Source organism: Gammaproteobacteria bacterium (assembly GCA_013817245.1).
Taxonomy (GTDB): Bacteria; Pseudomonadota; Gammaproteobacteria; order HTCC5015; family HTCC5015; genus JACDDA01.
The window spans coordinates 344,737-575,422 of the sequence record JACDDA010000001.1 but is presented as its reverse complement, the minus strand read 5'-3'; the positions used below and the strand labels follow the sequence as shown (position 1 = coordinate 575,422).

Here is a 230,686-nt window from a genome sequence, read left to right as displayed (position 1 = left end):
GCATCGACCGCCGATGCCGACAGAGCTCGCCTCGCAAATTGCACCGTTGCAGGAAATTATTCGTGCGCTGGGCATGCCTTTAATCATTCAAAGCGGCGTGGAAGCGGACGATGTTTTAGGCACTTTGGCTAAACAAGCCGAAGCCGCGGGTTTAGACGTGGTTATTTCCACCGGCGACAAAGATATGGCGCAGCTGGTGAATGAGCGCGTCACGTTAATTAACACGATGACCGATACGCGGATGGATAGCGCCGGCGTCGAAGCAAAATTTGGCGTAAAGCCTACGCAGATTATTGATTATCTCGCCTTGATGGGCGACACCTCTGACAACATTCCAGGCGTACCAAAAGTAGGCCCCAAAACAGCTGCGAAATGGTTGCAAGAATATCAGAGCTTGGATGGTGTAATAGCAAACGTTGATAAAATCAGCGGCAAAGTCGGTGAGAATTTGCGTTCGGTGTTGGAGCTATTGCCGCTTTCTCGCAACTTAACCACGATTCGTTGTGATGTAGCGCTGGACCGCGAAATAAGTAGTTTGCAATTAGCCCCACCCGACGTAAACACTTTACGCGAATGGTATAAACGTTATGAATTTAAATCTTGGTTAGCTGAATTAAATTCTAAAATAGAAGGCAATGAACCACAAAATCCCGTAAAGAAAATATTACAAAATAGTATTCCCCCCGCGCCTGTCAATACTCCTGTTGCTCTTGATATAAAAGTTGAATACGAAATTATTTTGCAGCAGGCGCAATTAGATGCTTGGCTGGCACGATTACACGCGGCGGATTATTTTGCTTTTGATACCGAAACCACCAGTTTGAATTATATGGATGCAGAACTCGTCGGTGTGTCTTTTGCTACAGAAGTAGGTAAAGCTGCTTATATTCCCTTGGCGCATGACTATTTAGGCGCGCCTATTCAATTATCACGCGATGGCGTATTGGCCGCGTTAAAACCCTTGTTAGAAAAAATGCCGGCACGTATCGTGGGGCAGCATATAAAATATGATCGCAATGTTTTGCGACATTACAATATTGAATTAAACGCTATCGCGCACGACACTATGCTGGAATCTTATATTTTAGATTCAGCTGGCTCGCGTCATGATATGGATACTTTGGCGAAAAAATATTTAGATTACGACACTACCACTTTTGTCGATGTTGCTGGTAAAGGCGCAAAACAAATTACTTTTAACCAAGTTGAGATTGAAACTGCTGCGCACTATGCTGCTGAGGATGCAGATATAACATTGCGCTTACATGAAACCTTGTGGCCAAAATTACAAGCAAACCCGAGTTTGCAACATGTTTACGAAACTTTGGAAAGACCTTTAATCCCGGTTTTGTCGCGTATGGAATATTACGGTGTAAAAGTAGATGCCGCGCAATTGCGCGCATTAAGCGCAGGATTTGCGCAACGTATTGCCGAAGTGGAAGCGGCTGCGCATACGCAAGCCGGTGGGCCCTTTAATTTAAACTCGCCTAAACAAATTCAAGAAATTTTGTTTGTTCAACAAAAAATTCCCGCGTTACGTAAAACACCAGGAGGCGTACCGTCGACTGCAGAAGATGTGTTAGAAGAGCTGAGTGAGCAAGGCCATGAGTTGCCACGTTTATTATTAGAGCATCGTAGCTTGAGTAAATTAAAATCGACGTACACCGATAAATTACCTGAACAGATTAATGCACGCACAGGGCGCGTGCATACTTCTTATCATCAAGCTATCGCCGCGACCGGACGATTGTCATCAACCGATCCTAATTTACAAAATATTCCGATTCGACATGAAGCCGGTCGACTTATACGACAAGCGTTTATTGCTGAAACGGGACACAGTTTAATTGCCGCCGATTATTCACAAATTGAATTACGTATCATGGCGCATTTATCCGAAGACCCCACTTTATGCAAAGCCTTTGAGCAAGGCATTGACGTGCATCGCGCGACTGCTGCTGAAGTGTTTGATGTAGCAGTTGATGCCGTGAGCCAAGACCAACGTCGCGCCGCGAAAGCAATTAATTTTGGTTTAATCTATGGCATGTCGGCTTTTGGTTTAGCAAAACAACTGGATTTAGGTCGTCAAGAAGCACAGCACTATATTGATCGTTATTTTGCGCGTTATCCTGGCGTGAAAAATTATATGGAACGCACACGTCAACAAGCGCGTGATCAAGGATATATCGAAACGGTATTTGGCCGACGTTTGTATTTGCCCGATATTAAAGCTAGCAACGCGCAACGCCGTCAATACGCAGAACGCACCGCCATCAATGCGCCTATGCAAGGCACTGCGGCTGACATAATAAAAATGGCAATGATTGCCGTTGATGCATGGCTACAAGAAAGCCATTTAGACGTGCGCATGATCATGCAAGTGCACGATGAATTAGTGTTGGAAGCTCCCACAGAAAAAATTCCAATCATTGTCGATGGCGTGCGCCAGCGAATGATGAGCGCGGCGAAATTGAATGTGGCTTTAGAAGTAGATGTGGGAACTGGATTAAATTGGGATGCGGCGCATTAGTGTTTTTCCTAATACTTTAGAACGGAAAACAAAGGCGTTTCGCTGATCGCTGCGAAACTATAATGAGTAACTTTGATTACCATGGATGGCATGAATGCAGATTTTGCAGGAGCAAAAATCTGCCTGTCGTAACTTAGTGTTTAATGTATGACGCGCAATAAGCGCAGCGCATTGCGCTACAAGTTTTAGTTTAATTAAAAGCCAAAGCGTTTCGCTTGTCGCTACGCGACTACAGCGAGTAACTTTTTGTCGTAACAAAAAGTCACCAAAAAATACTTGCCCTTATGTTGTGTACTTTAATGGAATGATATTCCATTAAAGTATTCCCTCGCCGTATTTAAGGGTTAACGCGTCGCCTCAACGCAACGTCCTGTTGCGATCGGCTCACATGAACATCCCTGTTCATGTGCCGCTACTCCTTAAACACTTCTCGGCACAACCTAACGGGCATTATCCCTTCGTTTAGAATCCGCCAAACTTAAAACTTTTTCTAAGATTGATTGGCTTCAGCAATAGAACGAAGTAAATTCCCCTCATGGCTCGCCGAGCATTTGAGCGGTTGTCGGGAAAAACAAACAGGACGTTTGTTTTAGTCACGCCGCGACGACCTGCAACAACAGATCAAACGCGACGGGAACTGCGCGTAATATTTACGCGCAGCGAGACATCGGGAAAGTATTTTTTGGTGACTTTTTGTTACGACAGCAGATTTTTGCTCCTGCAAAATCTGCATTCGCGCCATCCATGGCGATCAAAAGTTACTCGCTGTAGTCGCGTAGCGACGAGCGAAACGCTTCTGTTTTTATAAGAATATTCAACTTGTTGTTAAAACAAGCGAAACGGTTGTTATTTTTTTGTTTGATACGCGAAATGTAAAAAACATAATAATCAAAACTTTTTCGCGCCCAAAAAAAAGCCCCGACCGAAGGGGGGTCAGGGCAAAATACCCGGCAAGGGCGCCGGGCGAAGTGTCCACCCAGGAAGTGCGGTGGACCGGTGCCGGGCTAAAGCACCTGAAGTGTGTGAGCGGGATTTTAGGGAAAAGTTCAGTTAGTGTTGTTTGAAATCACACAACTTTGTTTTGAAACTTCAAATGCTTAAAAATAAATTTTTGTAGTGATGAGTCACAATTATTTTTGTAACAATCTTTTCTTGCTCATATTATTTAGCAGTTATTTCGCAAGATGCCATTCTTTATTGTAAATATTTACACTAAGCGTTGACCTGTGAACCACGCATCAAGTACTTCGTGTACATCATCAACTCCGTTTTTGGCGGTTGCTGAAAATAATTGCAGAGTGGCGACGATATTAGCGTCTTCAATTGCGCGTTGTACCTGTAACAATGTGGTCTTGCCCACGTTGTAGGTAAGTTTGTCCGCTTTGGTAAGTAATATATGGAGCGGCACATCTTCCGCCGCGCACCATTTGATCATTTGCCAATCGAGATCTTGTAACGGATGGCGAATATCCATAATTAATATTAGCCCCGCGAGTTGTTCGCGTTCGACAAAGTAACGTTGTAAATGCGTTTGCCAATGGCGTTTGATGGCGTCCGGGACTTTGGCGTAACCATAACCGGGTAAATCGATTAAGCGTTGACCATCGGGTAATTCGAAAAGATTGATCATTTGCGTGCGCCCGGGCGTATTACTGACGCGGGCGAGTTGTTTTTGATCGGTAATAGCATTGAGCGCGCTGGATTTGCCGGCGTTAGAACGACCAGCAAAAGCAATTTCGCGCACTTTATCTTGCGGTAGCAGGGTGATATCGGGAGCGCTGCTGATAAAACGAGCTTGTCGGTAAACGGGATTCATCTTCTGTGTGCCTAATTAATCGAAGGATGTTGCTCAGTTGTATAATTTAAAAAGACGTAACCTAGAATTCTTATTCGTCGCAATTACCCCTCTGGCATTTACCCTGGGGGGATGGCTGATATAAAATGCGCGCCTTCTCGTTGTCCATTAGTGGTTTTAGGGCGGCGGGCATTTAACCACGTCTCATATGCTGACGCAAAAGCGCGCAAGAGGAATCCTCGTGATAACAATTAATCGAATTATGATATTGACGGCTTTGTTACTGTCTTCTGCGGCTTTATCCGCAGCGGACAAGCCTTTGTTAGGAGATGCGCAAGCAGGTCAATCGAAAGCACAATTGTGTGTAGCGTGTCATGGTGCAGATGGTAACAGTGTAAGTCCGCTGTTTCCGAAATTAGCCGGACAGCATGCGAAATATCTTAGTGAGCAGTTACATGCTTTTAAATTAGGCGCACAAGGTCCGCGCCACAGTCCTAATGCTGCGCAAATGTATGGTATGGCTGCGGGTTTAAGTGACCAAGATATTGCGGATATTGCGGCTTATTATGCGAGCCAAAAAGTTACGGTAGGTACCACGGCGCAAAGCGTTTTAGCCTTAGGCCAGGCTTTATATCGCGGCGGTGATACAAGCAAAGGCGTGGCCGCCTGCGCAGCTTGCCATGGCCCCAATGGCCGCGGTAATCCACAAGCGGGTTATCCGCAAGTTTCAGGTCAACATGCGGCCTATACAAACGGACAATTACAAGCATTTGCGACCGCTCAACGTAGCACTGATACCAATGAAGTGATGCGTGCATTGGCGATTAAATTAAGTCCGGCGGATATGGAAGCGGTTGCGGAATATATCCAAGGCCTGCATTAAGCATTAATTTTTATGCAATATCTAAAAAGGCGACTATTTAGTCGCCTTTTTTATGGCAGTGGCCATTACTGCCGACGTTCGGTATAGTCCTCAGGGAAACAAAATGTCGAATGATGGTCATAACGACTGCCTATTGGCGCACTTATCAGCAATTTAGGGGACAGCTATGTTGAAACGAAGCCTTATATTATTACTAGGTTCTATTTTCGCGATGGCAGCATGTGCTGCGGAAACACCCAATGAAAAATTTAAAGAAGGCATCGACTATGGCGTATTGCCAAAAGCGGTGGCTACCGATGTAGCGAATAAAGTAGAAGTGATTGAATTTTTTTATTATGGTTGCCCGCATTGTTATCACTTCGAACCCCATATTCAATCACTGCGTAAAACCATGCCGACCACGGCGGTTTTTAAAGCAGTACCTGCGACTTTTAGTGATGAGTGGAAAAAAGCCGCACGCGCTTATTACGCACTTGAATCGTTAGGTGCGCTCGATAAAACGCATAAACCTATTTTTGAAGCTATTCATAAACACAATAAAAAATTGAGCAGTCCTGAATCGTTTGCCGATGTTGTAGCGGCACAAGGCGTGGATCGCAAAGCATTTTTAGATGCGATGAATGCGTTTAATACCGATAGCAAAGTCAACAAAGCCAGCCAATTAGTGATGCTGTATCAAGTAAGTGGCGTACCAATGCTGGCAGTAAATGGTCGTTATATAGTGACCGGTGAATTAGCTAAAAGCCCAGAACGGATGATTGAAATTACTCGTTTCTTGATTAATAAAGAAGCTAAACGAATGGATTTAAAATAAGTAAGATTGTAAGCATTAATTAATAGAATGTTGAAGCGGGGTGCTGTCGATGACAGCACCCCGTTTTTTTTATGTGTTAGGTGAATCGTTGCGCGTTTGCCATTGCACGCGTTGACCTCGTTGCAGCGCAAAATGTTCAATGCTGCCGGCCGCTAATTCTAAGGTGTGTACCGCAGGCCAACACGCACTCACACGCCAAGGCCGTAATTGCGGAACCAGTTTTACAATATGACCACGTTGATCCAAATAAACCACATCAATGTTATAACGCAAAAAACCCGTGTGGATAGCACCACAATAATCAATCCATAAGCCGCCGCCTAAAAGCGGTTGTGGATGACCAATTAAACCTAAAAGATGTTCGAGGATGTGGCGGATGCGCTGCATTTTATTGAGTTGCGCAACGGACTGAGTGGTTTCATTGAGGATGGTGACAATACCTTGTCGCATATTTTAACCTGTATTCGGGCTAACAGTGTATGAAGGAAGGATTACGCTAATGCAATATAATCGCAAATGGGTAGTGGCGCTAGATGCCGCGTAAATTTAGCCACATACTTTTTCTAAGGCCGCGCGTAAGTCAGCTAGTTTAAAAGGTTTTTGCAAATAATGTGCATCCGCTTCTAGTACGCCGTCTTTAGTAATAGCATCAGCTGGATAACCTGACATATATAAAACGCGCAACTCTGGAAATCTCTTATTTAAGATAACAAACAATTGTTTGCCATTTAATTCCGGCATGATCACATCGGATAACAATAAATTAAAACGTTGCGGCGCTGTTTGAGCAATGACTAATGCGCGGGTAGGATTATCGATAGCGGTAACTGTATGCCCTAAAGTTACTAACATCTTTTCGGTAATGGTGCGCACCAAACGATCATCTTCTACTAATAAGATATGCTGCGCGGGTAATTGCATGACGGGCGCGGTTGCTGCGTGATGTTTGGTGAGCACTACACTTTTGTGTGCTTGGAAAAATATTTCAAAAGAACAGCCCTTGTTAGGTATGCTGCTCACATGCAAAAAACCGTGATGTTGTTTAACAATACCAAACACCGTTGACAAACCTAAGCCCGTCCCCGCGCCTACGGATTTTGTTGTAAAGAAAGGCTCAAAAACACGCGTTAAATTATCGGCAGAAATACCATGGCCGGTATCGCTTACTTTTAATGAGACATAATTACCCGCAGGCACGGTCATTAAAGGTGACTCTAATGCTTCTTGTAAAATAATATTACGCGTGTTGATTAATAATACCCCACCATCGGGCATTGCATCTTGCGCATTGCCTACTAAATTCAGCAGGATTTGATCAATCTGTGCCGCATCAGCAAAAATATCGTGTAAGTTGATTTGTAGCTCTAGCTTTAAATCAATATTTTCCCGAATTAAGCGCAACAATAAACTTTCAACTGATTGAACAACCTCATTTAATCCCACCGCTTCAGGCCGAATCGTCTGTTTGCGACTGAAGGCTAATAATTGTTGAGTTAATAAACGACCCCGTTCACCCGCTTGTAAAATGTGGGTAGTAAAACGTTGTGTGTCAGGATCTTTAGGCGTGCGCATTTGTAATAATTCAGCAAAGCCATTAATTGCAAATAAAATATTATTGAAATCATGCGCGATACCACCCGCTAATACGCCGATCGCTTCCATTTTTTGAGCTTGTCGTAATTGTTCTTCTAAACGTTTGCGTACCGTAATATCTAAATGCGTGCCCGCAGCGCGCAGTGGTTGACCTTGTTCATCACGTTCGGTAATTTTGCCCTGCGTTAAGATCCAATGATAATCACCTGATTTAGCGCGGTAACGAAATTCTCCGCGATAACTTTCATGTCCTTGTTGGACGTGTTGCTCTACACCGGCCAGCAGTTCTTGGTGATCATCGGGATGCACAATGCTGAACCAGTCATTCAGTATTTCAGAAAATTCATCCGTTGAATAACCCAGCATCTCGGCCATGCCGCGATTAAAGCTGGCTTGCATAGTGCGGGTATCAGTTTCCCAAACACCTAAACTGCCATTAGATAAAGCAACATCTAAACGTTGTTGGCTAGTTTGAAGCGCCAATTCCATTTCTCGGCGATCAGTGATATCGATGGCAACGCCAATAATTTGTTTTAATTTACCTTCAGTATCAAATTGAAATGCTGTTTCACGCGCACTTACCCAGCGCCATTGGCCTTGTAGGTTAGGAATGCGGTATTCAATTTTTAGAATTTCACCTTCTTGAGCTTGCTTTAATGCGACAAAGTGCTGCTGTAATGTGTTGGCATCATCTGGGTGTAAATCAAAGAGTTGATTATGGTGCTGATCGGCCATCACCGCTTCGGCGCTTATGCCGGTGATTTGTTCCACTCCGCGCGTTACAAACACCATTCGTTGTTCTTGTACATCATATAAATAGGTCATGCCCGGTGATGCATCTAATAATTTATCTAAGAATTGCTGTTGTTGTTGTGCTTCGGCCTCTGCGGCTTTGCGATTAGTAATGTCCAGGGCTACGCCGATAACGCTTTGCGCCGCGCCTAGTGAATCTAGTTGAAAAACGGTTTCGCGCGCGCTAATCCAGCGCCATTGTTGGCGATGATCCAATACGCGGTATTCGATTTCGAAAGTTTCATTTTCTTGCGCGTGAGATAATTTATTAAAGTGCTGTTTAATTCGTTCAACATCATCAGGATGGCCGTCGTCAATAGAGCTTATAAGCTGATGTTGAAATGTTTTTGTGGAATCTATGCCGAGGATATCTTGTACACCGCGACTAGCAAATATCATAGGGCCATTGGGCAATTCGTAAATGTAAGTTATGCCGGGAGATGTATCTAATAATTTCTCAGTAAATTGTTTTTGTTGTTGAGCTTCTATTTCAGTTTTTTTGCGATCGCTTATGTCGACAGCAGTACCCACTACACCTTCGATCCCATCATTTTTACGTAATAATGTGACGCGCGTTAGAATGTGACGGATCTCGCCATCAGGTCGACGAATGCGATATTCTTGTTCAAAAAAATCTTGATCAGCGGGAAAAGAATCTAAGTTAACGATGGCGCCAGGACGATCTTCTTCTAAGATCACGTGATGCCACGCTAATGGATCTGTGTATAACGTTGCGCAGGGAATACCCCAGACAACTTCAAACTCCGGATTAACGTACAAGATTTTATAATTATCTTTATGGTCGCCAATTCCAAACCAAAAAACTTCTTTGATATTGTGAGCAATGTATTCAAAACGATTTTGCGCTTCTTGTAGCCGATGCGCTGATTCAAGGTCTTTCGTTTTATCGTAGACCATGCCTTGAATAGCCGGCTGACCGTTGTAAAAAACGTGATTGCCCATTATAACGACGGTAATGATACGACCATCCAGTCGCACTAAGCGTTCTTCTTTTAATTCACTGCCTTGGGTTTCATTGGCGTATAAATTCTTAATGTGCTCCCTAATAACAGGGCGATCATCGGGATGCGTATAGTTAATGGATTCCGTGCCTAATAATTGAGCGGCAGAAGTGGCGCCCAATAAAGTGACTGCCGCATCGTTGACATACACCAATATCCCGTTGGATTGAATAAAAATAGGGACGGTTGAATGATCAATAAGTTGAGTGTAGCGCGTTGCGATTTCGCGCAGCTGTTCAATGGATAAGCTATTTATATCGAGTGACATTATTTGCTAATTTTCGCGCAACAAAAATAATCCGTAAAATCATGTTCAGCCTGCGGTTGTATTTTTAAATAATAAACGCAGTTGCAGATTAGCAGGCTGAACATATGCCTCTAATTAATCGTTAAGCGCCGTGTTTTCCTGATTCCCAACCTTGTTCGGCGAGGAATTTGTTACCGGAAGCAGTTGGCGCTTCTTCCAGGTCAGTTGCCATGCTGTCATTCCAGCGATTTAAAAAACCAAATAAACCAATGACGCCGAGTAATTCTACAATTTGGCTTTCATCCCAGTGTTCACGCAAACGTAAAAATAATTCATCAGTCACGCCGTTAGGTACAGAACCGCCCGCTAAACCAAATTCCAACGCTACTTTTTCTGCGGGTGTAAACAACGCACTCTTTTCATAATTAAATAAGGCGCTGATTTTTGCTTCATCTACACCCATGAATTGACTGCCGTCTGCTTGATGCGCTTGGCAATATAAACAACCTGCTGCATAACTCGCCATGAGCCCGACCATTTTTTTTAACCCGACATCCACCGTACCCTCGCCGACCGTCGCATCGCCTAATGCGGCTAACGCTTTAACAATATTGGGGCGACGCTGCATAGTTAATAAACTATTGGCGTGAAAACCCATGCGGTTTTTAAATGCGCTTAATGCGTCGGCGACTTCAGGAACGCTGCCGGCTGGTAATGGTTTCATTCGTGCCATGAGATGTACCTTTTTGTGTGTAAATGATGAGAGCAGCATACGGTTTGATTCTTTGCCATACAAGTGCGCGCGTGGGATTAATCGAATGTGTGAAGCGTCTCTGGTCGGCGTGATAATCCACCATGCGGTTGAGATAACGTAAAACTATTTTTAACGATTTTAGTCAACCCTTCTAATAGCGTGATGCCGTATACTACGCGCCATGCCAGCATTACAACTGAAAAATGTCGAACTGAGCTTCGGCGGCCACACCTTACTTAATCGCGTAAACCTTGTTATTGAACCGGGTGAGCGTGTGTGTTTGATTGGCCGTAATGGTGAAGGTAAATCAACGTTAATGAAATTAATCAATGCCGAGATGTTGCCGGATGATGGCAATATTTGGCGCGCTGAAGGGGCGAGATTTGCGCGCCTTGATCAAGACGTACCTGCCGCCGCAGATGATAAAGTTTTTGATTTGGTTGCTGCGGGTCTAGGCCCGGTCGCCGGTTGGTTAAGTCGTTATCACGACACCTTAAAATTATTAGAAACAGCGGGCGATGATTACGAACAACACCTGGAAGAACTGGGGCGAATACAACATTATTTGGAAACGCATGAAGGTTGGCAGTTAGAACAACGTGTCACCACCGTGTTAGCGCAATTAGATTTAAATCCTGACAGTTGTTTTGCGGAGTTATCCGGCGGTTGGCGTCGCCGCGTAATGTTGGCGCGTGCCTTAGTTGCACAGCCAGATGTTTTGTTATTGGATGAGCCTACTAACCACTTAGATATTGAAATGATTCAATGGATGGAACAAACCTTATTGAGTTATCAAGGCACGCTTATTTTTATTTCGCACGACCGGGCTTTTCTAAAATCGTTGTCGACGCGGATTATTGAATTAGATCGCGGTCAGTTATATAACTGGGATTGCAATTATCCCACGTATCTTGAGCGCAAAAAAGCGGCATTAGAAGCCGAAGCGCATCATCAGTCAGAGTTTGATAAAAAATTAGCGCAAGAAGAAGTATGGATACGCCAAGGTATTAAAGCGCGGCGCACACGTAATGAAGGTCGGGTTCGAGCACTGATGCAATTGCGCGAAGAACGTGCGCAACGACGGGAACAAATCGGTAAAGCGGCGTTTAAGATTGATGATATTGCGCGCTCTGGAAAATTAGTCATAAAAGCTGACAATGTTTCGTTTGGCTATGCAGAAAAAACCATCATAAAAGATTTTTCTAGCACTATTATTCGCGGCGACAAAATTGGCTTAATGGGCCCCAATGGTTGCGGCAAGAGTACCTTGCTCAAAGTATTGCTCGGTCAATTAAAACCGACCGCGGGGCAATTGCAAGTCGGCACCCAATTGCAAATGGCGTATTTTGATCAACAGCGCGAAACCTTAAAAGAAGATACGAGTGTGATGGATAACGTCGCAGAAGGCCGCGAATTTATTGAAATCAACGGTAATCGCCGGCACTTAATTAGTTATTTACAAGATTTTCTATTTACGCCCGAACGCGCGCGCGCGCCGGCGAAAAAATTATCCGGTGGCGAACGTAATCGCTTAATGCTAGCTAAGTTATTCAGCAAGCCTTTTAATTTATTGGTATTAGACGAACCGACTAATGATTTAGATGTAGAAACCTTAGAGTTGTTAGAAGATTTACTAACAGACTATGCTGGCACTTTATTAATCGTCAGCCATGACCGTGCATTTTTAGACAATGTAGTGACCAGCGTATTTGCTTATGAAGGCCAAGGCGAATTTGTTGAATACGTGGGTGGTTATGAAGACTGGCTGCGCCAGCGACCCAAAAACTTTAGTTATGCAGAGATTGTAGAAAAAGAAAAAAAGTCTATAACAAAAACTGCAGACATAACGCCTATCGTTGATAAAGCGGTTAAAAAATTGAGTTACAAAGAACAGCGTGAGCTAGCTGAATTGCCGGCCAAAATAGAAACGCTGGAAATAGAGCAACGTCAATTACAAGAACGCTTAGCAGATCCCGCTATTTATCAAAACGCTCTAGAGCTAAGCAGTGTTAATAATCGTTTAGCTGAAATTGAAAAAGTACTGCTCGTTGCTTACGAGCGTTGGAATGCTTTAGAAAATTAACTATATGATTGTGCCCATAGGAAAAAATAATTACCTAGTGTTCCGCAATCTAAGCCAAGCATATGAAGCGGAATTTTCCGTCATCACCGGCAAACAACCTGATGTTAACGGCATGTTTTCGCTAGATACCGACTGCGATGAAAGTCACGATGGTTTTTTATTGTATGAATCCGATATCCCCATTGGTTTTGCTGTTAAAGGCCGCGATTCTGGACGGCATGACATGGCGGAATTTTATATTATCCCGACTGTGCGTCGTCAAGGCTTAGGCGAGGAATTCGCGCAAGCAATATTTCGACACTATCCAGGCAAGTGGCAAGTGCGTCAAATCGAAGGCGCAGATTTAGCGCGAACCTTTTGGCGTCGTGTCATTAAAGATTACACGCATAATGAATTTGTTGAAGAGCAAATAGATGATCTCTATTGGGGTTTGGTTATTCGTCAACAATTTTTGTCTGATCCCGCAGCGAACGACGACACACAATTAAGTATGTTGTAAATAATAGTCTGTTGCATGAAGGGATGTGACACTGGAAAGTGGATGTTTGAAAATAGTTTTAACCGACATTTTTAATTCGCGCGCAAACATGCTGTTCTAAAAGTTGAGTATAAATTTAATATGTTAGTAACCTTTATAAATTGTATGGAGTCGTTTTTAATGAACGCTACAAAAGCTCTGTTCGCCGTATTATTTTTAAGTATAGGCATTAATGCGCATGGCAATGAACTCGTCGAGCCTGAAAAAGCTGACGCTGCGTCGGCTCCGGTTTCGGCGCCGGCTTTGATGCCTGCGGCAGAAAGTAAAGCCGACACCAATTGGATTGATGTCTCACCGGTACATAGCTCAATTAATACGCGTGCAGGGATGTCATTCCATAAAGATTTTTATGCAATGCCTTTTACTTGGAGCCCTGATTATGAAAATTCTTATTCTGAATTTATTTATCAATTAAGCACCAAAGTTCGGGTGAGCGACAGCAATTTTTATTTTGCTTATACGCAGAAAAGTTTTTGGCAAGTTTATAACAGCAAAGACTCAAATCCATTTCGCGAAACTAATTACAATCCTGAATTTTTTTATCGCAAAACACCCGGCAGTAAAAATTGGCTTAATAAGATCGGCGCCGATTTTGGTGTGGAGCATGAATCAAATGGTCAGCCGAAACCTGCATCACGCGGTTGGAATCGTAGTTATGCTGCAATTTTTTATCCTACGCCAAACACCCTAACGTATTTGAAAGTTTGGCATGTTTTTGGTGAGGCTTCTGATAGCAGTAAAATTTTGGCAGACAATCCTGACATTATTGATTATTACGGACACGCCGAATTACATTTTCGTTGGCAAAGTTCAGGCGCAGTCCGAAAAGGCGCGCACCTTATGCTGCGAGGTAACGTACACGAAAGCAAAGGCGCGGCACAATTTGATTACACTTATCCGACGGGTTCCAAAGACATGCACTGGTATTTTTCTGTATGGAAAGGCTACGGTGAAAGTTTAATTGATTACGATAAAAATATAACCAGAACGGGCTTAGGTGTGGTTTTTAAGCGCTAATAGATTTTTATTTTGGTGGGAAAATAAATTCACCAGGATTTTTTAAGAAACGCCAGCCTAATAAATTAATAAGCTGTCGACTTTGCGCAAAAGTAATTTGTCGAGCACGTAGCGCGACATACAAAGAAAGTGAAAAACTCACCGTTAAATTTATAAACGCAATTCCGGCCACGCCTAATAATGTCAAAGCAAGCAGTGTTGGGTGTAAATTAAAATCTAAAGTAACGAATGAAAATGCAATAAAAGCCGATGAAAAAGTGACATGACGAATATCCAGCGGCAAACCAAATAACACGCCCAGCGACCATACGCCGCCTAACATGCAGCCCAAAGAAAAATTACCTGCTAAAGCACCTAAGTTATGCGCAATATAATTAGCAATGCGTTGTACACGCGCTTCGCCTAATAACTGTTTAGGCCATTCTAGTTGTAGTAAACGTTGTGGGATTTTGTTGTAAGACGCAAGATTATCGTAATAACCGGCGACTAAACCACTCAAAAACAAACAAACACCGGCGATGGCGGCATAAAATAAAGCGCCACTGAAGGGTGTTACTTGAGATAAAAGAAAATATGCTTTGGCGTCACTGATAAAGTGTTCACCAGAAAAATAGTGCACTAATAATGCAAGCGCCATAGTTATCGATATCGCCGCTATCACGTTGCCGATAATTGCGATTAACTGACTGCGACTGGTTCTTGCAATTAAAGTCACAAGGCCTTCAAGATTTTGTTGTGCGCCGTTAGTTTGATTTAAACTAGCAGCAATGGTGTTCGCCGTCATAGCCGGTTGTTTGGTTGCTACTGTGCCATGCAATAAATGAATTAATACAAATCCAAGTCCATAAATTAAACAATAAGCAATGGTTTCATTAAGTGGCGCTAAATGCAGGCCGGCAACTGATATTTTTGTCATGGCCATAAATGCCACAATAAAACCCGCTATTAATGCCGATTGGAACAGTACAAAATATTCGCGCCGCGATTCGGTAATATAGTGTTCGCCGGTATTGCTGGTGGATTCCGTAATACGCAAGGCCAAGATTGCGATATTTTCTTGCCAATAATAAAACAAAGCATTTTTATGACATTCGGCATGAATCGTATCTTTAAAGTATTGAATAAGAGAGGGGTAATATGCCGCGTCGATATAACCATGACGTGAACGCGTTAGAATATCGAGTAAGGTATCAATGCGTTTTAAATGTTGGCGGAGGCGTAATAGCTTTAATGTTAACGAGAGGCTGGTACCTTCGGCATGTGCACGTAATTTTAATTGCGCGATAAGTTCGTCGCATTTTTGCAGTTGTTGACGTGATGGCGCGGTATCTTCTTCGCTAATATCAAATTTGGCGACAGTAATATTATTTAGTAATTGGATTATCTCGATGTTTTGCGCTAAAAATGCGGACGTTTCTTCTTCAAGTTCGGGCGCGAGATGAATAATCTCGGCATCTAAACCAATGGCACTAATGCGATATGACAAGATACGCAAGGCTTCGCGAAGTTGCGTAATATAAAAAGGCACAGTGGTATTGCTACTAACGAAATTTTTGTCTAATTCTAACGCCTCTAATAAAGTTAGCCATACACTGTTTTCTACACCTTTTACCCATATCCAATCGCGTCTATTGTTAAAAATAACACCAATCATATGTTGTAAGTAACGATGATTAATCACATCCGGTAACAAATGATGCGCGATACGCCGAGTTGTTTCAGAAAAAAATCCAGTCTCCGAGAAAATGCCGGTTTCAGTTAACAGCGTAATGTGTTGATGCTTGCGCAGCAGTTCTAAAATCGCCTGACGAAGATAGGTTTTGAGCGGATCATTGGTCTGCAAGTTATAACAAAGAACATGAATGTTTTGGGTGGCTTGCTCAACATCGTCGTATGCTAGGGGCCGCAGATAACGCACAAGATTACGTAACACGCTGATGTTATCTGTATTCGTTGGCGTGATACTGTCTTGTAGATCTTGCAAACTAAAGACAATAGGTTTTTTGAAAAATATAATAAATGTATTCCTGAGCGCGTATAGGTTGAGCATTATTACAAATATTAAGGCGCCAGCAGTGTAACTAAAAACAGTATGTCGGCCTATGTATTTGTCGGGCGTGCGCCGCTTTGCAAATACAAAGTCGCTGGTTACAATGCTGCGACCTTTGTATTTATCGTAACCCTTGGAGAGTATATGAAAAAAGTGATATTGGCTTTATTTGCGATTTTAATGAGTGCCACCGCATTGGCGGGTAAAACGTATCAAGTGACGGGCCCGGTTTTGGAATTAACGGATAAAAAAATTGTGGTAGAAAATCGCGATAAAGAAAAATGGGAAATTGAACGCAACGCAGCAACGAAAGTGACCGGTGATTTAAAAGTAGGCGCCAAAGTAACTATTCAGTACAGCATGTCGGCGGTTAGCGCGGAAGTGAAGTAAATAAGGTTTTACGTATTGCAACAAAGCCCGCCAACGCGGGCTTTGTTATTGATATGGTGCGCCCGAGACGATTCGAACGTCCGACCTTTGGTTTCGGAAACCAACACTCTATCCAACTGAGCTACGGGCGCAAAATAGGCCTGCTCGAAATAAAAACGACCTCTTCGCGCAAGCCGCGGTATTGTAAGGCTTGAGGTAAAGATTGCCCAGCAAGGCTTGCGGATTAATCGATTTGCCTGCTGCAACTAGCTGGGTATAATGCCCCGCCCGAGGCAGCGCCTCCCCGTTTTCTCATCCCCGAATTTAATAAGGCAGGTTAGTCCAGTGGAAAAAACTGATAAAAAATTTATGTTTTTGTTGTGTGTGCTGGTCGTAGGTATTGTTGGTTTAAGTGTTGTGGTATTTATTGCCGCTAATTTGGTAGGCGATCAAGACTATGGCAAAAGCGAAGCTCAAATCGCCCTGGCCAAAGAACGTTTAGCACCCATTGGACAAGTGAATGTTGCGGGTGCCGCGGTCGCGGCCGACAACCTTGTTTCTGTTCAAGCCGCGCCTAGAAGTGGCGTTGAGGTCTACAACAGCATTTGTATGGCTTGTCATGACGCGGGCATTGCCGGCGCACCCAAGCGCGGCGATAAAGCGGCATGGGCAGCTCGCTTAAGCCAAGGCAAAGAAGTTTTATATCAGCATGCGTTAAATGGTAAAGGTGCAATGCCAGCGAAAGGTGGTAATCCTGCGTTATCGGATGCTGAAGTAAAAGCCGCGGTAGATTATTTAATTAAATAAACTTGCTGGTACGAGTTTTTAAAAACGCCGCGTTAATTAAAAAACGCGGCGTTTTTTTTGTTCAAATTTTAGTAATAAAAAATTTATTGCTCTGACCAAACAGCTAATTCATGCCCGCTAGGATCACGAAATTGAAAACGCCGACCACCGGGAAAATCAAAAATAAATTTTGTAATAGGCGCGCCGTAACGTGCGACGTGGTTAAACGTCTCTTGTAGGTTTTCGCTGTACAACACGATTAATACGCCGCCAACACTGGGTTTTTCTTGATAATTAAAACCACCTTGGCCGCGTGCATGACTAAACGCAGTATATTGTTCGCCGTAATCAACAAAAGTCCAGCCGAATAAATCGCCGTAAAATTGTTTGGCGGCTTGCAGGTCGTGCACCGGAATTTCAATATAATCAATTGCCAACATAGTGCTCTAAACTCGTGTCGTTAAAAAATTTATTCGGTTTCGTCTTCGATTAATTTCCAACCCGCGCCAGGAAAAAAATCGCCATTCGAATAATAATGTTTGGCAATTTTTAAAACCATATCGATCTCAAAACAAACTTCATTAGCCGGTGCGCTATAACCTTGATCACTGCTACAAACCACGACGGAGTCGACACCTTGTTTAGGCGCGTAATAAGTGGCTTCTTGCTCTAACAATGAATACCCAAAAATAGCGTAAGCTTTGGGGCTGCCTAAAATACCTAGGCTTTCCATATCTAAACCATCGGGATCTTCGTCATCATTTAAGCGCAGGCGCAGCATAGGATTTTGAAAGCCGTCTAATTCTTGAATGGCTTTTACAATGTCGTCCCAGCTAGGCGCGGGGTATTCTTGGGTCGCTAGCGGCTGGCCTTGTGTGTCATAAGGAAAGACTTGTAAGCGTTTGACTTCACTGGGCATAAAAATTCTCATTCGGCTGCAGGGTTTTGCGGTTGCGGCATGGAGTCTGCACCAAATTGTGCTATGTTTGCACCTAATATTGTCGAGAATAAAAAGGATTTAACATGAACGAACAACGAATTTTGCTAGAAGCTTGGAAACAAAGCCTGCGTGTACAGATGGCGTTTAATGAAATCGTCGCCCGCAATCGCGTAATTTCTGTTGCGCTGATCACCGTGGTTTTGATGGTAGACAGCGTCTGGGGTAAAAAAGAAGATTATTTAGCACTGGCCGCCGCGAGCATCGCGTGGGCTGCGTTTTATTTATTGGATCGGTTTTGGTATTTGTATTTGCAAATCGGCGCCGTGCAACACACGCAAAATATTGAAGCGAAGGCGCGTGATATGGGTATGAAACTGGTGACCGGCGAATCGCTGTTAGGCTTAACGATTAAAGTGACGCGCGTTAATCGCGATGCGTTAAATATTCGGCCTAAATATAAAATTGATTTGTTTTATGGCGTGGTCTTGTTAATGCTGTTATCAACCATTGCATTGCGTTATTTGTTTTTACAATAAAATTAGTCGTCAATTTTAAAAAGCCCGATTTTTTAATCGGGCTTTTTAATGTCAGTCATGCGGCGATCTTAGCGTGCTACATAATAAAATTTGATTCTCTAAAGTTTGCCAATCTAATTTATAACTATTAATTAACTCTAAACGACTATCACCGACATAGGGGATTTCAGTAACGTGTAGAATGCTGTATGCGGCATTAAAGGCATACATACCCCGATTAGTATTTATGGTCGCTTTTAAACGATCACACTGCACATTATTTAACACCGTAAAAATCGCCTCAAACGAAAAAATAATGTTGCTGGAAAATAGCCAGCCGCAGCTGACATATTCATGATCGCGATGTTCGCGACGTAAAAATTTTTGCCCCTCGTCTAATTTAAGGGGCAAAATCTCTAGATCATCTTCTAATATATTTTTACTTTGGCGGATACTATGGCGCGGGCTTGCGGCTATATCTAAATAGCGCGCCGCAATTTCCCCTTGTTGTAACCACGCCGTTTGAATATCGGCGGGTGCTTGCGTAGCAATAAAATGTTCGAAGGCTTGTTGATCGCTGTGAGAACAAACGTCAGTTTTATTCGCGACAATAATATCGGCGCAAGCGATTTGTTCTTTGAATTCATCTCGGCTCGTATAACGAGAGTCCTGCAGTTTGCGCGGATCGACTAAGGTTAGGGTTGCGCGTACTTCTAAGTGTTGGGAGTAAGGAGCGTTTCTCAAGGTGCGTAAAACTTGGGCAGGATGACCTAAGCCCGTTAGCTCAATGATTAAACGATCCCATTTTTCTTGCGCTAATAATTGATTCAAGCCTACTTGCATGGGTAAGCCGGCGACACAACAAATACAACCGCCGGTAATTTCTTTGATGGCGGCGCCTTGGTTGCTCAGTAAAGCCCCATCAATGCCGATTTCGCCAAATTCATTAACTAAAATTGCCCAGCGTTCATTAGCAGGTTTAACGTGATGTAATAAATGCAAAATAGCGGTAGTTTTACCCGTACCTAAAAAACCGGTAATGACATTGGTAGGAATGAGACGGCCAATCATTTTTTTACAAGACCCGTAATTGAAAGTGCGATTTTATTTTAACACAGTCGTCAAATAAGCCGCTTTCGTCATAATTTCATCAAGCTTTAGTCGTTATGGTCGCTAGCTCAGGCGATAAAAATATAACAACATCAATGGACAGGTGATTTTTCATTATGCGTAATTTCTCTGTTGCCGCAGACGGTCGCGACGATAGCCTGCTCGCAGGTTGGGTATTTGGTATGTGTAGTCGTATCAGTCCGCAAACCAGTGGTTATGGTTATGGGCAGTTGTGTGATAGTTGTGGCCAACAATACGAAATCAATTGGACGGTGGTAGCAGGCGAACAAGACATTATTGCTATGCATGACTATTATGGCCGCCGTTATTTTGAAATGTTGCTGCCGGTGCCTGTTACCGGTGAGCAAGAGTTCATTGCGTATTTTCGGAATATGTTGCCGAAGTTAGAAGCAAAATTGTTTTCTTGAAATTAATATTTTAATTTAAATACGGCGATAGCTTCCGCAGACTGTATTCGCTACACTTTCGGCTCAATGAAAGTGTCGAGAATAGGTTTTATATGTTGTCGGAAAAATGGCTAACGTTGTTTCAATCGTGTGCTTCAGAAAAACTAGTCGAATGTATTTTGCAGCGTCAAGCATATAATGACCCAGTTTCTTTATCGTCGTTTGCATTTCCAGAAAACTTACCCATTCCGTTGTGGCAAGAATTAGGTGGTGAACGTTTACAAGGCAAACTGTTGATTACGTATGGCGATGGCGTTAGCCAGTTGCAACATGAGCTAATCCCGGAAGATTTATTTGTGCAATATGTAGCTAAATATTTACAGTCTATTGGCGAGACGACATTAGCAGCGCAGTTACCTGTGCCGCCAGATGTATTTGAATATAAATAAATAAATTATTTTTCCTGTTCTTTTGCCCAAGAATCACGTAAACCCACCGTTAAATTAAATACTGTTGCGGTTTCGTTATGATCGTGTCGATCAGTACAAAAATAACCTTCACGTTCAAACTGAAATACTTCCTCGGCTTCGCAATCACGCAAACTCATTTCAGCTTTGCAGTTTTGCAAAACCGTCAGTGATGCAGGATTAATAAAATCTAAAAAAGTTTTGCCGTCATCGCGATTCGCATCGGGTAATGCTTCGGTAAATAAGCGATCGTAGATTCGAACTTCCGCATCTACACAGTAATCAGCGGAAACCCAATGAATCACGCCATTCACTTTGCGACCTTCCGGATTTTTGCCTAAGGTATCTGCGTCGTAGCTGCAGCGTAGCTCGATAATATTATCTTGCGCATCTTTAATGACTTGATTGCACTGAATTACATAACCACCGCGCAAGCGCACTTCGCCGCCGGTATTTAAGCGCTTCCATTTTTTCGGTGGAATTTCCGCAAAATCTTCTTGATCAATATAAATTTCGCGTGTCATCGGCACGGTACGCGAACCAAAACTCTCGTCTTTGGGATGATTTGGCAGATTCAATTTTTCGATTTGACCATCGGGATAATTTTCAATAACGACTTTAAGCGGATGCAACACACACATACGTCGTGCAGCATTTTTATCGAGATCATCGCGAATCGTAAATTCCAACATGCTAATGTCGACTAAGGAATCTGCTTTAGTAACACCGATTAATTCGCAAAAATTGCGAATCGCAGCAGGTGTATAACCGCGACGACGCAAGCCCGCAATTGTCGGCATGCGCGGATCATCCCAACTGTTTACGTGACCTTCGTCAACTAATTGTTTGAGTTTGCGTTTGCTGGTCAGGGCGTAACTTAAATTTAAACGCGCGAATTCGTATTGATGCGGGCGTGATGCGCAACTAACATTTTCTACGCACCAATCATACAGTGGACGATGGTCTTCAAATTCCAGGGTGCAAATAGAATGAGTAATACCTTCAATAGCATCGCTCAAGGCATGCGCAAAATCGTACATGGGATAAATACACCACGTATTGCCAGTTTGATGATGCGTCACTTTGCGAATGCGATACAAAATAGGATCGCGCAAATTAATATTAGGCGATGCCATATCAATTTTTGCGCGCAATATACATTCGCCTTCGGCAAAATCACCGTTGCGCATTTGCGCAAAGAGCGCAAGATTTTCCGTGACAGTGCGATCCCGATAAGGACTGGCTTTGCCAGGTTCTTTAAGAGTACCGCGATTTAGGCGAATTTGTTCAGCGTCTTGATGGTCGACGTAAGCTAATCCTTTTTGGATTAGCTCAACAGCTGCATCATGAATTGCTTGAAAATAATTTGAAGCATAACGAATATCGCCATGCCATTTAAAACCTAACCAACGTACGTCGTCTTGAATTGCGTCAATGTAAAGCTGTTCTTCTTTTTCAGGATTGGTATCGTCAAAACGCAAATTGCATTGACCGGCAAATTCTTCTGCCATGCCAAAATTTAAACAAATCGATTTAGCATGACCAATGTGTAAAAAACCATTGGGCTCAGGGGGGAAACGCGTCATAACGGCGCTGTGTCGACCTGCTTCCAGATCGTCACGAATAATATGACGAATAAAATGCGCCGGTGCTTTAGCTTCCTGATTCATGAAAGTTAATCTCGTTGAAGAATGTGCAAAGTGACAAAACGGCCGCCATTATAACGATAGTCGTGCGGCGGGGGGCGCCTGAATGCTAGGAACGGCCTATTTAACATATATATAGATAAGCAACAGCATAAAGAGCATTGCAGCCGGCCGGCAAAACGCTACACTAGTTTCTAAGCACGGGATCTTTTTTGGAAATGGTCTATCCAACTAAACTCTAATTAGCCCACTATTTACTGAATCTAACCAATCCATGACAGGGAGTAATTTAAGATGCCACGTTTGATTAACACCTCTTTTATTTTATTAATAAGCATCTGGGCTGGCTGGACGCAAGCTGCCGACGATGTGCAAATTACGATTAGCAATATTAAAAATACCCAAGGTCAGTTAATTGTAGAATTATTTGATGGAGAAAAAACCTTTTTGGAAAAACCCGCCGCGCGTAAAATTATTCCGATTGATGCGAGTTTAAAAGCACAGATTGTTTTTAGCGATATTAAGCCAGGTGTTTATGCAGCAACTGCCATTCACGATGCCAATGCAAACAGTAAAGTCGACACGAATTTTATTGGTATACCTAAAGAAGATATCGCATTTTCAAATGGCGCAGTACCGAATCGCGGCGCACCCAAGTTTAAAGATGCAAAAGTTACCGTGGATGATGCTCATCGCGTCATTGAGTTAAAATTTATTTCAAGCAAATAACGCCATCAGCGCGGATTGGTTTTGTTATGTGCAAAACCAGCCGCGCTATATTTATTTAGCGTAAACGTGCAACCACGTGATATGTCGGATAACGCGTTTCTTGCATAATTAATTCAAATCCATGTTGATCCAACCATTCGGGAATATTGCGTTTGTGCCAACTTTCTACGAATGGCTCATGTACAAACCGCGCCAATATATAAAAATAAATTCCCCGCCAACCGAATTTTTTAAATAAAATCCAAGGTCGTTCCTGTAATTGCTCAATTGCAGGTTCCAAGAAAGCGATCAGCCCGCCTGGTTTGAGAATGCGCCGAAATTCAATTAACGCCGCATCTGCATATTTAGGCGGCAACTCATGAAAAACAAAACACGCAGTAATGCCATCAAAACGTTGTGCAGGAAAAGTGGTTTGTTCGGCTAAACCTTGAACAAATTTCAACTGAGGATAACGGCGTGCGGCGTGCTGCAGCAAATAAGGCGACGCATCTAAACCCCATACATCAGTAATCTCTTGTTCATGTAAGGCTTGTGTTGAATGACCGCCACCACAACCAACATCCAAAACGCTTTTACATTGTTTAAATGTTTTTGCTAATAATCTGCGCTCTTCGCGGAGCGTGCCTAACATCGCTTGATCAAAGCCTTTGCTGTAACCACTGCTGACCATGCGCGAGTAATTGCCATTCGGCAAATTATGAAATTCTTGCAAAATATATTTCGGCAATGCCACATTAAGGGGCAAACCCTCTGCTAGTTGCACTGGATTTAAGCGTCGTAATAAAGCTTTGCGCATAAAACGCCACAAATCCCACGGCCACAGTAAACGTAATTCATCTGGCCAGCTTTTAGGTAGCTCTATCTCCGTCCAAGCGGGCGGTAGCGGATCGGTTTGATAATCCATATGAGTTGTTGCTTAATCCACATCAATCAAGGTGACTATTGTAACCAAAGAAAGGTTAGCAACGTTGCCTCGTTTTATTAGAGCTGCTCCGCAAATAGGGTGATAACTGGGAAATACAGTTGCATTTTTTATAGAGGCATCGCATATTCGCTGCGTGTCGCGGTGTGGCTTAAAGACTATCCCGGATAATTAATAGAATATTGATTAGTGGCGCCTGTAATAGTTGACGCTGACTGAATGGAATTGTGCGAATAATCTAAATTGAATTTTTGGAGAGTGGCGATGAATGTATTAAAAAACAAAATAGCCCGTGGCTTGGTGATGATTGGACTGCTCGGTGCTATGTCGAGTGTGCTGGCTGCGCCCGGTAGCTTAGATACGAGTTTTGGTGCGGGTGGTGTGTTAGTGAGTCCTACTTCAGCACCGAGCAACCGTGTATTCGCTAATGCGACAGCCGTCGTGCCGAATGGCAAACTGGTAACAGCGGGTCGTAGCATGTTTCCCAACAATTTTGCTGTTTTCACTCGTCATAACAGCAACGGTACCTTAGATGCGACTTTTGGGGGCACGGGTGAATTATTCGTGACCCCGTCGATTACAGTAAGTAATGCTCGTGTCGAAGCAGTGGTAGTGCAGCCCGATGGAAAAGTGATTGGCGCGGGTTACGGCCGAAACGCTTTAAATACCAAAAGCTTTGTATGGATCCTGCGTTTAAATGTTAACGGTAGCTTGGACAGTAGTTTTGGCGTTAATGGCCATCAATTGTTTTATCCTATTGATGACGCTAGTTCCGTGCATGTTAGCGCTGTCGGATTACAAGCGGACGGTAAAATTGTCGTGGCGGGTAGTAGTTCTCCTGTATCCGTTAGTGATGGGCTCTTGGTTCGCTTAAACAGTAACGGCAGCCTTGATACCTCTTTTGATGGAGATGGCATTGCCTGGAAAAACTTGGGTGATGATGAATCTTTCTACAATTTGGCGTTGCAAGCCGACGGCAAAATTATCGCAGTGGGTGGTGGATATAATAGTGATGGTAATTATGGCGGTTTAGTAGCGCGTTTTAATGCCGATGGCAGCGTTGACAATAGTTTTGGTAGTAACGGCGTCGTCATCACGTTGACCAGTTTGGGTCAAGACAGTGAGTTTTATGGTGTGACCATTCAACCGGATGGCAAAATTGTCGCGGGCGGCTGGTTTGATGGTCCTGATGATCGCGATACCTTCGTGGTGCGCTTCAATAGTAATGGTAGTTTGGATACCAGTTTTGGGGTGTTGGGTCGATTTGAAGCAGACCTTAACGGCAGTGGTGGCGACGATCAGATCTCTAGAGCGCTGGCGTTACAGCCGGATAGTAAAATTGTCGCGGCCGCTGATTTTAATGGTCCCATGGCCGCATTGCGCTTGAATGCCAATGGCAGCCGTGATGTCAGTTTTGGTGCTAACGGGGTGGCGACAACGAATATCGGTAATAACAACGGTTCTCATGCATATGCTCTTGCGGTGCAGCCGGATGGCAAAATTGTAGCGGCCGGTTATTATAATGATCCTTTGGTAGGTGGTAATCGACGTTTTGCTTTAGTGCGTTATCTGGCGAATGATGCGAATAACGATGGCATTGCAGAACCGTGGGGTGTAACGCCGGCAAACTTTGGATTGGGTGAAGAGCGCGCCTTCAATCGCAGTGTACAAACAACCAGCGGCATTCGCATTGCCGGTTTAGATGATAATGTTTTTGTTCCTGCGACTATCACCAATGCTGAATTTTCGATCAATGGTGCAAGCTATCAATCATTCGGTTATGTGCGAAATGGTGATACCGTCAATGTTCGTTATGATTCGAAGGATTTAAATGACGTAGCGTTTGCGGTGGGTGGTGTGCACGCGAGTAATAACTTAGCCTTTTTAGCGGGCGGTCTCTATCAAAGTTTAACGGGTGCGTTGGTTGCTGCTGATGATGAATTAGCAGAAAACCAAAAAGGCAGTGGTTCTGCATCATGGTTATTTTTAATGATGTTAGGTTTGCCTTTGTTATTACGTCGTCGTGCTGCATAAATATTTGGCGCCGCAAAAAAAATTAAGTAGTAAGCAAAAACAATGAGTGTTTATTTTTTATTTAACTGAAAAGAACGGGGAACCACATGAAGAAGTTTAATTTAGTAGCGTGTGCAAGTGCTCTTATGGTCTTAGCTTTATCAGTACAACCTGCAGCAGCAGCATTAAAAGCCAACGTCGGTGGTTTGAGCGATTACGTTTATCGCGGTGTTCAACAATCAAGCGGTACCGGTTATGCTGGTATTGATTACGACATCGCCGGTGCTTATGTGGGTGCATGGGCTGCTGATATGCCGCTCGGTATCGAAACTGATTTATATGCCGGTTATGGTTTTGCATTTACTGAAAATCTGTCTTTGAAAGGTGGTGTATTAGGTTATTTCTATTCTGACGATGCTTATGACGATGCCTATGAAATTGGCGCAACCTTTACGGCATGGTTTGCCAGCATTGAAATAGCAAAAGGCGTTGTTGATACGAATCCTGACACTGATTACACCTTCGTTGCTCTGACCGGTAACTATAAAGATGTGTATGCAAAAGTGGGCGCGTTTGGAGATGACCTTGACGGCAATTACTTTGAAATTGGTTTAAAGAAAAAAGTAAATGACTTCACCGTCGGCGCCGCTTTAGTTAACGCTGATGAAGACTTAGATGACCAAGCAAAATTAGTTTTTGATCTGAAATATGAGTTTGATGTTTTATAAGTTGTAACACTCTTTAAGAAATTAAAAGCCCCGCCTAGCGGGGCTTTTTTTATAATGCTAAATAAAACACTTGGTTATTGAATGCGTGTTAAATGTGTTTTTGTAAGTTGCGATAGCTAATCGCTTCTGCCATATCGTGAGTAGTGATTAAATCGCGATTCGCAAGATCACAAATCGTACGTGCAATGCGTAACACGCGGTGATAGGCCCGAGCGGAAAGGTTTAAACGTTGAAAGGCGCTTTGTAATAATAATTGCGCGGCGTCTTCCATCGGTGCATGGCGTTCTAACGCTTTGTTAGATAAACGTGCATTGACTACGCCTTGACGGTTAATTTGTTTTTCATAAGCGGCAATGACGCGCAGACGTACTAGTGCAGACGTTTCATTTTGTTTTAGCTCGGCAGGACTTTGCGTTTGCAATACATTCACCGGTACGCGCGGTACTTCAATATGCAAATCAATGCGATCTAATACTGGGCCTGAAATTTTATTTTGATAACGTAATACTTGATCCGGCGTACAGCGACAATTTTTTTGTGTATCACCTAAATAACCACAAGGACAAGGATTCATCGCCGCGATTAATTGAAACTCGGCAGGGAATTCTGCTTGGCGTGCCGCGCGTGAAATAATAATGCGGCCTTTTTCTAAAGGCTCGCGCAACACTTCTAGAACTTTGCGATCAAATTCTGGTAATTCATCTAAAAATAATACGCCGTGATGCGCGAGTGAAATTTCACCCGGTCGTGGATTTGAACCGCCACCGACTAAGGCAACAGCAGATGCGGTGTGATGCGGTGCGCGATACGGCCGCACGCCCCATTGCGTTGCATCAAATCCTTGATCGGAAATAGATTGAATCGCGGCGCTTTCTTGTGCGTGTACCACGCTCATTGGCGGTAACAAACCTACCAGACGACTTGCTAACATGGTTTTGCCGGTGCCCGGTGGTCCGCGCATTAATAAATTATGGCCGCCGGCTGCAGCAATTTCTAATGCGCGTTTCGCTTGTTGTTGACCGCGTACGTCTGCAAGGTCAGCGTGCAAAACAGTTTGATGAGGCTGTGGAGTAATGACGTTATGTGCAATCGCCGTGAGTGTGTCAGCATTTTGTAAATGCGCGCACACGTCTAATAAATGTTTAGCGGAATATGCGCGTAAGCTGGGTAATAAACTCGCTTCTAATGCGTTGGCTTCGGGCAATAACAATGCACGTTCGCTATCAGCGCAGGCTAAGCCTGTAGGTAATACACCTTGCACGCCGCGTAATTCGCCGCTTAATGATAATTCACCGATGATTTCGTATTGTGCTAAAGGCGCGAGCGGAATTTGTTGTGATGCTGCGAGTATGCCGAGTGCAATCGCTAAATCAAAACGGCCGCCTTCTTTGGGTAAATCAGCTGGCGCAAGATTAACGGTGATACGTCGTGCAGGAAATTCAAAACGTGAATTTAAAATAGCGGCGCGCACGCGATCTTTGCTTTCGCGAACGGCGGCTTCTGGCAAACCGACAATGGATAATGCCGGCAGGCCGTTGCTCATGTGAACTTCAACTGTAACGAGTGGCGCTTGTAAACCGGTGAGAGCGCGAGTGTAAAGCACGGCTAACGACATTTTTTAACATCTCCCTGTTGTATTTATAATCCTTCGTCTGCGCGAAGTGAGCCCGATCTTAACATGCGTTATTTCAGAACGGCATGTTTAAAAGCGCGAGTAAACGTTAACGTTGATTTTCTAATTCAGCGATTCGCGCTTCGAGTTTATTTAATTCGGCGCGCGTTTTTTCTAAGACTTGACGTTGAATATCAAATTCTTCGCGCGTGACTAAATCCAATTTTTGAAAAGAAGCCTGTAACAAGCTGCGAACATTACGTTCGATCTCAGCTTTGGCTGCTTCGAGATTGGGTGCATTAGTAAGATTAGCTAATTGCGGCGGAATCAATTGGCTGAGTTTGTCAGCAAGTTCGTTGAGGAAGTTGGGCTTGACCACGGCAGTGCTCCAATAAGGTGAGGCTCTATTGTGCCATTGTATTTCTTTCTGTGAATGCCTTTATTTGGTGCGACTGCGCGAAAAGCTGCGCACCAAATAAAGGCATCTGCGGATGATAGAGATTCAAAATCTCGGCTGGATCTAAAAATTTCGATCTGAATTTAGCTAACTTACTGTTTTAAAAAGCCTTGCCCAAGTTGGCATAGTAGCTGCTATTGCCTGCCCCAATAGAAATAAGTACGCCACGCAGCGGGATAGCGCGAGAACTTTGGTGTAGAGCTGCGGGATGATGCAGCGGAGGTGATTAAGTGAAGATCACAAATCCCACTTGATCAGATTGAACGGTGTCACGGTGCGAGTTTTATTTAAAGCGCAGTGATGATTAACAACGAAGGAGAAATAACGTGAAATTAATAACTGCAATTATTAAACCCTTCAAGCTTGATGACGTGCGTGAAGCATTGTCACAAGTCGGTGTACAGGGCGTAACGGTAACGGAAGTAAAAGGTTTTGGCCGACAAAAAGGTCATACCGAGTTATATCGTGGCGCTGAATATGTCGTTGATTTTTTGCCCAAGGTAAAACTTGAAGTGGCCATTGATGATGCGCAAGTTGAGCGTGTTATCGAAACCATCATTAAAGCAGCGCAAACCGGCAAAATCGGTGACGGCAAAATTTTTGTCACCACGCTTGAACAAGTCATTCGTATTCGTACGGGTGAAACCGGCAGCGAAGCTATTTAAGTTTCTCTCATATTTTGAATCGCATGTAAGGAGTGAAATTCATGATCGTTAATAAAAAAACGGGGTTGGCGACATTGCTGACTGCTGTTCTACCGGGTTCAGCATTTGCAGCTGAACTTAATTCGGGTGATACCGCGTGGATGTTAACTGCAACCGCATTAGTGTTGTTGATGACGATTCCAGGCTTAGCATTGTTTTATGCGGGCATGGTACGTGCAAAAAACGTGTTGTCGGTATTCATGCAATGTTTTGCAATCACGGCGTTAATCAGTGTGTTGTGGGTGGTGTATGGTTATAGTCTCGCGTTTGATGTGACCGGCATGCAAGCAGATGTTGTAAACCGTGCTTCTTTCATTGGTGGCTTCGGTAAAGCATTCATGCAAGGTGTAGGCGTGAGTAGTTTAAGTTACGCCATTCCTGAATCAGTGTTTGCCACTTTTCAAATGACTTTCGCCATTATTACACCGGCGTTGATCGTAGGTGCTTTTGCTGAACGCATGAAATTTTTATCTATGTTGTTGTTTACTACCTTGTGGTTCACCTTCGCTTATTTACCGATTGCACACATGGTGTGGGCGGGTGATGGCGGCTTGTTGTGGGATTGGGGCGTACTCGATTTTGCAGGCGGCACGGTTGTACATATCAATGCGGGTATTGCCGGTTTAGTGGCAGCATTAGTCATTGGTAAACGTAAAGGTTATCCCACCGCTGCTATGCCTCCGCATAATTTAGGCTACACCTTAATCGGTGCTGCATTATTGTGGGTAGGTTGGTTTGGCTTTAATGCTGGCAGCGCAGTGGCTGCAAACGGCACTGCTGGTATGGCGATGTTGGTAACGCAAGTTGCGACTGCCGCAGCAGCGTTAACGTGGATGTTTGCTGAGTGGATCACGCATGGCAAACCTAGCTTGTTAGGTATTGCATCTGGCGCGGTTGCTGGTTTAGTAGCGATTACACCGGCTTCTGGCACTGCAGGTCCTATGGGCGCATTGTTGATTGGTTTAGCCGCTGGCGTAATTTGTTTCTTGGCAGCTACTCGTTTGAAACGCGCATTTAAATACGATGACTCATTAGATGCATTTGGTGTGCATGCTGTGGGTGGTATCGTCGGTGCGTTATTAACGGGCGTTTGTGCAGATGCAAGTTTAGGCGGCGTAGGTTTAGCTGAAGGTATGTCAATCGGCAGCCAAGTGTGGATTCAAGCTAAAGGTGTATTAGTCACCGTTGCTTGGACTGCTATCGTGAGCTTAATTATCTTAAAGCTCATCGACTGGACGATTGGTTTACGTGTAACAGAAGAAGCCGAAACAGTAGGCTTGGATTTATCTGAACACAATGAACGTGGTTATATTCTCTAAGTAATAATTAATATCCGAACGAAAAAAAGCCCCTGCATTACTGTAGGGGCTTTTTTATGCTTCGTCGTTTTTTTATAAATTAAATTAACGCGCTTGAATTAATAAATTGGAATTAACGCGCTTGGCGTTTTTTGAAAAACTCCGGTTGCGCAAATGCAGCGGTATGAATTTCTGCATTGTAATAAACCGTTTCAAAGTTTTTCTTTTCCGCCGCTTCACGACGTTTGAAGTTAATGGTTTGCTTCGCAGCAATAGTGGCCGACCACCAACCGCTGGGATAAATCGGCTGTGGAAAAAATAACGTTTTGGTATCAACAAAACCCGCAGCACGAGTGATATCGTGCATCGCCCAGGTGACGCGCTGTGCGTGTAATAACGGTGATTCGCTTTGTTGAATTAGCAAACCATGTTCGCCTAAGGCTTTATGACAAGCGCGATAAAACGGTTCTTGAAATAAACCTTCAGCAGGTCCGACGGGATCGGTGCTATCAACAATAATTAAATCGATTGATCCAGGCGCTGCATTATTAATCCAAGCAATGCCATCTTCGAATTGTAAATGCGCACGGGGATCATTATTCGCTTCACATAATTCAGGAAAGAATTTTTCAGCTGCGCGGGTTACCGCTTCATCAATTTCAATTTGCCAGGCATTTTCTACGCAATCATGTTTCAGCACTTCACGTAAGGTACCGCAATCGCCGCCGCCAATGATGACGACATTTTTGGGATGCGGATGCGAGAATAAAGCCGGATGCGACATCATTTCGTGATAAAGAAAATTATCACGCTCGGTCACCATCGTGCAGCCATCCAAGACCATGAATTTACCAAACCCCTGCGTCTGAAAAACCTGCAAATGTTGGTAAGGTGTTTGTTCGTCTAATAAGGTTGCTTCGATGCGCAAACCAAACGCGGTGCCGTCATCGGGCATTTTTTCATAAAACCAATTTGGATCTTTTAATGACATGGTCATACCTATTGATTAAGATTTCGATTCGCCTGCATTTGCTGGCATGTGCCAACATGAGACAGTGACCGCCCGCAGTGGTGGGCATCGTCGTTAGGCGCGCAATGTTGCTGATTAGCTAAAGGAAGTCAACCAAACATGACAAAGTGGTCCATCGCCAAAGCCCGTGAACGTTTCAATATCGATCACTGGAGTGAAGGTTATTTCGATATTGATGCTAACGGCGAAGTGGTTTGTCGTCCCTGCGCGGCGGATAACAACGCGCAATGGCCCCTTAAAGCTGTCGCCGAAGCCGCAGTACAAGCGGGTTTGGGTTTCCCCGTGCTAATCCGCTTTCAGGATATTTTGACACACCGAGTACGAAATTTATGTGACGCTTTTGATAAAGCACGTGCGAAGCGCGGCTATACCGCGCGCCATACTGCGGTCTATCCCATCAAAGTAAATCAACAACGCTGTGTAGTAGAACAAATTAGCCAAGCGTATCCAGGCCGTGTCGGTTTAGAAGCAGGCAGCAAGCCGGAGTTAATGGCGATTTTGGCGCAAACGTTTTATCGCCAAGATGCGGATGATCACGACACCTTAATTTGCAATGGTTACAAAGATCGTGAGTACATTCGTTTAGCGTTGATTGGTCGACAATTAGGCAAACGGATTTTTATTGTCATCGAACAAGTCAGTGAACTCGAAACGGTATTGCGCGAAGCAGCGGCTTTAGGCATTGAACCGTTGCTGGGTATTCGTATGCGGCTGGCTTCTATCGGCAAAGGTAAATGGCAAAACACCGGCGGTGAACTGGGCAAGTTTGGAATGTCGGCAACCCAACTATTAGCCGCACTCGATAAATTACGTGCGGCAAATAGTTTGCAGCATTTGAAGTTATTACATTTTCACATGGGTTCACAAATTGCAGATTTAGATGATATTCGCGCGGGCGTGAGTGAGTCTGCGCGCATTTATGCTGAGTTACATCAGTTAGGTGCGGCGATTGAAGTGTTGGATATTGGCGGCGGCTTAGGTATCGACTACGACGGCACGCAATCAGTGAATGAGTTTTCGATTAATTATCGCGCCGAAGATTATGCAGAAGCCGTGATTAACACAGTTGCAGATGTTTGCGCGAAGCATCATTTGCCCACACCTGAAATCATTACCGAATCGGGTCGTGCATTAACGGCGCATCATGCCGTATTAGTCACTAATGTTGTTGACGTTGAAAAATTCCAAACGCATCAAACTCGCCCAGAAATAAATTCCGCCAAGGGTGCGCAACCACATTCCATTGTGGTTGAGTTAGATCGTTTATACGAACAAGCGGATGCAGCCTTAGGGCCCGACGAAGCAGTAGCAGTATTGCAACTCGCTAAAGCGCAATTACGTTTTTCGCATACGCAATTTAATAATGGCACGTTAAATTTATTAGCTCGCGCAGAAATCGAACGTTTTGCTTTAGCGTTGTTTTATCGCATCCGCGATAAACTAGCAGATAGTGGCCGTCATTTAGAAATTTTTGAAGAATTAAATCAAAAATTAGCGGACAAATACTTCTGTAATTTTTCCGTATTCCAATCAGTGCCGGACGTATGGGGCTTGGGTCAAACATTTCCCATTCTGCCTTTATCGCGCTTGCAGGAACCTTTAACGCAACACGCTATTTTGCATGACATGACCTGCGATTCAGATGGCCAAATTAAAGAATACGTCGATAACGGCGTTGTTCGTAAAACCATGCCATTGCACGCGATCAAAGAAGATGAAACTTATTTAATCGGAATTTTCTTAACAGGTGCTTATCAAGAAATTTTAGGTGATATTCATAATTTATTTGGCGACACGCATTCTATTAATGTCAGCATGACCGAAAATGGTCAATATCGGTTAGCAGAGCCAGAACCCGGCGATCGCATTGATGAGTTGTTGCGTTATGTGCATTACGATACAGAAAAATTATTGCAACAATATCGTGCAAAATTAGATGCGACTAATTTAAGCACCGCCATAAAAGCGCAATATTTTCACGAGCTGGAGTCTGGTCTGTCGGGCTACACTTATTTGGAAGATTGAGGCTGCTTACCTTATGAAAATTATTGCTGATGAAAACATCGCCGAAGTTAAACAAGCCTTTGCAAGTTTAGGCGATGTGCATTTAAAAGCGGGCCGCACTATTAATGCGGTTGATGTAGAAAATGCAGACATATTATTAGTGCGCTCCGTTACACCGGTCAATGCAGCCTTACTTAAAAATTCTAAAGTTAGATTCGTCGCTTCCGCCACCATCGGCACCGATCATGTGGATCTAGATTATCTTGCAGCGCAAGGCATAGGTTTTGCGCATGCGCCGGGTTGTAATGCGAATGCGGTGGCCGAATATGTATTAAGCGCCTTGTGTCATGTATTGCAATCATCAGAAATACAAAAAACCACCATCGGCATTATTGGCAACGGCAACGTAGGCTCGCGCTTAGCAGAAAAATTAAATATTTTAGGCTGGCAGTATAAACTCAACGATCCTTTCTTGGCTGCACAAGATAACAATGCTCAATACGTTTCATTAGATGAAATAATCGAAACCTGTGATGTGATTAGTTTGCACGTGCCGTTAACACACGCGGGTCTTTATCCCACGCAGCATTTGTTTAATGCCGCGCGCATTAATAAATTAAAATCTAAGACCGTGTTAATCAACACTGCACGCGGCGCGGTTATTGATAACGAGGCTTTAAATATTCGTTTGCAAAAACACAATGATTTACGCGTGGTGTTAGATGTATGGGAGCACGAGCCGCATATTGCTGCTGAGCTGTTGAGTAAAGTAAAACTCGCTACTCCGCATATCGCCGGTTATAGCGTAGAAGGTAAATTACGCGGCACCGAACAGATCTATCACGCAGCGTGGCAGTATTGTATGGCGAGTACTTCTTTGCCGCCGGCGTGGTACAAACCCGTTGCAGTGATTAATAAACAAATTGCCTTGCCTAATAATACGCCAGCAGCATTATGCGCGGCGTATCATGCCTTGTACGACATCGCCAAAGATGATGAGGCGATGCGCACACAACCGTTAACGGCAACGCGTTTCGACGAATTGCGTAAACATTATACTTTGCGTAATGAAGCGCCGACTTTGCAACTGTTAAGTCATGTGCCGCAATTGGAAATTGATTTTGCAGCGTTGGGTTTTGCTGTGTAATTTTTCCTACTTCCTAGCCTTCCTCTGGAATCTCAGGTTCTACTAGCAGCGCGAGCATATTAAGAGATTGTTGCCAGCCGAAAGCAACAGGCACTACATGCTATTAGAGACCTTTGCACGAGCCACTATTTTTTGCATTGAGTAAAATGTAGCCCAGATGAGCGCAGCGTAATCTGGGAGGAGATTTTTGATTCCTTATCATTTGATGCGTCAGTCTTTCGCGATATTGTGAAGAACCCTCCCGGATTGCGCCGCATAAATTCGGCTTCATCCAGGCTACATTTTATGCAGAGCCACTTTGCTAGGCCACGCGACATTTTATTTATATTAAATATAACAGCGGCAATCCTCGTGTCCTTGCTTAAGCCGCCATCACTTGGCGTTTCTTATAATTGTTCGGATGGATTCAAGCGATATTTATAATTCAGTATCTGTATCCAGCGTGTACAATTAAGTTAAGATCAATTTTTTCGTAAAGGTGCGCCATGCCTACTATTAATTTCGCTATTCGTGGCGAACACATCCAGCTCGATCAATTATTAAAAGCCACCGGTTTGGTGTCCTCAGGTGGTATTGCGCATGTTGAAATTGCGAAAGGCGCGGTAAAAGTTGACGGAGAGGTGGAGTTGCGCAAACGAGCCAAGTTACGATTCGGCCAACATGTTGCATATGAGGATACCGTGATCGTGTTAGAGGCGACTCCTTAAAATTTTTAGGAAATTTTAGCTGGGAGGCTATAGGCCGCAGCTAAGACTTAAATTTCAAAGAACGTATTCACTGTTTAATAGTGCAAGTTACCTCTCTGGCATTGCTTATCTAAACTCAGCTTAGACATCTCCCTATCAGCCGTAATGAGCCAAATATTTTTAAGTCTTATTGAAAAAGGCCGCTAGAACCCTGCATCTATAGATAGGGTTTTGAGTTTGGACATTACTGCTCGCGTTAAATTAGGTTTTTTGCTGGGCTTAATCATATTAGCCATTAATTCTTACGTGCCTTATCAAAACGCGCAGCACATTAATGCCACGCATGCCGAAGTTAAGCATTCTGAAGATATATTATTTATTCTGAATAATATTATTTTTAATTTGCGGGACACTCAAGCCGCGGCGCTCAATTATATAATGACCGAGCATGACGAATACTTTGTGTCCTATCATGCGTCGACCCAGAGCATCAATGAAAAATTTGGCGAACTAAATATTTTAGTGGCGGATGATCCGGCTTTGAGCGCGCAGGTTAAAGCAGCGCAAGTCAGCGCATATGAAATGTTAGAATATTTGAATCATTTGCTACAAATTAGAAAGAGCCGTGGCTTTGACATAACTAAAAAATTAATTGAAACCGGCCAAAGTAAGCAGTTAACTTCGCAAGTGCTCGATATATTTAATGAAATGATGTCGTCAGAGCGAAAGCGCCTATTAATGCGCGAAGGCGAGCTTAACAAATATTCTGACAAAGTGACGGTGTCCACTATTGCTTTAGCCATTATTGATATTATTTTATTTAGTGGAATTTATTATATTGTATTTGGTATTTTAAAAGCTCATCAGATTGCGGCCGGTTCTTTAAATGAAACAGTCACCACTTTAGAACGACGCAATCATGAAATGGAAGTCATGGAAAAAATGATGGGCGCATTGCAAGCATGCACGAATACAACAGAATCTTATCAAATGTTAGGTCGATTTTTACCGCAACTCTTGCCAACACTCGCGGGTGCTCTGTTCGTAAAAAATAGTAGCTCTGAACAATTTGATCCCATGGTCACTTGGAATAATCCCAGCACTCAAAATGACACTATCAGTTTGATGGAATGTTGGGCGCTGCGTCGAGGGCAATTACACAGCGTAGATCATCCTGCTACCGATATTATTTGTAATCATATGCAGCAACATATCACGCAGAAAAATTCTTATCTTTGCATTCCCTTAATGGCTAATAACGAAACCTTGGGTTTGTTTTGTTTAGAACCAACCGATGGATCGAACTCCAAAATTATGTCGGGCAGTGAAGAGCAGCGGATTGCTATCGCATTATCCGAACAAGTAGGGCTTACGCTCGCTAACTTGCATTTGCGTGAAGCCTTGCGTCACCAATCTATTACTGATCCTTTAACGGGTTTGTATAATCGACGTTATCTTGAAGAAACGGTTCACCGTGAATTGCTTCGCGCAAAACGCAAAGCAACCACGCTCGCTATCATCATTATTGATATTGATCACTTCAAACAGTTTAATGATACGCATGGCCATGATGCTGGCGATCTAGTGCTTAAAACAATGGGCGATGCATTGCCTCAGCATATTCGCGGTAGTGATGTTGCATGTCGTTATGGAGGTGAAGAATTTATATTGATGATGCCAGAGATGTCGGTGGAAAAAGCGATGGAGCGGGCGGAAGTATTGCGTAAGAATATTAGCGCCACTCGTTTGCAGTATGGTTCGCAACCGTTAGGAAAATTATCTATATCACAAGGTGTTGCTGTGTATCCTCTGCATGGCGATAACATAACAACCTTGATCCAAGCCGCGGATACAGCGCTGTATAAAGCAAAAACCACGGGCCGCGATAAAGTGGTGCTCGCTGGGAACAGCAGTGATCAATCCGGCGCAGTTGATAACTAAATTTTTGGCAAATTTAAAAATCAAAAGCGCGCCAATAAATATAAATATTGATCAGCTGTATAAAAAGGCGCAAATACCCCTTACGAGCTAAGTCGTTTTCTGTCCTAACTTTATCTAAATACCTGATATTTCGTCGAAAAGTCGCTTTTCGATAGGTGCTTGTGCACGGTGGTATGCGTATAATCCGGCCTCTTTTGTTCACCGCTGTCGGTGGACGGTATATTTTTAGGTATTCGGTATGATTGAGAAACTTCGTAATATTGCCATTATTGCCCACGTTGACCACGGTAAAACCACCCTTGTAGATCAGTTGCTGCGCCAGACGGGTACTTTTGATGCGCGCGCGGGTATGGGCGAACGAGTGATGGATTCCAATGACTTGGAAAAAGAACGTGGCATCACGATTTTGGCGAAAAACACGGCGATTCGTTGGAGAGATTATCGAATCAATATCGTGGATACCCCAGGCCATGCTGACTTCGGCGGTGAAGTAGAGCGCGTATTGTCGATGGTCGACTCGGTGTTGTTATTGGTAGACGCAGTTGATGGCCCGATGCCACAAACGCGGTTCGTGACCCAAAAAGCCTTTGCGATGGGTTTTACGCCGATCGTTGTGATTAATAAAATTGATCGTCCCGGCGCACGTCCAGCGTGGGTTTTAGATCAAACCTTTGATTTGTTCGACCGCCTCGGCGCAACGGATAAGCAGCTCGACTTCCCGGTGATTTATGCGTCGGCCTTAAAAGGTTATGCGGGCAATGATGCGACTGTAGATTCGGGCGACATGACGGCTTTATTTGAAGCCATTGTAGAGCATGTGCCGGTACCGGATGTAGATCCAAACGGCCCCTTTCAAATGCAAGTATCTAGCTTGGATTACAGCACCTATGTAGGTGTGATGGGCATTGGCCGCATTACCCGCGGCCGAGTAAAAAGCAATTCGCAAGTTGTGGTGGTGGGTGCTGATGGCAGCAAACGCAATGGCCGCATTTTGCAGATTTATGGTTTCCACGGTTTGGAACGTATCGAAGTACCTGATGCACAAGCCGGCGACATCGTTGTTTTCACTGGCATCACGCCGTTAAATATTTCTGACACCGTCTGTGATCCTGCAAATCCCGAAGCCATGACCCCGCTGATAGTCGACGAACCTACCGTTAGTATGATGTTCCAGGTCAATAAATCACCGTTTGCTGGCAAAGAAGGCAAGTTCTTAACTAGCCGCCAAATTTGGGAGCGTTTGCAATCGGAACTACTGCACAACGTGGCCTTGCGCGTTGAAAAAGGCGACGACCCCGATCGTTTCCGGGTTTCAGGTCGTGGCGAGTTACACCTATCTATATTGATTGAAACCATGCGCCGCGAAGGTTATGAATTAGCAGTGGGGCGTCCCGAAGTTATTTTCCGTGAAATCGACGGCGAACAGCGCGAACCGTATGAACAATTAACCGTCGACGTTGAAGAAGCGCATCAAGGCAAAATCATGGAATTGCTCGGCGCTAGAAAAGGCGCGTTAGCCGATATGATTCCCGATGGCAAAGGTCGCGTGCGCTTGGATTACACCATTCCTTCGCGCGGTTTGATTGGTTTGCAAACGGATTTCATGACCGCAACATCGGGCACCGGTTTGATCTATCACGTGTTTGATCACTACGGTCCAAAACTCACTGAAATGGTCGGTGAACGCACCAATGGTTCTTTAATCGCCATGAGCGCCGGCAAAGCCTTGGGTTATTCATTATTTAACTTACAAGAACGTGGCCGCTTAATGATTGGCCATGCGGAAGAAGTTTACGAAGGCATGGTTATCGGCATTCACAGCCGTGGCAATGACTTGGTAGTAAACCCGTTAAAAGGCAAACAGCTGACTAACATGCGTGCCGCCGGGACAGATGAAAACATTATTCTGACACCGCCGATTCGCATGACCTTAGAACAAGCCTTAGAATTTATCGACGAAGATGAACTAGTTGAAATCACCCCGCTAAGCATTCGAATTCGTAAAAAATTCCTTAAAGAACACGAACGTAAACGCAGCGATCGTAGCGGCGCTTAACAACTAGGTTTTATCCGCAAGCGGCAGCTTGCCTCGTCCTGGGGCAAGCTGCTGTTTTTATCTTCTGAACTATTCCACGTTACGGTTGCAGACTTGGTACCCGCCAGTGGTATTGCTATAGTCGACATTCTCCATTTGCTAATCAAAGCCCTAACTCATGACTGAAAAATTACGCGTCCTTGTTGTTGACGACTCACGCGTTGTACTTAAAGCGTTCTCACGTATTTTAAGTGAAGACTATGACGTAAAAGAAGCCAGCGATGGCGAAGAAGCCTGGGACATCTTGCGCCAAGACGACAGCATTTGTGGCGTCTTCACTGATTTAAATATGCCTCATCTCGATGGCCATGGCTTGATGCAACGCATCCGCTCCAGCGACGATGAAGAATTAAAACGCTTGCCCGTTATTTTAGTCACCGCCTCCGATGACGCAGAAGAGAAAACCAAATCCGCCTTACAAGCCGGCGCCACCGATTTTGTTAGCAAACCTTTTGACTCTATTTATCTTAAAGCCAAAGCCAAAGCGCACATTCAACCGCGCGAAAAATTGGTGATGGATGAAAAATCCGTTTCTATTGATCCCACCACGCGCCTACTAAACAAACGTTTCTTTTTCCAGCGCGGCGAACAAGAAGTGTCCGAAGCCAATCGACATGTCAGCGAACTAGCGTTGGTACTAGTTGAGCTCGATAAATTCGAAGATCAATTCAGACAAACCGATAGCAAAATCATCAAAGGCCTACTGCAAAAAATCGGTTCTTTTATCACCGAAGAAGTCCGCGTAGAAGACACTGTTGCGCGTTTAGAAAAAGCCCGCTTCGCTATTTTAATGCCACATACCACCTTAGCTGCAGCCGCCGATGTCGCCGAGCGCATGCGCAAACGTATACGTTCTAAAACGATAAGCAATTCCACCACTCGGTTTGATTTAACCGCCAGCATCGGCGTGTCGGCACTACCGCCAAAAGTAAAACGCAGTTTTGAAATGTTAATGCTAGAAGCCGAACGCAGCTTACAAGAAGCATTAAACAGCGGCGGCGACAAAGTACTACCGGCACCGCAAGTAGCTGCTGACAAAGACGACGTCGCGCACAAAGTAAAACTACCCACATTGATTGAAGCCGTGTCCATGATGGAACGCCGTGAATACAAACTGACCAAAGTACAAGGCGTTTTATTGTTTAAACAATTAATGCCGCTGCTAGTGTTTTTAAATCAATTAATTGGCTTGGGCTTGGAAAAACAAATTGCCGAATGGAAACAGAAATATGGACGCTAAAGAAAAATACACCTGCAAAGTATGTAGGGCTATGGTGAAATGGGAAGTTAGTTAGATTTCTTTTAATTATGCGCTTAAGGAATTTATATAGATGAAGCGTAACACTAACTTTTAAGAATTAAATGACAGAGCCGAGCAGTGATGACGTTTGTTGATTTGTCGTATGTGCCTAGTCTTTCTATGCTCACTCCCTGTACGAAGCATTAAGTATTCTTATGAATTGCATATATTGCCAAGCACCTATCGACTTAGAAGAAGCTCTAATGAATAGTCCTTTTTCATGGCCAGAAATTAGCACGATCTATTATCTCTGCAAAAAATGCCAAAAAGGGAATCATATTCGTTTTGAAGCGAGAGCATATGGGCAAATTAAAATGGTTGGCGGAATGGATGGCGGGTGGGAACAAATAAATAAGTATACGGAAGCTTCTCTTGATATACGTGAAGATCCCGGGTTTCTTCACGTCTGGTTAAAGACAAAACATTATGAAATTAAAGCGCGAGTGTAATATCCGTCAATAGAAATGATATTTATAATTCGATTAGCAAGGAATTCTAATTAAAAAGTTAATTGATGGATTGCACCAATTAAGTTGCATGGATGAATAATGATGGGTTGAGCGTTGCTCAACCCATTCTACGCACTTTAGGAGCTTAATATTAAAAGGTATTAGATCCTGAATGCAGGAAACAATTATATCTATTCAATTAGAATGCCACTTCCATTTCTAGTTATAGGTTCATGCCATGTGATAGTTGGCGAAAGATCTTTTATTCGACATTTTTTCCCGTTTAAAGAGCTTGAAATCACTTTTGAAGGATATCTTGAAGGCCGCACGCCTACAGATTTATATCTTGGTGTTTGGTGTCATCGGACGTGCAGTCGTTTTCGCAGGCTTCTTCAGGAACGTGGTGCTGAGTTTACTATCATTGAAAGTCTTCCTCATGACGAGTTTAAAATTGTGGGTCAGCGTACTTTGCGGGCGCGGGCAAGGCAAAGCCAATAAGATAAATTGCTCAACCCATCCTATATATTGCTCAATTCTGTGCCGCTTTATCTAAACGGCATTTAAATTAAGTTAGCGCGCTTTATTTAACTCATATGCTAAACGAAGGGATAATGCCCGCTATGGCACGCTGAGGAATCTTTAAAGGCTAGCGACACCTGAGCAGGGATGTTCAGGTGAGCCGATCGCAACACGATGTTGCGTTGAGGCGGCGCGTCAGCCTTGAAAGATGACGAAGAAATACTGGAATGGAATTTTATTCCATTCCAGTACGTGACATCGGGGAGCGCTTCTTTGGTTACTTTCTTGTCGCGACAAGAAAGTAACCGCCCGCCGGTGCGCAACCGGCTAATAAAATGCTTTTACAGAAAACACAGCGTTATAACGACCGGGCGAGCTAAACGCATATATGCTATTTTTAAAAAATAACCGACTAGGTTATTTACTCCGCGCTACATTACTAAATTTCACAAAACTAGCTTTGCCCATGGTTGTTTTTATTTCCGGTAAAAAATGTGCGTATAAAGCATACATCAGCGTACTCGCAACAGTTGCTGCACCTACCAGCACGACGTAGAACAATAATAAACTCGGTAAAGAATCGGCATAGAGATTAGCGTTGCGCACGGCGTTGAGATAAAGCGTTGCGGCGAAATAGCCGGGAATCAAACCTGTTATTGCTAATATTAATGTATGCCGAATAGTGAGCAGTCGATGATCGCCAGCAAGCGCAAGGCATACGCTAACAAATATTAAATACATGAGCGCGACGGCAGTGAGGGTGATGGGAGTAATGGTAGCGATCATGACGGCCTCTCGTACAAACGGTTAATCACACTGAACTAGTGTTAATTTTAGTAGGCGTTTGTATGAATGCTAGTTAATTCCTTTTTTGTAAGCTGAGTGGTTGTAAACGCAGGACTAGTGACGAATCTGAATACGCGCTGTTTTATGATGGTTGAATACACCACTCATTATGGCAATTCGCCTAATAAAAAACCGCTGTGGTCGGCGTTTTCTTTATTTTCATCTGGTAAAAAGTGTTGTTTGATTAACAAGCTGCCAAAACTTGAGCCTAAGGCGACGGCAAACATCATGCCGTATAAGTAGCCGTATATAAGATTAAGTTCTATATCGATGCGCGTCAGGTTTAACCACTGCTGATAAAAAAAACCGAGTGCATACGCGGGAATGAGGCCGGTGAATAAAAATAGCAGTATGTTGCCAAGATTTCGGGGTTGTTGCGTCAAACGTAAACACAAACCGGTGAGCAGTGTGTAAGTGACTAAAAAAATCACGATAGTTTGTAATGAGAAAATAGGCATGCTGTACCTCGATAAATTCTATGGAGCGGTTGAGGTCAGTGCGCATCATCCATGGCATTGCTCGCTTGATTCGATCCTGATAATGCTACCGCAATAGCATGATCCGCTTTTTTTAATGCGAGTATTTCTTCTTGAAAGCATTTGACGGATTTAGTTATACGCCGTCGCTATTGGAATTTTGTTAGGCTTTTGCATGAATTTTTGTATTTAAAATAAATTTTATGAGCAGCGGTTAAGCTTGGTGGCTTTGGCGTAAGTATTCTTCAGATTGCATTTCAATGAGGCGACTGGTGGCGCGATCAAATTCAAAACTTAAACGCGTGCCGCAATATAGGTCGGTAACAGGTGCCGCCGCCGAGACAATCAGCTTAACGCGATGATCGTAAAATACGTCTAATAAATTTAAAAAGCGTCGTGCTGCGTCTTCTGAAAATTTATCCATGATGGGAATGTTGGAAATTAATACCGTGTGGTATTCCCGTGCAATTTCAATGTAATCAATCTGGCTACGCGCTGCTTCGCAAATAGCGCCGAAGCTAAACCACACCACGCCATCCGCCTGTGCTTGCGTGGGAATTTCGCGATCATTAATTTGGATGTGATTGGCTTGAGCGTGGGTGGCATGTCCCTCGGTGAGATGCATAAACGCATCGCTTAAATGTTGTTCTGCGGCAGTATTTAAAGGCCAGTGATACGTGCCGTCGCGCTGTAATGTTTGCAAGCGGTAATCAATGGGATGATCCAGTTGGACGATGTGGCAATGCGTTTTTATCAGCGCAATCGCCGGTAAAAAGCGCGCGCGCTGTAAACCATCTTTGTACAAATCATCTGGAATACGATTTGAAGTGGTGATAACGCACACGCCATTATCGAAAAATGCTTCTAATAGATTTGCCAGAATCATCGCATCGCCAATATCGCTGACGAAAAATTCGTCTAAGCACAACACGCGGAATTTTTGCGCTAATTCGCGCGCGATGTGCACTAAAGGATTTTGTTGTTGAGTGTGCTTGTGTAATTGTTGATGGATCATTTGCATAAAATGGTGAAAGTGCTGCCGTTCTTTAGGAATGTGCTTTGGTAGGCTTTCATAAAAAATATCCATCAATAATGTTTTACCTCGGCCGACATCACCCCATAGATACAGGCCGCGAACCGCAGGGTATTTCGTTTGCGCGCGCCACGGGGTTAAAAGACGCGCCCAAATACTGCGTCCATTTTTGTGTTGGTCGTGAGCGAGCAATAACCTTGCGTGTAACTGATCGAACAAGTCCACGATGTGTAATTGACCCGCATCGTTGCGCAATTGTGCCGTGAGCAAGCGTTGCTGATACAGCCCGGAAGGTAATGTCACCATGAGACGAGTCGGCTCCAACCACAAACAAATAAGGGTCGCATATTAACGCATGCGGACTAGACGCAGTAGCGGCTTAAGCGGTTACAATGGATTATGGAAAAACCACTGATTAGGATTTCTTGCGATGCATGATCATATTATTCGTCCAGCCGTAGCGTTGACCTTGCCGGGACTGTTTCAAGAGCGCATTCGCCGCGACCCGCAAAATGTTGCGTACCGTTATTTTGATCGGCAGGCACAGCAGTGGCAAAGTTTTACCTGGACAGAAATCGGCAACATCGCCGGACGTTGGCAAGGTGCGCTACGGCAGACTGATTTAAAAATAGGTGATCGTGCGGCTGTTATGTTGCCCAATTCTTGTGAATGGGTGTTGTTTGATCAAGCGGTCATGAGTTTGGGTTTGGTTAGTGTGCCTTTATATATTCAAGACCGACCTGATAACGCCGCGTATGTATTAAATAATTCTGGCGCACGTTTGTTGTTAGTGCAAACCAGTCAGCAGTGGCAACAATTATTAGCGAGTGATGAACCGTTAAAGCAAGTGCAATATGTTATTAGCTTAGCGCCGATAGCGAGCGAGCATCAACACGATAAACGTTTAATTGATTTGGCAACATGGTTAAGTAAAGCCGAAACCAATATAAAGATCAGTGCAGCACATAATTTCAGCGTGCTTGAAACACTCACCACCGATCAGTTGGCCAGCATTGTTTATACTTCCGGCACCACGGGACATCCTAAAGGTGTGATGTTATCGCATGGCAATATGTTAGAAAATGCGTGGGCGGGCGTGCAAAGCATGAACCTTGGGCCCGGTCATTTATTTTTATCATTTTTACCGTTGTCGCATACGCTGGAACGTACAGTGGGTTATTACCTTGCGATGATGATCGGTGCGACGGTTGCTTATAATCGCGAAATTCCTTTGATAGCAGAAGATTTAATAAATATTAAACCCACTATTTTGGTATCCGTGCCGAGTATTTATGAGCGCATCTATCAGAGAATTCAAAATGGCTTATTAGAAAAACCTTTCATGGTCCGTTTTTTATTTAAAACCGCAGTAGCAGTTGGTTGGCAACGGTTTTTGTGGCAGCAAAAACGCCGCAGATGGTCACCCACTTTTTTGTTATGGCCACTTTTAAATAAATTAGTCGCGCGAAAATTATTAGATCGATTAGGTGGACGCTTAAGCATTGCTATTTGTGGCGGCGCGGCATTGCCATTCGAAGTGGCTAAAACGTTTATCGGTTTAGGACTTAATTTATTACAAGGTTATGGTTTAACCGAAGCGAGTCCGGTGATTAGTGTTAATCGGCCACAAAGTAATAAACCCGCTAGCATCGGGCCAGCATTACCTGGCGTAAAAGTACGCATAGGTGCGGATGATGAATTACAAAGTCAAAGCGCAGCAGTGATGCAAGGTTATTGGCATTTAGAAGAAGCGACAAAAAATTCTTTTACAGAAGATGGTTGGTTGCGCACCGGAGACAAAGCCCGTATTGATGAAGACGGCCATATTTATATTACCGGACGTCTTAAAGATATTATCGTATTAAGCAACGGTGAAAAATTACCGCCTGCGGATATGGAAATGGCGATAGTAGGCGATTCGCTTTTTGAGCAAGTGGTGGTGATTGGTGAAGGCCGACCTTATTTAACTGCGATTGCCGTGTTAGCGAATGATGCGTGGCAAGTGTTAGCGAAAGAACAAAGCTTAGATCCAAAAGATGAAAATAATTTGCGTGCTCCCGCCATTATGGAATTAGTTTTAGCGCGCATGGGGCAGGCACTTAAAGATTTCCCCGGTTATGCGCAAATTCGTAACGTGCATTTAACGACTGAGGCGTGGACAGTAGAAAATGGTTTGTTGACACCTTCATTAAAAATAAAGCGTCAGAAAGTGAAAGAACAGTTCGCGGATATTATTGAGCAGCTATACCAAAAACATTAATGGCTTAGCAGTTTTTCGCCTAGGTCGACGGTGAGCCACGTGCGGATCTCAGTAATACGTTCATTGCTGTAAGCCGTGCGCGCAAGATTGCCCCACACGGGTTTCGGCCAACAAGCGTCATGTTGATAGCGACCGATGACATGAATGTGCAGTTGCGGTACTACATTGCCAATGGCGCCGATATTTAATTTGTCGGGATTAAAGCGGGCTTTAATAAACTTAGACAAAGTGTTGATGCCGTTTAAAACTTGTTGTTGATCGGGCATCGATAAATCGTATAACTCCGTTACGCTGTGCCGCGTTTTTGGTACCAAAATAAACCATGGCACTAAACTGTTGTTTATTAACAATAATAGATTATTTTCTAGATTACCCAAAACAATACAATCTTCGGCAAGCGTCGGATGCAGTAAAAAATCAGGCATAAAATTATTTTATAGTTTAGGTGGATTGAGTAATAGTTTTTCGGCGGCAATCGCATCTACTGGCCTAGATACATAATAACCTTGTATGTATTGACAGCCAAGCCGCGCCAACATTTGATATTGCTTCGCGTCTTCTACGCCTTCGCCAATGACTTCCATTTCCAAATCATGCGCCAAATCAATGATGGCGCGCGTGATGTTCAAGCTGCTTTTATCGGTCAGCATCGAGTGCACAAAATTACGATCAATCTTTAATACGTCGATTGGTAATTGGGCTAAACGACTTAAAGAAGAATAACCCACGCCAAAATCATCAATGCTGATGTACATGCCGCGTTGATTAAGCACATTAAAAATTTCGCTAGAAAGATTGCTGGCATTCATAATGACGCTTTCCGTTAATTCTAATTTTAGCGCATCGGGCGGTAAATCATTGTCTTTTAAAACAATACCTAATTCCGCCAATATGCTCATATTGTTAAAATGAATAGCGGATAAATTAATATTAACCGTAATGTTTTTTGCTTGGGCGTGCTGACGCCGCCAAATACTCAGCTGACGCGCTGCTTGATTCAGCACCCAATGATCAATTTCGCGGATGATACTTAATTCTTCAGCTTGCGGAATAAACTCATTAGGTTCAATAAAGCCGCGTTTCGGATGTTGCCAACGTACTAATGCTTCAAAGCCAGCAATACATTTATTAGCGATAGAATAAATCGGCTGATAAAAAACCCGCAATTCATTTTGTCGAATCGCGGCACGTAACTCGGATTCTAATTTTAGGGTATGCACCATATCAGCATGCATGTGCGCATCAAAAATAGCATGTTGCGCTTTGCCAGCTTGTTTGGCGCTGTACATGGCAATATCGGCATCGCGAATCATGTCGTCCGCTGATTCATAGCCTCGATCGCTAATAGCGATACCAATCGAAGCGCTAGTAAAGGTTTCGTGCTTGTCGAGAAAAATAGGTTTGCTGAGCGCAAATTGAATGCGATTAGTAATGGAGATAATTTCTTGTTCGTCAGTGATATTGTCTAGTAAAATAGAAAATTCATCGCCACCAAAACGCGCGACATGATCGCCGGGGCGCAAACAATTGTGCAATATTTCGGCAACTTGTTTTAAAAAGCGATCGCCAAAAGAATGACCTAAACTGTCGTTAACTATCTTAAAGCGATCTAGATCTAAAAATAATACTGCAAAACGAAAATCATTGCGACGTTGTTGGCGTTCGATAGCGTGTTCTAATAATTTTTTGAAAAAACTGCGATTGGGTAAATCCGTCAGCGGATCGTGAAAAGCGTCGCGGCGCAATTGGTCTTCGAGAATACGGCGCTGGGTAACATCAACGGCGTAAATATGGACGCGTTCCAAGTCACTCTGCAAATAATAATTCCATTGCAAAATATAATCGCCAACACTATTTTCAACGCTAATAACGCTTTCATTATCTACTTTGGTTTGTTCAATGAGCGCCACATGATTATCGGGCAACAAATCTTCTATGTGCTCTAAACCCAATGACGACGCAAGTTTTTGACACACGGGATTACTGAAATGAATTTTACCGCTTAAATCGGCGGTTAATGTCATGTTAGGACTTTCAAGTGCAATACGCGCAAGATGGCGATTTTCCATTTCGATTTTTTGGCGTTCAAGTTCTACGCCAGCACGATGCGAGAACATGCGCAAAATTGCTACATCGCGTGGATGTGGCGTAAGAGGATGTGCGCTCATGATAGTGATGTGACCGATCGCTACACCTTCGGTATTGGTAATAGGAATACCAATATAACCTTGAATATTGTGTTTTTTTAGCCAGGAATCTTTAGGAAAGTCGGCGCAGACGTTGCGCGGATACCACGTCACTTTTTCGGGTGTTAATGTATCGCAGGGCGTGCCTTTGCGCGCATAAGAAAACGGTTCAACAAAGTGATCTGTTTGCCACGCGACATGGGTGAAAAATGTTTTGTCATCAAGCTTTTCGACGAGTTGTGCAAATTCAGCATTAAACAATTGTGCGAGATGCGTCAGCAAAGAGCGGAAAAATTCTTTGCCATATTGAGATGCAGTACCTTCAATGATGGCGTGTAAAGTCATTTCATTTTGTTGACGTTCAATGGTTGAAGCGATATTGTCGGCGGCGATGCGTAAAGCATCTATTTCTGCATTGGACCACGCACGATTCGTGTCGCACATATCGAAACCAATTAAACCCCACCATTCGCCTTTTACAGCAATAGGTACGATCAATACGGAAGCAGCATTTAATTCATGCAGCAAATCTTGTTTTGAGGTAGACAAAGAAGTCACTGCAGCGGCAATGATTTGGCCTTCAGACAGTGTTTGCACTAAACGTTCAAAACCTTGTTTGTTGCTAGGTTTGTTTTTGACTAATGATTCTAAGTTGCTGGGTTTAATGTTTTTATTATTCCATTCAAAGCGCACGTCGCTAGCGTGTCTGCCATCAATGGTTTCCGCGTTTTTACACAAATAAGCACGATCAACATTCGCGGCTTGACCCAATTCGCGCAATACATCACGCATAGGTTCTTGCCAGTTACCAGCATTGATTAATAAACGCGAGGTTGTGGAAATCGCTGTGATCATCGTTTCGCGGCGTTGTAATTCTAGATTGGCTTGTTCTAGCGAAGCAATGGTGGGTGTTGCATTAAGGATTGGCGAAATTTTTTCATTTGCGGGTGATGCATTTGTATTTTTAATGGTGCGCTCAATCAAATTGTCATTAGCAGCGGCGGGAGTTTGCGAACTACTGCCGGTAAGAATCGCTGCGATAGCTTGTAAAAATTCGATATCAGTTTGAGTAAAGGCATGATCGTCAGCACGGTAAACACAAAGCGAACCAATCGGTCTTTTGCTAACAGCCATCGGTATGCAAACACCAGAAACGGCTTTTTGTTTGCATAAATGTTCGGATGGCTGAAAGCGTTTTTCGTGGTTTAAGTTTTCAATTATTAAGGGTACGTTATTGTTTAATACAAAATCGATTTCATGATTTTCAGCTAAGGTTAGCGCCAGCTCGCCAATCAGATTAGAGGGCACGCCGGTTGCGGCGCGTAGTACGACGCGATTAGCTGCGGCATCTACGACAAAAATTTCGCATAACCATGCGTCCATGACTTGTGTAATAGTGAGCACTGCACGCCGAAATAAATCGTTGATATGTTCCGCTTGAGTGGCTAGCTGACTTAATTCAATAATGATGCGTTGTTGTTGCTGTTCATGTAGGTGTTGCGCTTCTACCGATACTTCAGCAGAAACATCACGCGCACCGCCAACGACTTTGACGACACGTTTTTCTTTGGCGCTCCATTCGGGTTGGCCATAACTTTCCAACCAAATGCTATCCCCAGAAGCGGTGCGCACTCGATAACGCACCGTAGTGGTTTGGTTTTTCTTTAAAGTATCAGCAAATTCTTTAATGTTGGGTAAATCGTCGGGATTTATAAATCGAATCCAGCCGCCGCGTTCATTGATTTCATCAATGGTAAATCCCGTGACTTGTTGAAACGAATCAGAAACCCATTCGGTCATCATGCTGCCATCGACAGCAACATTGATTCGATAATGATAGGCGCCGGCTAATGAACCAAAAACACTAGACTCGTGTCGGTAGCGTAAGTGTTCATGCTGCAATTTTCCGTAATTGATTAATAAGTTTAAAAAAGTTTGTAAGCTTTCAGTTTCAAATTCATCAATATCAAATAATTGAATAGCGCCTAGAGTATTTGCGAGCTTGCGAGTTGCGCTATCAATACCGTGCGAGAGCAGTACTAACGGTGTTGCTGTATCATTTTTAGTGATGGCTAGCAAACGTGCCTGCGTGTCGTTGTTGATGAGCGAGGTATCACACAAAATTAAATCAAAGTCGGGCGTGTTTAAAAATTTAAGAAAATCATTAACGGTGCGTGCGCTTTCCCATTCTATATCCATGCCTTTAGTGTTTTTCAGGGCTTCGCGCACATCTATATTGTCAGTGCGGCCTTTGACCGCAATTAATAAGCGAACGGTGGAAGAGGTGCTATGTCGAGTGTTCACAGGTTAGTCGCGGCGTAAGCGTTCATTAGTAGAAATCGGTGTGGGGTAGCGTGCAACAATATAATAGGACGATGCAATAAATGTCAGCAGAGTTGTGACTTGTATCAGATAACTGGCGTGTTGACTTAAAATTCCGCCCTGCAATGCAACTACCGCGATTAATAAGGCAAATTCACTCACTTGACCCAAACGCACGCCTGTTTGCGTGGCCTGTCCACTTTTTTCACCTTCTTGACGTAATAGTTTGCGAAACACGAGCGGTTTTAAAAGCAACATGGTGACTGCTAGCACAATGCTCGCGGCGGCAACTGTTTGTAACGCGGACAGCTCAAAGCCAGCGCCTAAAGTAAAAAAGAATATGATTAAGAAAAAGTCGCGCAACGGTTTAAGACTTTCGGTAATAAAACGGGCAATCGGGCTAATCGCTAAACTAACGCCGCCAATAAAAGCACCAATCTCATGACTTAATCCGCCTAACACCGCAAGTTCGGCGAGTAACAAACACCAACCAATGGCTAATAAAAATACATATTCCTGAATGCGATCAAAACGCGCCAGCAAATAATGCAAAACATAACGCGACGTTAAAAATGCAAACGTGGTTAATGCGACTAAGGCGAGTGCAATATGCAGTATGCCGCTGAGCACCGATTGTTCGCCGCCCACAGTTTGTAATAATAATAAAACTAAAATGGCGAGAATATCTTGTAATAACAACACGCTGACAATAACTTCGCCCATATGCTGATGATGCAGCGCGGTAGTGGGTAATAGTTTTAAACCAATAATGGTACTGGAGAACATCATGCACAGACCGACAATCACCGAATCTACCGGCGTGTAACCAAATGCTAAACAAATAGCGGCGCCTAATAAAAAGAAAATGACGGAGCTAATTAAAGTCACGATGGTAGATTTTTTTAGCAAATGCACTAAGTCTTTGGGTTCTAAGCTCATGCCTAACAAAAATAGTAAAAAGATAATGCCGATCTCGGCAGTTTGACGAATTAACGCCACATCATTGATGAGACCAAAACCCGAAGGGCCGACCAGCATGCCGACTAATATATAGGCGACTAACATTGATTGACGGGCGAATAGCGCGAGCGTCGCAACCGCTGCGGCACCGGAAAAAATCAGGAATATTGAAAAGACCAGAGAGTGTTCCGTCATGGCTTACAACTTTGTGCGTGGTCGGGCTATTATGCTGCTCGTCTTGCCCGGGCGTAGTACATGTGAGTGCGCATGAGCCTGGCGTTTCGATGTGACATTGTAGCGGATGCCCTTGGCTTTTGTCTGGTCGGAGTCGCGTCGGCAGGGCTAGATTTAAGACCGTTATGTTAGGAGTGAGTAATGAATACCGTAGAAACAATTCAGCCTGTGATTCAATCGGCGATTCAATTGGCACCGGCCACTATCTTATTGAGCGAATATCGGCCACCGGCATTTTTTATTACGCAAACCGATTTGCATTTTGAGCTGGATCCGTTGGCGACCCTAGTGACGGCGCAATTACAGTTACAGCGTAATCATGAACACAGTGAAAAAGATTTGGTGTTGCAAGGCGAACAATTAGAATTGTTGAGTGTGAGTTTAAATGGCGCTTTATTACAACCGCCACAATATCAATTAGCCTCCGGAAGTTTGCGCATAGTAGATGCGCCAGATGAGTTCGTTTTAATTATTAAAACCCGCATTCAGCCTGCTAATAACACCGCTTTAGAAGGTTTATATATTTCCGGCGGTAATTTCTGCACACAATGCGAAGCCGAAGGTTTTCGGCGCATCACTTATTATTTAGACCGCCCCGATGTTTTATCTCGCTTCACGGTAGAAATTCACGCCGACCAACAGCAGTATCCGGTGTTGTTATCAAATGGTAATCGCATGGCGAGCGGACAAAACGGCGCAAAACATTGGGTGCGTTGGCAAGATCCATTTCCTAAGCCGGCATATTTATTTGCTTTAGTTGCTGGCGATCTGCAATCTGTAAACGATACCTTTGTCACGCGTTCACAACGGACAGTGAGTTTGCAGATTTTCGTGCAAGCGCACAATGTCGATAAATGCGCGCATGCGATGGCTTCACTCAAACGTGCAATGGCGTGGGATGAACAACGCTGTCAGCTAGAATATGATTTAGATATTTACATGATCGTCGCGGTCGATGATTTTAATATGGGCGCGATGGAAAATAAGGGTTTAAATATTTTTAATTCTAAGTTTGTATTAGCCAAAGCCGAAACAGCAACGGACAGCGATTTTGAGCATATCGAAGGCGTTATTGGTCATGAATACTTTCATAATTGGTCAGGCAATCGTGTCACCTGTCGTGATTGGTTTCAGTTAAGTTTAAAAGAAGGTTTGACGGTTTTTCGAGATCAAGAATTTTCGGCGGATGTAGGTTCGCGCGCCATTAAACGCATCGATGATGTGCGCATGTTACGGACAGCGCAATTTGCTGAAGATGCGGGCCCGATGGCGCATCCGATTCGTCCTGAAAGTTATATCGAGATTAATAATTTTTACACTGTCACTGTGTATGAAAAAGGCGCAGAAGTCATTCGCATGCAGCACACGTTGCTGGGCGAAGCCGGTTTTCAAAAAGGTCTCGCGCTTTATTTTCAGCGCCATGATGGTCAGGCCGTGACGTGTGATGATTTTGTTAGCGCCATGGAAACTGCGAACAATATAGACTTAACGCAATTTAAACGTTGGTATTCGCAAGCTGGCACGCCCAGTTTGATGGTTAGCGATCATTATGATGCGGCCCAAAAAACGTATACCTTATATATGCAACAACATTGCGCCGTAACCCCGGGACAAATTGACAAACAAGCTTTTGTAATCCCGGTAGCTTTAGGCTTATTAAGCGAGACCGGCGTAGAGTTATTGCCCACGCAGATAGTGTCTTTAGCCGAAGCAGCACAAACGTTTGTTTATACAAACATCAGTGAAAAACCTATCCCTTCTTTACTGCGTAATTTTTCCGCGCCGGTAAAACTTCAATATGCTTATACGGATGCACAGCTAGAAATTTTAGCGCAATACGATACCGATAGTTTTAATCGGTTTGAAGCAATGCAACGTTTGTCTGAAAAAACCATTAACCAGCTTTTAGCTTTAGCCCAACAAGCACAAGACTTGCAAGTGCCAGAAAATTATTCGAATCTTTTAAATAGCATATTGAATGAAACCAAAACAGATCCCGCTTTAATTGCAGAAATGATTAGCTTGCCTTCCGAGCGTTATCTTATGGAGCAGCATTCTATTATTCCGTTAGATGATTTGTTAGCTGTGCGCAAAAAATTGCAACGTGTAATAGGTAAGCGTTTGTACTCCGCATTACGTGAAAAATACGATGAAATGGCTAGTGCGGATTATCACGTCGATGGCATTAGCATAGCGCGCCGTCGCTTGCGCAATGTGTGTTTAAATTATTTGGTCGCGACCGAACGACAAGATGCGATTGAATTATGTTTGTTGCAATATCGACACGCTAATAATATGACCGATCAACTCGCCGCCTTGGCTTTGTTGGCGAATGTCGACGGTGTTATGCGTTTTGATATTTTGGATGATTTTTATGCGCAATGGCAACATGATGGATTGGTGTTAGATAAATGGTTTGCGGTGCAAGCGACTGCGCAACTGCCCGATACATTAATGCGCGTCAAAGCGTTAATGGCGAACCCCACTTTTTCTCTAAGCAATCCTAATAAAGTGCGTGCTTTAATCGGCGCATTTTGCATGAACAATCCTGCAGGCTTTCATGCAAAAGACGGCAGCGCTTATGTATTTTTGGCGGATATTTTGTGGCAATTGGAAGAAAAAAATCCGCAAGTGGCGGCGCGCATTGTTTCGGCATTTAATGCCTGGCGACGTTTTGATGAAGGTCGACAAATTTTAATGCGCGAACAGCTGGAACGCTTATTAAACAAACCGGGTCTATCGCGTGATGTTTATGAAATTGTATCGCGCGCTTTATTGCCGGTCCCATCAAGCGTAATATAAAAAACCCTTTAGACTGTTGTTAGTCGTTTATTTTAATGGAGAAAATATCATGAAATTTTTGCACAGTATCATCATTAGCACCGCATTAATAAACGGCGCTTATGCCGCGACGCCCGCCCCAGCTTCAGTGGAAACGCCAGCAAAAGCGCCAACAAAAGCACCAACGGAAATTCCGGTCGTGGCTTCGGTAGCACCTAAAGTGTATTTTATTGCACCGCACAATGGCGCAATGTTAAAAAATCCAGTCACCGTACAATTTGGTTTAAAAGGTATGGGCGTGGCACCTGCGGGTATTCAAAAAGAAAATACCGGCCATCATCATTTATTAATTGATGTCGAAACCTTGCCTGATATGCGCAAACCTTTGCCGGCTGACGACCAGCATAAACATTTTGGTGGTGGCCAAACTGAAACTCAATTGACCTTAACACCGGGCAAACACACTTTACAATTATTGCTCGGCGACCAAATTCATATCCCGCATAATCCGCCGGTATTGTCAGATAAAATCACCATTCTGGTGACCGAATAAATGCCAGCACCGACTTCGGCAGCTATTGATGCCGCGTCATTACCACCTAAACCGCAAGAACCTCACCCTGATGAATGTTGTCAGGGTGGGTGTAATCCCTGCATTTTTGATTACTACACAGAAGCATTAGGCTTGTGGCAAGCCGAATGTGCACGTCTACTCGCGCAAGACAAGACTTAATCGATTTTCTACAGGCGTAGTTATACCTATATATTAATAGTCTTACGTTGTCAGCGTGGTTGCTCATCGTTTAAGCTTTGCTGCCGCTATGCAGCACAACTTTTCTGCTCTACTTACTTTTAGGATTAATTCATGCACGCCATTCTGCGATTTTTTGCCGAGCGTCATTTACTCGCTTATTTAATTAGTTTGGCGATCCTACTGGTAGGACTTGGAACCTTAAGCCATATCAAACGGGATCAATTTCCCGATGCCACCTTAGATGAAGTGGTGATTAGCACAGTATATCCTGGCGCATCTCCTGAGGATGTCGAATTAAACGTCACAAATAAAATTGAAAAAGAAATTAAGCGCGTTACCGGCATAAAACAATATAGTTCTTATTCACGCGAAGATAGTTCATTGGTGTGGGTAGAAATTGATCCCGATGTTGAAGATAAAGACAAAGTAAAAGATGAAATTCGTAATGCAGTGTCGCGAGTTGTCGATTTGCCCAGCGAAGTTAAAGACTTTCCATTAGTTAATGAAATCAAATCCGCAGAATTCCCCGTTTTAGAACTAGGCATCGCTTCAGATGCTTTGAGTTATGCCGAATTGCGTGATGTAGCGCGTCAATTAGAAAAGAAATTAGAAAATGTTGCGGGCGTGTCTAAAGTTGATCGGCAAGCTTATCGCGATCGAGAGATCCGTATTGAATTGTCGCCTCAAGCTTTAGCAAAGTATGAATTATCTTCGCAAAACGTAGTTGATGCTATCCAACGCCGTAATATTCAATCCACCGGAGGCATTTTAGAATCGCCCATTAATCAACGTACTTTAGTTACCTTGGCAAAATTTAAAACGCCGGCTGAATTAAATGACGTTGTGGTGCAATCAACCTTTGACGGGCCTTTAGTCAAAATTAAAGACGTGGCCAATATTAAAGATGATTTTTCAGAAGAAAAAATCCTCGCACGTATTAATGGCGAAAATGCAATTTCATTTGTAGTTGCTAAAAAAGCTACCGCTGACATTATTAGAACGGTTGATGCCATTCGCGGCATGGTAGAAACAGAAAAACACACATTATTAAAAAATGTGCACGTATTGTATTCCAATGACGGCTCTGATCCGGTGCGATCTAGACTCAGCATCGTGTTATCTAATGGCATTATGGGTTTGGTTTTGATTATGATCATGCTGTCATTGTTTTTAGATTTCCGCACGGCTTTCTGGGTGGGTTTGGGTATTCCGATTGCAGTGCTCGGTACCATTTATATGCTGCCATTTTTCGGCGCGTATTTAGACATCATTAGTTTATTAGCGATGGTGATCGTGATTGGTATCGTCGTCGATGATGCGATTATTGTTTCGGAAAATATTTATCGTCGTTATGAAGAAGGTGATTCAGCAATAGATGCCGTGGTCAACGGCACCAATGAGGTATTTAGACCCGTATTAACCGCCATGTTAACTACGATAATTGCTTTTGTGCCTATTTTCTTTTTGCCCGGAGTATTAGGAAAATTCGCATTTGTAATTCCGCTAGTGATTATTTTGGCTTTGTCCGTTTCCTTAATCGAATCTATGTTTGCTTTGCCTGCACACTTATACCCAGGCCTTAAAAATCGCGGTCGGCATAATGCTGCGCCGTTAAGAGTACGGCTATTTATGAAACTCAAAACGGCTTTTGCTGCTTGGATTTATAAAGCTTTGCGATTGCGTTATATGATGGTGGTAGCGTTTATATTAGCGTTGCTAGCTGGGGTGTTTTACGCCAAAAACAATATGGAGTTTATTTTATTCCCTGCTGACACGGCCGACACGTTTGTTATTGATGTGGCCTTGCCGAATGGCACGGCATTAGAAACCACCTCTCAAAAAGTAAAAGAGTTCGAGGCGTTAGTAAAAACAGTACCCGAGCTCGCATCTTTTACTACGGAAATTGGCGCGCATACACAAAATCATGTGACTACCGAAGGCGAGCATTATGCGAGTGTAAAAGTACGTTTGGTTTCTTACGCGAGTCGTAAACGCATGGCGGCTGAGATCATTGAAGATTTGAAAAAACAATCAGCTGGCTTTGTGGGTTACGATGAAATTATTTATCGCGCCGGCCGCAATGGGCCACCGATAGGTAATGCGATTGATATAAAAATAATCGGTGCTGATGATGTTATGCGCCAAAAGCTTGCGCAGGATGTGGTGGGTTATTTGAAATCTATTCCGGGCACACGAGATGTGGAATCCGATTTTAAATTAGGTCGTGAACAACTCGAGATTAAATTAAATTATGCAAATTTAGCGCGTGCAGAATTAACGGCTGATGATGTGGCGCGCGCTATTCGCACTGCTTATGAGGGTCAAATCGCGACCACCGTGCGTTATGGTGATGAAGATGTTGATTTTCGTGTGGTGTTTACCAAAACTGCACGTAGTAATCTTCGGCAGGTACTTGATATTTCAATTGCAAATCGCACTGGTCGTCTTATTCCTCTGCGAAATGTTGCGCAGTTGGAGTCTAGTGTAGGCCCTGCTAATTACAATCACTATAATGGTGAGCGTATCATTTTGATTTCGGGCGATGTCGATAAAGCGACTACCACTGCGGTAGCGGTGGCAGCGCAAGTGCAGCAGCATATTAATCTTGAAAAATATCCTGGCATGCGCTTATTGGTTGGCGGTGAAGCAGAAGAAACGGCAGCTACGCAAAAACAGTTGCTGATTATTTTCTTTATGGCAATTATGGGTATTTATTTCATATTAATGTTGTTGTTCAATTCGGCCACCCAACCTTTTATTGTTTTGGCAACCATCCCATTTGGTATGTTAGGCGTGATCATCACGTTTGGCTTGCATAATGAACCTTTAAGTTTCATTGCGATGATGGGTGTTATTGGTATGTTGGGTGTTGTCGTTAATGATGCATTAGTGTTGGTAGATTATTTTAATGAACAACGTTTGAAAAATCCGACGATGCCTTTGCATGAATTAGTGGCGAGTGGTACAGCGGATCGATTGCGAGCTATTATTTTGACATCGGTTTCAACAGTAGCAGGTTTGTTACCACTCGCCTATGGCATTGGTGGCGCTGATGCCAATATGGCGCCGATGGCGCTTGCCTTGGGTTATGGTTTGGTATTTGCAACGCCACTGACCTTGGTGTTGATCCCCAGTATGTATTTGATAGGCCATGATGTACGCGTACAACTCGCTAACATATTCGGTTCTACACGTGGCCATGAAGATAAGCCGTAACGGTGTGTTGTTCCTGTTATATAATTGCTGAGCAAATTGATGGGCTGCAACATTAGCCGCCTTATTTTTTATTATGTAACCGTTGTGCTTATTTATGCTTAATGTTGTGCAAACTGCAAAAATCCCCAAAGAGGCGACCGGCATTACTGCGGCTACACATTTTGTACATTTGCCGGGTGATTACGGCACGGCCGATTTTGTATTGCGTCGCGGTGGTCGTTTAGCCAATGTGCGCATTGCTTATGAATCATGGGGCGAGCTCAGTCTTAATAAAGATAACGCCATACTCGTTTTCACCGGCATGTCACCAACTGCGCATGCGGCGGCTTCAGCATTAGATGCTACGCCCGGTTGGTGGGAGTATATGATCGGGCCTAACAAACCGATTGATACCACGCAATTTTTTGTTGTCTGCATAAACTCTCTCGGGGGTTGTTTTGGTAGTACGGGGCCGAACACGCTTAATCCGACAACGGGTCAAGCCTATGGTTTGCAGTTTCCCGAATTAACCGTTGAAGATATTGCGAAAGCGGGCCATCACGCGATGCAGGCTTTAGGCATTGATCATTTGCATGCGGTTGTCGGCGCGTCCATGGGTGGTTTGTCATCGCTTGCGTATGCTTTGCAATATCCCGGCGAAGTGGATTATTTAGTATCTATTTCAGCCGCTGCACGCGCCTTACCTTTCACTATTGCAGTACGTTCTTTGCAACGTGAAATTGTTCGTAATGATCCCGCTTGGAATAATGGTGATTATTATGCGGGTGAAAAACCACAACAAGGCATGTTAACGGCGCGTAAATTAGGTTTATTGTCTTATCGTGCGGCGGATGAATGGCGTGAACGATTTAATCGTGCACGAGTGCCAGCCGAACGCCGTAATGAATCTTTATTTGGCGTAGAATTTGAAATTGAATCTTATTTAGAACATAACGCCCGCAAATTTGCACATCACTTTGATGCTAATAGTTATTTATATTTATCGCGCGCAATGGATTTATTCGATGTCGCGGATCACGGTGGCTCGGTGAATGCGGGACTAGCCAAAATTCACACGCGCAGAAATTTAATTGTAGGTGTTGAAAGTGATATTTTGTTTCCGATAGAACAACAATTAGAATTAGCCGAAGGCTTGAAGAAAGCCGGTCATGCGGTGGATTTTCATTATTTATCCACGCACCATGGCCATGATTCATTTTTAATTGATAAAGACTTGTTTGCGCCAGTATTACGCGAGTTTTTTATACGCTCATTAGATGAGAAATTAAACGATAGTCGCGATTAAATTAGCGAAAATAATAACTAGAAATTGCAATAGTATTACCACCTTCTTTTAACTTCTAGTGTATAGGCAGGATGCTTACAAACTCTACTTCACCTAATGTTAATAAAAATAGTAGCGCGCCTTGGTGGGTGACGTGGCGCGCTTTATTGGGCATTAATTTGTTAGTGGCGTTTAGTTATTACGCGATCACTTATCTTTTATTGCTGCCGATTGATGCAACGTCTTCATTGCGATTAATAATAATTTGTTCGCCGGTCGGCTTCGCCTTGTTAGGCATGTTCTATTGGGGTTATCGAATAACGCCTGGTTTATATCTTGGTTTTGCATACGCGATTACGCCAGTCGTTGCCGAGATGTATCAAGTAAAGGATTGGGATTTATGGATTTTAGTAGCACTAATTGCCGCGGCAAAAATCTTCCAAGTTGTAGCGTTAATGTGGATTCTAAAAAAATTCGCCAAGGTAGAACTTGTTTTTGAAGAGCTGCGCGCTACCTTTATATATATTTTTTCAGCCTATCTATCAGCAGGCATCGCATTATTATTAACTACTATGGCGGTTTTTCTAGTTAATCCAGCATTTGGAAGCGCGAGGTTTGATAACGCTAGTAATTGGTTGTTAGCCGACATTGTTTCTTTGACATTAATTACGCCCGTGTTGTGTTTATGGCTTAATAAAAAATTTAAAAACAGACCTTTAATTAGACGCGTAGAATTTTTTGCATTAGTAATAGCCGGCTTGGTAGTCGGTTATGTTATGTTTTCGGGTCAATACGACCATCCTATTTTAAAAACGCCATTTTGTTTGTTTTCTTTGATGTTGTGGTCATTCCTACGTTTTGGTGTGCGCGAAATTGTTACAATTTTTGCGATATTTTGTTTGTTTGCAATTTGGGGCGGCAGTCAAGGCCACGGACCTTTTCCATTTCAAGACCCTAGCGCTTGGATTTTTCAAGTACAAATAGTAGTAGCTGTGTTGATGCCCAGCACGTTACTTATTTCCATCTTGCAGCAAGAAAGTGTCCGAAAAAGTCGCACCTTGCAAGAATTAACCAATCATTTAGAACAACGCGTACGTGATCGAACTAATGATATTGATTGGCAAATTCGCAGCATTCAATTAATCGGTGATGTGGCGTTGATTGCCAACCAAACCACATTAGATATTAATAAAGCATTAGAACAAGTCTTATATCGCGCGTGTACTTTTTTGAATTGCCCTTTAGGCCATATTTATTTACGCAGTAATAACCTATTAGAAAATGATGGCGTATTAACTTCTTCCTCGATCTGGTATATGGAGCGACCGGGAGAGTGGCAAGATTTTAAAAAACGAATTGAAGAAATGGATATTCCTGCAGACAACATGGTTAATCGTCTGGTGACGATAAAAGCTCGGACTATTTGGTTATCTGCACCTGATAATTATGAAGAAAACCCTAAGGTTATGCTCAGTCAAAAGATCGGCGTGAAAAGCACAATTGTGATGCCCGTGTTAATAGGCGACAAAGTAACGGCGGTTCTAGAGTTTATTTTTTTTGAAGAGCAACAAGCAAGCAATGAAATTGCCAGCGTATTAGAGCGCGCGGGTTTGGTCTTAGGTCAATTATTTGAGCGGCAACAATATACACAAACATTAAATACTACCAATTTAAAACTACAGGATGCTTTAGCTGAAACCCAGCAGCAATATGCGGCCATTGATTTATTGCATCGGGTCGCGATTGCCGTTAATCAAACATTCGATTTGCATGTTGCCATGCGTAAATCTTTGCGTATTATTGCGGAGCATATTGATGCAGGTTTGGCGCATATTTATTTAGTATCAGGCGAGCATAAGAATTTAGTTAGCAGTAATATTTGGTACAGCGATGGCGCGCATGATTACGCTGCTTATAAAGAATTTACTGAACAGCACAATTTAGATCCGGGTGAAAATCCTTTCGAGTATAAAATGTTAAATTCACCGACTGCTTTATGGTTAGGTGATCCGGCAGATTTTCTTGAATTTCCCAAAGCAAAAGTAGGCGCGGCAATAGGTCTTAAATCATCTATGGTAATGCCAGTAGCCGTTGATAATAAGATTGTTGCTGTATTGGAGTATGGCTTTTGGCATACACGTCAAGGTGATGCAGTAACGACAGCATTGTTAGAAAAAGCCGCGCTGATTTTTTCACGATTATTTGAAAGACAGCAGGCAGAAGAAAAACAAACCGATCTAAATAATCAATTGATTAGAGCGTCACGCCAAGCAGGCATGGCCGAGGTTGCATCGGGTGTTCTGCACAATGTGGGCAATGTACTTAACAGTGTCAATGTTTCAGCAATGATTACGGCGGATAAATTGCAAAATATAAAAACTGAGGGCTTGCGAAAAGCGGTACAAATGTTGCGCGACAACCAGAAAAGTTTGACCGAATTCGTAAATAACGATGCTAAAGGTTCGCGTTTATTCGAATACATGGAACAATTTGGTGATTATATAGAAAGCGAAAAGAAAATTTCTCTGCAAGAGATGCGATCGGTCTCTGACAACATAGAGCACATTAAAAACATTGTTAAACGCCAGCAAACCTATGCGCGGGTAGGCGCTATGCGAGAATTGATTGAAATTAATTATTTGATTAATGACGCGATTGAAATGAATGCGCCGAAGGTGGATCGTTTTGATATTGAAATAAAAAGAAATTATGCAAAAACGCCAGCATTTTATATCGATAAACACGATGTATTGCAAATCGTCGGTAATCTTATTCGGAATGCCAAGCACGCCTTGCAAATAGCAAACATTGAAAACAGATGCATTACTATTACAACCCGTATGTTAGAAGAGCGTGTATATATTGATATTGAAGATAATGGCCAGGGTATTTCCGAGAAAATTCAAAAAAGTATTTTTGAATTTGGCTTTACTACTAAAAAAGATGGTCATGGTTTTGGGTTGCATGCCAGTGCCAATGCTGCACGCGCCATGGGCGGTCGTTTAACTTTTTACAGTGCAGGCGAAGGTCAAGGCGCTTGTTTTACTTTAGAGCTGCCTTGCGATGAAACGGGCACTGATGCCACGCATTAAGCTGCGAAGTGTGTGAGCATAAAAATTATATTCATTGCTGCTAGCGCGTCGACTTTGACTAAAACCTAAGTCCATACAGTGACTATAAGTAGCCATAGACCAATGTAGGCTACCTAGTTTAGTTGTAAGGAAAAACCCCACGTTAAGCCTAAATTTATTAATTGCGTGAGTAATATAATCCTGCGGGCAGCTTAAACGTAATTAATGTTATTGATGATTTTTCATGTTGCCGAGCGAATCCGGTACGAATTTTGGGTGAATTGTACAAATGCGGTCGCTCATGATGAGTGACGTGGCAGACCCTCACTGGGCAAATTGTCGCAGAACGAGCCTTTCGTAAAAAAATCTTAAATATGAAGGAGGAGTCGCCGCTAACCAAGGCGTTAAGCCCGCATCTGCGCCTTGAGTCAGCCCCACTAATAATTTGAAGGTATTTTGAAGTTAAGAATCATCCTTCCAAGCCGCCAAACAATAAGTCTTCAGAATCGTATATTTACTCGTTTCTAAACAGGGATGTTATGAAGTTAATTATCGGCATTATCGTAGTACTAGGCTCGGTCGCAGGCGGTTTCGTCCTATCGCACGGGCATTTGGCGGCGTTGTGGCAACCCTATGAATTGTTGGTTATTGGCGGCGCAGGTGTTGGCGCTTTGATTATTGCTAACCCCGCTAAAATTATGAAAGCGGTTCTTCGTGATTTTCTGCGTTCTTTAAAAGCCACGCCGTACAATAAAAAAATGTACATGAACATGTTGGCGCTGATGTACGACATTTTTGTTAAAGCGCGTAAAGATGGTTTAATTACTTTTGATGCCGATGTTGAAAACCCACACGAAAGCGCATTATTCACCCGTTACCCCGCGATTTTAAAGAACCATCACGTTTTGGATTTTGTGACGGATTATTTGCGCATGATGGTCAGCGGTAATTTAAATGCTATGCAACTAGAAGATTTGATGAGTATTGAATTAGATAGCCATCATGAAGAATCGCATTATCCCGATACAGCTGTCACTCAATTAGCCGATGGATTGCCGGCGTTTGGTATTGTGGCTGCAGTATTGGGGATTATTATTACCATGGGTGCGTTAGGCGGGAAAACCGAAGAAATTGGTGCGCACGTCGCAGCGGCTTTAGTAGGTACTTTATTAGGCGTGTTATTAGCCTATGGTTTTGTCGCGCCAATTGCGGCTTCTATGTCGCATATTGCAAATGATGAATCATTATTTTTTAAATCAATTAAAACGTGTTTGGTGGCGTTTTTAAATGGTTACGCGCCACCGGTTGCGGTGGAGTTCGGACGCAAAGCGATCCCTTCTACTGAACGTCCTAGCTTTAAAGAATTAGAAGAATATTTAAAAAGCGAGCGAGCGTGATGCACGTTGTTCACAAGGATGAGAACTTAACGCATGGCCAAGGATAATAAATCCAGCCTTGCGCCGATCATTGTTATTAAGCGCATTAAAAAAGGTGGCCATGGCCATCACGGTGGTTCATGGAAAGTTGCTTACGCAGATTTTGTGACAGCGATGATGGCGTTTTTTATGTTGATGTGGATGATGGGTTCAACAACGCCAGAACAAAAATCCGCTATTTCAGATTATTTTCAAAATCCTAGCGCCATTGAAGCATCGGGTGGCATCAGTTCATCGATGATTGAAATGGGCGGGCAGTTAGAAATTGCGCGGGGTGAAGGTAATAATCCCTTAGAGCAAAATCCAGACGCACCGGAAGTTGAAGACCCTGCAGAAGATTCCGCCGAAGCGGCGGCGCAAAAAGAACTAGATAGTATGCAAGCGATGTTTTCGCAATTGAAATCCGCATTAGATACCAATGCAGCGCTTAGCAGTTTTAAAGATCAGTTATTAATTGATATTACTAATGAAGGATTGCGTATTCAAATCATGGACAAAGAAAATCGTCCTATGTTTGCCAATGGTAGTTCCGCGCCAGAAAAATATACAAAACCCTTGTTTGCAGAAATTGTGAAAATTCTTAATCAATCACCGAATAAAATTAGTATTAGTGGTCATACGGATATGACGCCTTATGCAAATACCACGGGTTATAGTAATTGGGAGTTATCAGCCGATCGTGCAAATGCTGCGCGCCGCCAAATTATTAGCGCGGGTTTGCCCAGTGATAAAATTAGTCGTGTGGTGGGTTTGGGTTCGTCGGTCTTATACGACAAAGATAATCCGTATAATCCGATCAATCGGCGAATTAATATTATTTTACTAAAAGCAGAAGCAGAAAAAGCCGCCGCGCGTGAACAAGGCAGTCAAGCTGATCAAGCCAATCAAGAAGGACGACCGCCGAATAGTGATAGTGATGCGGCGCCTATTGAAGATTTAACGCCGCCCGAGGGTCAAAGAATTAGTGCGGATATTCACAATGTTAATCCAGCAAGTCCGGATAACGCCCCACAATAAAATCGTATAAAGGTTGAAAGCTGTACCATAGTGAATGATCTGACGCGATGTAGTGTTTGGTTTCGCGTGCAATATCCGTAGAAATTAATTGTGGCGTACCCGCAGCTTCCGCTAATAACTGAACTTGGCAACAACGCTCCATCGATAAAAATAAATAAGCCGCCGCATCAACACTCGCGCCTACCGTTAACAAACCATGATTTTGTAAAATTAACGCGTTGTTTTGTGCTAATGCGCGGGCGATGCGATCACCTTCTGTTTCGTTAACGACGACACCGCTAAAAGAATTAAATACCGCATGGTTTTCAAAAAATGCGCATGCATCTTGGCTGATGGGATCTAAGGGTTTGCCTAGTGATGCCCACGCTTTGCCGTGTATCGAATGCGCGTGTGCAGCGGCGACTACATCAGGTCTGGCCAGATGCAAGCGCGAGTGAATCGCAAAAGCTGCGCCATTGACTGCGTGAGTGCCTTGAATTAATTCGCCGGTATGATTGACTAACACTAAGTCAGACACGCGTAGTGTTGCGAAATGCACGCCAAATGGATTTACCCAAAAATGCTGTGGATTTTCTGGATCGCGTACCGTGATATGGCCGGCGATACCTTCATCAAATCCGGCGTGAGAAAACAAACGAAACGCAGCGGCTAAACGTTGTTTGCGATGTAAACGTTCATCCGCCAAATTCGTAAATGTAGGCGCGGTTGCTAATGCGCCGCCAACGGCTTTACGCGTAATGGTTTGCATGTGCGAACCTCAACAAAAATAGAAATGACGACGAATAAGCTTGCAACAGAGTCTTGGCAATAGCAACAAGCCTTATGATTTAAGGCTCAAGTGCGCTTACCGCAGGATTTTTAGACGCGCGTGAGAAAAATGTTTTACCGCGTGTAGCAAATACACCTGCTGCAATAATTAATAAGGTGCCGATAATAAAATGCGCACCCAGTGTTTCGCCCCATAACAAATAACCAATTAAAGACGCCCAAATAACGCTGGAATAAGTAAATGGCCCAACTATAGAAATAGGTGCAATCGCATAACCGCGTGTCATCATTAATTGTCCTGCGGTAGCGCCCGCAGCAATTAATAATAAAAATCCCCATTGCGTATTCGTCGGTGTCTGCCATGCCCACGTGACAGGTATTGCCGAGATTAACGTTGCAAATAACGCGAAATAAAAAACGACTTGCACAGTAGATTCTGTTTCACCTAATTTGCGCACATTCGTTTTTGCACCAGCGGCTAATAAACCGCCGAATAAACCCGCCATCGCCGCAAGATTAAAATTGCCACTACCCATCTCAGTGTTGGGATTCACAATTAACCACACACCCAAAAATCCTAACGGTATCGCCGCAATGGCCAGTAAAGGTGCGCGATCTTTTAACCAAAAATAGGCAATCAATGGCATAAAAATCGGCGTAGTCATTTTTAAAATAACGCCTTGCGCTAACGGCAAATTCGCTAAAGCATAAAAAAAACAATACATAGCAGACACGCCAACAGCGGCGCGAGAGAAATGCAAACCAGGCGTAGAGGTTTTTAAAATATCAAAACCGTGATACATGACATAGGGAAGCAATAACAATAAACCGAGTGCATTGCGCAAAAACACAATCATCTCATTTGGTAGGCCTTGTGAACCATCGGCCGCGGTTCGAATGGCCGCGCCCATGCCGGCTAACATTAATTCGGAACCCACAATTAATACTGCACCTAGCGCAATGTTTTGCGCGTAACGCATAAATGCTTAATTGCTGACTTTTAAAGTCACCGCTTGCATATTGTTATCTTGCAAGCGTTGGCGCACTACATTTAAATCTTGATTGTTTTGATAAGGGCCAACGCGCACGCGATGCCACGTCGCATTATCAACACTGACTTTTTGAATTTGAGTTTCTAAACCCATAAATGCTAAACGTGCTTTCAACTTGTCGGCTTCTTCAAATTTTTTAAATGAGCCTACTTGTAAAATATAATGTTCGCCTTTCGCTAATTCTGCGTTGGCTTTGGGCGGCGTAAATACCTGGGTATTGTTTGCGGGCGTTGTATTACTCGGTTGAGTTGTATTCACAACCGATGGCGTAGGATTCTTTTTAGGTTTTACTTCTAAATCAGGCACTACGACTTCTATTTCAGGCAGGATTTTATAAAAATCGAATTCAGTTTTTTCTGGTTTGCTAGCGGGCGTATCATTTTTTGGCGGTTCTAACGAGGCCGTGTTATTAGGCGTAGGTTGATTTTGCAAATACACAATAAAAGCCACAAATAAACCGATCATTAAACCAGCTAATAAATAGGCCCAACCCGGATAACCATTTTTCTGTGCCATATATTTTTTAAAACCTATTCGGTGAGTTACATGCTGTCCGGCGCAGATACGCCGATCAGTGTTAATGCATTACGTAATACTTGGCGTGTGGCCTGAACTAAACACAAACGCGCATCGCGTTTGGCAATATCATCTAACAAAAATTTATGCGCATTGTAATAACTATGAAACGCCGTCGCTAAATCGCGTAAATAATAAGTGACTTGATGAGGTTCGGCCGCGCGCGCCGCGCTATTAATAATTTCTGGAAAACGCGCTAGCATTTTTATTAACGCTTGTTCGTGTGGTTCGGTTAATAAATTTAAATTGGCCAAACCATTTGCTTCGCTAAACGCCGGTGTTTGCGTGTTTAGTTCACGTAACACGCTGGCAATGCGCGCATGTGCGTATTGCACATAATAAACCGGATTTTCGTTTGATTTTGATTTGGCTAAATCCAAATCAAAATCCATGTGTTGGTCACAACGGCGCATGATATAGAAAAAACGCGCTGCGTCATTGCCGATTTCATGGCGTAATTCACGCAAGGTTACAAACTCACCGGAGCGCGTACTCATCGACGCTTTTTCACTGCCACGATATAAAATCGCGAATTGCACTAATAACACATCGAGTTTATCCGCATCGCTGCCGAGCGCATTAATAGCTGCTTTGACGCGCGCGATGTAACCGTGATGATCCGCGCCCCAAATATCAATTAAGCGATCATAACCGCGTTCGAGTTTTTCTAAATGATACGCAATGTCCGACGCAAAATATGTGATCTGACCGTTATCACGTCGAACGACGCGATCTTTTTCATCGCCAAATGCAGTGCTGCGAAACCACAGTGCGCCATCTTGTTCGTATAAGTATTCGTTGCTTTGCAAACGTTGCAATGCTTTTTCAACCGCATGGCTTTCAGTTAATGAACGTTCCGAAAACCAGCGTTGATAATGTACGCCAAATTCCGCAAGATCATCGCGAATGTCCGCGAGAATATCGTTTAAACCACAATCAAAAACAATTCGATAATCATCACCTAATAATTCTTTAGCGCGTGCGATTAACGCATCAATATAAAGTTCTTTATCGCCTTCGGGTGCGTCTAGCGGCAAGTCTGCCAATACCGCATGGGCCGCACGTTGCATCCGCGCATCGTATTGGGTTTTTAATTGTTGAGAAATATCGACAACATAATCACCACGATAGGCATTAGTGGGAAAGGGTAATACTTCCCCCGTTAACGCTAAATAACGTAACCACACGCTGGTCGCCAGAATATCCATTTGGCGTCCGGCATCATTCACATAATATTCGCGTTCAACATTAAAACCCGCGAAGCTCAATAAATCGGCGAGCGCTGCGCCATACGCGGCACCGCGACCATGGCCAACATGCAAAGGGCCGGTAGGATTCGCCGATACAAATTCCACTAATACAGTTTGTGCTTTGTTATCTTTATGCCCGATAGTGCTGCGGCCAAAGTTTTCTGCTTGTTGCAAAATGGTGGGGATAATAGTGTGAGTCGCGTCTTGGCTTAAAAAGAAATTAATAAAACCGGGGCCGGCGATTTCAGTTTTGATCACCACCGAATCGGTGGGTAACACCGCCACTAATTTTTCTGCAAGTTCGCGGGGTTTCAAACCACAATTTTTCGCCGCCATCAGCGCAAAATTCGTCGCAAAGTCACCGTGTTCGGGATCTTTGCTGCGGGTTAATTGCACAGCGGGCGTCTGCTCAGCCGTCAGCACGCCGTCATTTTGCAACTGCGTTAAGGCTTGTTGGAGCAAGTTTTCAAGTTGAGTTTTCAAGGCAATTCTTTAGGTCGGAGTCAGCAATAAAGCGGCGCATTGTAGCATAAGGGTTGGGTTGGACTTGCCGTGGTCTGGTGGACAAATTTATAGTTAATTTTAAACTGGGTTGGAGAGGCACAAATGAGCAGAAAATATACTGCAGAATCCCGTGAAGAAACAGTTAAGTAAGTTGTTGATTGGGTTACACCGTCAATGATGTAGCCGGGGATTAGGCTGTTGGCATAAAGTCTTTATAAATGGGTTAAAGCGGCTTCACCTTCAGAAGCTGAATGGCAATCAATTTCAAAACACACGCAGATGCAACGGCAGGAATATTTCGATTTATATTGGAGTTTTTATAATAGCGCTAGACGGCATCAGTATCTGGGAAATGTGAGTCCAGGAGCGTTTGAACGGGCAGCTGGATTATGAGAAAGTGTCCCCCTGCCGTGGGAAAGCCACCTCCTCTAAAACTCGCAAGACATGTTTAAACGTGGAATTTAAAACTGATCTTCATGATAAAAAAGCTGTTCTGATCATTGCGCATCCAAGACACGAGCTGCGTGTATTCAATTGGTTAACACAAGCTCATCCAAGCGTATTAATTCTAACCGACGGCTCGGGACGTTCCAGCCAATCTCGCCTAAAAGAAACCAAGCGAATTCTAGATGAAACAGAAGCTAAACCAGGTGCGATTTTTGGCGCATATACAGACAAGTATATTTATGAGGCAATATTAAACCGTAGAACAGATGTGTTTATCCAAATGGCAGAATTAATTTCAGACGTTTTGTCGCAAGAACCCAATGCATACGTAGTTGGCGATGCAGCAGAAGGGTACAACCCCGCCCATGATGTGTGTCGGTTAGTCATTAACACGGCAATTCAATTAATTTATATTCGTACCAATAAAATGATTCCTTCTTATGATTTTGTGCTTACCGGACCGCCAGATACATTCTCTACCGAAACGTTGAACGTTGAACGTTCAATTTTACTGACACTCGATGACGACATGTTTGAACGAAAGTTACAATTATTAAAAAGTTACGAAGGCTTAGAAATCGATGTTGTAGAAACATTTAGTCAATGTCCACCTGACGCATTTCGTAAAGAACTGTTACGGTGGACTGACAACAACATTACAGATGGGCTACCCGACGAAATGCCTTATTATGAGAAACATGGAGAACAACGCGTTGCTGAAGGGAAATATCATTTTGTACTTCGCCGCAACGAGCATATGCTTTCGATTGCCGCCGATTTGCGCGATTATCTTGAACAAGTGAAATTGCATACTCAATGAAAATTCTAATAACAAATAATACGCTCGATGAACGCGCGGGATCAGAGCTGTATGCAAGAGATGTTGCAATATCGCTTCTCAAACGCGGGCATACCGTAATTGCGTATAGCCCGCGTCTAGGAAAAGTTGCAGAAGAATTGCGTGCCGCGACTGTAGCAGTGGTAGATGATCTTGACCGTATATCAACACCCCCAGATTTAATTCATGGACAGCATCATCTTGAGACGATGACGGCATTAAATAAATTTCCCGGCGTACCCGCTGTATATTTTTGCCATGGATGGTTGCCCTGGGAAGAAATGCCTCCGTTGCATCCAAGAATTCTTCGCTACATTGCAGTAGATGATACATGCCGCGACCGTCTTATCCTTGAACACGCAATTCCAGAAAATAAAGTGCACGTCATACTTAACTTTGTTGACTTGACTAAATTCCTACCTAGAAGCCCACTGCCTAAAAAACCGAAGAATGCCTTGTTATTTGGTAATTACACACAAGATAATTTATTTTACAAAAACATTCAGGACGCATGCACGCAGTTAAATATTAATTTAGATACGGCCGGAACCGGCATGCGCAACTCAACTGCAGCTCCACATGAATTATTGAAGAACTATGATATTGTATTCGCTAAAGCTAAATGTGCGTTGGAGGCAATGGCAGTGGGGACTGCTGTTATTCTCCACAACAATGATCGTCTTGGCCCACTCGTCACCTTAAAAAAACTTGACGCTCTCCGCCGACTCAATTTTGGAATTCGTACTTTCAACGAACTTGTTTCTGCTGAAGCCGTAATTACACGGCTTGCTCAATATGATGCAGAAGATGCGGCAAAAACATCTTCACGATTACGATCACTTGTCGACTGCGAATCAACTGTCGATGAAATTTTAAATGTATATTCAGAAATTTTAATTGAGCATCAACAAGAATACAGCTTCAATCCAAATGCCGAAGGACAGGCGAACGCAAAGTATATACGGGGCTTGTCGGAGTCAAAAAACATGACATTAGCTCCCCGGTGGCTAAATGCACAAGCTACAGCACTACAAACCGAAAATAATGCATTGCGCGCCGAAAATAATGCTTGGAAAAATTCCGTACTGTTTAGATTGAAAGAAAAAATATTAAAAATTCCAGGGTCTCGAAAAATAGTCTCCAGTCTTGTACGCTTTTTTTCAGATAGAAACAAAAAATAATATTTCCTGGTTAGTCAAAATCCATAACCAAACATTCTCAGGCACCAGATGGAAGTGGCTCAGTTCGTTGAGCACCGTCATGTCGAACGGCGTGGTGATGGCCTCTTCTCCTTGTAGTGCGCACGTAGATATTGTCGTGGTTGATGCGATGGCAGGTCAGGTGATGGAACAGGTAAGTTGTCGCTTAGGGCGATGACTGTAAATAGGCGAGGCAAAAAACTTGGTGATTTTATGACGATTTGTGAGGAAACGGTTGTGGTGTGGGAGTGCGTGTTTGTTGATGCGGGTGTGTCGTCAAGAAAATAAGTTGCTTTTACTATTGTTTTTCTTTCTTGGAATCACAGCGAAAGTTTATTTATTATTTGTTGCAGCGATTTTTTATTTTCCTGATTGTTTGTTTTTTAAAGCTCTCGAAAAATTATGGTTTAATAATTGATTATCGAATAACGTTCAGTTCTTATTTCTCGATTAGAAATTTAACTATTCATATGTTCTGACATGTTTTTAAGTAATGCCATCTCATTTTATGCGTGTTAATAAAATGAAATTTGACATATTTAAAATAAATCCACTGGATCCACGTCAAGCGACCAACGCACTGATTTTTGCAGTGGGCAGTTGGCTTAATTGTTCGATAAGTTTTTTAAGATGTGTTGTAAATGGTTACGTTGTTGCGCTTGCAGTAATAGCGCGCGATAACGGCCAGCGCGTTTTTTCATCGTTCGCGATCAACCTCCAGAAGTGCTTCCTGTATCTCGCGAATTCGAGCGAATTTTGGATCGCATACACAGCGTCTTGATCGGACGAAGCGCCTCTACAAAGGTGGCTTGGGGATATCACCAGCAGGTGACGTCGTTTCGCACAGAGCGTGCGTGCGAGGAGTCGGTACGGCGACCGACCTGCGCTGTCGCTATCTGCCGCTACGCCGCGCGCTTGGATAGTTGCGTGGCTGGGCCGTTGCTCCTGGAGAAGAAGCGACGCTGGATCAGTTTCACAACTTCCACGACGGCGAGGGGTAGGAGCGCGCAACCGGCCACGACGCCCCAATCTTTCACATCAAGTGGAACGGTGTGAAGAATGGCGCTCAAGAACGGAACGTAAACCGCCGCGAGCTGCAGGAGAACGCACAGCGCCACGGCTCCCCACAGCCAGCCGTTCTTGAAGAGACGTGCGTCGAATGTCGAGCGCGTCTCTGAGCGTGAGCTAAAGACGTGAACCACCTGGGCGAACGCAAGCGTCATGAAGGTCACCGTGATCGCGTGCTTCAGCCCCTCTCCTTCCGCACCGTGCATGCGCATGCCGAGGAAGAACGCCAGCAACGTGACCGCGGCGAGCAGTGACCCCTGCCAGCCGATCATGACCAAAAGCCGCGCCGGCAGGAGAGGGGCCTTCGGATCGTGCGGAGGCCGGCTCATCATGCCGGGCGCCGACGGCTCAAGGGCCAACGCGAGCGCAGGGAAGATGTCAGTGATCATGTTCAGCCACAGGATCTGAAGTGCGCCGAGCGGCAGCGGCCAGCCAACCATCAGAGCGATGAACACGGTGAGGATCTCGGCCAAATTGCACGAGAAGAGGTAGCGGATGAACCGGAGGATGTTCGCATAGATAATCCTTCCCTGTTCGACCGCGCCGACAATCGTGGCGAAGTTGTCGTCGACGATGACCATGTCCGCCGTTTCTTTGGCGACCTCGGTCCCTTTGATGCCCATGGCGACGCCGATATCGGCCTTTTTCAAGGCCGGAGCGTCGTTCACACCGTCGCCGGTCATGGCCACAATCTGCCCCTGCGCCTGCAGCGCTTCGACAATCTGAAGCTTGTGCTTGGGCGACACGCGGGCAAAGACTGCAGCGCCCTGCACGGTTTTCTGCCATCCCGCGGCGTCGAGATTGTTCAGCTCACGTGCGTGCACAATTCGAAGTGGCTGGCCGTTCAAATCGCGGTCGATGCCGAGCTGACGGGCGATCTCGGCCGCGGTGATCTGCTGGTCGCCGGTGATCATTACCGAACGAATGCCCGCTGCGCGACACGTGGCGATCGCGGCTTTCGCTTCCTCGCGCAGTGGATCGGTCATGCCGACGAGACCGACAAAGGTTAGCTGTTTCGTAGCGTCAGCGTCATGCTCGCTCTGGCCTTCGGGCATGTCTCGATAGGCCAAGGCGAGTACGCGTAGTGCGGCCCCCGCGAGGTCCTGATTCATCGTATCCCAGCGGGCGCGATCGTCAGCGGTAAGGGGCGTCACGCCGTTGGCACCAACCTGGGACGAGCTCGCCTCGAGTAACGTGGACGGCGCCCCTTTCACAAAGGTGATCAGCCGGCCTTCAGGCGTCCGGTGCACGGTGGCCATACGCTTCGTAGCGCTGTCGAATGGCTGCTCGCTGAGGCGGGGGAACTCGGCTTCGAGCGCATCCTCTTTCATGCCCGCCTTTTCGGCCGCCACGATCAACGCCGCCTCGGTAGGGTCGCCAAGCACCGTGTCCTTGCCATCGGCGTGAGCGACTTTCGCGTCGTTGCACAAGACGCCGACGCGTAGCGCAAGCGTGAGGTGTGCATCAGCATGCGGGTCAACCGGTTGATGGTTTTCTTGAAACTCACCCACCGACGAGTAGCCGGTGCCGGTCACGTCGATCCGTCTCCTATCCAGTACGAACACCGACACCGTCATCTCATTGCGAGTCAGCGTCCCCGTTTTATCGGTGCAGATGACCGTCGTGGAGCCGAGCGTTTCGACCGCGGGCAGCCGCCGAATCAGGGCGCCCATGCGCGCCATGCGCTGCATCCCGAGCGCAAGCGTCATCGTGGAAACGGCGGGGAGCCCCTCGGGCACCGCGGCGATCGCGAGCGAGATGCCCACTTCAAGCATGTAAAGGAAGCCATGACCGCGAAGCCAACCAGCAAAAATAATGATCGCGCACAGCACCAGCACGATCACAAGCAACAGCCGACCGAGGCGGTCCAATTTCCTCTCGAGAGGCGAGTCGTTGTTCTTCGCTTCGTCGATAAGGACCCCGATCTTTCCCATCTCGGTCGCGACACCGGTGCCCGTAACGAGAAGATGGCCGCGACCATTTATGATAGTCGTACCCATGAACGCTAGGTTGAGCCGGTCCGCGAGAGGTGCCTTCGCGTCCGCGATCGGCTCGGTCGACTTGGTGACCGCCTTCGACTCCCCGGTGAGCGCGGCTTCCTCGATCTTTAGTTGCGCACTCTCAATGATTCGCCCATCCGCGGGGACACGTGCGCCCGCTTCAAGGACGACCAAATCCCCGGGCACCAGTGCGGCGGCGGGGAGCTCACGTTCCGCGCCGTCGCGGACTACGCGAGCGATCTGCACCGCCTGCTTCTGAAGAGCCGTCAGCGTTTGCTCAGCTTTCCATTCCGTGAGGAAGCCGATCGTCGCGTTCAGCACGACGACCACCAGGATTGCACCCGCTTCGAGATGCTCGCTCATGGCGAAGGCAATCCCGGCGGCCACAAAGAGCAGCAACACAAGGAAACTCTTGAACTGGTTGAAAAGGATGGCGAAGACAGTCCGTCCCCGTGTCTGCTCCAGCTGATTGGCGCCGAACCGCTCGAGGCGCTGTGCTGCCTCGGCATTCGTCAAACCACGTATTCCGTCGGTTCGCAAATGCTGTGCAGCTACATCAACGGCCAGCGTGTGCCACGTCTCTGCCGGAGTGTCGGTGCCGGATATCTCGATTTTGTTCTTTGTCGACATTGGGACTTTTTGGCGAACAGCGCTAGCGATGCTCGCCGCGCCGCCCCACCGTGCTCTCGAGCGCGCTCTTTATCTTATCTGCCGCACCGGCGACTGCCTGGGCCGGGGTCAACGCCTGGCAGGTCACGGCAATAGGCTGCCGCCCCTCGAGGCGGGCTTCCATTATGCACCGTTTGTCGTTATGACTATTCTTGTCGCCATTTTCGTCACTGAGATGTACTTCCACGCGTGTGATGTGAGTTTTGAAGTGGCTTAGAGACTTGGTGATCGTAGCCTCTACTTGGGCCACGAGTTCCTCGTGTCCTTCAATATTTTTGTCGGTATTGACTTGAATTTGCATGAGTCTGATTCCTTTGTTGAATGGGTTCAGTATCGATAGATTGCAGCCACGCCCGTACGTGTGGGCATTCTCGCCGCCGGGATGACCAAGACGTCGCCACCCATTCTGCTAACCAGTTCGCCCAAGTCATCGAGCACATCATCGACTCGTGGATTGTTCAGCGCGTCGCCGACAACCTTCCCGGTCCCCTCGTCTAGGTGAGCAGCGATCTGACAATCAGCCGCGATGAATAATGTGGCGACGCGCCCTGAGGCGGCGGCTGCCGTGATCTCCGGCAGTTTGTCGCTGCCGCGCCCCGTCGCTGTGGCTTGCTCGAAGTCGTTTATCAGTTTTGCGAGCCGCGCCTCGTACTGCGGCTCGATGACCTGCCAAGCGAGCGTGCGCAGGGCATCGTTCTTCACGGCATCAGGATTGACCTTGATCCCCTCAGTTAGCAGAAATGGGTTCTGACTGACGCTGTGGAAACGATGGTGATGTTCCGGTAGCGCGGCTAGGATCAGCGGCAGACCTGTGGCGCGCGAGTGGTGCTCCAGCACCGCCCGGTCAATCGAGCGGAAGAATCGGTCGGCGTCGATGTCCACTTCGTCGCTCTTTCCGCCGTGGCCGTGGTGCATCGCGTTGCTCGACCCACCAACTCCTCCGTAGGATGCGACCGTCTGGTGCGGCTCGGTAAGCTCCGAACCGAGCGCGTCGGTGATTGTGCGAGGTACCCCGGCGGCCAGCTCGATCTCTTCAAGAGCGTCACGATCTCCTTCAAAAAGACGAATCTTGTCTCGGCTTAACCCGAGGACTTGATAGCGGTCGACCGACTGAAGGAACTGCCACAACGGCTTGATGTGAAAGCTGTCGGCCACGACAGCCAGCTCGGCGACAGCGCGCGGCAGGCGGAACACCCGAAAAAGGCCCGGTGTGCCCAGCACCGCTAGTCCGTCGAGCGTGTGGTTCCAGAAGTCATTGTCGGATGCGAGTGCTTCGAATGGCTTTAGAAGCAATTGAGCCTCCATTGAGGGATAGGCCTGTAGAAGCGATGTTTCTAACTCCTTGACGAGGTTACGAAACCGGATCGGGTCCTGCTGATTCTCTGGGTACCGTCGGTGCGTCGGTTGGTACAGTGACAAACACGGTGCCGATTGAGGGGCCACGAGCTCGGTGAGCGATTCTTTCGTGAGTGAGGTCAGGGATGTCGAGTCATTCATGGTCTGTGTCCTTGCTAGGTTGTTGTGATTGCTGGCTTTGGGGTTCTGGTTCCGTGCTGAGCGCCCGACGATGCTCGTCGTGCGGGCGTCTGTCCAACCGAGAGAAAGACCAACTCCGAAGGACGTTTTTTCCCCTGGTCGTTTTCATGTTGACTCCGCAGGCACGGTCTTGAGCGCCGAGCGCACCGGTGCCAGGCGCGCGTCTATTTTCGATCGTTCATGGAGGGATTCAACGGTGCGTCCAGCAAGTTCAGCGATTAACTCTACCTGCTCGCGCAGCGCCCGCCGTCGGTCCGGGCGATTCGTCAAACTTTCTATTGTTTGAAGAGCTCCAAGCATTCGCGATATGACGGCGACATTGCCACTCGCGCTGCTGCGGATCTGGTCAAACGCTTCGCTCAGCAAGCTCTCGAAACTTGGTCCCTTGGCGATCACTCGCAGTTCCCCGTCATCGTAACGATGAGTTGAAGGTATCTGTCGAGTCGCAAGCCGCGAGAGAATCGCCGTCAAATAATCCACGCACGTTATGGCGGTGGTGACGTCGTTGACGCCCGGCGAGAGTGCTTTCAACGCGACATCGACGAGTTGCCGGATACCGAAGGCAGCGTCCTGCTCCACGGTACGGTAGCTGTAGATACTGAAAGCCGCCTGCAAGTCTGCAATCGTTGCTCGATTCGGTGGACCTGCGAGAGCGACGGACACGAGCGCCGTTTCTTCGACCGCGAACTCGCCGATGGCGTGCTCCATGCGAACGATTGTTGCTTGCTCACGGGCTACCTGCAGGAGCGCTTCGTAATCCACACTCTGGATGTAACCGCTCTCCGTGACCGTAATAGGGTGCCATTCTCGCTCCGACGACGTCTGTTGCGGCGGAGCGTCGACGTCTTCGCCCGGCTCCTGCCCGAGTTGCTGGGGAAAAAGTTTATCAATGACGCTAATGGTCTCTTTGGCTACGGACGAAATGATGGCAGACGCTTGGATCGAGGAGGCGATGTGATGGATGAAGAAGATGAGAACGCCAACGCTGACGATTGCGAGTACTACCCCCATGAACACCGCGAGATTCGGGACAAACGCGCCCTCATCGCCACTGCGAATGGCGCGAATGACGATCAAGCAGTAGACAAAGTTACCAGCGAATATGCCAAGAATGGCCTGCGTAGTCCGACTATTTATGAAGTTCCGCAATATGCGTGATGTGTATTGGCTCGAAGCCAGTGCCAGCGCCACCAAGACCACGGAGAATGTGACGCCAATCACCGACATCATCGAACTAGCGATGGTGGACATTAGCGCTTGCGCGCCCGTCGCTCCGGCTCCAAACAGGCGTGGCCACTGCGCCAGGAATTGATCGCTCGTCATAGAGTCTGCTTCGATCATGACTACCGCAAAGACCATGCACATCACGACAATCATTGACGGCAAGAACCAGAAGCTCGACCACAAATGGTTCCAGACGCGTCGAGGGCTATTCATCACTCGCGCCATTTCCAGTTGCGTATTTCCGGCAAGTCCTCACCGTATTTATTGATGTAATGCCGGTGCTCGATCAATTTATCCTTGAGCTGTTGCTTTAAATAAATCCCTTTCTCACCGGTCTGTGGCAGACGGTCGATGGCGTCCATCACCAGATGAAAGCGATCCAGATCGTTTAGCACGGTCATATCAAAGGGCGTAGTGATGGTGCCTTCTTCCTTGTAACCACGAACGTGAATATTGTTGTGATTAGTACGGCGGTAAGTTAGTCGGTGGATCAACCACGGGTAAGCGTGATAAGCGAAGATGACCGGTTTGTCTTTAGTAAACAGTTCGTCAAAATCCACATCACTCAAGCCGTGCGGATGTTCACTTGCGGGTTGAAGTTTCATCAAATCGACGACGTTGACTACGCGAATTTTAAGTTCGGGTAGATGCTCATGCAGAATAGAAACAGCCGCAAGTGTTTCTAATGTGGGCACGTCTCCACAACAAGCCATCACCACATCCGGCGCACTATCGTGATTATTACTGGCCCATTGCCAGATGCCGATGCCCGCACTGCAATGCTTGACGGCGGCATCCATGCTCAGCCATTGCGGCGCCGGGTGTTTACCCGCGATCACCACGTTGACATAGTGGCGACTGCGCAGGCAGTGGTCCATGACCGAAAGCAGGCAGTTCGCATCCGGCGGCAGGTAAACCCGTACTACCTCGGGTTTCTTGTTCACCACATGGTCAATAAAACCAGGATCTTGATGAGTAAAGCCGTTGTGATCCTGGCGCCACACATGCGAAGCCAGCAGGTAGTTCAGCGAAGCGATCTTGCGGCGCCAGGGCAGATGGTTTGTGACCTTCAGCCATTTGGCATGCTGGTTGAACATTGAATCGATGATATGGATGAAAGCTTCATAGCAGTTAAAAAGTCCATGGCGGCCGGTAAGCAGATAGCCTTCGAGCCAACCTTCGCATTGGTGTTCGCTGAGCATTGAATCCAGCACTTGTCCGTCCGGGGCGAGGAATTCGTCATTCGGCATGGTTGCGGTATCCCACTGGCGCGCGGTCTGTTCGAACAAGGCTCCGAGTCCGTTGGAAAGCGTTTCGTCCGGACCGAAGACGCGGAAATTCCGCTGCTCCTGATTCAATTTAGCGACATCGCGCAAGAATGGACCGAGCACACGCGTATCGCCACCACCACGCGTTCCAGGCACGGGTACGCTTTGGGCATAGTCGCGGAAATCTGGCATGCGCAGGTCACATAGCAAGATGCCGCCATTGGCGTGCGGATTCGCGCCCATCCGCCGATCACCGGTGGGCGCCAGTTCAGCTAATTCTGTATTCAAGCATCCAAGTTCATTAAAGAGTTCGTGAGGCCGGTAACTCTTCATCCAATCTTCCAATAATTGGAGATGTTCAGGATGCACTCGAGGATGAAGTGGCACTTGATGCGCACGAAATGTATCTTCAATTTGTTGTCCATCAACCATTTTTGGACCGGTCCAACCTTTGGGAGATTTGAGAACGATCATCGGCCAGCGTGGACGAATGCATTCGCCATGAACGCGCGCATCCTGTTGAATTTTTTTAATTTGCTCCACCACTGTATCCAGCGCCGCCGCCATTGCCTCATGCATCAGCTCTGGTTCATGTCCCTCGACATAGTGCGGAATCCAGCCGTAGCCTCGGAGCAGTTGGTCCAATTCTTCGTGGGTGATGCGCGCTAGCAGCGCCGGGTTGGCAATCTTGTAGCCATTAAGATGCAGAATCGGTAATACCGCACCATCCGTTGCTGGATTGAGAAATTTATTTGAGTGCCATGCTGTCGCTAATGGACCGGTTTCCGCTTCGCCATCACCTACAACACAAGCCACCACAAGATCCGGATTGTCAAACACCGCACCAAAGGAATGGCTCAGTGAATAACCCAGTTCACCGCCTTCGTGAATTGAGCCAGGGCATTCAGGCGAAACATGGCTGGGAATACCACCTGGAAAAGAAAATTGTAGAAAAAGTTTTTGTAATCCCGCTTCATCCTGGCTGATATCGGGATAAATTTCGCTGTAAGTACCTTCGAGATAAGTGTTTGCTACGATGGCTGGACCACCATGGCCCGGACCGGATACATAAATCATATTAAGATCATATTTTTTGATAACGCGGTTCAAGTGCACATAAACAAAGTTTTGTCCCGGGGTTGTACCCCAATGCCCCAACAACATCCGCTTCACATCCTCCATCACCAACGCTCGCTTGAGCAGCGGATTGGCGTAGAGAAAAATCTGGCCGACAGATAAGTAGTTTGCTGCACGCCAATAAGCATCAATTTTACGCAGCAATTCAGCAGACAGTGTTTTTGAATAAGGTTTCATTTTTCTTGCTTCATCTATATACATTTAAATACCAATATCGAGAACACGACAAACAGATTGCGCAATCATCAGTTCTTCGTTGGTTTTAATAACGCGAACTGTCACACGACTATCGTTTGTTGAAATAACGTGCGCATTCAGTGCATTGAGCGACTCGTTTAATTCGATGCCAAAAAACTTAAGACCGTCACAGATACGCGTGCGAATCCGAGATGCGTTTTCACCAATGCCGCCAGTAAAAACCAAGGTATCGAGTCCACCAAGAACTGCCATATAAGCGCCAAGCATTTTCTTAGCGTGATAACAAAATAGGGCTATCGCTTCTGCCGCACGCATGTCCTGTTTCTCCTGAGCAAGCAACTCATTCATATCGGCGCTGATTTCGGATATACCGAGTAATCCTGATTCATGGTTTATCATGTGATCATATTGTGATGCGGTCATCTGTTCGTTACCCACCAGAAAGGCGGCCAATCCTGGATCGATGTCACCAGAACGAGTACTCATCATCAATCCGGCAGCGGGCGTAAGTCCCATGCTGGTATCGACGCTGCGACCATCAAGAATGGCTGTCATGCTGGCACCATTTCCCAAATGAGCGAGTATGACGCGCCCCTTCGCTGTACCAAGACCTTCAAGCTCCTGCATTACATAGGCGCAGGACAAACCATGAAAACCATAGCGATAGATGCCTTGCTTCTCATAACGTCGAGGAATGGGAAATAGTTTTGCGACTCTCGGCATCTCATGATGAAAAGCCGTATCAAAACAGGCGACTTGTGCCAAATCTGGAAACTGATAATTAAAAGCCTCTATCAAGGCTATTTCATGCGGCAAATGTTCGGGAGCCAAGGAACTAAGCTGATGCAACTCTTCAATGAGCTCGGATGTGATGCGTTGTGCTTGATCATACTTCTGTCCACCATGCACCACGCGATGGCCCACTGCGATTAAGGTATCCGGTTCAATTCGCAGCTGAATCCAATCCATCAGCAAACTTGTAGCAACTTTGTGATCCGCTATTACCAGCGAGCGCGAGAGATTATTTTTTTCTTCCAAACTTTTTATAGTGAAACTACCCTGTAAAAAACCAATGCCTTCAATCTTTCCTTCAAGTACATGCACCAAAGATTCTTTTGAAGAAAACAATGCAAACTTGATGCTCGATGAGCCGCTGTTGATTATTAAAATTGTCTGCATAGCACTCATTAAATTTTCCAACTTCACAGTGAGTTCATAAGGGATTTCATAAGGGATTTCATATTAAGACTCAGCTGACACTAATGCGTTATCAACGATAGTTTGAGCTTCATCCAGAATGCGCTTGAGATGATCAACTCCCACAAAACTCTCGGCGTAAATCTTGTAGAGATTTTCGGTGCCGGATGGTCGTGCAGCAAACCAACCGTGTTCGGTTTCCACTTTTAACCCACCGATGTCGGCATCGTTACCGGGTGCGCGCGTGATAATCGCGCAAATTTTTTCACCAGCCAACAGCGTCGATTTCACTTGCTGCCGTGATAATTTCGCCAGCTTTTCTTTCTGCCTCGGTGTCGCGGCAGTTTGTACTCTGTCGGCAAAAGGCTCACCGAGGTCGCGCGTTAAATCGCGATAAATTTGCGCAGGATCGCGCCCTGTGCGGGCGATAATTTCCGCCGATAATAACGCGGGTATCAAGCCGTCTTTGTCAGTACTCCAAGCCGTGCCGTCGCGACGCAGAAAAGATGCACCTGCACTTTCTTCACCGGCAAAGCCCAATGAACCATCAAGCAGACCTGCAGCAAACCATTTAAAACCAACCGGCACTTCGTATAATTTTCTTTGCAGCTTCGCGCTCACGCGGTCGATCATCTGACTGCTTACCACGGTTTTACCAATCGCCGCGTTCGCACTCCATTTGGGTCGATTTTGAAATAAATAATCGCTAGCTACCGCTAAATAATGATTGGGTGGCATTAACCCAGCGCTGTGCGTAACAATGCCGTGGCGGTCGTGATCGGTATCACAGGCAAATGCGATATCGAAACGATCTTTCAACGCGATCAAACTTTGCATCGCATAAGGCGATGATGGATCCATGCGAATCTGTCCATCCCAATCGACCGTTATAAAACGAAAAGTCGCATCGACAACAGAATTAACGACCGTAAGATCGAGTTTGTAATGCGCCGCAATCGCGGGCCAATAATTCACACCGGCGCCGCCGAGTGGATCGACACCCATGCGAATTTTCGCGGCGCGAATGGCTGTCATGTCGATAACATTTTCTAAGTCATTGACGTACGTATTAAGAAAATCGTGCGTGTGCGTAGTCGCTGCGCGTAATGCTTTCTCAAAAGACATGCGCTGCACATCGCGCAATTTATTTTCCAGCAGCACGTTAGCCTGCTGTTCGATCCAGCGCGTGATACTCGTATCCGCCGGTCCACCATTGGATGAGTTGTATTTAAAGCCGCCGTTGTCGGGCGGATTATGTGAAGGCGTAATCACAATGCCATCGGCCAAGCCACGCGTGCGGCCACGGTTATAGCAAAGAATCGCGTGTGAAATAGCGGGCGTCGGCGTGTATTCGCCCACCGTTGCCATCATCACTTCAACACCATTGGCGGCGAGCACTTCCATCGCACTGGCAAACGCCGGTTCCGATAATGCGTGCGTATCGATGCCGATAAACAACGGACCATTGATGCCTTCTTTTTTGCGATACAAGCAAATCGCCTGACTGATCGCGAGCACATGCGCTTCGTTGAAACTTTTGTTGAACGACGAGCCGCGATGACCTGAAGTGCCAAATGCAACACGCTGTTGCGCAATAGCAGGATCAGGTACTTCGTTGTAATAGGCCGTGACAAGTTTGGCGACATTGACGAGCATTTCAGTTGGTGCTGATTTTCCAGCTAACGGACTGATGATCATCGCTGCATCGGTTTGATTCATTGTGTTACTCCAATGCGCGCTGTTTACTTGAACGCATGTTGATTGTGTCAACTTCACTTATATTGCTTGGTCGTCTAGATAGGGAAAATTGATCGTATTAATTCGCAATAAACACTGGCGCAAATCCACCACCATTCGTTCTAAAATTAGTTGTTTGTCCTTGATAAAGACGTGCGGCGAGCAATTGGATTTCACCTTCATAAACATACGCACGAATATCCATTTTTAATGCTGTCTCTTGTCCATCAACAAACACACCACGCTCACTGGGCAGCACCACGCGTTGCGCCACATACTCGCCGCTTATTATTTCGTCCCATACGCGTTTTGTAAGTTTGTCGCCGCGATAGGTTGCGCGACTACCAAAACCCGTTGTCGGTTTAAAAAATAGGTGTTTTCGCTCAGCCCATAATTGTTCGGCATTCAGGCTACTTACCATGCGTGTTATTGGAACAGCTGTTGTGACGATATTAATATCTGCTTCGCTAACACCTAATTTCTTTAATGTGTCTGCATTGCTTAGCAAAGCAAGGTTGCGTTTGTTTGCATAGAGTGTGTGATGATGCGGATTAGGAGTAACGACTACCGAGCCATTCAAATAAGCTGCGCGTAACGCAGATGAATTTTTGTGACGCAACGAAAAATCAGTTAGTCGATTGTAGACCAAATCAATTTTATCTCCGTTCACACTGAGGATATTGTTTTCAAAGATGAGTTGTTGTGGATCAACAATGACGGCCTCTATACCATGACGCTCAAATAAGCGTTTTGCCATTCTAAATTCGGGATAAAGAAATTGTTGTTGAGGGTTTTCATCGACAATGGCAACGCGCACCAAAGGTAAATCAATATTTTGATAACGCCATTCGTTTAAAAACATTGCGATAAATTGATCATCAATAGCGACTTTTGCTAGCGGCAATAACGATTCTGCTTCGCGACAGCATTCAGTTTGCGCACTTAAGAGGGCTGCATTTAAAAATGCGCCACCCGCATTGGTGTTGATTTCAATGATCTGAGGACCAGTGTCGGATAAATGAAAATCATAGCCCATAAATACGCCAGAATTCCCCGCATTTAATATTGCCGCATCATCCGCAGCAACTAATGCCATTTCTTGAAACTCTGTTAATTGAACGATACGTTCAATGGCGTGTACAACTTCTTGTATTTGAGCTAGTTGAGTTGGCGAAATAAAAACCGTGGTGTTGGAAAAAAGTTGTGGCTGCGTTTGCAATACGGCCTGAGTTAAATCATCGGCTTTTAATATTGAATCGAGTTGTTCACGATTAAGTGTTTTGCAAAAGCAACCAAGATTTAATTTTTCAGCAGATGAATTTCCTGCTGCTCCGCACATAGAAGATTTGCACGGAGTTGATTTCCCCTGAACTTCTAGATCGGACTCAATAGAAACTTTCACATTAGGCTCGATAGACATATTTAGAGCGACTTTTTTCTCAGCCGTAAGGCATTAAGGATGACTGACACCGAACTCAAACTCATGGCAGCACTGGCAATCATAGGGCTGAGTAAAATGCCGAACCATGGATATAAAACTCCCGCCGCAACGGGCACACCAAGAAAGTTATAAATAAACGCAAAAAATAAATTCTGCCGAATATTTCTCATGGTGTGCTGACTCAGCAGTCGCGCTTTGGCAATGCCGCGTAAATCACCTTTCACCAAGACGATACGCGCGCTGTTCATCGCGACATCGGTACCCGTACCCATCGCAATACCGACGTTCGCTTGCGCAAGCGCGGGAGCATCATTCACACCATCGCCCGCCATGGCGACTATGCGTCCCTGCTGTTGCAGTGTTTTTAAATAATTGAGTTTGTCTTCGGGCGTAACATCGGCTTTGAAATCATCGAGCCCAAGCGATTTTGCGACGGCAGCAGCAGTGATGGCGTTGTCTCCGGTTAACACCACAATTTTTAAACCCGCTGCATGCAATTGTTGTATCGCCTCCAGCGTAGTGGATTTAATCGCATCGGCAACGCTGACGATGCCAGCCAATTGATTGCCAACAGCAAGAAACATAACGGTTTGGCCGAGTTCTCTTAGTGACTGCACATCTGCTTGTACGCCGACAACATCAACTTTTTGGGTTTCCATCAACCGGATATTGCCAAACAGCACCGGCTTACCATCAATATCACCGCGCACGCCTTGGCCGGTGACAGATTCAAAATTTGCAACGGTTTTGGGCAAGAGGTTTTGCTGCTTGGCATGATTAACGATGGCAACAGCTAAGGGATGTTCACTCAAGGCATCAAGGCTTGCGGCAAACAACAACACATCTGTCTCCACAAATCCCGTGCTGGCAATAACGCGCTGCACGGTAGGTTTGCCTTCAGTCAGCGTACCGGTTTTATCGACTACCAGCGTATCCACTTTTTCCATCAGTTCGAGGGCTTCAGCATCTTTGATCAACACACCTTCCTGTGCACCGCGACCAATGCCAACCATTATCGAAATGGGTGTTGCTAATCCGAGCGCGCAAGGGCAAGCAATAATTAACACCGAAACTGCAACCACCAACGCATTTGCCATGGCAGGTGCTGGCCCGAACGCAGCCCAAATGATAAATGCGATGACCGCGATGACGATCACTGCAGGCACAAACCAACCGGACACTTGATCCGCTAGTTTCTGAATCGGCGCGCGCGAACGTCCTGCGTCATTGACCATTTGCACAATGCGCGCGAGTAAGGTATCAGCGCCAACCTTGTCAGCACGGAGCAGAAATGATCCCGTTTGGTTTACGGTGCCCGCGGTGACTTTACTGCCGATTTGTTTTTCGACCGGAATCGGCTCGCCCGTAATCATGGATTCGTCGATGCTGGAGTGGCCATCGATAATTTCGCCATCCACCGGAATCTTACCGCCCGGTTTAACGCGCAATTGGTCGCCCACTTGCACTTGATCGAGATGAACTTCTTCCTCAGTGCCATCTGGCTTAACGCGTACCGCGGTATTAGGCGCGAGTTCCAGTAGCGCTTTAATCGCACTATTGGTTTTAGAGCGAGCGCGTAATTCAAGCACTTGCCCCAGCAATACCAGCGTGACAATGACCGCAGCTGCTTCAAAATAAAGTGGAATCATGCCATTCATTTTGAAGGCTTCGGGAAGCGCCGAAGGCATTAATAACGCAAATACACTGAATAGAAATGCAGCAGCGGTGCCAATCCCAATCAAGCTAAACATATTGAGATTCCAGGTTCTGAACGATGCCCAAGCACGCACAAAAAATGGCCAACCTCCCCACAACACCACGGGAGTACCCAGTATGGCTTGCAGCCAATTAAAGGTATTGATGCCCATCCAGTGATGCACATTGATACCGGGAATAAATTCACTCATAGTGATAAATAGCAACGGCAAACTTAATGCAAGGCTCACCCAAAAACGTCGCGTCATATCCCTTAGTTCAGACATATCTTCTTCAGCAACGGCGTTCATTGGCTCTAAGGCCATGCCGCATTTGGGGCAAGATCCGGGGCCGTTTTGTTGAATCTCTGGATGCATGGGGCAGGTGTAAATCACATCTTTTTTCGATGAAGATTGCGCTGTGATTTTATCGTCACTTTTATTACTGACAGATGCAGTGTTCTGCTGAGGCGTTAAATATTGGTGCGGGTTATCACGAAATTTTGCAACGCATTTTGTGCTACAAAAATAATAGCGAGTGCCTTCGTGTTCTACCGATTTTTCCGGATTAGGCTCTACGGTCATTCCACAGACGGGATCTTTGCTTTTGATTTCTGTTTTCATGTTCGCTGCATTCCTATTTGCATAATACTGATTCTCTTAGCCAGCTAAATCGTTTCAGCGGTAATACGATTTTTCGAATCGTCGAAATAAATACCGCAGGCTTGTGCAGCAAAGCGTTCGTCGCGCTGCGAATCGTCAGTGAATAGTTTTCGTACTCAACGTTTGATAATACGCTTGCAGTGGTTTCCATGTCGTTCGTTCGGTCAGCTATGACGAGTGTGTTGCAATCGCTTCGTTCACGGCTTAATACTTTTTGATGCAATCACCGTGAGCAGGTCGTCCCAGGATTTACTGAACGAAGCCGCTCCTTCTTGTTGCAACTGCGCTGCGAGCCTATCGATATTCACGCCAGCTTTCGCAAATTCCGACAACACAATTTCAGCATCACCACCATCAATCGGCATAACACCGAATAACTCACCACTCTGTGCAAACGCAAGTAACGTTTTCTCAGGGATGGTGTTGATGGTATTCGGTGCCGCGAGCGCCGAAATGTAATAGCTAGCAGAAATTTGCGGATCTTTAACGCCGGTGCTGGCCCACAACAGGCGTTGCGGTTGAGCGCCGGCGGCGCTTAATTTCCGCCAGCGCGGCGAATCCAGCAAATCGCAATACGCTTTGTAGGTGCGCTTGGCGATGGCGATACCGAGACGATTGCGCAATAACTGCGGAACCGCGTCGTTCACCGCAACGTCCCAGCGACTGATAAATAATGAGGCCACCGAGCCAACTTTCGGATCGAGCCTGGCGGCGATGCGTCGTTCAATACCGCGCAGATACGCTTCAGCAGCAGCGATGTATTGTTCGCGTGAAAACAATAACGTTACATTCACCGCCACGCCCGCAAAAATAGTTTCTTCGATGGCCAACAAGCCGGCAGGCGTACCCGGAATTTTTATAAAAAGATTCGGCCGTTGTGCACGTTTATGCAGATCCACCGCCGCCGCGATAGTACCGGCCGTATCATCGGCAAGCAGCGGCGATACTTCGAGCGATACCCAGCCATCTGCGCCATCGGTCGCGTCGTGAATCGGCCGCAACAAATCGGCGGCCTTGGTTAAGTCTTCTAACGCCAATATAAAAAACAACTCTTCGCCGGATACACCCGCTGCTGCTTTACGCTGAATTTCTTCGTCGTAAAAATTACCGCTTTTAATTGCTTTATCAAAAATCGTGGGATTCGACGTCAACCCCGTCACTGCGAGGTCATCAACGTAATGCTGCAGAGTACCGCTAGTGAGTAGTTCACGAGTGATATTGTCGAGCCACAAACTCTGACCTAATTTGTGTAATTGCTGAGTGGAATTATTCATAGTGTCTCCGATGCCACAGAACCTGTTTCGATTGCGCTGAGTCCGATGGAAAAATCGTAATTCACCAAATCACCGATGCATTCAATCGTCAAATCAGCAGATGGATAAGCGAGGGTCTGTTTGGGATCGTGCGCGTAATGACCCTGCCGCGGGAAAACTGTTGTTAGACGATCGCGCCAAAACGTTTTCATCGCCGTCAAAATGCGCAGCTTGTCGTCCACCATCACATAGCGCTTAGCGGGATAGCGCCGCGCGACAGCATCGAGCATCTGCTCTTTATGAATGTAAATCAGTACGCGTCCGTCAACTGCATCCCATAATCCTGAACGCTGAATTTTGCGCGGCTGAAACACCACATCGCCATCTGACAGAATTACGGTAGGACCGAATGTGTGCAAATATTTAATCACGGCCAACGCACCGGGATATAAGCGATCTGCAAATGGATAATCGAAAAGAAACGAAGACATCATGAGCAAACGCGAATCATCGAGGTGTTCGAGTCGATAACGTTGCAGTGCGCCCAAATAATCGGCGTAGCCAAGTTCGCTGCGCAATGTTTCAAAAACGCGCCAGTATTGATCGTGAGTTTCTCGGCCAAATTCGCGCAACAAAAAACCATTGAGATCCGCCACCACAGAATCGTTATCCAACAGCGTGTTATCAACGTCTAGTAAAAAAACAATTTCCCGTGATGGGTTCACATTGCTAACTGCACTCGCTCTGAATATTTTCAACGATAATCTTGGCAATGCGCATTAATGGTCACTGTCAACGCTTGCTGATCAGAGTAAACGTGGCGATTGGCATAGGTCTGTCTTTTACCGAACATACCTGCTCGGTGGTTGGCGTTATGCTTAATACTCAGGCGAGCTAGTTATCATCATATTAGTAATGGCGCCTGCAAAAAGCCTCAAGGAATTATTGAATGAGCGTCAACAACATCACGCATAATCCTGGTACCGTTGTTTCAGTGCGAGGCAGTGTTGTAGATAAACATTTCACTTTTCATTTGCCTGCTATTTTTTCTTTGCTGCATACAGATAATGCGCGGATAGCCATCCACGTTCTGACACATATGGTTCGTTTACCTTCCTGTCACACAACGCCTGTTACCGCTCGATGAGCACTGGTGCAGACAACTCGTTGAAAAATCATGGGCGATACAAAACTTAGCGGAACTTCTCGGTAATAAAACGCAATATCTTGCGTGCTCATTCGTGAGTATTTGTTTGTATCACTGTTTTGTGCAAGCGCTGAATCATTATCGAGCGAAAACGCAAGCAGACTGGCCGCCATGCAGCGAATAGATAACAACATTGAAGAATTATTAGCAACACTTAAGAAAAATCACCAGCGTTTGCGCCAGGCCAGCATCGATGCCGAAATGTTCGATGTGATTGTTGGTTCGCAAATTTCCTCTGTTTCAGATCTCAGGCGAATAACATGAATTTCGAAATTCCTTTCTCCCACTTTTTGCGTAACACCGCTACGTGGTTCCAGTCATCTACACTGGAGAATGAGAGACCGTTACGGGAAGAACTATTTAATGCTGACCAAATGGCCCAGCATGCCAAAGTTCTGGCAAGTACTCACGTACTGAGCCCGACCAGTACACAAGATCTTCTATTGAAACGACTGGATGCCAATGAACAGGTACTGATCTCGACCTGCAATCTGCTGACAGTTGCGGTGAAAGCCAAGGATCGCATCGCGCCGTCTGGTGAATGGTTGCTTGATAATTTTTATCTCATCGAAGAACAGATTCGCACGGCGCGCCTCCATTTGCCAAAAGGTTACAGTCGGGAACTGCCTCATCTGGCGCAGGGCAAATCTCATGATTTGCCGCGCGTCTATGACATTGCACTTAATACCATTTCCCATGGTGACGGCCGCGTGGATGCTGAAACTCTGGGATCTTTCGTAGCGGCATATCAAACTATTACGCCTCTCACGCTGGGGGAGTTGTGGGCCATTCCCATCATGCTGCGACTGACCCTGATTGAAAATCTGCGCCGCGTGAGCGCCCTCATCACCACCTCTCGCCAGCATCGCAATCTAGCGCAGGAGTGGTCAAATCAGATGCTGGAAATCGCGGAACGTGACCCTAAAAGCCTGATTCTGGTAGTTGCTGACATGGCACGTTCCGAACCGCCGATGACCAGCGCATTTGTAGCTGAACTGACACGGCAGTTGCAAGGTCATGGTCCTGCTTTGGCTCTGCCTCTCAGCTGGATCGAAAAGCGGCTGGCAGAATCCAGTCTCACTATCAATCAGCTGGTGCAAGCCGAAAACCAGCATCAAGCGGCAGATCAAATATCCATCAGCAACACCATTGGCAGTCTGCGTTGGCTGACCGCGATGGATTGGCGCGATTTTGTCGAAGCAAACAGTGGTGTTGAAAAAATATTGCAGCAAGACATCGACGGTGTTTACGGTGCAATGGATTTCGCAACTCGGGATCATTATCGTCGGGTGATCGACAGGCTAGCTAAACGCAGCAAACATTCTGAAATTGATATCGCACGCATTGCTATCCAACTAGCTCTACAAGCGACCAACCCTAATGATGGCACCCGCCGCAACCCCGCTACTCACGTCGGTTTTTATCTAATTGATCATGGGCTGCTGCAGCTGGAAACCGCTGTGATGGCACGGCGATCCTTATCTGCACGATTGCGCGCTATCACTTCTCGCTCACCACTGGTTTTGTATCTTGGTTCTATTCTGCTCCTCACTTCCCTGTTCGCCGCAATACTGCTGAGACTGGCCCAGCCTACCGATATCAGTCACTGGCCTAGCTTGTTTTTAGGCTGCCTGGCAGTACTGGCAGGCAGTCAACTGGCATTGGCACTCGTTAATTGGATCGCTACATTGCTGGTAGAACCACAGCGCTTGCCGCGCATGGATTATTCAAAAGGACTGCCTCCTTCAATACGAACATTAGTGGTGGTTCCCACTTTGTTAAGTAGCACACAAGACATCGAAGATCTGTTAGAGGCTATGGAAGTGCGGTTTTTGGGTAATCGCGACGAGTATCTGCATTTCGGGCTGCTAACTGATTTCCACGATGCCCCGAAACAAACGCAAATTAATGATGAGCATTTACTGCGACAGGCACGTTTAGGCATTGAGCATCTCAACGCAAAATATCCGACGCAATTGCCTCAGCGTGACGGTGATTGTTTCTACCTATTACATCGCCCTCGCTCCTGGAATGCTCAGGAAAAAATATGGATGGGTTACGAACGCAAACGCGGCAAGCTGGGAGATCTGAATGCGCTTTTGCGCGGCGAAAACTTGGATCGTTTCGAACTCATTGTTGGCAATATTACGGTTCTCTCACAAGTGAAATACGTCATTACTCTGGATACCGATACGCTATTGCCACGCGACTCAGCACGGCAGTTTGCCGCCACCATGTCACACCCGCTCAACCAGCCTCGTTATGATGAAAAAAAACAACGTGTCTGTGGTGGTTACGGCATTTTGCAACCCCGCATGGCTGCCAACTTGTCGAGGCAAACCCCTTCACGTTATGCGCAACTTTACGGTGAAGAGCCAGGTATTGATCCTTACACACGTTCTGTATCGGATGTGTATCAAGATCTGTTTGGTGAAGGTTCGTTTATCGGCAAGGGCATCTATGATGTCGATGTGTTCGAGCAGGTACTAAAGAATCGTCTGCCGGAGAACCGCATCCTCAGTCATGATTTATTGGAAGGATGCTTTGCTCGATCAGGACTACTGAGTGACGTGCATCTTTACGAGGAACACCCGACTCGCTATGACACTGACATGCGCAGACGCGAACGATGGATTCGTGGTGATTGGCAGATTGCCCATTGGATGTTGCCGCGGGCGCCAACAATCCTGAATCGCAGCGAAAGAAACCCGCTATCGATCCTGTCACGCTGGAAAATTTTTGACAATTTGCGTCGCAGCCTGGAACCCATGGCGCTATTGCTTCTATTACTAATAGGTTGGGGGGAAGCACCCAATCCCATTCTGTGGACCTTCGCTGTATTGTCGGTTTTACTACTACCGCCTTTACTAACCGGTTTGGTAGCGATCTGGCACAAACCTCGGGAAATGTTACTGCGGCACCATATTCGCGCGGTGCTGCGCAGTACTAGGCATGGTTTCCTCCAAGCCGGATTCCGTATAGTTTGTCTGCCCCACGAAGCCGTATTCAATCTTGCGGCGATTCTGCGCAGCGCTGGGCGCATGCTCTTCACCCATCACGGCCTGCTGGAATGGTTCACGACTTTTAATGGTCAACGCAGCCGCTGCGGAACTGGCCTGCTAGGCGTCTATTGCACCATGTGGGTAGCGCCAGTCATTGCGAGTGTCGCTGCGATTTGTCTAGCATTCATACAGCCAAACCCGCTCATTATAATCTTGCTGATGCTCTGGTTTGCCTCCCCCGGCATTGCCTGGTGGTTGAGCTTGCCAAAACCCGATCGTGAACCAACACTTAATTCAGATCAGACCAGATTTTTAAACCGACTTGCCCGCAAATCCTGGGCTTACTTCGAACACTTTTCCTGTATCGATGACAACTGGCTGATACCGGACAACTTTCAGGAATACCCAAATCCGGTGATTGCACATCGCACATCGCCCACCAACATCGGCTTATCCTTGTTAGCCAATGTATCCGCCTGCGATTTTGGTTTTATTCCCGCAGGCACGCTGCTGCAACGCACCGCGAATTGCTTTGATACATTAGATCAGTTGGAGCGACACAAAGGTCATTTCTACAACTGGTACGACACTCGTTCACTGCAACCATTAAAACCTCGCTATATTTCATCCGTGGACAGCGGCAACCTCGCCGGACATTTGTTGACCCTGCGCGTAGCACTGTTGGATGTGCCGGATCAAAAAATCCTTCACCCGAAGCTATTTGAGGGACTTATAACCACATTGGATGTTTTTACAGATGCCTTTGTAGACTTATCCATTAATACGACGTTGCTCGACGATACTAAAACAACAGCAATTCAGGCCACTATCCAGCAAATGCACGCTTTGTTGAATGCGGCCTGCATACAAGCCCCGGCGAATCTTATAAAAACTGTACAGCTACTAACACCATTGTCTCGCTGCGCAAATGAACTGTTCTCTCAGTTCCAGACAGAGCCTCACACTGACATTATTAATAGCGATGCCTATAGCTGGGTCGAAGATTTGCAACAGCAATGTCACGCAGCGATTATAGAAATACGTTCTCTTGCACCTTGGCTAAGCCTGCCAGTTGCCCCTACTAGCCTAATACAGTTTGTGAATAACACTGATATTCCAACCTTGCGTCAACTGGCAACACGTAGTGTTGAACAATTAGCCGCCATAGATACCCGTTTGCAAACAGCAATGTCAACTGACGAAAATCGTTGGTTAATAGCTCTGCGTGATCTGACTATTACGGGTGCCGAATACGCCAAGCAACGCATCATTCTCAGCGAACGGTTAGCACAACGGGCTTTCGGATTTGCCACGATGAAATATGAATTCCTTTATGACCGTACCCAGCATTTGCTCGCTATCGGCTACAACGTCGATACAAACCAGCGTGATACGAGCTTCTATGATCTATTGGCATCGGAAGCGCGTCTTTGTAGTTTTATCGCGATCGCACAAGGCCAGCTTCCGCAAGAAAACTGGTTTGCACTGAGCCGACTTCTAACCACCGCAGGCAGTAGAGAGCCCGTGCTAGTGTCTTGGAGCGGCTCGATGTTTGAATACCTCATGCCAATGCTGGTAATGCCCACTTATGCGGGCACCTTGTTGTACCAGACTTGTCGCGTTGCTGTGGCTCGGCAAATTGCCTACGGTCAACAACGTGGTGTGCCTTGGGGGGTGTCGGAATCCGGCTACAACACGGTCGACGCCAGCCTCAATTACCAGTACCACGCTTTCGGTGTGCCTGGTTTGGGACTCAAGCGAGGACTCGCAGAGGATTTGGTGATCGCACCTTATGCCTCGGTGCTAGCACTGATGGTAGCTCCGGAAGCTGCGTGTACAAATTTGCAAAGGTTAGCGGCAAGCGGGCTGGAAGGGCGCTATGGTATGTATGAAGCCATTGACTACACGCCATCGCGACTCATTCGTGGCAAGACCAGTGCAATAGTGCGTTCGTTTATGGCGCATCATCAGGGCATGAGCCTGCTGGCACTGGCTTTTCGCTTACTGGGCCAGCCCATGCAACGGCGTTTCGAATCCGACCCGCTGCTCCAATCCGCGCTCTTGCTACTGCAGGAACGGACACCCAAGATTTCAATATTTCAACCGCACATTGATGAACACGCTGAAGGCAGTGCCATGTTCGAGGAAGGGAAAACCTCTGCACATACGCCTATCGGCGCAGATACGCCCACGCCAGAAGTGCAGCTGTTGTCCAATGGGCGTTACCACGTCATGCTCACTAATGCCGGTGGTGGTTATAGTCGCTGGAAAGATCTGGCAGTAACCCGTTGGCGTGAGGACAGCACTTGCGACAACTGGGGCACGTTCATTTATCTGCGCGATATCGCCGACGGCGACATCTGGTCTGCCACGCATCAGCCCACGCTCAAACGAGCTCAGACTTACAGTGTCCTATTTTCTGAAGGACGCGCTGAGTACTGTCGCCGTGATCATGATATCGAAACCTATTCCGACATCGTGGTATCGCCGGAAGACGACATCGAACTGCGAAGAGTACGCATCACCAATCATTCCCATCGTTATCGCACACTCGACTTTACTACTTATGCTGAAGTGGTCATGGCTCTGCCTGCGGCAGATATGACGCAGCCGTCGTTCAGCAACTTGTTCGTACAAACAGAAATCCTGCCGGGTGGTCACGCAATACTGTGTACCCGACGACCCCGTTCTGTTGAAGAAAAAGCGCCGTGGATGTTTCATCTACTGGCCACCCATCGTAATGATAATGATAACAACGGGAGTATCGGCGTACTTTCCAGCACGACTGACCGCCTAGAGTTTATTGGCCGTGGCCGTACTTTGGTGTCACCCCTGGCCATGACCGAACTCGGCGAACTATCCGGCAGTGCAGGTTCTGTGCTTGATCCAATTGTCGCTATTCGCTGTCCGGTCACTTTGGAAGCGGATCAAATGGTCACCCTAGACATTGTGACCGGCATGGCTGACAGCCGAGAAGCATGTCTCGCTCTGGTTGCAAAATACCAGGATCGACATTTGGCAAACCGGGGACTGGGTCTGGCTTTGACCCACAGCGGTGTGACCTTACGACAGATTAATGCCAGCGAAGCCGATGCCAATCTTTATCGTCGCCTCGCTAGTTCTATACTGTATGCCAATGCTGGCTTGCGCGCGGACACCGCGGTGCTGATGCAGAATCGACGCGGTCAATCCAGCTTGTGGGGTTATGCCATTTCCGGCGACCTGCCCATCGTCTTATTGAAAATTGCCAATAGCGATCATATTGAAATAGCGCGGCAACTGATTCAATGCCATGCCTATTGGCGTTTGAAAGGTCTTGATGTGGATTTAGTGATCTGGAATCAAGATCACATGAGCTACCGGCAACATCTGCAAGATCAAATCATGGGACTCATTGCCACTGGCACAGAAGCCCATTCCATTGGCCGCCCTGGTGGAATCTTCGTGCACTACGCCGAACAGATTTCCAGTGAGGATCGAATCCTATTACAGGCAGTTGCCCGCATTATCATTTCCGATACCCGAGGTACTCTGTCGGAACAACTTAACCGGCGCCTGCTGGTTAAAAAATCCGTTGCACCACTGGCCATCACCCATAATTTCCCGCCTGCAACCCCAGCAACTTTGGAAAACTCCGGCGAGGAACTACAGCTAGATAACGGCCTGGGGGGATTCAGTAGCGATGGTCGCGAATACATCATCACGACCACATTGACCAACCAGACCCCCTTGCCTTGGGTGAATGTACTCGCCAACGATCAATTCGGTAGCGTAGTGACCGAAAGTGGTCTGGCCTACACCTGGAGTGAGAACGCCCATGAATTCAGGCTGACACCTTGGAGCGGAGGAGATTGCGTAGGCGCCTCTGGTGGCGAAGCGTTTTACCTTCGTGACGAGGACAGTGGTCATTTCTGGTCGCCTTCGCCCATGCCCTGCCAAGGTGCCACGCCCTATGTAACCCGTCACGGTTTTGGTTACAGCATTTTCGAACACTCTGAAGAGGGCATTCAATCCGAGCTTTGCGTGTACGTGGATTTGGAAGCAGCAGTCAAATTCTCAGTATTGAAGGTGCGCAACAATTCTGGTCGCATGCGACATTTGTCAGCTACCGGCTATGTGGAATGGATTTTGGGTGAATTGCGGCAGAAAACGGCCATGCATGTTGTTACTGAAATTGATCTCAGCGGCGCATTGTTCGCACGCAATGCGTACAACCCCGAGTTTGGAGGCCGAGTGGCATTCTTCGATGTAGACGACTTGGCTCGCACGCTGACCGGTGATCGCACTGAATTTATCGGCCGCAACGGCACCTTGCATCACCCCGATGCTATGACGCGGGCACAGTTGTCCGGCCGTGTTGGAGCAGCACTCGATCCTTGTGGCGCCATTCAGGTACCCTTCGAACTCGCCGACGGACAAGAACGGAAAATCATTTTTCGATTAGGCGCTGGGCATGATGTGGAATCGGCTCGCGTCCTGGCACAACAGCTGCGTCAACCAGGATCGGCTCACGCAGCACTGAGGAAAGTACAGCAGTTCTGGTCACACACTTTGGGTACCGTGCAAATTAACACGCCCGATGCGTCCTTGAACGTACTCGCCAATGGCTGGTTGGTTTATCAGACTTTAGCTTGTCGTCTCTGGGCTCGTAGTGGTTTCTATCAATCCGGGGGCGCTTTCGGATTCCGAGACCAGTTACAGGACGCAATGGCATTGCTACACACTCAACCGGATCTGCTGCGCCGACAGCTTCTAAAGTGTGCTGCGCGCCAATATCCACAGGGAGACGTACAGCACTGGTGGCATCCACCTGTCGGACGTGGCGTGCGTACCCGCTGCTCAGACGATTACCTGTGGCTGCCATTAGCCACTTGCCGCTATGTCCTAGGCACGGGTGACACCGACGTGTTGAACGAAATGATTCCGTTCATTGAAGGTCGCGCTTTAGAGGAAGCTGAGGAATCTTATTACGATCTGCCCACTACCAGTCATGAGAGTGTCAGCCTTTATCAACATTGTGTGGTGTCTATTCTGCATGGGCTGCGTTTCGGGGAAAAAGGCTTGCCATTAATGGGTTCTGGTGACTGGAACGATGGCATGAGTCAGGTCGGTATCAAAGGCGTGGGCGAGAGCGTATGGCTGGGATTTTTTCTGTACCAGGTATTGCAACGTTTTGCCGACATCGCCCATCTGCACGCCGATCCGGTGTTTGCCGAACGCTGTATTTCTGAAGCGGAAAAGCTGCGTGAAAATTTGGCACAACACGGCTGGGATGGAGCTTGGTATCTCCGAGCTTGGTTTGACGATGGCACGCCACTGGGTTCAGCAACGAATCCTGAATGCAGCATTGATTCTATTGCTCAAAGCTGGTCGGTGCTGTCCGGCGCAGGGGACAACGAACGCTCACGACAGGCAATGGATTCACTGGATCATCATCTGGTACGCAGAGACGACAAACTGATCAAGTTGCTAGCGCCGCCATTCGACAGTTCCGCGATGAACCCCGGATACATCAAAGGTTACGTTCCCGGTGTGCGTGAAAATGGTGGCCAATACACCCACGCCGCGATCTGGGCTGCTATGGCTTTTGCTGAGATGGGTGATAACCGCCGCGCTTGGGAGCTGATGGATCTGATCAATCCTCACAATCACAGCCGCAGTACACAGGAAGTATCGACTTACAAGGTTGAACCCTATGTTGTGGCTGCGGATATCTACGCGATTGCACCCCACATGGGTCGTGGAGGCTGGACTTGGTATACGGGTTCAGCGGGCTGGCTCTACCGCTTGATTTTGGAATCGCTATTGGGATTGACGCGAGAGGCAAATCAGCTGCGGCTCATCCCTCGCATGCCGGCAAATTGGACCACGTACTCGATCACATATCGTTTTGGCAGCACTCAATATCAAATCGTCGTGACCCAGATTTCTGCTGACACTGAGCTGAGTGGCACCGGTTTAACACTGGACGGTGTGGCGCTGGAATCAGCATACATCCCACTGGTGGATGACCAGCAGATTCATCATGTAGAACTTACCCTGTCGCAAACATCATCTGCCTGAGTTCAGATAAGCAGAATACAAGCAGGTGATTGCCGTCAGTATGTTGCTGGGATTATTTTACTGTTTTCACTACCAGTGGATTGCACCACTTTCCATGCCCTGCAATCAGAGTGTCTGCCTGCTTTGGCCCCCAACTACCTGATTTGTAGCGATGAAGGGCGGGAAGGTTTTTTAAAACAGGATCGACCACAGTCCAGGCCGCTTCCACCGCATCTTCTCGCGTAAAGAGAGCGCCATCACCTGCCATTGCATCACTCAACAAACGCTCATATGCGCTTTGTTGTTCCATCTGCTCATCCAGTAAATAAAGTTCACGCTGATCACCGACAAAATCCTTACCCGCACGTTTAACGCGCGCCGCTAGAGCAACAGCAGAATTAGGAGAGATTCGAAAACGCAAATAATTCGCTCGCGTGCCCGGCGAGGATGAGTCATCGAATAATTTCTGTGGGGGTGGTTTTAATTCCACCAACACTTCTGCGACGGACTCCGCCAGACATTTACCGGAACGCAGATACCATGGCACTCCTTCCCAGCGCCATGAATCAATAAATAAACGCAGCGCGCAAAATGTTTCAACATCCGATTTTTTTGCCACGCCTTTTTCTTTGCGATAACCAGCATATTGGCCTCGCACCATATCCTCTGATTTGAGTGGACGCATCGCCTGAAACACTTTGACTTTCTCACCCTGCACTGCATCGAAGCCTTGATAAGCGGGTGGCTCCATCGCCAACAATGCCACTATTTGAAACAAATGATTCTGAATGACATCACGCAAACAACCGGCACTCTCGTAGTATGCGCCGCGATCTTTCACGCCAAAATTTTCTGCCAAAGTAATCTGCACACTGGCAATACAGTTACGATTCCAGATCGGCTCGAGAAATGAATTGGCAAAACGGAAATAAAGGATATTCATGATCGCTTCTTTTCCAAGATAGTGATCAATACGGAAGATAGAATCTTCCGGAAACATGGAGCGCGCGACGTCATTCAAATGTTTCGCAGAAGCCAGATCACGCCCGAAGGGTTTTTCCACAATTACTCGCGCCTTGTCAACTAGATCGTTAGCGCCGAGTCCCTTGATCACCGTAGCAAATAATTCCGGTGGGATAGCAAGGTAATGTGCTGGATGCTTTACATCGCCGAGCACTTGTCTCAATGTTTTGAAGGTAGCGAGATTATTATAATCACCAGAAACATAATGAAGCGAAGCAAGCAGATGACGCAAAGCCTGTTTATCATCAACAGTAGTCGATTGATGAATACCTTCTTCGACGCGTTTGCGCAGTTCTGCCAAACTGATATCTGAAACGGCGACGCCAACGACAGGAACATTGAGAACACCGCGTTTCGCCATTGCATATAATGCAGGAAATATTTTTTTGTGCGCAAGATCACCCGTTACACCGAAAATCACCAGCGCATCTGCGGCAGTTGTACGTTTATGAATCTTGTCGATTTTAACTTTCCTTGTTTTTTTCATGATGACCGCCAAACTGTTTTCTCATTGCGGATAAAACCTTGTCTGCATAATCGGCATTGCCCCGTGATGCAAAACGCGCAAACAGTGCCGCACTGATCACCGGTGCTGGCACACCCTCATCAATCGCTGCTAATACCGTCCAACGTCCTTCACCGGAATCCGAAACTTGTCCAGAAAACTCACGGAGCTCAGCATCTTCTTGCAACGCCGTTGCTGTTAAATCCAGCAGCCAGGATGCTACAACGCTGCCACGTCGCCACACCTCAGTGATCTTTGGCAGGTCAAGCTCATAAAGGTAATGGTCGGGATTACGCATCGGTGTTGTTTCAGCATTGTGCTCCTGCGCATGTTTACCCACATTCGCATGACGCAGAATGTTCAAACCTTCGGCATAGGCTGCCATCAAGCCATACTCAATTCCGTTGTGAACCATCTTGACGAAATGACCTGCACCGGCTGGACCGCAATGCAAATACCCCTGTTCGGCAGGATCCGGATCACCTTGTTTACCAGGAGTACGTGACGCTGCTTCTACGCCTGGTGCGATGCTGCGAAAAATAGGTTCGAGATGTTTAACAATCGACGGTTCTCCACCTATCATCAAACAGTAACCCCGTTCTTCTCCAAACACACCACCACTGGTGCCGCAATCAATGTAATGAATGCCTTTTGATTTAAGTGCCTCTGCTCGCAATAAATCATCGTGATAATAACTGTTGCCACCGTCGATAATAATGTCGCCTGCATCCATCTTTGCCGAAAGTTCTTCGATTGCTTTATCCGTTACCGCTGCAGGGAGCATCGCCCATACCACGCGCGGTTTACTCAGTTTCTTCAGTAAGTCGTCAATAGAAGTCGCTGCTTGAATATCGGCGCTCACTATCGCTTGTACAGCGGCAGGGCTTACATCATAAACAACACAGGAATGACCTGCTTTCGCCAAGCGCCTTACCAGGCCAGCGCCCATACGACCTAAACCCAGCATAGCTAATTGCATTTTTGTCCCTCTCCACATAGGTCTTCAGTAAAAATGGCAGACTCGACTAATATATCGACTCCCGCTGCCGGCCTAATCGCTCGCGCCGGAATATTCTTGCCAGCGCGCCATGCAAGCACCGCTTGACGTTTGGATTCTCCGCTCACCAAAAAGACGACTTTCCGTGCGCGATTTAATCGCGCCGCACTTAAAGATACTCTCTGCGGCGGCGGCTTGGGAGCATCCAAAATTGCCAGGGTATCTTGTGAATCAGAAGCTATGCCCCACTCATGACCAGGAAACAAACTAGCCGTGTGGCCATCTTCACCCAGTCCAAGCAACACCAGATCAAAGTCACCCACCGTTTTTAAGGTTTGTGCATAAAGCCATGTCGCTTCCATTGCACCCAACTCGGTCGGCATCACATGACATTGCGATGCAGGAATGGACACGTGATTGAGCCACACTTCTGCAGCCATGCACGAATTCCGAGATGGATCCGTTAAAGGCAAGCAACGTTCATCTCCAAAATAAATATGCCACGCCGACCAATTGGTTTGAGCGGTATTCAATTCACGATAAATATTACGCGGCGTGTTGCCGCCAGCAAGCACCAGATGAAATTGCCCGCGTTCATGAATCGCCTGCTCAGCACAAGCAAGAATGATTTCAACGGCGGCTTGTTGTAAGACTGATACGTTGGCAACTGCTCGCCAGCGGTATTTGACTGATGAGTTAAGGTTGGTCATGCCGCAGTTTACTCCGTTAATACTGCGGCTGCAGAAGAAGATAATTGGACTTCTCTCATACCTGGGTGAAAAACTTTTAGTTGATTTTAAATCTAGCTGGAGAGGCACAAATGAGCAGAAAATATATCGCAGAATTTCGTGAAGAAGCAGTGTAGCGCGAGTTATTGAATGGCGTGGTAAGACTCAAGCGATTCGAGCGCTTCTTTTTCAACAAAATTATCTGCGGGAAAATCTACGTTTTATAGCTCAGGCGATGGAACAGGTAAGAGCTCGCTTAGTGCAATGATTTTTGATTCTTTAAGGCTTTCGACAAGCTATGTTTTAACAATTGAGCATCGAGTAACGTTCAGTTCTTATTTCTCGATTAGAAATTTAACTATTCATATGTTCTGACATGTTTTTAAGTAATGCCATGTCGTTTTATGCGCGTTAATAAAATGAAATTTGACATGTTTAAAACAAATCTACCGGATCCACGTCTAGCGACCACCGCACAGATTTTGCAGCGGGCAGCTGGCTTAATTGTTCGGGCAAGTTTTTTAAAACACGTTGTAGATGATTGCGTTGTTGCGCTTGCAGGAGCAGTTGCGCGCGATAACGGCCCGCGCGTTTTTCCATCGGTGCAGGTGCGGGTCCCCAGAGTGTTAATGCGTTATCGGGCAGCGCGCGCAAGTGTTGTAAAGCTTGTTGTAAAAATTCATTGGCTTTATGTGCCTGTGTAGCTTCCGCGCGCAGCAGTGCGACATGTGTGGTGGGTGGCCAGCTCGCCGCTTGACGTTCTTGCAATGCAGCTTGTGCGAAAGCGGAATAACCTTGTTGAATTAATGTGATCAATAAAGGATGTTGTGGTAAACGTGTTTCGATTAATACTTCGCCCGCGTGTTCTGCGCGACCGGCGCGACCAGCGACTTGCGTAATTAATTGTGCTGCGTGTTCGGGGCCACGAAAATCGGCGCTTAATAAACTTTGATCGATGCCTAAAATGCCCACGAGTGTCACGTTCGGAAAATGATGACCTTTGGCTAACATTTGGGTGCCGACTAAAATATGCGCGGTGTTTTGATTGGCTTTGTTTAATTGCGCTTCGAGTGCGCCTTTGCGGCGCACGCTGTCACGATCAATGCGAATAATCGGAAAATCTGCAAAGCGTTCAGCGAGTTGTTGTTCTAAACGTTCGGTGCCAGTGCCGACAGGAATAATTTCCGCCGTACATTTTGGACATTGTTTAGGCACTGCGCGTTCGCTGCCGCAATGATGACAATGCAAGCGTTGCTGTTGTTGATGCAAAGTCATGTGCGCATCACAGCGTAAGCAATCACTTTTCCAATCGCAAGCAGTACACATCATCACGGGCGCAAAACCACGACGATTTAAAAACAACAAAGCCTGACGACCTTGTTGTAAATGCGTTTGAATGGCGATTTGTAATGCAGGACTTAAGGCTTGATGACTGCGTTGCGCGCGTGTGTCGATCACCGTGATTAAGGGCGTTTGCGCATTACCCGCACGTTCGGTGAGATGCAAACTGTGATAACGATCGCGTTGCACATTGTGTAAAGATTCTAATGACGGCGTGGCGGAACCTAAGACGATGGGAATGTTGAGTTTGTGCGCGCGCAATACGGCAAGATCGCGGCCGTGATAACGAAAGCCGTCTTGTTGTTTGAGTGATGCGTCGTGTTCTTCATCAACAATAATTAATCCCGGATTGGCTAATGGCGTAAACACGGCAGAGCGGGTACCGATGATGATATCGAGTACACCGTCGCGTGCGGCTAACCATGTGTTTAAGCGTTGTTGATCATTTAAACCAGAATGTAAAACACCTATGTTGGCGTGAAAGCGTTGCGTAAAACGTGCGAGTAATTGGGGTGTTAAACCAATTTCAGGTACTAACACCAGGGTTTGTTTTTTTTGCGCCAGCATCTGTTCAATCACCCGCAAATAAACTTCGGTTTTGCCGCTGCCGGTTACGCCATCGAGTAAATAAACGCCGCTGTCGTTGCTTAATATGCGCTCGACCGCGGCTTGTTGCTCACTATTGAGCGTGGGCATGTCAGCTTCGACATGGCGTTGCGGATTTTCGATGGTATTGAGATGCGCGAGCTGTTCTTCAAGCACGCAGTGTTTTAGCTGCAATTCACGCATGGCATCGCGCCATTGGCTAAATGCTAAATCTAAATCTTCAGCACGTTGCCCTTCGGGATGTTGTTGCAAATAACGCCAGACGGCCGCTTGTTTCGGTGCGCGTGCCAATATGTTTGTCATTGCGCTGACCTCGCCTACGCTGCGCCACACCGTTTGAGTGCTGGCAATAGCGGCTTTGCCTTGCCGTAGTAATACGGGCAATACGCTGTTCATGACTTCGCCGATGGGTGCGGCGTAATAATCCGCTGCCCATTGTGCTAACCAAAAAATATCGTCGGCCAATAGCGCGTGTTGATCGCAGACGCTCTCAATTATTTTGAGTTTTGAGCGCGGCACATCGCTGGTGGTTTTGTGTGCGATGACCACACCAATCACCTGTTGGCGACCAAAAGAGATGCTCACGCGGCTGCCTAGCGGCGGCAGTGCAAATGCCGGATTGGCTAAATAATCAAAGCCGCGATACAAAGGCGCGGGCACCGCGATATGTAAAATAACGGGGGAGGTAACAGGATGCGGAGTGGAGTGCGTGTTCATACGGCGCGTACTGTAACAATTTATGCGTTAAACAGCGCTGCGTTGCACAAGCCAGCATCGACAAAAATTAGCGTAGTTAGATTCGTAAGTTTAAGTGAACTCTAGTGCACATACGCTAACTGCTTGTCCCATAAGGAGAAGCAGGGTTATCCACAAATACTGTGGATAACTTTGTGGATAGCCTGCTATTTCAGACCCGCAGGTGGCCGTCTTATTACTGTTTTATTAAACTGGTCGCTTATTGACCACGCAAATTAATATAATAAAAATCAATAACTTAGCCGTTTATGCTGGAATCATGAAGAAAGCGACAGCTTTTTGACAATCAAAATAGAGGCTTTTTGATTTTTTTTGTCGGGAATGTGTATAAAACCTAAAGAAAGTGCTTTTTACCTATTGACCTAGTAGTTTTTGCCATGTTGGCCGGGTGATATTCACTCGCATTACCTTAATATAGGTCGGCGATTTTGGTTTGCAGCCAGTTCTGGGTTTGTAGCTAGTTTTGGAATGTCCTATCGCTTTAGTAGCGCCCACAGCAACAAACTTGTTATATGATCCAAGCGTTCAACGAACCTTAGATGTTCATTATTTATAAACAATGAGTTAGGAGCCGGATGTTATGGATGGAAAGCAAATCGCGATTGGTTTGGCGGTGTTGGCAGTTGTAATTGTCTATCGTGCCTTGCAATTTGTGCCGCAGGGCAAGCAATACACAGTGGAATATTTCGGCCGTTATGTACGCACGCTGAAGCCGGGTTTAGGCGTGATCATCCCCTTTATGGAAAGTATCGGCGCCCGCATTGATATGCGTGAACGCGTGTTGGACGTGCCGTCGCAAGAAATCATTACTAAAGATAACGCCATGGTGCGCGTCGATGGCGTGGTTTTTTTCCAAGCGTTAGACGCAGCAAAAGCCGCTTATGAAGTAGATGGCCTAGAAAGCGCTATTTTGAATTTGATTATGACCAATATCCGGACTGTCATGGGCTCGATGGATTTGGACGAATTATTGTCGCGGCGCGATGAAATTAACGGCCGTTTATTACTCGTGATCGATGATGCCACCACGCCGTGGGGTGTGAAGGTTACGCGTATTGAAATTAAAGACATCACGCCGCCGCGTGATTTGATTGAAGCCATGGGTCGGCAAATGAAAGCCGAGCGCGAAAAACGCGCGTCGATTTTAGAAGCCGAAGGCCAACGCCAATCGGATATTTTGCGGGCGGAAGGCGAAAAACAAGCTGCGATTTTAGAAGCAGAAGGTCGACGTGAAGCAGCGTTTCGAGATGCTGAAGGTCGTGAACGCCAAGCTGAAGCAGAAGCGCGTGCTACGCAAGTGGTGTCTGAAGCGATTAGCAAAGGCGATGTTAATGCGATCAACTATTTTGTGGCCCAGCAATATATTAAAGCGTTGCGTGATATCGCGACCTCGCCTAATCAGAAATTATTATTTATGCCGCTAGAAGCAGGCAGTGTGATTGGTGCCATTGGTGGTATTGCCGAATTAGCAAAACAAGCCATGCAAAAACAAGGTGAATAATCATGGATAGTTTTAGCGCAGGGGTTGATCAATTAAATTTTTGGCACTGGTGGGTATTAGCCGTGCTGTTATTAATTGTGGAATTGTTAGCGCCGGCCGCGTTTTTTATTTGGCTGGGCGCGGCTGCAGTAGTGGTTGGTTTAATGAGTTGGGTGATTCCCGGCATACTGTGGCCGATTCAACTAGTCTTGTTTGCTTTGTTGTCAGTGGCATCCGTGTATGGTGGTCGCAAATATTTGCGATTGCAGCGTGGCCCAGTAGCAGACACGGTGTTAAACGAACGCGCTAATCAATATATTGGTAAGACGTATGTTTTGCAGGACGCGATTACCAATGGTACTGGCCGCATTAAAGTAGCGGATTCTTTCTGGCGGGTCGAAGGCCCAGATTTGCCAGTAGGCGCACGCGTAAAAGTGCTTAGTGTAGAAGGCTCTAGTTTTATTGTAGTGGCCGCTGAATAAAGCGCAGTCATAAGCCCGTCATATTTTTGCGCAACACTACAAAAGACTTAACTAAATACGTAGCACTTATCAAACATTGTGTTTTTTTCACAGTTGCGATAAAACATAGAGTAAGTAGTGCATAAAAAATAATTGGTGTATCTATGTCCAACCTGAATCAACAGGTATTACGCACAGATGCTTCGGGAATGCCGCTGGAATGGATTGACTATCAACAAGCGGTCAAACTGTATTGTGCTGATGAAGTTGCGTATACCTGCGGCGCTTTGTTGTACCACATTCGCGGCGGCATCAATGCGCGTACGCAATTGCGCAGCACGGTCATGGTGCATTCCATTATCGCCACTTACGGCAATCATAAAATCTTGCATGAAGACTACACTCCGCCTTTAAGCAATCAAACCTTATTCAAACGCGATGCTTATATTTGTTTATATTGCGGCCATCGTTTTATCAGTTCGGATTTATCGCGTGATCATGTCCGGCCCATCAGTCAAGGTGGTAAAGATGTGTGGAATAATTTAGTCACTGCCTGTAAGCGTTGCAATAATCACAAAGCTGGACGCACACCAGAGCAAGCGCACATGGAATTATTAGCGGTACCGTTTACGCCTACGCATGCGGAATATATTTATCTTAAAGCGCGCCGCGTATTAGCGGATCAAATGGAATTTCTTAAAGCGCATTTCCCCCGCCGCAGTCCTTTACGGGAACGTCTGTTGCGTCAATAAATTTTCTGTTTTTATCTATTTAAGAATTCCGGGTCGTTAGCAAGGTGCGTCGATGGCCGCAAAATGCTAGAGTATTTTGCACCCAGGAATTTGTCATGAACTTATACAAAAATGAAACAAGCTATCGTCACGATCAAGCGCCGCGCATTGGCGTATTGATCACCAATCTTGGTACACCTGCTGCGCCCACGGCAAAAGCAGTGCGTCCTTATTTGCGGGAATTTTTATCGGACACGCGCGTTGTCGAAATTCCTCGCTTGATTTGGTGGTTTATTTTAAATGGCGTGGTGTTGTTAACCCGCCCGCCTCGTTCCGCGCACGCGTATGCAAAAATCTGGACTGAGCAAGGTTCACCTTTGTTAGTTAATACGCAAAAACAAGCCGCTGCGATTGCTGAGCAATTGGGTGAATCGTATGTGGTTGCTTATGCGATGCGTTATGGCCAACCTTCTATTGCCGCAGGTTTGCAACAACTTAAAATGGCGAACGCGCGACATATCATTGTTTTACCTTTGTATCCGCAATACGCCGCGAGTAGTACGGGTTCCACCTTCGATGCCGTTGCAAAAGAATTAACGCAGTGGCGGTGGGTGCCGGAATTACGTTTTGTAGGGAGTTATCACGACCATGAAAATTACATCAACGTATTAGCGGCATCCGTTAAACAACATTGGCAACAACATGGTCGCGCTGAAAAACTCGTGATGTCCTTTCATGGTTTGCCGAAAGCGCATTTGTTACAAGGTGATCCGTATTTTTGTCAGTGTCATAAAACCGGACGCTTATTAGCCGAACGTTTGCAATTAAGCAGTGAGCAATATCAAATTACTTTTCAATCGCGTTTTGGTGCACAGGAATGGTTGCAGCCTTATACCGATGTAACGTTGAAACAATTGCCGACACAAGGTGTAAAAAACATTGATGTTATTTGTCCGGGTTTTTCGAGTGATTGTTTGGAAACGCTAGAAGAAATCATGATTCAAAATCAAGAATTATTCAAAGCCGCTGGCGGTGAACAATTTAAATATATTCCCGCGTTAAACGCTGAACCTGCTCACATCGAGATGTTAACGCAGCTTATAAAACAGCAAACGCAAGGTTGGCAATTGTCACAAGAAGGTTCTATCAATATTAAAGTACGCGCACAACAACAAGGCGCACAACAATAATGCGTCTTGGTTTAGTGGTCGTGGGTGATGAAATTTTAAGCGGCCAACGTCAGGACAAACATATTCCGTATGTGATTGAGACATTAAATGCGCGTGGTTTAAGTTTAGATTGGGTGCGTATCGTCGGCGATGACCCCGCGTTATTGCGTGAAACTTTTCAACAAACATTATTAGCGACAGAAAAAAATAATGACATCGTGTTTAGTGTTGGCGGCATTGGTGCAACGCCGGATGATATGACGCGTCAAGCATTAGCAGCTGCAGCGCAAGTACCGATCGTGGCGCATGCAGAAGGCATCGCTATTTTGACTTCAGTCGTGGGTGAGTTAAGCGCTGTGCAACAACGCTTAGTTGAATTTCCCGCAGGCGCGTCGTTAATTCCAAATCCGATTAATCGTGTGCCGGGTTTTAGTTTTCGTCGTCATTATTGTATGCCCGGATTTCCGACGATGGCGTGGCCTATGTTGGAGTGGGTTTTAGATCAATTAAATTTACCAATTGCTGCAGCGACACTGCGCATCGCTTATAAAGTGCAACGCACGCCAGAAAGTCGGCTGACACCTATCATGGAAACGGTGTTGGCCGCGTATCCGCAGGTAAAATTGTATAGCTTGCCGGAAAGTGATTTGCAAAAACGCGAAATTGAATTAGGTGTAAAAGGCGCGGCGAACGTTGCGCAAACGGCTGCTGATGCTTTAGAGACTTTGCTACGTGCAGCCGATATTCAGTTTCAGCGTTTGTAATCTAGTCTTAATGACTAAATGCGCTTTCTTCTTTAGAAAAAATCGTGTTAATTACAATATTTGTGACAGAATGCAGACTTGCGTAGATAAGCGCTTTGTATTTCACATACTTCGATTAAGATAGTTGTCTATAAATTATTATTAGATATAAAAATAAGGATGTTCTGTTATGGCTCGCATACTAGTAGTTGATGACGCTCCCACTCAAGTGGCCGATATGATTAAAGCGCTTGAAGAGCAAGGGCACCAAGTCATTCTCGCCATGAATGGTGAAGAAGGTGTGCAGCAAGCTAAAGCTGAACTGCCGGATTTAATTTTTATGGATATCGTGATGCCGGGTTTAAATGGTTTTCAAGCTACTCGCCAAATTACCCATCTTGATGAAACTCGCCACATCCCAGTGGTGCTGATTTCTAGTAAAGATCAAGAAACTGATAAGCTCTGGGGCGAGCGCCAAGGTGCAAAAGGTTATTTTGTGAAGCCCGTTAATAAAAAAATCTTGATGGAAATCCTGCAAGAATTTTTAGGTTAAACGTATTGTTTGTTTAAACAGCAACCGGCGCTTTAATATGTGCGTGGCACTGATAATCTTTTAATTCAAAATCTTCAAAGCGGAATGCGAATAAATCTTTCACGTCTGGATTTAATTGCATCGTCGGTAAGGTGTAAGGCGTACGGCTTAATTGCAAATCCGCTTGTTCAAGATGATTCAAATATAAATGCGCATCGCCAAGCGTGTGCACAAATTCCCCGAGTTTTAAATCGCAAGCTTGCGCCATCATCATCATCAACACCGCATAAGATGAGATATTAAACGGCACCCCTAAAAAAATATCCGCGCTGCGTTGATAGAGCTGACACGACAACTTACCTTCTGCCACATAAAATTGAAAAAAAGCATGACAAGGCGCTAGCGCCATTTTATCTAAATCTGCGACATTCCACGCGCTGACTAACATACGTCGTGAATCAGGATTGGTTTTTAGCTGCTGAATAACGCGACTGATTTGATCAATATGTTGGCCGTCAGGTGTTGGCCAATTGCGCCATTGATAACCGTAAACCGGGCCTAGTTCACCCTCTGCATCGGCCCACTCATTCCAAATCGTCACGCCATTTTCTTTTAAATAGTGGACATTGGTTTCGCCTTTTAAAAACCACAACAGCTCGTGCACGATTGAGCGTAAATGTAATTTCTTGGTGGTCACCATCGGAAAACCAGCATTTAAATCAAAACGCATTTGATAACCAAATACTGACAATGTGCCGGTGCCGGTACGGTCTTGTTTACGCACGCCATGCTCGCGTACGTGACGCATTAATTGCAAATATTGCTGCATTTATTTATTTCCTTTCGAGCCGAGCGGCTAAGGTGTTTTGCGTGTAGGCCCATACCAGCAGTGAACCACCCGCGATAATCATCGGTAAACTGAGCAAATGCCCCATCGTCATCCAGTCGAAGGCGATAAAACCGATTTGTTGATCCGGCTCACGAACGAATTCGATCAGAAAACGAAACACGCCATAACCCAGTAAAAATAAACCGGTCACCGCCAGGCGCGGTTTGGGCTCACGACTGAACCACCACAACACTAGAAATAAGACGAGACCTTCAAGGAAACTTTCGTACAGCATCGAAGGATGACGAGCTTGATTATCTACCCAAGGAAACACCATGCCCCACGAGGCGTTGGTGGGGCGTCCCCATAATTCGCCATTAATGAAATTGCCGATACGGCCAAAAAATAAGCCCAAAGGCCCTAACGGCGTTACAAAATCCAGTAAAGCGGTAAAACGTAATTGGTGGTGACGGGCGAATAAAACCATCGCCGTGACGATGCCAATTAAGCCGCCATGAAATGACATGCCTTTGAACTCTAAGCTCCAATGCCCCGACACAGTCTGAGTTAAGCCTAAAATGAGCAGCGGGTTATGCAGGAAATTCTGGAAGTCATAAAACAACACATAGCCAAAACGGCCACCCAACATCACGCCCAAAGCGCCATAAAATACCAAATCGCCCATCGCATCAGGGCTCATAAATTGAGTTTTTTTAGCCCGATAACGGCCAAGCCAATAAAAGCTCAAAAAACCCAACAAATACATCAGGCCATACCAATGAATGGCGAGCGCCAACGGGCCTATAGTGGGCAAATGTAAGGCGACAGGATCGAACCCGGGGTGTATAAGCATGACGGATTACTCAAAAAGGCAGTATTAAGTTTGAGAATAAGCGGCCGGCATTCTATCATCTGCCCCCAGCTTGTGCCGCTAGACCGCACTGTTTCTAAATGTTTAAGCCTCATCGATCGTTATTAATGTAGGAGTTTTGGGTAAATATGGTCCGCTTATTAGCAATTACTTTTTTTATCAGCTTATTGTCAGTGAATGCACAGGCCGCTGAAGCAGCGTTTGATATCAATCAAATGGTGCGCTTGCATACTTTGGGCAAATCCAAAGAAGTGTATCAATACGGTCGGCAATACCTAGGTACTAAAGAAGGCGATCCTTCATTCGATTATTACTACGGCATGGCCGCGATTGATATAGGTAAAGCTAGCGAAGGTGTTTTTGCGCTAGAGCGTGTGCTGATCTATAAACCCGATTTTCATGCAGCGCGTTTAGAAGTGGCGCGTGGTTATTTTTTATTGGAAGAGTTTGAACGCGCTAGACAAGAGTTCGACACTATTCTTAAACAAAATCCGCCTCAATCGGTTCGCATTACGGTGAATCGTTATTTAGAAGCGATTCAACAACAAGCCGGTCGTTATCAAACCACGCAACACGGCGGCATTGGTTTGGCTTATGGTTTAGATAGTAATGTGAACAGTGCGCCCAGCTCGATTAGCGTTGCCGATTTTTTTGGCACCGGTGGTGATACGGCTGTGCAATCAAGTGTACAAGCGAGTTTAGATGAAGACTATGCTTTACAAGATGATCAATATACTAAGATCAATGGTTTTTATGACATCGATGTTCCGTTAACCGCGCGCTGGAAAGTAGCCGCGGGTGCGCGAGTTGATATGCGTCAATACGCCGACTTAGATATTTATGACAGTTTGACGTTAGAGGTGTTGGGTAAAGTTAAATATTTATTAGGCAAACAACGTTATGGTTTGGGTGTTCAATATCAAACGTTTGATTTAGATGGCAATGCTTATCGTGACTCAACCGGCTTGAATGCAGAATGGCGTTACGAATTAAAAACCACCACCTTTGTTGGCGCGAATTTACAATATTCAATGTTGGATTATCCCGATCAAGCAGTGAGAAATAGCAATATCACTACTATCGGCGCTGACATCACGCATTCTATTCGTTTGTGGGTGCCGCAAATGTTATTTGCGTCGGTGTATACCGGTAGCGAAGCCCCCAAGAGCAGCAGTGACAATGATGAGGATGGCATAACTGATACATCGTCTACTGTAGATCGTGATTTCTGGGGTATGAGTGTTGGTAGCCAATTAAACTTAAGTTCGCGTTGGGCTTTAACCGTAGCGTATAGCCGTCAAAATAGCGAATACGCAAATTATTTATGCGTGAACGGTTTAGCTGCAACCGGTGGTTGCTCTGACCCATCAGTAAGTACCACCACTCGCGATGACACCTATCAACGTTTTGCGACCGATGTTGCATGGCGCATGGATAAACATTGGTTGTTTAATGGCAGTTATTCACTTACCGACAATACTTCGAATAGTGCATTAAGTGATTACGATCGTGATGAGCTGGTGCTTTCAGCTTCTTATCAATTTAACTAAAAGAGCAATATCAACAAAAAGGCAATAATGATGAACACACGTAACATGTATACAGCAAGTTTCTTGCTGGTGTTAACGTTGTGCACGGATGCATGGGCAGTAACACAATGGACAGTTAAATCCGGCGATACTTTGTATAGCATTTTAAAACAAGCGCAGCCTCAGGCGGCCATTACACAAGACAAATTGCGAGAAATTGTTAAACAAAATCCACAAGCATTTGAAAACGGTAATCCTGCAAAACCAATAGTAGGCGCAACACTGAATTTAGATGCAAAAGTAGCGGTAACTGCGGCAAATCCAACCGCTACTAATAACGGCAAAGCAGTAGGCCGCGTGGTAGTGACAGCAGGTAATGCTGCTGTTAATGGTGCTAATGGTCGCCGTGTGTTGCAACGTAATACGCTGATATACGAAGGCGATACCGTTTCCACGCAAGCCTCATCCCACACCCAAATTCGGTTTGTAGATGGCGCTTTAGTTGCGCTAAGACCTAGCACCGAATTTCAAGTTAAAAAATACAGTTATAGTGGTCAAGAAGACGGTTCCGAAAGCAGTTTTTTTGAATTAGCCAAAGGTGGTTTTCGTACCATCACCGGCGCGATTGGCCATGTAAATAAAAATAATTATCGAGTAACCACACCGGTTGCAACCATTGGTATTCGCGGCACCCATTACGGTGTGACCTTGTGTCAGGACGACAACTGCAAAAAAGCAAATTTAAGCAATGGATTATACGGCGGTGTCGTTGATGGTGAAATCGTCGTTGAAAATGAAACCGGCAATCACACGTTTAGCAATGATGAATATTTTACAGTAGCCGGACTTGATCAAAGACCCGCGAGTTTGTTAAGCCCGCCACCCGTGGTGTTTGATGGTGATGAACTACAGCCAGAAAACGAAGAACTAAAAAACAAAAAGAAAGATGAAGCTGTAGACAAAGAAAAGAATAAAGAAAATTCAGTAGACGAAAAAGAACAGAAAGAAAAAGAATACGCCTCGGAAGGTAAAGGCGAATCGGAAATTCTTGTTAAAGCACAACAAGCTGAACGCCCCACCATTAAATCGAGCATAGAAGTAGGTTCAGAAACGACAGAACAAGGTGAGATCAGGGACGGCACGCGCACAGCACCAGAAGGTGCGTTGGGTAGTTTTAGTTATATTCAGTTATCGCTTTCTAAAAAGGGTGTAGTTGATTCTGATGGCCATGTTGAAAACGTTGATGGCAATACCAAATATCAATCGGTCAAAGTGATTGATATTGATGGTTTGGTAGTGCCGGTTGCTATGAGCGAGTATTTTGTAGACGGAAAAGACAACAAAGTACAACGCAAGGCTGCAATTGGGAAGGCTAAATTAGCTGATTTAGGTGGTCGCAAAGAATATGGCGTAACCTGGGGGCGTTGGTCAGGCAATTATTTTATAACTGAAAATGACGTTGAAATAGCGCATGGTCCTAATTTACATTTTATCTATAGCGAACGCATGGCGAGTGCTGACGACCTGTCTTACATGGGCAAATATTATGGAGCAGTGGTTTTTAGCTATGATCCTAATCAAAAATTAGGCGGCGGTACCAACCCTACTGATAATTTAGGCAATGTGGGCACTATGAATAGCGCATCCGTCACGATTGATTTTAATAAACAAGCAGTAACAGGATATGACCTCGGTTTTGTGATTGATAAGGATCAATATAATTTATATCTTGTGAATGAGAAGGCTGTGTCGTTAGCGAAAGCAATGAGCAATAACATAGGTTTGGAAGGTAGTTGCGCTGGTAGTAGGGGCAGTAATTGTGGTGCTGACACTACTTTAGCAGGCCAAGCATCTATCTTGTTATTAAATGGCGGTGACAGAGGAATGCCTGTGAATGCGGTAGCCAGTACTTTCAGTGTGCAATCCACCGACAAGGCTAATCCTAATGTTACCGCGCAAGGTGCGGTATTAATGGAATATGACGATGCTGCTACTAATCCAAAATAGAAATTGAATAAAGTGCAGCACAACTTAAGCCCCCGCAGGTCGGGGGCTTTTTATTAATCGCATTTTCATGAAAAACCTTAGTTGGCCGCTAAGTCACTGCATATTGCTCTAAAGTGTGCAAATGAGTTGCAGCCAATGTGACATTTTGCTGAGGGCTTCGCAGATTTCTCGCCTTATTTGTACTGTACTACTACCAGCTTATAAAAAAGTAGATTAAGTCCACGCGCGCAGTTACTCGTCTTTTTACTGCCTACTAGCGGGCTTTTGATAATTTGAGTAAGCGCTGGTGGCGGAGACGCCTATAATTTTACGACGGCTTGTTTGGTCGAATGTATGTCTTTTAATGATTACCGTGGCAAGGAGAAGATCATGAAGGTTTTGCGTAACAGTATGATACTGCCGGTTATTCTATTAACGTTGTTGGTAGGCGGTAATGCCTTAGCAATGGATAGCTGGACGATTAAAAGTGGCGATACTTTATACGTCATCATGAAACAAGCCATGCCGGGACAGACGATTACGCAAGATAAAATTCGCCAAGTGGTGCAGCAAAATCCTCAAGCTTTTGAAAACGGTAATGCCGCTAAATTAATAATCGGCGCAACGTTAAATTTTGGTGCAGCCGCTAATAATGCCGCGACTGCCACTATCGCAAAAGCAGCACCAAAGACAACGAACTCTCAACCTATTGCGCATGTTGTGGTGAGCGCAGGCATGGCTACTGCTAATGGCACTACGAATGGTCGTCGTGTTTTACAACGTAATACCATGATTTATGAAGGCGACACCATTGCAACATCAGCTTCAACCCATACTCAAATTCGTTTTGTTGACGGTGCATTAATTGCACTGCGGCCTAATACTGAATTTCGTATTAAACAATACAATTACGCGGGTCGTGAAGACGGTTCTGAAAGTAGTTTTTTTGAATTAGCGAAAGGCGGTTTTCGTACTATCACGGGCGCAATTGGCCATACGAATAAAAACAATTATCGCGTAACCACACCCGTCGCCACGATTGGTATTCGTGGAACGCATTACGGTGTCTCTTTATGCCAAGACAACAATTGTAAAAAAGACGGCGGTTTAAAAGATGGTTTATACGGCGGCGTCGTTGACGGGGAAATCATTGTTAACAATCAAACCGGTGAGCATACTTTTGGTAACGATGAATATTTTAATGTCGCAGGTTTAGATAAACGTCCCGAAAGTTTATTAGTACCGCCACCTGTGGTATTCGATGGCAATGAATTACAACCCGATGTAAAACGTCCTGACGATAAACAAAAAGACGAGAAACAAGATCCTATTGTTCAAGAAGATAATAAAGAAGACGGATCTAAAGTAGACAGACGACAATTCGCCGATGAAGGTGGCAATGCGGCGCAAGAATTAAATAGAGAGCAACAAATGCAACGTCCGGGTTTCGCGCCACGTCCAGAGCAAGGCGAAGAAACCGGTAATGCAGGTTCAAATATAGAGTTAGGAGAAAGAGCGCCGCCGACTGCGCGTATGTTAATCAGTTTGATCGACTTATTGCCTTTAGGTAGTACGCTAAATAATGCGGCAACTACAGTAGTAAACGGCGCATTAGTAGAACCGCATCCTACGACCGGTGTATTAGAATCTGGCGATGAACGCCGCTTTATACGCGTCGCACGTTTTGTTGCTAGTGATGGCGTAACAGAACTGATCGTCCCTATTGCTGCACGTGAAGTCGGTAAAAATAATGATGGTAGTGTGGTTGATCATCGTTTTTTTGCCGGTACTGCTCAGTTGAATGATTTAGATAGGAATAAAAACTACGGCATTACCTGGGGACGTTGGACGGGTGGTTACAGTCTTACTGCCAATGGTTTGGCAATTGCACAAGGTCCAAATTTACATTGGATGTATACCGAAAGAGTGGCCAGTGTCGATGATATAAATAAGATGGGTACACTATATAGTAACGTAGGCTTTACCTATAATGGGCAAGGCACTAACCCAACGGATCACCTCGGTCGAGTCGGTACAATGAGTAGTGCGAGTATGATGGTTAATTTCTCGTCACAAAAAATCACCGAATACGTTCTCAGCTTCAATATTGGTAGTGCAAGTTATAATGCCAGCGCTCAATCAAATACTTCTTTATTAAGCGTTATAAACGGTAGTCAAAACATACAATTACAAGGTAATGTTTCTGATACTAGCGTTACTACTTATCTAGCAGGCAAAGCCTCTGTTGTTTTTCTACCCGGCAGTAATAGCGTGGTACCGAATGGACCGATTTCAGGAGCAGCCAGTACTTTTAGTTTAGCCGCAGTTGAAGGTTCAACGAATCCTAATATTACAGCTCAAGGTGCGGTTATTATGGAAGCTAGTTGTGTTAATTCAGCTTGTAATTGAGAAGACAGGTCAAATACTCTGCCCCCGCACTGCGGGGGTTTTTGTTTTTACAGTTGCTGATATTCGCCGGGTTGTAATTGATCAATTGTCCACTCACCAATTGAATAACGAATCAAACGTAATGTGGGATGACCGATCGCTGCTGTCATACGCCGCACTTGTCGATTACGTCCTTCCACTAACGTAATGCTTAACCAACTATCCGCAATATTTTTTCGATAACGAATCGGCGGATCGCGTGGCCACACGGCCGGTGCTGTTAAGCGTTCTATTTTTGCGGGTAATGTCATGCCGTCATTTAGCATGAGACCTTTTCTTAATTGAGCTAAAGCCTCGTCACTGGCCACGCCTTCTATTTGCGCCCAGTAGGTTTTTGGTAATTTATTTTTGGGATGCGTAATGCGTTGTTGCAAAGCGCCATCATCGGTTAATAACAACAAACCTTCACTGTCTTTATCGAGACGACCCGCAGGATATACATTCGGAATGTTAATGTAGTTTGCCAATGTAGGCGCTTCATCGCCACTGAATTGGCATAACACGCCAAAGGGTTTGTTGAATAGTACTAACATGTTTTATTGGCTGAGTAATTTGTGCCAGCGTTGGCGACGATGTGGACCAAAATTCATGCGTTCGAAAAATGCTTCTAAAGCATCGGCTTGATAAGGTTTGCGCGCTAAAGCCTGTTTTTCTTTTGGTAACGAGTCATCCATCGCAATCAAGGTTAACTTTTTTGACAGGCGCGCTAAATCTTGATGCTCTTGTACTAATTGCTGCACACGTTCTGCGCCACGAAATTTCATTGCGCCAATTTTGTCGATATTGTTTAAAAGATTTTCAACGGATTCAAAACGCGTTAATAAATTCGCAGCGGTTTTTTGGCCGATGCCAGGAATGCCAGGAATGTTATCTACCGCATCGCCTGCTAATGCTAATAAGTCAGCGATTTGATGCGGATGTACGCCAAATTTTTTGTGAACATCGGCGATGGTGAGTTGTTGGTCTTTGGTGTATTCCCACCACAGATCTTGATGTTGCAGTAATTGAGTCAAGTCTTTATCAGCGGTGATAATAATATTCGTTAAGCCTTCAGCGCGCATATGATAAGAAAGCGTGCCGATAATATCGTCTGCTTCGAAACGCGGGCTACCAAAATTCGCAATGCCGGCAAGTTCTACTAATTCACGGCAAAATTGAAATTGTCGTTTTAAATCTGCAGGTGCGGGTTCACGATTCGCTTTATAAGCGGGATAAATTTCATTGCGATAAGACAGCGCCAGGCTTTCATCAAAGGCGCAGGCGATGTAGACTGGTTTTTCATGATGTAATAAACCGGCAAGAAAATCTGAAAAACCATAAAACGCGTTGACGGCATGGCCATCAAGATTAGTGAGATGGTCAGGCATCGTAAACCATGCGCGAAATACATAAATACTAGAATCAATTAGAAAAGCACGTTTAGGCACAAAAAAATCGCTATGTGAAGAAAGGGTTATTTTATCAGTTTAATAAAGCGCGCTGTGGTGATTTCACCATTGGGGTAGTCGCCATTGATTAAGCGTAATTGCGTTACCGCATCTTCTTTTAATAAAGATTTCTTGGCGAGTGCAGCATAGGATGTGTTGGCATTAGCTTTTTCCAGCACGACTTTGTAACTTTGTGCACTTTTGCGTTCTGCGTCATTTAATGTATGAAAATCGGCAACTGTATTTTTGAGTTGAGCTTGATATGTTTGTAGCGCCGCATCGTTCGCTGCGCTAATGGCAAACAAGAACAGTTGCTGATTTTTACGAATGACCGTTAAGTGGATCGGGCGCACGCCTTGCTCGGTTGCTGACTGAGTACGAATTTCATGCGCGCTTAAATTATTAATGGATAAGCTGCGCTGCGCGATAATAGGCGCGTCTTTAATTTGCGCGCGTAAAAATTGCTCGGGTGTTTGGCTGCTGGTACTGACGCTCAATTGCAAGATGGCTTTTTTATCAGGCGCGGCGACAATAAAATATTCTGCGGTATTTTGATAAGGCCATTGCGCGGGTAATTTGAAGCCAATATTTAATCCGGTGTGATAAAAAATATTATTCCGCACGGCACCGCTGGCGGCATCGTCGCCAAAGTTTAAGCCATCAATAGCTTTTAAATAAGCATCGCGATTAATGTCCCGATTTTGGCCTGGTTTCTGAAATTGTTTCGCCGCTGCGATAACCGTTTGTAAACGTTGATCATTCGCCGGATGCGTGGAAAACAAACCATGATAACTTTGTGCGGGTTTTCCCTCTGCACGCGCACGTTGTTGCTGATACGTTTCTTGGTTTTTTAATAAGCTAATAACGTTCAACATGTTTTGCGGATCGTAACCGGTGCGCGCAATATATTCCGCGCCTAAACGATCAGCTTCAAGTTCATGTTCACGACCATAACCACTGACTAATGCGCCACCTAATAATTGTGTTACATCACTCGCCCAAGCCGCATTAGTTTTTGCGCTGACTATTTGTGCGAACACACTGGTTGCAGCATTGGTTGTTTGTTGACGTACGCCATGACGCGCAGTGACGTGACCGATTTCATGGCCTAATACGCCGGCGAGTTCTGCTTCTGAATTAAGATAAGCCATGATGCCGCGTGTGATATAGACATAACCACCGGGCAAAGCAAAAGCATTAATTTCCGGACTATCTAATACCGTGAAATGAAAAGCGAGCGTGGCACGATGACTTTGCGCAGCGAGTTCTTGGCCCACTCGATTGACATATCTTTGCAAGACGGGATTATTGTAAATGCCGTATTGATTAATAATTTGTTGATGATATTGCTGACCGCTTTGAATTTCTTGCGATTCACTCATTAGCACCAAATCATTTTTGCCGGTAACCGGATTCACCGAACAACTGCCGATCAAAAGCGTGATGCTTAATCCGCAGGCTACATAAAGAATGTTAGAGAATGTGCGCATGATTAGTTTCCTATTCAAAAGTGGGCAAGCATTTATTGTAAATGAAAGCGTCGGAATTACTGTATGTTGTATAACTTAATCAAATTGTATTTGGCTAGGATGTGATAAGCGTAATGAACATTGCGTTTTTTGGGGTTTGCAGTGTGTGATACCTTGCACTATCAGCGCTTTGTCGCGCATAGCATCGAGTGATGACAGATCAAAATAAACCAATGCTGACTGTGGAATATAAAGTTTTAATGAATCTTGTCCGTCTATCAATAATAAATCTAAACCTTGGCGTGTGCGCTGCACGTTTTTGAGTGTGCCGCGATATCGGCGCGGTAATTTTTGTTGCGCAGCGGGTTGGCTTAAAGGTTGCGCGGCATACGCTGGCAATTGCCACAAGCCTTGCTGGCGTTGAATGGCGTCGCGTTGTGCTTGTTCATAACAGTGGGCGTAGGTGGTATTAGGTGGCCAAATATAAAGTGCGGCTAAACCTTTTTTTAATAATTGTGCGTTCAGATTTTCACCATTAGCTAAAAACACATGCGCTAAAGTACGGCCGTATTGATCTTGTTGATTGTTATCGTATTGCAATTGAATTTTAGAATTAGACCGCAATTGTTGACGCACAAAATCGCGTGCTGCGGTTGCTAAAGGTTCGGCTGGATTAGATTCATGCGCCATTTCCGGCGCGTCGATACCTATTAAACGTAGTTTGCGGCCGTCTTTTAAGATGAGCGTGTCGCCGTCGTACACATATTGCACGGTAGCGCTTTCTTGAGGTTCGTTACTGTTTGATTTGCAGAGATTATTGGCCGCTGTAAACGGGCTCAACAGTACGAGCAATAGACTCAATAAGCAGGAATAAGCAGGTTGGCAGAATGAACGCATCAATATTTTGTTAAGGCTGGATTTTGTTAGGGCTGGATTTTGTTAGGGTTTGCAGCGCGCATAAAAAAAGATGCGCAAGGCATCTTTTTTATGTGTGGCATGACAAGCGCACGTTACGCGCTGGGTTTGCCAAAGCGACGACGGAATTTGTCGACCTGGCCGGCGGTATCTACAATTTTTTGCTGACCGGTAAAAAACGGGTGGCAAGCCGAGCAAACTTCGATGTGCAAGGCTTCTTTATTGGTGGAACGTGTTTCAAAAATATTGCCGCAGCTGCACGTTACTTTAATCGCGGTGTATGCGGGATGAATGTCTGTTTGCATCGACGTATTACCTGTGCAGTGGTCGTAAAAGGGGGGGCATCATACTTGATTCCTTGGCGCCGCCGCAAGCACGAATACGGTTTGTTGGCAGGCTGTGGATAATTATGTGGGTAAAAAGGGTGGGTTTGTTGAATTGTGTTGGAAATGCGTTCGCAGGCCTATTTAAATCACGGCTTTTCAACAAATAATCTTTTGTTTCAATGGCTTAAGTCATTTTTGCTGCCGGGTTTAAATTTGAACTCACATATTTTTTACACTATTTTTCAGTTGGATTGTGTATAAGCCTTTGTTTTTAAGCCAAAATGCGCGCCAAATAACAATGAGCGGGATGCAAAACATGTTCAAAAAAGCATTTTTTAAGGTACTTATCGTATTGTTTATTGGTTTTGGCATTGCCAGTTATGCGACCTACTTACGTACTGGCAAATTCATCGTGCCGGTGAGTGCTGATAAGGCGTTAGAAGCCGTGAAAAATGCGCCTGCTAGCATTAAAGGTGTGGTGAGTAATGTTACTGGCGGCACGCCTGCCTCTGCTACGCGCACTACTTATAAATGGCAGGACGCAGACGGCAGCTGGCAATTTAGTGATACCCCGCCGATGGATACGATGAATTATGAAGTGGTGCAAATTAAAGTACAAAAAACGGCTGCGGCCTCAGCCTCATCGAGTGATCAGCCTGCTGATCCGCTGGCTGAACATACAACTGCTGCTGCAGGCTCCGTAGCATCTGAAGAATCAGCGACAGCAGCACAAGGCAGTGAAATCCCGCAATTAGAGGGCAATGCCTATACGCCCGATGGAATTAAGAAATTATTAGAAAGCGCGAAGGGTTTTAAAGCGGGCGTTGAATCTCGCCAGCCCGTACCCGAAGAGCTATAGCTCTTGAATGCGTTGGATTCGATCTAAGCGCAATACATAACGCTTACCTTGGTAATCCCGCGCGATCAAAAATTCGCTGTGCCAGCGGGTGCGTAAATTTTCTGGAAATAATGTTGCCACATGCGCTTGCTGCAAACGTGAGCGCCAGCGCATCCGTAAGCCTTCACCTTTAAGAATGGCGAGTTCGAACAACGCATAAGTTGTGCAGTCCACGGGTGTGTAAGCAGGCACGGACATCATAAACAGCTCCTAGAAGTACTCGAAAAAATCCCCGGAAAATCCCAGCCATCGTTTTATGGGCAGTGGATTACTGGCTTATATGAAGTACTTACAAGAAACGTTCCAACAAATCATTGAGGTAGTTCATGCCGTGAGGCGTAGTGCGCAGATGCGATGAATGTTGTTGCAGCAAACCATCGTGGATAGCGGTTTCGATCACGTGATTAACCGTTGATAAGGGCAAACCGCAGCGTTCATCGAACAGTCTCGTTGGAAATCCATCAATTAGCCGTAGCGCATTCAACATAAATTCAAATCCAACCGCTTTTTCACTAATGATTTGGGTGCCTTCGACGTGTTGTTGTGTATTGATACCTGACAAATACTGTTGCGGTAAACGTTGTTTCCAGCGCCGGGTGATGCTGTGAGTGCCCAAATTGGTCAGTTTTTGATGCGCGCCTGCGCCGATGCCTAAGTAATCACCAAACAACCAATAATTTAAATTATGCCGACTTTGTTTATGCGTCCGCGCATAAGCCGACACTTCGTAGTGCTGATAGTCTGCCTGCGCGAGTTGTTGCTGACAGGCATGCTGCATTTCCCAGATAAGATCATCATGCGGTAAACGCGGCGGCCGCGCAGCAAACGCCGTGTTGGCTTCAAGCGTTAATTGATAATGTGAAATATGCGTGGGTGATAACGCCACCGCAGTATCAATATCGTTAAGCGCTTGCGCTAATGTTTGTTGCGGTAAACCAAACATCAAATCTAAATTAAAATTAGCAAAACCTACATGATGCGCGGCTTCAGCGGCGCGGACTGCTTGTTGTTTATCGTGTAAGCGGCCAATGCGGGGCAATAAATCTTCTTGAAAGCTTTGTACGCCAATGGACAAACGATTAACCCCGGCGGCGCGGAACTCGCTAAATTTAATCGCTTCGGATGAATTGGGATTCGCTTCTAAAGTAATTTCAATATCATCAGCCCAAATCATGCGTTTTTTTACGCCGTCTAATAAACGTGCAATAGCGGCTGCTGAAAATAAACTGGGTGTGCCGCCGCCGATAAAAATACTGATGAGAGGCCGCTGAGAAAATGCGGGATGAGCCGCAAGATCTTGCAATTCAAAATCTAAGTCCGCTAAGAGCGCGTCGATATATTGAATCTCAGGCAAGCCATTAATTTCAACATGCGAATTAAAATCGCAATAAGGACATTTTTTTTCGCACCACGGAATATGAATGTATAAAGACAGCGGTGGTGCAACCGTAAAATTAAACATAGAACGCTACACGCGACCCAGACGTTGACGCAACAATTGCAGAGCTTGCGCACGATGACTGATTTTATTTTTTATTTCGCTGCTTAATTCCGCCGCGCTTTGTTGATGTTCTTCTAACCAAAACAAAGGATCGTAACCAAACCCACCGTGGCCTTGTGGCGCGTTAAGAATACGACCTTCCCAGCGGCCTTCAGTAATAATAGGTGTTGGATCAGTCGCATGTTCTACGAATGCAATCGCACATAAATAACGCGCGCTGCGTTGTGTGGGAGCAACATCACGTAACGCCACTAATAATTTTTCATTATTTAATTGATCGTTCGCATTTATCCCTGCGTAACGTGCTGAATAAATGCCAGGCGCGCCATTCAAAACATCTACCGCAATTCCGGAATCATCCGCTAATGCGGGCAAACCGCTGAGCTGTGCAGCATGGCGCGCTTTTATTAAAGCGTTTTCAATAAAACTTAAACCGGTTTCTTCCGCATCGGCAATAGCAAAATGCTTTTGCGGAATTACTTCGCATTGCCAATCGTTAAACAAATACTGAAACTCGCGCAGTTTCCCTGCATTGTTAGACGCTAAGACGATTTTTGTTGGCAGCGTTAACATGCAGATGGTTTACGCCAATGCAGCGCGTTGTGCGTCGATGAGTTCATTAATACCTTTGCGTGCTAACGCCAGCATGATTTCTAATTCTTCTGCACGAAACGCATGACCTTCCGCCGTGCCTTGAATTTCAATAAAACCACCGGCTTCATTCATCACTACATTCATATCGGTTTCAGCGTCAGAATCTTCTTTGTAATCTAAATCTAAAACCGGAATGCCTTTATAAATTCCGACAGAAACAGCGGCGACGGATCCATGTAAAGGATTTTTCTTGATGAGTTTTTTGCTTAATAAATAATTAATAGCATCGGCCAGCGCAACAAAGCTACCCGTAATAGCAGCCGTGCGTGTACCGCCATCGGCCTGCAGTACATCGCAATCAATGGTGATAGTGCGATCGCCGAGCGCGTGTAAATCTACCGCGGCGCGTAACGCACGACCAATTAAACGTTGAATTTCTTGCGTGCGTCCGGCTTGTTTGCCGCGCGCGGCTTCGCGTGCATTTCGAGTATTGGTTGCGCGTGGCAACATGCCATATTCTGCGGTTACCCACCCAGAGCCTGTACCTTTTAAAAATGGCGGCGCTTTATCTTCAATGCTCGCGGTGCAAATAACTTTAGTGTCACCGCATTCGACTAAAACAGAACCTTCGGCGTGTTTGGTGTAATGACGTGTAAAACGGGTAACACGTTTTTCATCGGCGGCGCGGCCGCTAGGGCGAATAGAAGATGCAGCTGTGTTGCTCATGATAATCCTGGAAAATAAAAAGAGGCGCTAGTATACCAAGCCTGCTTAATCAACGGGCGGCATTGGGCGCAATAAACACTTTCTGTTAAAGTGCGCCACCGGTTTTTAGGAGTTTCATTAATGAAAAGCATGACAGCGTTTGCACGCATTGAATCAAATAACGAGCACGGCAGTTTGGTATGGGAATTACGCTCGGTGAACCATCGTTATTTAGATGTCAGTTTGCGTTTGGCGGATGATTTGCGCAGCATTGAGCAAACCGTTCGCGAGAATTTAGCGGCTACATTAGGCCGCGGCAAAATTGATTGTAATTTGCGTTTTAAAGCCAACGCGCAAGTGGTGAACGATTTATATATTAATAATGAATACGTGCAGAAACTGACCACAGTTTGTCGACAGTTAAGCGCACAATTAGAAAATCCTGCGGCCGTGAGTCCGTTGGAATTATTGCGCATGCCCGGCGTACTCAAAGAACTAGAGCGTGACAATTCCGTACTAGAACAAGCCGCCTTAAATAGTTTGAAATTAGCGTTAGAAGAATTAATTGCTACACGCGAACGTGAAGGCGGACGTATTGCCGACATGTTATTGCAACGCTGCGCGTTAATTGCTGAGATCGTAAAAAATGTGCAAGCGCGCAGAAGCGATGTTATGCAAGCGATTCGTGAAAAATTACAAACCCGCATTGCGGATTTAGGCGTTAACGCAGATCCTGGCCGCTTAGAACAAGAATTAGTCATCATTGCGCAACGCATGGATGTATCAGAAGAATTGGATCGTTTGGAGTCGCACATTAAAGAAGTGCGCGATGTTCTAAAACGCGATGAACCGGTGGGTCGCCGACTCGATTTTTTAATGCAAGAATTAAATCGTGAAGCAAACACCTTGGGTTCAAAATCAGCAGATGCAGAAACCACGCGTGCGGCGGTTGATTTAAAAGTCATGATCGAACAAATGCGTGAGCAAGTACAAAACATTGAGTAACGCTTAGAGTCGTATCGGTGGAAGTTTCCCATATTATTTTATTGTTATTAGCCGGTGTCGCATCGGGTTATATCAATGTGCTCGCAGGCGGTGGTTCGATTTTAACCGTGCCTTTAATGATTTTTATGGGCATGTCAGGGCCGGTTGCGAATGGCACGAATCGCGTGGCGGTGATTGCGCAATCGCTTGCGTCGATGTGGGTGTTTCATAAAAAAGGCATGGCGGAATGGCGCCGCAGTTTGATATTAAGTGCGTTAGCGTTACCCGGTGTTGTAGTAGGTGCATGGTGGGGCGCGCATTTTGATGGTGAATCGTTTCGACATTTTTTAAGTGTCATTATGGTGTTGGTACTAGTTGCCAGTGTTTTAGAACAACGCTTTAGTCGTAAAAGTGAAAACCCCGGTTCATGGATGTGGGCGTATTGTTTAATGCCGTTGGTAGGTTTCTATGGGGGGCTTATTCAAATCGGTATCGGATTTTTATTAATGCTTATTTTAAATCGTGTGGCGGGTTTGGATTTAATCCGCACCAATATGCATAAAGTATTTGTTGTATTGCCGATTAACATGGTGGCGTTAGTTATTTTTGCTTGGCAAAGCGAGATTGTTTGGTTGGCGGGTGCGGTGCTTGCGGTAGGCAATGCGGTGGGTGCGTGGTCGGCCACGCATGTGATGATTCGTTCGGGTGAGCGGTTAGTGCGTCTTACCTTATATATAGTCAGCGCTGTGTTTATCGTGAAATTGTTATGGGATGTTTAGTGCGCGTTTAAGCTCGTTGTGCTGGTTCGTGTAAAGATTTCTATATCACGTTTATTCTGTTTAAATTCTTTATGTCTCAATAATCGAAATGAACTTAAAACGATCGCGTGATTCTGTTAGCGTAGACGTTTACTGTGAAATAGTTTACTGCTTAAAGGAATGTTATGAATATGTGGGTCAAACGCGGGTTGTGGGCATTGTCGGCTCTAGGGTTGGCATTGGTGCTGACTGTGGTCGGCATTTTAGTTTTTGTTGATCCCAATGATTATAAGCCGGAGATTCAGCAGTGGTTTGCACACACCACGGGGCGGCAGTTAGAAATCAAAGGTGACTTATCGTTAGCATTTTTTCCTTGGTTGGGTTTGGAAATAGGGGAAGCGACGATTGGTAATCCTAAAGGTTTTACTGAACCTGTGTTTGCGCGTATTCAAAGCGCGGATATTAAAGTGGCCGTATTGCCATTGTTTCGTTTAGAAACACGCGTAGGTACGGTGCGTTTGCATGGCTTGCAAGTGAATTTAGAAAAAGCAGCAGATGCGCGAGTGAACTGGGCTAGTTGGAGTAGCGATGATAGTGCTGTTACCGATGAAGAGAAGTTAGCTGAAAGACAACAATTACCACCGATTTATATTGGTGGTTTAGAAATTGAAGACGCAGGTTTAGTTTATGACGACAAAGTTACCGGCGTGCGTACGCAAATTGAACATTGGAATGTGAGTACTGATGTTATTGAAACGGGTAAACCGTTAGATTTTGAAACGCAGCTTAGCATTCGTCAGAGTCAGCCTAAAGTGATCGCGGGTTTGCAAGTAGATGGTCAATTACACTGGGATTTAGTTAAAGCTGAATATCGGTTTATGCCATTGAATATGCAATTAACAGTCAGTGGCGAAGGCATTCCTAATCAAGAACAGCATTTGCAATTAATGTTGGTTGCAGTTGTTACTTTAGATGCGGATCAAATGACGATTGAAAAAGGAACTTTACAAGCCGCGAATATGGATATGAATTTTCAAGGCGCTATTAATGGTTTGATGAGCGAGCAACCGACCGTTGATATGGATTTACGTTTAGCGACGTCATCTATTCGTCAGATGATGACCGCATTGGCGATGGAAATTCCTGAAACCAGCGATCCTAAAACCTTGGGCGCGCTTAGTTTGGATGCGAAGTTGCAGGGCCATGCAGACGCGATGAGTTTAAAAGCGCTGCGTTTAAAATTTGATGATACACAAGTGACGGGCCATATTGAGTTACCAAAATTTGAACCGCTGACCATACGCGGTGAATTGCAGTGGGATAACATTAATGCAGATCGCTATCTTGCAGCAGATCCCGTTGCATCTACTGAAGGAAGCGCCGCATCAAACAAGAAGTCGGTTGCGCCTGTACCAGTTGCCGATACGCCGATTGATTTACCCAAAGATTTATTGCGGACTTTGGATGTTTTGTTAGCCATTAAATTGCAGCACGTGCAGTTTATGAAGATGAGCACGCATAATTATGATTTAGGTTTGCGCATTAAAGACAGCGTGATTGATTTAGATCCTTTTAAATTTGATATGTACGATGGACGTATTCAAGGCAAAACCCGCATTGATATTCAGCAAGCGGTAACGCAGTACACCGTGAATATAGCGATGAAAAATGTGCAAGCTGAGCCTTTAATGAAAGACTTTATGGAAATGGATTTTGTGCGTGGTTTGTTAGATATGAATTTGGATGCGCGCATGTCCGGTGAATCTGTTAATGCGTTAAAACGTAGCATGACGGGTGAGGTGCAATATAGTTTTCGAAATGGCGTCATAAAAGGCATGAATGTCACCAGTTTAATTAAGCAAGCGAAAGGTTTGCTGAAAGGCCAGTTGCCCGCTAAAGATAGTGGGCCGAAAGAAACCCCGTTTGGTAATTTCAGTGGCGGTGGGCCGATTAAAAATGGTGTGATGATGCAGACAATGAAATTAGACAGTGATCATTTATTGGCAGATGCACAAGGCAATATTGATATCGCGAATGAAACACTAAATATTAAAGCGCGTGCTGACTATCGAGAATCTAAAACCCAAGTTGGCATGAAGAACGCCATTCCTTTTTATGTTAAAGGTAGTTTTGCCGCACCGTCTTATGGTTTAGATACATCATCGGTAAAAACTTTAATTGATCAAGAAAGAACTAAATTAAAAGCGCAATATGAAGCTGAAAAAACTAAATTAAAACAAGAAGCGGATCAGCGTATCCAACAAGAAAAAGATAAAGCGGAAAAAGAAGCCAAAGATAAATTAAAAGATAAGCTAAAGAAATATTTATAAGTGGCAATAAATAATTTTGCGGAGCGCGTACTGCAATGGTACGCGCACCACGGTCGTAAAACATTGCCTTGGCAACAAAACCCCACGTCGTATCGCGTGTGGATATCTGAGATCATGTTACAACAAACGCAAGTAGCAACGGTGATACCTTATTACCAACGCTTCATGAGTGAATTTCCGGATGTTATAACCTTAGCCAATGCCCCTTTAGATAATGTGTTAGCGCATTGGTCGGGTTTGGGTTATTACGCACGTGCGCGTAATTTACACAAAGCCGCGCAACAGATTCGAGATCAGCATCAAGGACAATTCCCAGCGACGATTGAAAGTGTACAAGCATTGCCTGGCATTGGGCGTTCTACTGCCGGTGCAATCTTGGCGTTAGCATTACATCAACCACACGCTATTTTAGATGGCAATGTAAAACGCGTATTGGCGCGTTACTACGCAGTACCCGGTTGGCCCGGGCAAGTGAGTGTGGCGACTCAGTTGTGGTCGTATGCGGAACAATTAATACCGACAGAGAATAATCAAGCGTATACCCAAGCCATGATGGATTTAGGCGCGATGATTTGTACGCGTACTAAACCTGCGTGTGCCATGTGTCCCTTGCAGCAAGATTGTTTAGCGTACGCGCAAAATAATGTGATGGCGTTTCCGCATGCGAAACCTAAACGCAGTATTCCCGTGCGGCAAACACGCATGTTGCTGTTGCAAAATGCAGACGGTGATTTGTTATTAGAGCGTCGTCCACCGATAGGTATTTGGGGCGGTTTATTAAGTTTGCCGGAAATTCCGCCGGAGATTTCTGCTGTTGAATGGGCGGAATTTATTTGGGGTGATATTGAAATCACCGAACATTATCCGAGTTTGCGGCACACATTCAGTCATTTTCATCTCGACATCATGCCGATCCGTGCTATTTTGCGGCGCTCGCTCGATGTCGTGCTGGAGCCGGATCGTTGGCTTTGGTATAACGCTGATTCTGCACCGGTGGGTCTCGCAGCACCGGTAATGCAATTAATTAATCGTTTAAAAACGGAAAGGACACTCTCGTGACTCGTTTGGTGCAATGCGCAAAATTAGGTTTTGAAGCCGAGGCTTTAGAACGCCCTCCTTATCCCGGCGCTTTAGGTAAACGCATTTTTGAAGGCGTGTCCAAAGAAGCGTGGCAACAGTGGGTTAAGCATCAAACCATGTTGATTAATGAATATCGATTAATGCCGGTGGATCCTAAAGCGCGGAAATTTTTAGAAGAAGAAATGGAAAAGTTTCTGTTTGGTGAAGGTTCAGCAGTACCTCAAGAATTTACGCCGCTGAAATAATCTTCTTGTGCTCATGGCGCCAGAATAATCTATGTCGAAATAATCTCGTTGGCGCCTTGACTCATGGCGGTTCGGTCGGTTTAATACGCCTCCCCCCGCCCGGGTAGCTCAGTCGGTAGAGCAGAGGATTGAAAATCCTCGTGTCGGTGGTTCGATTCCGCCCCCGGGCACCATTTTCCTGGTTTGTATATATAAGTATCTGGAATGCTTTAGGGCGCTTTAAGATGCTAGCTACTGTGATATTTGTGACGCGGTATTTTGGGAGCGCATCAAATATAAATTTTTTATACCGTGATTTCTGCAAATCTCTTCCGCATAAAAATGCGAGCTCTGCTTATTTTGCCATTAATTTTTTTATGCGATTTTTATAAGTACGGATATGAACAAGAATAGATTCTTTATGCTGTCTGCCTTTACGATGGCTGCATGAAAAATATGGTTGTTACCACACATAACATGTCTGTCAGTAGCTTATACGCTGAACCCGCGTTTAATCCGCGCGATTTTGCGGTACTCGTCGGGGTGTTTGCATTACACATTGGATCTTTGTTGTGGTTAATGCAGGAACCTGAGCCTATACCACCCGTTAAGATGAATGTGTTGCAAGTCAGCATGATTCAGTTACCGCCGGAAGAAAAACCGCCGGAGCCTGAAAAACCTGAGCCACCAAAACCAAAAGATCCACCGCCTAAGCCAGCACCGCCGATTGTAACGAAAACACCGGTAGCTGAACCTATTCCAGAACCACCACCGCCGGCGCCTGTTGCCGTTGCCGCACCGTCAGGTGGCGTAAAAGAATTAGGTGTAATTAGAAAGGTAGAGCCAGCCTATCCAGAAGCTGCGCTCGATCGGGGTATTGAAGGAGTGGTAGAGTTGCTCATTCATGTGAATGAGTTAGGAATTCCCGGAATTATTGAAATTTCCAAATCAAGTGGTCGTTACGATATGGATAATGCGGCACGTCGAGCAGTTAAGAAATGGATATTTGCACCGCAGATAGAAAATGGGGTTGCGGTTCCAAGCGTCGGTACGTTAAAGATTACTTTTAAACTTAAAACTTAATTAGATATCAAGGTGATTTAATATGGAAACAACATCTGGAATGAGTGAAATGGGCTTAGCGAATTTAATCGCGCAAGCTGATGCGGTTGCATTAGTTGTATTAGCTATTTTGTTTATCATGTCCGCATCGAGCTGGTATTACATTGCTGCGAAATCTATTCGAATTCGTACCGCAACCAAATATGCTTATCGTGCCATTGATGAGTTTTGGAACACGCCTAATTTGCGTGATGCGATTACCGTTATGGAAAAACAACCCGCTTCAGAAGCCTGTTCAAAAATTGCTTTAGATTGCGCCAATGCAGCATTACAACATGCACAAAATAAATCAGGTCGTTTAGGCGATAGCATGAGCCGCGCTGATTTTGTGGAACGTGCTTTACGTTATGCCGTTGCACGCGAAACGGCGAGATTGGAAAATGGTCTGACCTTGTTGGCTACAGTGGGTAGTATTTCTCCTTTCGTAGGTCTCTTCGGTACGGTATGGGGCATTTATCACGCCTTAGTAAAAATCGGCGCTAGCGGCGAAGCATCTTTAGACGTAGTCGCCGGCCCAGTAGGTGAAGCGTTGATCATGACCGCGATTGGTCTTGCGGTGGCGGTACCTGCGGTATTGGGATACAACTTTATTATTCGTTCTAATCGTAAAATTATTGCGGTGTTTGATGCCTTTGCTAATGACTTACACTCTTATTTCACTAGCGATGCCAATATCAACATAGTCGGTGCACTAAGTAAGTCGCAAGCTAATCCAGCCGCTCCCGCTGCTAGACCACAAGCAAATCCAGTGGCAGCTGTTAAACCACCTGCTCCTAAGGAGTAATTAGTCATGGGTATGAGCGTAGGTGGAAATGGTGGTGCGCCCAATAGCGCGCCTATGTCCGAAATTAATACCACACCCTTGGTCGACGTGATGTTGGTGTTGCTGATTATCTTTATGATTACAGCGCCTTTAATTACGCACAAGATACCCATTGATTTGCCACAAGCATCAACCGTTAAAGAAGAAGCAAAACCTAAGATCGTTACCTTGGCTATTACTTTTGATGGCGTAATGTATTGGGATGATAATGCGGTAACCCAAGAAGAATGGGAAGCGCGTATCGCTAATGCCGCATTAGAAGTGCCTCAACCAGAATTACAATTACGCGCCGACAAGAACACGCGCTACGAAAAGTTGGCGCAGGTAATGGCTGACGCACAAAATGCCGGCATTGTTAAATTAGGATTTATTACCGGCCCAGATGCAGATCCTGACGCCACTACTGCACAATAAATAATTCTCAAAAAGACCACCTACAAGGCTTTAAGATTTTTGTAGGTCGGTCTTTTTGTTATGCTGCACCTCATGCAGTATTTTCAAACAGGGTTTAACCTTCGGTCATTACACCATTGGCGCAAAGCTTTTTTGCTTGCCGCAATAGTGGTAACCATTACTACTCTCATCGCTCTACTTGCTGCTCAATGGCTGCCGTTTGCAAGCCTCATATTGTTCTATATGACGGCCATTTTGTTACTCGCAATACGCGGCGGAATAGCTTCGGTATTGTTTTGTAGCATTTTAAGTTTTATCGCTTTATCGCATATTGTTGCTGACTCTACGGATTCTTTTTTAGTTCATGACAAGGAAGATTTTCTCGCCGTATGTGTATTTATGCTGGCGAGTTTTGTAGCCGCGTTTCAATCGCATAAAGCCCGCGCGCAATTTGAAATTAATCGTCTTATGGCTGAACGCAATGCGCGCTTATATGATTTCAGTCGTTACATTAGCAGTTTAATCACCCAAGAAGATCTTGCGTGGGCGGCATGTCAGTATGTCAGCGAAACATTTGCTTGCCGCACCGTTTTTCTACAGGCGGGAGACAATCAGAAATTACATCTTTCTAGTGGAGTGCCTGCTTGGCAAACATTAAGTTCGACAGAACTGGAAGCGGCTGAGCACTGCGCGAAAACACAAAACGTCGTGGGACATGGCACACGTTTTTTTAAAGAATGTGAATGGTTATTTTTACCCTTGGCTGGGGCGGAACGTGTCTTGGCAGTGTTGGGCGTGAATGCGCAAGCGAGTCACACTGAACTTTGGAGCAATGAAAGTCAGCGACGTTTAATAGCGATGCGTGATCAAACTAACGTAGCCTTAGATCGAATTGAGTTAGCGCGTAAAATGGAAAAAACTCAATTAGCCGCGGAAACAGAAAAATTGCGTTCTGCTTTGTTGTCGTCTGTGTCGCATGATTTACGCACGCCGTTGGCCAGTGTTATTGGTTCTGCTACCACCTTGCGTGATTTTTATACCTTATTGGATACAAGTCGTCGTGATGAATTATTGGATACGGTGTTGCAAGAAGCAAATCGACTCAATCGATTCGTCGAAAATCTTTTGGACATGACAAAAATTGGTTATGGTGGATTGCGACCTAATCTTAATTGGGTTGATGTGCGCGAATTATGCGGCAGCGCTGTCAGTGCCTTGCAGCGGACTTATCCAAAACAAATTATTCAAATTAAAATTGACATCGATTCGCCCTTTTTATATGTCGATGCCGTTTTGATGGAACGCATTTTATTTAATGTGTTGGACAATGCGAGTAAATACTCACCGCCGAATGAAAGTATTATTTTGTCTGTTTCGCGCCAAGCAGAACGTTTTGTGATCAATGTGCAAGATCGTGGCCTTGGCATTCCGTTAACCGAACACGAACGAATTTTTGATATGTTTAGTCGCGTTAATCGCAGAGATGCAGGACCTGCGGGCACCGGTCTTGGGCTTTCTATTTGTCGCGGATTGCTCGACGCATTAGGTGGTGATATTTATGTTAAGCCGCAAAATGAAGCCGGTACTTGCATTGAGATTGTTTTGCCGATCACGTATTGTCATCTACCAATAGAACGAGAATGATATTTCTTTATGAAGGCTAATCGCTTAAATATATTGATTATTGATGACGAGCCTCAAATACAACGGTTCTTACGCATTGCATTAGAAGCGCAAAACTATGCGGTGGTCACGGCAGATACTGGGCGCGAAGGTTTGGTCGTGTGCGCGAGTGAAGCACCGGATCTCGTCTTGCTCGATTTAGGATTGCCGGACATGGATGGCCAAAGTGTAATTAAAGAATTGCGTTCTTGGAGTCAGGTGCCGGTGATTGTATTGTCGGTGCGTTCATCTGATGCCGAGAAAATCCAAGCGTTGGACGCGGGCGCAAATGATTATGTTACTAAACCATTTAGCGTGGCAGAAGTGTCGGCGCGCATTCGTGCTTTGATGCGTACCCATGCAACCTTGCCCGCTGCGCAGCCGGTTTTATCGTGTGGTGATTTATCTTTAGATATTTCGCGTCGCGAAGCATTACTCAATCATGTGCCTCTAAAGTTATCGCGCAAAGAATTTGATTTGCTGCAAATGTTAATGACACACGCGGGTCGCGTTCTAACCCATGGTTATATATTAAAAAATATATGGGGCCCCACGCATGAAGATGATGTGCAATATCTGCGCGTTTATATTGGCCAATTGCGCGCAAAACTAAATGATGATCCTACGCAACCTCGTTACATCGCAAATGAATTAGGTGTAGGTTATCGTATGATTGATAATGCTTGATAGCATGTACTTCGAATTTATGATTTGAGTTCGCTGCTGTAGTAATAAGACAAAAGCGTAAAGCTCACGAGGAAATTAAATTTAAAATTTGTCTGAAAGTATATGTGGAATGAACCGATAATGCTTCGGGACGACTGATCTGGAAGTGCATATAAAAAGGCGAAAATAGCATGCAGAGTCGAATTTTAATCGTGGATGATAATCCATCTATTCACGAAGACTACCGTAAAATTTTAACGCCCCGTCATGATTACGCCGCGCTGGGTGATATGGAAGCAGCATTATTTGGTCACACTGTTGTTGATTGGCGATCTACTCAACAACGTTTTGAATTAGTTGTCGCTAAACAAGGCGAAGAAGCTTTGCAAGCAGTGCAACAAGCGATGCAAGAACAACGTTCTTTTGCTCTCGCATTTATTGATATGCGCATGCCGCCGGGTTGGGATGGTTTAGAAACGGTTGAGCGTTTGTGGCAAGTAGATCCTGAATTACAAGTAGTAATATGCACGGCGTATTCTGATCATCCTTGGCATGTTTTAATGGAACGCTTAGGTGTATCGGATCGATGGTTAATTTTGAAAAAACCATTTGATGGTATTGAAGTTATGCAATTAGCGCATGCGCTCAGTTGCAAATGGGCTCTAGAGCAAGCAGCGCCTGACGCATTAATGCGTTTACGCGCTGCGCCAGATGAATGGCGCAAGCCTGGAGATTGAAGGTTTTACTTAGCATGAACGGCAAACATTAGTGATCAATGCCCTTGTATTTTGTTCGCTACGCTCTATATCTTTATAGAGCATTATTTAAAGGTGAAAAATATGAAAACTAAGACACCTGCCATTATCAATTTACACAATCGTGCCGCTAAATTTGGTTTGGGTGATGTCATCATGCACCGCAAACAAGGCTATCGCGGTGTTGTTGTGGATGTAGACGCTGAGTTTGAAGGCCGCGAAGAATGGTTGGATGACGCGGCACTTGCGACTGCTCCTAAAGATCATCCTTGGTATCGCGTATTAGTTGATGGCAGCGATATGGAAACGTATGTAGTGGAAGACAACCTAGAAGTCGATGATTTAGGTGAGCCTGTTGAGCATCCCCATGTGGATTTTTTCTTTTCTGAGTTCTATCATGGTCACTATGTATCGCGGCAAACCGTGAATTAGTTTCAAGGGTATGCTGTTTCAATAATTATTATTGTTTGAATAGGAAAGATGTATGTGGGCTAAATTACGCCAATGGTTTCATCGAGAAATAAAACCGCATCTTAGTATGCGCCCGGCCACGCCGATGGATCAAACATATGGCCGCCTAGCGGTTGCCGTATTGCTGACAGAGGTTGCATCTGCGGATTTAGAATACGAGATTGGCGAACGTGATTTAATCATCGATGGCATGGTGCGCGTGTTTGGTATTTCTCGTGACAAAGCAGTTCGTCTAGTCGGTCGCGCGAAAGAAATAGCGGGCGATGCGGCTTCACGTTATGCGTTTGTCAGTGAATTAAATGATCGTTATTCACATGCTCAAAAACTAGATTTATTGGAAATGTTATGGCAAATCGCGTTTGCGGATGGGCGTTTAGATAAATACGAAGAAAAAATGATTAAACGATTAGTCGATAAATTATATTTATCTTACAAAGATTTTGAACATGCGAAACACCGCGCACATGGCGAAGTAGCAGCGCAATAATTTTAGTATCGCTAGTTGGGTAAAAAATAGAGAGTAATAAAAAAGGGCCGCATCGCGGCCCTTTTTAGTGAAGACGATAAATCGTCCTACTATGGCATTTCTTTTAATGCTTTTAATGGTAATACTTTTACTGCTTTACGGGCAGGCTTGGCTTTGAAAACCATTTCTTCACCAGTAAAAGGATTAATACCTTTGCGTGCTTTGGTCGCAGGTTTTTTGATAACTTTGATTTTTAACAGACCAGGCAAGGTGAAAAAGCCAGGGCCGCGCGATTTGAGGTTTTTCTCAATCAAACCACTTAATGCATCGAATACGCTAGCCACTTGTTTGCGGCTTAATTCGGTTTGTTCTGAGATAGTGGTATAGATTTCAGATTTAGTGGGTGGTTTTGGTTCAGCTGATGATGCTTTAGCTTTTTTCGGTTTTGCTTTTGCTTTCTTTTTAGCGGCCATTCAAAAACTCCTGATGTTGATTAAATTAAAGCAGCGGTGAAGATACCATATTTTGCAAAAAACCACATAAAAAAAGCACTTTTTGGGATTTTTAGTATTTTTTAGTTTTTGCTAAAACGAAATAGCGCAATTTCGGCTAATAGATTTGGTAACAAGCGCATGCCTAAGGTTTCGCGATGACTGTGATCAACTGCGGTACGTTGCAGAATTTTAAAATTGCGCTCAGTGCACAAGTCTTCAAAATCGCGGATGGTACACAAATGAATGTTGGGGGTGTCGTACCATTCATGAGTCAGCGAACGTGTGGTGGGCATGACGCCGCCGAACGCGTGTTGTAGACGACATTTCCAATGACCGAAATTAGGAAACGAGACGATGCCTTCGCGACCAATGCGCAGCATTTCACTTAATAATTTATCCGGGAAATACATGGCTTGCAGTGATTGACTCATGACCACGTAATCAAACGAATCTTCGTCGAAGTCAGATAAACCCGCGTCCAAGTCGGTTTGAATCACGTTCACATCTTGTTCCATGCAGGCCAGAATGTAATCGGGATCAATTTCTAAGCCATAACCGGTAACGTTTTTGTAGGTTTGCAAATAACGCAATAAAGTACCATCGCCGCAGGCTAAATCGAGCACGCGACTACTCGGTGCAATCCATTCGCTGATTAAGGCGAGGTCAACTCGCAAATTGAGTTTATCTATTTGCTGTTGTTGCATCAGTGACCGGCCGCGACTTGGTTAAGATAGGCTGCAAATAAACGCAAATATTGCGGATCTTTGAGCAAGAACGCATCGTGACCGTGAATCGCAGGAATTTCCGCATAACTCACATCTTTGTCACTATCGAGTAAAGCTTTTACGATTTCACGTGAACGTGCTGGTGAAAAGCGCCAATCGGTGCTGAACGACATGACCAAAAATTGGCATTGCACGCGTTGCATGGCGAGCGTGAGACTATTGTCGAACTCGCGAGCGGGATCAAAATAATCCAACGTTTTAGTCATGAGCAAATAAGAGTTTGCATCAAAGCGATCAACAAAGGCTTGGCCTTGATAATGTAAATAATTTTCCACTTCAAATTCAGCGCCATAGCTATAGCTAAATTTGCCAGTGCGTAATGCACGGCCAAATTTATCGCGCATTAAATCATCGGATTGATAAGTGACATGACCTAACATCCGCGCTAAACGCAAACCGCCAGCAGGAATCGTGTTGTGATCGTAATAACGACCTGCGTGAAAATCGGGATCCGCTAAAATTGCCGCACGCGCAATTTCATTAAACGCGATATTTTGTGCCGTCAAACGTGCGGCAGCGGCAATGACGATGGCGTGACGTAATTTGTCTGGGAAAGTAATTGCCCATTGCAAAGCTTGCATGCCACCTAAGCTGCCGCCAATCACTGCTGCCCAGCGCGGAATATCTAAACGCCGCATTAAACGTTCTTGGCTAATCACCCAGTCTTTAACGGTGACGATGGGAAAATCGGGGCCGAAAGGTTTGCCAGTTTCGGGGCTGATACTCGAAGGCCCGCTAGAGCCGCGACAACTACCTAGATTATTTAAACTGACGACAAAAAATTTATTGGTGTCGATAGGTTTATTAGGACCAATCGCGTTATCCCACCAGCCGGGTTTGTCATCATCTGCATGGTGATAACCGGCCGCATGATGATCGCCAGATAAAGCATGGCAGATTAATACGGCGTTGGATTTTTCTGCATTGAGTACGCCATAGGTTTCCACCAGCAAATCATATTGCTTAAGTGTTTTGCCACTTTCCAACAATAAAAGTTCGTCAAAGTGATACAGCAACGGCGCAACTAAACCGACGGAATCAGCTGGAAAATTAGCATTATGTTGCGGAGTTAGCGGCTTGGCCATCGCGGATAAAACAGCCTATGTCTGCAAAGAAAGGCGAAGTCTATCACTTCGTGCTTAGGGCGCAATGCTCATAGCGGATTGCTGTGGTGGCAGCAGCCAAATGAGGGGTGATAAGACGGTCGGTGTGATAAGTCAGAACGCAGCGGGAGTTTGGATAGGACCTTGGCATGGGCTTGAACGTGTAAATCCAAATAACAAGCCCTGAATCCAGCAGTAAAGTCTGCGCGCTGCGCTGTTGCTATTGGGTTTGTTATAAAAGCTGATTTAACAAAGGCATTATTAACATTTGTGCGACTTGTAAAAGTAATAAAACAATCATGGGTGATAAATCAAAACCACCCATCGGCGGTAATAATTTTTGTACCGGATTTAATAAAGGTCGATTGATTTGATGCAGCAAAATGCTGGTGTAGTTCATATCACCCGGTTGCACCCAACTGAGAATAACTTGAATCAAGATGGAGAAAAAATAAAATTGAAATAAGAACTTCACGAGATCAATAAATGCAAATACGACAACGGCATTCGGCAATAAAGAAACGCCGTGAATGAGTAACGTTAACATGCTATGCGCGATGGCGAGTAAGCATAACAAAACAAGGGAAGCGGTATCCCATTTGCCAAAACTGGGTAACAGACGGCGTAGAGGAATTAATACAGGACTAGTGGCTTTTAATACACCTTGCGCCAAAGGATTATAAAAATCAGCGCGCACCACTTGCATAATCAAGCGTAAATAGACGATCAGCATCACAATATAAAAAAACGTATCGACGATTAATAATAAAGGGCTAGCGAAATAACTATTCATAAATATTAATCCTGATCCAATTCTTGCGCTAACGTTTGCGCGCGTTGTTGTGCTGCACTGACAGCTTTGTTGACTAAATTTCGAAACCCACCATTTTCAAAGACGGCTAATGCGGCAGCGGTAGTGCCGCCTTTTGAGGTGACACGTTCGCGTAACGTCGCAGTAGATTCAGGGCTTTCCACCGCCATTTTGGCGGCGCCAAACACCGTTTGCAACGTTAACAAGCGCGCTTGTTCCGTGTTTAAACCTAATTGCTCCGCGGCCTGTTGTAAGCTTTCCATTAACAAAAACACATAAGCAGGACCACTACCCGATAAAGCGGTAACCGTATCTAAAGTATTTTCTTGTTCAACCCACACGGTGATACCAACGGCGCGTAATACTGATTCGGCTAAACTGCGTTGCGTTGCGTTCACCTGCGGCGCTGCATATAAACCCGTTGCGCCTGCTTGTACTAACGCCGGTGTGTTGGGCATGCTGCGCACGATAGCGAGATCAGCACCTAACCAACGTTGTAAACTTTTAATAGTAATGCCTGCTGCGATAGAAATAATCAGCGGTTTATGTGTGGATAAAGATTCGCGTAATGCGTGCGCCACCGTCGACATGATTTGGGGTTTAACCGCTAACACAATAGCGTCGGCGTGTGCGACTAACTGCTCGGCAGTTGCATAACAACTAACACCGAAAGTGTTGTGTAAATAATCGCGTTGAGTTGCGTCAGGTTCGCTAACTGAAATAGCGTCAGCGGGATGACCGTCGGCTAATAAACCACCAATCAGGCAACGCGCCATATTGCCGCCGCCGATAAAACCGATATGAGAAATTGTTTTCATGTCTGTATCATAACAATTTCATTCCTTGAATAGCACATTGCTCACGCACGGCGTGCGCCAAACAAAGCGGTGCCAATGCGGATCATAGTCGCGCCTTCAGCCACGGCCGCAGGCCAATCATCTGACATGCCCATCGAAAGTGTATCGAAATGGTTTTGTGTTTTTGTATTGAGTTCTTCCGCCAAGGCGCGGAATAAGTTTTGTAAACGCGCCAAACTTTGACGTTGCGCGGCAAAATCCTCACGCGGAGTCGGTAGCGCCATTAATCCGCGTAAGCGAAGATTAGGCAGCGCATTGACGGCGCAAGCCAAAGCCCGGAGTTCGGTGGGCGCTACGCCTCCTTTTTGGGGTTCTGCATCTAAATCCACTTGTAGACATATATTTAAAGGCGCTAATTGGGCAGGCCGCTGCGCGCTGAGTCGTTCCGCAATTTTAAGTCGATCGACGCTGTGCACCCAGTGGAAATGTTGCGCAATCACGGAGGTTTTATTGGACTGAATGTGACCAATAAAATGCCATTCCAAAGGCAAGTCGCTTAAGGCCATGCATTTCTCTAGTGCTTCTTGTAAATAATTTTCTCCAAAGGCGCGTTGACCGGCCGCAAAGGCATTACGGAGTTCGGTCGGCGGTTGGGTTTTGCTGACCGCAAGCAGTTGCACGCTATTAGCGGGTCGGCCATATTGGCGCTCGCAATCATCAAGTTGGCTGCGAAACTGCGTTAAACGATCGTAGAATGTTTGCATGTTATGATCCATCGCAGTACCGTAGCTTTAGGCGAATGGCCTATTATAGAGCCTGTCTACACCGCAACGTAATTGGGTGTCAGGGGTGAGTATTTAAACAAAGAATGAGTGGTGAATTCGATGGCGATGGATATCGCGCAGTTACTAGCGTTTGGCGTTAAAAATAATGCTTCAGATTTACACTTATCGGCAGGCTTGCCGCCGATGATTCGCGTTGATGGCGATGTTCGCCGCATCAATGTGGAACCCTTGGACCATAAACAGGTTCACGGCATGGTGTACGACATCATGAACGATAAACAACGTAAAGATTATGAAGAGTTTTGGGAAACAGACATGTCGTTTGAAATTCCCGGACTCGCGCGGTTTCGAGTTAATGCGTTTAATCATCATCGCGGCGCGGGTGCCGTGTTCCGAACGATCCCATCCAAAATTCTTAGTTTGGAAGATTTGAATTGTCCGAAAATTTTTAAAGACATCACCATGATTCCACGCGGCATCGTGTTGGTTACTGGACCTACGGGTTCGGGTAAATCAACTACCTTGGCAGCAATGGTGAATCATAAAAATGAAAACGAACATGGTCACATTCTAACGATTGAAGATCCCATTGAATTTGTGCATGAAAGTAAAAAGTGTCTCGTCAATCAACGCGAAGTCCATCGCGATACGATGGGTTTTAATGAAGCCTTGCGTTCCGCGTTGCGCGAAGATCCGGATACTATTCTAGTCGGCGAAATGCGCGACTTAGAAACCATTCGCTTAGCCTTGAGCGCAGCGGAAACCGGCCATTTAGTATTTGGTACTTTGCATACCAGTTCTGCTGCTAAAACCATCGATCGTATTGTTGACGTTTTCCCCGCCGCTGAAAAATCCATGGTGCGTTCGATGTTGTCGGAATCTTTGCGTGCGGTAATTTCGCAAACATTATTGAAGCGCAATGGTGGTGGTCGTGTGGCCGCACATGAAATCATGTTAGGTACACCCGCGATTCGTAACTTGATTCGTGAAGACAAAGTTGCGCAGATGTATTCTGCTATTCAAACCGGACAACAACACGGTATGCAAACCTTGGATCAATGCTTAAAGAACTTGGTTGAAAAAGGCATTGTGAATCGACAAGATGCGGCGAAAAAAGCGTCTAACGCTGATTCTTTGTAAAGCCAGCAACAGTTAACTTTGGAGAGACGGGAATATGGATCGCGATAAGGCGATAAAATTCATGCACGATCTGTTGCGCATGCTAAAAGCAAAGAATGGTTCGGATCTTTATATTGCTGCTGGCGCGCCGCCGTCAATGAAAATTGATGGACAGTTAACGCCTGTATCAAAACAAAAATTGATGCCTGAACATACGATGGAACTGACTCGCGCCATCATGAATGATAAACAGATCGCTGAGTTTGAAGCGACGAATGAATGTAACTTCGCGATTAGCTTAGTCGGCGTCTCGCGCTTTCGGGTGAACGCATTAGTGCAACGCGGCAGCGTCGGCATGGTGATTCGTTTAATTACTGCTGAAATTCCCACCATGGATCAATTGTTGTTACCGATTGTATTGCGTGACATTGCGATGACTAAACGCGGTTTAGTTATTTTCGTAGGCGCCACGGGTTCGGGTAAATCAACATCACTTGCAGCGATGATTGATTACCGTAATGAAAATAGTCGCGGCCATATTATTACCATCGAAGACCCAATTGAATATGTACACAATCACAAAGGTTGTTTAGTTACACAGCGCGAAATAGGTACTGATACAGATAATTGGTCGATTGCGTTGAAGAATACGTTGCGTCAAGCGCCCGATGTTATCTTGATCGGAGAAGTGCGTGATCGTGAAACCATGGATCATGCTATTGCCTTTGCTGAAACAGGTCACTTATGTTTATGTACCTTGCACGCTAACAGCACTAACCAAGCAATGGATCGGATTATTAACTTCTTCCCTGAAGAACGTCGTCCGCAGTTATTAATGGATTTATCGTTAAATTTAAAATCGATTGTTTCGCAGCGATTGATTCGTACCATCGACGGCAATGGCCGTCGCGCAGCGGTAGAAATATTAATCAATACACCTTTAATGGCGGATTTAATGCTCAAAGGTGAAATTCATGAAATGAAAGGTTTGATGGCAAAATCGCGCGAGCAAGGCATGCAAACATTCGATCAAGCGTTATTTGTTTTGATTGAAGATGATGCAATTAGCTTAGACGAAGGTTTGCGTAACGCTGATTCTGTAAACGATTTGCGCTTGCGGATTAAACTAGACGGTAAACGCGCTAAAGATACGAACTTGTTAGATGAAGTCAAAGGCTACAATCTACAAGAAACTGAATAAATTGCGCACTGAGTTGGGAGTTAACTACATCGCATGAGCACGCCAAATCCAGTATCGCAAAATTTATTAGATCCTTATCTAAAATTAATGGCCGAAAAAGAAGCGTCGGATCTTTATTTCACGACCGGCGCGCCACCGAGTATGAAAGTACAAGGCGCATTACGCCCTTTAAGTAAATCGCGGCTCGAACCCGGCATGACAAAAAAAATTGCCTACTCGATGCTGACCGAAAAACAAATGGGCTTATTCGAAGACAATCTCGAATTAAATTTAGGTGTTAGTAAAGCTGGCTTAGGCCGTTTCCGTGTGAATTTTTATATGCAGCGCGGCGAAGTTTCCATGGTGATTCGTTATATAAAAGGCCGCATACCTAAAATTGAAGAATTAGGTTTGCCTATGGTATTAAAAGATTTAGTCATGAATAAAAATGGCTTGCTGTTGATGGTGGGTGCTACAGGTTCGGGTAAATCTACCACGCTAGCCGCAATGATTGATTATCGTAATGAAACACATGCTGGCCATATTCTGACGATTGAAGATCCTATCGAGTATGTTTATCAACATAAAAAATCTATCATTGGTCAACGTGAAATTGGTTTAGATACTCATTCATATGAAAATGCTTTGCGTGAAGCGATGCGCGAAGCGCCTGATGTAATTTTGATCGGCGAAGTACGCGATCTAGAAACCATGGAAGCCGCAATTACTTATGCGGACACCGGTCATTTATGTTTAAGCACCTTGCACGCCGTGAATGCGAACCAAGCATTAGATCGCGTGATTAATTTATTTCCGCCGCAACAGAAAAATCAAATTTTAATGGACTTGTCTTTAAACCTGCGCGCAGTAGTGTCGCAACGTTTAGTGCCCAGCAAAAGCGGCGGTCGTATTGCCGCAGTTGAAGTTATGATTAATACGCCGCACATTGCCGAATTAATTCGCAAAGGTGAGTTGGGCGGCATTAAAGAAACCATGGAAAAAGCCGGCAAAACCGGCATGCAAACGTTCGATCAATCATTATTTATTTTATACAGCGACGGCAAAATTGATCTTGAACAAGCATTAGCGTTTGCTGATTCGCGTACTAATCTTGAATGGAAAATTAATTTTGGCGGCGGCATGGATTCAGGCAAGAAAAAAGAGCCAACGCGCGACATGCCAACGATCGACCAAGATGAATTAGAAGATTTGTCGGATGAGTTGGGTGATTTGTAGTGATGGATGTAACAACAACACTGGCAAGCTATTTCACATCAGAAGCATATAAATAATAAAGACTTAGGGCTTTCGGCTCGTTTTGTGGCTATGTTTGGATCGTTATTCTTTTCTGTACCAACAGCAATGTTTGTCTGGTTTGCAATGAATGCAAGACTCGCTTCTATGGACGAATTCTTAGCAGCGGATTATTTATAGGGCGGCATTATATGCTTTTCCGGTTTTAGCTTTGTGTTCCCAAATGTGACTGCTTCGGTTTTGGGTGCAGTGGCACGGAATAATAAAGTCAGAAAACTAACGTCGTCTTGTAACAACTCAGGTTGATTCACCTCCGTTATAAAATATTGCTGAAGTAAGTTTGGTTATGACTCAGTAAGAGCATCGCTAAAGTGGAGGTTGGTTTGTTAAGCAAGATGCGCAATCTGGGTAAGACTTCTTCTAAAATGCTTCTATCCGCAGGAATAAAGTCAGAAGAGCAACTCCGCGCCATGGGCAGTGTTGCGGCATTCGTCGCTGTGAAGAACGCGGGCTGCTCCTCAAGTCTCAACTTGTTGTGGGCAATTGAAGGCGCGCTGACAAACCAAGACTGGAAACACGTATCAAGAGATGATCGAGCGTCTCTGCTTTTTCAGCTTGATGACTATGAACGTAGAGAAAAGTGAGTCAAGCAATCACTTGGTTGTTTTTCGAGCGAAGGTCAACCTAACGCCAGCGCACATGCAGGCAGCCGCCTTAGAGCAGAGAACATAAAGAGGTCAGCCGTTTAGAGAGCCTTTCACAACGCAGCGTCTCTTATAATTTGAATAATAGGCAGAAAATTAACACGAGGTTATCCCCGTTTCAGACGTTTAAAACTAAATAGTTTCGCACAAGGATGTGCTTGGCCGGATAGTGTAGCGCGCAATAGTTGTGCACCGATCATGCTATAAGTAATTCCATTACCCCCATAAGCCATCGCGAAATGCACACGTTTGTCATGTTGTTCGTGATTACCAAAAAAAGGTAAGCCATCTTTAGTTTCAGCAAATGTTCCGGCCCAGGCGAAAGCAATTTTAAGCGGCAGCAGTGGAAATAATTTATTAACACGTTTGAGTAATTTAGTTGATTTAGCCGCTACACGTGCATCACGGCGTAAGGGTATATCTATAAGATCATCTTCGCCACCGACTAATAAACGTTCGTCGCCGGTACGCCGTAGGTAAAGATAGGGACGGGCAGATTCCCATATAAGCGTTTGTTTAAGTGCCCCTAATTGATTCGGTAAAGGCTCGCTGATAAATGCATAACTACTACGATTACTGGCAACTTTTTCATCAATCCATTGTTGAGATTCATAACCTGCCGCGATAATCATATGTTTGCAGCGAATAACATGACCATCCTCCGTTTCGATTCGCAACCCACCCCGGACACTAGAAAAATGTTGTAAAGCAGTACGCGCATGGATACGTCCGCCTAATGATTGGATGCGTTTTAATAAACGATGTGTGCATTTATAAGGATCTATTTCAGCCGCTACTGCGCTTAATAATCCAATAGGTGCGTCGATACCAAAGCGCGTATTAAGAGCTGTGCGATCTAAAATAGCCAAACTGAAGCCATTCGCTTGGCGCAATAAACCTTCTTTTTGTATCTGGTTTTTGTGATACCAATGACTCGCAAAATACAAACTTTGCATCAATTGAAAATCAATACCGCGTAGATTTTTAGTTAATTTAGCTAAGGTATGAATCGCCTGTTCGCAAGATTTATAGGCGAGGAGTGCATCGGCAAGGCCATAACGTTCACTTAATGCTTGTAATTCAGTATCTATTTCATATTGTAGTAATGCAGTGCTGGCTGAAGTACTTCCCCAGCCAGCTTCGCGACGATCGATTACGCATACATTCATGCCGGCTTGAGTTAATTCATCGGCGATTAATGCACCTGTAATGCCCGCACCAACTACCAAGACATCGCACTGCAGATTTTCACCTAACCGCGGGAAAGTCTGTAACAGACCGTTTTTGACTAACCAAAATGGCAAACCGCTATTTAAATCCATGAATGCAATCTACTAACGCTATTAATTTTTCTTATCTATGGCTTGGGCTGCCTGTAAATGTTTCTTTAGGGCAGGTAAGGTGTTGTTCGCATAAGCACGAATGTCGGCATCTTTAGAATCTTTTGCGGTTTTTTCAAATAAATAAATCGCGTCTTTATGACCCTCGATCATTTCTTCGATATAAGATTCATCGAAATCTTTATAGTTTTCTTTTTGCAAATCTTTCAGATGCTTTTGATGATCGTCATTTAATTGATCAGGTAGCTGCACATTTTTGCTCGCAGCGAGCGCTTTAAGTTGGTCATTGTTTTTATTGTGTTCCATAGCCAGCATGCTGGCATACGATTTTGTGTTTTTCATAATTGCTCTAGTGGACGCAACTTCAGCAGCCCTAAGTTCAAACAGGCCGATTTGTGCCGCTTTTTGAAAAAAATCAGCGTCATTTGCGCTGACATTGCTAGCCGTTGACGTTTTCAAATTGCTATTCGTATTATCCGCTGACACATGGCCGATAATTGATAAGCTAATAAGGCCTATAAAACCACAGCTGTTGAGAATAAGTTTTTTCATAAAATAATTCCCGCATATAATTATTTTTAAAGTAAGCGCCAACTCTGTTTGGTTGAGCGCTTGTTTAGAGTTTTAATTCTATTTTTCGTTACGCATTAATAATCTATAGATGATTTCTTAATAGATCTGTGCGAAAGCGCACATCCCATTTGTTGTTAAAATCGAATATGTTATAGGACTTATGCATTCCTTAGTCGCATATAAAAACAGCCCGTCAATAATATTGAATAGGCTGTTATAAACGTGATTGATATGCGGCCCTACAGAGTTTTGCGACGCATTAATAGAAAAGATCAAGGGGTCATATTCCTTGATTTAGGGGGTGGACACCGCTAAAGTGCTAACCGTTAACTGAATGCACAGGACACTAAACGACTATGCCACGCCTACCGCGCTTTGCAATTCCCGGCCAGCCCCAACATATCATCCAGCGCGGCGATAATCGCAAAAACATCTTTCGATCCAAGGACGACTATCCCTTTTATCTAGAAAAACTCGGCGAAGCAGCGGACAAGTATTCTTGTGATATTCATGCCTATGTACTCATGCCTAACCATCTGCATTTACTGCTCACGCCGCGTGAAGAGAACAGCATTAGCAAAGTCATGCAATCCGTAGGCCGTTGTTATACGCAGTATTTTAACGATCGCTACAACCGCGCTGGCGCATTATGGGAAGGACGTTATAAAGCCACGTTGATTGACAGCGAACAATACCTATTAACCTGCATGCGTTACATAGAGCTCAATCCTGTCAGAGCGCCACAGAAAGTTAAACACCCTGCAGATTATCTTTGGTCAAGTTATCGACATAATGCGCTGGGCGAAGATAATCCGCTGATCACCGCACACAAAGAATACAAACGCTTAGCTAAAGAAGTGACCGCACGACCAGCCGCTTATCGTGAACTGTTTCGTACTCGCATACCTGAACTTACCCTAGAGGCCTTGCGTGATGCGACCAATAAAGCATGGGTGTTAGGCAGTGATCGTTTTAAACGGCGAATGGAAAAACAATTGGATAGAGCAGTAGAATCAGCAGGGCATGGCGGGGATCGGAAATCCGTGGCTTATCGTAAAGATCATGCAGTCTGACCCTTTGATTTTGCTAACGAATGAAGGGGACTTCCTCGTTCCGAGTAAACCTCGCAGTTGCGGGTTAGTCGTTATGCTTCAGAGTTATGATGACATTTCCTTTCTTGCGCCCGCTGTCGACATAGCGGTGAGCTTCAGCGATCTGTTCAAATGGGTAGCGCCGATCAATGACCGGTCTGAATGCTCCTGCCTCAGCTAGTTCCGCGAGGAAGCGCAAATCCTCTGCCCGCTCTTCTGCTGGCCCAGCGATGATCTTCATGCTGCTCGTCATTGACACCCATGGGATAGGAAGCATGTCTGGCAATCCAGCTAATACCAGCAGCAGACGGCCTCCTTCCTTGAGCGAATCCTTGCTGCGAGAGAAAGGCGCTGTGCCAACCGTATCAACAATAACGTCATAGGTTTCGCCATTCCGCGTGAAGTCCTCTCGGGTGTAGTCGATGACATGCGTCGCGCCCAGTGACCTGACCCAATCCAGGTTCGCAGCACTACATACTCCGGTTACTTCTGCCCCAAAATGTTTGGCGAGTTGTACTGCAGCGGTGCCGATACTGCCGGAAGCGCCATTTATGAGTAATTTATCCCCACGCTGAAGCTTGCCTCTCCTGAAGAAATCCAACACTGTTGTCCCGCCAAACGACATTGCGGCGGCTTCATCGTAGGTAAGGCAGCTCGGTTTCAGCGCCATCGCGCCATCTTCGGGTATGCATTTGTACTCCGCGTGAGCCGCCATTCCGAAACCGCTAATGGCAAAAACCGGATCCCCAACCTTGAACTTTGTGACGTTTTTGCCAATCGATTCAATGTCGCCGGCGATTTCTGTTCCCAGAATGGACTGCCTTGGTTTCGTGATGCCAAAAATCAGACGCGAGATGAGTCCGAATCCGCGAGGAATATTGAGACTGCGCAATCGGCAATCCGCTGAAGTGACTGTTGTTGCATGTATTTTTATCAGGACTTCGTTGTCCTTGGGGATGGGTTTCACCACCTCCTTCAGCTGAAGAACATCGGGTGACCCGTATTTTTCATACACCATTGCTTTCATGAAACCCGGAGCGTTCGGCATTAGTGTGCAAGCTCATTTTTGAAGTCTTCCCGCACAGAAGGCGGCCAATCCGGATCAACAAATTTGGTTTGAAGCGGTTTATTGTTCACGATGCCGATCTTCCCTCGATTTAACAGACAGTTTTAGTGACAGGCAAATCGCCGCTCATATTCTGGGCTGACGTAGCCTAAGTATGAATGACGTCGTTGGCGATTGTAAAACACTTCCAGTGTATTCAAATAGACTTTGCTTAGCATCGGATTTGGTTTTGTAATCTTCATGACCAATCCATTCTGTTTTCAATGTATCAGAAAAACTTTCAGCCACCGCGTTATCCAAGCATTCGCCTTTACGACGCATGCTGCAAATTAATTGATAGTCCGTCAGTCATTTTTGGTAAACACCTGAAGCATAGGTACTGCCGCGATCAGCATGTGCAATAACGGATTTGCATTTTCCTCGTCTCCACACGGGCATCGTTAATGCATCTTGAGCCGACGCGGCATTATTTTTGTCGTCCATCGACTAACTTAAAATCAAGGGGCTAAACTAATTATTTATTTCATGTGTGATGCGACTAATAAAGCTTGGGTGTTAGACAGTGATCGTTTTAAACAGTGAGAAAAACAATTGGATAGAGCGGTAGAATCAGCAGGGCATGGCGGGGATCGAAAATCGGTGGCTTATCGTAAGGAACAAGAGTCTGAGCCTTGACTCTTCTCTATGACCAAGATCGATTCCGTAATGAGCATATTATCGCAAACAAATGCAGCGAAAGAGCGTGTTGTACTTTCGCCTGAAGATGTTTGCAAACAGAAGCATGGGCAGCAAATAAAATTAAAAAATATTGTGAATGATCTGGAGCCCAATGGAGTGATTTATGAGTCTTGATGAAATAGTGAATGAATTTCGATTAGTAAGAATATCAATCCAGTCTCGCCCTTTGATTATGAATCAAGCAGTCGTAATTTTTAATGGGATCGAGTAGGAGAATGGATAGTCATCTTAAAATTAAGGTCATGATGATATTTCTCATCAACGCTTTATCAGGCAGGTACGTAAGATGAAAACGATTTGGCGATGGCTCTCCAAGGGCTTGCTATGGGTATTCGCGTTTGCAGTTGGTTTGCTGCTGGTGATGATTGCGATTAACTTCTTTGACGAAGATCTTGCACCAGAGACGACGGTTCTACTTACTGCGCCTCCTAATCAGTTTAGCGCCGATCAAAATCTTTACTTGGCCTTATTGGGGTCTGATGCTCCAATGGGTGAGTCACCGGTTGCCTTTGGTCTCGAAAAAGTCAAAGAATACGAAGTCGGTCTAGAGGCCAGACTTAAAGATCCGCGTATTGCGCTCGAGGATGTGTCGAAAAAAAATCCACGGTTACTCGACTTCAAAGGCAAGCTCGATTTCTGCCATCCGTTGCAAACGTCGTGTTGGGACAAAATCGAGAATCACAAAGACGAGATTGAGAAGTTACTCGATGACAACCGAGAACTGTACCAACGTTATCTCGCCTTAAAAAACTTTACAGGCTACTACGACACTGCGACACCGAGCTTATATTCCCCGCTGATCTATCCATCATCACAAATACGATCTTTGTTTCTTGTCAATTTTGCAGTGCAGATGAAAAGTCAAAATCTACACCAACAAAAAGCAGCACTTATGGATTTAGACGGAGATATTCGTGTTTGGCGCGCTATGTTGATGGGAGAGGGCGATCTAGTTTCAAAGATGAGTGCCGTTGCATATCTACAAGGAGACTATTTAATGCTGGCCGACATGATTGCGGATAGCACTATCGATCTGTCAAGTTTTTCAACGGAACTCGATCATATGGTGATGCAGTTCGACCAAGACGACTGGAAAATTGGCAAGATGTTCACCTACGAGTTTAGGACGATGACAAGTATATGGGATCGAATGTCTCGTGACGCAGACGCGCAATTTGATATTCGCAACGCAATAGCGGGAGATACGCCAAAATGGTGGGAACGTTATTGGAGTCGCTTCAGCCTCCATTTTTACAAAGCACGCGCAACAGTAAATCTGAACTCAAAAGTAATACAACAATTGACTAAGATGACTGACGCCGAACCAGAAAACGTTTACGTAGCTCGTGATGCATACTCGACTTGGATGAGGAAAAATCTGAGCTTTGGACTTAATTTCGCGTACAACCCTATGGGCAAAACCTTATTAGCGATCGGTGCTTCAATGTACGAAACTACCCCTTGCGTGCTTACGATGCTGCTGCGCTACAGCGCATGGTTAAGTTGGGTTATGAGATTCGTCGCCAAAAAATTACGACTAAAGAGATTCCCGCATTTATTCAACAACACCCAGAATGGGCGACTCATCCTGTGAGTGGACAAGCATTTTCTTGGGACGCAGATAAAAATGAAATCGCGATAAAACCAGTCGGCGAACAACAGAAGGATCGGCGCTTCAAAATATCCGTTTGGCAAGATAGAAAATCAAGGGGTCAGACTTTTTGAGTTCAAAATTATATTTTCATACGGCGCTATGCCCGTTGTTTATTGCGCCCCATTCGCTAAAAAGCGTTTTAGCATGAGGGTTTAATTGATTGTAAAAAATTTGACGATCACCCCATATTCTTTTTAAAGCTCAATAATAATTTCTGTGCTTGTGTAGGGTTTGCTGAAAACTCTTCGCCAGTAAAACGATAATTCATTAATTCATTATATCCCGGCAACGATTCGTTATTTTCGTTATCTAGGTTTTTGAATCCCATCGACCAATCGGGAAATTGTCTTACTTCGACGTTGTCTTGTAATAAAACCAAGGTGCCTTTGTGTCTGTTATCCAGCGATATTTTTTCATAGAGTGCGCGTACTACTGATTCTTCGCCTTCTAAGCTTTGCATAAAGTTGCCGTCTTTATATAGCAGCATGCCGCTAATGTTTAGGGTTGTATTGTTGGCGCGGCTTACGCTTAATAAATCGCGTAGTTGTTCTGTAGAAAAAGGTTGGGTTGCAGAACTGACATAAATCATGAAAAACATAAGAACTCCATCTTCGCGGACGGTATGAATTTTTTGCAATCACAGAAAGTGCTTAGCGGCGGAGATGACGTTGGGTTTAATAAAATATTACAGATCGCGTTCGATTATTTTGCCATTTACAAGTGTGAGTTGTACTTGATGATTAAATGCCCAACCATCAAACGGCGTGTTATGGCCGCGACTAATCATCTGTGCGGAATTGAGAGTCCAGTTGGCATTGGGATTAATAATGGCGATATCGGCGGGTGTGTTTACGGCTAATTGTCCTACTGATAAACCCAAAATTTCTGCGGGTTTGCGCGTCAGACAGGTTAGTACGGTCGATAAATCTAGTTGTTGCGTCGCTACCAGTTTTAAGCAAAGTGGCAATAACGTTTCTAGCGCGGAAATTCCGGGCGCTGTCATCGGAAATGGATTTGCTTTCGCATCACTTTCGTGTGGTTGATGATCGGAGCAAATAGCATCGATGCTGCCGTTACGAATACCTGCTAATAATCCTAAGCGATCAGTTTCATCGCGCAGTGGCGGCAGTACATGAGCGCGCGCGTCGAAGTGCGCAATGGCGGAATCATTTAAAAGTAATTGATGCGCGGCTACATCGGCGGTGATGTTTAAACCGCGCTGTTTGGCAACTGCAATCATTTCGACGCTGCGCGCTGCAGATAAACGTCCGAAATGGGCTTTAACGCCGACTTCTTCAATCAAAATTAAACATTGCGCTAGCGCACTGGTTTCAGCTGACACGGGAATACCCATTAAACCGAGTTGCGCGGCGATGTAACCATCGTGCGCCACGCCATCGGCGGACAGCGCCAGATCCATGGGTGAAATGTGTACGGTTAAATCGAAAGTAGCAGCGTATTCAAACGCGCGGCGTAACACGCGATTATTACTTAAGGGTTTAAACGCATTAGAAACACCTAAACATCCCGCTTGTTTTAACGCCAACATTTCACTGAGTTGTTCGCCTTTTAATCCAACCGTTAACGCGCCTAAGGTTTGTAATTTAGCGCCGCCTGCGCTCAGTGCGCGCTGTTGTATCAGTTCGACTACAGCGGGTTCGTCAATCACCGGATCGGTATCCGGTGGTAAACATAAAGTAGTAATGCCGGCATTGGCAGCGGCGCGTGTTTCGGTTGCGATCGTGGTTTTATATTCTGCGCCAGGTTCGCGTAGACGTGCTGCTAAATCAACAACACCAGGAATCACCCACTGTTTATTCGCGTCGATAATGTGATCGGCTTTAAAATTGGCGGGCGTTTTGTCGATGCCAACAATGACACCTTGTTCAATATAAAGATGAGCGACGCGATCTAATTTATTCGCGGGATCCAGCAAGCGACCGTTTTGAATGACAATGCGCGTGCTCATGTTTTTGCACTCGCTGTTTGTTGACGATTTTGCAGTGTCATTGCCATCACCGCCATGCGCACTGCAATACCATTAGTTACTTGTTCGAGAATGACTGATTGCGGCCCGTCGGCAACGCTGGATGCAATTTCAACACCGCGATTCGCAGGCCCCGGATGCATCACGATCGCATCAGGTTTTGCTAGACGCAAACGTTCAGGGGTTAAACCATAGCTGTGATAAAACTCATGTTCGCTGGGTAATAAACCACTTTGCATACGTTCTTTTTGTAAGCGCAACATGATGATGACATCCACATCGCGTAGACCTTGTTGTAAGTCATGAAAAACGCTGACACCCCATTGTGCAATAGAGGTCGGTAGTAAAGTACGTGGTGCAATGACGCGAATTTCAGCGGTGGCCATCGTTTTTAAAGCGTGAATTTGTGAGCGTGCAACGCGAGAGTGCAAGATGTCACCGACGATTGCGATGCGTAGTTTTTTGAAATCTGTTTTGTGACGACGTATCGTAAATAAATCTAATAATGCTTGGGTGGGATGTGCGTGTCGACCATCACCTGCGTTAATGACGCTAACGTGGGGCGCAACATGTTGCGCAAGAAAATTCACCGCACCGCTATCGGCGTGACGCACGACAAACATATCGCTGTGCATCGCTTCAATATTTTTGATGGTGTCGAGCAGCGTTTCGCCTTTCGAGGTTGCAGATGTCGCGATATTAACGTTGAGTACATCCGCTGATAAGCGTTTGGCTGCGAGTTCAAACGTGGTGCGTGTGCGTGTGCTGGTTTCAAAAAATAAATTGGCGACGGTTTTGCCTTGTAGCAAAGGCACTTTTTTTATAGAGGCAGTATTGAGATCAATAAAAGATTCAGATTGATCGAGAATATGTTCTATCAGCGAACGGGATAAACCCTCGGTGTCGAGCAGGTGTTGCAGTTTCCCATCGGGAGTTAATTGCAGGTTGTGGGTGCTCATGCCGTCTTAGCCGCGTAAGGGAGGCCATTATAGCGGGAATGCGGGCCGAACACGCAGCGAATTTTAGAGTGTGGCGTTAGGAAGATTTTAGATTTTGTTGCTGGGCCAACCAGCGCTGCAAAATTAAACTCGCGGCGACGCGATCATTATCACCTTTGCGGACTTTGCGATTGCGAATGCCAGTGGCGCGTTGGTGTTGCATCAGGCTATCCGCTTCACGAGAACTTAAAGCTTCGTTTTGTAAAAACACCGGCAATTGAAAACGTAGTTCTAGTGCTTTGGCAAAACGTTTGGCGGGCTCAGTCATATCGCCAGGACTGCCATCAGGGAATAGCGGTAAGCCCACGACTAATCCATGTGGGCGCCATTCGCGAACTAATTTATCCAGTGCTAACCAATCGGGTTCACCGTCTTTAGCATCAACAATGGCTACCGGCGATGCGGTGTTAGTAAACGTTTGGCCACTGGCTACGCCGATACGCTTCAAACCAAAATCGAATCCTAATAGCGAATTGATGACGGGATTTTCAGGCATGACCTGTTTGTGAGCTGAGTAAATTAAGATCTACACCCATGGCATGCGCAGCGCTTTGCCATAATTTATCGGGTGGCGTGTTAAATATCATATCGCTATCAGCGGGCATGGTTAACCACGCGCTGTCGGCGATTTCTTGTTCCAATTGTCCAGGTGACCAGCCGGCGTAACCGAGCGCAATAATATTCTCGGCGGGACCTTTGCCTTGCGCAATGACTTCTAAAATATCGCGTGAAGACGTTAAGGTGACATCGTCTTGCACGGTAAGGCTGGCTTCCCAATCACCGCTGGGTCTATGCAAAATAAAACCGCGTTCTGCTTGCATGGGCCCGCCTGCTAATAACAAACGTTCTTTGGTATTTTTGTCGGCATCGCGAATGCCGAGTTGACCAAATAATTCACCGACACGATATTCTGTAATTCGATTTAAGACGATGCCCATGGTGCCGTCATCATCATGTTCGCAAATGTAAATGAGCGCATGGAAAAAATGCGGATTTTTTAACGCGGGCATGGCGAGCAAAAAATGATGTGCAAGATGGGTTGCTGACATGATTGTCCTGTGTTGAGTACTTATATATTAAATCGGCGCCAGACAGTTAATGTGTTTGTAAATCGCCTTGCTGAAATTGCCAGGTGCGCACAATTTGTAAATGATCGGCTTTTTTACGCAGATTAGGTGGGAACGGTGGATACGGTGTGCCCATTTCAACAACGCGTTTCGCAGCGTCATCTAAAATGCGATGACCTGATGATTGAATTAAACGAATCGCAACAATGCTGCCATCCCATTTTAATTCGACTTCTAGAATCAAATCGCCTTCGAGTTTTTTTACACGCGCTTCATTAGGGTAATTGATATTGCCTAAGCGTTCGATTTTTTCTACCCATTGCTGCATGTATTGTGCAGATACAATTTCATGAGTGCTGGCGCTAACGACTAATTTAGTCGGACGTTTTGCATAAGTATCCATTGATTGATTGAGTTCGGCCGTTAATCGGGCGATTTCTAAATCATATTCAAACGGTTTTTCTTCTTCATTAACAGTCGGTTCGGTTTTTTCCATCGCTTCAGTGAGCGCGGTTTTTTCTTCCGCTTGTAATTGTGTTAGCACCCGCATTTGTTCTTGTGTGAGCGGTTTTATTTTGCCGGCTTCCATGGGTTGGGGCGCGATGCCTTGATTAATAGAAGGTTCGGTTGAAGCAAATAAATCACTGGGTCGCGCACGTTCTTCCGACGTGCCGCCGCCGGTTTGCGAGGTTTGCGCGAGATAATCGGCTTCGTCGGGGCGATCATTGTCGTGTTGTTGCACCAGAATAATATCCAGCGTCGGTGGCGGCTTTAAATTAGCCAAGTCACCCGGTACAAAAGACACGCCTAAAATAAGCACCGCATGCGCCGCCGCCGCTAAAAATAAAGTTAGGCTTAAACGATCTGCCGCGCTAATTTTTAGCGCCGCAGGCGTGGGCAGCAACATTTGTGTGGTTGCCGACGTTGGATGGATGGCTGATAAGTTTTCTTTCAACATGTGAGGCGATTCTACCGCCAACAGCGCATGGATAACTACTTTAAATTAGCTAGCCATTATCGAACGGAGGAAGTTGGGTGTTGGTTTATTTATTTACTAACAAATAGTCCAGCACTTCGTGCGTGTTTTTATCGAGCACAATAAAAACGGTGTCATTTGTGTAACGTGGGCTGTAGCGATAAAAAAGCAGATCGCCCTGATCGATTTTGTATTTGGACAGAATTTCTTTCAAGGTGGCAGCATCTACTGCGTTTTCAATATTAACGGCGGCTGTAGTCGGTAAACGATTTTGCAGAGAATTGTATTGATCTATGCGTAAATGCGGAATGGGATAACCCGCTTTATACATTTCGTTGAAAAATGTTTTACGTTGCGCCTTGTCGGTAGGCGGCACAATTTCATAAAGCGCAGGCCAGCTGACTAGGTTGGTATTCGGTGTATCGGCTTGAATGTTTAATGCCGCAAGTTGATTCTGCGCATCTTTTAATTGTGACGGAGTAAAACCGATGGCGGCATTGCTTGCAAAAGTGATGACTGCCGGTCTGCTATGGTAGACAGTGATGATGCCTATTATTAAGGCGATGATTTGTAATGTGGCAATAACGCTGACATCCAGCGTAAGACCAGGTTTGTGTTTCTTAAAAAACATGAGCGTGAGTGCTGGGCCTAGGACGATGTCGACACCCGCAATAATTCGTAAACCTTGCCAACCGCCGTCGGTATAAAACAAGGCAGCGGGATACCAAATAAAAATGATTAATGCCGATAATATTGAAAAAATAACTAAACCGATTATTAAGTGCACGGAAAATGCGCGCAGCCGACTGAATTGCCCTAACCAAGCATCGCTAGATTTTGTTTTTTGTTTCCATGAAGTCGACATAGTGTTCCCGCCGGTACCCGATTAGCTAATTTTATAAATTATTTTTTAAATTTTACAAGTAGCTGTTGTTCAATTATTTCGAGTAAGTCATTCGCGATATTTAGATTGCACTGAGCATCGAGTTCTCGAATGCAAGTAGGGCTGGTGATATTAATTTCTGTTAGGTATTCGCCAATAATATCGAGCCCCGCGAATAATATGCCTTCGGCTTTTAAAAATACGCCGACTTCTTCTGCGATCACGCGATCCCGCGCGGTTAAAATTTGCGCTTCGCCGCGACCACCTGCGGCAAGATTGCCGCGCAATTCGCCTTCCGAAGGGATGCGCGCTAAAGCATATTCAACGGGTTTGCCGTTAATAACTAAAACCCGTTTATCACCTTGTTTGATCGCTGGTAAATACCGTTGCGCCATAATAGTGACGTGATCGTGTTGGGTCAGTGTTTCGAGAATAACCCCGGTATTGCCATCGCCATTTTGTAAACGGAATACCGATTGCCCGCCCATCCCATCCAAAGGTTTAACGACGATATCTTGTTGTTCAGCAAGAAATTCGCGGATGCGTGAGCGTTGATTCGTGATCAGTGTCGGCGCGCATAAATCCGGGAAGCGACTGATAGTGTATTTTTCGCTGAAATTACGCAGCGCCGCAGGATTATTCACAATGAGCGTGCCGTGATTTTGTGCGAGTTGTTCTAGCCAATAAGTGGCGTAGATGTATTCCATGTTAAACGGAGGATCGACACGCATTAACACGATATCTAAATCCGCAGTGGTGAGAGTGCTGGCTTCTATTTCAAACCAATGTTTAGTGTCATTAAACACGCGCAGTGTGGCGAGTTGCGCGTGTGCTTGGCCGTCACGCGTATAGATATCGGCCGTTGTCATGTAGTGCAAAGACCAACCGCGTGCTTGCGCGGCGAGCAACATTGCGAGCGTAGAATCTTTTTTAGGATTGATGCGTTCGATGGGATCCATCAGCACGCCTAGTCGTAGCGACATGTTTACAATTCTCGTTTTATTTTTAAATGAGTGATCACGTATTTTATGATTCGTTTATCACGATCGTGCTTTGTTGAGCGATTTCTTTGGCAGCAGCTAACAACGCTAAACGCGCAATAGCGCCGTAAGCATAAAAACGGTTGGGTATTGCATCGGGTTGTTGGGTTTTATCAGGTACATTGCAAGGCTCAACAAAGGCTAATGGTTCAAAGTGCATGCCGGGTGAATTTAAATTTTCCATCGAGGTTTTTTGCGAGTGCACGCGATAAAAGCCACCGATCACATAATGTCCCACCATATAGACCACCGGTTCGGCGGACGCATTTTCGCCTATCGTTTCAGAGGTATAAACACCTTCTTGAATCAATACCCGTTGTACGCGTAAACCTTCTTTTGCGGAGCTCATGCTGGTGCGTTGTTTGCGATTCAGGTGACGAATTTCGTCAACACTGGAGACGCTCATAATGCCCATACCGTAGGTGCCGGCATCCGCTTTGACAAATACATGGGGTTTGCGATCAATGCCATTTTTCCGGTACTTCACACCAATGGACGCTAATAATTCGCCTACCGCGTGTTCTAAGCATTCGGTACCTTCCCGGCTCATAAAATCAATTTGGCCGCAGTTGCGAAATAACGGATCGATAAACCACGGATCAATATCAATAAGTTCGGCGAATTCGGTAGCAAGATCGTGGTAAATCGCAAAATGTTGGGATTTAAGACGATTAATCCAACCTAATGCCAACGGGGGAATAACGATTTGTTCCAGATTTTCTAAGATAGGCGGGCGACCACCACTTAGGTCGTTATTCAGTAACACCACGCAAGGATTATAGTCCTGCAATTTAAGGCGATTACCTTCACGTAATAATGGCTCCAGTTGTAAAGAACGCCCCGACGGTAAATTATCAATGGTCATGCCGCTGCCGATATCGGGCAATAAAGAACCAATTCGAACTTTGTAGCCTGCTTGTTCAATGATGTGTTTGAGCGTGGCAACGCTATCAAGATAGTAAAGATTACGTGTGTGGTTTTCTGGGACTAGCAAAATGTCGCACGCGTTAGGACATAAACGTTCCATCGCCGATTGCACGGCATGGATAGCTAAGGGGAAAAAGGCGGGGTTTAAATTATTAAAACCGGCGGGGAATAAGTTGGTATCTACGGGCGCCAGTTTAAAGCCGGCATTGCGCAAATCCACGGAGGCATAAAAAGGCGCGGGAGTTTGTAGCCAGCGTTGGCGAAACCAAGTTTCGATATCGGTTTGGCGGGTCAATAAACGCGACTCGATCTGGTGCAAAGGACCGTTGCTCGCAGTCGTTAAATGGGGGACTGCCTGAAAAATGGGAGCATTCATCGTTTGATACCATGTGAGAAAAGAGCGTTGTGGTAGTTTAGCTGAATAAGGCCGCGCTTCGTTTATTTAGCGTCGTGGATATTTTGTTGGAGTAAGCGAATGGCGTGCTCGTGGGAATTTTTTAGGCGGTCGGATAACAATAGTTAGAGAGTAATGAGTGATTTTAAGCCAATCATCAAGAATATCGGCTAAGTGGCTTATTTTGTGTGCATTTTTATTGCTTAGAAGAGTCAGTTGGGCTACATTTTGGAACGCTCGACCCCGAGTGCGTTTGGCCTATGGGGACGAACAAAAAACAGCTGGTTATTGCCTTGAAGGCATAACCGGATAATGGATAACCGCGACAAAGATCACGTAGGCTTATGAGCGAAGAATTAACTGGCCTCAAGGTCATGGTCATTGATGATAGTAAAACTATTCGGCGAACTGCCGAAAGTTTACTTAAAAAAGTGGGCTGCGAAGTTATCACCGCGAGTGATGGTTTTGAGGCTTTAGCTAAAATCAGTGAGCACAAACCCGACATTATTTTTGTCGACATCATGATGCCGCGTTTGGATGGTTATCAAACGTGTGCGCTGATTAAAAACAACAGCATGTTTAAATCCACGCCAGTGGTGATGTTGTCGAGCAAAGACAGCATTTTTGATCGCGCGCGGGGCCGTATTGTCGGTTCTGAAAAATACTTAACCAAACCTTTTACTAAAGAGGATTTGTTAGGCGCTATTAAAGAGCATGTTGGCAGTTAATGCGTAAAACAAAATTCCAAGGAATGAACGTACGTTGTCTGCTGGAGAGACGGCCATGAAAATTTTAGTTGTTGATGATTCCCCTACTGAAACCTATGTCGTTAAAACCTACCTTGAAAAGCATCATTATGAGGTATTGGTAGCGAACACCGGTGAAGATGGCGTGCGTTTAGCGCAAACCGAATTACCCGATGCCATTTTGATGGATGTGGTAATGCCCGGCATGAATGGTTTTCAAGCCACGCGCCAACTGACTAAAGATGCGCGTACGGCGAATATCCCCATCATTATGTTGACCACCAAAGGCGGTGCTACCGATAAAGTATGGGGCATGCGTCAAGGCGCTTTGGATTATTTGGTCAAGCCGGTAGAAGAAGATGATTTAATTGGCCGGTTAGGCTCTTTATTAGGCAGCGTTTGATGCCGGCAAATGTAACGCCGGTGGTATTGTTAAAAGAGTTAGACGCACATGCACGTGCGCGTGAAGGTCGTGGACAACATCGGACGTTGCAGAAAACTACCGAATGGCGTGGTTTAGGTTTTAAAATTGGTGAAACCGAATTGATCGTTAATATGGATCAAGTATCGGAAATTTTAGAAACGGTTAATTGCACACGGATCCCTTGGAGCCGTTTTTGGTTTTACGGTATTGCGAATGTGCGTGGCACGTTAGTGCCGATCATGGATGTTCATGGTTACTTGTATGATACGCGGCGCACGGTAAAACGCGGGGATCGGACTATTTTGTTTCGTTTAGGTACGTCGCTAGTGGGTTTGGTAGTAACCGGCGTGACAGGTTTGAAGAACTTGAGCGCAGAAGAATTTGTAAATGCGCAAGCCATCGTTGATGAAAAGCTCGCGCCGTATACGAAAGGTCATTTTCGACGCGGCTATGATTCATGGCCCGTTTTTGATTTCCATGCGTTTACGATGAATGAAAAATTTTTAGACATTGCCGAACGGCAGCACGCGTGATGCTGAAGACATCTCGTTTGTGTAAAGCATTTAACGGAGAGTAGTTATGGGTTTATTTGGCCAAAGCATGCGCAGACCGACGGATTTTCGTGGATTGCTAGTAGGCAATGCATTGAAGTTTTTCGTTGCCGTTGCCGGTTTTGTATCGTTGGTGGTCGTTATCATCACGTTCTTGTTTGCATGGTTTATGAATCAATTCAATAGTGAAAACCTGGGTTACATTGCCGAACAAAAATTACTGTCGCAACGCATTACTACCACTGCGGTAGAAGCCGCCAGCGGTAACTCTGCTGCGTTTGAACGCTTAGAAAAATATCGCGATCGTTTTCAAGAAACGTTGAATATTATTCGCAATGGTAATCCTGAAACAGGTTTGCCTGCGTTTCCTGAAACACCAGAAAAAGATTTGGAAAACATGGTCAACAAATGGGAGCAAGACTTCCTGTTGAACATAAATGTCATTATCAGTAATCGCGATTCAGTTAAGAATGTGGCAGCGCGCGTAACTGAAGTAACGAAAGCGCTTAAAGAGATTGAAAGTATAGTGGAAAGTTCGGCCGGTGATTTGGTGCAAGACGCCAACAATATGCAAACTTTATATATGGCATCGCGACAATCTTTATTTGTTGAGCGTGCTCAAAGTAACTTGAATTTAATTTTAAATGGCAATCAAGAAGCGGCAACCGCAGTTGAGCAGTTTGGTCGCGACTTTGATTTCTTTGGTCGCGTACTAGATGGTCTATTACATGGCAGCCAAGAATTAAACATTCCGCGCGTTAAATCGGATCGAGCAGTAACAAAATTAGTGCAAGCCCAAAAAATTGTTACGTCAGTGGAGGGTGCGGTAGCGACGATTGTTACTCAAGCGCCGTTGTTGTCTGAAGTAAAAGATGCAGCAGGAGATATTCAATTAACATCTCCTGAGTTATTAGAAGCTGCCGTACGTTTAGAAAAAGCCATTAATGAATTAGATGATCAAAATGGCGGGACGATTGTGGTAGGTATTTTGGCCGCTTTGATCACGGTATTTTCTGCTGGCTTGTTAACTGTATTACAGTTCCGCGATGCGCGTTATCGTGCGGCCGAATCACAAGAAATTAATCGTCGTAATCAAGAAGCTATTTTGCGTTTACTAGATGAAATGACTCACCTTGCAGAAGGTGATTTAACCGCGCACGCGACCGTAACGGAAGATATTACCGGCGCTATTGCGGATTCTATTAATTTCTCTATCGACGCATTGCGTTCGTTGGTAGAAGCTATTCACAATACAGTAGCGCGGGTATCGCAAGCGACTCGTCAAACGCAAAATATTGCGAATCGTTTGACCGATGCATCGCAACAACAAACTAGTGAAATTACGACTACTACCAATGCTATTTCGCGCATGGCGAAAACCATGGAGCAAGTATCGAAGAACGCTTTGAATTCTTCAGAAGTAGCGCTGAAGTCAGTTGAGATCGCGCATAAAGGTGCGGAAACGGTGCGTCGTAATATTGAAGGTATGGATTCCATTCGTGAAACGATTCAAGAAACGTCAAAACGAATTAAACGATTGGGTGAATCATCGCAACAGATCGGTGAAATCGTATTGCTGATTACTGATATTGCCGACCGTACGAATATTCTAGCGTTAAACGCCGCCATTCAGGCTTCATCGGCCGGTGATGCGGGCCGCGGTTTCGCGGTGGTCGCGGACGAAGTTCAGCGTTTGGCAGAACGTGCCTCGGCTGCAACAAAACAGATCTCCGTGCTGGTTGAAACCATTCAGGCGGATACGAATGAAGCGGTCAGTTCGATGGAACAAAGCACCGCGGGTGTAGTAACGGGTGCGAAACTCGCAGAAGATGCGGGCGCGGCGTTGAATGAAATTGAATCGGTTTCTAAACAACTGGCAGATTTGATTCAAGGCATTTCACGTCAAGCGAGTGAACAAGCTGGAAATGCAATTGAGATTTCACAATCAATGAATGTTATTCAAAACATTACTAAAGAAACGTATGAAGGTACGGGCGAAGCAAGTCAATCGGTAGGTAACTTAACGGAACTAGCCAACGAATTACGGCAATCAGTTTCGGGCTTTAAGCTGCCAGAATCCGGTGATGTCACCACTGTGGCGATTAACTAGAGCGGGCTTGCGAGCTAGCTCCGGGTTTTCATTATGCAGTTGGGAAACACAGTCCAATTTAATTCGCTCAAATGGGTTAAAGAAGAGCTCCAGCAGATCATCGTTGAAATTCAACGGATGTTGGAAGCTTTTATTGAAGCACCAGATGATCGCGGACGTCTTGATGAAATTATTAATTTATTACGCCAAGTCCGCGGGACTTTGTCGCTTGTTGAAATATATGGCGCGTCTTTATTATGCGAAGAAATGGAAGAAGTGGTTCGTGGTTTACGCGATGACACTGTTCCCAACCGTGAAAATGCAGAAGAAGTTTTATTAGCAGCGGTTTTTAAATTACCCAGTTATCTTGATAGTTTGGCTGCTGGCAATAAAGACGTGCCAATGGTGTTGTTGCCTTTATTAAATGATTTACGTGCTTGTCGCAATGCGGCTTTATTATCTGAAAATGTTTTGTTCTTTCCTGATACCTCTGTTGCTACGGGTACTTACGATGGTGCGGCAAGTGCTGCACAAAAAAGCAGTGGCGAAGATATCCAAGCGCTCGCCAAACAATTGCGTCATCACTATCAATTAGGCTTGTTAGGTTGGTTTAAAGGCCAAGATTCAGAAGCGGGTTTAAAGCGCATGCGGCAAGTGATTAGTCGCTTACGCCGCGCCGCTAATGATGATGCGAGTCGGCGTTTATGGTGGGTGTCACTCGCGATTACTGAAGCCTTAGCAAAAAAAGGTGTTGATGCGAGCGTTGCATTGAAGTCTTTAATGGGTAAAGTTGATAGACAAATAAAAAATCTGAGCGAGCAACCCGAAAAAACCTTTGTCAAAACGTTACCAGAACAACTCACAAAAAACATTCTGTATTACGTAGCACGCGCTAAACCAGTTAGCGACACTATCGTGCAAGTTCAAAAAGATTTTAATTTAGATCGTTATTTAGCGAGTGATGAAGATCGCGCGCGCGCCGAACAACAAATGACCGGGCCAACTCAAGAGCTGCTAGAAAAAGTCGCGGAAGCGGTGCATGAAGATGTTAATCAAGCCAAAGATTTGCTCGAAATCTTCGCGGAGACGGCCAATAAAGATATTAATCGTATTCGGGAAGTCTTACCTTTATATACCAAGATTGCTGATACCTTAGGCATGTTGGGAATGGGCGGAGCACGCGAAAGCGTATTAGATGGCCGTAATAAATTAGACGCCGCTATTAAACTAGATACTGCACCATCAGAAAATGCATTGATGCAAGCCGCCGGCGTTTTGTTGATTGTCGAAAATGAACTTGAAGCCTATGTTCATCATCGTCAGCCAGAACCAGCCAATGTTAATGCGCGTGTTAGTGAAGCCGATAATAAAACCACTTCCGATAATCAACGTGTTATTGGTGCGGTTGTAAATGAAGCTTATAAAAACATTTCGCGATTAAAAGATGCATTTTTACGTTATGTCCAAGATAACGAAGTCGAGCATTTAAAAGAAATTCCACCAGCATTAAAAGAGTTAGCCGGCGCAATGTTCGTTTCGCCTTTAGACGCTGTGGTGGGCGTGATTGCAGGCATGCACGATTATTTTGTACAAACCTTAATTGCTAAACCGCGCCCATTATCGGAGCGGGAACAAGATCGCCTAGCGGATGTTGTCACCAACATAGAATGTTTTCTTGAGGCGGCCGCTGAAAATCGTATGGAAATGGATTTATACGTGGCAGCGGCAGAAGATGCATTGTCACGCTTGCGTTCAGGTAATGTGCAGGGCGATGTTTCAGAATATGAAAATGACGACAATATTTTTGAAGACGATGGCATCAGTTTAGATGATTTAACCTCTGAGTTTGAGGCGGTTGACGGCGAAGGTAATGGCCCTACTTTAGAAGATATAACGGGCGAGTTATCCGCCTTAGCGGCTGACTTAAGTTCAGACATACATTCACTTGATATCGATGCAGCGGTTGTTGATGATGAAATGAATTTCTCATCGAGAGTAATTGCATCAGCTCCCGCTGCGACGGTTCCAGTTTCTAAAAAACGCCTCCTTAGCCATGCGGAACTGACAGAGAAATACGCGCATCTGCAAATTATTGGCCAAGATGCCGATGAAGAAATTCTAGAAATTTTTATTGAAGAAGCATTAGAAGAATTAAATCGCTTAAATGAATATTTCCCGCTGTGGCAACAAGATCATGGCAGCGGTGAAGCGGTTACCACTATTCGTCGTTCTTTCCATACCTTAAAAGGCAGTGGCCGATTGATGGGCGCAACGCTCATTGGTGAGTTTGCTTGGGCGATGGAAACGATGTTGAATCGTTTTATTGAAGGCACTATTAATACTTCGCCTGCATTATTTGCAGTCATTGAAGAAGCAATTACCGTTCTGCCGCAACTTATTGCGCAGCTGCGCGGCGACGAACAACCCGCCGATAATGTTTTTGAATTAATGCAGCAGGCAGAACAAGTGTCGTTAGGTGCATTACGTCGCATGGATGAATCCACGCTTGCGGAAGAACCGGCTGAATCCGAACAAATTTTATTAGAAGTTGCTGATGGTGATGTCAGTAATGATATCGGCGATGACGATAATTTCGGCGGCGAAGAAATGGCGCGCGAAGAAATTATGTTGGAAACAACTAGTGTGCCCATGGCCGCACGACGCAGTACGGATTCTATTGAATTAGATAATTTTGCTGATATAGATGAACTAGATCAATTCGCTAACATTGAAACGCCTTCTGCTAGTGATTCTTTAATAGCCGAGCTCGATGGAATTAATTTAGAAGAACCTTCTTTAGATGAGTTTGGCCACGAAGATTTTTTTGCTGAAGCCGATAATGACAGCAGTGATAACGATGAAATAGAGTTGTTGTCTCTGGAAGAGGAGATTGATACTGCAAAAAAGCTCCCGACAAACGTCGGCCCCGCAGTACAGATTGACTCTGTACTATTAGAAATATTTACCGATGAAGTTCGTCATCTCAATAAAGTTATCACCGGCTTTACTCAAACAGCTCGACACACCAACGTAACAGCAAAAGACAAAGAAGTTTTAATTCGTGCTTTACATACTATGCACGGCAGCGCTAAAACTGCGAAATGTAAAGGCATGGCTGAAATGGCCAAAGCGATGGAGTTGCATTCTAATAATCTCATCGAACTAGGTGAGCAATGGGCCGCATTAGAATTAAGTTTATTAGATGAATTAGTGCGTTATGTTGACGCTAGTTTGGAATACTTGCACGAACACACCGCAGAATTAATTGACGAGCAAAATTTAACAATACGCTTGCAGGAATGTTTGGCGCAAAGCCAGCCGCGGGTTGAATCGTTTCGAGAAACGCAACAACAAAAAACCGGTTCGATGATTACCGAAGAAATAGATTCTGAGTTGCTCGATATATTTATGGAAGAAGCGCCTGATATGGTGGAATCCACCGATCATGCATTGCAGACCTGGTTAGAGTCAGGTTATAGCACAGAAAGTTTTTCAGAAATCTTGCGTCAGTTGCATACCTTAAAAGGCAGTGCGCATATGGCGAGTTTGTCGGGCATCGGCGATTTAGCGCATGCCATGGAATCTTTATTTATTCCTATCGGCAACAAAAAACTAAAGATGACACCGGCTTTGCAACGAGTATTACAAGAAGCAGTGGATCGATTGTCCAGCATGTTAGAACAAGTGCGACAAGGACAAATGCCCTATCTAACGCCTGAATATGCTGCGTTATTGGAAGCTGCGCGGCACGGCAATCTGCCAGAAACCACCGCTGTCCATCAGGCCGTACAAGTGCCCGAAGAGCCCGAAAAAACGGGGTCGAATGTGATTTTTGCAGCAGACGTATCATCGGCTGAAGCGCAAATGTTAGCAGTGCGTCGCGAAATGGATGCGAAGCAAGCGATTGGTTTTGACATGCCCGATGTCACTGATGTCGGCGATAAAGATTTACCGAGTGCGGCTACACAAATCCAACAAGATTTGATTCGCGTACGTGCTGATCGTTTAGATGCGATGGTAAATTTTGCTGGCGAAGTAAATATTTATCAATCTCGATTAGGTAAACAATTTACCGATATTACTTTCAACTTAGGTGAATTAGAACAAACAGTACGTCGTTTGCGCTTGCAGTTACGTGATATGGATATGCAAACCGAAGCGCAAATTGCTTCGCGTGTTGAACGAGAAATGGATAATCCAAATGAAGATTTTGATCCCTTAGAAATGGATCGTTATTCTAATATGCAACAGCTATCGCGTTCTTTAGCTGAAAGCGCCAATGATATTGAAAATATTCGTGATGCCTTAGGTGATTTGGTACGTGATTCAGAAGTAATGGTGTTGCAGCAATCGCGTGTTAGCACCGAGTTGCAAGAAGAATTACTGCAAACTCGCATGGTGCGTTTCGAAGGCTTAACCAATCGATTGCGTCGTTTGGTGCGTCAAACGGCACAACAATTAAAAAAGAAAGTCGAATTAAGAGTCTTAGGCGCGGAGCAAGAAATTGATCGTAGCGTGCAAGATCGGATGTTGGCACCGTTAGAGCATATGCTGCGCAACGCGGTGTTTCACGGCATTGAAACACCCGAAGAACGTCGTGCTGCTGATAAAAATGAAACGGGTATTATTCAAGTCTCCATTGAACGCGACGGCTCTTATATTGTTATGAATGTCGCTGATGATGGCCGCGGCATTGATCCTGCCATTATTCGACGCAAAGCCATTGAAAAAGGTTTGATGGCCGCCAATGATCCTCGCAGTGATCAAGAAGTCATGCAGTTTATTTTGCACGAAGGTTTTAGTACCGCGGATAGCGTGAGCCAACTTGCCGGTCGTGGTGTCGGCATGGACGTAGTGGATACTGAAATTAAAGAGTTAGGCGGTTCATTAATCATTAATTCGAAGAAAGGCAAAGGTACTGTTTTTAGTATTCGTTTGCCATTAACCTTAGCGATTAATCAGGCACTATTAATTCAAGTCGGCGAAGATGTTTACGCTATTTCCTTAGCGGTCATCGAAGGTGTCGCGCGTATATCAAATCAAGATGTTGAAAAAAATCTCAGTGGGGAAGTAACAGAGTATCAATATGCCGGTGATGCTTATCACATGTTCTATTTGGGTTCGGTTTTAGCAGTACCTAAACCCGCTAATTTAAATACCGAAACTCAGTTTTCATTATTGCTTATCCGCGCGGGCGAACGCCGCCTAGCAGCTTATGTTGATAATATGTTGGGTCGTCGCGAAATCGTCGTAAAACCCGTGGGTTCACAAATTTCTTCTTTGCCCGGCATATCGGGTGCCACGATCTTAGCTGATGGTCGTGTTGCGTTAATTTTAGAACCTGGCGCATTAATGCGTTCAGAGCGCGATACAGCGCTAACGCAATTTGAAGCAGAAGCGGAAGAACAACAAGTTGAACAAACCATTACGCACGCAACTCGTAGCAAACACGTAGTCATGATAGTGGATGATTCAATCACCATTCGTAAAGTAACCGCGCGTATTTTGGCGCGGCATAATTTAGAAATTCTAACGGCTAAAGATGGTTTAGACGCAATTGAACAATTACGTGATCATATACCTGATTTGTTCTTGATGGATATTGAAATGCCACGTATGGATGGTTTCGAATTGGCTTCGCATGTGCGCGGTGATCCGCGTTTGCAACACATTCCCATTATTATGATTACTTCTCGCACCGGCGAAAAACATCGAGAACGTGCACGCAAAATTGGCGTTGAGCGTTATTTAGGCAAACCTTTCCAAGAAGTGGAATTAATGCAAGAAATTGATGCTTTATTAGGTCGCGAATCTGTCTAGGAGTGATGCATGAGCGACACCATACAATGTATGTTACTAAGCATGTATGAACAACAATTGTTGTTACCTGCAAGCGTGGTGGTAGATATTATTAACGGCCGCGAATTGGATATCGTCGTGGATGCGCAAGGTGGTTTGATTGGTAAAGTGCAGTGGCGAGGATGGACTGTACCCTTGTTATCGTTTGAAGCGGCAGTTGGCGATACTATTCCTAAATTTAATATGCAAACTAAAGCCATCGTCTTGCATGCGTTGTCAGAAGATGACGAGGAATTGTTACCCTATATTGCATTAACGGCGCAAAAAGATCCTACGCCTTTAGTATTAGGTGAAGCGCAGTTAAAAGTAGTGGACTATGGCGAACACAGCAGTCATGGTTTAGTGAACATGAATATTCAAATCAATGGCGATATTATTGCTGCGATCCCTAACTTCGAAGCATTGATGACCTATACACATCGTTATTGGCAATAAACACTTTTAAATAAAATCTCCCCAGCGTGCTTGCAAAATGCTAATGCCGGTTAACGCAGCCGTTTCTGTGCGCAAAATACGCGGCCCTAAACGTAAACCTTGCCAATTTTGTTGATACGCCGCCTCACGTTCTTTATCGCTTAAGCCACCTTCTGGCCCAATAAATAATGCCGCCGATGTTATGTTGGTCGGCAATGATTGCACAGTCTGCGCGCCTTGTGGATCAAGTAATAAACACGCATCTAAATTCGTGCACGCATCTAGCCATTCGGGCACATTTAATGGTGCGTGCAATGTAGGCAAATAACAACGACCTGATTGTTCACACGCAGCAATTATAATCGCTTGCCAATGTTCCATTCGTTTGGTTTCGCGCTTAACATCCATGCGTGTTTGAGTGCGCTCAGTAATGATGGGCGTGATACGTTGCACGCCTAGTTCGACTGCTTTTTGAGTCACCCAGTCCATACGATCATTGCGGCAAATGCCTTGACCGAGATGCAAGGCTAGCGGTGATTCGCGCGGAGAAATAATCTTACTTTGCAATAATGCGTGTGCATGTTTGCCTTTTACTTCTAAAGTCGCACTGTATTCATTACCCTGGCCATCGAAGATGTTGCAACTCATTCCAGATTCAAAACGCAACACCGTTACCAGATGATGGCGCGCGCGTTCATCTAGATTAACTGTTTCACCAGCGTGTAATGGCGTTGGTAAATAAACACGAGTGTTGCGCATGTTATGAAATTAATCCCTACTTAGTCTTTAAGAGCAAAAGCGATGCTGTTTTTAGCGACGCTGCCTAATTGTCTTATTTCTGCTTCGCTAATAATGTAAGGCGGCATAAAATAAATGACATTCCCTAATGGTCGCAATAAAACCTCGTTCTTTAACGCGTGTTGATAAACTTTTAAACCACGGCGTTCTGCGGCAGGGAAAGGTGTGCGGTTAGCTTTATCTTTAATCAATTCAATCGCCAATATCATGCCGTGTTGACGTATTTCAGCTACCTGCGAATGGTCGACTAAATCAGCCACCGCAGCATGCAATAAACGAGATTTATTTTGATTGCTCAATAACACATCATCAGTTGAAAAAATATCCAAAGTAGCGAGCGCTGCGCTACAGGCAAGTGCATTGCCGGTGTAACTATGCGAATGCAAAAATGCTTTTTGGGCCGCGTAATCATCGTAAAAAGCGGCGTAAATAGATTCACGAGTTAACACGGCTGATAATGGCAAATAACCGCCAGTTAAACCTTTAGATAAACACATAAAATCAGGCGTGATGTTAGCTTGCTCACAGGCAAATAAAGTACCTGTACGGCCAAAGCCCACGGCAATTTCATCCGCGATTAAATGCACGTGATAACGATCGCAAGCCTCGCGCAATTTAGTTAAATAAATAGGATGATACATGCGCATACTACCCGCGCATTGTACTAAGGGTTCTACAATCACCGCGCAAGTGTGTTGATGATGCTCGGCTAATAACGCTTCCATCTTGGTGAATTGTTTTAAGCTGTAAGCTTCCCAGCTTTCGCCTGCCTCACAATAAAAACAATCCGGTGACGGCGCAGTAATCACTTCCATCAATAAAGGTGCGTAGGTATCTTTATATAAAGCTACATCACCCACGGCTAATGCACCTAAGGTTTCGCCGTGATAACTATTTGCTAACGTAATAAATTTAGTGCGTTGGGTTTGGCCACTATTTTTCCAATAGTGAAAACTCATTTTTAACGCGACTTCAACGGCTGCAGAACCGTTGTCTGCATAAAATACGCGATGCAAACCGGGAGGTGCGAGCGCGATTAAACGTTCGGCGAGTTTAATGGCAGGCTCATGACTGAAACCCGCGAGCATGACATGTTCTAGCGTGTGTAACTGTTGTTGAATCGAGGCATTAATACGAGGGTTATTATGCCCAAATAAATTTACCCACCAAGAACTCACCGCATCTAAATAACGATTGCCATCAAAATCATGCAACCACACACCTTGTGCAGATTGAATCGGCACTAAAGGCAGCCATTCATGATCTTTCATTTGGGTGCAAGGATGCCAGAGGACGGCAAGATCGCGTTCGATCAGTTGTTGATTATTCATATTGTGCATTGTAATACAGTCAATGCGGAGAAGGGAGATATAGGCCAGATATTACGACAGCTTGAAAAACCATTTCAGAACCTGTCAGAAGGCTTGGCACGCAGGATCCTATTAATTTTATTTATAGTATGAATTTTTAATCACCCAAATTCGTATAGATAAGCCCAAATATGTAACACAAACACAGCGAGTTTAGTATGGACATCAATATTGGTATTAGTGAGCAAGATCGTAAAAACATCAGCCATGAGCTTTCTAAACTATTGACGGACGCTTATATCTTGTACTTGAAAACGCATAATTTCCATTGGAATGTGACGGGAACTATGTTTCAAACCTTGCATTTATTGTTTGAAACTCAGTACAACGAATTAGCTTTAGCCGTTGATTTGGTTGCAGAGCGTATTCGTGCTTTAGATTTTCTGGCGCCGGGTACTTATGTAGAATATTTGAAGTTAGGTTCTATTCAAGAAACCACGGGTGTACCTAAAGCCGTTGATATGATTAAATTATTGGCAGAAGGTCAAGAAGCGGTGGTTCGTACTGCGCGCGCAGCCTATCCGATGGTGCAAAAAGCATTTGATGAAGCGAGTGCAGATTTGTTAACTCAGCGCATTCAGTTGCATGAAAAGAATGCGTGGATGTTGCGGAGTTTACTAGAGAGTTAATTAATGTTTTATAAGCCTAAATTTTTCCACAACGCTAACGTCGGTTCGGTTTGATTCATAGTATAAAAATGTAATCCCGGCGCACCTGCTTCTAATAAGGTGTGACATAAATTAGTAACTACTTCGGTGCCGAAGTCGCGAATCGCGGCTTCGTCATCGCCGTAGGCTTCAAGTTGTTTGCGAATCCAACGCGGAATCTCTGCGCCACAGGCATCGGAAAAACGTGCCAGGCGCGTGTAGTTAGTAATCGGCATAATGCCCGGCACGATGGGTAAATTAATGCCCATTTTTTCGCAGCGTTCCACAAAATAAAAATAGGAATCTGGATTATAAAAATATTGAGTGATGGCGCTATCGGCACCGGCGTCTGCTTTGCGTTTAAAGTTTTGCAAATCTTTTTCAGTAGAATGTGCTTGTGGATGCGTTTCTGGATAAGCTGCAATTTCAATAAAAAAATCCTTACCGGTGGTTTTGCGAATGAATTCAACTAATTCATTCGCATGATTAAATTCGCCACGAGCAGGGTCGCCGGAAGGCATGTCGCCGCGCAAAGCGACTAAATGTTTAATGCCGGTTTGTTGATAATGAATTAATAACTCAGCGATTTCGGTTTTGCTAGACGCGACACATGAGATGTGTGGTGCGGCATCGGAGCCGGCGCTTTTAATGTCAGCGATGGTTTCTAGGGTACGATCGCGAGTAGAACCACCTGCACCAAAAGTCACGGAAAAAAAGCGCGGCTTTAATGCGGCTAATTCGCTATGTACTTTTAAGAGTTTTTGTCGACCTTCGGCTGTTTTGGGTGGGAAAAATTCAAAACTAAAAGTCGGTACGTGCAGGCGTTGTGATTCCATATTTTATTTTTCCTGAACGGGCGATAATATTTTTTTTATAGAATGTTATCGCCCTTGGCGGGAGCTAATTAATAACGATAATGATCGGGCTTATAAGGACCATCTGCTGAAACGCTAATGTATTTCGCTTGTGTTGGTGTCAGCTTAGTTAGTTTGGCGCCAATTTTACCTAAATGTAATGCGGCGACTTTTTCATCAAGAATTTTTGGCAGGATATACACTTGGTTTTTATATTGACCGTTGTTATTCCATAATTCGATTTGCGCCAACGTTTGATTGGTAAATGAATTCGACATTACAAAACTCGGATGACCTGTACCGCAACCTAAATTCACTAAGCGGCCTTCTGCTAACAAGATAATGCGTTTTTTGTTGGGGAAAATGACGTGATCAACTTGGGGTTTGATATTGTCCCACTGATATTGTTTAAGACTGGCAATATCAATTTCATTATCGAAGTGACCAATATTGCAAACAATCGCTTGGTCTTTCATAGCGATTAAGTGTTCGTGAGTGATGACGTGGAAATTACCAGTTGCGGTAACAAAAATATCACCAACCGCCGCTGCATCTTCCATCGTTACTACGCGATAACCTTCCATTGCTGCTTGTAATGCACAGATCGGATCAATTTCGGTGACCCATACAACAGCGCCTAAACCGCGTAATGATTGTGCACAACCTTTACCTACATCACCGTAACCGCAAACGATAGCGATTTTACCGGCGATCATGACATCGGTTGCACGCTTAATGCCGTCAACCAAAGATTCGCGGCAGCCGTATAAATTATCAAATTTAGATTTGGTGACGGAGTCATTCACGTTAATTGCGGGGAATGGCAAGGTGTTATCTTTTTGCATTTGATATAGACGATGCACACCGGTAGTGGTTTCTTCAGTAACGCCTTTAATGTTTTTCGCTAACTGGGTGTACCAACCGCTGGGTTTGAGCGCTAAATGTTTTTTGATCGAAGCGAATAAAAAAGTTTCTTCTTCGCTGCCGGGATTATTTAACACGCTAATATCTTTTTCGGCTTTAGAGCCTAAAATCGCTAACATGGTGGCGTCGCCGCCATCATCGAGAATCATGTTGGGAGTGCCGCCGTCATGCCATTCCATGATGCGATGTGTGTATTCCCAATATTCTTCCAGTGATTCACCTTTATAAGCAAAAACGGGTACATCGCGCGCTGCAATGGCTGCTGCTGCGTGATCTTGAGTAGAATAAATATTGCACGATGCCCAACGCACTTCTGCACCGAGTTCCACCAGTGTTTCAATTAACACTGCAGTTTGAATCGTCATATGCAATGAACCGGCAATGCGCGCACCTTTTAAAGGTTGTGCTTTACGATATTCTTCGCGCGTGGACATAAGCCCCGGCATTTCAGTTTCGGCGATAGCAATTTCTTTACGACCCCAATCAGCTAATTTGATATCAGCAATGGCGTAATCGGGATTTAGTTTTTCAGCGGTATTGTTTTGCATCTTTATACTCCTGCAGCTTTGCTTAGGATGGCGGCTTTATCAGTACGCTCCCAAGGCAAGGCAATGTCTTCGCGACCAAAGTGGCCATAAGACGCGGTGGGTTGATAGATCGGATGTAGTAAATCGAGCATGCGTTGAATGCCGTAAGGACGTAAATCAAAATGATCGCGCACTAGCCCAACAATTTTAGCGTCATCGATTTTACCTGTGCCGAAAGTATCAACGCTGATAGACGTTGGTTGCGCGACCCCGATGGCATAGCTAATTTGGATTTCGCATTGTTCGGCTAAACCGGCAGCAACAATATTCTTTGCCACATAACGACCCGCATAGGCCGCGGAGCGATCCACTTTTGAAGGGTCTTTACCGGAAAAAGCGCCGCCGCCGTGGCGCGCCATGCCGCCGTAAGTATCCACAATAATTTTGCGGCCGGTTAAGCCGCAATCACCCACCGGGCCGCCAATAATAAATTGGCCGGTAGGATTAATATGATATTGAGTTTTGGCATTTAACCATTCGCCAGGAAATACGGGTTTGATGATTTCTTCCATAACCGCATCGCGCAATTCCGATTGGCTGATATCGGGGGAATGCTGGGTGGACAATACAATCGCTTCAACGGTGACAGGCTTACCATTTTCATAACGGAAAGTGACTTGGCTTTTGGCATCCGGACGTAACCATGGCAATTTACCGGATTTGCGTAATTCGGCTTGTTTGCGCACTAACAAATGCGAATAGGTGATCGGAGCGGGCATCAATACACTGGTTTCATTGGTCGCAAAACCGAACATCAAACCTTGATCGCCGGCACCTTGGTCTTCTGGTTTTTGACGATCGACGCCTTGCGCGATATCGGGGGATTGTTTGCCTAAGGCGTTAATTACCGCGCAGGTGGCACCATCAAAACCCATATCAGAATGGTTGTAACCAATGCTTAAAACCGTCTCGCGGACGATTTTCTCGTAGTCGATGTTGGCGGTAGTGGTGATCTCACCGGCCAGCACTACCATGCCGGTTTTGGCCAAGGTTTCGCAGGCCACGCGGGCGTAGGGGTCTTGCGCGAGGATGGCATCCAACACGGCGTCTGAAATCTGATCGCACATTTTGTCGGGATGGCCTTCAGAGACCGATTCGGAAGTAAAAATGTAGTTTTTTGCCATAACACGCCGTACCTATAAAAAACCGGGGTTGCCGGAAGACCGGGCCAAGAAAGGTCGCCATTCTACTGAAGACGGTTGGGGAAGGGGAGTATTTCTACTCATATTGGCTATGAATGGTGATGAACTTTTAATGATAAAACCAGCGCCATAAGCGCAGCGGGATTGTATAAGTTAAGACAAACGCTGTAATTCGACTTTTTCTTCATCGCTCAGTTGATCGTAACGTTGAGATAGTTCGGTGATGCGTTGTTTATGCGCTTTTTTAACCAGATTGTTAATAGCATCCATAAAAATTCCGGGTAATTCTGTTTCAGCATCGTGCACGGCTAACGGCTGTAGTGCTAATTGATATAAAGCATTTGCGTGTTCATGATCTTCATAACGATTGAGCAAGGCAGGCGAACTTAAGGAAGGTTCTTCGCGCACACAATCAATTAGCTCGACCAGTAATTCCACACCTGCTTGCTGAACTTGTTGAATGGCTTCCAAACTACTTTCGCTGCATTGCAAGGCAACTGTGGGTTGTGCGAGTAATACCGCAATCGCGGTGCGCACATCATTCATTTGTAATTGATGTTGTACTAATACGGGTTGTTGAGGTTTTATAGGCGAACTAATAGTTGAGATCAAAGCTTCAGTGGGACGTGCAGCACGTTCGGGTTTCGTGGGCGCGATCAAGCTGTTGCCTAAACTATTGAGTAAGGTATTAATCGGTAGTTGGACTTTTTCTGCAAGCTGTTGAACGATTAAGGCTTTTAAAACGCCATCTTGAATGCGTTGCAATAAAGGCTTCGCTTTTTCCACTAATCGCGCGCGATTAGCCGCGTCATTCAGCGGTAACTCTTCGGTTAAATGCGCAAACAAATAATCCGGCAAACTTTGCGCATTAAAAACACGCTGCGCAAATACACTGTTAGTTTCTTTTTGAACTAAGGAGTCTGGATCTTCGCCATCGGGCAAAAATAAAAAACGTACTTGTTTGCTACCGTTGATTAAAGGTAATGATGTTTCCAATGCACGCCACGCGGCGCGTCTTCCTGCATTATCGCCATCAAAACAAAATACCACCGTATCGGTATAACGGAATAATAAATGTAAATGCTCGCTAGTAGTGGCGGTGCCTAAAGTCGCGACGCTATAATTAATGCCATGCTGATGCAGCATGACGACATCCATATAACCTTCAACGACTAATAATTGTTCTAATTTATTGTTGGCGCTGCGGGCTTCGTATAAACCAAATAATTCTTGGCCTTTGTGAAAAATAGGCGTCTCGGGCGAGTTTAAATATTTTGGTTGATTCTCTGCGTTTACTAACAAACGTCCGCCAAAACCAATGGTGCGACCGCGTCGATCGCGAATAGGAAACATGATGCGTTGTCGAAAACGATCATAAAATGCATTTTTACTATTTTCTTTTTCAATCAACATGCCGCTTTGTAATAAAGCTTGAATTGCTTCGGTTTGATTATTGGCGGTTTTGAATAAAGTATCCCAAGCTTCGGGTGTATAACCTATTTCAAACAATGCGGCGGTTTCGCCGTTAACGCCGCGATTTTTTAAATATTCAATGGCTGTAGGCGTTTGTTTCAAATATTGTTTATAGGCAACTTTGGCCGCATTTAATGTTTCATACAGTAATGCATTGGCGTCGCGTGAAACATGTTCGCCGCCTTCGCGCGGAACATCTAAACCAATTGAGGCAGCAAGTTGTTCAACTGCTTCTGGAAATTCAATGCGCTCATATTCCATAATAAAACGAATGGCCGTGCCGTGTGCGCCGCAACCAAAACAATGATAAAACTGTTTCGTGGGGCTGACCGTAAACGAAGGTGATTTTTCATGATGGAAAGGGCAGCAAGCAGAATAATTACTGCCGGTTTTTTTGAGTGTGACGCGCGCGTCAATCACATCGACAATATCAATACGATTTAATAAGTCATCAAGAAAAGATTGTGGGATGCGGCTCATGATTTAACAATTAATATCTCATCTGCTTGTTTTGTATGAATCAAAACAGCTGCAGATGAGATTGTTAGTGTCACGCGCGTGCTAGTTTAAGCGGCTTCGCGCAGTGTTTCGAGTAAGGAATCTAGTTCGGTTGCTTTTGGTTTGACTAACCAGAAGCGGTGCAATGAACCATAAAAATCCTCTAGCAGTTGTTGCCCCCAAGGACTCGCAGTTTCTCGCACGTGTTCGCGCAAAGTGTCCATCAAGAAATGTTGATACGCTTCCATCGCTTCCGTGTTGATGCGATGAATATCAATCAATTCGCGATTAAAACGATCAACAAAACTATTGTCGTGATCCAGTACAAACGCAAAACCACCCGTCATACCTGCACCGAAGTTCACGCCGGTGGGGCCGAGAATAGTCACTACGCCGCCGGTCATATATTCGCAACCGTGATCACCGATGCCTTCTACTACCGTAAATGCGCCAGAGTTACGCACAGCAAAACGTTCGCCCGCTTGACCTGCTGCAAATAATTTCCCGCCGGTTGCACCATACAAACATGTGTTGCCGATGATGGTGGTGTCTTTGCCAACGAAAGGCGCATCGCTTGCAGGATGTATTACGATTTTGCCGCCTGCCATACCTTTGCCGACATAGTCGTTAGCATCACCTTCTAAATATAAATGTAAACCGCCCGCATTCCAAACGCCTAAACTTTGTCCTGCGGTGCCTTTTAATTTAATAGTAATGGGTGCGTCTTCCATGCCTAAGTTGCCATGACGTTTAGCGATTTCACCGGATAAACGTGCGCCCATGGAGCGATTGTAGTTACTTACTGCGTAACTAAACTCACCACCGTGTTTTTTCTCAATCGCAGACAAAGTATCGCGCACCATTTGTTCGGCTAACTCGCCTTTGTCAAACGGCGGATTGGTTGGCGTTACACAATGTGTGGGTTTGTCTGCTGGTACGCCGGCGTCTGATAACATCGCGCTTAAATCTAATTTGCGTTGTTTTTCAGTTGTGCCTGGTAACACGTCTAAAAGATCGGTGCGGCCAATTAAATCAGTAATTTTACGCACGCCTAATTGCGCCATTAATTCGCGTGTTTCGCGTGCGACGAATTTAAAATAATTCATTACTTTTTCTGGATTGCCGCGGAAATGACGCAAGCGCAGAATATTGTTTTGCGTTGCCACACCCGTGGCGCAATTGTTTAAGTGACAAATGCGTAAAAACTTACAACCCAACACTACCATCGGCATAGTGCCAAAACCAAAACTTTCTGCACCTAAGATCGCCGCTTTGATCACATCAATACCGGTTTTTAAACCACCATCGGTTTGCAAACGAACTTTGTCGCGCAAATTATTAGCGCGTAAGGTTTGATGAGTTTCTACTAAACCTAATTCCCACGGTGAGCCAGCATAACGTACCGACGTTAATGGACTTGCACCGGTGCCGCCGTCATAACCTGAAATGGTAATTAAATCAGCGTACGCTTTTGCTACACCGGCGGCGATGGTGCCCACGCCCGGCTCAGATACTAATTTCACTGAGACTAAAGCAGCAGGGTTCACTTGTTTTAAATCAAAAATTAATTGCGCTAAATCTTCAATTGAATAAATGTCGTGATGCGGCGGCGGTGAAATTAATGCAACACCGGGTTTTGAGTAACGCAGTTTAGCGATCATTTCATTTACTTTATGGCCGGGCAATTGCCCGCCTTCGCCAGGTTTTGCACCTTGCGCGATTTTTATTTGTAACACTTCCGCATTCACTAAATAGTGCGGCGTCACACCAAAACGACCTGATGCGACTTGTTTAATTTTCGACATGCGTTCAGTGCCGAAACGATTAGGATCTTCGCCACCTTCGCCAGAGTTAGAGCGGCCACCTAAACGATGCATTGCAATCGCTAAGTCTTCATGTGCTTCGGGTGACAAAGCACCGAGTGACATGCCCGCGGTATCAAAACGTTTAAATAATTCGGTATCGGCTTCAACTTCGTCGATAGGAACTGCGGTCGTATTATTTTTTAAAACTAATAAATCACGAAACACCATAGGCGGGCGCTGATTAACGACTTCAGCAAAGGCTAAATAATCGGCATAACTACCTGACTCAACCGCTTTGTGAATGGTGTTGACCACATCGGGATTGTAAGCATGGTATTCACCATCGTGAATATATTTTAGTAAGCCGCCTTGGCGTGTTGATTTGCGTGTATCCCACGCTTCGTTAGCAAGAATTTGTTGATCGTGTTGCAAATCAGCAAAGTCTGCGCCTTTGACGCGACTGGTAGTGCCGCTGAAACATAATTCCACAATGTCATCAGACAAACCGATGATTTCAAATAGTTGGCCACCGCGATAACTAGAAATCGCGGAGATGCCCATTTTCGACATGATTTTAAATAGACCTTTATCAATGCCCGCGCGAAAATTTTTCGCAAGATGATGACGGTCTTTGTCTTTTATTTCATTGGTGCCGATCATGCCATTTAAAGACTCATAGGCAAGATAAGGATAAATAGCCGTTGCGCCATAACTTAGTAACACGGCGAAGTGATGTGAATCACGTGCTGTTGCGGTTTCGATAATGATATTGGCATCGCAGCGTAAACCTTCGCGAATTAAACGATGATGTACCGCGCCGGTGGCTAATAAAACATGCGCAGGTAGTTTGTTTTGCGCGATTGCTGCATCGGATAACACAATTAAAGTTTTGCCAGCTTTAACAGCTGCTACGGCTTGATCAGTAATAGTGATGATGGCTTGTTTTAAACCGAGACTGGGCTCGTAATTTAAATCGATCACCTGACTCGCATAATGCGGATCATTAATAGCGAGTACTTTTTTGAAAGTCACTTGCGATAAAATCGGTGACTTCATGATGAAGCGTTTTGCGTATTCGGCTTTTTCTTCAAATAAATTACTTTGTCGGCCTAAACGTGTTTCCAGCGACATTACAATTTGTTCGCGCAAAGGATCAATCGGAGGATTGGTAACTTGCGCAAATTGTTGACGGAAGTAATCGTAAAGTGAGCGTTCTTTTTGTGAGAGCACCGCCATGGGTGTGTCATCACCCATTGAACCGACCGCTTCTTGTCCGGCTTCGGCTAAAACGCGTAAAATTTGATCGCGTTCTTCAAAGGTGACTTGAAATAGTTTTTCGTACACGCTTAACGTCGTTGCGCTGATGGGCGGATCACTAAAGCTTTGATCGTCTAAACGTGACTCCATTTGTTGCACATGTTTTTTGTGCCAATCAAGATAGGGTACACGACGCATCAATACCGCATCAATTTCAGCTGACGATAATAATTTACCGGTTTCGGTGTCGGCTGCGATCATTTGGCCCGGGCTCAAACGTCCTTTACTAACCACGTCTTCGGGTTTGTAATCCCACACCCCAATTTCTGAGGCAAGCGTGATGTGGCGATCTTTAGTGATGACCCAACGCGCCGGCCGTAAACCGTTACGATCCATTGAACAGGCAGCGTAACGACCATCGGTGAGCACAATGCCCGCGGGACCATCCCACGGTTCCATGTGCATGGAGTTATATTCATAAAATGCTTTGAGGTTGGCGTCGATATTTGACATATTTTGCCAAGCCGGCGGAATTAAAGTGCGCATTGCTCGGAAAATATCGATATCGCCCGCCAGCATCACTTCCAGCATATTATCCAGCGAACAAGAGTCCGAACCTTGTAACGATACCAGCGGCAACATTTTGGGTAATTCAGGTAATAAAGGCGTTTGGCATTTAGGCCCACGCGCTAAAGCCCAAAAACGATTGCCTTGAATGGTGTTGATTTCACCGTTATGCGCTAAGTAACGGAACGGTTGCGCTAAACGCCATTGGGGCCAAGTATTGGTTGAGAAGCGTTGATGGAACACGCACAGTGCTGACGTTAAGCTTTCATCCTGCAGGTCTTGGTAAAACTCGGCCAAATGGGCGGGCATCACCAAGCCTTTATATGAAATCAGCTTGCTCGATAAACTGGGTATATAAAAGGTGGGATCTTGAGTTTCCAGCGCATTTTCGCTGATCCGGCGGGCGGTGAACAAAATACGTTCGAATTGCGCAACATCCATTCCGGCTGGAGCATTAATAAAAATTTGTTCGATATGTGGCAAGGTCTTGAGCGATTCTTCACCGCACGCGTGGGTATCGGTAGGCACTACCCGCCAACCTTGAACATCGAGTCCTCGTTCGCTTAGTGCTTGATTTAAAAACTGTTTGGCGTGGTTTGCTAAAGCAGGATCTTTATTGAGAAAAACCATGCCGACCGCATAAATATCAGCCAATTTGAAGCCATTTTCAGCGGCTTTAGCGCGCAAAAAGCTATCAGGTTTTTTGAGTAACAAGCCGCAACCATCGCCGGTTTTACCGTCGGCCGCGACCGCGCCACGATGCGTTAAGCGCATTAATGCAGTGATGGCGGTTTTCACTAAAAAGTGACTGGGCGCATTGTCCATATGGGCAATAAGGCCGAAACCACAATTATCGCGTTCAAATTCGGGGCGATAAAGCCCGCCAACAGGTTGTCTGTTCTCGCTCGACATACCGAAAAATCCTGAAAAGTGAAGTTCAAAAACCGGCTTGACGGAAAAAACCAATCAATCGTCGAGTCGGCATAAGTCCGGGAAATTTGCCCCGGGCAAAAGGACGGGGATTATAGCGCAGGCGCAAAAGCACGCCAAATAAGCAGCCGCCGTTGGGCGTTTATTTTGTATCGAGGCTGGATAAAATAGAGTCGATTTTACGGATCCACGGCTGGCTCGCTTTGAGCTCTGGAGGTAATTGCTGTAAAGCTTGTTGCGCTTGTTCGTAATCGTCGAAAGGACCATAAACCAAAACGTGCCACGTCTGGTCATTACGTTCAGTACGATAATAAGCAAGCGAGCGCGGTAATTTAAGCGAATTATTTAGGGCTTGTAACTTCGGATAATCCCACGTACCTAAAAGTTGAATCATGTAGTGATTCGGGGCTTGATCACGCAACCATTGATGCGCATAAAGTGGCGCAGCATTTTGGGTCGCGTTGTTATTGATAACGTTATTGTTCGTAGTCGTGTTGATAGTGCTGGGCGTGGCAGCAATAAGCGCGGGCGCGGCCGTTACTGGTTTTGTGGGAGTGTTAGGCTGCTGCGTAATTGAGTTTTTAATTTCAACGGGCGCATCGTTGCCGCGTTGAGCCGCAACGTTATAAGGTAATAAATAAGTTCTGAATGACCACACTATTAAACACGCAAATAATAATGTGATGACGAGCCCCGGTACTATCAGTAAGGTTTTATGGTTGCGCAGCCAAGTTAATAATGCAGAAGGCGCTTCTTTATTCAATTCTCGCCAACAAAGATAATTGACGTTGCCGGGAGAGCCGCCGGCTTGATTTAATATGCGTTCTAGCGAGTCATTGTCGAACGGTAATGCAGTGCAACCGGCGGCTGCAAAACGATGTTGTATATAGGCTTCTACTTCCATGCGATTAAAGGGTCGTAGTAAAGAGCTGTGAACTTGGCTGGGATCGAGTAATTCAGGTTCTACTTGTTCAAGCAGTTGATCGATAGAACGTTCGCCAATTAAAACAAAACGCGGTTGACCGCTACCTTGTTTGCCGATGGTTTCCGCGTATTTTAATAATGAACGCAGCGTTTTTTTTGATAAGACATGTGCGTCATCGATAATGATAACGGGCTGGATGCGATTGCGTAATTCCCGAAATAATAAAGTAGCGACTTTGGTAGAAACGGTTTTTAAATCATGGCTAGAAAGATTGGGGTATATTTGTTGCAGGCAATCATTCACGGAAGCGCTGCGCGTGGCTTGTATTTTATATATAGAAGCGTTTTGCGGTTGTTTATAAATTAACAAGCTCGCTAAGGTGGTTTTGCCGCTACCGGCTTCACCTTTTACAACTTGTGTATGTGAGTGCGCGATGAGCTGCAAACTTAAAGCATTCACGAGCATATTGAGTGCGGGCGATAAAAATATTTCAGCTAATCTTTGTGGCGCTTGAAAAGGCTGTTGCTTAAGACTCAGCGCTGCGAGTTGGTTACGCGTTAATGTCGGCGTGCTATTCATGATTGCCCGAGGTTGACGCGCAGATGTTCATGAGGTGACTTTAGGATCAAAAAGCCGATCATATTCGGCAATGGCGTAACGATCCGTCATGCCCGCAATGTAATCTGCAATTACGCGTGCGCGATCTTCATCGTTATTGTGATCGAAGGTGCGTTGCAGGTATTCGTTGGGTAATAATAATGAATCGTGCATGTAGACCGCAAAAATCTCACGAATAATGCGTTGCGCTTTAGTGGTCATGCGGTGAACGCGATAATGCAAATAAAGCTTTTTTCTTAAAAATTGTTTTAATTGTAAATGAATATTTTTCATTTCAGGGCTGAAACGAATCAATGGCTCTTTAAGTGCGCGGACTTCTTCAATGCTTTTCGGATTGGCGTGTGCGATATTTTGTCGGCTGGTTTCGATTAAATCATTTACTTGACGATTAATCATGCGACGAATTATTTCGTAAATTCTTCTGCGGATGAGCAGGTTTGGATATTCTCGAGACACTTTTTCATATTCCGTGCGGAACAACTCGATTTCCAGTAGCTCGTCTAAGTTGATTAAACCAGAGCGCAACCCATCATCAACGTCATGATTGTTATAAGCGATTTCATCGGCAACATTGGCGAGTTGCGCTTCTAAGCTGGGCTGTTTTTGTTGTAAAAAGCGTTTACCAATGGTGCCTAAGGTTTTGGCTACTTTAGCCGAACAGTGTTTTAAAATTCCTTCGCGAGTTTCAAACATTAAATTTAAGCCATCAAACTCCGCGTATTTTTCCTCGAGTACATCGACTACACGTAACGATTGCAAATTATGTTCAAAACCACCATAAGGTTTCATGCAGTCGTTAAGTGCATCTTGGCCAGCATGGCCAAAAGGTGTATGGCCCAAATCATGCGCTAATGAAATGGCTTCGGTGAGTTCTTCGTGCAAACCAAGCGCGCGTGCGATAGAACGAGCAATTTGCGCAACTTCTAATGAATGCGTTAAACGCGTGCGAAATAAATCGCCTTCATGATTTACAAAGACTTGAGTTTTATATTCGAGACGACGAAAAGCAGTGGAGTGAATAATGCGATCACGATCGCGTTGATATTGGTTGCGATAACCTGGGTGAGGTTCAGGATGCATGCGACCTGCTGATTGATCTTCATTGGCAGCGTAGGGCGCAAGTTGTGCAAACGGGTGTTGCATATTAACTCCCAGCGGGTGTTAGGCGATCTTGTAAGTAGTGTTGTAGTTGAGCACGATCATAATCTTGGCTGATGATGGCGTGACCAATATCCTTTAGTAATATTAGTCTAATTATATTGTTTAAGGTTTTTTTATCATGCGCCATAAGCTCTAAAAAGCTTGCGGGACTTAATGTGCCGGGCACATCCAAGGGAAGTTGAGCTGCTTGCAAAAGATGCTTGATTCGCTCAGTTTGGCTTGTAGACAAATAACCTAAGCGCGCAGAAAATTCTGTCGCCATCAACATGCCGATAGCGACTGCTTCGCCGTGCAAATAACCTTCGTAGTGTTGATGGGTTTCAATCGCGTGACCAAATGTGTGGCCAAAATTCAGTAAAGCACGTTCGCCTTGTTCATGTTCATCGGCAATGACCACATCCGCTTTGTTTTGACAGGCGCGCGCAATCATTTCAATCAGCACGTGATCTTCGCGGTCGAAGATAGATTCAAAATTATTTTCCAACCAGCTAAAAAATTCACTGTCGCGAATTAATCCATATTTCACGATTTCCGAAAAACCCGCACGGAATTCGCGTTCGGGTAGCGTGTTTAATGTATCGATATCGGCAAGTACGCATTTTGGTTGATAAAAAGCGCCGATCATATTTTTACCAGCAGGATGATTAACCGCTGTTTTGCCGCCTACAGATGAATCTACTTGTGCGAGTAGTGTGGTGGGGATTTGTATGAAAGGAATACCGCGCATAAAAGTAGCCGCTGCAAAGCCTGTCATATCACCAATCACGCCACCGCCCAAAGCTATTAAGGTGGTTTTGCGATCGGCTTTTTGTGCGAGCAATTGGGTGTAAATGATATTCAATGTGCCTAGCGTTTTGTAATGCTCACCATCGGGCAAAATAATTTCGCCGACATGGTAATTGTTGGGTGCCAGAGTTGATTTTAAGGTTGCCAAATATAATGGCGCTATTGTTTCGCTGCTGATGATAATAACGCGATTGCCAATAATATAGGGGGCTAATAAAGAAGCTTGCGTTAATAAGGCAGAGCCAATAAAGATTGGGTAAGTCCTGTCGCCTAAATTAACGTTTAATTTTTTCATGAAACATGTTCGTTAAGTTGAGACATTATGAGTTCAAGTAATGAGTTTACGGTGTGGGTACGCGTATCAAAACTAAAGTCGCATAATTGCAGATATAAAAACTCACGTTCGAGCTGTAAGTTTTCTAATGTTGTTAAAGGGTTATCTGTTTGCAAGAGAGGCCGGTTTTTGTCTTTGCCGATACGCGCAAGTTGTAGCTTAGGGTCGGCTTTTAAATATATGATCGTGCCATTGTTTTGTAATAACAGATGATTTTCTTCTCGCAACACAGCCCCTCCGCCCGTGGCAAGTAATAAGCCTGTTTGTTGTGTCAATTCTTCTAGCAAACGTGTTTCACGTTGACGAAAACCTTGTTCGCCTTCGTATTCAAAAATAGTGGGGATATCAGCCCCCGTGCGTTCTACCAACACATGATCGACATCCATAAAAGTCAGCTGTAATTGGCGCGCGAGTTGTTTGCCAATAGTGGTTTTACCAGCACCCATGGGGCCAATCAAAAATAAATTATTATGTTTAAGCGGCATATGTATAGGCAAAAAAAAGCGCTGAAAGTACAGCGCTTAGTTTAGCTTGAAATGATGTGAATTACTGTATTGATTGGCCGTCTTTCAAGATTTTGGGTGTGACGAAGATTAATAGTTCTGACTTTTCGTTTGCGACGTCAGTACGGCGGAATAAGAATCCAATGCCTGGCAAGTTTCCTAAAAATGGCACTCGATCAACTTCATTGCGATTGATTTCTTCATATACGCCACCCAATACAACAGTCTCGCCATTATTAACAAGTACCTTGGTGTTAATTTCGCGAGTATCGATGCTTGGAATACCTGAAAATATTTGTCCTACCGAATCATTGGTAACGGATAGATCCATAATAATGCGGTCATCCGGTGTAATTTGTGGCGTAACAGTTAAGCTTAAGACTGCTTTTTTGAATGAAATAGTGGTGGCTCCACTGGAGCTTGCTGACACATACGGTATTTCCGTGCCTTGTTCAATGAAGGCTTTTTGTTGATTAGCGGTAATAACGCGGGGGTTGGAGATCACTTCACCGCGATTTTCAGCTTGTAAGGCAGATAACTCGAGTTCTAACAATGTTCCCCAAGGCATTTTGGCAAGTGCAAATGCAATTTTGCCAGCTGCTTGTGTAGTGGGCAGGTTCACATTCATACGATCGTCGAGATCGACAGCGGTTCCGTTTATATAATCAGTAACAGCGCCTAGTCCACCTGTAATAATTGAACCATTAGAAGGGACAACGGGTGGAGAAAGTCGATTAGGATCAGTGTCTGCAGCATTATTGCTAGCATCTGTGCTGCGTAACCCGCCAAATCGCACGCCCATTTGTTGCTCGAAATCATCAGTTGCAATGACGATACGCGATTCAATTAATACTTGTCGTACGGGAACGTCTAGTCGAGTAATTAAGCTACGAATTTCTTCTAAATTTTGAGCGGTTTCTTGTATTAACAAAGTATTCGTGCGTTCGTCAGTAGAAATTTTGCCGCGGTCAGAAATTAGCGCGCCTTGTTTACCACCGCCACTCGCACCACTCGCACCACTCGCACCGCTCGAACCCATAATCAGTGCTTCTAGATCTTTAGCTTTGGCGTAATTAATCTGGATGTATTCAGAACGTAGTTGCGCTAACTCTTGTGCTTGTTGACGCGCTTGTAATTGAGCTTGTTCTTGTTTAGCTAATTCTTCGGTAGGCGCAATTAATAATACGCTCCCAGATTTGCGCATATCTAAACCCTTAGCATCCAAAATGATGTCTAAAGCTTGATCCCAAGGTACATTCTTTAAGCGCAAAGTTAGATTACCTTTTACGCTATCACTGACGACGACATTGAGGTTGGTGAAGTCTGCGATTAATTGCAGGACGGAACGGACTTCAATATCTTGAAAATTCAAAGACAAGCGATCCCCGGTATACCCAAACTTATCTTTAGCTTGTTTTTCTTTGTCTTCACGAGAAATAGGTTTTAATTCTAAGGTGAAGGTGTCGTCTGACTGATAAGCGAGATGGTCATAGTTGAAATCTACGGGCGTCACTACTACGCGGGTATTTTTCCCATGCTTAAATGAGTCTATAGTTTTAACGGGCGTTGCAAAATCTAATACATCTAAGCGGCGTTGAAAGTCTTCAGGTAATTCTGTCTGTAAAAAATCGATAATTAATTTGCCGCTTTGTTCTTCGATATCAATAGGCGTTTTGGCGCTGGATAGTTTAACAATAATGCGGCCTTCGCCATTGGGGCCACGACGGAAATCAATATTATTTATGTTGCGAGTGGCACCTCTGTTGATGGGTAAACCAGTACCCGTATCGTTAAAGGCCGTGTTAACGTTGCTTTTGTTATTGCTCGCTTTTTCAGGGGCAGAAGAGTTGTCTAAAGTAATTAAGATTTTATTGCCGTCTACTTTGGTGTCATAAGACACTAATTGTGAAACATTGATTACTAAACGTGTGCGATTTTTAGTTGAGGCAACGGTTATGGCGTTAGCGATACCAACACCCACTGCGATATTGCGTTGAGCTAAATTACTTTGGGTATCTGCCAAATCGAACACGATACGCCCAGGGTTGTTAATCGTAAAACTTAAAGGTTCAATTGCGGCGCTGGCTAATTGCAGGGTAATTTGTAAACGATTACCCGGGAGCGATTGGAAATCCACTTTTTCTAAAGAATTAGGTGTTTGTGCCAAACTATAAAGGCTTAATGTTGTTAATGCCAAACCAATTATAAGTTGGGAAATTGTTTTGAGCATTAGCTTATATGGGATTTTTTGCATGATCGATTCCCCTGATGGGTCTATTACAACAATTAGTTAGATTTCAAATTTCACTAAGAGATAAAGAAATTTCTCGCTCGACCCAACCGCCTTGGCCGTCTGCGACAATTTCCAGAAAATTAATTTTAGTATCTGTAATCAGTGTGATTTCGCCGTAATTTTGGCCGGCATGATCACCGCGCTGTACACGATGTATTTTGCCTTCGGGGTCGCGGACTAAGCCCCAAATTTGACCACGTTGCTCGATGACACCAACCATTTTGAGCGTATCTAATGGAAAGAATTCTAAAGGTTCTTTGCGGCGACCACCTTCGGGACTTCCTTGCGCACTTGGATCATCTTTTTTCGCAGGTTCTGAAAAAGGATCCCGCATTTCCCCTGTGCTATATACATAATTAGCATAAGGCTCGAACGGTGGTGGCGGCTCGACTGAACCTTGATAACGGGTTTTAGTGTTTTCCACAAACGTTTCTAAATCTGAAACATCACCCGTACAAGCGGCCATCATGAACGTTGTCATCAAAGCAAAGCATAGGCGATTGATGGATCTTGCTTGTGTTAAGGCAAGTTTAAAGTTTTGCATGGCCATCACTTGCTATCGTCTAAGTAGTGATAGGTTTTAGCAATCATTTCCATTTTTAAATCACCGACGCGGGCATTTTTATCATCTTTGCCAACAGGAACAAGGCTGATTTCGTGCAAAGTAACAATGCGGGGTAACGCTGCAACGTCACTCACAAAGCGCGCTATTTCATGATATTGGCCAAAAACTCGCATGTTAATAGGATATTCAGCATAGAATTCTTTAGTAACTTCACCTTGCGGTTTGAAGTTATCGACCTTTAAACCATTCGCAGAACTGGCTTGTGACAAATCCACAATTAAATTTTCTACTTCGGTCTTATCGGGTAATTGGCGCAGCATGACGCCAAAGTCGCGACGCATATCATCTAACTGTTGTTCATAAGCTTCGAGATTGACGGCTTTTTGCATTTTTTGTTCAAAACTCGTGCGCAATTCAATTTCTTTGGCTTCTTGAACTTTAAGGTCTTGCCATGCGGGATAGAGAATTTTCCATGTGCACAGACCTAACACTACAATAATTAAAATGACTAAAGCGCCAATTTGAATGGGCAGCGGTGCGATACCGATTTTTTTCAGTGCGTCCGGGTCTTTTAAAAACGCGTCTAGTTCTTTTTTAGTCATGCCGAATATTCCTGATTATTTCTCAGCATTAGGAGATTCTTGTTCTGCGGATAGCGTGAATTGCGCTACTTTCGTTTCTTTGTCCGCCGTAATCACATCTAAAACTGGATTTTTCAACCACGTCGACGCTTCTAGATTACGCATATAAGCAGAAACGCGAGCATTAGATTCCGCTAAACCTTCAATCGACAATTTCTTATTTTGTTGGTTGATTTTACTTACCCAGAGGCCGTCGGGTATGGTTTTGACAATTTCTTCAAATAAGTGCACAACTTCGGGACGGCTACGCTGCAGTTCTTGAATAATGTTCATCCGTGCCAATAAATTGTTTTTAACAGTCTCTAATTCTTTTATTTTGTCTAATTTGGTTTGTAAGACGTTAATTTGGCTTTCTAAATATTGATTACGAGTTTTTTGATGATCGATCATTAAACCAATTTGAAACCAAGCGCCCGCCGCTACAATTAAGGTAGCTACTATTACCACGCCAGCAAGAATGCTGAATTCAGTAGTTTTTTGACGACGAAGTTCTTCGCGCCAAGGTAATAGGTTTAAACGAGTATTGCTCATCCGTCGACTCCACGGACAGCCAGTCCACAGGCAATCAATAAAGCAGGTGCATCGTTTTGAATGCGGGCTTTAGGAATGCGTCCGGAAAGTTTAGCGTTAGAAAAGGGATCGGCGAGTATAGTAGGGATGCCTAAATTTGCTTCTACTAGCTCCGCAATACCTTCGATGCTAGAGCAGCCGCCGGCTAATAATATTTGGTCGACGTGTTCGTGCTCACTGGAAGAGTAAAAAAATTGTAGAAAGCGACCGACTTGCTGCGCCATGGTTTCTTTAAATGGAAATAGAACTTCGGGCTCGTAGTTTTCAGGCAAGCCGCCTTCTTTTTTAACGCGTCCGGCATCTTCATAAGATAAGCCGTACCGACGCATGATTTCTTCAGTAAGTAATTTACCGCCAAAAGGTTGTTCACGAGTATAAATTAGACGACCATCTTCGATGACATTTAAACAGGTCATGGTTGCGCCGATGTCGATAATAGCGGCGGTTTTATCTACACCATAATCAGGAATTTGTTCGCTTAATAAACGGTAGCAGCTTTCAATAGTATAGGCTTCTACATCAATGATTTTGACTTTTAAGCCCGCAAGCTCTGCGACCGCTTGACGCATTTCAATATTTTCGCTGCGTGATGCCGCTAATAACACTTCAACGGTTTCGGGATTGTTCGGCAATTGGCCGAGAATTTGGAAATCGAGATTAACTTCATCTAAGGGATATGGAATATATTGATCAGCTTCAAGCTGAATTTGCAGTTCCATTTCGTCTTCGGTCAAACTGGCAGGCATATTAATTTTTTTGGTGATCACGGCGGAGCCGGCAACAGCCATTACGGCTTCTTTAGCGCGAGTGCCTGATTTTTTTACTGCTCTGCGCAAGCATTCGCCCACAGCTTCAATGTCCTGGATTGATTTTTCCACGACAGCATTTGCTGGAAGGGGCTCTACGGCATAGGCTTCAACCCGATACGAGTCTTTGCCAGCCCGGCTGAATTCCAGTACCTTAACCGAGGTGGAACTGATATCCACTCCCAATCGCGGTGGGGTTTTTCTGCCGATCAAAAACACATAATTTCCTTTGTCTTTATGGGTTTACATAGCCTACATGAATATGTGGTTTAAATACTAGTACTAAGTACATAAAAATACTAGCCTAAATGCTGATTCAGCTTAGTTTCGCCTTGCTGTTTTGATACCTATATAATCCTGCGCATCGTAACCATGAGCCTTCACAATGTCGTCATCTGAACAAGATCCGCAAGCGCCTATTGATACTCAAGTAGGATTAAATAATCAAGATCTGCGCGCAGAGTTACATCGTCGGTGGTTAAAACGCGGATTGCTTGGATTAGCTGCTCTTACAATTGTGGGTGTGATTGGTGTACTCGGTTTGTATTTTTATATTGCCCCGCAATTGCCGATGGTGGATCAATTAAATCAAGTGCAATTTCAACAGCCGCTGCGCATTTATACCCAAGATAATGAATTGATATCGGAATACGGCGATAAACGGCGGATTCCTTTGGCAGGTGAACAAATTCCCGTATTAGTAAAAAATGCCTTTATCGCAGCCGAAGATGATCGTTTTTACAAACACCCGGGTGTGGATTACCAAGGTTTATTGCGAGCGGTGTTGAGTTTTGCGGTTACCGGTGAAAAGAAGCAAGGCGGCAGTACCATTACTATGCAGGTCGCGCGTAATTTCTTTTTAACAAATGAAAAAAGTTTCATTCGTAAATTCCGAGAAATTTTACTCGCCTTGCGAATTAATAAAGAACTGAGCAAAGACAAAGTACTGGAGTTGTATCTAAATAAAATTTACCTAGGTAAGCGAGCGTATGGCGTTGCTGCAGCAGCACAAATTTATTATGGTAAAAAAATTGATGAACTAACTTTGCCTGAAATTGCCTTGGTCGCCGGTTTGCCTAAAGCACCTTCTAGTTACAACCCCATCATCAATCCCGCGCGCGCGTTGCAACGTCGTAATTATGTTTTACGTCGTATGTGGCAGCTCGATATGATTAATGAAGAGGATTATAAAAATAGTTTACAAGCCCCATTAACCGTTATCGAAAATGAAATGGCCACAGATGTTGATGCTCAATACGCAGCAGAAATGGTGCGCGCAGAACTGGTCGAACGTTTAGGCGATACTTTGTATACAGGTGGATATAAGGTTTACACCACGTTAGATAGCAAGATGCAAAACGCGGCTACAGAAGCATTGCGTGCCGGTTTGTTTGCCTATGATGAGCGTCATGGTTATAGAGGAGCATTTAATAAATTAATTTTGCCAGCGAATGCGCAAGCGTTAAAAGTTGTTCCAGCGGTAATTGAAGCGTTGCCTGAAGAAGATGTTTCGGTAGAAGAAGTAGAAGCTGAAAATGCAAATAAACGTGATCTAATTAATCGAGGTGTTTTGTCTTTAACACCTGACCCGCAACAAGCAAATGTATTTACCATCGCTGATCACGATGCAGATCAGGCCTTATTCGCAGCAGGACAATTTAGAGGCTTGCGCCCGGCATTAGTGTTGGCGGTTTTAGAAGATAAACCAACAGTCGATAAAAAAATCGCCACGTCGGGTCGTGCTTATTTGTATTTAGGTAGAGGACAATATGGTTCGCTGCCCTGGGAACAAGCGAAATGGGCGCGCAAATTTATTAACGTGGATTCTTTAGGCGAATCTTTAAAAACAATTCATAGCGCAGTTGCCGTTGGACATTTTGTTTGGGTGCGTCCAACTGCGATCCCTGAAGAATGGCGTTTAAGTCAAATGCCGATGGTTGAGGGCGCATTGGTTTCATTGAATCCTGATAACGGTGCAGTGTTATCGGTGGCGGGTGGTTTTGATTATTTTAGAAGTAAATTTAATCGCGCCTTACAAGCCGAGCGTCAGCCGGGATCTAATTTTAAACCCTTTGTATATGCAGCAGCATTAGCGAATGGTTATACACCCGCGTCTATTATTTTAGATGCGCCGTTAGTCATTGATGATCCTACTTTAGAAGGCAAATGGCGCCCAGAAAATTACAGCGGCGAATTTTATGGTCCCATGCGTTTGCGTGAAGGTTTAGTTAAATCTCGTAATCTGGTTTCTATTCGTTTATTAAATCAGTTAGGTATTGGCAAAGCCTTAGAATATGTAAAACGTTTTGGATTTAAAGATAAGACTGTGCCGAGAAATTTATCTTTGGCCTTAGGTACGGGTACGATAACGCCAATGGAATTAGCGACCGGCTATGCAGCGTTAGCTAATGGCGGCTATAAAATATCGCCGTGGATTATTGATCGGGTTGAAGACGAACAAGGCCGCGTTATTTTAGTAACTGATTACGCGCAAGTTTGTCGTGATTGTACCGAAACTAAAATGTTGCCGGAGCAACTCGCGAAAAATACTGAACATGAAAAACCAGCGCAAAGTCCTGAAGAAGCTGTCGTTGCAACCCCATTGGATGATAATCAAAGCGGTGTGCAATTAAATACAGCGCTGATGGTGCAAAACAAAGTGCGAGAAGATGCCGCTTCATTATTAAGTGATATGGATGTTGCGGCGCAGACTGAAAATGAAAAATATGTGGCGCCGGTACGCAAAATAAAAATCGCTAAACGAATTATGGAGAAGCGGGATAATTATTTAATCACTCACATATTACAAGATGTGATTCGACGAGGAACTGCGGCGCGCGCGCGCGAGTTAGGCCGCAATGATTTAGCGGGCAAAACCGGCACCACGAATGATCAACGCGACGCTTGGTTTTCTGGCTACAACCAAGACATTGCTGCAACCGTGTGGATAGGTTACGACAATCATGATCCCTTGGGCGCTGTAGAAGCAGGTTCGCACGCGGCGTTACCGGTGTGGATTGATTACATGCGAGTAGCGTTAAAAGACAAGCCGGAAAGATCGCGCGCGCAACCCACGGGCATTGTGAACATTCGAGTAGATGCAAAAACGGGTTTGTTAGTATCGCCGTATAGCACGGAAACTATTTTTGAATTATTCAAAGAAGAAGATGTGCCTACGGAAGAATCGCCTGCTTCAACCGCGGATGATGAAAGTCCGGCAGGCAGCACGCGGCCAGTGGGAGCCACGGAATTATTTTAAAGCATGAATGAAAAGATGCGATTACAACTGGCGCGCACTGCGGCGCAAATTATGTATGAAGAAGCGGTGCGTGATTATGAGCAAGCCAAACATAAAGCTTGCGAAAGATCAGATGTTGATACGCGTAATAAAGCAATCTTGCCGAGCAATCTAGAAATTCAACAAGCGCTTTATGATTATTTGCTTGCATTTAAAAGCGACAGCCAGCCTTTTTTAATTAAACAACTTCGCGAAGCTGCGTTAGACGTGATGCGATGGTTAATAGCATTTCATCCGCGTTTAGTCGGCTCAGTATTAAACGGTACCGCAGATCCTTACGCTGCCGTGCATTTGCATGTGTTTGCTGAAACAGTGGAAGAGGTTTTGTTTTTTCTAGGCGATCGTGGAATTAATTGCACTATACGGACACGCAGCGTGCAAAATTATAAAGGCGTTCGCGAAGACCAAACTGTTTGCATGTTTAATGCCGGCGATACGCCGATTGAATTAACTTTATTTACAGTAGATGATTTGCGTCAAGCTCCCGCTAGTCCAGTAGATGGTAAGCCGATGAAGCGAGCAGATATAAAAACAGTTGAGCAATTAATTGCTGACGAGCAAAACTTTATTTAAGTTGTGCGCGGTTCGCGCAAAAACAACACAGCGACTAACACCAATAATACAAACGGCAAGGCGATTATATTGAGCGCAAGCCAACCGCCCTTGGCTAACAAAAAACCAGCCGATAAAGACGCAATGAGTTGCGCGCACAGCACTAAAAAATCATTGCTGCCTTGTACTTTGGCTTGTTCTCCCGGCAAGCAAACGTGCGTGAGCAAGGTGGTGCCACCGATGAATAAAAAATTCCAGCCAATGCCAACACACACGAGCGATAACCAAAAATCTAATACTTGTAGATGACTAAACGCAAAACCTAAGGCCAATATATTAAACGCGATCCCTGCTAACATAACTTTTTGTGCGCCATGTTTTTGAATCAAATGGCCGGTAAAAAATGAAGGCAAAAACATAGCAATCACATGCCATTCAATAACAAAGGCAGTTGCATTGTAACTATGATGATGCGCATGCATTGCTAAAGGTGTTGCGGTCATTAATAAGCTCATCACGCCAGAACCTAAGGCGGCTCCGAGTACAGCAATAATAAAAATAGGTTGGCGAATAATAGTAAACAGGGCGCGTGCTTGAGGCGCAGATGCATTGTGATTCCGAGAGTGCGGAATGTTAAGCTGTCGCGCCAAGAAAAAAGCCGCCGCGCTTAATAACATCATGATAATAAATGAACCAACAAAAGCGGTAGGCATTAAATCACGGGTAAATTTGCTGAGCTCTGGGCCGACCACGCCACCCACAATACCGCCAGCTAATACCCAAGAAATAGCTTTGCTTTTAAAGTTGGCATCAACAACTTCACTGGCGGCAAAACGATAATATTGACCAATGCCCATGTAGTTGCCGATAAATATCGCGCCTAAACACAACAGCCAAAAATTTTGTTGCCATATTGCGAACGCGCTACACGCGCAACCTGCCATGCCAAACAACGCAGCTAAAGAAAAACCTAAACGTCTGCCAAAGCGTTGCATAAAAAATGCAGCGGGTAAAATTATTAATGCTGAACCAAATACAAACGCAGTGATCGGTAAGGTCGACCATTTAGCATGAGGCGCTAACTGTGCGCCCACTAAACCATCAATGGTGACTAAGGTGATGGAATGTGTAAGTAATATGGCTTGCGAGAGACACAGCAACCAAATGTTTCGATTTGGAAACGAGGCAGTGTTCATATTGGTTTTATAAATATGTGATGTTAAGTGTGATAAGCAGGACTTAAATCATGCACGGCTTGTACTAAGGCGGCGACATTGTCAGGATGAATACCAGGATGAATGCCGTGACCTAAATTAAATACATGACCATTACCAGGGCCGTAATCACGTAATACATTACCAACTTCGCGACGAATCGTATCTGGATCAGCATATAAAATAGAAGGATCCATATTACCTTGTAATGCAACGCTATCATTAACCGCACGACGTGCGTCGCTTAATGAATAAGTCCAATCAACACCTAAGGCATCACAACCTGTTTTCGCCATATCAGCTAACCAGTTACCGCCGTTTTTAGTAAACAAGGTGCAAGGTACGCGACGACCATCGGCATGAGTGGTGAGTTGTGAAACAATCTGTTGCATATAGTGCAAAGAAAATTCGCGATAAGTTGCGGGTGATAACACACCGCCCCACGTATCAAAAATCATAACGGCTTGTGCGCCCGCCGCAATTTGTGCGTTCAAATAACTGGTAACCGATTGCGCCGTTTTTTCTAATAATAAATGCAAGGTCGCAGGTTCAGAAAACATCAAGCGTTTAATGTGTTCGAAATTTTTAGTAGAACTACCTTCTACCATGTACGTTGCGAGCGTCCACGGACTGCCAGAGAAACCAATTAATGGCACTCGCCCCTTTAACGCTTTGCGAATAGTGCGTACGGCATCCATCACATAACGTAATTCTTGTTCTGGATCGGGTATGGGTAACGCTTCAATGGCTTTAAGCGTTTGTACTGGATGTTTAAAACGCGGGCCTTCGCCTTCCGAAAAATACAAACCTAAACCCATGGCATCAGGGATAGTTAAAATATCAGAAAATAAAATAGCGGCGTCGAGTGGAAAACGTTCGAGTGGTTGTAGCGTAACTTCGCAGGCTAATTCAGGATTAGTGCATAAGCCCATAAAATTACCGGCTTTAGCGCGTGTCGCACGATACTCCGGTAAATAACGACCTGCTTGACGCATGATCCAAACCGGCGTGCGATCCACGGGTTCACGCAACAGTGCTTTAAGAAAGCGATCATTTTGCAAGGGGCTGGTCATGACACTACATCCTGCGCGTAACAGAGGCGAATGAATTTATTTTGAATTCTGTATCGATTGCGATAACCGCAATCTTAACGACTCAGAATAATAGGGTAAACCTTTGAAGTCTAACGAATACGTCCGCTTAAACATTTAAGTAGCGCAAAATACCTTCAGCCGCTTGGCGACCTTCAAATACGGCAGTCACCACTAAATCGGAACCACGCACCATATCACCACCTGCAAATACTTTTGGATTGCCAGTTTGGAAAGCGTGAGTGTTTGCTGTGGGTGGTTTTTCGGGCGCGATCACGCGACCATTCGTATCTGTTTTAATGCTGTAATCCATAAACCAATCCGCTGGACTGGGTCGAAAACCAAACGCGATGATGACGCGATCAGCCGGAATAATTTCTTCCGAACCGGGTACGACTTCAGGACTACGACGACCCCGTGAATCGGGTTTGCCTAACTGGGTTTGCACCACTTTGACACCGATAACACCTTTAGCATCACCGAGAATTTCTACCGGTTGACGATTCCATAAAAATTTCACGCCTTCTTCTTTAGCGTTTTGTACTTCGCGACGTGAGCCGGGCATATTAATTTCATCGCGGCGATAAACGCAGGTGACGCGCGTGGCTTGTTGACGTATGGCCGTACGATTGCAATCCATCGCAGTGTCACCGCCACCGAGCACGACCACACGTTGAGTTTGCATATCAATAAAGTCATTTGGATTTTTTTCTAAACCCATCAAGCGCCGAGTATTAGCAATTAAATAAGGCAGTGCTTCATAGACACCGGGTAAATTTTCGCCGGGAAAGCCACCTTTCATATAGTTGTAAGTGCCCATGCCTAAAAACACCGCATCGTATTCATCTAACAATTGTTGGAAAGACATGTCTTTGCCAATTTCAATGCCTAAACGAAACTCAACGCCCATTTCTTCTAGTATTTGACGGCGAGTTTTCACAACTTCTTTTTCGAGTTTGAATGGGGGAATGCCAAACGTGAGCAAACCGCCAATTTCTTCATAACGATCAAATACAATCGGTTTTACGCCGTTGCGCACCAAAATATCAGCGCAACCCAAACCAGCGGGCCCTGCACCCACAATCGCAACGCGTTTGTTAGTGGCGATAACGCCGGACATATCAGGACGCCAACCTTGTTTTAAGGCTTCATCGGTAATGTATTTTTCAATTGAACCAATCGTCACTGCGCCAAAGCCATCATTTAAAGTGCACGCGCCTTCACATAAACGATCTTGCGGACATACGCGGCCACACATCTCCGGCAAGCTATTTGTTTTGTGCGACATTTCCGCCGCTTCAAATAAATTACCTTCTTCAATCAGTTTTAACCAATTAGGAATGTAGTTGTGAACCGGGCATTTCCATTCGCAATAAGGATTGCCGCAACCTAAACAACGCTCGGATTGTTGAGAGGCTGTTTCTGGATCGAATTGACCATAAATTTCTTTGAATTCGTAAATACGGATGTCCGCGCTTACTTTTTCGGGATCGCGGCGCGCGACTTCTAAGAATTGCAGGACGTTGGATTTGGTGGTCATCGTATCAACCCATTGCGATCCGTGGAGGATTCCGCGTGTTAGCGGGAATCAAGCTAATTTGGTTTTAATTAGAGTGCTAACTTGGCCGATGTCAGCGCGACCTTGTAATCTTGGTTTGAGCAATGCCATGACTTTGCCCATGTCTTTCGCAGAGCTTGCGCCTGTTTCAGCGATGACGGCGTCAATTAAGCCTAAAATGTCTGCTTCGCTTAAGGGTTCCGGCAGATAAGATTGAATCAACACTAATTCTGCTTGTTCAATGTCGATCAAATCTTGCCGCGCAGCTTTTTCAAAATGGCCAATAGATTCACGACGCTGTTTCACCATTTTGTCTAAGATGGCTAAGATCCGGGTATTGTCTAGTTCAATGCGTTCGTCGACTTCAATTTGTTTAATGGCCGACAAAATTAACCGAATCGTACCCAAGCGTGTCTTTTCACCCGCACGCATGCTGGCTTTCATGTCATCCTGAAGACGGGTTTTCAGGTTTTCGTTGGCGACACTCATAATTGACTCACAACCTTGACCACCCTTATGGATTTAGGGGATCGAGTTGATGCAAACGGCTTAATAAAGGCGTATGCGACGAGAATGTTCTTTAGAAATACGCTTTTGATGGCGTTTTACCGCAGCAGCAGATTTACGCTTGCGTTCGGTAGTAGGCTTTTCATAAAACTCACGACGGCGGGTTTCGGTCAAAACACCGGCTTTTTCACACGTACGCTTAAAACGACGCATAGCAGATTCAAAAGGTTCGTTCTCTTTAACACGGACATTCGGCATGAAAGTAACACTCTCCAATTCAAGGGTCGCCGATTATAATCGCGACTCCAGCGAAAGCAAACATAGAAAGCGTAGATATGAAAACAATAAGGGTTTTAGGCATAGAAACATCCTGCGATGAGACCGGATTGGCGATTTATGATCGTCAGCAGGGTTTGTTGGGGCATGTTTTGCATTCCCAAGTCGCTTTGCATGCCGAATACGGCGGGGTCGTTCCCGAATTAGCCTCACGAGATCATGTGCGGCGCTTGCCCGCGCTGTATCAACAATTATTGGCGGAAACCCAAATTGATCCAAATAGCTTCGATGCGATTGCCTATACCGAAGGCCCCGGCCTGATAGGCGCCTTGTTAACCGGCGCTGCTTTTGCGAAATCCTTAGCCTGGAGCTTGGGTTGTCCCGCGATAGGTGTACATCACATGGAAGGCCATTTATTAGCGCCGTTATTAGAAGAACCCGCGCCTGAATTTCCTTTTTTAGCCTTATTAGTATCCGGTGGCCACACTCAGCTGATGGCGGTAAGCGCGTTGGGGCAATATGAATTACTGGGACAAAGTTTGGATGACGCGGCCGGTGAGGCGTTTGATAAAACAGCCAAATTATTAGGCTTAGGTTATCCCGGTGGGCCGGCCTTGGCTGCCTTGGCTGAGCACGGAGATGCTTCACGGTTTCAAGGTAAAGCCCGTTTCCCTCGTCCTATGACCGACAGACCTGGGCTAGATTTTAGTTTTAGTGGTTTAAAAACCGCTGTGGCGTTAACGATTCAGCGATTATTAGATGGTTCTGCGATGGATGCACAAACGCGTGCGGATATTGCCCGCGCATTTGAAGAAGCGGTGGTAGACACCTTATCTATGAAGGTCGATCGCGCTTTGCAACAAACGGGTTTGAAACGCATAGTGGTTGCCGGTGGCGTAGGCGCCAATCGGCGTTTGCGAGCGCAATTGCGCGCGTTGGGTGAGCAGCGCGGCGTAGAGGTATTTTATCCGCGCATCGAATTTTGTACTGATAACGGCGCGATGATTGCCTTGGTCGGTAGCTTTTATGTGGAAACGGCGCAGCAGCATCCAGTCGACCATTTTATTCGCGCGCGTGCGCGTTGGCCTTTAAGTACTCGTTAGGTAAGCAGGAAACATTATTTTTTTTGACCAATGCGACTTTCTTGGCCGTGTAATAAGCTAGGATCAATCGAGTTGAGCTTATTGAATTTTAATTCCTGGAATATCTGTCTTCAGGCCCCTATACAAATGTTATGTGAAACCATATGGAAAGATTTGAAACATATTTCCGCTTAGGGGGAGACGATAAGTTTAGATGGATTGCGGAAATCAAGCTGGATACTTTTGAGGAAATAAATCCAAAGGTGTAGAAGCTTTGGGCTGATATTTCTTCATTGCTATCAAGCTGTGATGACCCTGAAGATCCTCCATCCTAATATTATTCTCTGCTTATAGAATTAGATCCACTAGAAGAGGCTAGAGATCAGTCGTGCATTATTGCGATCGTGTTCACAGCAATGTACTTCGAAGCCTTTATTTATGATTATGCTGCATCTTGTTTGGGAGATAAATATTCTAAAGATCACTTGGATAAACTAGACTTTATATCAAAGTGGCTGATTATTCCTAAACTGATCACAGGAAAAGAAATGTCAAAATCTGGTCAAGCTTACGAATCATTAAAGCGTCTCCACAAGGATCGAAACTCTCTCGTCCACCTGAAATCTAGAGAAATTAATTTCAATAGTGAAGAAATGGTAAATTATTTGAAGGCTCGTGAGCAAGATATTCAAGACTCAACAAAAAACTGTAGGAAAGCGTTAAAGCATGTAGTTCAAGAGCTTTTGGAAATTGATCCAGATCATCCAAAGGTTATGTTGGCAATTCAATCACGTAACAAGCGCGTAGGATGGGTTGAGCAACGCGATACCCATCAATAAAAAAATCGGTGCTTAAATATGACGCAATAGCAGCGGGCTTATTCAAAGGGAAATTTATTTCTTTGCAAATTAACCTCGGGAATCGTTGTAACGCATTACTAATCGATTCTGTGGGTGTATTACGACGATCAGTATGGCTGTGAAAAAAGCCGGGCATGTGGAAAGAGTCCACGGTTGAGCTTATTTTTTATTTCGTAATTAGATGCGGAAAAGTTTTTTTGGAAATAAATCAGGAATTATAGTTTGGAAGAGCGGAATGACATAGGCGATGATGGATATCGCGTTGCTCAACTCATCCTACACGCTTTCTACACCTTCATTAAACATCATCACAAGTCACCCGCAGGAGAAGTACGATGAAAACCAACACAGTTGTTCATTTCGAGATTTACGTGCAAGACATGACGCGTGCCAAAGCATTTTATGAGGCCGTGCTTGAAACTCGGCTTGAACATATGCCCAGTCCGATTCCTGATGTGGCGATGGATATGTGGTGTTTTCCTATGGACAAAGAGTCCGGGATGAGCAGCTACGGTGCAGGCGGTATGCTGGTCAAAATGGACGGCTTTACTCCTGGCGGTGGTGGCACTCTGGTTTATTTTGGATGTGATGATTGCGCTGTGCAGGTCGCGCGAGCGGCAGCGCACGGGGGCAGTTTATTCCAAGAAAAAACACCCATCGGTGAGCACGGTTTCTGCGCGCTGGCTAAGGATACTGAAGGCAACTTAATTGGATTTCACTCCATGAAATAAGGAAAATGGCGATGCTTTTTCAGTGCACTGAGTAATGATGTTGAAGTGCAAGCCATTACGCGCGTTCGGGTCGGGTAAGTTTGGCGTACGCGCTGCTTTATCTAGAGGAGAAGCTATGAAAGGGAAATGTCTTTGCGGCTCGATAGAAGTCGCGGCGAATGAATGCAAGGAAGTAGGACTTTGTCATTGTTCTATGTGCAGGCGTTGGTCTGGAGGCCCGATGTTTGCTGTGCATTGCGGAAACGCTGTTGAGTTTAGCGGCGCCGAGCCATCGATTTATCGTTCATCTGATTGGGCCGAGCGTGGATTTTGTTCAATCTGTGGGACGCATTTATTCTATCACTTGCTTCCAAGTGATGAATTCATATTACCTGCTGGCATCTTCCAGGATCAGGAATTTCAATTGACGAACGAAATATTTTTCGATGAAAAGCCCGGCTACTACGAGCTTAAGAACGAGACACATAAAATGACGGGGCAGCAGGTCTTTGAGCAGTATGCTCCGAAAAGTTGAGTTTCCAGCGTGTAGGATGGGTTGAGCAACGCGATACCCATTGATAAAAAAATCGTTGCTTAAATGTGACGCAAGAGCGACGGGCTTATTCAAAGGGGAATTTATTTCTTTGCAAGTTAACTTCGCGAATCGTTGTAATGCATTATTAATCGATCCTGTGGGTGTATTGCGACGATCAGCATGGCTTTGAAAAAACCGGACATGTGTAAAGAGTCCACGATCGGGCTTATTCTTTAATTTGTAATTAGATACGAAAAAGTTTTTTAGAAATGAATCGGGAGTTGTAGTTTGGGAGAGTGGAGTGACAGGGGCGCATGATGATGGGTATCGCGTTGCTCAACCCATCCTACGCGCTATGATCAAACATCAATATAAACTATTGTTAATACCAACATTCTTTTTTTCATCGGCATTAAGTTATGCCGATGTTTTCGATGAATCAATGACATCTATAAATTAAAGCAGTGCGCTTTGTAGCATTGTTGAATGACAATAAAAACCCTGATGCACCTCTGTGCCAAAAATTCATGTGGTTGTCATGAATGGTTCGATTGGTCGGGAATCATCCTGAAAATTCGTTTTAGTGGGGGAGCCTCAGACTCATTTTCTCTTTTCTTGTGCCCATCCCATTTTCTGCCACTCCACCTTTTCCCCTTTTATTTCGGGCGGATTCAATCGCTATTCAGACAACGTAATGGCACACTGAGGAACCTCCAACCACCGAGATCAAAATCACCATGAACCTGCATATCGAACTCATCCCCATACTCTCCATTCTGGCCGGCGTACTCATCCTCATGATGCCCAAGCTTCTGAACTACGTGGTGGCCATTTACTTGATTGTCGTCGGTTTGATTCAGTTGTTTGGTCTGCGCATATAGCACCGCTTGTTGCAGCAAACCTCCGCTACGACGATCGCGATACACAAGGACGGCAGCATAGATCCGCTTTAACAGCGGATTTTTAGCAGCAACAGTCGCGGACACAGCGCGTAGGATGGGTTGAGCAACGCGATACCCATCAATAAACATTATTTTTTTTGGCCAATCCGACTTTCTTGACCGTTTAATAAATTACGAATATTGCTGCGATGACGATAAAACAAAAGCAAAGAAATTAAACTCATACTCGCAACCATCAGAGTGGAGCCCAGGAATAGATAACAATAAATAGGTAAAAAGAAGAAAGTGGTTAAAGCGGCTAAAGAAGAATAGCGAAAACTAACCGCCATCAACAACCAAGTGCCGCTGGCCGCTAAACCTAGCCAAAGGTTTAATCCGTAGGCAATACCAAACGCAGTGGCGACACCTTTGCCGCCTTTAAAGCCAAAAAACACCGGGTATAAATGTCCCAAAAATGCACCTAAGGCCGCGGCGCTTACATATTTCGCATCTAAATCAAAACCATACGCGACGATAAAGACAGGCAAGAAACCTTTCAGTGCATCACCTAGCAGTGTGATAATGGCCGCCGTTTTATTACCGATGCGCAAAACATTGGTTGCGCCCGGATTATTTGAGCCAGTGATACGCGGATCAGGCAAACCCATTAAGCGACAGACAATAATGGCAGCCGAAATAGAACCGCAAAAATAGGCGCTCACAAAAATAGCGACTAGTTCTAACGCGAGCAGTGTGATGGAAGTCGAGCCGTTACTTGTAAAAGGCAATAAATTAGTCATGTGGTTTTATGCAATCAGTTAAAGACAATCAAACAAAGTCGCATTGTAGCCAAGCGCATCCTGCTTGGCTTGTGAATCGCGACGCGCGCATTCTATGTTAACTAAAAAAGTGTATGGCGCTGGGCCTGATTTAGTTTTATTGCATGGCTGGAGCATGAACAGCGCCGTTTGGGCGCCGCTCTTACCTTTACTGCAAACCCGCTACCGCGTGCATTGTGTGGATTTACCGGGACATGGTTTTAATCGACATTATTTACCGGGTCTAACGTTGCGTGATTGGTCGCAAGCGCTGCGTGAAATTATTCCTGAAAATGCGCAATTATTAGCGTGGTCTTTAGGTGGTTTAGTGGCCTTAGATTTATGTGCAAGTGGTTATAGCGCAAACCGTGTTGATTTAATTGCGAGCACGCCGTGTTTTGTACGACGCAGTGATTGGCCTGACGCTATGCGTGAAGTTGCATTAGATAATTTTGCGACGTCGTTACGCACGGATTATCGTAAAACCATGCGCGATTTTTTAGCGTTGCAAGCACTAGGCGAGGAGCACATCAAAATTTTAATACAGGATTTAAATACCGCATTAACTGCAGGTGGTGAGCCCAGTTTAGAAGCCTTAACCGCGGGCTTGCATATATTAAGAAATAGCGATGTGCGCGCAGCGTGGCAAAATTTGCAATGCCCTGCCTCGTGTTTGTTGGGCGAGAAAGATGGCATTGTGCCCGCTAAAGCGGCGCTTGCTTTGCAGCAGTTAAATGCGCAAGCCAATATTTATGTGGTGCCCCGTAGCGGTCATGCGCCGTTTATTTCGCATCCACAACAGTGTTTGGATTTTTGGCGCAGCATTTGGCCTTCTAATATTATGGGTAATGTTATCAGCGAGGTTAAGGCGTGAATTCTTTGCAACAAGCGCGTATTCGCAGCGCTTTTAATCGTGCCGCACCTCGTTATGCCGCTGCCGCACATTTACAAAAACACGTAGCGGAAGTTTTAGTGCATGGCTTGCAAAATTATAATGCTGAGCATGCTCGGCGGCAGCGGCCAAGCGATCAATTGGTGGATCAATTGGTGGATCGATTAGAAGATCAATCAGTAGATCAATCAGTGAATCGATTATTAGATATTGGCGCGGGCACTGGTTTTGTCAGCAACTTATTACAACAGCATTATCCTCATGCGCAGTGTGTCGCGGTAGATTTAGCGCCCGCCATGTTGCAGTGTTTGCGTGCAGAATTGCCGGCTACGGCGTTGGTTTGTGCGGATGCGCAAAGCTTGCCGTTGGCCGCTAAAAGTTTTTCGATCGCCGCTTCAAGCTTAGCGTTTCAATGGTGTGCGGATATAGCGCAGGTATTTAAACAGTGTGCGCGGGTCTTACAAAGTGATGGCGTGTTAGCGTTTGCGACTTTTTTACCCGGCACGCTGGCGGAATTAAATCAGGCTTGGCAACACGTGGATGCGGGCAGACATGTGAATAGTTGTCTGCCGCAAGTTGAATTGCAGGCGCAGTTAGAACAAGCGGGATTTGCCGAAATACAGTGGCAATTGCGCACCGAACACACTTATTACGAGACGGTCGATCAATTATTGCTAGAGCTACGGACGATTGGCGCCAATACGGTGGTAATGAGCGAATTAGCCGAATCTACTGCGCAACGCACGTTGCCACGTAATATTAAGCAACAATTGGCACGCGCTTACCCCTTGGTAAATGGTCAATATCAGGCCACTTGGCAGATTGCTTATGCGTATGCGCGAATTCCTTAGGAACTCAACTCTCATACAGTTGCTTTAGTCAGTTCTATTCCCCTACAACTTTAAGGTACAATCGCGCCCGCACAGTGCGGCCGGTTGTCTCTGACTGGCTTGCCCCGGCCTAAGCTTGCGACGACATTCTGTTGTAGGTTTTTAAGCCGAGCTGCGGCAAAGAATTGTTTGGTAAGTAAGTTTTCATGCGTGCAAACGAGTTCATCACGTTGCATCACCCATGATATTGACGCTTAATTTTAGATTTTAGGTGAGGAGTAACACATGCACAGATTGAAAGCCGCCCTACAGGGATTGTTTTGCGCGTTATTGGTATTGATAGCGCAACCTGTTTTGGCAGACTGGGCCGTGAATATGCCCCGTGGTGTAACGCAGATCAGTAATGAAGTGTATGAGTTACACATGATTATTTTTTGGATCTGTGTAGTGATTGGTGTGGGTGTGTTTGGCGTTATGTTTGCCTCTATCTATTTACATCGTAAATCACGCGGCGTTAAACCAGCGACGTTTCATGAAAGCCATACAGTGGAAATTATCTGGACCATTATTCCTTTCTTTATTTTGATTGCGATGGCAATTCCTGCCGCCAAAATGCTGATCAAAATGGAAGATACGCGCAACGCTGATATGACCGTTAAGATCACTGGCTATCAATGGATGTGGGGTTATGAATATGTCGATCAAGGCGTCTCGCTCTACAGCCGCTTAGACAATGAAAGTAATACAGTGCGCCAAGTAAAATCGGGTTTAGACCCTAAATCAGTACCGAATTATTTATTGAACGTCGATAATCAACTCGTCTTGCCAGTGGGTAAAAAAATTCGTTTCTTAATTACCGCCAATGATGTTATTCACGCGTGGTGGGTGCCTGATTTAGCTGTGAAAAAAGATGCGATTCCAGGTTTTGTAAATGAAGTCTGGACCAAGATTGATAAAGAAGGCATTTATCGTGGTCAATGCGCTGAGCTTTGCGGTAAAGATCATGGCTTCATGCCGATTGTTGTAAAAGCAGTAAGCGAAGCGGAATTTAAGTTATGGATTGAACAACAAAAAAATCCTACCCAAATAGCCAACGCTTCAGCCCCAACGTCTACGGTTGCACTTAACGCAGCAACCCCACAGTAAATTTGTTTAACCCGATTTTTGACCCATTATTTGGATTAGGGGACAGTATATGAGCACTGCAGCAGCACACGACCATCACGATCACCACCAACCGCGCGGTTTAGTGCGTTGGCTTACCACTACTAATCATAAAGACATTGGTAGTTTGTATTTGTGGTTCAGTTTAATTATGTTTTTTATCGGCGGCATTATGGCGCTGATTATTCGTGCTGAATTATTTCAGCCCGGTATGCAAATGGTGAATCCGCAATTTTTCAATTCTATGACCACGATGCATGCGCTAGTAATGATTTTTGGTGGCGTCATGCCAGCGTTTGTAGGCTTGGCTAACTGGATGATCCCCATGATGATTGGTGCGCCCGATATGGCGCTACCGCGTATGAACAACTGGTCGTTCTGGATTCTGCCATTTGCGTTCGCTATGTTGTTATCAACTTTATTTATGGATGGCGGCGCACCAGCCGGTGGTTGGACTTTGTATCCGCCGTTGGTATTACAAACCGGTGATGCTTTACCGTTTGCGATTTTCTCTGTGCATTTAATGGGTATCTCTTCCATCATGGGTGCAATTAATGTCATCGCAACTATTTTGAATATGCGTGCGCCAGGTTTAACGTTAATGCGCATGCCTTTATTCGTATGGACTTGGTTGATTACTGCGTATTTGTTAATTGCAGTTATGCCGGTCTTAGCCGGTGCAGTGACGATGCTGTTAACCGATAAATTTTTCGGTACTAGTTTCTTTAGTGCCGCCGGTGGTGGTGATCCAGTATTGTTTCAACACATATTTTGGTTTTTCGGTCATCCTGAAGTTTACATTTTGATTTTGCCTGCGTTTGGTATTGTGTCGCAGATTCTGCCTACGTTTGCTCGTAAACCATTGTTTGGCTACGCCTCGATGGTCTACGCGACAGCGTCGATTGCATTTTTATCATTCATTGTTTGGGCGCATCACATGTTCACGGTCGGCATGCCGTTGGCCGGTGAATTATTTTTTATGTTTGCCACCATGTTGATTGCAATTCCCACGGGCGTAAAAGTATTCAATTGGGTTGCAACTATTTGGCAAGGCTCCATGACATTTGAAACGCCGATGTTATTTTCTTTAGGTTTTGTGGTGTTGTTTACGATTGGTGGTTTTTCCGGTTTGATGTTAGCCATCACCCCAGTTGATTTTCAATATCACGATACGTATTTCGTCGTTGCGCATTTTCATTATGTATTAGTGCCCGGCGCAGTCTTCGCTATCATGGCGGCGGTTTATTATTGGTTACCGAAATGGACCGGCCATATGTACAACGAAACCTTGGGTAAAACCCATTTTTGGTTGTCAGTGATCGGCATGAACATTACATTTTTCCCAATGCATTTTGTAGGGTTAGCGGGCATGCCACGTCGTATTCCTGACTATGCAGTACAATTTGCAGACTTCAATCAAGTCGCAAGCATCGGCGCATTTCTTTTTGGCTTCTCGCAACTCTTGTTAGTGTGGATTGTGATTAAGTGTGTGCGCGGCGGCCCTAAAGCTACCGATCGCGTGTGGGAAGGTGCCAAAGGTTTAGAATGGTCTGTTCCATCACCCGCGCCTTATCATACGTTTGAAACAGCACCTAGCCAGAAAGTGATTGAAGCGGAAACGCACGGTTAAATTTTTATGACTAACGTCAATGTGCAGCAAGCCGCCCGTAAAACGGTTACGCGTTTGCTGCTCGTTGCGGTAGCGATGTTTGGTTTTGGTTATTTGTTAGTACCTTTATATAGCGTGATTTGTGATATCACGGGTTTGAATGGCAATACCAGCGGCTTAAATGAAGCGCGTGCGCAATCAGTTGATGCTGCGCAAGGGCAAGTGGGCCGTGAAGTGCAGGTAAAATTTACTGCGAATGTTGCCAACAGTGCGCCTATAGATTTTGCGCCTGAAGAAACGACGGTAACGGTGAAATTAGGTGAGCCACGGAGCACTTTGTTTCGCGCTAAAAATCGCAGCGGTAGAGATTTAATTGCGCAAGCATCACCGAGTGTATCGCCTGCGGCCGCTTCTTTATATTTTAGCAAGACCGAATGTTTTTGTTTTACTCGGCAACCTTTTAAGATTGATGAAGAAAAAGAAATGCCAGTGCGATTTGTGATAGATCCTAAATTGCCCGCTAATATTGATACAGTGATTTTGTCTTACACGTTTTTTGATATCACCGAAAAACGTTGATCTAACATAGTTACAAGCGTTTTAAACATTTACTGGAGACAGCAACTTATGTCGCAGGCACATTCAGATCATTATTACATTCCGCATTCCACTAACTGGTGGCCTATTTTTGGTTCTGTTGGACTTACCACTTTATTAGGTGGCTTTTCGATTTTATTAAATGGCCATTCCGTTGGTGCGATAGCGATGTGGGCAGGTTTAGCGATAACGTTGTTCATGATGATTGGGTGGTTTGGTACCGTCATTCGCGAAAGCGAAAAGCAAATGTACAGCGCGCAAGTAGACATTTCATTTCGTTGGGGAATGTTTTGGTTCATCTTTTCTGAAGTGATGTTCTTCGCTGCTTTTTTTGGCGCTTTATATTATGCGCGTACCTTGTCTTTGCCTTGGTTAGGCGGTGAAGGCTCAGGTGTTGCGACCAATGAATGGTTATGGCCGCAGTTTAGTAATGTCTGGCCATCGAATGGTCCTGGCAAAATTGGTGGCCAATATGAAGCGATGGGCGCTATGGGCATCCCATTATTAAATACTATTATATTAGTGACATCGGGCGCCACGATTACTTGGGCGCATCATGCATTAAAGGCTGGACACCGTCGTCAATTGATCGCGGGTTTAGCGTTAACTGTATTGCTCGGTTTTGCATTTATTGGTTTTCAAGCGTATGAATATATTCACGCATACCACGAATTGAACTTAACCATGGCTAGTGGTATCTATGGTTCAACTTTTTATATGTTAACGGGTTTTCACGGCGCGCATGTAACCATAGGCGCGATCATGTTGGCTGTTATTTTAGTGCGCTGCATTAAAGGGCATTTCACACCAGAAAAACATTTTGCTTTTGAAGCCGCTGCTTGGTATTGGCATTTTGTTGACGTAGTATGGTTTGGGTTGTTCATTTTTGTGTATTGCTTGTAAGGCGTTTATTTTTTGCGTTAAACAAGGCAGGCTCTATTAATTCATAAAATAAAAAGCGCTGCCTTGAGCAGCGTTTTTTATGAACCCTATAAAATGGGTAAAATTCTTTAATAAAATGTTTTAAGATGTTTGTGTTTGTGTTTGTGTTTGTTGCGGCATTACGCCATGTGGTTTTATCCAGCCGAATACAAATGCGACTACCAAAAATACTAACAGCGCAGCGGTAAGCCCGATCCGCCACGTTAAGGCGTTGACGTTGCGTTTAGTTTTGCCGTGATCTGTGAGTAAGTAAAATAAGCCGATGAATAAATTCAATACGATCAAGGCCAATACCGCGATAATGATCAGAGTCATGATGAATCACCGTCAAATAAAGAGCGATGAGCTTAACGTAAACAGCAGTGAATTGCATGCCTAAGCATGCCGTTCAATTTGTAATCGGTGGCCGAGCATTTAGTAGTCGCTGGTGGGTAATTTTGCTGGTGCTATTAGCTGCAGGCGGCATGTTGCGGTTAAGCGTTTGGCAATTAGAGCGCGCCGCTTATAAATCTAAAGTATTGGCACAAGCAGAGCAGGCATTACATGCGCCGGTGATCATGTTTGACATGCAAAAGAAACCATCAAACCTATGGTTGCAGCGCGTAACACTACAAGGCATTTATTTGCCGCAGCAATTTTTATTAGATAATCAAATGTTGGATGGCCGTATCGGCTTTGATGTGTTAACACCGTTGCAAACGATTGATGGTGTCGTGTTAGTTAATCGTGGTTGGGTACAAGCGAACGCGCAGCGATCACCTCTCGCCGCGATTGATCCGCCCACCGGCAGACAAGTCATACAGGCGCGCATAACGCGCATTGAAAAAGGCTTTCGTTTGGGAGCGATCGATAGCAATGCACAATGGCCGCGAGTGATACAATATATTGATCTAGCTTTATTGGCCGAGCGGATAGGAACATCATTTTATCCTGCACTGTTTGTGATAGAGAGCAAAAATGATTCTGCTAGTATCTTGCAGCCACACTGGCGCCCTGTAGTTAAAGGCCCATTAAGTAATTACAGCTATGCTGCGCAATGGTTTTTATTTACGCTTATTATGTTAGTTGTTTTTTTTTATTGTAAGCACTCGGCCTGTAACTGAAATTAATTCTAAGGTGTAATCATTGTTATGAATGACATTACTAACAAAAAAACCAGTAACCGTACCGTAGTTTTATTATTTGCTTTATTTTCGGCGCCTATGTTTGGCGCTTGGTATTTGTATTTAAATACTGCGCCAGGAAAACCATGGGGGACGACTAACCATGGTGAATTAATTAATCCGGCGCAACCATTAAAAGAATTTAACGCAACGAATGCGACAAATGAAAATTTAACTTTGGCAAATCTAACCGGGCATTGGACGATTATGATTCCGGTGGTAGGTGAGTGCGCCGAGGTATGTCAGAAAAATTTGTATAACACTAGACAAATTCGCATAGCATTAAATAAAGAAACGGAAAGAGTGCAGCGAGTATTGTTGTTGCAAAATACCCAACAGCTGGTTGGGTTATCGGAAATATTAAAACAGCATGCCGATTTGAAAATCATGATTGCGCCGGCAGATCAAACGTTATGGCAACAACTTAAAATCCTAAATATCCCTTTGCAAGATCAAATATTACTGATTGATCCGCACGCAAATTTAATGATGCAGTTTGCCCCAACAATTAATCCACGCGATATTTTAAAAGATCTTAATAAACTGTTGAAAATTTCTAAGATTGGTTAATGTATGAAAATGGTTTTACTGCAACGATTAACATGGGCGGCCACTATTTTGACATTAGTTGTCATCGTGTTAGGTGCGTATGTGCGCTTATCGCATGCTGGTTTAGGTTGTCCTGATTGGCCGGGGTGTTATGGGCATCTTGATGTCCCTAAGACTACTGAAGAAATAGCTACAGCCGCGCTGCATTATCCCGATCGACCTGTAGTCGCAGCAAAAGCCTGGAAAGAAATGATTCATCGCTATTGTGCGAGTACTTTAGGTTTGTTGATCGTGATGATTAATATAGTGGCATGGCGTCAACGCCGTGCTGGCGTTAGTCAAACATTGCCGTTGCTATTGTTGGGATTAGTCATCTTTCAAGGTTTGCTTGGCATGTGGACAGTCACCTTGTTGGTGAAGCCTGTTATTGTTACCGCACATTTGTTCGGTGGTTTAGCTACTTTAAGTTTATTGTGGTGGTTGTGTTTGCGTTATACCGTCGGCGTCGCTGGACAAATAGTGCAACCGCAATGGCGCCGTGCTTTATGGTTAGTATTGTTTATCTTATTGGCGCAAATATTTTTAGGCGGTTGGACGAGTACAAATTACGCTGCATTAGCGTGTTACGGTTTTCCACAATGCAATCAGCAATGGTGGCCGGATATGCATTTTAATGATGCGTTTATTTTATGGCGTGGTTTAGGCATTGATTATGAAGGCGGTGTATTGGAAGGCCCCGCACGCGTCGCCATTCATTTAAGTCATCGCATTGGCGCGGTGATTACATTTTTAGCTATCAGTGCGATGGCAATTACCTTGTTGCGTCATGCGCAGGGCCGAAAAATTATTACTATTACCGGCGTTGCGATGTTAGCGATGTTGTTTTTACAAATAACGTTAGGTATTAGTAACGTGTTATTTGGTTTGCCATTGTCAGTTGCTACAGCGCATAACGGTGTTGCCGCTTTATTGTTGCTAACCATTATCACGGCTTTATATTTTATTCGCAGCCCAGCGACTACTCGATAAAAACATGTTAAATAATTCGCTCAAACAATATTACCAACTAACCAAGCCAGGTGTAGTAGCGCTTATTGTGTTCACCGCAATTGTGGGTATGTTGTTATCAACGCCGGGTTGGGTTGCATGGCAGCCTGCTATTTTCGGCAGTATTGGCATTTGGCTAGCCGCCGCATCTGCTGCCGCGCTAAATCATTTAATTGATAGACATGCAGATGCCGAAATGGCACGCACTAAAGATCGTCCATTACCCCAAGGTCAATTATCAACCCGCGCAGTATTTATATTTGCTTTAACGTTGGCGGTTTTATCTATGCTGACATTAATTATTTGGGTGAATGTCTTAACCGCCTTATTAACGTTTGCGTCAATGATCGGCTACGCGGTGATTTACACCTTGTATCTGAAACGCGCCACTCCGCAAAATATTGTGATTGGCGGTGCTGCAGGGGCCATGCCGCCGATATTGGGTTGGGTCGCGATCACTAACGAAATTCACCCGCATTCATTATTATTATTTTTAATCATCTTTATTTGGACACCACCGCACTTTTGGGCGTTAGCAGTGAATAAACGCGAAGAATATGCGCGCGTTAATATTCCTATGTTGCCAGTAACACATGGCGCCGATTTCACGCGCTTGCACATTACGCTTTACACTATTTTATTAGTATTAGTGACCTTATTGCCCTACGTGGTAGGCATGACCGGGCTTATTTATTTAGCAGGCGTCAGTTTGTTGAATGCACGATTTTTGTACATGGTCTTTAAACTACAAAAAACTAAAGATGATCGCTTAGCCATGCAAACCTTTGTTTTTTCCATTACCTATTTGATGTTGTTATTTGCCTTCTTATTAATAGACCATTATTTTCCTTATTCTCTAGGGTTTGTTTAAGTCTTAAAGAGCTGCACGCCAGAGCAGTTATGCCGCCGCGCATCGAAATAATTCAATAAACCTTGCCAGCGGTAGCGCGGTGTTTTATGTTGTCAGTACGTCATCGCTCATACCCGAAGTGAACCAGTAGTGAACCAGTAACGCACAAGTAACCAACGTAAAAGGATTTGAAAATGCATCCGCTGCTTGAAAAAATACAGAAATGGCCAGTTTGGTTACATCTGCTAAATATCATCGTCTGTATTTCTTTATTTGCTTGGTTGGATTACAAAACGGGCTATGAATCGGCATTCGCGCCTCTCTATCTTATTCCTGTTTCCTATGCCACGTGGTGCTTAGGCCGCTACCCCAGTTTAATAATTGCATTAACCAGCGTTTTTATCTGGCATCTCGTTAATACCCTTGCGGGTGAAACACATGCACAAACATTCACTAGTTTTTGGAATGCAAGCCTGCAATTTTTAGTGTTAGTGCTCGTGATTGTATTATTGATTAACTTGAAAAAAGGCTACGAAAAAGAAAGCAAATTAGCTCGTACTGATTTTTTAACGGGTGCCGCAAACTCACGCGCCTTGTGGGACATTGCTGAGCACGAAATCAAACGCGCAGAACGTTATAAAATGCCATTCACCGTGGCTTATATCGACATTGATAATTTTCAACAAATCAACGATAAAGAAGGTCATAGCGTCGGTGACAAAGTATTAAAAGAAGTAATTAATGCCATTCAAAGTAATTTACGCGCGAGTGATACAGTTGCACGAATGGGTGGTGATGAATTCGCTATTTTATTGCCCGCTACCAACACCGACGCTGCGCGTGATGTTATGCCAAAATTACAACGCATCATGCTTGATAAAATGATAGCCAATAGCTGGCCTGTCACTTTTAGTATTGGTGCAGTAACATTTCAAACCCCACCTGAAAGTGTAGATGCCATGTTAAAAACTGCGGATCAACTGATGCATAGCGTCAAATCAGCTGATAAAAACGCAGTGGAATACATGATCTATCGTTAGTCTTTTAAGAAAGAGCAATCGTGTGTTATTTGTAAAAAGCATAGGAAATTTTTTCCGACTCGAAGCCGCTAGTGGCGTTGTCTTGTTGTTCGCGGCAGTTATCGCCTTATTAATGAGCAATACCAGCGCGGATGTTTTATATAACGCGTTATTAACAACGCCCCTAGAAATCCGGCTGGGTGATTTACACCTAGCAAAACCATTGTTCCTGTGGATTAACGACGGACTGATGGCCATTTTCTTTTTAACTATCAGCCTAGAAATCAAACACGAATTTCTCGAAGGTCATCTCGCGCATTGGTCGCAAGCATCGTTACCGTTGATGGGCGCAATTGGCGGCATGTTATGTCCAGCACTTATTTATGTTTGGTTTAACCAAAGCGATGCGACAGCCATCAATGGATGGGCGATCCCAACCGCGACCGATATCGCGTTTGCTTTAGCCATTGTCGCGCTATTAGGAGCACGGGTACCTGTAGCCTTAAAAACATTTTTGTTGTTGCTTGCGGTGATTGATGATTTAGGCGCCATCATTATTATCGCCATGTTTTATACCGACAATCTTTCTTGGTTATCGTTAGCACTTGCGGGCGCATGTTGCGGCGTTTTATTAATACTTAATTTTTACAAAGTTACACGCATCGCAGCTTATATTATGGTGGGTGTCGTGTTATGGGTATGCGTATTAAAATCCGGCGTACACGCAACCTTAGCCGGCGTTATTTTAGGGTTTGCTATTCCATTAAAAGATTCGGAAGGTAATAAAATAGCAGGCAAACTCATGCATTCATTAGTGCCGTGGGTTGCCTTTGGCATTATGCCCTTATTTGCATTTGTGAATGCTGGCGTAGATCTAAAACACGTGGGACTTGGAGAATTAACCAGCAGTATTCCATTAGGCATTATGCTCGGTTTATTTTTGGGCAAACAATTCGGCATATTTATTTTTTCATGGGCCGCCATTAAATTAGGTATTTCACAACTACCCAAAGATGCAAATTGGTTACAACTTTACGGCATCGCTTTATTGTGTGGCATTGGTTTTACAATGAGCTTGTTTATCGGCAGCCTTGCGTTTTCAGATCCAGCGCACACCGCCGCGGTACGTTTAGGCGTGTTGGTAGGTTCATTTGCAGCAGGAGTATTGGGGTATATCGTGTTGCGATATTTTGCGCAGCCGTCGATAGACGCTTGACAGAAATAAAAAAATAAATACAACCCACAAACATCATCCAATTTTTATTTGCTGACAGCAAAGTGTCATTTTTATGACACATACTGACCGATAAAACGTTTTCTTGCTCGGCTCAATGGTCAGCAAATAATTTATTTTGTTAAGCAAGCTCCCTTATACTGCCTCTAGTAAAATAACGTACGTTGTTAGCTGTAACGTAATTAGCGTTAATATTATAAAAACAGGACGTTTGGCATGGGCAGTATCGAAAAAATTTATAAGCTGCATCAATTATTCAAAGAACGCCGTACGCCCGTTTCTCTTAATGAGATACAAGAAGAGCTAGAATGCTCAGAACGACATGCTTATCGTCTCGTTAACGAAGAGCTGCGTGATAAATTCGGCGCGCCAATAGAATTAAACACCGAACGCGGCGGCTATTATTACAACACAAAACAACAAGACAACTACGAACTCCCTGGCGTATGGATGAGCCAAGCTGAACTAGAAGGCCTGTCTATGGCGCATTTCATATTAGAGCGCGTGCAAGCCGGTCTGTTAAATACAGACATACAAAAACTGGTTCAACGCATACAAAAAATACTCGCTAATAAAAAAATCGGTGGCAGTCAAAATCTCACCGAACGTATTCATATCTTAAGCATGGGGCGACGCACTTATAATGATGCCGCGTATAAAGCCGTGATTAATAGCATTAATAAACAGCAGCAACTTCAGGTTGTGTATTACAGCAAGAGCAACAATGAAACGAAAACACGCACTATCTCGCCACAACAGCTAGTCTTTTACAGAGACAACTGGTATCTCGACGCCTATTGCCACACAGCAAATGAATTACGAATCTTTGCGCTTGACGGTATTCAGCAAGTAACCGCGAGCCAACATGCAGCCCACCAAATCCCTCCTGAAAAACTTCACCGACATTACGCAACGGCTTATGGCCTCTTTGCGGGCGAAGCAACGCGCACGGCAGTCCTCAAATTTAACGCCTATCGAGCGCGTTGGGTTGCACAGGAACAATGGCACCCCGATCAAAAAGGCACACAGTTAGCCGATGGCAGTTATGAATTGCATCTACCTTATCATCACGCAACCGAGCTAATAATGGATATCCTGAAATACGGCGCAGAAGTAGAAGTGATAAGCCCGCCTGATCTGCGAGCCGCCGTTGCCGAAAAACTACGCGCAGCGGAAAAAATATATGCCACTTAAAAAGCCCCTGACAGGATTTGGCAGTGATGCTTGCTAGAGTCTAGATAAGGAAAATGGAGAAATACAATGAGCGATAGCAAGTTTGCACAACTAGTAGGCCATACCATAAAAAGTATTATCGTCAAACAAAATACCCAAGACGGATATCCATCCTGCCAAATATTTTTGGAACTGGAAAACAGCTAATTTTATGAGCTGTATGCAAATCAAATAGGCGAAATAAGGATCAGCGCTCACGATCAAATGACGCGAGAGCAAGCAAAAGATTATGGTGGCAACAGAATGAAAGTAGTGTTTGAACATCCTGTTCTAGATGATAAATGAGTAGATAAAAAACGTAATCTCTTAAATAAAGGAAAAACCATGCGTGGATCACCAGAAGTTATGCTGGGAAAAACTACTTCCGCAATTGGGGTGCGCGAAAGTAACGCTGATAAAGTTAGACCTCAAAAACAATTGATTTTAATGTTTAGTGATAACACCAGCTATGAAATATGGGGTGAAACCTACCTGGGGCTGTCCAGTGGTATTGAACCATATGGGCTTGAACAGGTTAAAAAGAAGCGCCAAGAATGCTATCGCATAGTGTTTGAAGCTGCGCTTGAGCAGCCTCATTAGGTTATTTATGAAAATAGACAATCGGAAAGCATTGATATGATGATGGAAGAAATAAAAAATTCTCAAAGAATGAAATGAAAATTTTATATGAGTATAAAAAATAAAATATTTTATGGATGATTTTTCTCCCTCTGATTTAAAAGCCATACTGCACTCCAAGCGTGCCAATCTTTATTATTTGGAACATTGTCGCGTCATGCAAAAAGATGGGCGCGTACTTTATCTAAAAGAGGCTAAACACGAAAATCAATATTGGAATATCCCTATTGCCAACACGACGGTTGTCATGTTGGGCGCCGGCACGTCTATCACACAAGCAGCAGTACGCATGCTAGCAAAAGCAGGTGTGCTCATTGGTTTTTGTAGTGGTGGTGGTACACCTTTATATATGGGCTGCGAAATTGAATGGATGACGCCGCAAAGCGAATATCGTCCAACACAATATGTACAAGGTTGGTTATCATTTTGGTTTGATGACGCACAACGATTGATTGCAGCCAAAACATTACAAAAAACGCGCATCGAATATTTAGTACACGTATGGCAAAAAGACCGCGATCTAAAAGCAGAGGGATTTGATGTAGAGGACAGTGCTATTAAAACGGCACTAGAAAACTTTAGCCAACGATTAAATTCCGCCACAAACGTGAACGAAGCGTTACTTATAGAAGCACAACTAACAAAAACCCTCTATAAATACGCTGCCCACAGAACTAAACACACCGACTTTGTGCGCCAACATGAAGGCATAGACAAAGCGAATGCTTTTTTAAATCACGGTAATTATTTAGCCTATGGTTTAGCCGCATGCACTTTGTGGGTGCTTGGAATTCCGCATGGATTCGCAGTGATGCACGGCAAAACGCGGCGCGGTGCTTTAGTATTCGATATAGCTGATCTGATTAAAGATGCCATCGTTCTACCTTGGGCTTTCATCTGCGCAAAAGAAAACGCCACCGAGCAAGAATTCCGTCAACAGTGTTTGCTGTCGTTTGCGCAGCACAAAGCATTAGATTTCATGTTTGATCAAGTTAAAGCATTAGCACTACGAGGCAAGCCAGAAGAAAATGCCATAGCAGATATTGAGTACGCTGTTGATATAAATGATGACGAAACGGCAACAGCATTATGATGGTCACCTTTGTATCCCAATGCCAGAAAAATGCACTCAAAAAAACGCGAAGAGTACTCGACGCTTTTGCAGATCGTATTGGCGACAATACTTGGCAAACCGTCATTACTGAAGATGGCTTACAAACCGTAAAAAAAATGCTACGTCAAACAGCGAGCAAAAGTACGGCCGTTTCGTGTCATTGGATACGCAGTCGTTCACGAAGTGAATTTTTATGGGTGGTCGGCAACAAAAATCAATTTGATGAAATAGGTAGAGTGCCGGTGAATAGCACAAAAAATGAAATAAAAATGCTTGAGAGTCATTGGCACTACTTGCCGTTGATTAAAGTATGTGCGGCACTTGCAGCGTTATTTCATGACTGGGGTAAGGCTTCATCATGCTTTATAAGCAAACTTACTGTGAATAAAGCATTGGGCGATCCACTTCGTCATGAATGGGTTTCATGCCTGTTGTTGCATGCATTTATTAATGGTGCCGAAACAGATGAACAATGGTTGAGCCGCTTAGTCGAAGGAAAAATAAACGAGGAATCCCTTAAGCAATCTCTGGCAAAAAATGCAATTAAAACACCATTACGTAAATTGCCTCCGCTCGCAAGCATGGTGGCTTGGTTGATATTAACGCACCATCGACTTCCGTTGCCAGGCGATAGTAATAAAGATAAATCGACGCAACTACAAAAGCAGTTCAATGGTGCTCCATTGGCTAGATATCATGATCTTTTTGCAAACTTAGATCAGACTTTTGGCTATGAGAATTTAAGCAGCACAGTCAATGTAAATGATTGTCTGACTTTTCCGCAGGGGCTTTTGAGTGAATCTACTGCATGGTTGAGCCAAATAAAGAAATGGGCAGCGAAAGCGCTATCTGAGCAACCTTTACTGGGTCAGTCTTTAGAAAATGGCGTTTGGCGTATTGTCTTGCATCACGCTCGCTTATCACTCATGTTGGGTGACCATTTATATTCATCTAAGCCTGCTGATAAAAATTGGAAGAGTCAGCTTAATATTTATGCAAATACCGATAGAAAAACAAAACAACTCAAACAAAAATTAGACGAACATTTACATGGCGTTGCCAAGCAAGCATTAAACACGGTGCATTGGTTGCCGGCATTTGAAAAAGAATTACCCTTCGCCCACGCAACTAAGAATTTAATGCAAAAAAGCCCTAAAGAATACGGCTGGCAAGATAAAGTGGTCACAAAAATTACTCAATGGCGCGAAGCAGAAATAACAAAACAACAAAATGATAACTTTGGTTTTTTTACAGTGAATATGGCCAGCACAGGCTGCGGTAAAACTTTTGCCAATGCCAAAATTATGCGCGCTTTGTCTCCTGCCGCAGATGAGTTACGTTATATTTTAGCACTTGGCCTGCGTACGCTGACTTTGCAAACAGGTGACGAATACCGCCAACGCATTGGGCTTGATGAAACCGAGCTTGCGGTTTTAATTGGCTCAAAAGCCGTAGCCGACCTTCATAAAGCGAACCAGGAAAAAGAAGATGAAAAAATTTCTGCTGAGGATTTCGGCTCGGAATCTATGGAAACCTTATTAGAAGGCGAATTTGATTACGATGGTAATATTCCAGAAGAAGGCTTGGCGACTGTTTTAATCACCAAAAAGGATCGGCAATTTTTATACGCTCCTGTATTGGCATGCACCATCGACCATATTATGGCAGCAACAGAAACTAAACGTGGCGGTCGTTACATTTTGCCATGCTTGCGTTTAATGTCGTCCGATTTGGTGATTGATGAAATTGATGATTTTGATGGCGGCGATTTAATCGCCATCGGAAGGCTAGTGCATCTAGCAGGAATGCTTGGCCGTAAAGTCATGATTTCTTCTGCCACCATTCCACCAGATTTGGCGCTAGGATATTTCAACGCCTACCAACAAGGTTGGCAATTATTTGCCAAAAGCCGTGACGTCAATCAAAAAATTGGCTGCGCTTGGGTGGACGAATATGGCGTACGAATTGAAACCATCGTATCGCAAGCGACTGAGAGAAACGAGGCAAGCTTCTTTGCCTTCCATCATGTATTTATTGAACAGCGCGTGAAATCTCTTTCACAACAACTCGTTAAACGTAAAGCAAATATTGCATCTATCACGTTGCCATCCGATGTAAACGAAAAAAACTTACAGAATGTTTTTTTCCAAACCGTACAACAGTCAATTATTGAAAAGCACAACGATAATCACCAAATAGATCTAAACACAAAAAAACAGGTATCGTTTGGTGTAGTACGGGTTGCCAACATCACGCCCTGCGTAGCATTAACTGAATTTTTGATGAATGCACTTTGGCCTGATGATATCGACGTTAGGGTGATGGCCTACCATAGCCAACAAGTGCTGTTGATGCGCAGCGTACAAGAAAAGCATTTGGATGAAGTGCTGAAAAGAAAAAAGCCAGATGCCGTGTTCGAACATCCGCACATCAAGCAGCAACTTAAAAATTCGACAACAAAAAATATTATTTATATTTTAGTTGCAACGCCGGTGGAAGAAGTAGGGCGCGATCACGATTTTGATTGGGCAGTAGTCGAACCATCCTCTTATCGTTCAATTATTCAATTGGCAGGCAGGGTGTTGCGCCATCGCAATGTTGAGCCCGCAAGCTGCAATATGGCTTTGCTGCAATACAACCTTAAAGGCTTTAAGCAATTAAATATAGAATTTAAAAATCGTACCCCAGCATTTTGCCATCCGGGATATGAGACGAGCGTACTGAAATTAAATAGCCATAAGCTGAATGATCTAGTCGATGAAAAATCTATTCAGGAACGCATAAATGCAACACCGAGAATATCTCGTCAAGAAACATTAGACCAACATAATCGCCTTGATGATTTAGAGCACATCGCAATCGCGAATTCACTGACAAAATTTAACGCGAAAGGCCCAGAAGCCCTTGAGGGATGGTTGAGTCAATGCTGGTGGCTTACCGCTTTACCCCAACAACTGAATCGATTTCGTGCAAGCAGGCCCACACATATTTTATACCTTATGCCTAACCCGGATGAACGCGAAACAAAGTATGTTTTTATGGAGAAGGATAAAAAAGGTAACCTCGCCAAAGCCGAGCTATTGCAGGGAATTAGTCATCATTTACACCCGATCAAAGAAAATAGATTATGGCTACATCGAGACTACGAAATTATTTTGAAACACACTGCCACTAAGTTTGGTATAACGGTAAAAAAAGCCGCATCAAAATTTGGTGAGATTTCAATTCCGGTTAATGAAGATGGAAGCAAAAGATTTAGTTACTCCCCGCAAACTGGGTTAGCCGAAATTAAATAGGAGGAAATATGTTAGATAGTAAAATTCAAGATTTTTTAAATGACAGAAAAACCAAAAGCCTTAAGAAAATTATCACTGAGGGTATGGATGAGCATGATGTTCAATGCGTTCATTTAGAAGCAGACGAAGAATTTAATATAAATAACTGGTTACCAGACGCCGCTAGAAGAGCAGGACAAATTTCCATGTCATCACATCCCTGCACATTTAGTCACCCTAGTGGCAGGAAAAATAAAAATTCTAAGACGTCAACTGTTATTGCCAATGGCGCTTTCAGCACAGACGGGTTCATTAGGAGTGGCAATGTCAGCGCCGACCTTGATGCATTGGGAAATGCTGCTGCACTAGATGTGTACAAATTTTTAACGATCGAGCTTTCTGATGGAAAACAGCTAATTTCTCATATTGAGCAAGAAACAGAGCTTGCCAAAAATTTATTGAGTATTCCTACTGCAAGCTATGAAGAATTAAGATTAGGCTTAATGGCAATGAAGGAAAGCGATCCCGCTTCCGTTACGAGCTCAAAAATTAAGCAGGTCTTCTTTCCAGTGTTAAATGACTATCATCAGCTTTCAGTGCTCACACCATCGGGCATCATGTATGTGCTACGTAACCGTATACAAGAGATGCGTTTCGGTGATGTGATTACCAAAGCAAAAGAACAACGCAAGAAAAATGAAATTAGTATTACGGGATTTGACGACATTTATAACCTCGGCGTGATTGGTTACGGCGGTACAAAACCTCAAAATATCAGCGTGCTGAACAATCAATACGGTGGTAAAGCCTACTTACTCCAAAGCATACCACCCACCCTAAAGCCAGAAAAAATCCGTTTACCTAATACAGACTTTTTTAGTAACTGCTTATGGCCTAATCAATTCAAAGCTAACTTTGAGTTATTGCATAAGTGCCTAACTGATTCTCGCAATAACCTGAAAGTGCGAACTCGTCGCGATGAAATCCTGTTAAGTATTTTTGATGACATAGTACGAATTATTTGGCAGATCCGTGCAAATGAAAAGGGGTGGTCATTGCGCGAACGCTTTGATAGCTTGCCAAAAGTGCAGAAAATTATTCTTGATAACCACTGGCAAAACGAGCGCGATGAGAACGGCCAAGCGTTAGAAGCTTTTCTAAAGAATGCCGCTCGTTGGATTATTTTAGCTTATAAAAAAGTGCTGGGTAACGAAGCCTTAGCCTTGAATGATGATGAGCTTATGCATGTCTATTATCTTATCGAAGAACAAAAGGAGGGCTTGTTATGAGCATCAAGCGGATTTTGCTATTGCCGCATTTGCATATCCAAAACGCGAATGCATTGTCTAGCCCCTACACCATTGGTTTTCCTGCATTAACCGCATGGCTTGGCGCCGTACATGCACTCCAGCGAAAACTGATAACGGCAGGTTTTGAAGATTTACTTTTCACAAAAGTAGGCGTTGTTTGCCATTGGCTTGATTTACAAACCTACAAAGGTCGTGGCGACTATGTGTATTCCATCATTGGCACGGGCAACCCATTAGACAAGGATGGAAATCGTTCTGCATTTATTGAAGAAGCCCGCTGCCATCTGGATGTTTCGCTCATTATCGAGTGCGAAGGCGTCAATCCATTTACTCAAAACCAATTACAAGAACAAGTTAATTTGCAATTATTAGGCGGTTTAAAATTCGCGGGCGGTGATTTATTATCTGTCGGCAACGTCGATTTTCATGTGATTGACGACGAAGTATCAGAGCGAAAACTTAAACGTCAACTAATGCCCGGCTATGCATTAATAGAGCGTCGTGAACTAATGATAGAAGCTATGCAACAAGGGCAAGATGCACTCGATGCATTGCTTGATTATTTAAGCATTAAGCATCGTAGCGAAATAGACGATGAAGGCAGGGTAACCTGGACAAGTAAGCGCAAAACATCGGGTTGGCTAGTGCCAATTGCTACTGGGTTTCATGGCATAGCGCCACTCATCCCTCCTGGTGAAACCTTGAATCAACGTGACCCAGAAACACCGCATAGATTTGCAGAAGCTGTTGTAACCCTCGGTGAATTCGTAATGCCCTATCGGCTGAATGCGTTAGATGAATTGCTGTGGCACTACCATTACGATGAATTCAGCAATCTTTACTTATGTCAACAATCACTATCCATCACTCAAAACCTTAACGTTTAAAATCAGGAGCAACATCATGGCAAAGAATGAATCGCAAACAATTGGCAAGGCATCGGTATTGGCGTTTGAAAAAAAATTGGTGTCCTCCGATGGCTATATGTATGGAACGACATGGGATAAGCGATCAGAAAAATCAACGCCATTAGCACTGATTGAAAAATCAGTTCGCGGTACGATTTCCAATCGCTTGCCGAAAGCTTTAAAAGACGACCCCGCAAAATTAGATGTAAAAGTGGAAAGCCCGAATTTACAAACTGTAGATGTGTGCGCTCTAGCCCAAGATCAAGATACGCTTAAATTAACTTTTACGTTGAAGGTGCTAAGTGGCGTTGCTAAACCATCGGCCTGCAATAACGCTGATTTTCATAAAAGTTATTCAGCTGTTGCAAAAGCCTACATCGAAAAATATAGCTTTACCGAATTAGCAAAGCGTTACGCAATCAACATAGCGAGCGGCCGTTTTTTATGGCGCAATCGTGTCGGCGCTGAAAATATTGAAGTCTGCGTTAAGGTTCTTAACAGTGGCTCAGATTTATCTTGGAAGTTTGATGCCACAAAAATTTCGTTGCGCAGCTTTGATAATAGTGACTCAAAAATTAATGAATTGGCAGACCAAATTGCAAGCGCATTATCGGGAGATCGTTTTTTACTGCTCGAAATCACTGCATATGCACAAGTTGGCAAAGCACAAGAAGTTTATCCAAGTGAAGAGTTGGTAATGGATAAAGGTAATAGTAAATCTAAGAAAAGTAAGATTCTTTATGCAGTAAATGACAATGCCGCTATGCACTCACAAAAAATTGGCAATGCCCTTCGCACTATTGATACCTGGTACCCAGCCTTTTCAGAAAATGAAACAGGCCCTATTGCAATAGAACCTTATGGTGCTGTAACCAATTTAGGTGTTGCCTACCGTAATCCAAAAAACAAATCAGACTTTTATACGCTTTTTGATAAATACGCTCGTGGTGAAACTTTGGCTAACACAGATGAAGAGCACTATGTAATGGCGGTTTTAGTGCGTGGTGGTGTCTTTGGCGAAAGCGACAAGGATTAGCCATGAAATTTTACATTGAAGCTACCTTGCTGCCCGATGCCGAAATCGGGCTAAATTTCCTATGGGCCAAGATCTATCAGCAAATTCATTTAGCGCTGGTAGAAATTCAAGATGCCAATAAACAAGTACCAATTGCGGTCGCGTTTCCTGAGCATGATAAGTCCACGCTGTATTTAGGAAAAAAATTGAGGTTGTTTGCAAATGAACAATCTCAACTTGATGCGCTCGATATTCGAAAATGGCTTGCCCGCTTTAGTGATTATGTACACTTCACTAAAGTTCGCGAAGTGCCAGCTAGCATCTCACAATATGCTTGTTTTAGTCGTTTACAGGCAAAATCGAATATTGAGCGTGTCGCCAGGCGTAAGGCGCGCCGCGAAAACATCACTGAACAAAATGCCTTGGTACTTCTAAAAGGCTTTAAGGATGAAAAACTGAAAGAACCTTTCATTCACCTGCATAGTTTGAGTGGCGGAAATGATTTTCGTTTATTCATCAGCAAACGGGAAGTTGAACAAGCCGTTACCGGCGGCTTTAATCTTTATGGATTAAGCGCATCCGCTACCGTACCTTGGTTTTAACGTTAAGAAATTTATTGTGAGCAAAACGCCATTATCAACATCCGATCATATGCTAATCAGCATAGTCAGATTATCAAACAAGCCAAAGCGCAAGTTCAACGTAGCGTGAACAGCGCAATGGTGCTTGCTTATTGGCATGGGTCGGTTGATTGTGGAACAAGAGCAGCATTGCGGAAGCCGCGGCAGAATATAGCGCTTCCATTTGAGTATTTGTAGCTATCACACATATTGGTCATTAGTTTGAACCAATAAAATTAGCTCTTTAAAAATTTGCATTAAATTCAATAAGTTGCAATAGGCCTTAAAATCATTGGTCAAAACTGATTAATGCAACTAAGTCCTTCTTGTAACTTATTTTTTTCCCCGTAAACTCCTATTCACTGCCGCACACGCAGCTTAGAAAAAAAAGCGTGGTACGCGGTTAAAGAAGAACGTATTCACTGCCGCACACGCAGCTTAGAAAAACCAAAAACGACCGATCTCTACCCAGACCCTATTCACTGCCGCACACGCAGCTTAGAAAATGGAAATATAGCGATTGACGATAGTTTTATGATTCACTGCCGCACACGCAGCTTAGAAAGTATATTCCGACCCAAACAACCTTATCACTTCATTCACTGCCGCACACGCAGCTTAGAAAGAGTAATGAGAACAACACGCAAGCCTATATCAATTCACTGCCGCACACGCAGCTTAGAAAAGCAACGTGCACAGCGTGCGAGTTATATAGCGATTCACTGCCGCACACGCAGCTTAGAAAGCTCAACAATGTGCGCGTCATCAGCATTAAGCATTCACTGCCGCACACGCAGCTTAGAAAAATCAACACTTGAAACAATATCTAATGTTGATATTCACTGCCGCACACGCAGCTTAGAAAAGCAGCGTGTACAACGTGCGAGTTATATAGTGATTCACTGCCGCACACGCAGCTTAGAAAGTGAAATTTCCCATTTTCATATCCTTTTTGTAATTCACTGCCGCACACGCAGCTTAGAAAGTGGGCTAGGTCTTGACACATGCGTGAGACAAATTCACTGCCGCACACGCAGCTTAGAAATCCAGCTTGTCTCACGCCGGCACTAGCATCGGATTCACTGCCGCACACGCAGCTTAGAAAGTGTAGACCGCGTGGCGTATGGCCTCCAGCTTATTCACTGCCGCACACGCAGCTTAGAAACCATTTTCATATCCTTTTTGTAGCTTTGTGCTATTCACTGCCGCACACGCAGCTTAGAAAACTTAGCAGCGCTACTTGACTTGCTGCATTTTATTCACTGCCGCACACGCAGCTTAGAAATGTCA

General features: G+C 44.8%; 189 protein-coding genes, 2 tRNA genes, 1 pseudogene and 1 CRISPR repeat array (2 of these 193 running past the window's edge). Of the genes and pseudogenes, 100 read left to right on the top strand and 92 right to left on the bottom strand.

From position 1 onward, the window contains the following. Nucleotides 1–2,530: the 3' portion of a DNA polymerase I gene (gene polA, locus H0W44_02675; GenBank protein ID MBA3581337.1), read on the top strand. Its footprint begins 239 nt before the window's first position; only the last 2,530 of its 2,769 coding nucleotides appear in the window; its start codon lies off the left edge, out of view; its stop codon occupies nt 2,528–2,530. A 1,207-nt stretch (nt 2,531–3,737) separates the two neighbouring features. Here the strand turns inward: polA and H0W44_02670 are convergent. Beyond that, on the bottom strand, nt 3,738–4,346 hold the full coding sequence (locus H0W44_02670; GenBank protein ID MBA3581336.1) for a YihA family ribosome biogenesis GTP-binding protein: 609 nt from the start codon (nt 4,344–4,346) through the stop codon (nt 3,738–3,740). Between the two features lie 241 nt (nt 4,347–4,587). Between H0W44_02670 and H0W44_02665 the strand changes: the two genes are divergently transcribed. Beyond that, nucleotides 4,588–5,208 (top strand): cytochrome c4, encoded by a 621-nt coding sequence (locus H0W44_02665; GenBank protein ID MBA3581335.1) that lies wholly within the window; start codon nt 4,588–4,590, stop codon nt 5,206–5,208. Nucleotides 5,209–5,374: 166 nt separating this feature from the next. Beyond that, nucleotides 5,375–6,022 carry a thiol:disulfide interchange protein DsbA/DsbL gene (locus H0W44_02660; protein MBA3581334.1) on the top strand — a complete coding sequence of 216 codons (648 nt, stop codon included), beginning with the start codon at nt 5,375–5,377 and terminating at the stop codon, nt 6,020–6,022. Nucleotides 6,023–6,091: 69 nt separating this feature from the next. Here H0W44_02660 and H0W44_02655 read toward each other — a convergent pair whose 3' ends face one another. The 3 genes from H0W44_02655 to H0W44_02645 form a co-directional block, all read right to left on the bottom strand. Next, on the bottom strand, nt 6,092–6,472 hold the full coding sequence (locus H0W44_02655; GenBank protein MBA3581333.1) for a DUF192 domain-containing protein: 381 nt from the start codon (nt 6,470–6,472) through the stop codon (nt 6,092–6,094). Nucleotides 6,473–6,568: 96 nt separating this feature from the next. Next, nucleotides 6,569–9,697: a PAS domain-containing protein gene (locus H0W44_02650; protein MBA3581332.1), complete on the bottom strand. Its 3,129-nt coding sequence runs from the start codon at nt 9,695–9,697 to the stop codon at nt 6,569–6,571. Between the two features lie 121 nt (nt 9,698–9,818). After that, nucleotides 9,819–10,409, bottom strand: a complete 591-nt coding sequence (locus tag H0W44_02645; GenBank protein ID MBA3581331.1) for a carboxymuconolactone decarboxylase family protein — start codon at nt 10,407–10,409, stop codon at nt 9,819–9,821. Nucleotides 10,410–10,611: 202 nt separating this feature from the next. On the opposite strand from H0W44_02645, the gene H0W44_02640 reads away from it, so the two are divergent. From H0W44_02640 to H0W44_02630, 3 genes are all read left to right on the top strand, one after another. Beyond that, nucleotides 10,612–12,513: an ATP-binding cassette domain-containing protein gene (locus H0W44_02640; protein ID MBA3581330.1), complete on the top strand. Its 1,902-nt coding sequence runs from the start codon at nt 10,612–10,614 to the stop codon at nt 12,511–12,513. A gap of 4 nt (nt 12,514–12,517) precedes the next feature. Next, nucleotides 12,518–13,012, top strand: coding sequence for a hypothetical protein (locus H0W44_02635; protein MBA3581329.1), 495 nt, complete (start codon nt 12,518–12,520; stop codon nt 13,010–13,012). A 159-nt stretch (nt 13,013–13,171) separates the two neighbouring features. Beyond that, a complete protein-coding gene (locus tag H0W44_02630) occupies nt 13,172–14,068 on the top strand; it encodes a phospholipase A (protein MBA3581328.1) in 897 nt (298 codons plus the stop codon). A 7-nt stretch (nt 14,069–14,075) separates the two neighbouring features. Here the strand turns inward: H0W44_02630 and H0W44_02625 are convergent, their stop codons facing one another. Beyond that, entirely contained in the window at nt 14,076–16,052 is a 1,977-nt protein-coding gene (locus tag H0W44_02625) for a site-specific recombinase (GenBank protein MBA3581327.1), read from the bottom strand. A gap of 210 nt (nt 16,053–16,262) precedes the next feature. Here H0W44_02625 and H0W44_02620 point away from each other — a divergent pair, with 210 nt between their 5' ends. Beyond that, entirely contained in the window at nt 16,263–16,508 is a 246-nt protein-coding gene (locus H0W44_02620; protein ID MBA3581326.1) for a hypothetical protein, read from the top strand. Nucleotides 16,509–16,562: 54 nt separating this feature from the next. On the opposite strand, the gene H0W44_02615 is transcribed toward H0W44_02620, so the two are convergent. Further along, nucleotides 16,563–16,639 (bottom strand) — tRNA-Arg (locus H0W44_02615). Nucleotides 16,640–16,766: 127 nt separating this feature from the next. Here H0W44_02615 and H0W44_02610 point away from each other — a divergent pair. Further along, the gene (locus tag H0W44_02610) at nt 16,767–17,294 is read left to right on the top strand and encodes a cytochrome c5 family protein (protein MBA3581325.1); all 528 of its coding nucleotides are present in this window, start codon (nt 16,767–16,769) and stop codon (nt 17,292–17,294) included. Nucleotides 17,295–17,377: 83 nt separating this feature from the next. Here H0W44_02610 and H0W44_02605 read toward each other — a convergent pair whose 3' ends face one another. Together H0W44_02605 and H0W44_02600 are read right to left on the bottom strand one after the other, a co-directional pair. Next, a complete protein-coding gene (locus H0W44_02605; GenBank protein MBA3581324.1) occupies nt 17,378–17,713 on the bottom strand; it encodes a VOC family protein in 336 nt (111 codons plus the stop codon). 29 nt (nt 17,714–17,742) lie between these two features. Continuing rightward, on the bottom strand, nt 17,743–18,192 hold the full coding sequence (locus H0W44_02600) for a hypothetical protein (GenBank protein MBA3581323.1): 450 nt from the start codon (nt 18,190–18,192) through the stop codon (nt 17,743–17,745). A 104-nt stretch (nt 18,193–18,296) separates the two neighbouring features. On the opposite strand from H0W44_02600, the gene H0W44_02595 reads away from it, so the two are divergent. Next, a complete protein-coding gene (locus tag H0W44_02595; protein MBA3581322.1) occupies nt 18,297–18,749 on the top strand; it encodes a hypothetical protein in 453 nt (150 codons plus the stop codon). Nucleotides 18,750–18,800: 51 nt separating this feature from the next. Here H0W44_02595 and H0W44_02590 read toward each other — a convergent pair whose 3' ends face one another. Continuing rightward, nucleotides 18,801–19,799 carry a GTP-binding protein gene (locus H0W44_02590; protein ID MBA3581321.1) on the bottom strand — a complete coding sequence of 333 codons (999 nt, stop codon included), beginning with the start codon at nt 19,797–19,799 and terminating at the stop codon, nt 18,801–18,803. A gap of 155 nt (nt 19,800–19,954) precedes the next feature. Here H0W44_02590 and H0W44_02585 point away from each other — a divergent pair, with 155 nt between their 5' ends. Further along, the gene (locus H0W44_02585; protein ID MBA3581320.1) at nt 19,955–20,266 is read left to right on the top strand and encodes a hypothetical protein; all 312 of its coding nucleotides are present in this window, start codon (nt 19,955–19,957) and stop codon (nt 20,264–20,266) included. Between the two features lie 92 nt (nt 20,267–20,358). After that, on the top strand, nt 20,359–20,694 hold the full coding sequence (locus H0W44_02580; GenBank protein ID MBA3581319.1) for a hypothetical protein: 336 nt from the start codon (nt 20,359–20,361) through the stop codon (nt 20,692–20,694). Nucleotides 20,695–20,699: 5 nt separating this feature from the next. On the opposite strand, the gene H0W44_02575 is transcribed toward H0W44_02580, so the two are convergent. Continuing rightward, a complete protein-coding gene (locus H0W44_02575; GenBank protein ID MBA3581318.1) occupies nt 20,700–22,382 on the bottom strand; it encodes a glutamine--tRNA ligase/YqeY domain fusion protein in 1,683 nt (560 codons plus the stop codon). Nucleotides 22,383–22,652: 270 nt separating this feature from the next. Between H0W44_02575 and H0W44_02570 the strand changes: the two genes are divergently transcribed. Then, nucleotides 22,653–23,087 (top strand): DUF2141 domain-containing protein, encoded by a 435-nt coding sequence (locus H0W44_02570; GenBank protein ID MBA3581317.1) that lies wholly within the window; start codon nt 22,653–22,655, stop codon nt 23,085–23,087. Between the two features lie 55 nt (nt 23,088–23,142). Here the strand turns inward: H0W44_02570 and H0W44_02565 are convergent, their stop codons facing one another. After that, nucleotides 23,143–23,991: a class I SAM-dependent methyltransferase gene (locus H0W44_02565; GenBank protein ID MBA3581316.1), complete on the bottom strand. Its 849-nt coding sequence runs from the start codon at nt 23,989–23,991 to the stop codon at nt 23,143–23,145. Nucleotides 23,992–24,273: 282 nt separating this feature from the next. On the opposite strand from H0W44_02565, the gene H0W44_02560 reads away from it, so the two are divergent. Together H0W44_02560 and H0W44_02555 are read left to right on the top strand one after the other, a co-directional pair. After that, nucleotides 24,274–26,043, top strand: a complete 1,770-nt coding sequence (locus tag H0W44_02560) for a hypothetical protein (protein MBA3581315.1) — start codon at nt 24,274–24,276, stop codon at nt 26,041–26,043. Between the two features lie 86 nt (nt 26,044–26,129). Continuing rightward, nucleotides 26,130–26,750, top strand: coding sequence for a hypothetical protein (locus tag H0W44_02555; GenBank protein ID MBA3581314.1), 621 nt, complete (start codon nt 26,130–26,132; stop codon nt 26,748–26,750). Nucleotides 26,751–26,838: 88 nt separating this feature from the next. Here H0W44_02555 and H0W44_02550 read toward each other — a convergent pair whose 3' ends face one another. Together H0W44_02550 and H0W44_02545 are read right to left on the bottom strand one after the other, a co-directional pair. Then, the gene (locus H0W44_02550; protein MBA3581313.1) at nt 26,839–28,365 is read right to left on the bottom strand and encodes a YifB family Mg chelatase-like AAA ATPase; all 1,527 of its coding nucleotides are present in this window, start codon (nt 28,363–28,365) and stop codon (nt 26,839–26,841) included. 106 nt (nt 28,366–28,471) lie between these two features. Beyond that, nucleotides 28,472–28,741: an accessory factor UbiK family protein gene (locus H0W44_02545; protein MBA3581312.1), complete on the bottom strand. Its 270-nt coding sequence runs from the start codon at nt 28,739–28,741 to the stop codon at nt 28,472–28,474. Nucleotides 28,742–29,145: 404 nt separating this feature from the next. On the opposite strand from H0W44_02545, the gene glnK reads away from it, so the two are divergent. Both glnK and H0W44_02535 read left to right on the top strand, forming a co-directional pair. Further along, on the top strand, nt 29,146–29,484 hold the full coding sequence (gene glnK / locus H0W44_02540; GenBank protein ID MBA3581311.1) for a P-II family nitrogen regulator: 339 nt from the start codon (nt 29,146–29,148) through the stop codon (nt 29,482–29,484). A gap of 41 nt (nt 29,485–29,525) precedes the next feature. After that, entirely contained in the window at nt 29,526–30,842 is a 1,317-nt protein-coding gene (locus tag H0W44_02535) for an ammonium transporter (GenBank protein ID MBA3581310.1), read from the top strand. A gap of 112 nt (nt 30,843–30,954) precedes the next feature. On the opposite strand, the gene speE is transcribed toward H0W44_02535, so the two are convergent. Next, complete coding sequence (speE, locus tag H0W44_02530) at nt 30,955–31,812, bottom strand: polyamine aminopropyltransferase (GenBank protein ID MBA3581309.1); 858 nt, start codon at nt 31,810–31,812, stop codon at nt 30,955–30,957. A 138-nt stretch (nt 31,813–31,950) separates the two neighbouring features. Between speE and speA the strand changes: the two genes are divergently transcribed. The 7 genes from speA (at nt 31,951) to H0W44_02495 (ending at nt 41,473) form a co-directional block, all read left to right on the top strand. Further along, complete coding sequence (gene speA / locus H0W44_02525; protein ID MBA3581308.1) at nt 31,951–33,876, top strand: biosynthetic arginine decarboxylase; 1,926 nt, start codon at nt 31,951–31,953, stop codon at nt 33,874–33,876. 13 nt (nt 33,877–33,889) lie between these two features. Beyond that, nucleotides 33,890–35,002: a 4-phosphoerythronate dehydrogenase gene (locus H0W44_02520; GenBank protein ID MBA3581307.1), complete on the top strand. Its 1,113-nt coding sequence runs from the start codon at nt 33,890–33,892 to the stop codon at nt 35,000–35,002. Nucleotides 35,003–35,487: 485 nt separating this feature from the next. Next, nucleotides 35,488–35,709 carry an RNA-binding S4 domain-containing protein gene (locus H0W44_02515; protein ID MBA3581306.1) on the top strand — a complete coding sequence of 74 codons (222 nt, stop codon included), beginning with the start codon at nt 35,488–35,490 and terminating at the stop codon, nt 35,707–35,709. A 216-nt stretch (nt 35,710–35,925) separates the two neighbouring features. Continuing rightward, a complete protein-coding gene (locus tag H0W44_02510) occupies nt 35,926–37,629 on the top strand; it encodes a diguanylate cyclase (protein MBA3581305.1) in 1,704 nt (567 codons plus the stop codon). A gap of 238 nt (nt 37,630–37,867) precedes the next feature. Beyond that, complete coding sequence (gene typA / locus H0W44_02505; protein ID MBA3581304.1) at nt 37,868–39,685, top strand: translational GTPase TypA; 1,818 nt, start codon at nt 37,868–37,870, stop codon at nt 39,683–39,685. Between the two features lie 157 nt (nt 39,686–39,842). Next, the gene (locus H0W44_02500; GenBank protein ID MBA3581303.1) at nt 39,843–40,964 is read left to right on the top strand and encodes a diguanylate cyclase; all 1,122 of its coding nucleotides are present in this window, start codon (nt 39,843–39,845) and stop codon (nt 40,962–40,964) included. A 263-nt stretch (nt 40,965–41,227) separates the two neighbouring features. After that, nucleotides 41,228–41,473 carry a hypothetical protein gene (locus tag H0W44_02495; GenBank protein MBA3581302.1) on the top strand — a complete coding sequence of 82 codons (246 nt, stop codon included), beginning with the start codon at nt 41,228–41,230 and terminating at the stop codon, nt 41,471–41,473. Nucleotides 41,474–42,409: 936 nt separating this feature from the next. On the opposite strand, the gene H0W44_02490 is transcribed toward H0W44_02495, so the two are convergent. The 3 genes from H0W44_02490 to H0W44_02480 all read right to left on the bottom strand — a co-directional run bounded on the left by H0W44_02490 (nt 42,410) and on the right by H0W44_02480 (nt 44,653). Continuing rightward, nucleotides 42,410–42,778, bottom strand: coding sequence for a hypothetical protein (locus H0W44_02490; GenBank protein ID MBA3581301.1), 369 nt, complete (start codon nt 42,776–42,778; stop codon nt 42,410–42,412). A gap of 167 nt (nt 42,779–42,945) precedes the next feature. Beyond that, nucleotides 42,946–43,296, bottom strand: a complete 351-nt coding sequence (locus tag H0W44_02485) for a hypothetical protein (GenBank protein ID MBA3581300.1) — start codon at nt 43,294–43,296, stop codon at nt 42,946–42,948. Nucleotides 43,297–43,528: 232 nt separating this feature from the next. Further along, on the bottom strand, nt 43,529–44,653 hold the full coding sequence (locus tag H0W44_02480) for an AFG1 family ATPase (GenBank protein ID MBA3581299.1): 1,125 nt from the start codon (nt 44,651–44,653) through the stop codon (nt 43,529–43,531). 124 nt (nt 44,654–44,777) lie between these two features. On the opposite strand from H0W44_02480, the gene H0W44_02475 reads away from it, so the two are divergent. Further along, nucleotides 44,778–46,607 carry a long-chain fatty acid--CoA ligase gene (locus tag H0W44_02475; GenBank protein ID MBA3581298.1) on the top strand — a complete coding sequence of 610 codons (1,830 nt, stop codon included), beginning with the start codon at nt 44,778–44,780 and terminating at the stop codon, nt 46,605–46,607. On the opposite strand, the gene H0W44_02470 is transcribed toward H0W44_02475, so the two are convergent. Genes H0W44_02470 through H0W44_02460 form a run of 3 tightly spaced genes read right to left on the bottom strand, consistent with a single transcriptional unit; the run spans nt 46,604 to nt 52,270 of the window. Next, a complete protein-coding gene (locus tag H0W44_02470; protein ID MBA3581297.1) occupies nt 46,604–47,032 on the bottom strand; it encodes an HIT family protein in 429 nt (142 codons plus the stop codon). The two genes, H0W44_02475 and H0W44_02470, sit on opposite strands and share 4 nt — an antisense overlap. 9 nt (nt 47,033–47,041) lie before the next feature. After that, on the bottom strand, nt 47,042–51,097 hold the full coding sequence (locus H0W44_02465; protein MBA3581296.1) for an EAL domain-containing protein: 4,056 nt from the start codon (nt 51,095–51,097) through the stop codon (nt 47,042–47,044). A gap of 3 nt (nt 51,098–51,100) precedes the next feature. Next, nucleotides 51,101–52,270 (bottom strand): cation:proton antiporter, encoded by a 1,170-nt coding sequence (locus H0W44_02460; GenBank protein ID MBA3581295.1) that lies wholly within the window; start codon nt 52,268–52,270, stop codon nt 51,101–51,103. A 180-nt stretch (nt 52,271–52,450) separates the two neighbouring features. On the opposite strand from H0W44_02460, the gene pepN reads away from it, so the two are divergent. The 8 genes from pepN (at nt 52,451) to motB (ending at nt 65,848) form a co-directional block, all read left to right on the top strand. After that, nucleotides 52,451–55,111: an aminopeptidase N gene (gene pepN, locus H0W44_02455; protein MBA3581294.1), complete on the top strand. Its 2,661-nt coding sequence runs from the start codon at nt 52,451–52,453 to the stop codon at nt 55,109–55,111. A gap of 49 nt (nt 55,112–55,160) precedes the next feature. Continuing rightward, nucleotides 55,161–55,643 (top strand): DUF4399 domain-containing protein, encoded by a 483-nt coding sequence (locus H0W44_02450; protein ID MBA3581293.1) that lies wholly within the window; start codon nt 55,161–55,163, stop codon nt 55,641–55,643. Continuing rightward, the gene (locus H0W44_02445) at nt 55,644–55,823 is read left to right on the top strand and encodes a hypothetical protein (GenBank protein ID MBA3581292.1); all 180 of its coding nucleotides are present in this window, start codon (nt 55,644–55,646) and stop codon (nt 55,821–55,823) included. 132 nt (nt 55,824–55,955) lie between these two features. Then, nucleotides 55,956–59,060: an efflux RND transporter permease subunit gene (locus tag H0W44_02440; GenBank protein ID MBA3581291.1), complete on the top strand. Its 3,105-nt coding sequence runs from the start codon at nt 55,956–55,958 to the stop codon at nt 59,058–59,060. A 94-nt stretch (nt 59,061–59,154) separates the two neighbouring features. Continuing rightward, nucleotides 59,155–60,345 (top strand): homoserine O-acetyltransferase, encoded by a 1,191-nt coding sequence (locus H0W44_02435; protein MBA3581290.1) that lies wholly within the window; start codon nt 59,155–59,157, stop codon nt 60,343–60,345. 71 nt (nt 60,346–60,416) lie between these two features. Beyond that, nucleotides 60,417–63,416, top strand: coding sequence for an MASE1 domain-containing protein (locus H0W44_02430; GenBank protein MBA3581289.1), 3,000 nt, complete (start codon nt 60,417–60,419; stop codon nt 63,414–63,416). 518 nt (nt 63,417–63,934) lie between these two features. Then, entirely contained in the window at nt 63,935–64,792 is an 858-nt protein-coding gene (gene motA / locus H0W44_02425) for a flagellar motor stator protein MotA (protein ID MBA3581288.1), read from the top strand. Between the two features lie 33 nt (nt 64,793–64,825). Beyond that, on the top strand, nt 64,826–65,848 hold the full coding sequence (gene motB, locus H0W44_02420; GenBank protein ID MBA3581287.1) for a flagellar motor protein MotB: 1,023 nt from the start codon (nt 64,826–64,828) through the stop codon (nt 65,846–65,848). On the opposite strand, the gene H0W44_02415 is transcribed toward motB, so the two are convergent. From H0W44_02415 to H0W44_02400, 4 genes are all read right to left on the bottom strand, one after another. Next, the gene (locus H0W44_02415) at nt 65,814–66,596 is read right to left on the bottom strand and encodes a class II aldolase/adducin family protein (GenBank protein ID MBA3581286.1); all 783 of its coding nucleotides are present in this window, start codon (nt 66,594–66,596) and stop codon (nt 65,814–65,816) included. The two genes, motB and H0W44_02415, sit on opposite strands and share 35 nt — an antisense overlap. Before the next feature lie 79 nt (nt 66,597–66,675). Then, nucleotides 66,676–67,596, bottom strand: coding sequence for a DMT family transporter (locus tag H0W44_02410; GenBank protein MBA3581285.1), 921 nt, complete (start codon nt 67,594–67,596; stop codon nt 66,676–66,678). A 6-nt stretch (nt 67,597–67,602) separates the two neighbouring features. After that, nucleotides 67,603–68,184, bottom strand: a complete 582-nt coding sequence (locus tag H0W44_02405) for an SPOR domain-containing protein (GenBank protein ID MBA3581284.1) — start codon at nt 68,182–68,184, stop codon at nt 67,603–67,605. Between the two features lie 26 nt (nt 68,185–68,210). After that, nucleotides 68,211–69,977: an arginine--tRNA ligase gene (locus H0W44_02400; protein ID MBA3581283.1), complete on the bottom strand. Its 1,767-nt coding sequence runs from the start codon at nt 69,975–69,977 to the stop codon at nt 68,211–68,213. A 475-nt stretch (nt 69,978–70,452) separates the two neighbouring features. On the opposite strand from H0W44_02400, the gene H0W44_02395 reads away from it, so the two are divergent. Together H0W44_02395 and H0W44_02390 are read left to right on the top strand one after the other, a co-directional pair. After that, nucleotides 70,453–71,265, top strand: coding sequence for a hypothetical protein (locus H0W44_02395; GenBank protein ID MBA3581282.1), 813 nt, complete (start codon nt 70,453–70,455; stop codon nt 71,263–71,265). Continuing rightward, nucleotides 71,262–72,464, top strand: coding sequence for a glycosyltransferase family 4 protein (locus H0W44_02390; protein ID MBA3581281.1), 1,203 nt, complete (start codon nt 71,262–71,264; stop codon nt 72,462–72,464). The genes H0W44_02395 and H0W44_02390 overlap by 4 nt, the downstream gene beginning before the upstream one ends. Nucleotides 72,465–73,384: 920 nt before the next feature. On the opposite strand, the gene H0W44_02385 is transcribed toward H0W44_02390, so the two are convergent. The 11 genes from H0W44_02385 to H0W44_02335 form a co-directional block, all read right to left on the bottom strand. Continuing rightward, a complete protein-coding gene (locus H0W44_02385) occupies nt 73,385–76,180 on the bottom strand; it encodes an HAD-IC family P-type ATPase (GenBank protein MBA3581280.1) in 2,796 nt (931 codons plus the stop codon). A gap of 22 nt (nt 76,181–76,202) precedes the next feature. Further along, nucleotides 76,203–76,520, bottom strand: coding sequence for an HPF/RaiA family ribosome-associated protein (locus H0W44_02380; protein ID MBA3581279.1), 318 nt, complete (start codon nt 76,518–76,520; stop codon nt 76,203–76,205). A 26-nt stretch (nt 76,521–76,546) separates the two neighbouring features. Continuing rightward, complete coding sequence (locus H0W44_02375; GenBank protein ID MBA3581278.1) at nt 76,547–77,716, bottom strand: hypothetical protein; 1,170 nt, start codon at nt 77,714–77,716, stop codon at nt 76,547–76,549. Between the two features lie 144 nt (nt 77,717–77,860). Beyond that, nucleotides 77,861–79,192 carry a DUF2254 domain-containing protein gene (locus H0W44_02370; GenBank protein ID MBA3581277.1) on the bottom strand — a complete coding sequence of 444 codons (1,332 nt, stop codon included), beginning with the start codon at nt 79,190–79,192 and terminating at the stop codon, nt 77,861–77,863. Continuing rightward, nucleotides 79,192–81,561, bottom strand: a complete 2,370-nt coding sequence (locus H0W44_02365; GenBank protein MBA3581276.1) for a phosphoketolase family protein — start codon at nt 81,559–81,561, stop codon at nt 79,192–79,194. Before H0W44_02365 ends, H0W44_02370 begins: the two co-directional genes overlap by 1 nt. A 24-nt stretch (nt 81,562–81,585) precedes the next feature. After that, complete coding sequence (locus H0W44_02360; protein MBA3581275.1) at nt 81,586–82,770, bottom strand: acetate/propionate family kinase; 1,185 nt, start codon at nt 82,768–82,770, stop codon at nt 81,586–81,588. A 54-nt stretch (nt 82,771–82,824) separates the two neighbouring features. Next, nucleotides 82,825–84,477: an alpha-D-glucose phosphate-specific phosphoglucomutase gene (locus tag H0W44_02355; protein ID MBA3581274.1), complete on the bottom strand. Its 1,653-nt coding sequence runs from the start codon at nt 84,475–84,477 to the stop codon at nt 82,825–82,827. A 118-nt stretch (nt 84,478–84,595) separates the two neighbouring features. Further along, nucleotides 84,596–85,855: a hypothetical protein gene (locus tag H0W44_02350; protein ID MBA3581273.1), complete on the bottom strand. Its 1,260-nt coding sequence runs from the start codon at nt 85,853–85,855 to the stop codon at nt 84,596–84,598. 83 nt (nt 85,856–85,938) lie between these two features. Further along, the gene (locus H0W44_02345; GenBank protein ID MBA3581272.1) at nt 85,939–88,275 is read right to left on the bottom strand and encodes a heavy metal translocating P-type ATPase; all 2,337 of its coding nucleotides are present in this window, start codon (nt 88,273–88,275) and stop codon (nt 85,939–85,941) included. Nucleotides 88,276–88,511: 236 nt separating this feature from the next. Beyond that, a complete protein-coding gene (tal, locus tag H0W44_02340; GenBank protein MBA3581271.1) occupies nt 88,512–89,588 on the bottom strand; it encodes a transaldolase in 1,077 nt (358 codons plus the stop codon). Further along, a complete protein-coding gene (locus H0W44_02335; GenBank protein MBA3581270.1) occupies nt 89,585–90,292 on the bottom strand; it encodes an HAD family hydrolase in 708 nt (235 codons plus the stop codon). Before H0W44_02335 ends, tal begins: the two co-directional genes overlap by 4 nt. 372 nt (nt 90,293–90,664) lie before the next feature. On the opposite strand from H0W44_02335, the pseudogene H0W44_02330 reads away from it, so the two are divergent. Further along, nucleotides 90,665–91,038, top strand: a pseudogene (locus tag H0W44_02330) (F0F1 ATP synthase subunit gamma). Then, on the top strand, nt 91,035–99,839 hold the full coding sequence (locus tag H0W44_02325; protein ID MBA3581269.1) for a cyclic beta 1-2 glucan synthetase: 8,805 nt from the start codon (nt 91,035–91,037) through the stop codon (nt 99,837–99,839). The pseudogene H0W44_02330 and the gene H0W44_02325 overlap by 4 nt, the downstream one beginning before the upstream one ends. A gap of 52 nt (nt 99,840–99,891) precedes the next feature. Here the strand turns inward: H0W44_02325 and zwf are convergent, their stop codons facing one another. The 4 genes from zwf to H0W44_02305 all read right to left on the bottom strand — a co-directional run bounded on the left by zwf (nt 99,892) and on the right by H0W44_02305 (nt 105,735). Next, nucleotides 99,892–101,328 carry a glucose-6-phosphate dehydrogenase gene (gene zwf, locus H0W44_02320; GenBank protein ID MBA3581268.1) on the bottom strand — a complete coding sequence of 479 codons (1,437 nt, stop codon included), beginning with the start codon at nt 101,326–101,328 and terminating at the stop codon, nt 99,892–99,894. Further along, nucleotides 101,306–102,325 (bottom strand): decarboxylating 6-phosphogluconate dehydrogenase, encoded by a 1,020-nt coding sequence (gene gnd / locus H0W44_02315; protein MBA3581267.1) that lies wholly within the window; start codon nt 102,323–102,325, stop codon nt 101,306–101,308. Before gnd ends, zwf begins: the two co-directional genes overlap by 23 nt. Further along, nucleotides 102,316–103,053 (bottom strand): 6-phosphogluconolactonase, encoded by a 738-nt coding sequence (gene pgl / locus H0W44_02310; protein ID MBA3581266.1) that lies wholly within the window; start codon nt 103,051–103,053, stop codon nt 102,316–102,318. Before pgl ends, gnd begins: the two co-directional genes overlap by 10 nt. A gap of 453 nt (nt 103,054–103,506) precedes the next feature. Continuing rightward, nucleotides 103,507–105,735 carry a primosomal protein N' gene (locus tag H0W44_02305; GenBank protein MBA3581265.1) on the bottom strand — a complete coding sequence of 743 codons (2,229 nt, stop codon included), beginning with the start codon at nt 105,733–105,735 and terminating at the stop codon, nt 103,507–103,509. 619 nt (nt 105,736–106,354) lie between these two features. Here H0W44_02305 and H0W44_02300 point away from each other — a divergent pair. From H0W44_02300 to H0W44_02275, 6 genes are all read left to right on the top strand, one after another. Further along, nucleotides 106,355–107,275 carry an SPFH/Band 7/PHB domain protein gene (locus tag H0W44_02300; protein MBA3581264.1) on the top strand — a complete coding sequence of 307 codons (921 nt, stop codon included), beginning with the start codon at nt 106,355–106,357 and terminating at the stop codon, nt 107,273–107,275. Nucleotides 107,276–107,277: 2 nt separating this feature from the next. Continuing rightward, nucleotides 107,278–107,736, top strand: a complete 459-nt coding sequence (locus tag H0W44_02295; GenBank protein MBA3581263.1) for an NfeD family protein — start codon at nt 107,278–107,280, stop codon at nt 107,734–107,736. 143 nt (nt 107,737–107,879) lie between these two features. Then, a complete protein-coding gene (locus H0W44_02290) occupies nt 107,880–108,467 on the top strand; it encodes an HNH endonuclease (GenBank protein MBA3581262.1) in 588 nt (195 codons plus the stop codon). Between the two features lie 95 nt (nt 108,468–108,562). Then, complete coding sequence (locus H0W44_02285) at nt 108,563–109,636, top strand: ferrochelatase (protein MBA3581261.1); 1,074 nt, start codon at nt 108,563–108,565, stop codon at nt 109,634–109,636. Beyond that, nucleotides 109,636–110,379, top strand: coding sequence for a competence/damage-inducible protein A (locus H0W44_02280; GenBank protein MBA3581260.1), 744 nt, complete (start codon nt 109,636–109,638; stop codon nt 110,377–110,379). Before H0W44_02285 ends, H0W44_02280 begins: the two co-directional genes overlap by 1 nt. 169 nt (nt 110,380–110,548) lie before the next feature. Continuing rightward, nucleotides 110,549–110,911 carry a response regulator gene (locus H0W44_02275; GenBank protein ID MBA3581259.1) on the top strand — a complete coding sequence of 121 codons (363 nt, stop codon included), beginning with the start codon at nt 110,549–110,551 and terminating at the stop codon, nt 110,909–110,911. 13 nt (nt 110,912–110,924) lie between these two features. Here H0W44_02275 and H0W44_02270 read toward each other — a convergent pair whose 3' ends face one another. Continuing rightward, nucleotides 110,925–111,719, bottom strand: a complete 795-nt coding sequence (locus H0W44_02270) for a thymidylate synthase (protein ID MBA3581258.1) — start codon at nt 111,717–111,719, stop codon at nt 110,925–110,927. 4 nt (nt 111,720–111,723) lie between these two features. Next, the gene (locus H0W44_02265) at nt 111,724–112,572 is read right to left on the bottom strand and encodes a prolipoprotein diacylglyceryl transferase (GenBank protein ID MBA3581257.1); all 849 of its coding nucleotides are present in this window, start codon (nt 112,570–112,572) and stop codon (nt 111,724–111,726) included. 146 nt (nt 112,573–112,718) lie between these two features. On the opposite strand from H0W44_02265, the gene H0W44_02260 reads away from it, so the two are divergent. The 3 genes from H0W44_02260 to H0W44_02250 all read left to right on the top strand — a co-directional run bounded on the left by H0W44_02260 (nt 112,719) and on the right by H0W44_02250 (nt 118,514). Next, nucleotides 112,719–114,140 (top strand): DUF560 domain-containing protein, encoded by a 1,422-nt coding sequence (locus tag H0W44_02260; protein ID MBA3581256.1) that lies wholly within the window; start codon nt 112,719–112,721, stop codon nt 114,138–114,140. Nucleotides 114,141–114,170: 30 nt separating this feature from the next. Next, a complete protein-coding gene (locus H0W44_02255; GenBank protein ID MBA3581255.1) occupies nt 114,171–116,126 on the top strand; it encodes a FecR domain-containing protein in 1,956 nt (651 codons plus the stop codon). A 369-nt stretch (nt 116,127–116,495) separates the two neighbouring features. After that, nucleotides 116,496–118,514 (top strand): FecR domain-containing protein, encoded by a 2,019-nt coding sequence (locus H0W44_02250; protein MBA3581254.1) that lies wholly within the window; start codon nt 116,496–116,498, stop codon nt 118,512–118,514. A gap of 47 nt (nt 118,515–118,561) precedes the next feature. Here the strand turns inward: H0W44_02250 and H0W44_02245 are convergent, their stop codons facing one another. The 5 genes from H0W44_02245 to rpmE all read right to left on the bottom strand — a co-directional run bounded on the left by H0W44_02245 (nt 118,562) and on the right by rpmE (nt 122,669). Further along, nucleotides 118,562–119,086: a pseudouridine synthase gene (locus H0W44_02245; GenBank protein MBA3581253.1), complete on the bottom strand. Its 525-nt coding sequence runs from the start codon at nt 119,084–119,086 to the stop codon at nt 118,562–118,564. 3 nt (nt 119,087–119,089) lie between these two features. Beyond that, a complete protein-coding gene (locus H0W44_02240; GenBank protein ID MBA3581252.1) occupies nt 119,090–119,959 on the bottom strand; it encodes a flap endonuclease in 870 nt (289 codons plus the stop codon). Between the two features lie 47 nt (nt 119,960–120,006). Next, on the bottom strand, nt 120,007–121,470 hold the full coding sequence (locus H0W44_02235) for a M48 family metalloprotease (GenBank protein ID MBA3581251.1): 1,464 nt from the start codon (nt 121,468–121,470) through the stop codon (nt 120,007–120,009). A 75-nt stretch (nt 121,471–121,545) separates the two neighbouring features. Beyond that, the gene (locus H0W44_02230; protein ID MBA3581250.1) at nt 121,546–122,220 is read right to left on the bottom strand and encodes a thermonuclease family protein; all 675 of its coding nucleotides are present in this window, start codon (nt 122,218–122,220) and stop codon (nt 121,546–121,548) included. Nucleotides 122,221–122,459: 239 nt separating this feature from the next. Then, nucleotides 122,460–122,669 (bottom strand): 50S ribosomal protein L31, encoded by a 210-nt coding sequence (gene rpmE / locus H0W44_02225; GenBank protein ID MBA3581249.1) that lies wholly within the window; start codon nt 122,667–122,669, stop codon nt 122,460–122,462. A gap of 337 nt (nt 122,670–123,006) precedes the next feature. Here rpmE and H0W44_02220 point away from each other — a divergent pair, with 337 nt between their 5' ends. Next, nucleotides 123,007–123,549 (top strand): DUF4124 domain-containing protein, encoded by a 543-nt coding sequence (locus tag H0W44_02220; protein ID MBA3581248.1) that lies wholly within the window; start codon nt 123,007–123,009, stop codon nt 123,547–123,549. Here H0W44_02220 and H0W44_02215 read toward each other — a convergent pair. The 4 genes from H0W44_02215 to rph all read right to left on the bottom strand — a co-directional run bounded on the left by H0W44_02215 (nt 123,544) and on the right by rph (nt 126,409). Beyond that, nucleotides 123,544–123,786, bottom strand: a complete 243-nt coding sequence (locus tag H0W44_02215) for a transcriptional antiterminator, Rof (GenBank protein ID MBA3581247.1) — start codon at nt 123,784–123,786, stop codon at nt 123,544–123,546. The genes H0W44_02220 and H0W44_02215 overlap by 6 nt on opposite strands. 91 nt (nt 123,787–123,877) lie before the next feature. Beyond that, entirely contained in the window at nt 123,878–125,050 is a 1,173-nt protein-coding gene (hemW, locus tag H0W44_02210; GenBank protein MBA3581246.1) for a radical SAM family heme chaperone HemW, read from the bottom strand. A 6-nt stretch (nt 125,051–125,056) separates the two neighbouring features. Then, complete coding sequence (gene rdgB, locus H0W44_02205) at nt 125,057–125,662, bottom strand: RdgB/HAM1 family non-canonical purine NTP pyrophosphatase (protein MBA3581245.1); 606 nt, start codon at nt 125,660–125,662, stop codon at nt 125,057–125,059. 9 nt (nt 125,663–125,671) lie between these two features. Next, a complete protein-coding gene (gene rph / locus H0W44_02200) occupies nt 125,672–126,409 on the bottom strand; it encodes a ribonuclease PH (protein ID MBA3581244.1) in 738 nt (245 codons plus the stop codon). Nucleotides 126,410–126,538: 129 nt separating this feature from the next. Between rph and H0W44_02195 the strand changes: the two genes are divergently transcribed. The 14 genes from H0W44_02195 (at nt 126,539) to H0W44_02130 (ending at nt 138,143) form a co-directional block, all read left to right on the top strand. Continuing rightward, nucleotides 126,539–127,393: a YicC family protein gene (locus H0W44_02195; protein ID MBA3581243.1), complete on the top strand. Its 855-nt coding sequence runs from the start codon at nt 126,539–126,541 to the stop codon at nt 127,391–127,393. Nucleotides 127,394–127,410: 17 nt separating this feature from the next. Then, nucleotides 127,411–128,151, top strand: coding sequence for a sulfite exporter TauE/SafE family protein (locus tag H0W44_02190; protein ID MBA3581242.1), 741 nt, complete (start codon nt 127,411–127,413; stop codon nt 128,149–128,151). 164 nt (nt 128,152–128,315) lie between these two features. Beyond that, nucleotides 128,316–130,460: an AsmA family protein gene (locus tag H0W44_02185; GenBank protein ID MBA3581241.1), complete on the top strand. Its 2,145-nt coding sequence runs from the start codon at nt 128,316–128,318 to the stop codon at nt 130,458–130,460. Beyond that, on the top strand, nt 130,461–131,519 hold the full coding sequence (gene mutY / locus H0W44_02180) for an A/G-specific adenine glycosylase (protein MBA3581240.1): 1,059 nt from the start codon (nt 130,461–130,463) through the stop codon (nt 131,517–131,519). Next, nucleotides 131,516–131,785, top strand: coding sequence for an oxidative damage protection protein (locus tag H0W44_02175; protein ID MBA3581239.1), 270 nt, complete (start codon nt 131,516–131,518; stop codon nt 131,783–131,785). Before mutY ends, H0W44_02175 begins: the two co-directional genes overlap by 4 nt. A gap of 97 nt (nt 131,786–131,882) precedes the next feature. After that, a tRNA-Phe gene (locus tag H0W44_02170) sits at nt 131,883–131,958 on the top strand. Nucleotides 131,959–132,211: 253 nt separating this feature from the next. Then, nucleotides 132,212–132,847 carry an energy transducer TonB gene (locus H0W44_02165; GenBank protein MBA3581238.1) on the top strand — a complete coding sequence of 212 codons (636 nt, stop codon included), beginning with the start codon at nt 132,212–132,214 and terminating at the stop codon, nt 132,845–132,847. A 40-nt stretch (nt 132,848–132,887) separates the two neighbouring features. Beyond that, nucleotides 132,888–133,670, top strand: coding sequence for a MotA/TolQ/ExbB proton channel family protein (locus H0W44_02160; GenBank protein MBA3581237.1), 783 nt, complete (start codon nt 132,888–132,890; stop codon nt 133,668–133,670). A 12-nt stretch (nt 133,671–133,682) separates the two neighbouring features. Further along, nucleotides 133,683–134,123: a biopolymer transporter ExbD gene (locus H0W44_02155; GenBank protein MBA3581236.1), complete on the top strand. Its 441-nt coding sequence runs from the start codon at nt 133,683–133,685 to the stop codon at nt 134,121–134,123. A 132-nt stretch (nt 134,124–134,255) separates the two neighbouring features. Further along, nucleotides 134,256–135,746 (top strand): DUF4118 domain-containing protein, encoded by a 1,491-nt coding sequence (locus H0W44_02150; protein MBA3581235.1) that lies wholly within the window; start codon nt 134,256–134,258, stop codon nt 135,744–135,746. A gap of 9 nt (nt 135,747–135,755) precedes the next feature. Further along, nucleotides 135,756–136,451 (top strand): response regulator transcription factor, encoded by a 696-nt coding sequence (locus tag H0W44_02145; protein ID MBA3581234.1) that lies wholly within the window; start codon nt 135,756–135,758, stop codon nt 136,449–136,451. 170 nt (nt 136,452–136,621) lie between these two features. Next, nucleotides 136,622–137,167, top strand: a complete 546-nt coding sequence (locus tag H0W44_02140; GenBank protein MBA3581233.1) for a response regulator — start codon at nt 136,622–136,624, stop codon at nt 137,165–137,167. A 102-nt stretch (nt 137,168–137,269) separates the two neighbouring features. Further along, entirely contained in the window at nt 137,270–137,617 is a 348-nt protein-coding gene (hspQ, locus tag H0W44_02135; GenBank protein ID MBA3581232.1) for a heat shock protein HspQ, read from the top strand. Between the two features lie 52 nt (nt 137,618–137,669). Beyond that, nucleotides 137,670–138,143, top strand: a complete 474-nt coding sequence (locus H0W44_02130) for a TerB family tellurite resistance protein (protein MBA3581231.1) — start codon at nt 137,670–137,672, stop codon at nt 138,141–138,143. Nucleotides 138,144–138,232: 89 nt separating this feature from the next. On the opposite strand, the gene H0W44_02125 is transcribed toward H0W44_02130, so the two are convergent. The 6 genes from H0W44_02125 to H0W44_02100 all read right to left on the bottom strand — a co-directional run bounded on the left by H0W44_02125 (nt 138,233) and on the right by H0W44_02100 (nt 142,876). Further along, a complete protein-coding gene (locus H0W44_02125; protein ID MBA3581230.1) occupies nt 138,233–138,595 on the bottom strand; it encodes an HU family DNA-binding protein in 363 nt (120 codons plus the stop codon). A 101-nt stretch (nt 138,596–138,696) separates the two neighbouring features. Next, nucleotides 138,697–139,290 (bottom strand): methionine biosynthesis protein MetW, encoded by a 594-nt coding sequence (metW, locus tag H0W44_02120; protein ID MBA3581229.1) that lies wholly within the window; start codon nt 139,288–139,290, stop codon nt 138,697–138,699. 29 nt (nt 139,291–139,319) lie between these two features. Continuing rightward, nucleotides 139,320–140,486, bottom strand: a complete 1,167-nt coding sequence (locus tag H0W44_02115; GenBank protein MBA3581228.1) for a homoserine O-acetyltransferase — start codon at nt 140,484–140,486, stop codon at nt 139,320–139,322. Between the two features lie 250 nt (nt 140,487–140,736). After that, a complete protein-coding gene (locus tag H0W44_02110) occupies nt 140,737–141,297 on the bottom strand; it encodes a YggT family protein (protein MBA3581227.1) in 561 nt (186 codons plus the stop codon). A gap of 5 nt (nt 141,298–141,302) precedes the next feature. Next, nucleotides 141,303–142,133: a pyrroline-5-carboxylate reductase gene (locus H0W44_02105; protein MBA3581226.1), complete on the bottom strand. Its 831-nt coding sequence runs from the start codon at nt 142,131–142,133 to the stop codon at nt 141,303–141,305. A 41-nt stretch (nt 142,134–142,174) separates the two neighbouring features. Then, nucleotides 142,175–142,876, bottom strand: a complete 702-nt coding sequence (locus tag H0W44_02100; protein MBA3581225.1) for a YggS family pyridoxal phosphate-dependent enzyme — start codon at nt 142,874–142,876, stop codon at nt 142,175–142,177. A gap of 126 nt (nt 142,877–143,002) precedes the next feature. Between H0W44_02100 and H0W44_02095 the strand changes: the two genes are divergently transcribed. From H0W44_02095 to H0W44_02080, 4 genes are all read left to right on the top strand, one after another. After that, a complete protein-coding gene (locus tag H0W44_02095; protein ID MBA3581224.1) occupies nt 143,003–144,037 on the top strand; it encodes a type IV pilus twitching motility protein PilT in 1,035 nt (344 codons plus the stop codon). Nucleotides 144,038–144,071: 34 nt separating this feature from the next. Then, nucleotides 144,072–145,217, top strand: coding sequence for a PilT/PilU family type 4a pilus ATPase (locus tag H0W44_02090; GenBank protein MBA3581223.1), 1,146 nt, complete (start codon nt 144,072–144,074; stop codon nt 145,215–145,217). Nucleotides 145,218–145,250: 33 nt separating this feature from the next. Beyond that, complete coding sequence (locus tag H0W44_02085) at nt 145,251–146,432, top strand: PilT/PilU family type 4a pilus ATPase (protein MBA3581222.1); 1,182 nt, start codon at nt 145,251–145,253, stop codon at nt 146,430–146,432. Between the two features lie 413 nt (nt 146,433–146,845). Next, the gene (locus tag H0W44_02080) at nt 146,846–147,094 is read left to right on the top strand and encodes a TfoX/Sxy family protein (protein MBA3581221.1); all 249 of its coding nucleotides are present in this window, start codon (nt 146,846–146,848) and stop codon (nt 147,092–147,094) included. Between the two features lie 167 nt (nt 147,095–147,261). Here the strand turns inward: H0W44_02080 and H0W44_02075 are convergent, their stop codons facing one another. Both H0W44_02075 and H0W44_02070 read right to left on the bottom strand, forming a co-directional pair. Then, nucleotides 147,262–148,476: an FAD-binding oxidoreductase gene (locus H0W44_02075; protein ID MBA3581220.1), complete on the bottom strand. Its 1,215-nt coding sequence runs from the start codon at nt 148,474–148,476 to the stop codon at nt 147,262–147,264. A gap of 21 nt (nt 148,477–148,497) precedes the next feature. Next, nucleotides 148,498–149,046, bottom strand: coding sequence for a DUF4142 domain-containing protein (locus tag H0W44_02070; protein MBA3581219.1), 549 nt, complete (start codon nt 149,044–149,046; stop codon nt 148,498–148,500). Nucleotides 149,047–149,423: 377 nt separating this feature from the next. Between H0W44_02070 and H0W44_02065 the strand changes: the two genes are divergently transcribed. Then, complete coding sequence (locus tag H0W44_02065) at nt 149,424–150,140, top strand: transposase (protein MBA3581218.1); 717 nt, start codon at nt 149,424–149,426, stop codon at nt 150,138–150,140. Between the two features lie 64 nt (nt 150,141–150,204). Here H0W44_02065 and H0W44_02060 read toward each other — a convergent pair whose 3' ends face one another. Together H0W44_02060 and H0W44_02055 are read right to left on the bottom strand one after the other, a co-directional pair. Next, nucleotides 150,205–151,185: an NAD(P)-dependent alcohol dehydrogenase gene (locus tag H0W44_02060; GenBank protein ID MBA3581217.1), complete on the bottom strand. Its 981-nt coding sequence runs from the start codon at nt 151,183–151,185 to the stop codon at nt 150,205–150,207. Nucleotides 151,186–151,350: 165 nt separating this feature from the next. Next, entirely contained in the window at nt 151,351–151,524 is a 174-nt protein-coding gene (locus H0W44_02055; GenBank protein ID MBA3581216.1) for a hypothetical protein, read from the bottom strand. Between the two features lie 724 nt (nt 151,525–152,248). Between H0W44_02055 and H0W44_02050 the strand changes: the two genes are divergently transcribed. Beyond that, nucleotides 152,249–153,556 carry a hypothetical protein gene (locus H0W44_02050; protein ID MBA3581215.1) on the top strand — a complete coding sequence of 436 codons (1,308 nt, stop codon included), beginning with the start codon at nt 152,249–152,251 and terminating at the stop codon, nt 153,554–153,556. A gap of 238 nt (nt 153,557–153,794) precedes the next feature. Here H0W44_02050 and H0W44_02045 read toward each other — a convergent pair whose 3' ends face one another. The 9 genes from H0W44_02045 to gshA form a co-directional block, all read right to left on the bottom strand. Continuing rightward, nucleotides 153,795–154,214 (bottom strand): BLUF domain-containing protein, encoded by a 420-nt coding sequence (locus H0W44_02045; protein MBA3581214.1) that lies wholly within the window; start codon nt 154,212–154,214, stop codon nt 153,795–153,797. Nucleotides 154,215–154,301: 87 nt separating this feature from the next. After that, a complete protein-coding gene (locus H0W44_02040) occupies nt 154,302–155,585 on the bottom strand; it encodes a dihydroorotase (protein MBA3581213.1) in 1,284 nt (427 codons plus the stop codon). Continuing rightward, nucleotides 155,582–156,562 (bottom strand): aspartate carbamoyltransferase catalytic subunit, encoded by a 981-nt coding sequence (locus H0W44_02035; GenBank protein ID MBA3581212.1) that lies wholly within the window; start codon nt 156,560–156,562, stop codon nt 155,582–155,584. Before H0W44_02035 ends, H0W44_02040 begins: the two co-directional genes overlap by 4 nt. 76 nt (nt 156,563–156,638) lie before the next feature. Next, nucleotides 156,639–157,097, bottom strand: a complete 459-nt coding sequence (gene ruvX / locus H0W44_02030; protein ID MBA3581211.1) for a Holliday junction resolvase RuvX — start codon at nt 157,095–157,097, stop codon at nt 156,639–156,641. Continuing rightward, nucleotides 157,090–157,653 (bottom strand): YqgE/AlgH family protein, encoded by a 564-nt coding sequence (locus H0W44_02025; protein MBA3581210.1) that lies wholly within the window; start codon nt 157,651–157,653, stop codon nt 157,090–157,092. The genes ruvX and H0W44_02025 overlap by 8 nt, the downstream gene beginning before the upstream one ends. Nucleotides 157,654–157,696: 43 nt before the next feature. After that, nucleotides 157,697–158,626, bottom strand: a complete 930-nt coding sequence (locus H0W44_02020) for an energy transducer TonB (protein ID MBA3581209.1) — start codon at nt 158,624–158,626, stop codon at nt 157,697–157,699. Nucleotides 158,627–158,711: 85 nt separating this feature from the next. Continuing rightward, nucleotides 158,712–159,509 (bottom strand): hypothetical protein, encoded by a 798-nt coding sequence (locus H0W44_02015; protein MBA3581208.1) that lies wholly within the window; start codon nt 159,507–159,509, stop codon nt 158,712–158,714. Nucleotides 159,510–159,547: 38 nt separating this feature from the next. Further along, entirely contained in the window at nt 159,548–160,510 is a 963-nt protein-coding gene (gshB, locus tag H0W44_02010; GenBank protein MBA3581207.1) for a glutathione synthase, read from the bottom strand. Nucleotides 160,511–160,553: 43 nt separating this feature from the next. Then, a complete protein-coding gene (gene gshA / locus H0W44_02005; GenBank protein MBA3581206.1) occupies nt 160,554–161,870 on the bottom strand; it encodes a glutamate--cysteine ligase in 1,317 nt (438 codons plus the stop codon). Nucleotides 161,871–162,232: 362 nt separating this feature from the next. On the opposite strand from gshA, the gene pilG reads away from it, so the two are divergent. From pilG to H0W44_01975, 6 genes are all read left to right on the top strand, one after another. After that, nucleotides 162,233–162,616: a twitching motility response regulator PilG gene (pilG, locus tag H0W44_02000; GenBank protein MBA3581205.1), complete on the top strand. Its 384-nt coding sequence runs from the start codon at nt 162,233–162,235 to the stop codon at nt 162,614–162,616. Between the two features lie 55 nt (nt 162,617–162,671). Next, nucleotides 162,672–163,037 (top strand): twitching motility response regulator PilH, encoded by a 366-nt coding sequence (pilH, locus tag H0W44_01995; protein MBA3581204.1) that lies wholly within the window; start codon nt 162,672–162,674, stop codon nt 163,035–163,037. Further along, the gene (locus H0W44_01990; GenBank protein ID MBA3581203.1) at nt 163,037–163,591 is read left to right on the top strand and encodes a chemotaxis protein CheW; all 555 of its coding nucleotides are present in this window, start codon (nt 163,037–163,039) and stop codon (nt 163,589–163,591) included. Before pilH ends, H0W44_01990 begins: the two co-directional genes overlap by 1 nt. A gap of 67 nt (nt 163,592–163,658) precedes the next feature. Next, nucleotides 163,659–165,719 carry a type IV pili methyl-accepting chemotaxis transducer N-terminal domain-containing protein gene (locus H0W44_01985; GenBank protein MBA3581202.1) on the top strand — a complete coding sequence of 687 codons (2,061 nt, stop codon included), beginning with the start codon at nt 163,659–163,661 and terminating at the stop codon, nt 165,717–165,719. Nucleotides 165,720–165,752: 33 nt separating this feature from the next. Then, nucleotides 165,753–171,518 (top strand): Hpt domain-containing protein, encoded by a 5,766-nt coding sequence (locus H0W44_01980; GenBank protein MBA3581201.1) that lies wholly within the window; start codon nt 165,753–165,755, stop codon nt 171,516–171,518. A gap of 9 nt (nt 171,519–171,527) precedes the next feature. Further along, nucleotides 171,528–171,992 carry a chemotaxis protein CheW gene (locus H0W44_01975; protein ID MBA3581200.1) on the top strand — a complete coding sequence of 155 codons (465 nt, stop codon included), beginning with the start codon at nt 171,528–171,530 and terminating at the stop codon, nt 171,990–171,992. 6 nt (nt 171,993–171,998) lie between these two features. Here the strand turns inward: H0W44_01975 and H0W44_01970 are convergent, their stop codons facing one another. Together H0W44_01970 and H0W44_01965 are read right to left on the bottom strand one after the other, a co-directional pair. Further along, entirely contained in the window at nt 171,999–172,730 is a 732-nt protein-coding gene (locus tag H0W44_01970) for a 16S rRNA (uracil(1498)-N(3))-methyltransferase (protein MBA3581199.1), read from the bottom strand. Between the two features lie 20 nt (nt 172,731–172,750). Beyond that, complete coding sequence (locus H0W44_01965) at nt 172,751–174,100, bottom strand: adenosylmethionine--8-amino-7-oxononanoate transaminase (protein ID MBA3581198.1); 1,350 nt, start codon at nt 174,098–174,100, stop codon at nt 172,751–172,753. Nucleotides 174,101–174,297: 197 nt separating this feature from the next. Between H0W44_01965 and H0W44_01960 the strand changes: the two genes are divergently transcribed. Next, nucleotides 174,298–174,768: a DNA starvation/stationary phase protection protein gene (locus H0W44_01960; GenBank protein MBA3581197.1), complete on the top strand. Its 471-nt coding sequence runs from the start codon at nt 174,298–174,300 to the stop codon at nt 174,766–174,768. A gap of 8 nt (nt 174,769–174,776) precedes the next feature. Here the strand turns inward: H0W44_01960 and metF are convergent, their stop codons facing one another. The 14 genes from metF to H0W44_01890 all read right to left on the bottom strand — a co-directional run bounded on the left by metF (nt 174,777) and on the right by H0W44_01890 (nt 194,238). Then, nucleotides 174,777–175,622, bottom strand: coding sequence for a methylenetetrahydrofolate reductase [NAD(P)H] (metF, locus tag H0W44_01955; GenBank protein MBA3581196.1), 846 nt, complete (start codon nt 175,620–175,622; stop codon nt 174,777–174,779). 68 nt (nt 175,623–175,690) lie between these two features. Next, nucleotides 175,691–177,112 (bottom strand): adenosylhomocysteinase, encoded by a 1,422-nt coding sequence (locus tag H0W44_01950; protein ID MBA3581195.1) that lies wholly within the window; start codon nt 177,110–177,112, stop codon nt 175,691–175,693. 2 nt (nt 177,113–177,114) lie between these two features. Continuing rightward, entirely contained in the window at nt 177,115–178,275 is a 1,161-nt protein-coding gene (locus H0W44_01945) for a methionine adenosyltransferase (protein ID MBA3581194.1), read from the bottom strand. A gap of 171 nt (nt 178,276–178,446) precedes the next feature. After that, nucleotides 178,447–180,246, bottom strand: a complete 1,800-nt coding sequence (locus tag H0W44_01940) for a DNA primase (GenBank protein ID MBA3581193.1) — start codon at nt 180,244–180,246, stop codon at nt 178,447–178,449. Between the two features lie 86 nt (nt 180,247–180,332). After that, nucleotides 180,333–184,805, bottom strand: coding sequence for a glutamate synthase large subunit (gene gltB / locus H0W44_01935; GenBank protein ID MBA3581192.1), 4,473 nt, complete (start codon nt 184,803–184,805; stop codon nt 180,333–180,335). Nucleotides 184,806–184,965: 160 nt separating this feature from the next. Beyond that, nucleotides 184,966–186,327, bottom strand: a complete 1,362-nt coding sequence (locus H0W44_01930) for an AAA family ATPase (protein MBA3581191.1) — start codon at nt 186,325–186,327, stop codon at nt 184,966–184,968. A 27-nt stretch (nt 186,328–186,354) separates the two neighbouring features. Continuing rightward, nucleotides 186,355–187,509, bottom strand: coding sequence for a deoxyguanosinetriphosphate triphosphohydrolase (locus H0W44_01925; protein MBA3581190.1), 1,155 nt, complete (start codon nt 187,507–187,509; stop codon nt 186,355–186,357). 1 nt (nt 187,510) lies between these two features. Then, nucleotides 187,511–188,608 (bottom strand): 3-dehydroquinate synthase, encoded by a 1,098-nt coding sequence (gene aroB, locus H0W44_01920; protein ID MBA3581189.1) that lies wholly within the window; start codon nt 188,606–188,608, stop codon nt 187,511–187,513. Then, nucleotides 188,605–189,132, bottom strand: a complete 528-nt coding sequence (locus H0W44_01915; protein ID MBA3581188.1) for a shikimate kinase — start codon at nt 189,130–189,132, stop codon at nt 188,605–188,607. Before H0W44_01915 ends, aroB begins: the two co-directional genes overlap by 4 nt. A gap of 61 nt (nt 189,133–189,193) precedes the next feature. Next, nucleotides 189,194–191,380, bottom strand: a complete 2,187-nt coding sequence (locus H0W44_01910) for a type IV pilus secretin PilQ (protein ID MBA3581187.1) — start codon at nt 191,378–191,380, stop codon at nt 189,194–189,196. A gap of 67 nt (nt 191,381–191,447) precedes the next feature. Next, entirely contained in the window at nt 191,448–191,987 is a 540-nt protein-coding gene (locus H0W44_01905) for a pilus assembly protein PilP (protein ID MBA3581186.1), read from the bottom strand. A gap of 5 nt (nt 191,988–191,992) precedes the next feature. After that, nucleotides 191,993–192,610: a type 4a pilus biogenesis protein PilO gene (locus H0W44_01900; protein ID MBA3581185.1), complete on the bottom strand. Its 618-nt coding sequence runs from the start codon at nt 192,608–192,610 to the stop codon at nt 191,993–191,995. Between the two features lie 15 nt (nt 192,611–192,625). Continuing rightward, entirely contained in the window at nt 192,626–193,180 is a 555-nt protein-coding gene (locus H0W44_01895) for a PilN domain-containing protein (GenBank protein ID MBA3581184.1), read from the bottom strand. Further along, entirely contained in the window at nt 193,177–194,238 is a 1,062-nt protein-coding gene (locus H0W44_01890) for a pilus assembly protein PilM (GenBank protein ID MBA3581183.1), read from the bottom strand. Before H0W44_01890 ends, H0W44_01895 begins: the two co-directional genes overlap by 4 nt. Before the next feature lie 172 nt (nt 194,239–194,410). Between H0W44_01890 and H0W44_01885 the strand changes: the two genes are divergently transcribed. Then, on the top strand, nt 194,411–197,284 hold the full coding sequence (locus H0W44_01885; GenBank protein MBA3581182.1) for a penicillin-binding protein 1A: 2,874 nt from the start codon (nt 194,411–194,413) through the stop codon (nt 197,282–197,284). Between the two features lie 3 nt (nt 197,285–197,287). Further along, nucleotides 197,288–197,896: a hypothetical protein gene (locus tag H0W44_01880; protein MBA3581181.1), complete on the top strand. Its 609-nt coding sequence runs from the start codon at nt 197,288–197,290 to the stop codon at nt 197,894–197,896. On the opposite strand, the gene H0W44_01875 is transcribed toward H0W44_01880, so the two are convergent. The 5 genes from H0W44_01875 to rpsU form a co-directional block, all read right to left on the bottom strand. After that, complete coding sequence (locus tag H0W44_01875) at nt 197,893–199,071, bottom strand: MFS transporter (protein MBA3581180.1); 1,179 nt, start codon at nt 199,069–199,071, stop codon at nt 197,893–197,895. The two genes, H0W44_01880 and H0W44_01875, sit on opposite strands and share 4 nt — an antisense overlap. Before the next feature lie 23 nt (nt 199,072–199,094). Next, nucleotides 199,095–200,162, bottom strand: a complete 1,068-nt coding sequence (hemE, locus tag H0W44_01870) for a uroporphyrinogen decarboxylase (protein ID MBA3581179.1) — start codon at nt 200,160–200,162, stop codon at nt 199,095–199,097. A gap of 127 nt (nt 200,163–200,289) precedes the next feature. After that, entirely contained in the window at nt 200,290–201,720 is a 1,431-nt protein-coding gene (locus H0W44_01865; protein MBA3581178.1) for an FAD-dependent oxidoreductase, read from the bottom strand. 48 nt (nt 201,721–201,768) lie between these two features. After that, nucleotides 201,769–202,227 (bottom strand): GatB/YqeY domain-containing protein, encoded by a 459-nt coding sequence (locus H0W44_01860; GenBank protein ID MBA3581177.1) that lies wholly within the window; start codon nt 202,225–202,227, stop codon nt 201,769–201,771. Between the two features lie 60 nt (nt 202,228–202,287). After that, a complete protein-coding gene (gene rpsU, locus H0W44_01855; protein MBA3581176.1) occupies nt 202,288–202,503 on the bottom strand; it encodes a 30S ribosomal protein S21 in 216 nt (71 codons plus the stop codon). An 86-nt stretch (nt 202,504–202,589) separates the two neighbouring features. Here rpsU and tsaD point away from each other — a divergent pair, with 86 nt between their 5' ends. From tsaD to H0W44_01830, 5 genes are all read left to right on the top strand, one after another. Further along, nucleotides 202,590–203,624, top strand: a complete 1,035-nt coding sequence (gene tsaD / locus H0W44_01850) for a tRNA (adenosine(37)-N6)-threonylcarbamoyltransferase complex transferase subunit TsaD (protein ID MBA3581175.1) — start codon at nt 202,590–202,592, stop codon at nt 203,622–203,624. A gap of 395 nt (nt 203,625–204,019) precedes the next feature. Next, the gene (locus H0W44_01845; protein ID MBA3581174.1) at nt 204,020–204,442 is read left to right on the top strand and encodes a hypothetical protein; all 423 of its coding nucleotides are present in this window, start codon (nt 204,020–204,022) and stop codon (nt 204,440–204,442) included. A 356-nt stretch (nt 204,443–204,798) separates the two neighbouring features. After that, nucleotides 204,799–205,194, top strand: coding sequence for a VOC family protein (locus H0W44_01840; protein ID MBA3581173.1), 396 nt, complete (start codon nt 204,799–204,801; stop codon nt 205,192–205,194). Between the two features lie 115 nt (nt 205,195–205,309). Continuing rightward, on the top strand, nt 205,310–205,708 hold the full coding sequence (locus H0W44_01835; protein MBA3581172.1) for a GFA family protein: 399 nt from the start codon (nt 205,310–205,312) through the stop codon (nt 205,706–205,708). 737 nt (nt 205,709–206,445) lie between these two features. Continuing rightward, nucleotides 206,446–206,589 (top strand): DUF3096 domain-containing protein, encoded by a 144-nt coding sequence (locus tag H0W44_01830; protein ID MBA3581171.1) that lies wholly within the window; start codon nt 206,446–206,448, stop codon nt 206,587–206,589. A gap of 149 nt (nt 206,590–206,738) precedes the next feature. Here the strand turns inward: H0W44_01830 and plsY are convergent, their stop codons facing one another. Continuing rightward, complete coding sequence (gene plsY / locus H0W44_01825; protein MBA3581170.1) at nt 206,739–207,389, bottom strand: glycerol-3-phosphate 1-O-acyltransferase PlsY; 651 nt, start codon at nt 207,387–207,389, stop codon at nt 206,739–206,741. A gap of 94 nt (nt 207,390–207,483) precedes the next feature. Here plsY and bioH point away from each other — a divergent pair, with 94 nt between their 5' ends. From bioH to H0W44_01795, 6 genes are all read left to right on the top strand, one after another. Next, nucleotides 207,484–208,281, top strand: coding sequence for a pimeloyl-ACP methyl ester esterase BioH (bioH, locus tag H0W44_01820; GenBank protein MBA3581169.1), 798 nt, complete (start codon nt 207,484–207,486; stop codon nt 208,279–208,281). After that, the gene (locus H0W44_01815) at nt 208,278–209,150 is read left to right on the top strand and encodes a methyltransferase domain-containing protein (GenBank protein ID MBA3581168.1); all 873 of its coding nucleotides are present in this window, start codon (nt 208,278–208,280) and stop codon (nt 209,148–209,150) included. The genes bioH and H0W44_01815 overlap by 4 nt, the downstream gene beginning before the upstream one ends. A 264-nt stretch (nt 209,151–209,414) precedes the next feature. Continuing rightward, nucleotides 209,415–210,275 (top strand): cytochrome c oxidase subunit II, encoded by an 861-nt coding sequence (gene coxB, locus H0W44_01810; protein ID MBA3581167.1) that lies wholly within the window; start codon nt 209,415–209,417, stop codon nt 210,273–210,275. 49 nt (nt 210,276–210,324) lie between these two features. After that, nucleotides 210,325–211,923 carry a cytochrome c oxidase subunit I gene (gene ctaD / locus H0W44_01805; protein ID MBA3581166.1) on the top strand — a complete coding sequence of 533 codons (1,599 nt, stop codon included), beginning with the start codon at nt 210,325–210,327 and terminating at the stop codon, nt 211,921–211,923. Nucleotides 211,924–211,929: 6 nt separating this feature from the next. After that, nucleotides 211,930–212,481 (top strand): cytochrome c oxidase assembly protein, encoded by a 552-nt coding sequence (locus H0W44_01800; protein MBA3581165.1) that lies wholly within the window; start codon nt 211,930–211,932, stop codon nt 212,479–212,481. Between the two features lie 48 nt (nt 212,482–212,529). Next, complete coding sequence (locus H0W44_01795) at nt 212,530–213,402, top strand: cytochrome c oxidase subunit 3 (protein MBA3581164.1); 873 nt, start codon at nt 212,530–212,532, stop codon at nt 213,400–213,402. A 120-nt stretch (nt 213,403–213,522) separates the two neighbouring features. Here H0W44_01795 and H0W44_01790 read toward each other — a convergent pair whose 3' ends face one another. After that, nucleotides 213,523–213,756: a twin transmembrane helix small protein gene (locus H0W44_01790; protein ID MBA3581163.1), complete on the bottom strand. Its 234-nt coding sequence runs from the start codon at nt 213,754–213,756 to the stop codon at nt 213,523–213,525. A gap of 56 nt (nt 213,757–213,812) precedes the next feature. Here H0W44_01790 and H0W44_01785 point away from each other — a divergent pair, with 56 nt between their 5' ends. The 14 genes from H0W44_01785 to cas6f all read left to right on the top strand — a co-directional run bounded on the left by H0W44_01785 (nt 213,813) and on the right by cas6f (nt 229,378). After that, nucleotides 213,813–214,544: an SURF1 family protein gene (locus tag H0W44_01785; GenBank protein ID MBA3581162.1), complete on the top strand. Its 732-nt coding sequence runs from the start codon at nt 213,813–213,815 to the stop codon at nt 214,542–214,544. Nucleotides 214,545–214,571: 27 nt separating this feature from the next. Then, a complete protein-coding gene (locus tag H0W44_01780; GenBank protein ID MBA3581161.1) occupies nt 214,572–215,174 on the top strand; it encodes a hypothetical protein in 603 nt (200 codons plus the stop codon). 3 nt (nt 215,175–215,177) lie between these two features. Next, nucleotides 215,178–216,182: a COX15/CtaA family protein gene (locus H0W44_01775; GenBank protein ID MBA3581160.1), complete on the top strand. Its 1,005-nt coding sequence runs from the start codon at nt 215,178–215,180 to the stop codon at nt 216,180–216,182. A gap of 4 nt (nt 216,183–216,186) precedes the next feature. Further along, entirely contained in the window at nt 216,187–217,071 is an 885-nt protein-coding gene (locus H0W44_01770; GenBank protein ID MBA3581159.1) for a protoheme IX farnesyltransferase, read from the top strand. Nucleotides 217,072–217,244: 173 nt separating this feature from the next. Then, nucleotides 217,245–218,090 (top strand): GGDEF domain-containing protein, encoded by an 846-nt coding sequence (locus tag H0W44_01765; protein ID MBA3581158.1) that lies wholly within the window; start codon nt 217,245–217,247, stop codon nt 218,088–218,090. A 22-nt stretch (nt 218,091–218,112) separates the two neighbouring features. Then, complete coding sequence (nhaA, locus tag H0W44_01760; protein MBA3581157.1) at nt 218,113–219,285, top strand: Na+/H+ antiporter NhaA; 1,173 nt, start codon at nt 218,113–218,115, stop codon at nt 219,283–219,285. 234 nt (nt 219,286–219,519) lie between these two features. Next, a complete protein-coding gene (locus H0W44_01755; GenBank protein MBA3581156.1) occupies nt 219,520–220,497 on the top strand; it encodes a WYL domain-containing transcriptional regulator in 978 nt (325 codons plus the stop codon). Between the two features lie 363 nt (nt 220,498–220,860). Beyond that, on the top strand, nt 220,861–221,115 hold the full coding sequence (locus H0W44_01750; GenBank protein ID MBA3581155.1) for a hypothetical protein: 255 nt from the start codon (nt 220,861–220,863) through the stop codon (nt 221,113–221,115). Nucleotides 221,116–221,227: 112 nt separating this feature from the next. Beyond that, nucleotides 221,228–222,247 carry a type I-F CRISPR-associated endonuclease Cas1 gene (gene cas1f / locus H0W44_01745; protein MBA3581154.1) on the top strand — a complete coding sequence of 340 codons (1,020 nt, stop codon included), beginning with the start codon at nt 221,228–221,230 and terminating at the stop codon, nt 222,245–222,247. Then, nucleotides 222,244–225,564: a type I-F CRISPR-associated helicase Cas3 gene (cas3f, locus tag H0W44_01740; protein MBA3581153.1), complete on the top strand. Its 3,321-nt coding sequence runs from the start codon at nt 222,244–222,246 to the stop codon at nt 225,562–225,564. The genes cas1f and cas3f overlap by 4 nt, the downstream gene beginning before the upstream one ends. A gap of 8 nt (nt 225,565–225,572) precedes the next feature. Then, nucleotides 225,573–226,832: a type I-F CRISPR-associated protein Csy1 gene (gene csy1, locus H0W44_01735; GenBank protein ID MBA3581152.1), complete on the top strand. Its 1,260-nt coding sequence runs from the start codon at nt 225,573–225,575 to the stop codon at nt 226,830–226,832. Then, complete coding sequence (gene csy2, locus H0W44_01730) at nt 226,829–227,740, top strand: type I-F CRISPR-associated protein Csy2 (protein MBA3581151.1); 912 nt, start codon at nt 226,829–226,831, stop codon at nt 227,738–227,740. The genes csy1 and csy2 overlap by 4 nt, the downstream gene beginning before the upstream one ends. A 16-nt stretch (nt 227,741–227,756) precedes the next feature. Then, nucleotides 227,757–228,797 carry a type I-F CRISPR-associated protein Csy3 gene (csy3, locus tag H0W44_01725; GenBank protein ID MBA3581150.1) on the top strand — a complete coding sequence of 347 codons (1,041 nt, stop codon included), beginning with the start codon at nt 227,757–227,759 and terminating at the stop codon, nt 228,795–228,797. A 2-nt stretch (nt 228,798–228,799) separates the two neighbouring features. Beyond that, nucleotides 228,800–229,378: a type I-F CRISPR-associated endoribonuclease Cas6/Csy4 gene (gene cas6f, locus H0W44_01720; protein MBA3581149.1), complete on the top strand. Its 579-nt coding sequence runs from the start codon at nt 228,800–228,802 to the stop codon at nt 229,376–229,378. Between the two features lie 375 nt (nt 229,379–229,753). After that, nucleotides 229,754–230,686: a CRISPR direct-repeat array (repeat unit 28 nt; unit sequence ATTCACTGCCGCACACGCAGCTTAGAAA); it runs 4,135 nt beyond the window's last position.

Bases quoted from the DNA above. Each gene is read 5' to 3' on its own strand.
- H0W44_01790 (MBA3581163.1), bottom strand. From the start codon at position 213,756: ATGACTCTGATCATTATCGCGGTATTGGCCTTGATCGTATTGAATTTA.
- H0W44_02450 (MBA3581293.1), top strand. From the start codon at position 55,161: ATGAAATTTTTGCACAGTATCATCATTAGCACCGCATTAATAAACGGC.
- H0W44_02145 (MBA3581234.1), top strand. From the start codon at position 135,756: ATGAAGGCTAATCGCTTAAATATATTGATTATTGATGACGAGCCTCAA.
- H0W44_02600 (MBA3581323.1), bottom strand. From the start codon at position 18,192: ATGCCCAGTGAAGTCAAACGCTTACAAGTCTTTCCTTATGACACACAA.
- H0W44_01950 (MBA3581195.1), bottom strand. From the start codon at position 177,112: ATGCAAAACAATACCGCTGAAAAACTAAATCCCGATTACGCCATTGCT.
- csy3 (MBA3581150.1), top strand. From the start codon at position 227,757: ATGGCAAAGAATGAATCGCAAACAATTGGCAAGGCATCGGTATTGGCG.
- H0W44_02585 (MBA3581320.1), top strand. From the start codon at position 19,955: ATGCGTAATTTCTCTGTTGCCGCAGACGGTCGCGACGATAGCCTGCTC.
- hemE (MBA3581179.1), bottom strand. From the start codon at position 200,162: ATGACCAGCCCCTTGCAAAATGATCGCTTTCTTAAAGCACTGTTGCGT.
- H0W44_02290 (MBA3581262.1), top strand. From the start codon at position 107,880: ATGTCCAACCTGAATCAACAGGTATTACGCACAGATGCTTCGGGAATG.
- H0W44_02065 (MBA3581218.1), top strand. From the start codon at position 149,424: ATGCCACGCCTACCGCGCTTTGCAATTCCCGGCCAGCCCCAACATATC.
- H0W44_02060 (MBA3581217.1), bottom strand. From the start codon at position 151,185: ATGAAAGCAATGGTGTATGAAAAATACGGGTCACCCGATGTTCTTCAG.
- H0W44_02435 (MBA3581290.1), top strand. From the start codon at position 59,155: ATGCTTAATGTTGTGCAAACTGCAAAAATCCCCAAAGAGGCGACCGGC.
- H0W44_02620 (MBA3581326.1), top strand. From the start codon at position 16,263: ATGAAAAAAGTGATATTGGCTTTATTTGCGATTTTAATGAGTGCCACC.
- cas3f (MBA3581153.1), top strand. From the start codon at position 222,244: ATGATGGTCACCTTTGTATCCCAATGCCAGAAAAATGCACTCAAAAAA.
- rpsU (MBA3581176.1), bottom strand. From the start codon at position 202,503: ATGCCGAATGTCCGTGTTAAAGAGAACGAACCTTTTGAATCTGCTATG.
- H0W44_02085 (MBA3581222.1), top strand. From the start codon at position 145,251: ATGAGCACGCCAAATCCAGTATCGCAAAATTTATTAGATCCTTATCTA.
- H0W44_02105 (MBA3581226.1), bottom strand. From the start codon at position 142,133: ATGAAAACAATTTCTCATATCGGTTTTATCGGCGGCGGCAATATGGCG.
- H0W44_02255 (MBA3581255.1), top strand. From the start codon at position 114,171: ATGAACACACGTAACATGTATACAGCAAGTTTCTTGCTGGTGTTAACG.
- zwf (MBA3581268.1), bottom strand. From the start codon at position 101,328: ATGAAAAAAACAAGGAAAGTTAAAATCGACAAGATTCATAAACGTACA.
- H0W44_02300 (MBA3581264.1), top strand. From the start codon at position 106,355: ATGGATGGAAAGCAAATCGCGATTGGTTTGGCGGTGTTGGCAGTTGTA.
- H0W44_02345 (MBA3581272.1), bottom strand. From the start codon at position 88,275: ATGAAAACAGAAATCAAAAGCAAAGATCCCGTCTGTGGAATGACCGTA.
- H0W44_01990 (MBA3581203.1), top strand. From the start codon at position 163,037: ATGCCGGCAAATGTAACGCCGGTGGTATTGTTAAAAGAGTTAGACGCA.
- gshB (MBA3581207.1), bottom strand. From the start codon at position 160,510: ATGTCGCTACGACTAGGCGTGCTGATGGATCCCATCGAACGCATCAAT.
- H0W44_01750 (MBA3581155.1), top strand. From the start codon at position 220,861: ATGCGTGGATCACCAGAAGTTATGCTGGGAAAAACTACTTCCGCAATT.
- H0W44_01980 (MBA3581201.1), top strand. From the start codon at position 165,753: ATGCAGTTGGGAAACACAGTCCAATTTAATTCGCTCAAATGGGTTAAA.
- H0W44_02260 (MBA3581256.1), top strand. From the start codon at position 112,719: ATGGTCCGCTTATTAGCAATTACTTTTTTTATCAGCTTATTGTCAGTG.
- H0W44_02390 (MBA3581281.1), top strand. From the start codon at position 71,262: ATGAAAATTCTAATAACAAATAATACGCTCGATGAACGCGCGGGATCA.
- H0W44_02470 (MBA3581297.1), bottom strand. From the start codon at position 47,032: ATGCCTGATTTTTTACTGCATCCGACGCTTGCCGAAGATTGTATTGTT.
- motB (MBA3581287.1), top strand. From the start codon at position 64,826: ATGGCCAAGGATAATAAATCCAGCCTTGCGCCGATCATTGTTATTAAG.
- H0W44_02385 (MBA3581280.1), bottom strand. From the start codon at position 76,180: ATGTCGACAAAGAACAAAATCGAGATATCCGGCACCGACACTCCGGCA.
- H0W44_02080 (MBA3581221.1), top strand. From the start codon at position 146,846: ATGCGCAATCTGGGTAAGACTTCTTCTAAAATGCTTCTATCCGCAGGA.
- cas6f (MBA3581149.1), top strand. From the start codon at position 228,800: ATGAAATTTTACATTGAAGCTACCTTGCTGCCCGATGCCGAAATCGGG.
- H0W44_02570 (MBA3581317.1), top strand. From the start codon at position 22,653: ATGCCACGTTTGATTAACACCTCTTTTATTTTATTAATAAGCATCTGG.
- H0W44_02560 (MBA3581315.1), top strand. From the start codon at position 24,274: ATGAATGTATTAAAAAACAAAATAGCCCGTGGCTTGGTGATGATTGGA.
- csy1 (MBA3581152.1), top strand. From the start codon at position 225,573: ATGTTAGATAGTAAAATTCAAGATTTTTTAAATGACAGAAAAACCAAA.
- H0W44_02580 (MBA3581319.1), top strand. From the start codon at position 20,359: ATGTTGTCGGAAAAATGGCTAACGTTGTTTCAATCGTGTGCTTCAGAA.
- H0W44_01830 (MBA3581171.1), top strand. From the start codon at position 206,446: ATGAACCTGCATATCGAACTCATCCCCATACTCTCCATTCTGGCCGGC.
- H0W44_02195 (MBA3581243.1), top strand. From the start codon at position 126,539: ATGACAGCGTTTGCACGCATTGAATCAAATAACGAGCACGGCAGTTTG.
- H0W44_02370 (MBA3581277.1), bottom strand. From the start codon at position 79,192: ATGAATAGCCCTCGACGCGTCTGGAACCATTTGTGGTCGAGCTTCTGG.
- H0W44_02355 (MBA3581274.1), bottom strand. From the start codon at position 84,477: ATGATCATCAGTCCGTTAGCTGGAAAATCAGCACCAACTGAAATGCTC.
- ruvX (MBA3581211.1), bottom strand. From the start codon at position 157,097: ATGCCTGAAAATCCCGTCATCAATTCGCTATTAGGATTCGATTTTGGT.
- H0W44_02555 (MBA3581314.1), top strand. From the start codon at position 26,130: ATGAAGAAGTTTAATTTAGTAGCGTGTGCAAGTGCTCTTATGGTCTTA.
- H0W44_02515 (MBA3581306.1), top strand. From the start codon at position 35,488: ATGCCTACTATTAATTTCGCTATTCGTGGCGAACACATCCAGCTCGAT.
- bioH (MBA3581169.1), top strand. From the start codon at position 207,484: ATGTTAACTAAAAAAGTGTATGGCGCTGGGCCTGATTTAGTTTTATTG.
- ctaD (MBA3581166.1), top strand. From the start codon at position 210,325: ATGAGCACTGCAGCAGCACACGACCATCACGATCACCACCAACCGCGC.
- H0W44_02500 (MBA3581303.1), top strand. From the start codon at position 39,843: ATGACTGAAAAATTACGCGTCCTTGTTGTTGACGACTCACGCGTTGTA.
- H0W44_02410 (MBA3581285.1), bottom strand. From the start codon at position 67,596: ATGCGTTACGCGCAAAACATTGCGCTAGGTGCAGTATTAATTGTGGGT.
- H0W44_02635 (MBA3581329.1), top strand. From the start codon at position 12,518: ATGATTGTGCCCATAGGAAAAAATAATTACCTAGTGTTCCGCAATCTA.
- H0W44_01765 (MBA3581158.1), top strand. From the start codon at position 217,245: ATGCATCCGCTGCTTGAAAAAATACAGAAATGGCCAGTTTGGTTACAT.
- speA (MBA3581308.1), top strand. From the start codon at position 31,951: ATGACAAAGTGGTCCATCGCCAAAGCCCGTGAACGTTTCAATATCGAT.
- H0W44_02630 (MBA3581328.1), top strand. From the start codon at position 13,172: ATGAACGCTACAAAAGCTCTGTTCGCCGTATTATTTTTAAGTATAGGC.
- H0W44_02305 (MBA3581265.1), bottom strand. From the start codon at position 105,735: ATGAACACGCACTCCACTCCGCATCCTGTTACCTCCCCCGTTATTTTA.
- H0W44_02660 (MBA3581334.1), top strand. From the start codon at position 5,375: ATGTTGAAACGAAGCCTTATATTATTACTAGGTTCTATTTTCGCGATG.
- H0W44_02670 (MBA3581336.1), bottom strand. From the start codon at position 4,346: ATGAATCCCGTTTACCGACAAGCTCGTTTTATCAGCAGCGCTCCCGAT.
- typA (MBA3581304.1), top strand. From the start codon at position 37,868: ATGATTGAGAAACTTCGTAATATTGCCATTATTGCCCACGTTGACCAC.
- H0W44_02100 (MBA3581225.1), bottom strand. From the start codon at position 142,876: ATGCAAACATTCTACGATCGTTTAACGCAGTTTCGCAGCCAACTTGAT.
- H0W44_02220 (MBA3581248.1), top strand. From the start codon at position 123,007: ATGTTCAAAAAAGCATTTTTTAAGGTACTTATCGTATTGTTTATTGGT.
- H0W44_02485 (MBA3581300.1), bottom strand. From the start codon at position 43,296: ATGCCTATTTTCTCATTACAAACTATCGTGATTTTTTTAGTCACTTAC.
- H0W44_02645 (MBA3581331.1), bottom strand. From the start codon at position 10,409: ATGGCACGAATGAAACCATTACCAGCCGGCAGCGTTCCTGAAGTCGCC.
- H0W44_02115 (MBA3581228.1), bottom strand. From the start codon at position 140,486: ATGGCCAAGCCGCTAACTCCGCAACATAATGCTAATTTTCCAGCTGAT.
- coxB (MBA3581167.1), top strand. From the start codon at position 209,415: ATGCACAGATTGAAAGCCGCCCTACAGGGATTGTTTTGCGCGTTATTG.
- rpmE (MBA3581249.1), bottom strand. From the start codon at position 122,669: ATGCAAACAGACATTCATCCCGCATACACCGCGATTAAAGTAACGTGC.
- gshA (MBA3581206.1), bottom strand. From the start codon at position 161,870: ATGAATGCTCCCATTTTTCAGGCAGTCCCCCATTTAACGACTGCGAGC.
- H0W44_02165 (MBA3581238.1), top strand. From the start codon at position 132,212: ATGAAAAATATGGTTGTTACCACACATAACATGTCTGTCAGTAGCTTA.
- H0W44_01985 (MBA3581202.1), top strand. From the start codon at position 163,659: ATGCGCAGACCGACGGATTTTCGTGGATTGCTAGTAGGCAATGCATTG.
- pilG (MBA3581205.1), top strand. From the start codon at position 162,233: ATGAGCGAAGAATTAACTGGCCTCAAGGTCATGGTCATTGATGATAGT.
- H0W44_02405 (MBA3581284.1), bottom strand. From the start codon at position 68,184: ATGGCACAGAAAAATGGTTATCCGGGTTGGGCCTATTTATTAGCTGGT.
- H0W44_01845 (MBA3581174.1), top strand. From the start codon at position 204,020: ATGTACTTCGAAGCCTTTATTTATGATTATGCTGCATCTTGTTTGGGA.
- H0W44_01840 (MBA3581173.1), top strand. From the start codon at position 204,799: ATGAAAACCAACACAGTTGTTCATTTCGAGATTTACGTGCAAGACATG.
- H0W44_01770 (MBA3581159.1), top strand. From the start codon at position 216,187: ATGTTAAATAATTCGCTCAAACAATATTACCAACTAACCAAGCCAGGT.
- gltB (MBA3581192.1), bottom strand. From the start codon at position 184,805: ATGTCGAGCGAGAACAGACAACCTGTTGGCGGGCTTTATCGCCCCGAA.
- H0W44_01795 (MBA3581164.1), top strand. From the start codon at position 212,530: ATGTCGCAGGCACATTCAGATCATTATTACATTCCGCATTCCACTAAC.
- H0W44_01755 (MBA3581156.1), top strand. From the start codon at position 219,520: ATGGGCAGTATCGAAAAAATTTATAAGCTGCATCAATTATTCAAAGAA.
- H0W44_02035 (MBA3581212.1), bottom strand. From the start codon at position 156,562: ATGAGCACCCACAACCTGCAATTAACTCCCGATGGGAAACTGCAACAC.
- H0W44_01780 (MBA3581161.1), top strand. From the start codon at position 214,572: ATGAATGACATTACTAACAAAAAAACCAGTAACCGTACCGTAGTTTTA.
- H0W44_02350 (MBA3581273.1), bottom strand. From the start codon at position 85,855: ATGTGCGGAGCAGCAGGAAATTCATCTGCTGAAAAATTAAATCTTGGT.
- H0W44_02380 (MBA3581279.1), bottom strand. From the start codon at position 76,520: ATGCAAATTCAAGTCAATACCGACAAAAATATTGAAGGACACGAGGAA.
- hspQ (MBA3581232.1), top strand. From the start codon at position 137,270: ATGAAAACTAAGACACCTGCCATTATCAATTTACACAATCGTGCCGCT.
- H0W44_02280 (MBA3581260.1), top strand. From the start codon at position 109,636: ATGCGTCTTGGTTTAGTGGTCGTGGGTGATGAAATTTTAAGCGGCCAA.
- H0W44_01875 (MBA3581180.1), bottom strand. From the start codon at position 199,071: ATGAACACTGCCTCGTTTCCAAATCGAAACATTTGGTTGCTGTGTCTC.
- H0W44_02250 (MBA3581254.1), top strand. From the start codon at position 116,496: ATGAAGGTTTTGCGTAACAGTATGATACTGCCGGTTATTCTATTAACG.
- tal (MBA3581271.1), bottom strand. From the start codon at position 89,588: ATGAATAATTCCACTCAGCAATTACACAAATTAGGTCAGAGTTTGTGG.
- H0W44_02295 (MBA3581263.1), top strand. From the start codon at position 107,278: ATGGATAGTTTTAGCGCAGGGGTTGATCAATTAAATTTTTGGCACTGG.
- H0W44_02015 (MBA3581208.1), bottom strand. From the start codon at position 159,509: ATGTCGACTTCATGGAAACAAAAAACAAAATCTAGCGATGCTTGGTTA.
- H0W44_02430 (MBA3581289.1), top strand. From the start codon at position 60,417: ATGCTTACAAACTCTACTTCACCTAATGTTAATAAAAATAGTAGCGCG.
- H0W44_02650 (MBA3581332.1), bottom strand. From the start codon at position 9,697: ATGTCACTCGATATAAATAGCTTATCCATTGAACAGCTGCGCGAAATC.
- aroB (MBA3581189.1), bottom strand. From the start codon at position 188,608: ATGAAAAAATTAAACGTTAATTTAGGCGACAGGACTTACCCAATCTTT.
- H0W44_02535 (MBA3581310.1), top strand. From the start codon at position 29,526: ATGATCGTTAATAAAAAAACGGGGTTGGCGACATTGCTGACTGCTGTT.
- H0W44_02285 (MBA3581261.1), top strand. From the start codon at position 108,563: ATGAACTTATACAAAAATGAAACAAGCTATCGTCACGATCAAGCGCCG.
- H0W44_02185 (MBA3581241.1), top strand. From the start codon at position 128,316: ATGAATATGTGGGTCAAACGCGGGTTGTGGGCATTGTCGGCTCTAGGG.
- H0W44_01960 (MBA3581197.1), top strand. From the start codon at position 174,298: ATGGACATCAATATTGGTATTAGTGAGCAAGATCGTAAAAACATCAGC.
- H0W44_02520 (MBA3581307.1), top strand. From the start codon at position 33,890: ATGAAAATTATTGCTGATGAAAACATCGCCGAAGTTAAACAAGCCTTT.
- H0W44_02070 (MBA3581219.1), bottom strand. From the start codon at position 149,046: ATGAAAAAACTTATTCTCAACAGCTGTGGTTTTATAGGCCTTATTAGC.
- H0W44_02140 (MBA3581233.1), top strand. From the start codon at position 136,622: ATGCAGAGTCGAATTTTAATCGTGGATGATAATCCATCTATTCACGAA.
- H0W44_02595 (MBA3581322.1), top strand. From the start codon at position 18,297: ATGAACGAACAACGAATTTTGCTAGAAGCTTGGAAACAAAGCCTGCGT.
- H0W44_02610 (MBA3581325.1), top strand. From the start codon at position 16,767: ATGCCCCGCCCGAGGCAGCGCCTCCCCGTTTTCTCATCCCCGAATTTA.
- H0W44_02110 (MBA3581227.1), bottom strand. From the start codon at position 141,297: ATGAATAGTTATTTCGCTAGCCCTTTATTATTAATCGTCGATACGTTT.
- H0W44_02125 (MBA3581230.1), bottom strand. From the start codon at position 138,595: ATGGCCGCTAAAAAGAAAGCAAAAGCAAAACCGAAAAAAGCTAAAGCA.
- metF (MBA3581196.1), bottom strand. From the start codon at position 175,622: ATGGAATCACAACGCCTGCACGTACCGACTTTTAGTTTTGAATTTTTC.
- pepN (MBA3581294.1), top strand. From the start codon at position 52,451: ATGAATACCGTAGAAACAATTCAGCCTGTGATTCAATCGGCGATTCAA.
- rph (MBA3581244.1), bottom strand. From the start codon at position 126,409: ATGAGCAACACAGCTGCATCTTCTATTCGCCCTAGCGGCCGCGCCGCC.
- H0W44_02075 (MBA3581220.1), bottom strand. From the start codon at position 148,476: ATGGATTTAAATAGCGGTTTGCCATTTTGGTTAGTCAAAAACGGTCTG.
- H0W44_01880 (MBA3581181.1), top strand. From the start codon at position 197,288: ATGAATGAAAAGATGCGATTACAACTGGCGCGCACTGCGGCGCAAATT.
- H0W44_02655 (MBA3581333.1), bottom strand. From the start codon at position 6,472: ATGCGACAAGGTATTGTCACCATCCTCAATGAAACCACTCAGTCCGTT.
- H0W44_02640 (MBA3581330.1), top strand. From the start codon at position 10,612: ATGCCAGCATTACAACTGAAAAATGTCGAACTGAGCTTCGGCGGCCAC.
- H0W44_02090 (MBA3581223.1), top strand. From the start codon at position 144,072: ATGGATCGCGATAAGGCGATAAAATTCATGCACGATCTGTTGCGCATG.
- H0W44_02375 (MBA3581278.1), bottom strand. From the start codon at position 77,716: ATGAATGACTCGACATCCCTGACCTCACTCACGAAAGAATCGCTCACC.
- H0W44_02050 (MBA3581215.1), top strand. From the start codon at position 152,249: ATGAAAACGATTTGGCGATGGCTCTCCAAGGGCTTGCTATGGGTATTC.
- H0W44_02475 (MBA3581298.1), top strand. From the start codon at position 44,778: ATGCATGATCATATTATTCGTCCAGCCGTAGCGTTGACCTTGCCGGGA.
- H0W44_01945 (MBA3581194.1), bottom strand. From the start codon at position 178,275: ATGGCAAAAAACTACATTTTTACTTCCGAATCGGTCTCTGAAGGCCAT.
- H0W44_01860 (MBA3581177.1), bottom strand. From the start codon at position 202,227: ATGAGTGTCGCCAACGAAAACCTGAAAACCCGTCTTCAGGATGACATG.
- gnd (MBA3581267.1), bottom strand. From the start codon at position 102,325: ATGCAATTAGCTATGCTGGGTTTAGGTCGTATGGGCGCTGGCCTGGTA.
- H0W44_01970 (MBA3581199.1), bottom strand. From the start codon at position 172,730: ATGCGCAACACTCGTGTTTATTTACCAACGCCATTACACGCTGGTGAA.
- H0W44_02160 (MBA3581237.1), top strand. From the start codon at position 132,888: ATGAGTGAAATGGGCTTAGCGAATTTAATCGCGCAAGCTGATGCGGTT.
- H0W44_02495 (MBA3581302.1), top strand. From the start codon at position 41,228: ATGAATAGTCCTTTTTCATGGCCAGAAATTAGCACGATCTATTATCTC.
- H0W44_02665 (MBA3581335.1), top strand. From the start codon at position 4,588: ATGATATTGACGGCTTTGTTACTGTCTTCTGCGGCTTTATCCGCAGCG.
- plsY (MBA3581170.1), bottom strand. From the start codon at position 207,389: ATGACTAATTTATTGCCTTTTACAAGTAACGGCTCGACTTCCATCACA.
- H0W44_01835 (MBA3581172.1), top strand. From the start codon at position 205,310: ATGAAAGGGAAATGTCTTTGCGGCTCGATAGAAGTCGCGGCGAATGAA.
- pilH (MBA3581204.1), top strand. From the start codon at position 162,672: ATGAAAATTTTAGTTGTTGATGATTCCCCTACTGAAACCTATGTCGTT.
- csy2 (MBA3581151.1), top strand. From the start codon at position 226,829: ATGAGCATCAAGCGGATTTTGCTATTGCCGCATTTGCATATCCAAAAC.
- speE (MBA3581309.1), bottom strand. From the start codon at position 31,812: ATGTCATTAAAAGATCCAAATTGGTTTTATGAAAAAATGCCCGATGAC.
- H0W44_02550 (MBA3581313.1), bottom strand. From the start codon at position 28,365: ATGTCGTTAGCCGTGCTTTACACTCGCGCTCTCACCGGTTTACAAGCG.
- H0W44_02480 (MBA3581299.1), bottom strand. From the start codon at position 44,653: ATGGTGACATTACCTTCCGGGCTGTATCAGCAACGCTTGCTCACGGCA.
- H0W44_02575 (MBA3581318.1), bottom strand. From the start codon at position 22,382: ATGAATCAGGAAGCTAAAGCACCGGCGCATTTTATTCGTCATATTATT.
- H0W44_02415 (MBA3581286.1), bottom strand. From the start codon at position 66,596: ATGCAAACCATTACGCGTAAAGCCGTTGGCGGCGCATTAGCAACCGCG.
- H0W44_01865 (MBA3581178.1), bottom strand. From the start codon at position 201,720: ATGACCACCAAATCCAACGTCCTGCAATTCTTAGAAGTCGCGCGCCGC.
- H0W44_01930 (MBA3581191.1), bottom strand. From the start codon at position 186,327: ATGAATAGCACGCCGACATTAACGCGTAACCAACTCGCAGCGCTGAGT.
- H0W44_02130 (MBA3581231.1), top strand. From the start codon at position 137,670: ATGTGGGCTAAATTACGCCAATGGTTTCATCGAGAAATAAAACCGCAT.
- pgl (MBA3581266.1), bottom strand. From the start codon at position 103,053: ATGACCAACCTTAACTCATCAGTCAAATACCGCTGGCGAGCAGTTGCC.
- H0W44_02565 (MBA3581316.1), bottom strand. From the start codon at position 23,991: ATGGATTATCAAACCGATCCGCTACCGCCCGCTTGGACGGAGATAGAG.
- H0W44_02235 (MBA3581251.1), bottom strand. From the start codon at position 121,470: ATGCGCACATTCTCTAACATTCTTTATGTAGCCTGCGGATTAAGCATC.
- H0W44_02245 (MBA3581253.1), bottom strand. From the start codon at position 119,086: ATGTTAGTACTATTCAACAAACCCTTTGGCGTGTTATGCCAATTCAGT.
- H0W44_01910 (MBA3581187.1), bottom strand. From the start codon at position 191,380: ATGCTCAAAACAATTTCCCAACTTATAATTGGTTTGGCATTAACAACA.
- H0W44_02215 (MBA3581247.1), bottom strand. From the start codon at position 123,786: ATGTCCGTGCCTGCTTACACACCCGTGGACTGCACAACTTATGCGTTG.
- H0W44_02325 (MBA3581269.1), top strand. From the start codon at position 91,035: ATGAATTTCGAAATTCCTTTCTCCCACTTTTTGCGTAACACCGCTACG.
- H0W44_02460 (MBA3581295.1), bottom strand. From the start codon at position 52,270: ATGACGGAACACTCTCTGGTCTTTTCAATATTCCTGATTTTTTCCGGT.
- H0W44_01775 (MBA3581160.1), top strand. From the start codon at position 215,178: ATGAAAATGGTTTTACTGCAACGATTAACATGGGCGGCCACTATTTTG.
- H0W44_02605 (MBA3581324.1), bottom strand. From the start codon at position 17,713: ATGTTGGCAATTGATTATATTGAAATTCCGGTGCACGACCTGCAAGCC.
- H0W44_02265 (MBA3581257.1), bottom strand. From the start codon at position 112,572: ATGCTTATACACCCCGGGTTCGATCCTGTCGCCTTACATTTGCCCACT.
- H0W44_01940 (MBA3581193.1), bottom strand. From the start codon at position 180,246: ATGAGCCGCATCCCACAATCTTTTCTTGATGACTTATTAAATCGTATT.
- cas1f (MBA3581154.1), top strand. From the start codon at position 221,228: ATGGATGATTTTTCTCCCTCTGATTTAAAAGCCATACTGCACTCCAAG.
- H0W44_02275 (MBA3581259.1), top strand. From the start codon at position 110,549: ATGGCTCGCATACTAGTAGTTGATGACGCTCCCACTCAAGTGGCCGAT.
- H0W44_01905 (MBA3581186.1), bottom strand. From the start codon at position 191,987: ATGCAAAACTTTAAACTTGCCTTAACACAAGCAAGATCCATCAATCGC.
- H0W44_01915 (MBA3581188.1), bottom strand. From the start codon at position 189,132: ATGCCGCTTAAACATAATAATTTATTTTTGATTGGCCCCATGGGTGCT.
- H0W44_01885 (MBA3581182.1), top strand. From the start codon at position 194,411: ATGTCGTCATCTGAACAAGATCCGCAAGCGCCTATTGATACTCAAGTA.
- H0W44_02270 (MBA3581258.1), bottom strand. From the start codon at position 111,719: ATGCAGCAATATTTGCAATTAATGCGTCACGTACGCGAGCATGGCGTG.
- H0W44_02440 (MBA3581291.1), top strand. From the start codon at position 55,956: ATGCACGCCATTCTGCGATTTTTTGCCGAGCGTCATTTACTCGCTTAT.
- H0W44_01785 (MBA3581162.1), top strand. From the start codon at position 213,813: ATGCCTAAGCATGCCGTTCAATTTGTAATCGGTGGCCGAGCATTTAGT.
- H0W44_02040 (MBA3581213.1), bottom strand. From the start codon at position 155,585: ATGAGCACGCGCATTGTCATTCAAAACGGTCGCTTGCTGGATCCCGCG.
- H0W44_02490 (MBA3581301.1), bottom strand. From the start codon at position 42,778: ATGATCGCTACCATTACTCCCATCACCCTCACTGCCGTCGCGCTCATG.
- H0W44_02590 (MBA3581321.1), bottom strand. From the start codon at position 19,799: ATGATTGGCCGTCTCATTCCTACCAATGTCATTACCGGTTTTTTAGGT.
- H0W44_02020 (MBA3581209.1), bottom strand. From the start codon at position 158,626: ATGTTGAAAGAAAACTTATCAGCCATCCATCCAACGTCGGCAACCACA.
- H0W44_01975 (MBA3581200.1), top strand. From the start codon at position 171,528: ATGAGCGACACCATACAATGTATGTTACTAAGCATGTATGAACAACAA.
- H0W44_02360 (MBA3581275.1), bottom strand. From the start codon at position 82,770: ATGAGTGCTATGCAGACAATTTTAATAATCAACAGCGGCTCATCGAGC.
- rdgB (MBA3581245.1), bottom strand. From the start codon at position 125,662: ATGTTAACGCTGCCAACAAAAATCGTCTTAGCGTCTAACAATGCAGGG.
- motA (MBA3581288.1), top strand. From the start codon at position 63,935: ATGAAGTTAATTATCGGCATTATCGTAGTACTAGGCTCGGTCGCAGGC.
- H0W44_01965 (MBA3581198.1), bottom strand. From the start codon at position 174,100: ATGAATAATCAACAACTGATCGAACGCGATCTTGCCGTCCTCTGGCAT.
- H0W44_01800 (MBA3581165.1), top strand. From the start codon at position 211,930: ATGACTAACGTCAATGTGCAGCAAGCCGCCCGTAAAACGGTTACGCGT.
- H0W44_02095 (MBA3581224.1), top strand. From the start codon at position 143,003: ATGGATATCGCGCAGTTACTAGCGTTTGGCGTTAAAAATAATGCTTCA.
- hemW (MBA3581246.1), bottom strand. From the start codon at position 125,050: ATGTTTAATTTTACGGTTGCACCACCGCTGTCTTTATACATTCATATT.
- H0W44_02445 (MBA3581292.1), top strand. From the start codon at position 55,644: ATGCCAGCACCGACTTCGGCAGCTATTGATGCCGCGTCATTACCACCT.
- H0W44_02365 (MBA3581276.1), bottom strand. From the start codon at position 81,561: ATGAAACCTTATTCAAAAACACTGTCTGCTGAATTGCTGCGTAAAATT.
- H0W44_02155 (MBA3581236.1), top strand. From the start codon at position 133,683: ATGAGCGTAGGTGGAAATGGTGGTGCGCCCAATAGCGCGCCTATGTCC.
- H0W44_02045 (MBA3581214.1), bottom strand. From the start codon at position 154,214: ATGTTTTTCATGATTTATGTCAGTTCTGCAACCCAACCTTTTTCTACA.
- H0W44_01895 (MBA3581184.1), bottom strand. From the start codon at position 193,180: ATGAGCAATACTCGTTTAAACCTATTACCTTGGCGCGAAGAACTTCGT.
- H0W44_01925 (MBA3581190.1), bottom strand. From the start codon at position 187,509: ATGCAACACCCGTTTGCACAACTTGCGCCCTACGCTGCCAATGAAGAT.
- H0W44_01900 (MBA3581185.1), bottom strand. From the start codon at position 192,610: ATGACTAAAAAAGAACTAGACGCGTTTTTAAAAGACCCGGACGCACTG.